We start from the raw sequence: 230686 nt of genomic DNA, 5'->3' as shown, positions 1-230686 counted from the left end.
TGGCACGATCCGGCGCCGGGAGAGCGCGGCCCGGTTGGCACGGGCCGTGCTCCCGTCGCCCGCACTGCCCGCCACGTACCCCATCGGGCCCGGGGCGAGCCGGTGTTCGGCCAGCTCCTCCAGCCGGGTCAGATCGGTGGGCAGACGCGGCACGGCACCTGTCATCCCGTTCAGATAGATCTCGTACTGGAAGTCGGCCCAGTGCTTCGCCATCCGGTCGTCCGCCTCTCGTCGCTGAGGAGCTGAGGAGCTGAGCGTGCGTGCAGACCGACGATACGTGATCACTTCATGAACACAAGGAGTCATGAAGGGACTTGAAGGGGGCAAGGTCGGAATGTTTCAGGACGATTAACGAGGCGCTGATTTTCGGCCATTGAATCGCTTCGACCGGGCGGAACCCGCTCTGTTCCTGGGTCACGGTGTGCGAATTCCGTGACATCACGCCACTGATTCAACACGAAAGGTTACCGAAACCCATGCGTTCGATGTGTGTTTCCCCGGTGGACTCGGCAGAGTGGCGCTCGCCGCTCCGGCGCCCCACCTGGGCCCGGGCCGGCACCTCGTCTGTTCGAGCGGAAGGATGCACACAATGCGGAACACCGCGCGCTGGGCAGCGGCCCTCGGCCTCACGGCCGCCGCCGTCTGCGGACCCCTGACCGGGGCCGCCGTCGCGGCGCCGGGCGTCGCCCCGTCGTCGCTCTACGCCCCCTCGGCGCTGGTCCTCACCGTGGGCCACGGCAACGACGCGGCCACGGCCACCCCCGAGCGCGCCGTCACCCTCGCCTGCGCCCCCACGCCCTCCGGCACTCACCCCGACGCGGCCCGAGCCTGCGCCGAACTGCGCGGCACCGGCGGGGACTTCAACGCGCTGCGGCCCGCCGAGGGCGTGTGGTGCACCAATCTGTACGACCCGGTCGTCGTCACCGTCCAGGGCGTCTGGCAGGGCCAACGCGTCTCCTACGACCGGACCTTCGGCAACGCCTGCATGAAGGACTCCGTGGGCGACGGCGTCTTCTCCTTCTAGGAGTTCGCCGTCCAGGACCGGGATCGCCCGGCCCCGTACGCGCCGGAACAGGTCCGTGACTGGGGAGTGCGGCCACTGCGGCGGGGGACGAGCGATCTCGCACCGGGACCGACGGGCGGAGTGGGGCCGCCCGCCGGCTTCCGGGCACACAGCCGCTCCCCGGGGAAGGCCCGTGGGGGGCCCGACCCGGGGAGCGGCGAAAAAACACCGGTTTCAACCGGTGCCGTCCGCCCTGTGCCGATGACTCGTGTCGTATGCCGGGACGCGGCGGGCACACAGAGCGACACGGCGCAGCCGTCCCGCCGGGGACCGCCGCCGTGACGGGCCGAGGGGCCGCCGTCTCCCTGCTGACGGCGGCCCCTCGGGCTCATGGTTCCGGCGGTCACATGTGGACGACCGGAGCGGCTCCCGCGTCCTGGCGCGGCACCCCGCGCCGGTAGAGCAGGAAGGCGATCAGCGCGCCCGCCGCGAAGAGGCCCGCGGACCACCAGAAGGCGGTCGTGTAGCTCTCGATGGTCGCCTGCGCCTGCACCAGCTTGCTGGTGGCGTCCTTGCCGGACAGGTAGTTCGCGGCGGCCGTCGAGGCGAGAGTGTTCAGCAGCGCCGTACCGATCGAACCGCCCACCTGCTGCATGGCGTTGACGGTGGCGGAGGCCACGCCCGCGTCCTCCGCCGCGACCCCGCCGGTGGCCAGCTGCATGGCCGTCGGCATGACCAGGCCGAGGCCGACGCCGATCACGATCAGCTGGGGCAGCACCGCGCTCGCGTAGTGCGCGCCGAGGCCGATGCCGGTCAGCCAGGCCATGCCGGCCGCGGCGATCGCGAAGCCCAGCGGGATGACCGCCTTCGGGCCGATCCGGGGCAGCAGCATGGTGCTGCCGGCCTGCGCGGTCACCATCAGCGCGCCGACCATCGGCAGGAACGCCACGCCCGTCTTCGTGGGGCTGAAGCCGAGGTTGAGCTGGAGGTAGTAGGTCAGGAAGAGGAACACGCCGAACATGCCCGCGCCGCTGATCAGCACCGCGAGGTAGGAGGCGGCGCGGTTGCGGTCCAGCAGGATGCGCAGCGGCAGCAGCGGGTGCGCGGTCCGGGTCTGCCACCAGGCGAAGGCGGCGAGCAGCAGACCGCCGGCGATCAGGAAGCCCCAGGTGAGCGGCGAACCCCAGTCGTGCGTCTCGGCGTTGGAGAAGCCGTAGACCAGGGCGAACAGTCCGGCGGCGACCAGGACCGTGCCCGGCACGTCGAGCTTGGCGCCGGCGGCGTCACGGTGGTTGCTCAGCAGGAGCCAGCCGCCCGCGAAGGCGACGACGGCGATGGCCACGTTCACGTACAGGGTCCAGCGCCAGTCGAACGCGTCGGTCAGCACACCGCCGAGCAGCAGGCCCACCGCGCCGCCGGCGCCGGCGATCGCGCCGTACACGCTGAAGGCGCGGGCCCGCTCCCGGGCGTCCGTGAAGGTGGTGTTGAGCAGCGACAGCGCGGCGGGCGCGAGCAGGGCGCCGAAGGCTCCCTGGAGGGCGCGGGCGATCACCAGCATGGTGAAGCCGTTCGCGGCGCCGCCGAGCGCGGAGGCTCCGGCGAAGCCGACGACGCCGACGAGGAAGGCGGGCTTGCGGCCGAAGAGGTCGGCGATGCGTCCACCGAGCAGCAGCAAGGAGGCGAAGGCCAGCGCGTACGCCGTCACGATCCACTGCCGGCTGCCGTCGGAGAAGCCGAGGTCGGTCTGGGCGGACGGCAGGGCGATGTTCACGATCGTGGCGTCGAGGACGACCATCAGCTGCGCGACGGCGACGACCGCGAGGATCCACCAGCGCTTCGCCGGGGCCGCGCTCACTTCGGGCTTGTCGATCGCCTCGGCTCCGGCGCGGGAGCCCTCGGCCAGGGTCTTCTGGGACATGAACCACTCCAGGGAAGTCGTCCGGGGTGCGGAAGTGAACGGCACGTAAACGAAACTGTTTCGTACACATCGAGCGTAGAACACTTTCAGCGAAACGGCAACGTTTCGCTGGATTCCTTGGAGTGCCCCGGCCGGGTGTGCCACGGCGGCGGCGAGTTGCCCGGAGCGCGCCAGGATGGATGAATCGCCTCAGGAGAGCGTGGCGGCGGCGAGCCCGGGAGGAGCCGTGAAGCGGTGGCGGCGCGGCCTGCACCGCGCCTGGGAGTGGCTCAGGGTGCGGGCCCTGATCGAGCACGGCCGGGAGCTGGAACTGATGCACCGGGCCATGGGGTTCGCCACGCTCGCCCTGGTGACGCTGGCACCGCTGCTGATCGTGGTCGCCGCCGCCGACCCCCTGGCGCGGGGCGGTTTCGCCTCCTGGCTCACCGACGGCATGGGCCTGTCCGGGACGTCCGCCCACGCGCTCACCGACGTCATCAGCCCGCCGCGCAACGTCGTCGGCACGACCAGCGTCTTCGGCCTCGTCCTGCTCGGCGTGTTCGGCGTGACCTTCGGCGGCAGTGTGCAGAACGCCTACGAGCGGATCTGGGGCGTGGCCGCAGGCCCCTGGCACCGGGTGTGGCGGCAGGCGACCTGGCTGCTGGTGCTCACCGCCTACCTCTACCAGGAGGCCGCCACGAAGGCCGCCGTGCCCGGCAGCCAGCGGGTCGTGCTGTCCGCCGTGACGGGCGTGGTCTTCTTCTGGTGGGGGCAGCGCTTCCTGCTGGGCGGCCAGGTCCACTGGCGTTCCCTGCTGCCGGGCGCCGTCGCCACTGTCCTCGGCCTGGTCGGCCTGCGCGCGTTCTCCTACCTCGTCTTCACCCCGCTGATCGTCACCAACGCGCTCAGCTACGGCGCCGTCGGCACCGTCCTCGTGGTCGAGTCCTGGCTGATCGGCGTCGGGTTCGTCATCTACGGCGGTGCCCTGTTCGGCCGCTGGTTCGTCGAGCACCACTGGCTTCCGTCCCACCACCAGCGGCCCGAGGACGAGTGCGAGGAGCCCTAGGCCAGCTGCCTGCGCACCAGCTCGTGCAGCCGGCCGCCGGTGTCGGCGAGCAGCTCGGCCGGGCTGCCCTGCTGGACGACCTTGCCGTCCTCCATCACGATCACCCGGTCGGCGTCCAGGACGGTCGAGAGCCGGTGCGCGATGACGACGCGGGTGGCGTTCAGCTTGCGCGTGCTGTCGATGACGATGCGCTGGGTGTCGTTGTCCAGGGCGCTGGTGGCCTCGTCGAAGAAGAGGATGCGCGGGCGCCGGATCAGGGCCTGGGCGATCATCAGGCGCTGGCGCTGGCCGCCGGAGATCGCGCCGCCCGCCGCCACGATCGTGTGCAGGCCCATCGGCATCCGCTTGATGTCCTCCGCGAGCCCCGCCATCTCGGCCGCCGCCATCGCCTCCTCCGGCGTGTACGGCTCGGTGCCGCAGATCACGTCCAGGATGGAGCCGGTGAAGGGCTGGGCGTGCTGGAGGACCACTCCGCACTGCCGGCGCACCGCCGACTGGTCGAGCGCCGCCAGGTCCTGGCCGTCGTACAGGACGCTGCCGGAGACCGGCTTGTCGAAGCCGATCAGCAGCCGCAGCAGGGTGGACTTGCCGCAGCCGCTCGGACCGACGACCGCGACGAACTCGCCCGGCCGGACGGCGAAGGACACGTCGTCGAGAACGAGGGGGCCGTCGTCGGCGTACCGGAAGGAGAGGCGCCGGGCCTCCAGCGCACCCGACAGCGGGCCCGGCCGGGTGCTCGACGTGCGCACCTCGGGCATCGCCTCGAAGACCGGCTTGATCTCCTCGAACAGCGGCAGCGCGGCCACCGCCGAGACGAAGGAGCCGGTCAGCTGGGTGACCGAGGTCAGCACCATCGTCACCGAGGTGTTGAAGGTGAGGAAGTCCGCCGCCGACATCGCGCCCCTCGCCGGGCCCGCCAGCAGCATGAACATCAGCAGCGTGACGATCGGCAGATAGACCGCGCCCAGCACCGTCGTGAGGTTCTTGATCCGGCCGACCTTCTGCTGCAGCTCCCGGCTGCGCGCGAACTCCCGCGCCCAGGCGGCGTACGCGTAGTTCTCGGCCGCCGCCACCCGCAGCTTGGGCAGGCCGCGCAGGGTCTGGAAGGCCTGGTTGTTCAGCTTGTTGCCGAGTGTCACCAGCCGCCGCTGCCAGCGCACCTGCCACAGCCCAAGGCCCAGGAACACGGCCGCGATGACGACGAGCATGCCGAGCGCCGCCATCGCCAGCGCCGGGCTGTACCAGAACAGCATGCCGAGGTTCATCGCACCGACCGTCACCGACTGCGCGACCACCGGGCCGACCCCCGCCAGCAGCCGGCGGATCGCGCTGATGCCCATGGCGGCGCTGGCCAGCTCACCGGTGGAGCGCTGGGTGAAGAACCGGGTGGGCAGCCGGAGCAGCCTGTCCCACACGGCGGGCTGGAGCGCGGCCTCGATCCGGCCCTCCAGCCGCAGGATGGACAGGTTCTCCAGCAGCGTGAACGCCGCCGCGACCACCCCGCTCACCATCACGGCCAGGCACACCTGGGCGATCAGGCCTTCCTGTGCCTTCGGCACGTACTCGCCGAGCACCTTGCCGGTCGCGACCGGCACCAGCGCGCCGATCGCCACCGTCACCAGCCCGGCCAGCAGCAGGTTGAGCAGATCGCCGCGCGTGCCCTGGAGGCTGAACCGCAGCAGACCGAGCGGCGTGAGCGCCTTGTCGGGCAGCGGCCGGTAGAACATCACCCCGCGCGGCTCGAACTCCTCCGCGTTCGCCTTCTCGACCGGCGTCTCGCGCCCGGTGCCCGGATGGACGGCCACATAGCCGCCGCGCCGCCACAGCAGCGCGACCGGCGCCCCGGACAGTGCCCGGTGCCCGACCAGCGGGCCCACGTTCTCCCGCCACCAGCGCCCCTGGAGCCGTACGGTCCGGGTGCGTACCCGGGAGGCGAGGGCGACCCGCTCCACCGGGTCGAGGCGTTCGCTCTCGGTGCCGCTCTGCGCGGACTCGGCGAGCTTGATCCCGGCCGCCTCGGCGACCAGCTTGCAGGCCGCGTACCCGGCATCCGCGTCGGCGGCCGTGGTCCGGCGGGCCGAGCGCTTGCCGATGGAGGCGAGCAGCGTCCGGTCGGCCTGGGCGCGGACCTCCTCACCGGCCTTGATACCGGCGGCCGCGCGGGTCTCGTGGGTGCGCTCCAGCTGCTCGATCCACCGGTCCAGCGCGGTCAGCAGCCGGTACTGCTGGTCCACCATCGACTGCCACAGCGCCGGGTCCATCAGCAGATCGGCGGCGGCCTCCGCGCCGTAGAGCGAGCCGTACTGCACGCTGCCCGGCGGGACCTGCATCCAGAACACGTCGTCGTCGGTGGGCGCCTGGGAGCGGTCCTCGGCCATCGGGGCCTGGAACAGGACGGACAGGCCGCGGCCGACGCCGAGCGCGACCGCGTACTCCAGCGGGCTGGTGGCGGGCGGGACGTACTGCGGGTTGCCGTACTCGTCGTACGACCAGGTCTGGGTGTTGGCGGGCTGGTACAGCTCGCGCAGGCTGATCCGGTGCAGCGCGCAGTCGCGCACCGGGCGGGCCACCAGGGTGTGCTGGGGCCCCGCGACCGGGCCGAGCAGCAGCGTGCCCGCCTCCAGCCGGCCGAGGTGGTGCCAGTGGCCCTGCTGGGCGGCGTCCACCGCGAACAGGTCCAGGGCGCCCGCCGCGACCAGCCACAGCACCTGCGGGCCTTCCAGGTCGACGCGGTTGAAGCCGGCACAGTCGATGCGGGTGCCCATGGACCCCAGCGCGCCGAGCACGAGGTCGCCGTTGTATCCCTCCTGGACCGTCGTCATCTCACCGCTCCCTGACCAGTGCCGCGTACGTGCCGCCGTGCGCCACCAGTTCCTCGTGCCTGCCGCGTTCGACGACCGTGCCGTGCTGGAGCACCACGATCTCGTCGCTGTCGCGGACCGTGCTCAGCCGGTGGGCGATCACCACACAGGCGCAGCCGCGCCGGCGCAGGTTGTCCATCACGATCAGCTCGGTCTCCGCGTCCAGCGCGCTCGTCACCTCGTCCAGCACGAGGATGCTCGGCCGGCGCACCAGCGCCCGCGCGATCTCCAGGCGCTGGCGCTGGCCGCCGGAGAAGTTGTGGCCGTCCTGCTCGACCGTGCTGTGGATGCCGCCGGGCCGGCGCATGACGACGTCGTACAGGGCCGCGTCCTTCAGCGCCTCCACCACGGCCTCGTCCGGGATCGACGGATCCCACAGGGCCACGTTGTCGCGGACCGTGCCCTCGAAGAGGAACACGTCCTGGTCGACGAAGGAGACGGAGGAGGCCAGCGCCCCGCGCGGGATGTCCTCCAGCCGGCGGCCGTCGATCCGGATCACGCCGTCCCACGGGGCGTACAGGCCCGAGATCAGCCGGGACACCGTCGACTTGCCGCTGCCCGAGCCGCCGACCAGCGCGACCTGCTGCCCCGGACCCACGGTCAGGTCGAAGCCGCTGAGCAGCGGTTTGTCCAGGGGGCTGTAGCCGAAGGTGACGTTCTCCAGCTCGACGTGCCCCTGGAGCCGGCGTGTGGAGTCGGCGCCGCCGGGGCGGGCGTAGAGCGGGTCGGCCTGGAAGTTCTCCACGTCCTTCAGCCGGGCCACGTCGGCGGCGAAGTCCTGGATGCGGCCCGCCACGCCGTTGAGCCGGGTGAGCGGGGCGGTGAAGCGGGCCACCAGCGCCTGGAACGCGACCAGCAGACCGACCGAGATGTGCCCCTCGACCGCCCTGAGCCCGCCGATCCACAGGATCAGCGCGCTGTTGAACGTGGCCAGCGTCGGCGCGACCACCCCGAGCCACGCGCTCGGCACCCCGAGCCGCTGCTCCTCCTCCAGGGTGGTGGCGTGCTGCCCGGCCCACTTGCGGAAGTAGCCGTCCTCGCCGCCGGTGGCCTTCATCGTCTCGATCAGCTGAAGGCCGGTGTACGAGGTGTTGGTGAGCCGTGCCGTGTCCGCGCGCAGCTTCGCCGTACGCGTCGCGCGCAGCCGTACGACCAGCCGCATGGCGACCACGTTGAGCAGGGCCACGCCGATGCCGACGAACGTCAGCTGCGGGTCGTAGCTGTAGAGGAGCACGGCGTACAGGACGACGACGATCGCGTCCACGCCGGCCGCCGCGAGGTCGCGGGCCAGGGTCTCGGCGACCTGGTCGTTGGACTGAAGGCGCTGCACCAGGTCGGCGGGGGAGCGCTGGGCGAAGAACGTGACCGGCAGCCGCAGCAGATGGCGCAGGAAACGGGCGCTGGACAGGGTCGAGGAGATGATCCGGCCGTGCAGCAGATTGGCCTGCTGGAGCCAGGTCAGCACCAGGGTGAGCAGCACACAGGTGCCCATCGACGCGAACAGCGTGCCGAGCAGCGAGGTCCGGCCGCCGATGAGGAACATGTCGATGTAGGTGCGGCTGAGCGCGGGCACGGCGGCGCCGACCGCGACCAGCAGCAGGCTGGCCAGGACGGCGGCGGGCAGGGTGCCCGCGGTCCCGCGCAGCCGGGCCGGCATCGCGCCGAGCACGCCCGGTTTGCGTCCGCCCTTGCTGAAGCCGTCGCCGGGCTCCAGCACCAGCACCACACCGGTGAAGCTGCCGTCGAACTCCTCCATGGGCACGAACCGGCGGCCCTTGGCGGGGTCGTTGATGTACACCCCGCGCCGGCCGAAGCGGCGGCCCATGCCGTCGAAGACGACGTAGTGGTTGAACTCCCAGAAGAGGATGGCCGGTGCCGCGACCTCCGCGAGGGCCGCCAGGTCCATCTGCATGCCCTTGGCCGTCAGACCGTAACTGCGGGCGGCCTTCAGGAGGTTGGAGGCGCGCGAGCCGTCGCGGGAGACACCGCAGGCGATGCGCAGCTCCTCCAGCGGGACGTGCCGGCCGTAGTGGCCGAGGACCATCGCGAGGGAGGCGGCTCCGCACTCGACGGCCTCCATCTGGAGCACGGTGGGGGTACGGACCGTGCCGCCGCGGGGCTTGGGGACCGGCCGCTTGGCCGGGGCGGCCCGTCTGCGGCCGCGGGTTTCCTGAGTCGTGCTCACGGCAGCAGCCAATCGATCGGACGCTGGTCGGCCAGCTTGACCGAGGCGGAGGCGAGGGTCATCGAGTCGAGCCCGAACGGCGGCCCGTCGGAGGTGGACCAGCGGTAGCCGCTCTTCGTCGCCGACGTGTCCAGCGCGACGGTGACGGCCACCGGGCGGCCGCCCCGGGTGAACTGCTGGCCGAGCTGGCTGTCGCCGAGGAACGCGGCGATCGACTGGGCCGACTGTGCCTCGCGGTCCACCGCCTTCACCTCGCCGCGCAGGACGCCGTACGTCTGCGTCGGCACGGAGGACACGGTGAGGTCGACGGAGGCGTGCGCGGGGATGGCTGCGGCGTTCTCGGCGGGGACGTACACGGTCGCGTACAGCGGGTCGGAGGCGTGGGCGACCTTCTCGACGGCGGCGACGTTCGTGCCGGTCTGGATGATCTGCCCGATGGTGGCGGCGAGCGCGGTGACGCGGCCCGCGGCGACCGTGCGGACGACCGAATCGCCCTGCGTGGTACGGACCTTGAGGACCGGGGCGTTCGCCGGCAGCTGTTCGCCCTGCTGCGCGAGGACGGCCGTGACCTGGCCGGACACCGGGCTCTGCAGGAGGTAACTGCCCTGCCCGTGCGTGAGGATGGCGGGCGCGCTCACCGTGGAGGCGACCGAACCGGTCACGGCCCAGACGGAGGCCGCCGCCATGACGACGACGGTGACCCCCAGCGCGAGCCAGCCCTGGGGACGGGCCAGGCGCACCGGAAGGTCCAGCTCTTCCGGCGACTGGAGCTTGGCGAGGGCCTGTTGGCGGAATTGCACGGGACTTCCCTCACCCGAGGACAGACAGCGTGACGACTACAGACGCGGGCACCCGAGAGTCCCGGAGCGGGGAAACAGCTCCGGGACTTCGGTGACACCTGGGTGCGATCAGAGACCGGCGACCAGGTTGGTGACCGGCGCGACGTTCAGGCCGGTGACACCCTCGGCGGTGCCGACGACGGTGTTGACCAGGCCGGAAACCGGGGCGATGCCGTTGACGGCGCCGGTCACGGTGTTGAGGGTGTTCACGGAAAGACCGCCGGAGACGTTGTCCAGCTCGGCGTCCGAGATCTCGACGGTCTCAACCTGGGGGGTGGAGTTCATGATGGAACTTCCCTTCCTGATGGATATTTCACAAGGGGGGAGCGGCCCCCTCTGGGGACAGACGGACGGCCGCGACCGCGGCCGGCCGGCTCCCATGGCCCGAGAGCCCGCAGCGACCCTGCGGTGCGATGGATCAAAGCACGCACGCGGGGCGCGCTTCCAATCAACCAACGCGCTCACCTGGGCACTTGGCTGCGGAACGGGCTCATCCGTGCAGGCGTGCGCACGGCTTGTCGGCGACTCCTTCACAAGCCGCGCGGCATCGCCGCGTCCCGCCCCTTGTGCCGCGAGCGGCGAATCCGGCACTCCGCGCCAAACGTGTTGCCGGGGGCGCGCGGTTGTGCAGATCCGCTGTCGGCGGTGACCCGTCTGGGTATTCGATGTGGAGATTCCCTGAAGCCGGGATTCCGCTCAGCGTCGGGAACGGACCGTTACTGATCAGTAGCGGACCGTGTCAGCCCAGAATCGCATACACCGTGCTCGCCCGGGCGGCCGGCAGGCCCGAGCCGGCGTCGCTCAGCGTGATGTCCGCGAACGCCGTCCGGCGGCCCAGCTTCGTCAGGACCGCTTCGATCAGGACATCCGCACCGGTCACCGGCCTCAGGAACGACGTCGACTGCTGCACCGTCGTCATCGGCACGAAGGCACCCCGCGCAGCCGACACCGCGAGCACCGTCGCCGTGTCGGCGGCCGCCATCAGCGCCTGTCCCGACAGCCCGCCGCCCTCCCGGGCCAGCCGCTCGGACCAGGGCAGACGCAGTACGGCCCGGTCCTCGCCGACGTCCTCGACCAGCAACCCGAGATCCAGCACCCAGGGTGCGAAGTTGGCGGAGAGGATCTTGTCGGCTTCGGCGGTGGTCATCGTCATATGGGGGATTGTTCCCGGCCGCCCGCCCAGGCACGCGTCGCGTGGCCGATTCGCCCGCCCCGCGCGGAAGTTGCGCCACCGCTTTGAACACGGCGCGCGCCCGGTGCGTACGTACGGCCATCCAGGCGCCCCGATCCCGAACTGCCGATGAGCGGCAGACCCCCGTCCCCAGGAGGTCGAGAAGTTGAGTCACAAGCGAATGCCCAAGCGCAAGGCCGCGATAGCGGTGGGCGGTGTCGCGGCGCTCGGAGCGGCGGCTCTCCTGCTGCCCAACGCCAACGCCTCTCAGGACAAGAACGACGCCAACGCGGCGGGCACCCTCGGCACCGCCCGGACCCTGAAGGCCTCGCAGGCCTCGGGTCTTTCCGCCCAGCTGCAGAAGATCCTCGGCCAGGCCTTCGCCGGAGCGTACTTCGACAGCGGCAAGCAGCAGCTGGTCGTGAACGTGGTCAACGGCGACAACAACGTGATCGCCCAGGTCAAGAACGCGGGCGCCGTCGTCCGTCAGGTGCAGAACAGCACCAGCGCGCTCAAGGCCGCCGCCGGGACGCTGAAGACCAAGGCGACGATCCCCGGCACCTCCTGGGCCGTCGACCCGCGCACCAACAAGGTCCTCGTCACCGCCGATTCCACCGTCACCGGCGCCAAGTGGGACAGACTGCAGTCGACCGTGCAGAGCCTCGGCTCCGGGATGGCGACGCTGAAGAGGTCCGCCGGCACCTTCAAGACCTTCGTCGCGGGCGGCGACGCCATCTTCGCCCAGACCCAGCAGGGCGGCGTGCGCTGCTCCCTCGGCTTCAACGTCACCGCCGCCGACGGCAGCCCCGCCTTCCTGACGGCCGGTCACTGCGGAGTCGCCGCCAAGGACTGGTCCGACTCCCAGAACGGCCAGCCCATCGCCACCGTCGACCAGGCCAAGTTCCCCGGCAACGACTTCTCGCTCGTCAAGTACAACGACAAGACCACACAGACGTCCAGCACGGTCAATGCCGGCAACGGCCAGACCGTGCAGATCACCCAGGCCGCCGACGCCACCGTCGGCGAGACCGTCTTCCGCATGGGCTCCACCACCGGACTGCACAACGGCCAGGTCACCGGCCTGGACGCCACCGTGAACTTCGCGAGCGAGACCGTCCCGGGCGGCACCGACACCGTCAACGGCCTCATCCAGACCAATGTGTGCGCGGAGGCCGGTGACAGCGGCGGCTCCCTGTTCACCCAGGACGGCGGCGCGGTCGGCCTCACCTCCGGCGGCAGCGGCGACTGCACCAGCGGCGGCGAGACCTTCTTCCAGCCGGTCACCGCCGCCCTCCAGGCCACCGGCGCGACGCTCGGCAACGGCAACGCGGGCAACGCCGGTAACGCGGGCAACGGCGCGGGCGACCAGTCCGGCTCCGCCGCGCCGTCGGCCTCGGCGAGCGACCCGGCCGGCGCCGGCGGCGACCAGATCGGCGGCAGCGCCGACCCGTCCGCCTCGGCCACGGACCCCTCCGGCAACGGCGCCGGTGACCAGTCGGGCACGGGCAGCGGCAGCGCCCCGTCCGGTGCCGGCACCGCTGACCAGTCCGGCAACGGCAGCGCTCAGTCCGGCAACGGTTCCGCGCAGGACGGGTCGTCGTCCCTGACCGGCACACGCTGAGCCGAGCGACTCACCCCGCGCTCCCCGACCGGCCTCACCCGCGGTTCCCGGCCGGCGGGGACACGGTCCGGCCCTCCGGCGGGAGGGCCGGACCCGCTGCCCGCCTCACGGCCCGGTACAGGCCCGCAGCAGCAGCACCGCCACATCGTCCACCCGCCCCCGCGCGGCGGCGTTGTGCCGTACGACCTCGTCCGCGAGCCGCTCCAGCGGCTGGTCGCCGGCCTCCGACAGCAGCCCGCCGAGGTCGACCAGCGCGTCCTCGATGTCGATGCCGGGGGACTCCACCAGGCCGTCGGTGTACAGGACCAGCACCGAGCCGGGCGCGAGGGACACCTCGGTCGTCGGATACACGGCCGCCGCGTCGATCCCGAGCAGCGGGCCGCCGGCCAGGTCCAGCACCCGCACCCGCCCGTCCGGCCGTCTCAGCAGCGGCGGCGGATGCCCCGCCCGCGCCATCACGGCCCGCCCGCGCGCCGGATCCAGCCGCAGGTACAGACAGCTGGCGAACAGTTCGGCACCGAGGTCGATCAGCAGCCGGTTGGTGCTGCTCATCACCTCGTGCGGCGCCTGCCCGACCGTGGTGTACGCCCGCACCCCGGTACGGATCTGCCCCATCAGGCCCGCCGCCGTCACGTTGTGCCCCTGGACGTCCCCGATCACGGCCGCCGTCAGCGGCAGCGTCGGCACCAGGTCGTAGAAGTCGCCGCCGATGTCCATGCCGTGCATGGCCGGCAGATAGCGGGCGGCGGCCTCGATGCCGGGCGGCGGCGCCAGCGAACTGGGCAGCAGCGCCTGCTGGAGGCCGTGCGCGAGGCGGTGCTTGGCGTCGTAGAGCTGGGCCCGCTCCAGCGCCTGCGCGATCAGCCCGCCGAGGGAGGTCAGCACGGCCCGTTCGTCGGCGGGGAAGGCGTGCGGCTCGGCGTACGCCAGCACACACGTGCCCACCGGCCGCCCGGACGCGATCAGCGGCAGATACGCCCAGGCCGCGAAGCCGTCCGGGGTCTCGTGCCGGCCCGGATACAGCCGCTCCAACTGCTCCTGCGAGTCGAAGAACGCGGGGACCCCACTGGTCAGGGCGTGGGTGCCCGGGGTGCGCTCGGTCAGCGGCAGCCCGTCGAACCGCTCCACGACATGCGGGTCGTCGTACCCCCGGTGCCCCAGCACATGCAGCCGACCGCCCTGCGAGCCGAGGATCACCATCGCCTTGCCGCCGACGGCCGGGGTCACCTCGTCCCACACCAGCTGCACCACGTCCTGCACGCCCACCGCCTCGGTCAGCGCGCCCGCGAGGCTCAGCACCTGCGAGATCGTCACGAGCCGGGCCGGCGCCGGACCGCTCTGCACGGCCCCGGGCGTCATGTCCGCCATCGCCCGGGCCCGGGTGACGCGCACACTCAGCCCGTTCGTGCTCGGGTACATCCGGAACGACAGCCACTCGCCCGGCGGGCGCATCGCCACGAACGACGTCACCTGCTGACTGAGCAGCGCCGCCCGGTAACGGTCCTCGTACGTCGGGTCGTTGAGCCAGGGCACCGACACCCACGGCAGCGTGCCGAGCAGTTCCCCGGCCGGTCTGCCGAGCAGCTCGACGGCGGCCGCGTTGACGAACACGATCCGGCCGTGCAGATCCAGCGACATCAGCCCGTACGGCAGCCGGGCCACCATCCGCGTCGCCTCGACGGAGCCCAGCGTGTCCGCCACCCCCGACGCCGGCACCGGCAGCACATCGGCCTCGGGGCCGATCGGCCGGTTCTCCGCGGCGGCCCGTTCCAGCCGCAGCGCGAGCCGGTCGCAGGCCGCCGTCAGATGCGCGCGCTCCCTGTCCGACAGCTCCGGCGGATGCGCGCCCGGCCAGGTCACGAACACCGCGCCGTACACCCGGCTCTCGGTCGCCACGGGCACCGCGGCCAGCGCGAACGGGTACGGCAGCACCACCGCGATCCGCGGATAGCGGCCAGCCATCGCCTCCTCGCCGCCCACCCACACCAGCCGCCGCTCGCGCGCCGCGTCGGCGACCGGGATCGGCGCGCTCAGCCCGACCCGCTCCCAGGGCGCCGCGAACGCCCGGGGCATGCCCGCGTGCACCGCCATCTCCAGGACCGGCTCGTCGGTGCGCAGCAGATACACCGCCCCGGAGTGCGCCTGCACCTCCTCGATCATCGAGGTCAGTTCGAGCGACAGCACCGGCCTGCCGGCCGCTGCCCCGTCGGCCGGCGGCGCCTGTCCAGACCCTGGCCCTGGCCCGTCGGACACGCCACCACCTCCTCGCCCGGCCGTCCGTCGCACCCCGGGGACCAGACTCCCTCGCGGGAGCCCGCCGCGCACGGCGAGCGCCCGCGCCGTACGAGACCTGGGGCCGGAGGTGTCGGAAGCGCGGGCGGCGTACGAGTGCTCCGCGTGCGCCCCCGCGCACCCTGATGACCGATTCTCCGCGCCCGCGAACGAAGGACGCGCCCAAGAATGGGCAGGCGCTTTCCGCGCCGTGGACCACCACGTGGACGGCGCACGGGACGAGGGGGACGAGGGCGGCCGAGGGCGGCCGAGGGCGGACGAGGGGGAGGGCCGCGACGGTGACCACCGGGCCGGCCGCACCGGGCACGACGGCACGGGCGGCGGGAAGGCACGGGAACGAGCTGCGAAGAGCGGCGCGGATTGAGGCAGGACGAGCTTGCGAGGGGGCGGACAGTGATCCGGTTACTCCTGGTGCACGACGCGTGTCTGGTGCGAGCGGTCCTGGCGGAGTGGCTGGGCCGGGAACCCGGGCTGGACGTGGACGACACGCCGTGGCGGGGCGCGGCGGCGCGGATACGGTCGGTCTCGCCGGACGTGTGCGCGGCGGACCTGGGCTGTGCCGACGGCCACGGCATACCGTTCCTAGAGACTGAGCATGAGTTGCACAGGCTCAGCCGCGTGTCCCGAACGGTGTTGGGCACACTGGTCCCCCGAGTTCGCTCCGCGTCCGGGCGGTACGGATCGTGTCCGTGGTCCGGGAAGGCGGGGGCGGGTTCCCTCACGCCCTCGGACACCAGGTCCGGCCTGGGCGGTCCGATGCCCCGCAGCATCGCTCTGGTGCTGCGGGGGCGGTGCCGTCCGTCGCCGGATACGGTGCCCGAGGGCGCGTCGTGCGATGGTCACCGCCGCGGCGTCGTGCCGCGTGGTGGCCCGCTTGGTGCTGGTGCGGGGCTTCTGCCAGTGCTGCGCGCCCCACTTGAAGGTGTAGGCCGGGTCGACCGCGACGAGGGTGATCCCCAGCTCAGCGGCCATGCTGACCAGCCGCGCCCGTAGTCCGGCCACGGGCATGCCGCTGATGAGCTTGCGGAACCGCTTGCGTCTGCCGTGTTTCTCGCGGGTCTTCTCCGCGGTGAAGACGAGGTCTTCGACGGCGATGGCGAGGCCGTGGCGTTCGGCGACGTGCAGGAGGCGGATGAGGGCGTGGCGGACCTGGGCGTCGCGGTGGGCGGCGGTGCCGGACGGGTCGTAGCCGAACCGGGGTGGCGCGCCCACCGGATTGCCGTACACCGGATTGCCGTACAGGTCAAGGCGCCAGGCGGCGGTGGGGGAGGTCGGCGTTGGTGTCGACACCGATCATCCCGTTCGCACGGGCCGCCGAAAGGGGCACGATCGTGGCCGGAGGGATGGTCCAGGAGACGGCGAGGTACCAGCGGCCGCGCAGGATGTCTTCGTGGAGGCGATAGGCCACGGCCCGGTTCGCGGTGATGCGGTCGCCCCACTGCTCGCCTCGGTGCGCGAACGCCACCCGGGCGGTGAGCACGTACCGACCGTGCGGGGCGTTCGCCAGATACGCCAGCAGGGCAGGGAGCTTGATGCTCACCTCACCGTCGGGGGTGACACGGACGGTCTCGTTGCCGAACCGCTTCCCCGACTCCCCGTCGGCCTGGAGGAACCGGCGTCCGGCCTCCCACCGGGCCCGCCATTCGGCCTCGGTGAGCTGGGCCGCCTGAAGGTGATGGCGGGTGGTCAGCAGCTGCTTGCCGCCGCACCACGTGCACGATGCCGGCCTGCCAGTCGGCCCGCTCCGCTTCGAGCCGGCCCTGAAGGACGCGTAGGCGGCGGGACCTGGCATGCCACTCGCGCCGAGAGCGGTAACCGCCCGGCACGTGCCTGCTGCTGCCTTTCTCTCCCACGGGCAGGGAGAGTCGGTGTGCGATCGTGCGCACCCCCGCCTGGAGGTTCTGCATGTGCGCGAGCTGGGCGCGCCGGGCCAGTCTCCACTGGTCGTGGGTGGCCTTCGTGACCGACCCCGCCCACCGTGAGGACGACTGCCCGGTCAGTACCCGCTTCCGCTGCGCCCACGCATCGCTGTCATGATCCAGCCCGGCCGTGCAGCGTGCCTTCAGGTCGCGGGAGGCGAGCGAGCCGAGGTGATCGCCGACCATGCGGAGCACTCGTTCGTCCTCGGCGGTCAGCTGCTTGAGCCGGTCACGGACCGCGACTCCGGACGGCCCGGGCACCACGAACGGTGCCGCCATCTCCCGCAGTCCGCCCGCCACGCTCACCCTCCCCTCCCGACCCGCAGAACCCCGACACCCCACTCGACGACCACCACCCGCCAAGGTCACCCATTCGACGACGGAACTCTCGTTCCCTGCACGCCCACCACGGCACAGACCCACTCATGCGCACCGGAACACATTCATGTCCTCTTTCCCGGCAGTAGTTCACAACCCCGCCGGCAGTGCGCCCAGCTCGCGCAGTGTCCGGTGCAGTTGCTCCTCGTCCGCCGGGTACAGCGTGACGAACTTCCCGCTCGTGTCGCGGCCCGCGTACTTGGCGTTGCGCAGGTGCAGCAGATACGGGCCGGGCACGAACTTGAACGGGATGCGGCGCGGTACGCAGGAGTCCCAGACGACGGCGGCGATCCGGTCGGCGTTCGCCGCGGTCGCCGAGGAGTGGATCTTCCAGCCCTGGGCCGGCGACGGCAGTGGCGCGCCGTCCGCGCCGAGCGGGGTCAGTGTCAGCCGGTCGCCGGAGCGTGCCGCGTGCCAGCCGGCCGGGACGGTGCGGCGCGCCGTGGCGAACAGCGGCGCGGGCTCCCGCCCGTCCGCCGAGAGCCGGTCGGGGGTGTCGTAGAAATGCCGGTCGGCCAGCGCGTACACCTCGTACCGCTTGTCCATGCCCCTCCCGCTCTCGTCCTCGGCGACCGGAATCCCGGTGACCGGAACAGACACGCGCAGGCGTCACACGGCTGCGGACAGTCACGTCTGTCACGAGGTCGGCGTGCGGAACTCATGGGTCAAGATGTGTTCGGCGGCTTTCGAGCGGACGGGCGCGCGGTACACCCGGAGCGGTCACCGAGGCGTCCGGAGCGTTCACAGGGGCTGCGCAGGAGGCTCACACGCGCTGTAATGGCGAAGTGGTGAGGGACGGCGCTGCGGTCGGCGGAACGAGGACGGGGCCGGAGCGTGCCGAGGCCGCCCTCGACGCCCTCGGCGTGTCCGAGGGCCTCCCGGACCGGCTCCACCGGGTCCTCGAACAGGCGCTGGTGTTCTCCGGCGCGGCCTTCGCCGGGGTGTACACGCCCGGCGACGACCCCGATCAGCTGTGCCTCGCCGAGTCGGCGGGCCTGCCGCGCACCCTGTACGGGCTCCGGGACGCCTATCCGGCGGCCGGCGGCTCCCCGGTCGCCGAGGCACACCGCACCGGCCGCCCGCAGTGGCTGGGTCCGGAACAGCTGGCCGGCTTCTCCGAGGCGCGGCGCACCCCGTCCCAGGACTTCTCCGTGGCCGCCCTGCCGCTCGGCCCGGCGGGCGCGGGCGCCCTGCTGGCCGTCAGCGAGCATCCCGGCGGCTTCGGCGGCGACGAACGGGCCTGCCTGGAGCTGATCGCCCGCGCGGTCGCCGTACCCGTCCCGGCCGCCGAGGGGGAGACCGGCGAGCTGCCCGCGGACGTCTTCAGCCTGGCCATGGACACCGGCCGGGTCGAGGTCGGCGACGCCATCCTGCGGCTGTTCGGGCTCGCCCGGGACAGCTTCGACGGCCGGGTGGAGACCCTCCTCGCCCGGACCGTGCCCGAGGACGTGCCCGCGCTGATGTCCGTGGTCGAAGCCGACCACATGACCATCGGCGAACGCGAACTGGAGTTCCGCATCCTCCAGCCCTCCGGCGAGCCCCTGTGGCTGCGGCTGCGCGGCCGGCTGCTGCCCGGCGGGGAGGGCCGTCCGGCCCGGCTGGTCGGCACCGTGGCCGACGTTTCCACGCTGCGCTCCGACGTCACCGACGTCGCCCGGGTGCAGCGCCTGGCCGCCGCCCTCGCCACCGCCGGCACGGTCAAGGACGTCGGCCGGGCCGTCGTCGCCGCCCTGCGGGCACCGCTGCAGGCCGACCGGATCGCCCTCGCCGAACTGGAGAACGACCGCCTCGTCGTCACCGTCCTCGATCCGCCCGAACCCGAGGCCTGGCCCGAGCTGTGGCGCACCGAATGGCGCACCGAGTGGCCCGACGCGCCGGTGCGCTCCATGCCCACCCTGGCCGCGGCGCTGCGCGAGGGCCGCGCCCGGATCTGGCCCGCCGGCAGTCGGCTGGAGCCCGCCCTCGCCGGCGTCGGCCCCGGCGGCCTCGCGGTGCTGCCGCTGCCCGCAGGCGGCCGGGTGGCCGGCGCCTGCCTGATCGGCTGGGACCGGCCGCACGACTTCGGCCCCGACGAACGCGCCCTGCTCACCGCCTGCGCCGGTCTGACCGGCCAGGCCCTGCTGCGCGCCCACGCCTTCGACGCCGAGCACGAACTCGTCGGCATGCTCCAGCGCACCCTGCTGCCGCGCCGGCTGCCCCGGCTGCCCGGCGCGGTCGCCGTCGCCCGCTATCTGCCCACTGTCGCCGGGCTGGAGGTCGGCGGCGACTGGTACGACGTGATCCCGCTCGCCGACCACCACGTGGCCTTCGTCATCGGCGACGTCCAGGGCCACAACGCGGGCGCCGCCACCCTGATGGGCCAGATGCGTACCGCCCTGCGTGCCTACGCCGCCGAGGGCCACACCCCGGACGTGGTCGTCGCGCACGCCAACCGGCTGCTGCTGGACATGGAGACCGACCTCTTCGCCACCTGCGCCTACGTCGACGTCGACATGGAGGAGGGCACCGCCTGGTGCGTACGCGCCGGCCATCTGGAGCCGGTGCTGCGCCACCCGGACGGCAGCACCGAGATCGTGGACGCCGAGGGCGGCCCGCCGCTCGGTGTGCTCGGGCAGGCGGACTTCCCGATGACCCCGCTCAGGCTCCAGCCCGGCACGGTGCTCGCGCTGACCACCGACGGCCTGGTGGAGTCGGTGGACTGCGACCTCGACGAGGGCATGGAGCGGCTCGTGCGCGAGCTGTCCGCCGCCGACCCCGAGCACCTCGGCCAGGTCGCCGACGCCCTGCTCGCCGGCGCCCACCGCACCGACGACGTCGCCCTGCTGCTGATGCGCTACGACGGGATGGCCGTACGCCCGCTGCGGGAGAGCTGGACGGTGTGGCGGGTCCCGCAGGCGGTCGGGCACGCCCGCCGCTTCACCCGGCGCACTCTGCGCACCTGGGGCGTCTCGCAGGACACCCTGGACACGGCCCTGCTGGTGGTCTCCGAGCTCGTCACCAACGCCCTCGTGCACACCGACGGTCAGGTCCGCCTCGACCTCAGCCTGGTCAACCACCGGCTGCGCCTGTCGGTCACCGACGCCTCGCCGCGCAGCCCCGTCAAGCCCACCAGCATCGGCTGGGAGGCCACCGGCGGGCGCGGCATCCTGCTGGTGGAGGCGGTGTCGGCGGCCTGGGGGACGGTCCCGGTCAGCGGCGGCAAACAGGTGTGGGCGGACATCGTCCCCGAGGGCTGACCCGCCACTCGGGTACGGGTGCGGCCGGACACGGCAGGTCGGAGGGGTTCGCTCGCCGGGCGTGCCTAGGGTCGGTCGGCGTGGCACACACCTTCGCAGAACTGGTGGAGAAGCAGCGCGCCGCCGACGCGGCGCAGCGCACGGTCGACGAACTGCGGGAGGCCTACGGCCCGCCGGCCGAGCGGGGGATGACGGGCGCTCAGTCGGAGACCTACGAGACCGCCCTGCGCGCCTCCCGGGACCTGGCCCGCGAGGTGCAGACCGCGCTCAGCGAGTTCGCCAGGGAGAGCGGCCGGCCCCGCGGGGACATCGAGGCCGAGGTGACCCGGGCGGCGGCGGAACCGCAGGACACATGAGCGGACCGGCAGGGCACGGGAGCCAGACGGCAGGGCACGGGAGCGGCGCCGCAGGGCAGGGGAACCGGAGCGCAGGACAGGGGAGCGGGCCCGCGGGACATGGGGCTCGGAGCGCGGGACAGGGGAGCGGTGGCGGCGGCCACGGGAGCGGCGGCGCAGGGTCCACGGGCCGGGCCGGCCGCCGTGGCGAACGGCTCGTGGGCGCCGCGGACGCCCGGCTGCCCGTGCTGGAGGGCGGCCCGCTGCTGCGCAAGGCGTTCCCCGACCACTGGTCCTTCCTGCTCGGCGAACTGGCGCTGTACAGCCTGCTGGTGCTCATCCTCACCGGGGTCTGGCTGACCCTGTTCTTCACGCCCGAGATGCGCGAGGTCGTCTACACCGGCCCCTACGCACCGCTGCGCGGGGTACGCATGTCGGCCGCGTTCGACTCCACCCTGCGCATCAGCTTCGACGTACGCGGCGGACTGCTGATGCGGCAGGCCCACCACTGGGCCGCGCTGGTCTTCGTCGCCGCGATCGGCGTGCACCTGCTGCGGATCTTCTTCACCGGGGCCTTCCGCCGCCCCCGCGAGCTGAACTGGGTGATCGGGCTGACCCTGTTCGTGGTCACCCTCGCCGAGGGCTTCGCCGGCTACTCCCTCCCCGACGACCTGCTCTCCGGCACCGGGCTGCGCATCGCCCAGGGCATCATGACGTCGATCCCGGTGGTCGGTACGTACGTCGCCTTCCTCGTCTTCGGCGGCGCGTTCCCCGGACACGACATCATCACCCGCCTGTACCCGGTGCACATCCTGCTGCTCCCGGGCGCCCTGATCGCCCTGCTCACCGTGCATCTGATCCTGGTGTTCCACCTCAAGCACACCCAGTGGCGCGGCCCGGGCCACACCGTGCGCAACGCCGTCGGCAAGCCCTTCTTCCCGCAGTTCACCGCCTCCTCCGGCGGCCTGTCCGTCGCCGTCGCCGGCGTCCTGGTGCTGCTGTCCGCGCTCGCCCAGGTCAACCCGGTCTGGAACTACGGCCCCTACCGCCCCGACCTGGTCTCCACCGGCTCCCAGCCCGACTGGTACGTCGGCTTCCTGGAGGGCGCGCTGCGACTGGTGCCGGCGTGGGAGACGCACGTCGCCGGGCACACCCTGATGTGGAACGTCCTGCTGCCCGCCGTGGTCCTGCCCGCCCTGCTGTTCGCCGTGCTCTACGCCTATCCGTTCGTGGAGCAGCGCATCACGGGGGAGTGGCGCGACGAACAGCACTTCTGCGACCGGCCGCGCGAACGCCCCGTCCGCACCGGCCTCGGCGTCGCGGGCACCGTCTGGTACGGCGTGCTGCTGCTGGCCGGCGGCAACGACGTCATCGCCCAGACCTTCCGTATCTCCGTCAACGCGCTCACCTGGGTGCTGCGCGTCGCCCTGATCGTGGCGCCCGTGCTGGCGTTCGTGGTGACCCGGTGGCTGTGCCGGGCCCTCACCGAGGCCGAACGGCACCGGCTGGCGGAGGGCGTGTCCACCGGTGAGATCCGGCAGAACGTCACCGGCGGCTACGAGTCCGACCACGAACCCGTGACCTCGTTCCGGCCCGGCGCCCCGCGCCGGCAGCTCACCGCTGCGCGTACTGGAACGCCATCCCGAACACCCCACGAGCCAGAACACCCAGACCGATGAGGAACAGCCACAGACCGTAGACGACACCGGTCGCCGTCACCGCGAAGCCCAGTGCGGTGACGATCGGGAACATGCTCTCGTCCGGGAAGAACGCCACCGGCCCCGCTCCGTCGGTCACCTCCGCGGCCGTACGGTCCTGGGCGCGGGTGCCCCGGCGCCGGTACTGGATCAGGCAGAAGAACGCCACCAGCGCCGCCATCCCGCAGGCGACGACCAGCGCGACCGTGCCCGTCTCGTCCCCGGACCACACCCCGTACAGCGCGGCGGACCCGCCGAAGAACAGCGCCACCCCGCCGAACAGCATCGCCTCGGTCTTCATCGCGCGGCCTCCGCCCCGGTCTGTCCGGCCTCCGGATGGTGCAGGTCGAAAGCGGGCGACTCCGAGCGGATCCGGGGCAGGGCGACGAAGTTGTGCCGGGGCGGCGGGCAGGAGGTGGCCCACTCCAGGCCCCGGCCCCAGCCCCACGGATCGTCGAGGGTGACCTTCTCGCCCTTGGCGGCGGTGCGCCAGACGTTGTAGAGGAACGGCAGCGTGGAGACGCCCAGCAGGAACGCGCCCGCCGAGGACAGGGTGTTGAGCAGGGTGAAGCCGTCCGCCGGGAGATAGTCCGCGTACCGGCGCGGCATGCCGGCCGCGCCGAGCCAGTGCTGCACCAGGAAGGTCAGCTGGAACGCCGGGAACAGCAGCCAGAAGTGCAGCTTGCCGAGCCGCTCGTCCAGCATCTTCCCTGTGAACTTCGGCCACCAGAAGTAGAACCCGGCGAACATCGCGAACACGACGGTGCCGAACAGCACGTAGTGAAGGTGCGCCACGATGAAGTAGCTGTCGGTCACGTGGAAGTCCAGCGGCGGGGAGGCGATCAGCACCCCGCTCAGCCCGCCGAGCAGGAACGACATCAGAAAGCCCATGGCCCACAGCATCGGGGTCTCGAACGACACCGACCCGTTGACCATCGTCCCGATCCACGCGAAGAACTTGATCCCGGTGGGCACCGCGATCAGGAACGACATCAGGGAGAAGAACGGCAGCAGCACCGCGCCCGTGGCGAACATGTGGTGCGCCCACACCACTGCCGACAGCATCGTGATCGAGATGGTCGCGCCGATCATCGGCAGATAGCCGAACTGCGGCTTGCGGGAGAACACCGGGATGACCTCCGAGATGATCCCGAAGAACGGCAGCGCCACGATGTAGACCTCCGGATGCCCGAAGAACCAGAACAGGTGCTGCCAGAGGATCGCGCCCCCGTTCGCCGCGTCGAAGACGTGCGCCCCGAACTTGCGGCCCGCCTCCAGCGCCAGCAGCGCGGCCGCGAACACGGGGAACGCGGGCAGGACCAGGATCGAGGTGAACAGCACGTTCCAGGTGAACATGGGCATCCGGAACATGGTCATGCCCGGGGCGCGCAGGCACAGAATCGTCGTGATGAAGTTGACCGCAGTCAGCGTCGTCGACACACCGGTCACCACCAGGCCCATCGCCCACAGATCACCGCCCGCGCCGGGCGAGAAGTAGGCGCTGTTCAGCGGCGCGTACGCGAACCAGCCGAACGAGGCGGCCCCGCCCGGCACGACGAAGCCGGACACCACCATCAGCGCCCCGAACAGGTACATCCAGTACGACATCGCGTTCAGCCGGGGCAGCGCCAGGTCCGGCGCGCCGATCTGCAACGGCATCACGGCGTTGGCGAACCCGGCGAACATGGGCGTCGCGAACAGCAGCATCATGATCGTGCCGTGGATGGTGAAGAACTGGTCGTAGCCGTGCTCACTGAGGAACTGCAGCCCCGGCCGGGCCAGTTCCGCGCGCATGCCGAGGGCCAGCAGCCCGGCGAAGAGGAAGAAACAGAACGCCGTGACCATGTACAGCCGGCCGATCACCTTGTGGTCGGTCGTGGCGGCCCAGCGCAGCAGGGTCCGGCCGGGGCGTGGGGCGGGGACCGTGTAGCGCTCGGCGGCCGCACGCGCGTCGAGGGCTTCGCGAGCACCGACGGCCTCGGGGGCGCCGATGGCTTCGGGGGAGTCGGGCATCCGGGGTGGTTCGGTCATCCCTGGCGAAGCTACTCGCGGTGGCCGGGGGCGGGCCCGCGCCACGCCCTGCGCACCCCACTCCGTAAGCTGGACAGGCTGATCACCGACCGTGAACCGGAGTTCTGGTGCATCTCCTCGTCACGGGCGGCGCCGGGTTCATCGGATCCGCGTACGTGCGCGCGCTGCTCACCGCCGACGCGCTCCGCGTCGCCGCGCTGGGCAAGCTCACCTACGCCGGCACCCTGACCAACCTCGCGGCCGGCCACCCCCGCCTCGGCTTCGTGCAGGGCGACATCTGCCACAGCACCCACGGCCTGGGCGTCCGCGTCACCCGCTGCTCCAACAACTGTGGCCCGCACCGGTTCCCCGGGAAGCGCAAGGGGCACGACCTGTGCTGCTCGGTCGACTGGAGCACGGCCCGTGACGAACTCGGCTACCGCCCGCACGGCCGCGCACGGCGTGCGCCACGCCACCGGTTCCGGCGACGCCGGCCGGTACGAGCCGGCGGTCGGGGTGTTCCGGCCGGCGGGCGCCGACCCGGACCGGGTGCGCTCCGCCGACAGCCGGTCCTTCGCCCGGCCGGCGCCCCGGCCCGCCTGCGGCGTCCTCGGCCACGAGCGGTGGGCGGCCGTCGGCCTTCCGCCGCCCGCGGGACCGGCGCTCGGCCCTGCGGGCGGCACTGGCCCGCCTCCGTGAGGCGATGTCCCGGCAGGGCCGTCGGTCAGGCGTGGGTCTTCGCCAGCAGCTCCAGGACGTCCGCGGTCGTACCGCTCTCGCCGAGCCGCGGGAAGATCCGCTCGACGCTGCCCGCGTGCGCCTCGCCGTCGGCGTCGGCCATCGCGTCGGTGGCGAGGGTGACGTGGTAGCCGTGGGCGTAGGCGTCCCGGGCGGTGGACTCCACGCCGATGCTGGTGGCGATGCCGGTCAGCACGATCTGCGTGATGCCGCGCCGGCGCAGCTGGACGTCCAGGTCGGTGCCGTGGAAGGCGCTCCAGTTGTGCTTGGTGACACGGATGTCGCCGGCGTGGCCGGACAGTTCGTCGACGATGACGTCCCAGCCCTCGGGGAAGGCGAGGCCGCGGGCCTGGCGCTCGGTGCGGCCGGGCACCATGTCCCCGCCGTCGGCGGCGAAGGAGACGCGGACCAGGACGACCGGCAGGTTCCGGGCGCGGAAGGCGTCGGCGAGCTCCGCCGTGCGCGCCACCACCTCGGAGCCGGGGTACGGCTGGGTCGGCATGGCCACGATGGCGTTCTGCAGGTCGATCGCGACGAGGGCGGTACGGGGGTCGAGCGTGGTGAGCGACATGAGTCGGTCAGTCCTTTCCAGGGGTGCTGGTGGGTCTGGGGGAGAGCCGGCCGAGGGAACGGTCGGGCAGGGTCGTCGCCAGCAACAGGGCGGAGCCGGCGAGCATGAACAGGGCCAGGCCGTGCAGCCCGGCGGTGTCGGCGCGGTGCGGGTAGAACCCCGCGGTGGCGGCGGACGCGGCCAGCGCGCCGAGATAGCCGAAGGTCCGCAGGAGCCCGGCCGCTGAGGCGATCCGCTCCGGGGCGGCCTGCCGGTACAGGGCGTTCTGCGTGGCCAGGCCGAGCAGCCCCTGCGGGACGCCGAGCACCGCGCCGGCCACGAGCAGCAGCCACAGCGGACTGCCGGCGCGCACGAGGAGCAGCAGGGCGCAGCCGGCGACCTGGAGCACCGAGCCGACGAGCAGCTTGCTCCGCACCGCCTCGCGGCGTCCGCTGAGCGCGGACACGACCAGCGCGGCGGCCGACTGGGGCAGCAGCAGGAGCCCGGCGGTGGAGGCACTGAGCCCGCGCCCCTGCTCCAGCCACTGCGTGTAGCCGTACATGAAGGTGTACGACGTGGTGTAGGCGAGCAGCTGGCGCAGATAGGTGGCGAGCAGCGGGCCGTTGCCGCCGAGGACGCGCAGGTCGACGAACGGGTCCGGCACCCGCAGCTCGCGCAGCGCGAAACCGGCGGCCGCGGCGGCCGACAGCACCGGCAGATACCAGCGGTCGCCGCGCGGGTCCATCAGGAACAGCATCAGCGCGACCAGCATCAGCGCGAACAGCGCCATGCCGGGCAGGTCCACGCTGCGCCGCCGGGTCTCGGTCCGGGGCAGCCGGAGCGCGCCGAGCACCAGACAGGCCGCCGACAGCGGCACGTTGACGGTGAACACGGCGCGCCAGCCGCCTGCCCCGATCAGCAGGCCGCCGAGCGCGGGCCCGACGACGGCCACCGTCTGGTTGGCGACGGCGAGCACGGCCAGCACCCCGGCGGGGCTGTCCCGCCCGGTGCGCTCGGCCTCGCTGCGGGTCAGCCGCATGGCCGCCGGGTACGCCGCCGACGTGCCGAACCCGAGCAGGACCCGGGCCGCGATCAGCACGCCCAGCGAGGGCGCGAGCGCGCCCAGCAGACCGGCGACGCCGACCAGGGCCGTACCGGTGAGGTAGAGCCTGCGCGGGCCGTACATGTCGACCAGGCGGCCGATCACGGGCTGGCCGACGGCCGTGGCCAGGTACAGCGCCGAGACCAGCCACACCGTCTCGGCGGGCGGGGCACCGAAGGCGACGCCGATCGGCACCAGCGCCACGGCGATCATGGAGGAGTTGACGGGGTTCAGGACCGAGCCGAGGGCCATCGGCGCGATGAGCCGGCGGTCGAATCCGGCCGGGGCGGGGCGGCCGACCTCCCGGGCGGTGCGTCCCCTCAGCCTGGGTATCACGGCTGCGACAGCCGTTCCATCAGCTCCAGCGCCGTGAGGACCGTCTGCCGCTCCTCCTCGGTGTACCGGTCCTGGAAAGCGCGGGCCAGCCACTCCTCCCGCGCCTGCCGGTTGCCCTCGATGCGGGCCCTGCCGGTGTCGGTCAGCGTGACCAGCTGGCGGCGGCCGTCGGCCGGGTCGGGGGCGCGCCGGATCAGGCCGTGCTGCTCCAGAGCGGCGAGCGTGGTCGCCATCGACTGCGGGCGCACGCCCTCGGTGGCGGCGAGGGCGCTGGCCGTGGCGGCGCCGTGCTTGCCGACCAGGGTGAGCGCCGACTCCTGGGACGGACTGAGGTCGGTGTCCTGCGCGACCTCGCGCAGCCGCCGCCGCAGCCGGCTGAAGACCACGCGCAGATCGCGCGCGGCACGGGTGGCGGTGTCGGAGATGTCAGCCATGCGGTCAGCGTAGGACCGACAGCTGAAACTGTCCAGTCCAAACTGTTCAGCCCCACCTGATTATTTGCCTGATGAATTCCGGGGCGGCCTCTCGGTTACGTTGACCCTGTGCGTCTGCTGATGCTGTCCGACACCCACCTGCCCAAGCGCGCCAAACGGCTCCCGGAGCAGCTGCTGGCCGAACTCCCACGCGCGGACGTGGTGTTCCACGCCGGCGACTGGGTCGACACCGCCACCCTGGACCTGCTGGAGAGCCGCAGCCGCCGCCTGATCGGGGTGTACGGCAACAACGACGGCCCCGAACTGCGCGCCCGGCTCCCCGAGGTGGCGTACGCCGAGCTGGACGGCCTGCGCTTCGGCGTGGTGCACGAGACCGGCCCCGCCCAGGGCCGCGAGGCCCGCTGCGCCGCCCGCTTCCCCGATCTCGACGTGCTGGTCTTCGGCCACAGCCACATCCCCTGGGACACCACCGCCCCGAACGGCCTGCGCCTGCTCAACCCCGGCTCCCCGACCGACCGGCGCCGCCAGCCCCACTGCACCTACCTGACGGCAATCCTCACCGGAGGCGCCCTCACCGAGATCACCCTGCATCGGCTGCCGCAGCGGTAGCGGCCGTGTGCCAGGATGCCGAGATGATCTCTGACAACGGCATACCGGGTGACGTCGTTCCGGCGGGTCGCATGGCCGGCGGCGAGCAGCCCGTACTCGCTCTGCCCGGCGGACTCCAGCTACGGCCCTGGCGCTCCGACGACGCCGAGACGCTGCTGACCGCCGGCCAGGATCCCGCGATCCGCACGTGGAACCGCTTCACCGTCGGCAGCCGTGAGGAGGCGTGCGCCAGGATCGAGCGCATGCACGCCCGCTGGCGGGCCGAGATCGCCGCGATATGGGCCATCGCCAGACCGGACGGCCCGGCCGTCGGACTCTGCGGATGGGGCGACATCGACCTGCACGGCGGCAGCGCCGAGATCCTCTACTGGCTCCTGCCCGAGGCGCGCGGCGGCGGCATCGCCGTCGAGGCCACCCGCAGGCTCACCCAGTGGGCCTTCGACGACCTGGGCCTGCACCGCCTGCGCCTGTGCCACTCGGTCGCCAACCCGGCGTCCTGCCGGGTCGCCGAGAAGGCCGGATACACCTACGAGGGCACCCAGCGCAGCGCCCTCCTGCACAGCGACGGCTGGCACGACCAGCATCTGCACGCGCGCGTGGCGGGCGACGCCGGGTAGCCGAGGAGCGGGTGCGGGGGATCCACGGGGGGATTGTCAGTGCAGGGTGGTACCCGTGGTGCACGGCCTTCTCACCGGCAACACTCCTGCGTCGCGCGGCTCGGCCCGCCGTCCGCACCGTGACCGCGTGCCGGGCCTTGTCGTCCTCCCGGTCGACGGCGGGAGGCCGCCCGCCTGTCTTCCCACGCCGCCTGCGGTTCCTGGCCTGGTCGGCCGGCTCCGGAATCGTGCAGCGGATCCCGCGCTTTCGCAGGGAGGCCCGGTTGGCGCGGGACGAACAAGCCTCGTCGCCCCTCACCCGCAGCGGACGGACGCGGGACCGGCCCAGGCCATGGTCGGCGGCCCACGGTCGGCCTGCCCAACACCGCGACCGGCAGCAATGGCTCCCACACCGACCACTGCTCGTCAGGAAGATCCCCTCGCCCCACACCAAGATGATCACGGCGCAGGGCAAGGCGCGAAGCACACTTCTGAAACATGGATCAGCCGGCTGCCGGGATCGGTGCGTTCACCTCTTCACCCGCGTTGACAGGTGCGGCCCTTCCGCCCGCGTCGCAGCAGCCGTCTCGCCACGTACGCCAGTGCGGCCAGCGCCGCTACGGCGAGGGCCGCACGCTTGGCCACCGGGACTCCGGCCGTGCGCAGGAGGTCCAGCGGCTGGGGCTGTTCGTCGGTGAGGGCGGCCGGTTCCTCGGCGGTGGGTTCGGGACCCGTGGTCAACCGGTCCGCCAGGCAGGCCGCGAACTGGCCGGCCAACCGGTCGCCCACCTCCGCCAGCACACCCCGCCCGAACTGTGCCGGTCGCCCGGTCACCGTCAGTTCGGTGTGTACGGACACCGCGGTGCCGCCGTCGTGTTCGCTGAGCGTGCCGGTGACCGTCGCCCGCGCCGTGCCCTGGCCCCGCATCTCCCGGCCGCTCGCCACGAGCACCATCCGGTGGGCCGAGGCGTCCTGCTCCTCGAAGACCGCCGTACCCCGGTAGGCGACGGTGACCGGGCCGACCTTCACCTTCACCGAGCCGGTCACGGTCGTGCCGTCACCTCTCTCGACGTTCTCCACCACCGCGCCCGGCAGACAGGGCGCGACCCCTTCGATGTCGAGCAGCGCCTGCCAGGCGTCGTCGACCGGGACGGGGACGGTGAAATCGTGGTGCAGCTCCATGACCTGCTCCTCTCGGACACGCCGGGCTTCGTCAGGCGGCGGGCGGGTGGATGGCTCCGGCGGTCGTGGTCAGGGGCGCTCCGCTGCCGCCCCAGCGCAGGGCGACGATCTCGGCGGCGACGGACACCGCGACCTCCTCCGGGGTGCGGGCACCGAGGTCGAGCCCGAGCGGTGAGCGCAGCCGGGACAGCTCGGCGGCGGTCAGACCGGACTCGGTGAGCCGCGCACGCCGCTCGTCGTGGGTCTTCCGGCTGCCCATCGCCCCGATGTAGGCGGCCGGGCGGCGCAGGGCCTCCTGAAGCAGGGGCACGTCGAACTTCGGGTCGTGGGTGAGGACGCAGATCACCGTGCGGTCGTCGGTCTCGGTGCCGGCGAGGTAGCGGTGCGGCCAGTCGACCACGACCTCGACGGCCGCCGGGAAGCGCTTGGGCGTGGCGAAGACCGGGCGGGCGTCGCACACGGTCACCCGGTAGCCGAGGAAGTCGCCGATGCGGGCCACCGCGGCCGCGTAGTCGATGGCGCCGAAGACCAGCATGCGCGGCGGCGGCGCGAACGACTGGAGGAACACCGTCACGGCGTCCTCGCGGCGCTCGCCGTGCGGCCCGTAGTGCCGTACCACCGAGGCGCCGAGGGCGAGTTCGCCGCGCGCGTCGGCGGTGACCGCGACGTCGAGTCCGGATGCGCCGAGGGTGCCGTCCGACCGGTCCGGCCAGACGGCGAGCGTGGCGCCGCGCGGCGCGGGTCCGTCCACCACCGTGGCCACGGTCACCGGCTCGCCCGCCGCGACCGACGCGGCGACCGCGCCGAACGCCGGATCGGAATCCGGGGTCACCGGCCGTACCAGCAGGGTGATCTCGCCGCCGCAGGTGAGCCCGACCGCGAAGGCGTCCGCATCGCTGTACCCGAACGTCTCCAGACGCGCCTCACCGCCGGCCACGACCTCCTGCGCCAGCTCGAACACCGCGCCCTCCACACAGCCGCCGGACACGCTCCCCACGACCTCGTCGTCCGGACCCACCGCCATGGCGGCGCCGGGCCCGCGCGGGGCGCTGCGGCTGACCGCGACGACCGTGGCCAGCCCGAACGGCACCCCGGCCGCATGCCACCGGGCCAGCACCGGCAGAATCTCACGCACGCTCGGCTCCTCTCACCGGGTCCGGGCCGGCCGCCCGGCCCGCACCCGTCACCCGTTCCGCACCGGCGTCCGCGCCCCGCACCACCGCCGCCAGCCGTTCCAGTGCCGCCAGGCTGTGCCCCTCGACGAAGGCGTCCACGCTGGGCAGCGCGGCCGCCATGCCGGCGGCCAGCGGGGCGTAACCGGGGCGGGCCTTGCGGGGGTTGGCCCAGATCACCTGGTGCGCCAGGGCGTGCAGGCGGCGCATCTGCCGGCCGAGCAGCTCCGGATCGCCGCGCTCCCAGCCGTCGGAGAGCAGGACGACGATCGCGCCGCGCGCCATCCCGCGCTGCCCCCACCGGTTCAGGAACTCCCGCACCAGCTCGCCGAGCCGGGTGCCGCCGCGCCAGTCGGGCACGGCCGCCGCGACCGCCGCCATCGCCACGTCCGGGTCGCGGTGCGAGAGTTCACGGGTCACCCGGGTCAGCCGGGTGCCGATGGTGAACGCCTCCGTACGGCCCGCGCGCACCGCCGCGTGCGCGAACCGCAGCAGTGCGTCGGCGTACGGCGCCATCGAGCCGCTCACGTCCACCAGCAGCACCACCCGGCGAGGCCGCTCGACCCGTGCATGCCGCCGCAGCCGGGCCGGTTCCCCGCCGCGGCGCAGCAACTCCCGTACGGTGCGCCGCGGATCGACCTCGCCGCGCCGGGCGGGCCGGCGCCGGGCCGAGCGCCGCGCCTGACCCTCCAGCGCGAACGCGGCCAGCAGGCACCGCAGTTGGGCCCGTTCGGCGGCGTCGAGCGTGGCGACGTCGCGGTGCCGCAGCACCTCGGCGGAGCCGGCGAGCACGGCGGCGGGCGGCCCCTGCGGTTCACCGTCGCCCGGCATACCCGCAACCACGGGCGCCTTACGGGCGACGAGCCGCAGCCGGGACGGGGCAGCGGCACGCGCCGGGCGCGGCGCCCGCTCGCCGGCGGAGCCGAAGTACGCGGCGAACACCCGCTCGTACCGCTCCAGGTCGTCGTGCCCGCCGCACAGCGTCGCCCGCCCCGCCCAGAACACATCCGCACGCACCCCGGGCCGCAGCGCGGCCACGGCCCGCAGAAACGCGTGCAGCCGCTCGGTACTCGCCTCGACCCCGGCCGCCCGCAACGCCCGCACAAAACCGAGCAACACGGCATCGGCCCCCAGCCACCCGTTCCCGGCCCGCTCCCTCTCCCCTCCCCAGGAAGCCCCCGCCCCCCTTCCCGCCGTACCCATCCCGCTCACCCGCCCCGTGCCGCGAGGACCGCCGTGATGTCCAGGCCCCGGGCGCGCTCCGTGTCCTCGCGGTACTTCAGGACCGAGCCCAGCGTCGCCAGCGCCAGGTCGGCGTCGAGCTCGTTCGCGCCGAGGGCGTCCAGGGCCTCGGCCCAGTCGAGGGTCTCGGCCACGCCGGGCGGTTTGATCAGGTCCGCGCCGCGCAGAGCCTGCACCAGCGCGGTGACCTGTTCGGCCAGCCGCGCCGACACCCGGGGCAACCGGCGTCGCACGATGGCCAGTTCACGGGCGAAGGACGGGTGGTCGAACCAGTGGTAGAGACAGCGCCGCTTCAGCGCGTCGTGCACCTCCCGGGTCCGGTTCGAGGTCAGGACGGCCACCGGCGGCTCCTCGGCACGCAGTGTTCCCAGCTCGGGGATGGTGACGGAGTGCTCCGACAGCAGTTCCAGCAGGAACGCCTCGAACTCGTCGTCGGCCCGGTCGATCTCGTCCACCAGCAGGACCGACGGCTGGGTCTGCAGTGCCCGCAGCAGCGGCCGGGCGATGAGGAAACGGCGGTCGTACAGCTCGCTCTCCAGCCGCTCCGCGTCCGTCACCCCGGCCGCCTCGGCGGCACGCAGATGCAGCAGCTGGCGCGGGAAGTCCCAGTCGTACAGGGCCTGCGAGGCGTCGATGCCCTCGTGGCACTGGAGCCGGATCAGCGGCGCGCCGAGCGCCTCGGCGAGGGCGGCGGCGAGCGCGGTCTTGCCCACGCCCGCGTCGCCCTCGCAGAACAGCGGCCGGTGCAGCCTCAGGGCCAGGAAGCAGGTGACGGCCAGCCCTTCGTCGACGAGGTACCCCGTCTCCTCCAGGCGGGCCCGCACCCGCTCCGGGTCGTCCATCGTGTTGATCGGCGCTCACCCCGTTCCACCGGCGGCCAGCACCGCCCGCCGGGTCAGCACCCGGGCCAGATGCGCCCGGTACTCGGGCGAGGCGGACAGGTCCTGCGCGGGCCGGGTGCCCTCGGCCGCCCGCTCGGCCGCCCGGGCCACGGCCTCGGGACCGTCGGCACCGGCCAGCGCCGCCTCGGCCGCCGACGCGCGCAGCGGGGTCGTGCCCATGTTGGTGAGCCCGATGCGGGCCTCGGCCACCCGCCCGTCGTCGCGCCGTACCAGCGCCGCGACGCCGACGATCGCCCACGCCTGCGCGACCCGGTGGAACTTCTCGTAGTGGAAGCCCCAGCCGTCCGTCTTGGGGACCCGCACCTCCACCAGTACCTCGTCGGGCGCGAGCGCCGACTGGAGGTAGTCCACGAAGAACTCCCGGGCCGGGATGGCGCGCCGGCCGTCCGGCCCCGCGGCGATCAGCTCCGCGTCCAGGGCCAGCACCACCGCGGGCAGATCCCCGGCCGGATCGGCGTGCGCCAGGGACCCGCCGAGGGTGCCCCGGTGCCGTACGGCGGGATCGGCGACCGTGGCCGTGGCCTCGGCCAGCAGACCGGCGTGCCGGCGCACCAGCGGGTCGCGGATCACGTCGTGGTGGGTGGTCAGGGCGCCGATGACGAGCGTGTCGCCGTCCTCGCGGACCCCGCGCAGCCGAGGGATCCGGCCGACGTCCACGACCAGTTCCGGGAAGGCCAGCCGGAGCCTGAGCAGCGGCAGCAGGCTCTGCCCGCCGGCCAGCACCTTCGCCTCCTCGCCCGCGTCGGCGAGCAGCCGCACCGCCTCCTCCACGCTCTCCGGACGGGCGTACTCGAATGCCGGGGGAATCATCCCGACGCCTCCTTCACCGCGCGCCACACGCGTTCGGGCGTGCAGGGCATCCGGACGTCGTGCACACCGAGCGGGCGCAGCGCGTCCACGACGGCGTTGACCACGGCGGGCGTCGAGGCGATCGTGCCCGCCTCCCCGACGCCCTTGACACCCAGGGCGTTCGAGGTGGCCGGTGTCTCGGTCCGGTCGGTGACGAAGTCCGGCAGGTCGGCCGCCGACGGTACGAGATAGTCGGCCATGGTGCCGGAGACGAGGTTGCCCTCGTCGTCGTACACGGCCTCCTCGTACAGCGCCTGTGCGATGCCCTGCGCCAGTCCGCCGTGCACCTGCCCCTCCACGATCATCGGGTTGACGACCCGGCCGACGTCGTCCACGCAGACGTAACGCCGGATCCGGGTCCGCCCGGTCTCGGTGTCGACCTCGACCGCGCACAGATGGGTGCCGTGCGGGTAGGAGAAGTTCTCCGGGTCCACGACGTGTTCGGCGTTGATGCCGGGCTCGACGCCGTCGGGCAGGTCGTGGTGGGTGAATGCCTCGAAGGCGATCTCCTGGATGGTCTTATGGGCTTCCGGGGAGCCCTTGACCGAGAACACTCCGCCGCTGAACTCCAGGTCCTGCTCGCTGGCCTCCAGCAGGTGGGCGGCGACCTTGCGGGCCTTCGCCACGACGGTCGTCGCGGCGCGGTGCACGGCCTCGCCGCCGACGGCCAGCGACCGCGAGCCGTAGGTGTCCATGCCCTGCGGGGCCGTCCTGGTGTCACCGTGCACCACCTCGACGTCCTCGAAGGGCACGCCCAGCACGTCGGCCGCGATCTGGCTCCAGCAGGTCTCGTGGCCCTGCCCGTGCGGGCTGGTGCCGGTGACCACCTCGACCTTGCCGGTGGGCAGCATTCGGATGCTCGCCGCCTCCCAGCCGCCGGCGGAGTACCGCAGATCCCGCAGGACCCGGCTCGGCGCCAGACCGCACATCTCGGTGTAGGTCGACACGCCGATGCCGAGCCGTACGGGATCGCCCCGCTCGTTCCGCTCCCGCTGTTCGGCGCGCAGGGCGTCGTAGCCGAAGAGTTCGAGGGCCTTCGCCGTCGCCGCCTCGTAGTCGCCGCTGTCGTAGGTCAGTCCGGCGATCGTGGTGTACGGGAACTCGTCGTGCCGGATCCAGTTGCGGCGCCGCAACTCGACCGGGTCCAGGCCGAGTTCGGCGGCCAGCTCGTCCATGACCCGCTCGATGGCGTACGTCGCCTCCGGGCGCCCGGCACCCCGGTAGGCGTCGGTGGGGGTCTTGGTGGTGAACACGCCGGTGCAGCTGAACTCGTAGGCGTCCATCTTGTAGATCGCCGGGTACATGAAGGCGCCGAGGATCGGGATGCCGGGGGTGACGAGCATCAGGTAGGCGCCCATGTCGGCGAGCAGACCGACCTTCAGGCCGAGCAGCCTGCCCTCGCTCGTGGCGGCGACCTCGACGTCCTGGATCATCCCGCGGCCGTGGTGGGTGGCGAGGTAGCCCTCCGAGCGGGACTCGGTCCACTTCACCGGCCGGCCGAGCCTGCGGGCGATCGCGAGCGCGAGGGCCTCCTCGCCGTACACCTGGAGCTTGGAGCCGAAGCCGCCGCCCACGTCCGGGGCGATGACCCGCAGCTTCTGCTCGGGGATCCCGGTGACCACCGACAGCATGATCCGCAGGATGTGCGGGATCTGGGTCGCCGAGTACACCGTGTACTCGCCGGAGGCGGCGAGCGGGGTGACGACGACCGCGCGCGGCTCCATCGCGTTGGGGATCAGCCGCTGCTGGTGGTAGCGGCGCCTGAGGACGACGTCGGCGCGTGCGCGCACCGCCTCGAAGCTCTCGCCGGTGGCGAGCGGCCAGGTGTAGCAGCGATTGGTGCCCTTGTCCGCGTGGACCAGCGGGGCGTCCGGCGCCAGCGCGGCCTCCAGGTCCAGGACCGGGGGCAGCGGGTCGTAGTCGACCTCGATCGCCTCCAGGGCGTCGGCAGCCGCGTACCGGTCGCGGGCCGCCACCACGGCGACCGGATCGCCGGCGTGGCGGACCTCGTCGACGGCGATCGGCGGGTGGTCGGGCAGCACGATGTCCTCGGTCACCGGCCAGGCGCAGGGCAGCGAGCCGAGCCCCTCGGCGAGGTCGGCGCCGCTGAACGCGGCGACCACACCGGGGCATCGCAGCGCCGGGGTGACGTCGACGCGGGTGACGCGGGCGTGGGCCATCGGGCTGCGCAGGACGGCCAGGTGCAGCAGTCCGGCCATCTGGATGTTGTCGGTCCAGGTGGTCTGGCCGGTGATCAGCCACGCGTCCTCCTTGCGGGCCCTTGCGCGCCCGACCTCGGGTTCGACCGCCTGGCCGGTCATGCCGTGGCCTCCTCGGTGACCTGGTGGGCCTCAGGCCGGGCGGAGGTGTCCTCCTCCTCGGCGGCGGCGAGCACCGCGCGGACGATGTTCTGGTATCCGGTGCACCGGCAGAGGTTGCCCTCCAGGGCCTGCCGGACCTCGTCGGCGGTGGGGTGCGGGTTCTCGCGCAGCAGGTCCCGGGCCGCCATGATCATGCCGGGGGTGCAGTAACCGCACTGGAGGCCGTGCCGCTCATGGAAGGCGCGCTGCAACGCCGTCCACGCGCCGTTCCGCGCCAGCCCCTGGACGGTGGTCACGGCGCCGCCGTCGGCCTGCACCGCCAGCACCGCGCAGCTCTTCACGCTCTGCCCGTCCAGGTCGACCGTGCACGCCCCGCAGGTGGAGGTGTCGCAGCCGATCGGGGTGCCGGTCAGACCGAGGCGGTCGCGCAGGTAGTGGGCCAGGAGGAGCCGGGGCTCGACGTCATCCTCGTACGCCGTGCCGTCCACGTTCACCTTGATGCGGGTCATGGGACCTCCCGACCGCCACCATCGTGACGTACGTCACTCTATGGCCGTGCTGTGGGGGTGGCGAACGCTGCGACCGCACGCTTGTTGAACGTTAATCCATTGCCCTTGCGGGGCCGTCCCTGCTGCACTGCTGGGCGATCCGACGTCACTCAGAGAGGGCCAGCGATGCGCGCTGCGTGCATGTCCACCCAGGAAGGAATCCACCCCGTGCCGAAGGACATCACGCTCAGTGCATCTGCTCAATCTCGGAATTCTCGCGCATGTCGACGCCGGTAAGACCAGCCTGACCGAACGGCTGCTGCACACGGCCGGGGTCATCGACGAGGCCGGCAGCGTCGACGACGGAAACACCCGGACCGACACCCTCGCGCTGGAGCGCCGGCGCGGTATCACCATCAAGTCCGCCGTCGTGTCGTTCCCGCTCGACGGCGTCACCGTCAACCTCATCGACACCCCCGGTCACCCGGACTTCATCGCCGAGGTCGAGCGCGTGCTCGGCATCCTCGACGGCGCCGTCCTGGTCGTCTCGGCCGTCGAGGGGGTCCAGGCGCAGACCCGGGTGCTGATGCGCACCCTGCGCCGGCTGGGCATCCCCACCCTGGTCTTCATCAACAAGATCGACCGGCGCGGCGCGAACGGCTCCGCCATGCTCGACCAGATGGCCCGCAGGCTGGCCGTGCCGCTCGTCCCGATGGGCAGCCCCGCCGCGTCCGGCACCCGCGCCGCCCGCTTCGTGCCCGGCCTCGGCCCGGCCGCCGCGGAGGTGCTCGCCGACCGCGACGACGACCTGCTCGCCGCTTACGTCGACGACCGGGTCGACCGCGGCCGGCTGCACGCGGCCCTCGCCACCCAGGCCCGGCGGTCCCAGGTCCACCCGGTGTACTTCGGCTCCGCCGTCACGGGGGCGGGCGTACCGGAGCTCGTCGCCGGCATCGAACGCCTGCTGCCCGCAGCCGGCGGCGACCCCGCCGGACCTCTGTCGGCCACGGTCTTCAAGGTCGAGCGGGGCCCGGCGGGGGAGAAGATCGCCTATGCCCGCGTCTTCTCGGGCACCCTGCGCGTCCGCGACCGGATCCCGTTCGGGCACGCGGCTCGCGGTGCGGACCGGGCGGAGGGCCGCGTCACCGCGCTCAGCGTCTTCGACGGCGCCGCCGACGTCCGGCGGGACAGTGCGGGCGCCGGGCGGATCGTCAAGGTCCAGGGCCTCGGCGGCATCCGGATCGGGGACCCGCTCGGGGCGCCGGGACGGGCGTACGAGCACCACTTCGCGCCGCCGACCCTGGAGACCGTCGTCGTCCCCGGCCCCGGCACGGACCGGCGCTCGCTGCATCTCGCGCTCACCCAGCTCGCCGAACAGGACCCGCTCATCGGCGTCCGCCACGACGAGCTGCGGGGGGAGACCTCCGTCTCGCTCTACGGCGAGGTGCAGAAAGAGGTCGTGCAGGCCACCCTCGCCGAGGAGTACGGCCTGGACGTCACCTTCCGCGAGACGACGACCCTGTGCATCGAACGGCCGGCGGGCACCGGGCACGCCGTGGAGTTCAACAAGCAGGGCGCCAACCCGTTCCTGGCCACGGTCGGCCTGCGCGTCGATCCCGCACCGCCGGGCGCGGGCGTCGCGTTCCGGCTGGAGGTGGAGCTGGGCTCGATGCCGTACGCCTTCTTCAAGGCCGTCGAGGACACCGTCCGCGAGACGCTCGGCCAGGGGCTGCACGGCTGGCGGATCCCCGACTGCACGGTCACCATGACCCACTGCGGCTACTCGCCCCGGCAGAGCCACGCCCACCAGGGCTTCGACAAGAGCATGTCGAGCACCGGCTACGACTTCCGGGGCCTGACCCCGCTGGTCCTGACCGCGGCGCTGCGCCGCGCGGGCACCGTCGTGCACGAGCCGGTGCACCGCTTCACGCTCCAGGCTCCGGCGGACACGCTGGGCGCGCTGCTGCCGGTGCTCGCCCGGCTGGGCGCCGTCCCGGAGACCACCGGCGCGCCCGGCGCGAGTGCCGTGCTGGAGGGCACGGTGCCCGCCGCCCGGGTGCACGAGCTGGAGCAGCGGCTGCCCGGCCTCACCCGGGGCGAGGGCGAGCTGGAGACGGCCTTCGACCACTACGCGCCGGTCACCCGGGGCACCGTCCCCGAGCGGCCGCGCACCGACCGCAATCCGCTGAACCGCAAGGAGTATCTGCTGAACGTGATGCGCGGAACTGACTGAGAGTCAACTTACTTCTGAGTCAGGTGGTATTGACGTCGCTTTCGGCGGGCCGGACTGTGGTGGACATGTCGAACATCCGGGCACGTCTGCTCGTTGTCCTGGTCGTCCTCAGCGGATTCCTGACGGTGGCGGGTGCTCCGCCTGCCACCGCCGGCACCTCGGCTCTTCCCTCCGACTCCCTCTGGTTCGACGGCTCCCCGCTCACCGTGCGGGGCGGCCGCTTCACCGACGGCCAGGGGCGCGAGATCGTCCTGCGCGGCTACAACGTCTCCGGCGAGACCAAACTGGAGGAGAACAGCGGGCTGCCGTTCGCCTCCGTCGCCGACGCCCGCACGTCCGCGACCGCGCTACGCGCCCTCGGCGGCGGCGACGCAGTCCGCTTCCTGCTCTCCTGGGCCCACGCCGAACCCGCACGCGGCCAGGTGGACACCGCCTACCTGGCCGCCGTCACCGAGCAGATGCGCGCCTTCCTGGACGAGGGCATCCGCGTCTTCCCCGACTTTCACCAGGACCTCTACTCCCGCCACCTGTTCAACACGGGCAGCTGGTACACCGGCGATGGCGCCCCCAAGTGGGCTGTGGACGCGGGGAGTTACCCTGCCGAGTCCTGCGGGATCTGCCTCTTCTGGGGCCAGAGCATCACCCAGAACGCGGCTGTGCAGCAGGCGCAGTACGACTTCTGGCACAACAACCACGGCCTCCAGGACGCCTTTCTCACCACCGCCCAGGCGACCATGGCCTACCTCCAACAGCACCTGAGCAGCGCGGAGTTCGCGGGCATCACCGGCTTCGACCCGTACAACGAGCCGTACGCGGGCAGCTACGACTCCGGGCAGACCTCCCGTACCTGGGAACGCGATCTGCTGTGGCCGTTCTACGTGAAGTTCCGCGCCCGGATGGACGCGGCCGGCTGGCAGGACAAGCCCGCCTTCGTGGAGCCCAACCTCTTCTGGAACGCCAACATCTCCACCCAGAAGCAGGAGGGCGGCCTGCTGGACGCCGGCACCCTCGGGCCGGGCTATGTCTTCAACACCCACTTCTACGACCAGAAGGCCATCTCCGGGATCCTGATGTGGGGCAAGGCCGCCGACGGCCAGTACGCCTCCGACTTCGCCACCGTCCGCGACCGCGCCGCGTCCGCCGGTACCGCGGCCGTGGTCAGCGAGTTCGGGCACCCGCTGTCCGGCACGGTGTCCGACAAGGCGCCGACCGTCCTGAAGGCGATGTACCAGGCCCTGGACTCCCGTCTGCCGGGCGCGAGCTGGTGGTCGAACCCGGGCGCCTCCGGCCCGGTGCTCTCCGGCACCCAGTGGCAGTGGGACATCTACAACGGCCGGCACCACGAGCTGATGAACGGCAACCCCGACAAGGTCCTCACCACCGGCGACGCCTGGAACGACGAGGACCTCTCCGCCGTGAGCCTCGACGGCTCCGGCCAGGTGACCCTCCGTCAGGACGCCCGGCTGCTCGACCGCCTCTACCCGAGCGCCACGGCCGGCACGACGCTGGCCTTCACCTACGAGGACCGCTCCCGCGACGGCTCCACCACCCTCACCTGGAACCCGGTGCCGAGCTCGCTGCCGAACGTGGCCCGGCTGGTGGGCTCCGGGCAGTACGGGCTGCTGGTGTGGCGCTCCGGGGACGGCTCCGCGCCCACCGAGCTGCACCTGCCGGCGTCCTTCCCGACCGCGTCCACCACCGTCGTCTCCGACCTGGGCACGGTCTGTGGTCCGCCCGCCTACACCACGTCCACACCGGTCGCCGTCGCCCCCGAACCGGGCGGCACGGGCAGTCGCCGGCTGCTGCTCACCGACCCCGACTCCGGGACCCTGCACTACGCGCTGGTGACCAACGGGGCCGCGGCGCCCTCGGCGGACCTGCTGAGCGCGGCCCGGTCGGAGCTGGCCGCGTGGGCGGCGGCGCACTTCTGAGACGCCTGAACGGAAAGAAGCCGTACGGCCTCCGGGGTGGGGTGGGGGTGGGGGAACCCCGGAGGCCGCCGGCGCTCAACTCCCGCTCGGACTCGTCCAGTCGGCCTGGACGTGCCCCAGCCGGACGCGCTGCGGATGGTCGCCGACCGGAACGGACAGCACCTTCTGACCGGTCGCGAAGTCGATGGCCGTGACCTGGTCGGCGCCGGCCTCGGAGATGATGCAGTCCTTGCCGTCGCCGCTGACGGTCGCCCAGTACGGCGTCGACGCGGTGATGAGCGGGCCGACGTCGAAGGAGGCCCGGTCGACCACGGTGGCGTAGTTGTCCATGGTCCCGGCGACACACAGCTTGGTGCCCTCGGGGTTCATGGAGATACCGTGGTGGCGCGAGTCCAGCAGCCAGGTGGTGCGGTCCGGGTTGGTCGCCGGGTTCTCCGGCAGTGTCTTCACCCGGGTGATCTTGTCGGCGGCCACGTCGTACTCCAGGAAGCCGTTGAAGAAGGACACCTGGAAGTACAGCTTGGACCAGTCGGGCGTGAAGGCGGCGGGCCGGACCGCGTCCGAGAAGTCCTTCAGCCCGATCGCGTCCAGCCGCTGCCGCATGTCGATGGTCTTGACCTGCTTGAACGTGGTCGCGTCGACGATCGTGATGTGGCGGTCGCCCTTGGTCCAGTCCCACCCCGGCGCGTCGAGGGACGTGGTGACCTCGCCGATGGACATGTTCCAGATGTATGTGCCGCCATTGGTGAAGAAATTCTCGTGCGGCTTGTCGCCGGTGTCGAACTCGCCCAGTTCCTTGCCGGTGTCGATGTCCAGCACCTGCACCTTGTTCGCGGTCGAGGCCGACACCGCGACCCGGGTGCCGTCGGGCGAGACCGCCATGTGGTCGGCGCGGTAACCGGCCACCGGGAAGCGCCAGTTGACCTTGTCGGTGGCCAGGTCGATGGAGACGACGTCGGCGAAGCTCGGCCGGGAGACGACCACGGACCGGCCGTCGGGCGTGGAGTACATGTCGTCCACGTACTGGTCGTGCCCCTGGCCGACCTGGTCGCGGATGGACGTGTAGTAGATCCACTTGATCGGATCGGCGTTGATCTCGGCGAGCCGCTCCGCCTTGTCGGGGATGACGTTGATCCGGCCGATCTTCGCGAAGTCGCCGGAGGACTTGATGACATCGGCGGTGCCGTCCCAGTTGTTGCCGACGAACATCACCTCGCGCAGGCCGTCGTCGGCGGCGGAGGCGGCCGTCGCCGGTCCGGCGACGGTCAGGGCGAGGGCGGCGGCCACGGAGCACAGGTGCCTGGTTCTGGAGGCAGGCATGACTGCTCTCTTTCCTCGGGGGAATCTGAACACGGGCGCATTCACAGTGAACTTACTGAAAAGTAAGGAGAGGGCCGGTTACTCGACAAGAGGTGTGCACGACAAGATTGGGGTCGGGACGGCGGACGGAGGGGGAGACGTGACGGGCAGGCTCAGGGCTCCGACGGGCCGCTACGGCGGCAGATCCGCCGAGGAGCGGCAGGCCGAGCGGCGCCGGCGATTCCTGGACGCGGCCATGGAGCTGTTCGGCGGCGCCCCCGGCTACCGGGGGACGACGGTCGCCGCGCTCAGCCAGGCCGCCGGCCTGTCCACGCGCCAGTTCTACGAGGAGTTCCGCACCCTGGAGGACGTCCTCGCCGCGCTGCACCTGGAGGTCAACGGCTGGGCCGAACAGGCCGTGCTGGCGGCCCTCGCCGGGGCGGACGGCCTGCCGCTGGCCGAACGGGCCGCGGTGCTCTTCCGCGCCTACGCCTCCGACGTCACCTGCGACCCGCGCCGTATCCGCATCACCTTCGTGGAGATCGTCGGCGTCAGCCCTCGCCTGGAGGAGCAGCGGCTGGCCCGCCGGGCCCGCTGGGTCGACCTCATCCGCGCCGAGGCGGACGCGGCCGTGGTGCGCGGGGAGGCGGCGCCCCGGGACTACCGGCTCGCCGCCACGGCCTTCATCGGCAGTGTCAACGGCCTCCTGCACGACTGGAGCGCCGGCTGGGTGGACGCCACGCTGGACGAGTTGGTGGAGGAGCTGGTGCGGCTGTTGCTGGGGATGCTCCGGCCGGAAGGCTGGCGCCCCCGGGCCGCATGACCCGTGACCCGGGTGACGTGGCCCTTCCCCTGTCGTCCCAGGTCAAGGCCCGTTTCGTATCGCTCGGCGCGCGGGATCGGCCCGGAGCTGGTCTGCTGGTGCGGGGGCGGTCGTACCCGTGCTCCGCAGCGGCCGGCACACCGCGAGACACAGGAGAGCGTGTGATGAGTACCTATCGAGTCGCGCAGGTGATGAGCGCGGGCGGTTCGTTCGAGCTGGCGGAGCGCGAGGTGCCGGAGCCGGGGCCCGGCCAGGTGCGGATCGCCGTCGAGGCGTGCGGCATCTGCCACAGCGACGCCATGTTCGTGCACGCCGCGATGCCGGGCATCACCTTCCCCGAGGTCCCCGGGCACGAGATCGCCGGGCACGTCGAGACGCTCGGCGCGGGCGCGCAGGACGCGGGCTGGCAGGTCGGGGACCGGGTGGCGGTCGGCTGGTTCGGCGGCAGCTGCGGGCACTGCAAGCCGTGCCGCAAGGGTGACTTCATCCTGTGCGCGAGCCTGAAGGTGCCCGGGTGGGCCTACGACGGAGGCTTCGCGGAGAAGGTGATCGCGCCCGTCGACGCCCTGGCCCGGATCCCGGACGCGCTCGCGGCGAGCGACGCCGGGCCGATGGCCTGTGCGGGCGTGACCACGTTCAACGGGCTGCGGCGCAGCTCCGCCCGGCCGGGCGACCTGGTCGCGGTGCTCGGCCTCGGCGGCCTCGGCCATCTCGGGGTGCAGTACGCGGCGGCGATGGGCTTCGAGACCGTGGCGATCGCCCGCGGCGCGGAGAAGGCCGACTTCGCCAAGCGGCTGGGCGCCCACCACTACATCGACAGCACCGCGGACACGCCGGTCGCCGAGGCCCTGCAGTCTCTGGGCGGCGCGAACGTCGTGCTGGCCACCGCCGGCAACTCCGCCGCCATCACGGCCACCGTGGACGGCCTCGCACCGCGCGGCGAACTGGTCGTCATCGGCGCGGATCCCGACCCCATGGGCATCAGCCCGCTCCAGCTGATCATGGGCGCCCGCGTCGTGCGCGGCCACCCCTCCGGCACCGCGCAGGACGTGCAGGACACCATGGAGTTCAGCGCCCTGCACGGCATCCGTCCGATGACCGAGACCGTGCCGCTGGACGATGTGGGCGGCGCCTTCCAGAAGATGCTCTCGGGCGGCGCCCGCTTCCGCATGGTACTCACGTACAGCTGACTTTCGGGCAGGGGCCACGGTGGCCGGCACCGACGGCGCACGCCGGAGCCGGCCGCCGCGGCCGCTCCCGGCCGGGTCGCGCGGCTCAGCCGCCCAGCCGCTCCAGTGCGGCCAGCACCGGGGCGGCGCCGTCCTCGGCGCGGATGCGGGTGCCGAGGGTGCGGGCGCGGTCCCGGTACACCGGCTCGCGCGTGGCTCGTACCAGGGCCGAGGACAGGGCGTCCACGGTCAGGCGCCGCAGGGGTACGGCGGCGGGGGCGACGCCCAGGGTGATCAGGCGGGTGGACCAGAAGCCCGCGTCGAACTGGACCGGCACCGGCACGGCCGGCACCCCGGCGCGCAGTCCCGCCGCGGTCGTGCCCGCGCCCGCATGGTGGACCACGGCGGCCAGGCGGGGGAAGAGCAGCGCGTGCGGCACGTCGCCGATGGTCAGCATGTCGTCGCCGTCGGCCGCGAGCCCGCCCCAGCCGCGCTGGATCACCCCGCGCAGCCCCGCCCGCCGCAGCGCCGCGACCACCTGGGCGCTGAGCCGCCCGGCGTCCGGCACGGTGGCACTGCCCAGCCCGACGAAGACCGGCGCAGGGCCCGAGTCCAGGAACTCCCGTAGCTTGCAGGGGAGTTGGTCCTCCGTGTCGTACGGCCACCAGTAGCCGCTCACCGTGAGGCGCGGCCGCCAGTCCCGGGGGCGCGGCACCACCAGAGGACTGAAGCCGTGGTGCACCGGCCAGAGGCGTCGCTCCCGGGCCCGCAGTGCGGCACCGGCCCGCAGCGCCGGCAGCCCGAGCCGCCTGCGCAGCCCGGGTACGGCGTGCCTGAAGATGTGTTCCGTGGCGAGACAGACCCCGTGCCCGGCGACCCGGTTGGCCGTCGGCCCCCAGGAGCCGCCGCCGAGGACAGGCGGCGCGAACTCCCGGGTGCCGCAGAGGGGTTGGAGGTAGACGCCCATGCTCGGCAGTCGCAGGCCCTCAGCGATCGTGTGGCCGAGCGGGGCCAGGGAGGCGGACAGCAGGAGCACCTCGCTGTCCCGGGCCGCCGTGAGCAGGTCCTCGGTCATCCGCCCGACGACCCGACGGGCCAGGTCCGCAAGGCGCAGCAGCTTCGTGGCCTCACTCGCGCTGCGGTGCAGACCCCGGCCGCGCGGTGACTCCAGCTCCGCCCGCGGATCGACGGGCAGCCCGTGGAACCGTATGCCGGAGCCCGTGACCAGAGGCTCGAAGCGTGCGTGGGTGACCAGGGTGACCTCGTGCCCGGCGAGCGCGAGTCGGTGTCCCAGCCCGGTGTAGGGGGCGACATCGCCCCGGGAACCGGCCGTCATGATCGCAATGCGCACGATGACCAAGTATGGCGGCAGCGCGCCCCGCGCGGGCCGAAATGCCCGGCGTGGACGGCCGGTTCACCTCTGCCGCAGCCGTTGACTTCACCCTCGTGCGGCTCTACCGTCGGCGCGCGACACGTTCGATTCACCGATCTATGTCCGGGATATCGAACGCACGCCCTGTCGATCAGCGTGGAATCCGTCCGCACGCGGAGGCGCCGATGTACCCCCCACCCCGTCCGACCGCCGAAGGCTTCGTACGCCGCTGCAGAACCACCGCCGTACGCGCGTTGGTCCTGGCCCTGACCGCGGCCGCCGCTCTGCTCTTCGCCCAGCCGGGCACCGCCCAGGCGGCGACGGTCCGTCAGATCCCCGTGCCCACTGCGCCGATGGGCTGGGCCTCCTGGAACAGCTTCGCCGCGAAGATCGACTACAACGTCATCAAGCAGCAGGTCGACGCGTTCGTCGCGGCAGGCCTTCCCGCCGCCGGCTACAAGTACATCAACATCGACGAGGGCTGGTGGCAGGGCACCCGCGACAGCGCCGGCAACATCACCGTCGACACCGGTGAGTGGCCCGGCGGCATGAGCGCCATCGCCGGCTACATCCACAGCAAGGGCCTGAAGGCCGGCATCTACACCGACGCCGGCAAGAACGGCTGCGGCTACTACTACCCGACCGGCCGCCCCGCCGCCCCGAACACCGGCAGCGAGGGCCACTACGACCAGGACATGCTCCAGTTCTCGAAGTGGGGCTTCGACTTCGTCAAGGTCGACTGGTGCGGCGGCGACGCCGAGGGACTGAACGCGGCGACGACGTACCAGGCGATCAGCTTCGCCGTCACCGACGCCACCGCGGCCACCGGCCGCCCGCTCACCCTCTCCGTGTGCAACTGGGGCAAGCAGAACCCCTGGAACTGGGCGCCCGGCCTCGCCACCATGTGGCGCACCAGCACGGACATCATCTACTACGGCAACGCACCCTCCCAGGCGAACATGCTGTCCAACTTCGACCAGGCCCAGCACCCGGCCGCCCAGCACACCGGCTACTACAACGACCCCGACATGCTGATGACCGGCATGCCGGGCTTCACCGCCGCGCAGAACCGCACCCACATGGCCCTGTGGGCGATCTCCGGCGCCCCGCTGCTGGCCGGCAACGACCTGACGACGATGACGAGCGAGACCGCCGGGATCCTCACGAACCCGGACGTCGTCGCCGTCGACCAGGACCCGCGCGGCCTCCAGGGCGTCAAGGTCGCCGAGGACACCACCGGACTCCAGGTCTACGGCAAGGTCCTGGCCGGCACCGGCAACCGGGCCGTGGTGCTGCTGAACCGCACCTCCACCACGCAGAACATCACCGTCCGCTGGTCCGACCTCGGCCTGACCGGCGCCACGGCGAGCGTGCGGGACCTGTGGGCGCGGGCGAACCTCGGTTCGTACGCCACGAGTTACACCACCAGCGTCCCGGCGGGCGGCTCGGTCATGCTCAAAGTGAGCGGCACCGAGGCGGCGAGCAGCGGCTACACGGCCACCTCCACCGGCACGTTCACCGGGGTGAGCGCCGCGAGCACCGGACTCGACGTCGTCGACATCGCCTACACCAACACCGGCTCCACGCCCGTCACCGGCACGCTCCGGGTCGACGGGCAGACCGCCACCGCGGTCTCCTTCCCGCCGACCGGTGCCGCCCAGGGCACGGTCTCGGTCCAGGTGAACCTCACCAAGGGAGCCGCCAACTCCCTTGCGGTGAGCGGCGGTCCGGCCCTGGGCGCCCTCACCGTCCGCCCCCTTCCGGGCACGAACGGCACGCTGCTGGTGGGCAAGCAGTCCGGGCGCTGCGCGGACATCTACGACAACACGATCACCAACGGCACGCAGGCCGAGCTGTGGGACTGCAACGGCGGCGCCAACCAGGCCTGGACGTACACCTCCCGCAAGGAACTGGTGGTCTACGGCGACAAGTGCCTCGACGCCTACAACCTCGGCACCACCGACGGCACCAAGGTCGTGCTCTGGGACTGCAACGGCCAGGACAACCAGAAGTGGACACTGAGCGCCGACGGCACGCTCACCAACGTCCACGCCGGACTCTGCCTGGACGCCTACAACGCGGCCACGGGCAACGGCACGTCACTGGTCCTGTGGACCTGCAACGGGCAGGACAACCAGAAGTGGTCCCGGACCTGAGCGCCGGGGCCTCCTACGCGGCCGTCGCCTCGGCGGCCGCGACCGTCTGCTCCAGAAGGGTGGCGATGGTCATCGGACCGACGCCACCCGGCACCGGAGTGATCAGCGCGGCCCGCTCCACGGCCGAGTCGAAGTCGACGTCGCCGACGTTGCCCGGGTTGTAGCCCGCGTCGATCACGACGGCACCGGGCTTGATGTCCTGCCCGCGGATCAGCCGGGGCCGGCCGACGGCGGCGACGACGATGTCGGCCTCCCGGACCGCCGCCGACAGGTCCGCGGTGCGCGAGTGGCAGTAGGTCACGGTGGCGTCCCGGGCCAGCAGCAGCATGCCGACCGGCTTGCCGAGGATCGCGCTGCGGCCCACGACCACGGCCCGCTTCCCGGCGGGGTCGACGCCGTACTCGTCCAGCAGCCGCATGATCCCGCCGGGCGTGCAGGACACGAAGCCCGGCAGACCGAAGCTCATCGTGGCGAAGGACGCGAAGGTGACCCCGTCGACGTCCTTCTCCGGCGCGATCGCCTCGAACGCGGCCCGCTCGTCGACGTGGTCGCCGACCGGGTGCTGCAGCAGGATGCCGTGCACCGTCGGATCGGCGGACAACTCCCTCAGCGTGCCCACGAGTTCGGCGGTGGTCGTGGCGGCGGGCAGCGCCACGTGACGGGAGGCGATCCCCGCCGTGCGACAGCGGTTCTGCTTCATCCGGACGTACGTCACCGATGCCGGGTCCTCGCCGACCAGCACGGTCGCGAGACAAGGGGTGACACCGGTCCGCGCGGTGAGCTCGGCGGCCTTCTTCGCGGTCTCCTCGACGATACGGCGGGCGAGGGCGGTGCCGTCCATGAGACGGGCCTGGGTCATGCTGCACACTCCTGAGCGGATCGACTCTCTCGCCCAGGCGCGCGGCATCCACCTCAGGGCCGCTCCCCGGTGGTACTCCACCTCAGCGCCAGTCACGGCCCGCGTACAGGGTAGCCGAGCGCACGTACGACCCCGTCCCGGGCGGGTGGCTCAGCGGTGCCGGGGCCTGCGGGCGCACGGCAGCGGGCGTGGGCGCGCCGCTCGCAGCACCGAGCGCGCCGAGCGCACCGGGTGCGGGCACGCGGCCCCCAGCATCGACCGCACCGACCGCAGCCGCAGCCCGCCCAGGCGCGCGTGGGCAGAGAAGGTCCAGGTCAGCCTGGAGGTGACCTGGACCCTCGCACTTCTCCTTCCGGCGCCTGTCATGCCGGGGTGCGCCTACTCGTCCCAGGCCTGGATGATCAGCTGGTCGGCGATCTTGCCGTCGCGCAGCGTGAGCATCGACTCGGCGAGGACACGGGTGCCGTCGCCGTACTGGCAGGTCTCGGTGAAGGCGACATGATCACCCTGGACGACGCAGTGGCCCAGCTTGTGTGTCATGTCGCGGCTGTAGATGTCGTCCAGCAACTCGGCGATCTGGCCCCGGCCGTGCAGGACCGTGGGGTGGCTTGGCTGGTGGTTGTGGTCGACGATACGGATGTCCGCGTCGTCGGTGTAGAGCGCGAGCAGGGAGTTGCCGGTGTTCCCTTCTATGGCCCGGCGCAGTGTCTCGGTGTCGAAGGCGGAACCTGCCGTGGTGCCCATGGTGACCTCCTTCAGGCGCCCGCGGCCCGCGTGAAGCGGACCGCGTGGGCCTCACCCTTCGAGACTCCTCCGGCCCGGCGGCCACGGCAAGCGCAGCCGATGGGCTCCGCCTCACGAGTGAGCGCGGGCCGCCGCCCGTGTCCGGCCGGGGGCCGGGGCCGTTGCTGAAGGCATGATCTCAACACGACGTATCGTCGCCGCCCTCGGCCTCGCCGCCGGGGTCACGGCCCTCGCCGCCCCGATGGCGAACGCGGCCGACGCGAGCGCAGCGCCCCTCGGGCGGATCAGCCCCATGGGCATGCTCGACTCGCTCACCGTCAGCGACATCCCCGCCGCGCACAAGGCCCAGGTCCCGCGCGTCTCCGAGCAGATGCGCGGGCTGAACCAGGTGAGCAAGCTGAACCAGCTGCACCAGGTCACCGACCTCGCGGCCCCCGTGACGGGCCTGCTGCCGGCCGTCGAGGCCTGACCCGCCCGCAGATCCGCGGACCGTCCCGACAGGGACGCCGCGAGGGCTGTCCCGACCGGGACATGCCGAGGGCCGTCCCGACGGGGACACACCGAGGGCCGTCCCGACGGGGCGGCCCTCACGTCTGCCTGACCCTCCCGAGCGCGGCCTGCACGAGGTGACCTTCCCGGACCGGCCCCCCACCGCTTGCCGTCGTCCCCGGACCCTGCGCCCGGCGGCCCTGCCCGCAGCGCCGCCCAGTCCCGGGGCAGCGCGCACGCCGAGACCGTGCCGTCCGGCAGACAGCCGCGGAGCAGGCGGACGAGCGCCCGGCCCCAGCTCCAGCCAGGTGCGGACCACGGCGCGGTGCAGCACGCCGGCCATGTCCGCGAACCGCGGCGGTGGGCGCCGTACCCGGAGCTCCGGCTCGGCGGTCTCGGCGCCACCGGGCGGGTGCTGCCGTCGCAGACGAGCGGGCGGCACGAGGTGCGCGGGTGGAGGGTGGCGAGTGTCCGGCCGTACGCGCCGAGGACGCCGTCCATGCCGGGACGGCTCGGTGCCGGGTCGGGCGGGCCGCCCAGGAGCCGGGCCAGGGTGCCGACGGCGTGGCAGGCGTCCGCCAGGGACAACACGCCCGCGGCGCACGCGGCGGCGATCCGCCCGGCCCCTGCCCGTAGACCACGTCCGGCACGACACCTGCGGGTGCCGTCGGCCGCGGACATCACACAGACCGGCGGGAGTTGGAGATGCGGGTCGAGGCGTGCGCGCGGATGTCATCCAGCGCCTCGGCGAACACCGGGAGGCAGGAATGCGGTTCGTCCAGTGCGGCCGCCAAGTCCGGCCTGTTCTCGCCGGACGCGGCCCGCGGGAACGGAGGGCGTTCCAGCTGAAGCACGCCAGCCACTTCCTCGACGAGCCGGAGACCTGACGGAGGCCGGCGGCGGCCGGAAAGATCCACGCTCACCGCCGTGGTCCGTCCCGCTACCGAGCGGTCACGCGTAGGGTCGGCAGCGAAGGCAATCGATAGAAAGGGCCAGGCCATGGCGCAGGAAGTCCGCGGCGTGATCGCACCGGGGAAGGACGAGCCCGTACGGGTCGAGACGATCGTGGTGCCGGACCCGGGACCAGGCGAGGCCGTGGTGCGCGTCCAGGCCTGCGGTGTCTGCCACACCGACCTGCACTACAAGCAGGGCGGCATCTCGGACGACTTCCCCTTCCTCCTCGGCCACGAGGCCGCCGGCGTCGTGGAGTCCGTCGGCGAGGGTGTCACCGACGTGGCACCCGGTGACTTCGTCATCCTCAACTGGCGTGCCGTGTGCGGCCAGTGCCGGGCCTGTCTGCGCGGGCGGCCCTGGTACTGCTTCAACACCCACAACGCCAAGCAGAAGATGACCCTCACCGACGGCACGGAGCTGTCCCCGGCGCTCGGCATCGGTGCGTTCGCCGAGAAGACGCTCGTCGCCGCCGGCCAGTGCACCAAGGTCGACCCGGCGGTCTCCCCGGCGGTCGCCGGCCTGCTGGGCTGCGGTGTCATGGCCGGCATCGGCGCGGCCATCAACACCGGAGGCGTCGGCCGGGGCGACTCCGTCGCCGTCATCGGCTGCGGCGGTGTCGGCGACGCGGCCGTGGTCGGGGCGAACCTCGCCGGCGCGGCGAAGATCATCGCCGTCGACATCGACGACCGCAAGCTGGACAAGGCCCGCACCCTGGGCGCCACCCACACCGTCAACTCCAGGGAGGCGGACCCGGTCGAGGCGATCCGCGAGCTGACCGGCGGCTTCGGCGCCGACGTCGTCATCGAGGCCGTAGGCCGCCCGGAGACGTACCGCCAGGCCTTCTACGCCCGCGACCTCGCCGGCACCGTCGTCCTCGTCGGCGTGCCCACCCCCGAGATGAAGCTCGAACTGCCCCTGCTGGACGTCTTCGGCCGCGGCGGCGCCCTGAAGTCCTCCTGGTACGGCGACTGTCTGCCCTCCCGTGACTTCCCCATGCTGATCGACCTGCACCTGCAAGGGCGGCTGCCGCTCGACGCGTTCGTCACCGAGACGATCCAACTGGACGAGGTGGAGAAGGCGTTCGAGCGGATGCACCACGGCGACGTACTGCGCTCGGTGGTGGTGCTGTGATGACCGCCCGCATCGAACGCCTCGTCACCTCCGGCCAGTTCACCCTCGACGGCGGCACCTGGGACGTCGAGAACAACGTCTGGATCGTCGGCGACGACCACGAGGCCGTCGTCATCGACGCCGCCCACGACGCGGAAGCCATCGCCCATGCCGTGGGCGACCGCCGGCTCACCGCGATCGTGTGCACCCACGCCCACAACGACCACATCGACGCGGCCCCCGCCCTTGCCGACCTCACCGGCGCCGTCATCTGGCTGCACCCCGATGACCTGCCGTTGTGGAAGCAGACCCACCCGCACCGCGACCCCGACCGGCCTCTTCTCGACGGCCAGGTCATCGAGGCGGCCGGCGCCGACCTCACCGTGCTCCACACCCCGGGCCACGCCCCCGGCGCGGTCTGCCTCCACGACCCCGGACTCGGTGTCGTCTTCACCGGCGACACCCTCTTCCAGGGCGGCCCCGGCGCCGCCGGACGCTCCTACTCCCACTTCCCGACGATCATCGACTCCATCCGCGACAAGCTCCTCACCCTGCCCCCGCAGACCAAGGTCCTCACCGGGCACGGCGACTCCACGACCATCGGCGCCGAGGCACCCCACCTGGAGGAGTGGATCAAGCGCGGGCACTGAAACCCGGTACGGCCGAAGCCGGTACGCCCGTACGATCACGATCATGACCACGCACCCGAACACGCTGGAGACCCTGCACGGCACCCGCGTCCTGCGCTGCGCACCCGACGGCCCGCTCCTGGACGGCGAGCGCGCGGCACTGGACCTGATCGGCGACGCCTTCGGCCAGGAGGCGGAGCTGGTCGTGGTGCCCGTGGAGCGGATATCGGACGAGTTCTTCCGGCTGCGCTCCGGTGTCGCCGGCGACGTCGTGCAGAAGTTCGTGAACTACCGGCTGCGGCTCGCCGTCCTCGGCGACATCTCGGCCCACGTAGCGGCGAGCGACGCCCTGCGGGACTTCGTGTACGAGTCCAACCAGGGCAGCCAACTCTGGTTCGTCGCAGACGCGGCGGAGCTGGACGAGCGACTCCGCACCTGAATCCGCGGCCAATACCGACAGAAGGTGTCCGGCTTTCCCGTGAGAGTGGGGACGACAGCAGTCGTACCGCAGTCGTACCGCACAGGAGGCCGGACATGTCAGGACCGCTGCAGGGCAAGGTGGCGCTGGTCGCCGGGGCGACCCGGGGGGCCGGACGCGGCATCGCCGTGGAACTCGGCGCGGCCGGCGCCACCGTCTACGTCACCGGCCGCAGCACCCGCGCCCGGCGCTCGGAGTACGACCGCCCCGAGACGATCGAGGACACCGCCGACCTCGTCACCGCGGCGGGCGGACAGGGCATCGCCGTGCCCGTCGACCACCTGGAACACGCGGCCGTACGGGCCCTGGTGGAGCGGATCGCCGACGAGCAGGACCGCCTCGACGTCCTCGTCAACGACATCTGGGGCGGGGAGAAACTCTTCGAGTGGGACACCCCGGTCTGGGAGCACGACCTCGCGGGCGGGCTCCGGCTCCTCCGGCTGGGGGTCGAGACACATGCCGTGACCAGCCACTACGCGCTGCCCCTGCTGCTGCGTCGGCCCGGCGGGCTGGTCGTGGAGGTCACCGACGGCACCGCCGAGTACAACCGCGACACCTACCGCGTGAACCTCTTCTACGACCTCGCCAAGGCCTCCGTGCTGCGCATGGCCTTCGCCCTCGGCCACGAGCTGGGCCCGCGCGGCGCCACCGCCGTCGCGCTCACCCCGGGCTGGCTCCGTTCCGAGCTGATGCTCGACCTGTACGGGGTGCGCGAGGACAACTGGCGTGACGCCCTTGTGAAGGAACCGCACTTCGTCATCTCCGAGACCCCGCGCTTCGCCGGCCGCGCCGTCGCCGCCCTGGCCGCCGATCCCGGCGTGGCCCGCTTCAACGGGCAGTCGCTGTCCAGCGGCGGACTCGCGCGGGAGTACGGCTTCACCGACCTCGACGGCAGCCGTCCCGACGCCTGGCGCTACCTCGTCGAGGTGCACGAAGCGGGCCGGCCTGCGGACGCCACCGGATACCGGTGAGCCGGTCCCGCCGAGAAGGGCGGCCGTGCCGCCGTGGAGGCCGCCGTCGCGCACGCCGGCTTCCGCACGGCCGCCACCTCATCTGAAGGTCACCCCGAGGCTTTCGCCAGCGCCGCCAGCACGCGCTCGGTGTCGGCGCCGGTGGTGCGCCAGTTGCTGAACGCGGCCCGCAGACCGGGCACTTCGCCGTACACGGTCGGCGTCACATACGCCTCCCCGGACGCCTCGACCGCCCGGGCCAGCGCCGCGACCCGCTCCGGCGAGGGGTCCTCGGCGAGGGTGAAGCAGACGACGTTGAGCCGGACCGGTGCCAGCAGCCGCAGCCCCGGCAGCGCCTCGATGCCCGCGCCGAGCCGGCGGGCGAGGGCCACGTTCCGCTCCACGATCTCCCGGTGCCCGGCGCGCCCGTAGGCCACCAGCGAGAACCACGCGGGCAGTGCGCGCAGCCGTCGCGAGTTCTCCGGCGTCAGATGCAGGAAGTCGGGCTCGCCGTCGGGCAGGCCCAGATACGGCGACGCGTTGTGGAACACCTTCACCTGAAGGTCGCGCCGCCGGGTGAACTGTACGGCCGCGTCGTAGGGGACGTTGAGCCACTTGTGCAGGTCCACGCAGACCGAGTCGGCCGCGTCGAGTCCGTCGACCAGGCCGGCGAGGTCGGGGGAGAGCGCGGCGAAGCCGCCGAACGCGGCGTCCACGTGCAGCCAGAAGGCGTACCGCTCCTTCAGCGCCGCGATCGCCCGCAGATCGTCGAAGTCGACGGTGTTCACGGTGCCCGCGTTGGCGACGACGATCGCCGGCCGGCCCTCGCGCTCGGCGAGCGCCGCCTCCAGCGCGGCCACGTCCACCGCCTCCCGGTTGCCGGGCAGCAGCGGCACCGGGCGCAGCCGGTCCCGGCCGATGCCCAGCACCGACATCGCCTTCGTGACGCTGGAGTGCGGGCTGCCGGAGAGCACGTCGACCGGGCCCAGCGCGGCCGCACCCGCCCGGAAGACGTCCACGCCCAGCCGCTCGCCGAGCCACTCCCGGCCGATCGCCAGCCCGACCGTGTTGGAGGCGGTGGCCCCCGTCACGAACGCCCCGCTGTGCTCCTCGCCCAGCCCGAACAGCTCGCGCAGCCAGGCCACGGTCTCCCGCTCCAGTTCCTGGGCCCAGGAACCGCCCGCCCCCGACACGTTCTGGTCCAGCGCGGACGTCAGCCAGTCCCCGGCGACCGACGCGGGCGTCGCACCCCCGGTGACGAACCCGAGATACCGGGGTCCGGCGGACCCGGAGAACCCGGGCGCCCACCGCTCGGTGAAGGACGCGAGCGCCGCGTCCGCGCCGGCGCCGTGCTCCGGCAGCCGAGCGGCGTCGGGTGCCGGCCCGGCGACGGCGACCGGCCGTTCGCCGATCCCGGCCACTTCACGGGCGGCCACGTCGCGGGCGGACTGCAGGATTTCGGGGAGCCGGGAGAGATCGTCGGCGAGGGTGGGATGCATGTGCCGGAGCGTAGATCGTCGGGGGAGCCGGACGCCCGGTCCAATTCGGGGAAAGTGGACCGGGTGCATGGGGCGAAGTTCATCGTTTCGTCACAGCCTGACCGGAACCACAACCCCCAGGCCCCCGCGCAGGTCTAGCAGTCCGACATCCGGGGAAGCGCGTACACAGCACCTGGGGCATGCCCCGGGTGCCATGGGGAGAACAAGGGGAGAAGGGGAGACCTATGGGGGACATACGCAGACGCGGCGTCGTCGCGCTGGGCGTCACGGGACTGGTGGCGCCGCTCACGCTCGCCCTCACCGCGGCGCCGGCCCAGGCGGCGAGCTGTACCACGCAGACGGGGCCGTATCAGAAGCAGGTGGAGAAGTTCCTCGGCCGGCCCGTCGACGGCAGGCAGTCCGCCGCCGACTGCAGGGCCATCCAGGCCTTCCAGAACAAGCACGGCATCACGCCCGCGATCGGCTACGCCGGATCGGTCACCTGGGGCGTGATGGACCTGATGAACAAGCAGAAGGCCGTCGGGAACAACCCGAACAAGGACGGCCGATGCCCTGTGAACAAGGGCCGGATCGCCTGCGTGAACCTCACGCTCCAGCTCAGCTGGATCCAGGACGGCAGGAAGCTCGTCTACGGACCGGTGCCCGTCCGCACCGGCCGCAAGGGCTTTGCCACCCGCACCGGTCTGAAGAAGATCTACTGGCGGGACCTCCACCACGTGTCGACCGTCTATAACGTGCCGATGCCCTACAGCCAGTTCTTCGACGGCGGCCAGGCCTTCCATTCGGTCGGTCTGAGCATGTGGAACCCGCCGGGTTCGCACGGCTGCGTCAACATGACGAGCAAGGACGCCGCGTCGTACTGGTCACTGCTGAGGACGGGCGACGACGTCTTCGTGTACGGCCGCAAGCCGGGCACCTGAGCCGTCGCCGCCCGGGACGTCACGCCTCGGGCGCGTCCCCGAAGTCGGGGATCGCCAGCCGTACCCCGCCCTGCCGGGCCGATTCGTGCGCGATGATCCCCGGCAGGGTGTAGCGGGCGGCCACCCATGCGTTCACCGAGGGCAGGGAACGGGTGTTGACCGCGGTCACGAAGTCGTCCACCAGGAAGTGGTGGCTGCCCTCATGGCCGTTGTGCAGCTCGTCGAACTCCCGCGGCAGCCGGGCCCGGTCGTGCACCGGGGCCGAGCCGGAGGTGAAGGCGGCCCGCAGTTCGGGCGCGACGTGGGCCAGCGAGGGGTCGTCGGGGGACAGCGTGGGCTTGGGCTCCAGCAGCTCGCTGATGTCCTTCACCCCGTTCTTGTCCTGCCACAGCGCCACCGTCGCCAACTGCTCCATGCTGGCCTCGGTGCCGAAGAACCGGAACCGGGACTCGCGAATGTGCGAGGGATAGCCGACCCGCCGGAACTCGTTGGTGCGGAACGATCCGCCGCCCGCCACCTCGAACAGAGCGGTCGCGTTGGACACGTCGTTGTCGAACTGGCTGACCGAACGGTCGAAAACGCCGTCGCCGCGATCGTCCCGCACGCCGATCGCCGACACGCTCACCGCGTGCGTCCGCCAGGCCCCGAGCACCCCGCCCACCGAGTGCGTCGGGTACAGCAGCGGCGGATAGCTGGCGGTCACCTTCCAGTCGTCGCCGCCGCTGTACTTGTAGGCGTCGTAGAAGCCGAGGTCCATGTCGTGGACGTAGTCGCCCTCGGCGTAGAAGAGGCGGCCGAAGGCGCCTTCGGCGATCTGGTTGCGGGCGTGCACGGTTGCCGGGTTGTACTGGCTGGTCTCGCCCATCATGTACGTCAGCCCGGTGGCCCGGACAGCGTCGATGATCGCGGCGATCTCCTCGGTGGTGACGGCCATGGGGACCGCGGAGTACACGTGCTTGCCGGCGCCGAGGCCCTTGAGGACCAGCGGGCCGTGCGTCCAGCGCTGGGTGAAGACCGCGACCGCGTCGACCGCGGCCGACTCCAGCATGGCCTCGTACGACGGGAAGGTGCCGGCGAGATCCTGCGCGGCGGCGAGCCGCTCGGCCCGCTCGGGCAGCAGGTCGGTGACATACACGTCACGGACGCCGGGATGGGCCTGGAACAGTGCGGCGAACTGACCGGAGAACTGTCCGGCGCCGACGATGCCGAGAGAGAAAGTCATGCCCATTACTTTTGTTGCGGAAGAATCTGCCCGTCAAGAGGCGGATGGAAGCTTCTGCGGCATGCTCTGTGCGCAATAGGATGTCCTAGTTACTTGTGAGGAGGAAGAAAATGACGAGCTGGCTGCCGCTGAGCCCGGCGGAGCGCTCCGTGGCGATCGAGGTGCTCGTACATGGTCCGCTGTCGCGCACTGAGCTGGCCCGGCGTCTCGGGCTCTCCCAGGGCAGTCTCACCCGGCTGACCAAGCCGCTGATCGAGTCCGGGCTGCTGGTGGAGTCCCCCGAGACGGGCGCGACCCAGGCGCGTCAGGGTCGTCCTTCGCAGCCGCTCCGGGTGGTGGCCGACGCCCGCTCCTTCCTCGGCTTCAAGGTCACCGGCGACATGGTCTACGGCGTCGTCACCACGCTGCGCAGTGAGGTCACGGCCCGCCTGGACCGGCCGCTGACCACGCACGACCCGGCCGCCGTCGCCGACGTGGTCGCCGCACTGTCCGCCGAGCTCGCCGAGGGGCGCCCCGCCGTGGCCGGTATCGGGATCGGCGTCGGCGGTCTGGTGCGGGAGCGCGCGGTGGTCGAGGAGTCGCCGTTCCTCGGCTGGCAGGGCGTGCCGCTCGCCGCACTGGTCCGGGACCGCACCGGGCTGCCGGTCATCGTGGAGAACGACGTCGCCGCCCTGACCGAGGCCGAGACCTGGTTCGGCGCGGGCCGTGGCCTCGACCGCTTCGCGCTGCTGACCATCGGCGCCGGCATCGGCTACGGACTGGTGCTCGGCGGCCGGCGCGTGCCGTTCGCGGAGGAGGGCCGCGGCCCCGGCCGGCACTGGATCATCGACCCGTACGGCCCGCTCACCCCGGACGGCGTGCGCGGCAGCGCCGTGTCCTTGCTCACCATTCCGAGCATCGAGTACCAGATCCGCGCCGCGACCGGCCGCGACACCTCCTACGCGGAGATCCTCGCCGGTGCCGCCGCGGGCGAGCCCATGGCCGCCCGGGTCGTCGGCGAGGCCGCCCGTGCGCTCGGTGCCCTGGTCGCCCAGATCGCCAACTTCGCCCTGCCGCAGAAGATCCTGCTCGCCGGTGAGGGGGTCGGACTGATGGATGTGGCCGGGGCCGCGGTCCACGAGACCGTCCGCGCCCATCGGCATCCGCTCGCCGATGTCGTGGACCTGGAGACGAAGGTCTCCGACTTCCACGACTGGGCGCGTGGCGCCGCCGTACTGGCGATCCAGGTGCTCGTGCTGGGTGAGGGGAGAGTGTGAACTCCCGTACGCGGATTGACAGATCGACGTGATGAGTAACACGGTCCGAAATGTCCGTATCGGGTGTACTTACTCACAGCGCCTTCACGCCGATCGGCATATGCTTCACAGCATGTCCACCACTGTTGAAGCCGCCCCCGAGCGATCGGCCGCGGAGGTCAACGAGGAGATCAGGGCCCTGTGGCGCCGGTCGGGCGGGACACTGACCACCGAGCAGCGCGCGCAGTACCAGCGCCTCGTGATGGAGTGGGCCGCCGCGGCCCCGCGATCGCAGCGAGCGGCCTGACCGGCCTCGCGCGGACCGCGCCGTAACCTCCAGGGCACCCGTGACCGCACGGGTGCCCTTGCCGTACCGCCGCAACCGCCGTCGCGTCAGCCCCAGGTCGCCGAGTAGTACCGCTGATAGGCCTTGCGGTCCTGCTCGGCCCGGATGTACCGGGTGGCGACGAGCGCGATCAGACTGCCCGCGATGACCAGCAGCCCCGGACCGATGTTCCGGGTGTCCGTCAGCCGGGCCAGCAGCGTTTCGTTCGGGCCGCCGGACACCGGTGCCGCCGAGCCCGGCGAGACCGCGCTCGGCGCGATCGCCGCCTGCGTGGCCGCGGGGGAGGGAGCGGTGCTCTGGGCGGTGCCGCCGGAGTTCTGGGCGTTCCGGGCGTTCTGGGCGGCGGCGCTCTGGGCCGACACGATGAGCTTGACGTTCAGCGCCGTCATGGCCTTCGTGACCGGCTGGAAGAACGTCGTCCCGCCCGCCGTGCAGTCCCCGCTGCCGCCCGAGGTGACACCGAGCGCGATGCCGTCGGAGAACAGCGGGCCGCCGCTGTCGCCCGGCTCGGCACACACATTCGTCTGGATGAGCCCGGTGACCGTGCCCTCGGGGTAGTTGACGGTGGCGTTCAGCGCGGTGACCGTCCCGTCGTGCAGACCGCTGGTGCTGCCGCTGCGGAACACCCGCTGCCCCACCTGCGCATCGGCCGCCCCCGTGATCCGCACCCCGTTGCCGCCGCCGATCGCGACGACGTCCGCGCCGTCACCGGCCGTGCCGGAGGCGTACTTCACGAGCGAGAAGTCGTTGCCGGGGAAGGTGCTGCTCACCGTCTGCCCCAGCTGCTGGTTGCCCTGGCTGTCGGCGAACCAGGTGGATCCGGCCGGACCGCAGTGCCCGGCGGTGAGGATGAAGGCGCTCTGCCCGTCGGTCACGTTGAACCCCGCCGAGCAGCGGCCGCCGGTCGACAGGATCGGCTGGGCGCCGTTCAGCCGTGTGGTGAAGGTGCCCTTCGTACGCTCCATCCGCACGAAGTCGCCTATTTTCGCGGTCAGATGGCTCATCCGGGACCAGTCGTCCCGGGAGACCGTGCTGTCCGCGCTCACCATGACCCGGTTGGTCCGGTAGTCCACCGCCCACGCGGTGCCCGCCACCCGAGGTGCCGAACGCAGCGCGGCCGTGGCCGACTTGAGCTCGTCCATGCTGTGCGCGACGACCTTGGCCACGACCCCCGCGCCGCGCACCGCCCGTGCCGCCGCGTCGTCGGTCACCGCCACCACCGGCCGCCCGTCGGCGCCGATCCAGCTGCCCGCCGTACGTGCCGTGCCGAGCCGCGCCACCAGCGCGGCGCCGGTGTCCCCGGTACCGGTGGGGGCGGCCAGCGCTCTCACGGCGGCCGGAGGTGTCTCGCTCGCCATGGCCGCCTGGGTGACCATCGCGCCCCCCAGAAGGAGTCCGCCGACCGCCGCCAGGCGTGTCACTCGCCGGACGATGCGTCGTCGTGCGTGCCGCATGCATGGCTCCCGAAGCCGAACCCGAACGCGCGCCGCCCGTACCGGCAGCGCGAGACCCCCGGCTCATCGGGGGGCCGCACTCCCATACGGGAGTCACGGCCCTGGCGTTCAGCGGAATCGGCGCCGCCCTGCGGGTGAGGGACGATCCACCGCCACCGCAGCCCCGCCCAGGGCGCACGTCCCGGCAACACACCCGGGCGTAGGGTCGCCCGGCAACCACGCCCGGCTGTACGGCCGCCACCGCGTTCCGGCGCCGGCTCAGCCCTTGCGGGCCACCCCGCCGTACATGGCGACCTCCTCCGGCACGGCCCCGTGCGGGTGCTCCGGGCGCCAGCGCGAGCACGACACCACACCCGGTTCCAGCAGGTCGAGGCCGTCGAAGAACCAGGCCACGGCCTCGGGCGTGCGCTGGGCCAGCTTCGGGGTGCCGTTCTCGTTCCAGAATTTCACCGCCTCGTCCACGTCCGGCATCGACGGGCTGGTGATCGTGTGCGACAGCATCAGATGGCTGCCGACGGCAGCCGGTCGGTCAACTGCCGTACCAGACCGTACGGATCCTCCGCCATCGCCGATGAAGATGACCACGCCGAGCAGGATCAGCGCCACCGGCTCGCTGAAGTCCAGGGTCCAGGAACTGCCGGATGCCCGCCTCGGCGACCAGACGGCGCACGGCACGGCCAGGGAAGAGCCGGTCGGCGCGCGCGTACTCCCCGATGCCCGGGTGCAGTTGGCGCATCCGATCGCCGGCCGCGCGGTCGGCCTCGTAGTTGTCCTTGCCGCCGAGCCAGTAGTTCCAGATCCGGGCGGTGTGCGGCTGACTGGTGCCGATGCGGCTGCGCAGCGACTCGGCCGCGTCGTCGGTGGCTGCCGGGTTGCCGGTCACGTGGGTCAGCTCCTGGATGCCTGAGAAGAGCGGGACGAGAGGCTGGAGAAAGACCGGACGAGCGGCGCGTTCACACCGCTCAAGACGCAATCGGGACGCACGAGTTGATCATTGCCGGGCATCCCCGGTCTTCCGCCGTTCCCTCCCCCCGCCTCGGCCGCCTATCGTGAGCCCATGACCGGCACCCCGCACGAATCCTCTGCCTGTCCGGACCCGCTGCGCGCCCTCGACCTGGAGCGGCTGCGCCGCCGTACGAGCATGAAGTGGCGCACCTATCCCGAGGACGTGCTGCCGCTGTGGGTGGCCGAGATGGACGTCCCCCTCGCCGAACCGGTGGTCCGTGCCGTCACCGACGCGCTCGCCCTCGGCGACACCGGGTACCCCGCCGGCACCGCCTACGCCGAGGCGCTGGCCGCGTTCGCCGCCGACCGCTGGGGCTGGGACGGGATCGCGATCGAGCGCACCGCGATCGTCCCGGACGTGATGCTCGGTGTGGTCGAGATGATCAAACTGGTCACCGGGCCCGGCGATCCGGTGATCGTCAATCCGCCGGTGTACCCGCCGTTCTTCCAGTTCATCGGCCACATGGACCGCAAGGTGGTCGAGGCCCCGCTCGGTGCCGGGCTGCGCCTCGATCCGGCCGCCCTGGAGGACACGTTCCGGGCGGCGACCGCCGCCACCGGCCGCGCCGCCTTCCTGCTGTGCAGCCCGCACAACCCCACCGGCACCGTCCACACCGCGCAGGAGCTGGCCGCCGTCGCAGCCCTCGCCGAGCGGTACGGCGTCCGGGTCGTCGCGGACGAGATCCACGCCCCGCTCGTCGCCCCTGGCGTGCCCTTCGTGCCGTATCTGAGCGTGCCCGGCGCCGAGCGCGGCCTGTCCCTGATGTCCGCCTCCAAGGGCTGGAACCTGGCCGGCCTCAAGGCCGCCCTCGCCCTCGCCGGACCGAAGGCGGCCGCCGACCTCGACCGGATGCCCGAGGAGGTCAGCCACGGCCCCAGCCACCTCGGCGTCATCGCCCACACGGCCGCCCTGCGCGACGGCACCGGCTGGCTGGACGCCCTGCTGACCGGCCTCGACACCAACCGGCGTCTGCTCGCCGCCCTCCTCGCCGAGCACCTGCCCGCGCTCCGCCTCCACCCGGCCGAGGCCACCTATCTGGCCTGGCTCGACTGCCGTGCCCTCGGCCTCGGCGACGATCCCGCGCAGGTCTTCCTGGACCGCGGCCGGGTCGCCGTCAACTCCGGTCTGCCGTTCGGCACTGGCGGCGCGGGGCACGTACGGCTGAACCTGGCGACCTCGCCGGAGATCCTCACCGAGGGCGTCCGGAGGATGGCGGCGGCTCTGTTCCGAGCGGGCTCCTAGACTGCCGGGCATGGACGACACACGGCTGGACCGGCTCGGCTCCGGCAAATATCTGCTGGTGACCAGCTATCGCAAGAACGGCACCCCGGTCGCCACCCCGGTGTGGGTGGTCCGGGACGGGGACACCCTCGGGGTCTGGACGGCCGCCGACAGTTTCAAGGTCAAGCGGATCCGGCGCCGCCCCGACATCCTCGTCGGCCCCTGCGACCTGCGCGGCAACCCCACCGGCGACCAGCTGCCGGCCACCGCCGCGATCGCCGACGCGGCCACCACCGCCCGCTACCGGGGCCTGATCACCCGCAAATACGGCATCCTCGGCCGCCTCACCCTGCTCGGCAGCCGGCTGCGGCGCGGCCTGGACGGCACGGTCGGGATCCGGGTGACCCTCACGGACTGACCGCGGCGAGGGCCACCCGGACAGAGGGGCTGCTACGACGCGTCCAGCACCGACCCGGTCAGCACCAGCCCGCCGTCCTTCGGCTCATCGGTGTTCATGTCGGTCTGCTGGAACCGCACCGCCTCGGCCGGTTCCTTCACCTTGTCCTCGACCGTGGGCACGGTGATGTCCACGCTCGTCTTCCCCGCAGGGACGTCCATCCACAGGTAGATCCCGGCCTTTGACAGCGGACGCTCCGGATCGGGCTTCACCCCGGCGGTCTCCTGAAGCCAGCGCGCCGGGACGTCCTTCGTGGACAGCTCCGGACCGGTGCCGGGCGGCACCGCGGTGAACATCGCGCTCATGTCCACGTCCACCGCCTGCGACAGCGACAGCCGCCACGTCAGGGACTTCCCCTCGGTGACCCGGTCGGCGACCGGTGTGACGGTCATCGTCGGCGCCGGATCGTCGTCGTGGACCGTGATCCCGCCCCGGTAGGAGCCGACGACCGCCCCGTGCACCGCCTTGACCAGGACGTCGTGCGACACGTCGGGGCCGTAGTGCGTGTTGCCCTTCACCTCGACCGGTACGTCGATGTCGTGACCGCCCGGACGCACCGTCACCAGCCGGTCCTTCGCCGTCCCGGTGGCCGGGTCGACCACGTACACCCGGACCTGTCCGCTGCCGTGGCCGGTCACCTGGACCGGAACGCGGTAGGTGCGCACACCCGAGTCGCCCTCGTCGACCGTCATCCGGCCGATGTCCACGCGGGGCAGCGCGGCCGCCCGCACCGCCGGTGTCCCGGGCCGCCAGCCCCACGCGTCCATCAGCCAGGCCTGCCCGGTCGCCGAACGCGACGTCAGTTCAAGGGACTTGACCGAGCCGAGCGCGAACCGCCCGCGCGTCGCCGCGGTCAGCGGCACCCGGAACTCGCGCGCCCAGTACGACGCGGTGCGCCCACTGCCGGGCAGTCCGTCGGCCCGCACCCGGCCCAGCGTCACCTTCCGGCCGGCGGTGTCGGTGAGGGACACATCCAGCTGGGTGCTCCGGGAGTTCGGCGGCACGAACAGCCGCAGCGCCAGCGCCTCGGAGCCCCTCAGCGACACCGGGTGCGAGGTGCTCACCCGGGCAAGGGCACCGGTGCGCGCCCAGCGCAGCACGATCGCGTGCCGGCCCGCCTCCCGGTCGGTCTCCCACTGCGCGAAGTGTGGCGAGGCGCCCGCCGCGCGCCCGTCCAGACACGCCTTGCCCGGGCTGGGGTTCACCGCGTCGCACAGCCGGGCGCCGGTCACCGACACCCCGCCGTCCGGCAGGAACCCGGCACCCCGGCGCGCCCCCACCGCATGGCTCAGGACGCGCGCCGGATCCGCCGATGGCGCCCGTTTCCCGGAACCGTCCAGCAGCGGCCGTACCCGGTCGTCACCGGCCAGGAACAGCCGCGCGGCTGCGGCGATGTACGTCGAGCCGGCCCGGTGCTGCTGGTCGGCGGTGAGCCGGGTCGCCGCGCGCTTGCCGCACACAGGATCCGGGTGCTGCGGGTCGTCGGAGAAGTCGTCCTCCGAGGGCGCCGCGGACCTGCCGGGCGTCCACTCGGAGTTGAAGAAGTTGTGGTCGGCGCCGATGACGTACACGGCGCTGTGCAGCGCGCTGCCGTCGCTGACCGCGCGGGTCCCGTCGACGTACACCTCGCCCTGCAGGTCGGAGACGTCACCGTCGCAGCCTGGCAGGACCGTCACCGACGGCACGTCGGGCACCGGGTTCTGACCGAAGACCGTGGGACCGATCAGCACCATGCCGCGGACGGACCAGCGGACCGGGCCGTGATAGCCGTCCTGGTCGGCCGGCGGCGGGTAGAGGCTGTCCAGGGCCGCCCGGTTGACGCCCTCGCCGCCCCGCGAGTGCCCGACGAGCAGCACCCGGGACAGATCGGCGCGCGGTGACCGGCGTACGACGGCCGGAGCGGTCTCGGGGTGCGCGGCCCAGTCGGCCCACCGGGCCAGGTGCAGCCGCACCAGCGAGGAGCGGGCCTGGGCGCCGCCGTCCTCGGCCGCGAAGTCCTGGCCGTTGATGCCGCCCGCGGAGATCGAGACGGTCACATAGCCCTGGGATGCCAGGAGTTGCTGGTCGCGCAGATAGCCGCGGTGGCTGGGCACCGGCTTCCAGCCGGTCTTGCAGGGCCAGTCGCCGCTGATCTGCTTGCCCTGGTAGCAGGTGTAGTGGCGGCCGTGCAGGAACAGCGCGAGCGGCCGCTCGCCGGACGCGCCCACGGGGGCGACGACCACCCCGCGCATCTCCACCGGCACCGAAAGACCGGGCAGCTTCACCGACTTGAGGCTGTACTCGCCCGTCCTGGTCCGGTACGAGCCGGGCTTGCCCGGGTCGACGGGGTTCGCGGGCAGCGGGGCGGGAGGCTCGGCCGCCGACATGTCCCCGGTCGTCCCGCGCGCGTCCAACCGCCGTCCGCCGGACCAGACTTGCAGTCCGTGCAGATCGCCGGCGCGCTGCCCGTCCAGCGGCAGCCGGAAGCTGTGGCCGTCCCCGCTCGGCTGCGGCACTCCCAACAGGCGCCCGCCCGACCGGAATTCGACCCTGGCATCACCCATCGGCACCGGCCGGTCCGACCGCCACACCAGCTGCGCCTGCGACCGACCGCCGGCGATCCGCCAGCCCGGTGGCAGCGTGCCCTCACTTGATGCCCCTGACTCGGCCGTATGTGCCGGTGGTCGGCCTTGGGCGACTGCCGCCCCTGGGGATGCCCCCGCCACCGCGAGCAACGCGGCGGCGGTCACCCCTATGTGCCGGGCACGGACCACTGTTCCTCCTTCGTACCCCCGACCTCGGGCGTCCCGGCCGTCCCGGGAGCCCCTCGCCCCCGGAGGACGGAACGCGGAGTCTGTGGGTTCCTTGTGAAGGAGAGGCCGTCGATCACGTGATCGAGATCAGGACAACCGGGGTCGGCACGCCCGGAGTTGCTCCGCGGACCGCCCGTCGGCGATCTCGGCCGCCACCAGCCGGCCGATCACGGGCGCGAGCGTCACGGCGGAGTGGGCGACGGCGACGTACACCGAGCCGTCCGAGGTCAGCGGGCCGATGAGCGGGCCGCCCGCGGGCACCGGCCGGTCGGCGACCCGCGAGCCGACGACCTGGCAGGCGCCGGTGCCGGTGAAAGCGGCTCGCAGGAGGGCGAGTGGGTTCGCCGCAGGGTTCGACGAGCCCTGCGCAGCGGCCTTTTCCGGCTCCGGCAGTGTCATCAGCAGCTGTCCCGGCGCCACTTCCCGTACCGCGAAGTCCGGTCCGGCCACGATGCCGTTGACCAGGCCGGGCGGCGCGGTCAGCCGGACGAGACGCGCCGGTGACGCGGTGACCGGGAGGGAGATGCCCAGCGGCGCGCAGAGCGCGTTCACACCCGTACCGGCGGCCAGCACCACCCGGTCCGCCGGATGGAAGCCGTCCTCGGTGGCCACACCGGTCACCCGGCCCCCGGCGACCCGCAGCGCCACCCCGGACGCCCCGAGCAGCACCCGGCCGCCGAGCGCCGGCACCGCCCGGACCAGGGCCTCGGTGACCGCGACCGGATCCACGCCGCCGTCGGAGGGGGTATGGACGGCCGACGGCGGGGGAGTGCGCAGCCGGGGTTCGAGCGCCCTGATCCGCTCCGGACCCACCCGTACGACCGCCCCGTCGGCCGCCTCTTCGGGCCGGCTGTCCCCGGACGGCCATGCCTCTTCGGGCCGGCTGTCCCCGGACAGCCATGCCTCCTCGGGCAGGTCCTCCCCGGGCGGCCACCGCAGCGAGCCCGTCCAGCGCGCCCGGACCCGGGGCAGCTCCGCCTCCAGTCGCCGCCAGTCCGCCAGGACCGACCCGCGCAGGCCGGCCGCGCCACCGGGCCAGTGACCGCCCGCGCCGCCGATCCACGCGAACGAGTCGCCCGTCACCCCCGCGCCGGGCCGCGCCGCTCGCTCCACCAGGGTGACCGGCACCTTCCGGCCCGCCAGGTGATACGCCACCGACGCCCCCAGCATCCCGGCACCCACGACGACGACCCGCATCAAATCCCCTTTCCTCCAGGCCACTTGGGCGGGTGCATCACCCCGTGCGCCGCACCCTTACCACCGTCGCATCCCCGACTGGACCGCGGCCGAAGCGGGAAGGGCCACACCCATGAGCCGAACCCAGCCTCCGCTGCGCACCGCACTCGTCGGAACCGGCCATCGCGCCCGGTTGTTCACCCAGGCCCTCGCCGCCCGCCCCGGCCGCCAGGTGGCCGCCCTGTGCGACCCGAGCCCCACCCGGATGGCCTTCCACAACCGGCTGCTCACCGAGGCGGGCGCAGCGCCGGCCGCCACCTGGGACCCGGACCGCTTCACCGAGATGCTCGCCAAGGAGGACATCGGCGAAGTCGTCGTCACCACCGTCGACTCCGCCCACGACCACTACATCGTGCCCGCCCTGGAGGCCGGCTGCCGCGTGGTCACGGAGAAGCCGATGACCGTCGACGCCGACCGCTGCGCCCGCATCCTGGAGGCCGTCCGTACCACCGGCAACTCCCTCACGGTCGCCTTCAACTACCGTTTCAATCCGGTGCACGAGGAGGTACGGCGCCTGCTCGCCGACGGCGCGGTGGGCGAGGTGCTCTCCGTGCACTTCGAGTGGCTGCTCGACGTCCGCCACGGCGCCGACTACTTCCGCCGCTGGCACCGCGACAAGCGGCACAGCGGCGGCCTCACGGTGCACAAGGCGAGCCACCACTTCGACCTGGTCAACTGGTGGCTCGGCGACGAACCCGCCGAGGTCTTCGGCTACGGCAGGCTCGGCTTCTACGGCGCCGAGGCGGGCGAACGCCACGGCCTGCGCCGGGACTACGTCCGCGCCCATGGCGCGCCCGAGGCCGCGGGCGACCCCTTCGCGCTCGACCTCGCGGCCGACGCCACGCTGCGCGCCCTCTACCTCGACGCCGAGGGGGACGACGGCTATCTGCGCGACCGCAACGTCTTCGACGGCCCCATCGGCATCGAGGACGACATGGCCGTCCTCGTCCGGTACGCGCGCGGGGCCACGATGACCTACCACCTGACCGCCTACTCCCCGTGGGAGGGCTACCGGGTCATGGTCAACGGCAGCGCCGGCCGGCTGGAGCTGGAGGTCGAGGAGAGCCGTTGGCAGTCACCCGCCCCGCAGCGCACCGGCGGCAGCGGCGCGCTGCACGGGGACACGTCGGCCCGGCACGCGGGCGGCGTGCGCCTCACGCTGCGCCCGTTGTGGCGGCCTCCGGCCGACATCCCGCTGCGGACCGCGCACGAGGCACACGGCGGGGGAGACCCGCGGATGCTGGACGCCCTGTTCGGGCCGGTGGACGCGGCCGGCCCCGGTCCGGGGCCTCGTCCCGTCGACGGCGTCGGTCCCGGTCCGGTCGTCGGTACCGGTACGGCGCCGACGGCCACCGAACGCGACGGCGCGCTGGCCCTCGCCGTCGGCCTCGCCGCCAACCGTGCGTTCGAGACCGGACGGCCCGTCGGCGTACGGGAGTTGGTGCCGGGTCTGTGGTCCCGGTGACGCCGTTGCCGGGCGCCCGCCCCGGCCCGCCCGGGTGGGTCAGGTCCAGGCCCGGTACGGCTCGTCGATCAGCTGGAAGACCGGCTCGCCCCGCACCGGGTCCTTGGCGGTGGACAGCCGGACCCGGTCACCGCTGTGGATTCCGATCGGCGGGCCCATGACCCGGCCCCGCAGGACGAACCCCTCGGCCATCTCGATCAGCGACACATTGCGCGCGGCGGGCGTATTGCGGTGCAGCACGGTGGAGTGCCGGACCGTCCCGACGCCCTCACTGCGCTCCGTGCGCAGCTCGCTGCCCTGGCACACCGGACACAGCAGCCGGTGGTACATCGCGGTGCCGCACCAGGTGCAGCGCTGGAAGAGGATGGCGTCCTTGGAGTCCGCGGAGACGGGGTCGAGCAGACCCGTCGCGGCACCGGCTGCCGGATGCGAGGTGTTTGCTGAGTGGTGGTACACGCTGGTCAACTCCCTGCGCTCGGCCGGAATCCCGCGTGTCCGGCGCGCACCGGGCACACGTGTGCCCGGCAGCGGTGCCACCGTGCACGCCGAACAGCCTATGGCACTCAGTGTCACGCGTAAAGACACTCCGTACCCTGAATCTGTGCAGACGAGCCGTGTCAGGCGGGACCGCGTGCCGCCTCCAGCTCCTGTACCACCCGCCACAGCGGGGTGTCCCGGCGGCAGGCCAGCACCACCACGTCGTCCGGCTCCCCCGCCGGTCCGCCGAACGGCCCCGGGCCGACGGGGGCGGGCGCGGCCGCCTCGGCGGGACGTCCGAACGCCTTCTGGACATAAGCCAGCGCGTGGTCCACCGCCGCCCCCGCGTCGCCCTCGCCGTCCGAGCGCAACCAGGACCGCAGGCCGTTGTTGTGCGCGGCGACGACCGCGGCCGCGATCACGTCGGCCCGCAGCGTGCCGTCGGGCCGGCCGGCGAAGCGTCCGCGCAGATACTCGGCGAGCGCGCGCTCGTAGCGCCACACCACCGACAGCTCGTAGGCGCGCAGGCCCGGCACCTGCCTGGTGAGGCGGTAGCGCTGCACGGAGAACGTCGGGTTCTCGGCGTACATCCGCAGCACCAGCCGGGCCGCGTCGCACACCCGCCGCACCGGTTCGTGCTCCGCGCCGCCCGCCGCGAGGAACGCGGTCATGTCGGCCAGACAGCGTTCGTGGTCGGGAAAGACCACGTCCTCCTTGGAGGGGAAGTAGCGGAAGAACGAACGCCGGCCGACTCCGGCCAGGGCCACGATGTCATCGACGGTGGTCTGCTCGTACCCGCGTTCCAGGAAGAGCCGGAAGGCCGCCGCGACCAGGGCCTCCCGCATCGGCGGCTTCGCGGTCGGCACCACGCTGCTGGAGCTCATGAACGGGAACGTAGCACCCGGAGGGGAATCGTGACACTCAGTGCAGGAAGAGTGGGTCAACAGGGGAACTGAGTGCTGTGCGTAGGCCTGCCGAACAGAGGAGCCATCGAATTGATCGGAATCGATCGACACGATGGTGGGCGTAGCAGCGCGTCCTGTTCGCAGGCAAACGCGTCCTCGGCATCGCCCGCGACCACGCCCGCACCGCGCCCCTTCGACCTGCACGTCCTGCTGCACGACCCCTACGTCGACCCCGCCGAGGCCCGCGCCCTCGGCGCGGAATGAGCCGGCCCGGACGAACTGTCCGCGCGCGGTGACGTGGTGACCATCCACGCACCCCAACTCCCCGAGACCCGGTCCATGTTCGACGCCCGGCGCCTGGCCCTGCTCAAGGACGGCGCGACCCTCGTCAGCACCGCCCGCGGCTCCCTGGTGGACTCCGGCGCCCTCACCGCAGACCTGCTCACCGCCCGCCTGAAACGCCGTCCTCGACATCACCGAACGGTCACCGTCCAGCACCATGTTCATCGCCCCGCGCGCCGCCCCCCGAGGCAGGGGCGCCGTGCGACGAGGGGATCACCGAGGCCGCCGCGCGCGTCCCGGCCGAGGGCGACATGGCGGTGTGCCGTACCGAGGCCCGACGCGGCCGCCTGCTCACCGGCCGTCCCGGTCGGGGACACCGGCCCGGCCCCGTCCCACCCCGCGGGCACGGCGAGCGGCCCCGCCCTGCACCGCCCGCAGCCTGCGACGTAACCTTTCTCCACCGTGCCGGGACCGGCCCGCGTCGGCAGGCACCCTCTGCGGCGGCGGGGCACCGGCCGTTCCCACGCCGGCCCGTCCGAGGAGATCCCGCATGTCCGCAGCCCGCCCCCGTCTGCTCTACGTCACCGACCTGGCGTACCGGGCCCGCGGGCGCCGCTACTGCGACGAGGACATCTTCCTCACCTCCCGGCTGCGTGCCCGCTTCGACCTCGCCCTGTGCCACCCGCTGGACGCGGGCGCGCTGATGGACGGCTTCGACGCCGTGGTCGTCCGCAACAGCGGGCCCGTCCTGGGTCACCAGAGCGCCTACGACGCCTTCCGTGCACAGGCGCTCGCCACCGGCGCCCGGGTGTACAACCCGCTCACCGGCAAGGCAGACATGGCGGGCAAGCAGTATCTGCTCGACCTGAGCGCCGCCGGCTTCCCCGTCATACCCACGGTCGGCAGCGCCGAGGAGCTGCACCGGCTGCCGTCCGCCGAGCGGTACGTCGTCAAGCCGAAGCTCGGCGCGGACTCCGTCGGCCTGCGGATCGTGCCCGCCGGACAGGTCGCGGCAGCCGTCACGGCGGCCGGCGGCGAGGTGCTGATCCAGCCCTGCGTCGACTTCGTCCACGAGGTGTCCTTCTACTTCGTCGACGACGACTTCCAGTACGCCTTGTACGCGCCCGACCCGGAGCGCCGCTGGGAGCTGCGGCCCCACGCCGCGACCGCCGCCGATCTGGAGTTCGCCCGGCGCTTCATCGACTGGAACGACCTCGGCCACGGCATCCAGCGGGTGGACGCCTGCCGCACCCGCGACGGCGGCCTGCTGCTGGTCGAACTGGAGGACCTGAACCCCTATCTGTCCCTGGAGGCGCTGGCGGAGGAGGCCAGGGACGCCTTCGTCACCGCGTTCACGGCGTCCCTGAGCCGCTTCGCGCACGGCGCCGCCCTCAACCCGGCCTGACCGTCACCCGCGGGTCGTCCCCGCCGGGCCCGTGAGGTCGCCGAAGGGCAGCGTCGATCCGGTGGCCGCCGAGGGGAGTGTGCCCGGCGCGGACGTCACCGCAACGACCGCCCGCCTCCAGGTCACGGTGAGCCACTGCGTATGGCCACCGTGCCCGCCGATGTGCGCCCACTTCGCCCGGTGAGCGTCGGCCGTGGAGGTGAGGGCCCGGGTCGGGCCCGGCGGTCTGAACGGGGCCGCTGTCCCGGCCGTATCAGTGCTCGGGGACGGAAGGAGAGCCTGGTGTCGACACCGCCCGATCCTGAACGCCCGCATCACGGACCGGTCCTGGAACCCGTACGAGTGCTGCGGCCTCGCCGCTTCGACGCCCTCGCCGAGCTGATGCGGGAGATCCGGCCGGACCCGGTGGCGTACGAGCCCGTCACCACGAAGCCCGGACCGCGCCCGGCACTGGAGCGAACGGCGCACACCACCGAGGAGGACACACAGGAGCTGCCACCCGTGCCGCCGGCCGGCTCCACCCCGGGCGTCCCGCGCCGAGCCCCCGGTCTGCGCCGGGCCGTCCTCGCCGGGGCCATCGCGGTGGCCGCGCTCGTCGGTTTCGGCTGCGCGATGCTGCTGTCCGACGGCCTGAAGTCCTCCGCGGCCGCGCCTGCGACCCCGCCCGCGACGACCGCACCACCCGCGACCACGCCGGCTCCCACCGCCTCCGCGGCTCCCACCGCCTCCGCCGCGCCCACCGCCGCCACCGACCCCGACGGCCCCGGCACCCTCCGCCAGGGCGACACCGGCCCCGAGGTCACCGAACTGCAGCAACGTCTGCTGCGCATCCCGGACGTCTACCGCGACGGCTCCACGAACGGCACCTACGACGCCACGCTCACGGCGGCCGTGGCCCGGTTCCAGCTCTGGTACGGCATCAGGGGCGACGAGACCGGCGTCTACGGCAACGACACGCGCCGTGCGCTGGAATCACGGACGACCCTTGGCGACGGTTTCTGAGACCGGGCGGAAGCGGACCGGGGCAAGGGACGAAGCGGACGGCCCGCCGCCAACGTCAGCGGCCCGGGCCACGGACCGCCAGGGCCTCGCTGACCGCGCGCACGCTGCGGGCGATGTGCTGGAGCTGCATGACCTCGGCGGCGTACATCTTGATCGTGTGCTCGATGACCGACTCGGGCAGTCCCAGCATCGGCAGTTCGGTGCGCGCGGTCTGCAGGGCGGTGCGGGCCACGCGGACCTCCTGCTGGACCTGGATCTGGGCGTGCCGGGCGAGCAGAACGGGGTGCCGGATGAGCGCCGGGTAGCTGGCGTACCGCGCGGGGATCAGCTCCCGCAGCCATTTGGCGGCCGAGCGCTCCCAGTCGTACGAGCCCGGCGTCTTGACCTGACAGGGCCAGTCGGGACTGATGCGCGTGCTGGTCAAGGGCATGATCATCGCTTCCGGTGTGCGGCGTCGTGAGGGTGTCGACGAGTGCGGGGCGGCCCCGGTCTAGGGGATGGCCGGGGCCGCCACGGGCGCGTCGCGCAGATGGCGCGCCCCGGAACACCCCGGGCACCGACGTGGGTAGGGAACGGCGGCTGAGGGTGTCCGTACAGGGGCCCCGGGTACGCGGAACCGGCGCTGCGTGGTGAGGTGCGTACGCATGGGCTGGTCCGTCGGCTTTCTCGGGGCTGTGGTGCGAGCAGTATTTATATATGCCGTCCCGTTTGCAAGCCGTATGAAAACATTCATGCGTGCTTTGTGTCGGATGATCCCTGTCCGGGGGAGAGGGGGTGCAGGATCTTCACGGGTGCCCGGCGCGCGGACGCGGACCGCCGTGGCGTCGGTCCGTCGTGGACAGGTCAGTCCTTCATGAAGAACTGGTGCTGCTCGGAGAGCTGCTCGTACTTCTCCAGCCGGGCCTGGGTCCGCTCGGGGTCGGCGTCGGTCATGGCCTGCAGCAGCGCGGCCGCCAGCACACCGGGCGCGGCGTAGGAGTCGAACACCATCCGGGAGCCGGTCCCGGTGGTGAAGGTGATGTCGGCCTCGTCGGCCAGCGGCCCGAGCGCGAGGTCGGTGACGAGGGCGACCTTCAGGCCGGCGCCGCGGGCCACCTGGACGGCGTGCAGGGTCTCCTGGGAGTGCCGGGGCATGGCGAAGGCGAGCACCCAGGTGCCGCCGGCCTCGCGGGACTGCAGCAGCGCGTCGTAGGCCACGCTGCCGCCCCGGGTGACCAGCCGTACGTCGGGGTGGATCCGGCGGGCCGCGTAGCCGAAGTACTCGGCGAGGGACACGGAGATGCGCAGGCCCAGCACGGTCAGCGGGGTCGAGCGGGACAGTGCGCGGCCGACCTGGATGATCCGGTCGGGGTCGGCGAAGTCGCGGCGCAGGTTCTCCAGGTTCTCGATCTCGGCGTCGACGGCCGCCTGGAGCTCGTTGGCCCGGTTCTCCTCGCCGGGTCCGCCCGCGAGGGTGCTCAGGGCGATCGACTGGAGCTTCTCGCGCAGCGCGGGATAGCCGCTGAAGCCGACGGCGGCGGCGAAGCGGGTGACGGAGGGCTGGCTCACCCCGACCCGGTCGGCCAGCTCCGTGATCGACAGGAACGCGGCCTCGGTGATGTGCTCGATCAGGTACTGGGCGATGCGCCGCTGACCCGGTGACAGACGCGGCCCGTCGAACAGCTCCCGGAGCCGGGAGGTCGGGGCGGGCTCGGCTTCGGGCACGGTCTTGCCCGAGGTGATCGCTGACGCCTGCGCGCGTGCCTGCTGGGGCGAGGACACCCGGTCGCCTCCTTTGTCTGCCACGACCATTCAACATAGCTCACCGGACGTTGTGACCAGCAGGTTGAGCGTACGTGCTCACCGGCGATAGAGGCTGATCGAATGACCGACGTCGCCGACCGGATGACTGGAGGTGATCAGTTCGGCCAGCTTCCCGCGCGCCTTGGCGACCGCCGAGTCCGACACCGCCAGCAGACCATGTACCCGGTCGGCCGGGACATCGCGCGGATCGGCGGCGCGGATGCCGTAGTACGACGGCACACCGCTGCCCTTGTACACCAGCCACACCCGCTCGCCCGGAGGTTCCCGCCGGAGCCGGTCGGCGAGCCGGCCCAGGTCCTGACCCCAGTCCACGTTGGAGTCGTGCAGCAGCCGGTGCGTCTGCGCGGGCCCGCCGAACGCCTCGTTGGCGTACGGCAGGTAGTACGGGTAGGTCCGCAGCGAACTCACCGCCGTCCACAGCACCAGCGCGGCCGTCACGGCGGCCGTCCGGCGCCGGCCGGGCCACGGTGCGCCGGCCGGTGCACAGGCCGCCGTCACCGCGAGGAACACCGGCACGAACAGCGCGTACCGCGTCCCGAAGTCCCGCGCGCCGGTCATCGCCGCTGCGATCAGGACGCCGGGCGGCAGCAGCAGATACGGTGCCGCGGGCCGCAGCCGCCGTACCGCGACGAGTGCCACGGCACCGGCCGCACCGAGGGCCAGCAGGCCGAGTGGTGTCTTCACCAGCAGGGCCGCGGGCAGGTAGTACCAGCGCGAGCCGGTGTAGAGGTGCCCGAACAGATACCCCTGCCACGGTTGGTCCTCGAACGCGAACTGCACCCGCATCCCGGCCCGGTACGCGGGCGGCAGCGGCAGCAGACCGACCAGCCGGCCGCGCAGACCGTGCAGGGCCGGGACCGGTTCGGCGGGCGAGAACCGCAGCCGCGGATCGACCGCCAGATACGAGACCCAGACGACGCCGACGGCCACCAGCCCCACCACGCCCGCACCCCCGGCCGCCCCCGACACCCTCCGCCACCGCCCGCCCGCCGTTCCAGCGCGGGGGGCCAGGCCCCGGCGCTGCCGCCCGTCCTGGGCCGGCCCGACGTCGGCGGACTCGTCCGTTCGCTGACGGCTGCCGGCCGGGCCCACGGCACTGGACAGGGCCTCGTACCGACGGCCGCCGGCCATCCCCGCGAGCAGGGACAGGACCTTGCGCCGACGGCCATCGGCCGGACCGGCGAGGGCGGACAGGGCCCTTCGCCGACGGCCACCGGCGGGACCGGCGAGGGCGGACGGGACCGTCCGTCGGGGCGTGTCGTCCTCCCGGCCGCCGTGCGCGAACCGCCGGCCCGTGCCTGTGCCGGAGTCCGTTCCGTCCGCCGGCGTTGCCGCCCGCCCCCGCCCCGCCGCCAGGACCGACACCACCGCCAGCCCCATCAGCACCGGCACCGCCGGCAACGTGCTCATCTTGGTCGCCACGGCCGCCCCCAGCGCCGCCCCGGCGAGCGGCAGATACAGCGCGGGGCGCCGGCGCGCCCGCCACACCAGCCAGGTCGAGGTCAGCACGCAGCCGGCCGCCGGCATGTCCAGCGTGGCCAGTGAACCGTGGGCGATCAGATCGGGGGAGAAGGAGTACAGGGCGAGGGCCACCAGGCCACCGGCCGTACCCGTCAGCTCGCGGGCGAACGCGAAGGCGACCAGCCCGCACAGCAGCGTCAGCGCGATCACCGGCAGCCGCGCCCACAGCATCAGCCGCCATGGGTCGTTGCCCGATTCGTACAGCAGATGCCGGCCCACGTCCCCTTGCGTGCCGGGATACGACGGGTCGTAGTGCGGGCCGGCCACCGCCACCCCGGCCTCGATCAGCAGCTTGCCGAGCGGCGGATGCTCGGGGTTGTACCGGATCCGGTGCTCGTGCAGATAGTCGGTGGCCGTCGCGACGTACACCGGTTCGTCGATCGTCGGGGTCTGCCGGACGGCCGTCGTCACCATCGCCGCGGCCATCTGGGCCAGCAGCAACGCCACGAGAAGCGGAACCAGCCACCGCCGGTGCCGGCGCACCCGGGCGTACAGGCGGGCCGGCACCCGCGCGGGTGCCGTTCGGCTGAGGACCAGGTGCTGTGCGCGCGCCATCATCCGCCCCGCGGTGGCACCGGCCGTACGGCGGCGGGGGAGTGCGTGGGCCGGATCATGGCCCTACTGTCGCACCGCTCCCGCCGCCGGGGGTGTCATCGCTGCACGAGTCGTACCGACAGACCTTCTGCCGTGTACACGGGTACGGCCCGCAGCCGCTCGGAGTTCACGTCGATCCGGGCGAACCGGCCGCGCAGCCGGGGCACGTCGAGGACCGGCACCGTGCTGCCCGCGGCCGGCGGCCGCTCGGTGTCGAGGCGCAGCGACAGCACCGCCGAGTCGCCCAGCACCGCGAGGTGACGGGCCGTCAGCGGGGCCTTGCCGCCCGCGCGCAGGGTGACCTCCAGCGTGCCCGCGTCCTGCGCGTAGGCGCCGCGCACCCGCAGCCGCCCGTCGATCCGCAGCGTGCCGTCCGTCACCCGCACGTCCCCGTGGCCGAGGGCGTCCTCGCCGGCGGCGACCAGCGTGCCCCCGGCCAGTACGGTCCCGCCGGTGTACCGGTTGCGGCCGGTCAGCGTGAGCGTGCCGGTGCCGCGCTTGGTCAGACCGCCGCGCCCGTCGATGTCGTTGCGCCAGGCGTCGGCCGCCGAGAAGCCGCCCGCCGCCGCGTCCAGCGTGACCGTGACGTCCGTGTCGAAGGCGCCGTAACCGTCCGCCGCGGCGAACAGGTTCAGCCGGCCCCACTGCTCGAAACCGTCGAGCAGCACATAGCCGGAGGGCAGCCCGGTGGTGCGCAGCACCTCGCGGCGCTGGTCCGCGCTCAGATACGGCAGCCGGGTCTCCAGCAGCACCTCGGCGCCCTTCGGCACGGTCAGCGGCACCTCGCGGCCCTGCCGGGTGAGGACGTACGTCAGCCGGGGCCGGACCGCGCGCGCGTTGGCGTCCCGGTCGGCGTACGGGTCGGTGCCGGTGTGCGCGTAGGCGTACAGCGTGTCGGCCGTGGTGCCGGTCTGCGCGGTGAAGTAGGCGAGGGCCTGGGCGCGGGCGGCGGCCTTCAGGCCGGCGTTGGCCGGGTCGGCGAGGGTGGCCGCGGCGAGGGCGGTGGCCATGATCCGGCCGCCCATGACGTCGACCGGGTGGTGCATGCCGGCCACGATCCGGGTGTGGCTCAGCTCGAAGGCGCGGGTCACCAGCTCCTGGAAGCGCTCCGGCACGGCGTACGCGTAGGCCAGCGCGGCCAGATGGAAGGCGTTGGTGTGACCGCTCGGGAAGCCGCCGTCGTCGGCCGGGGAGGTGCCGCGCTGGCGCAGCAGCTGCGGGGCGACGACCACGGGGGAGTCGTAGACCGGGTACCCGAACGCGTCCGTCTTCCCGGTGTCGACGACCTCGCTGTTCTCGTTCAGGCGCCAGGGACGCGGGTACTGGTAGGCGTACTTGGAGGGGTTGCCGGAGGCGTAGGGGCCGCGGAGGGTGTCGACGAGTTCGGCGACCTTGCCGAGCGCGGAGTCGTGGGCGCCCGCGCCGAGCGCCGAGCCGGCCGGGGCGCCGGCGGGCACGGCGTCGCTGACGGTGGTCGCCGGGGTGCCGTCGGGCGCGCCGGTGATCGAGGTGACCGCCTTGGCGCCCGCCGTGTACAGGCCGGCCAGCGGGCCGAGGCCGGCGATCATCGCGTAACTCTGGTGCTGGCGGTCGTAGACGAAGGCTTCCTTGGCCTGGGCGTCGGTGCGCCGGGCGGTGGTCGTCGCGCAGTAGCGCAGGTCGGCGCGGAGGATCTCGGGGCGCAGCGGGGCGCCGGTGTTCCAGGCGGAGCCGGTCTTCCACACCTGGGCGAAGCCGCCGAGGGCCCGGACCACGGCGTTGGTCTCGGGCGTCAGGTTGGCGGCGACGTTGGTCCTGTAGTCGTCCACGAACGCGGCCGGCGCCGTCGCGGCCTTGGCGTCGGCCGCCGGCAGCCAGACGGCGACGGCCGGGGCGGCGAGCACCCCCGCCGACGCGGCCAGCGTGGTCGTGAGGAAGCCGCGCCGGTTCAGCGCGGAGGAGGGGTGCCCGGCGGGTGACGGCATGCCTGTGCCTCTCAGGGACGGGCCACGGGAAAGCCCGGCGCACTGTGCCGAGTTGTGTGATCCCGTGGAGAAGAACGGGGAAGAAGTTGAACGGATGAATATTTAGGGCGAGGGTGTGACCCGCTGGGGAGACCCGGGTGATCTCCGGCTGTTCGGCAGGTGAACGCGGGGAGTCCGGCGCACAGAAACCAACAGCCGGTGCACGGATGTGTCACAACAGCAGCCGGGTGCACGGGAGTTGGTGCGTCACAGCAGCGCACGCGCGAGCGCCACCGCCCCCTGAACCGGCGGCACCCGCAGCGGCCGGGGCCGGGCCGACGGCAGGGACGCGGCGAGCGCGCCGGCGAAGGCGTCGTACAGCGGTGGCTGGGCGAGGATCGTGCTGCCCGCGACCACCACGTCGTCGACCGCCGCACCCCGCCGTTCCAGCAGGACGATCAGCGCGGCCAGGCCGCGGCCCCCGGCGGCGATCACCTCCCGGGCGAGCACGGAGCCCGCCTCGGCGGCGGAGAAGACGGCCGGGGCGGCCCGGCCCCACGCGGCGGACGGATCGGGGGCGCTCTCCAACGCCGCGCCCAGCGCGGGCACTTCGGGCACGCCGAACGCGTCGAGGAGCGCCGCCGCCAGCGTGTCGGGTGCCTCTCCCCGGTCGTGGGCGGCCCAGCAGGCGCGCACCGCCTCGCGGACCAGCCCAGCCGCGCCGCCCTCGTCGCCGAGGACCGCGCCCCAGCCGCCGACCTGCACCGGCGTACCGTCGGCGCGGCGGCCCACGGCCACCGAGCCGGTGCCGGCGACCAGACCGGCGCCCTTGTCCAGGGCGGCGGCGGGGACGAGGAGTTCGGCGTCGCCCACCACCAGTGCGGGCGCGTCGAAGTGGAGATGCAGGGCGGTGCGGATCTGCTCGCACTGGCGCGGGGTCTCGCAGGCGTGGCCGCCCACCGCCAGCGCCGACGGGCGCAGGCCGGCCGGCAGGGCCTCGGCGGTCAGCCGGGCCAGCCAGCCGGCGGCGGCGACCGGATCGTGCGGCCGCCAGCCGCTGCTCGAACGGACGTGGTCGGCGATCGGGGTGTGGCCGGCCAGGGCACGCAGATGCGTCTTGGTGCCGCCCACGTCGATGCCGACCAGGACGGGCGTGGAGTCCTGCACGGGACCTCTTTCGTCGTGTGCGCTGTCGTTTGTCGTGCGCGTGGTGCTGCGACGGCGGGCGAACCGTGCCTGGATGAAGCGGGGGCAGAACGGTCGGGAAGCCCCGGGACGGGCCTCTGGCGGAGTACGGCAGGCGAGTACCGTGAAGTTCGTTAGGAAATTAACTAACGAAGTACAGTGCGTCAAGAGTCTCGCGACGACCTAGTGGGAGAACCGTGGAACACGACGTGGTGGCTGTGCCCCGGCTGACCGAGAGCGCGAGCGCGGTCTTCGCCGTGCTCGCCGAGGCGGGCAGCGCGACCCGGCCGCAACTGGCGAGCCTGGCCCGCCTGTCCAAGCCGACGGTGTCCTCCGCCGTCGCGGAGCTGGAGAGCGCCGGGCTCGCCGCTCACTCCGGCACCGCCTCCAGTGGCACCGGCCGCACCGCCGCCGTCTACCGGCTCGGGCCGGAGGCCGGCGCGGTCCTGGCCGTGGATCTCGGCCCGGACCTCACCCGGGTGCGGGGCTGCGCCCTGGACGGCACGCTGCTCGCCGAGGCCACCGGCTCACGGGCGGGGGCCGCGGACGCGGTGACCGAAGCCCTCGACGCGCTGCCGGCCGCGGCCCCGCTGCGGGCCATCGTCGTCGCGATCGGCGACGTCAGCGCACCGGCCACGGAGAGCTCCGGGGAGCGTCCGGCGACCGCCAAGGCGGGCCCGGTCTTCGACGCCGTGGCCGTCGCGCTGCCCCCGGGCGTCCCGGTCCACCTGGAGAACAACGTCAACTGCGCCGCCCTCGCCGAGCTGCACGAGGGTGCCGCCCGGGGCCGGGGCACCTTCGGCTATCTGCGGGTCGGCGTGGGCGTCGGCCTCGGCATCGTCGTCGGTGGCCAGGTGCTGCGCGGGGCGAACGGCGCGGCCGGCGAGCTGGCCCGGCTGCCCTACCCCTGGGACGAGGGCCGCGAGCCGCGCCTGGAGGCCCTGGAGGAGTACATGGGCGCGCGCTCCCTGCTGCGCCGCGCCGCCGAGGCCTGGCGGGACGCACCGGACGCGAACGGTCCGTGCCCGCAGACCACCGAGCGCCTGTTCGCGCTGGCCGGCGGCGGGCAGGGACCGGCCCGTGCCGTGGTCGACGCCCACGCCGCCGACGTGGGCCGGCTGGCCGCCGCCGTGGCCGCCGTACTGGACCCGGGGCTGATCGTGCTCGGTGGCAGCACCGGCGCGGACCCGCAGCTCCTGCCCGGGGTGCGGGCCGAGCTGGCCCGGCTGAGCTGGCCCACCGAGGTGGTCAGCAGCACGGTCGGCGATCTCGGCACCGTGGTGGGCGCGGCCCGGCTCGCGGTGGCCCGAGGTGTCCGAACCGTGACCGAGCCCGCGCGATGGAGGCATTGACGGCTTCCGGCTCGCTCTGCCAATGTCCGGACAAGCGCTTTCTAAGCCGGGCGGGACACCGGCTTGGGTTGGCGTCCCGCCCGTACGCGAAGTACGGCAGCCGCACGAGGGCGTGCTTGTGCGACGACGGCCCTCATGGCCGGGGATCCCACCCGCGAAGACGACGCGGCCGGGCGAGGCCGCGCCCCCGGAAAGCGAAATTTCCTGCAAAATGCACCCGTGCCGCCTCGGTCGGCGCCGTGCTCCGTCCCCCTACGACGAAAAGGGATCGAAGATGACCAGTGTGGGTGTGCGGCGCTCCCGCCGACTCGGCCGCGGCGGCATACGTCGCGTGGTTCCCCTCGCTGCCGTGGCCGCGGCAGGTGCCCTTCTGCTCTCCGCCTGCGGGTCGGGGTCCGGCTCGGGCGGGACCTCCAAGTCGCTGACGTTCTGGATCTCCACGGTTCCGGGGCAGGACGCGGGCTGGAAGAAGCTGGTGGCGCAGTACAAGAAGGAAACCGGCGTCGACGTCAAGCTCGTCAACATCCCCTACGACGGCTACCCGGCGAAGCTCCACAACGCCGCTCAGGCGAACGCTCTGCCGGACGTGGCGGACGTGCCCGCGCTGGACCCGATCTGGTCGAACAAGCTGCTCGACCTCAGCTCCATCGCCAACAACAAGAGCAACAACATCAACGGCAACTTCCTCGCCAAGGACTCGTCCGGGAAGGTGCTGTCCATCCCCTCGGACGTCACCGCGTCCGGCCTGTACATCAACGAGACCCTGTTCAAGAAGGCCGGCGTCTCCTTCCCGACCTCGCCCCAGAAGACCTGGACCTGGACCGACTTCATCAAGGCGGCGAACACGGTCCGGGAGAAGACCGGCGCCAAGTACTCCCTGACGTTCGACCAGTCGCCGTCCCGGCTCCGCGCCATGGTGTACGAGATGGGCGGGCAGTACGTCCACGCGGACTCCTCCGGCACGTTCTCGGTGGACGACGCGACCAAGAAGGCCGTGAACTACTTCGTCGGACTGAACGACGACAAGACCATGCCGAAGTCGGTGTGGACCAGCGGCGCCGACCCGTCGGCCATGTTCCAGAGCGGTGACGTGGTCGCCTACTGGTCCGGCGTGTGGCAGGTTCCCGCCTTCGCGGAGAGCATCAAGAAGTTCGACTGGGCGAGCGTCCCGACTCCCGCCGAGCCGGTCCAGGCGAGCGACGTCAACAGCGGCGGCATGATGGTCGGGTTCAACAACAACGGCGCCGCGGCCACCGCCGCGCAGAAGTTCCTGGCCTGGGTGTACGAGCCGAAGCAGTACACCGAGCTGGTCGAGTCCTCCGGGTTCCTCCCGGTCGAGAGCGGCCTGAACCCGAAGTACCCCTTCACCTCCGAGGCGGCGCAGGCGGCGTTCAAGCTGTACAACCAGGAGATCCCGCTCTACGCCCCGATCTCCGGGTACTTCAACACCGCGCAGACGAACTGGGTGCTGAAGGGCAAGAGCCTCACCACCGACCCGACCAAGACGGAGCTCGGCAAGGCGATCAACGGCCAGCAGTCGGCCGACAAGGCCCTGGAGAACATCGTGGCCGGCTACAACCAGCAGGTCGGCGGCGGATCGTAGACCACAGGGCCGGGCGGCGGGGTCGAGACACCGCCGCCCGGCCCTGCTCGCCCACGTGACGCCGGGCTCATGGCGTGAGCCCACAGGAACCCATTCCACCAGCACGGAGTCAGGAAGATGACAAAACGCGCCTCGGACGTGTCCGCGAGCCCGCCCAGGAGACGCCGCAGCTACACGATCGCGCCGCTCGTCCTCATCGCGGCCAATGTCGTGCTCTTCGCGCTGTTCTTCGTGTGGCCGGCGGTGATCGGGCTCGTCTACTCCTTCACGAACTACACGGGCGTGGGGGCGTTCCAGTTCGTCGGACTGGACAACTACAGCAACCTGTTCGGGGACTCCTCCTTCTACGACGCGCTGACCCGGACGCTGCTGTACACCGTCCTCTTCGTTCCGCTGAACTTCGCACTCTCGCTGCTCATCGCCAACATGCTGGTGAGCAAGCACGCCAAGGGCACGTCGGTCGCCCGCGTCGTCTTCTTCATCCCGTGGCTTCTGTCGCCCATCGTCGTGGGTGTCCTGTGGCGGTGGCTGTTCGGCGAGAACTTCGGACTGGTCAACTACGTCGTCGAGAAGTTCGGCGGGCACGCGATTCCGTGGCAGTCGAACGCGGACCTGTCGTTGCTGGTGGTGGTGATGGCGGCATCCTGGGCCTGGACGGGCTTCTCGATGCTGCTGTTCATCGCGGCGATCAAGAACGTACCGGTGTCGTACTACGAGGCGGCCGCGCTCGACGGCGCCGGACCGTGGCGCCAGTTCATCAGCATCACGCTGCCGAGCATCGCGCCCACCTCGTTCATCGTCATCCTGCTCAACACGATCAACGCGATGAAGGAATACCCGCTGTTCGTCTCCCTCAACAACGGCGGACCCGGAACGTCGAACAACCTGCTTGTCCAGTACATCTATCAGACCGGCTTCCAGCGGGGCCAGATCGGCTACGCGAGCGCCGCGTCATTCGTGCTCATGCTCATCCTGATGGCCGTCGCGATCATCCAGCTGATCGTCAACCGGCGGGTGGAGAACCGATGACAACCACAGACATGGCACGCCCGGTCGACGCCGATCCCGGACGGTCCGTCTCCAAGAAGCGGCCCCGCAGCGCGGGCGGCGGTGGGCTCCGGCGGGCGGTACCCGCCACGACACTGCTGTGGATCCTGGCGTGCCTCTACGGGTTGCCGGTGCTGTGGTTCATCCTCAGCTCCCTCAAACCGGCCGGGGATCTGTTCTCCTACCCGCTGACGCTGGTTCCGCACCACCCCACCCTGTCGGGATACCTGACGGCGTGGCGCAGCGCCAACTTCTCCCAGTACTTCATCAACACGGCCCTCGTGTGCGTGATCACGACGATCCTCACGGTGGGAGCCAGCTGCTGCACCGGGTACGCGCTGGCGAAGTACGACAACAAGTGGCTCAAGGTCTTCTTCATCTGCATCCTGGCCACCACGATGCTGCCGTCCGAGGTCATGCTCGCCCCGGAGTTCCTCGTGGTCCGCAACCTCGGCCTCTACAACTCCTTCACCGGCATCATCCTCCCGGCCGTACTCACCGCGACCGGATGCTTCATGTTCCGCCAGTTCTTCCTGACGGTTCCCGACGAACTCGTCGAAGCCGCACGCATCGACGGCGCCCGCGAACTGTCGATCTTCGCGCGGATCATGGTGCCGCTCTCCCGGCCCATCATGCTGACCCTCGCCATCCTGTCCTTCCAGTGGCGGTGGAACGACTACATCTGGCCGCTTCTGATGCTCAACGACCCCAACAAGTTCACCGTGCAGATCGGCATCCAGAGCATCGTCGGTGCGCAGAACATCAACTGGTCGGTACTGCTCGGCGCATCGGTCATCTCCATGATCCCGCTGATCGTCATCTTCCTGGTCTTCCAGCGCTACGTCATGGGCGCCGACATCAATGCCGGACTGAAGGACTGACCGTGCCCACCCCGCTCGACCACGAGTTCGTCCGCGCGGTGGCCCGCGCCGCCGACCGGCTGGCCGCCCCGCTGGCGGCCGGCCCCGACGAGGAACCCACCGGCGTGCCGCACCGCGGCCTGGCCCGCCGGGTGAAGACTCTGGTCGCGGCGTACCGTTCCCCGGACTCGGCGCTGCACGGCAGCAGGCAGGCCGTCGCCGCCACGATGACCCACCTCCGTGCCCTGCGGGCCGCGCAGACGCCCTCCGGCCTCTTCGCGGGCGGCGACAACGTGCAGTCACCGCCGGACTCCGCGTTCACCGTCAACGACGTGTGCGACGCGCACCTCCTCGCCGCCGGCGCCGGGCCCGAACTGCGCGACGTCACGGCCGCGCTCGCCGAGATCGCCGGCGCCGCCACCGGCAGTCTCCTGACCGGTGGGGTGCACACCCCGAACCACCGCTGGGAGCTGTGCGCGGCGCTGGCCCGGCTGCACCGGTCGTTCCCCGACGACCGGCTGCTCGACCGCGTAGCGGAATGGCTCGCCGAGGGCGTCGACATCGACGCGGAGGGCCTGTACTCGGAACGGAGCGCCATCTACGCGGCCCACGTGTCCAACCCTTCGCTCCTGCTGCTGGCGGGCGTGCTCGGCCGTGCCGACCTGCTGGACGCCGTCGAACGCAACCTCGCCACGACCCTGGACCTCATCAGGCCGGACGGCACGGTGGAGACCGTCCACTCGCGACGGCAGGACCAGAACCACCCGTTCCCGCTGGCGCCCTACCTGCCGCACTACCGGCTGCTCGCGATCCGCACCGGCCGGGGCGACTTCAGCCGGGCGGCCCGGCTGGCGGCCGCCGGCGGCATCGACGACCCCGGCCTGCTCGCCGAGACCCTCCTCACCCCGGACCTGTGCCGTGCACTGCCCGCACCGGCCGTGGAGACACTGCCCCGCGACCGGTACCTCACCACCGCACGCCTCGCCACACGCGCCTCGGCCGGCGCGCACACGGTGGTGTACGGCGGCTCCGACGTCCCCGAGCACCGGCGCATCCGCTCGGGCCTCGCCTGCAATCCCACCTTCCTGCGCCTGTTCGCCGGCGACGCCGTCCTCGACGCGGTCCGTCTCTCGCGGGGGTTCTTCGACATGGGCCCGTTCCGCGCCGCCGGCATGCAACGGCTCACCGACAGCAGCTACCGGCTCACCGAAACCCTGTCGGCCGCCTACTACCAGCCGCTCCCGCCGGGCCGGCGCCGGGACGACGGCGCCTACCGTATGGCGGACGAGGGCCGCTTCTCGGCCGCGATGGCCTTCCCGGACCGGCCTCGGGACGAGGTCTCTCACACGACCCGCGTCGAAGCGGACCTCAGGGAAGACGGTGCCGACCTGCGGATCGACATCAGCGGACCACGGGTTCCCTGGGCTCTCGAACTGACCTTCCGGCCGGGCGGCGTGCCAGAGGGCGCCGTACCGATCGGCGACGGACGCTGGTGCCTGACGACCGGGCCGATGACCTACCGGGTCGGTGACGACGAGATCCGGGTCGAGGCCGACGTCGAGGCAGGCGAACCGCTTGCCGGGCCGGACCGGAGCGACATACTGCGGTACGACCCGGGTCAGGACTACACCGTGGTGGGCGGAACCGATGCGACGACCGGGAACCGCGTCTACCTCGGTGGACTCGGCCCGCACACACTGACCGTCGCACTGCGCGCCCGCCGGCCCGCACCTGCCGTGTGACCCCGACGACCCACGCCATGGCCACCACCGGAATGAAGGGCTGACCTCCTCCCATGCACCTGCCGCGCCAGCTCGGCCCGCTGCACGGTCTGCCGGACACCCCCGAGGCGTACGACGCGGTCCTCGCGGACGTCGTCGAGGCGGCCCTGGCGCGGATCACGCCGGAAGGCAACCTTGAGCACCCGGACGCCGGCGACGACATCGGCGACACCTCGCTCGGCATCACCTCCCTGCTCGCCCTCGCCTGGCAGCGCGGCAAGGACCCCCGCCTCCCCGCGGCCGTCCGCACCAGCCTCGCCTTTCACCTGCGCGAACGCGTCTACACCGAGGACAACCCCGGCTACCCCAACCTGCGTGTCACCAACTCGGGCCTGCCGTACGCCCGTTACGTCCTCGAAGCGGGCGCCCACCCCATCGGTGACTGGCCCAGCACGGTCTGGGCGCTGCTCCAGGCGGTCAACGTCCTCGACGCGGCCGAGGGCCTCGTGTACGGCGAACAGCGCACCGAACTGAGGGAGTTGGCGCACGGCTACTGGCAGTGGCTGACCGAGGCGACCTTCTTCAACCCGCAGGAGGCCGGCAACCAGGCCATCGGCTGCGTGGTCGGCGGCCTGATGCTCGCCCGCCATCTCCCGGACAGCGAGGGGGAGTTGCTGCGTGCACGGGCTTTGCGCCTGTACGCCGAGGAGATCCGCGCCCACCGGGTCCGTGACCGGGGCGCATTGCTGCCGCCTGAGCACGGCGGCGCCTACGACAACAACTACGGCCCGATCTCCCTGTCGTTCCTCGCCCAGGCCCACCGGGTCAGCGGCGCGGAGATGTTCGCCGAGGACGGGGACACCCTTGCCCGCTATCTCGACGCCCGGTTGACCAGCGGCGGCTACGACTGCGGCGGACCCCGCTACAGCGAACAGCACTCCGGCTTCGAATCCGTCCTGGGCCTGCGGTACTTCGGCGCGCGCATCGGCGCCGACCTGGGCCGGTACCGGGGCGACACCCGCTGGGGCCGGCACGCCGTGCAGGGCGACGGCCGGATCGACGGGCACTTCGCCTTCATGCTCGTCTGGCAGATCCAGGACCCGACCCGCTGGCACCGCACCCCGTCCCCCGGCCCCACCCGCCACCAACTGCGCTCCGGCACGGTCTCCGTGGCCTTCGACAGCCGGATGACCCCCGCCCTGATCGAGGCCGCCGGCACCTACTACCTGCCCGCCGCCGTGCGCCGCCAGCACGGCTTCGGCCCGGTCACCGACGGCTTCCTGCTGTGCCGCCCGATGGGCCAGGTACGCGTCCGCGACGTCCGCGCCGACGGGCTCGCCGCCAAACTGGTCACCAAACCGGTCGTCGGCCGCGACCACGTCCTGCGCCATGTCCGCTCGCTGTACGTCACCGACGGCACCAGCCTGTGGGTGACGGTCGCCGTGGAACGCCTCGACGGGGCGCCGTACCTGCTGTCCGGGATGCCGTACGCCGCCGATGACGGCGACCGGGTCCGCCGCACCGCCGAAGGCCAGGTCACGGCGGCGGGCGGTCTGCGCCTCACGCACCCGGCGGCGCCGGGCGACGACCACTTCGACGCCCGCGGCGAACTCACCCAGGAACAGGCCGCGTTCGCCCTCGCCGCCGACCCGCGCGGCTACGGCAACCCGGACGAAGGCTGGCGCCACCTGGTCTCCTCCACCGCCCTGGAGGCCGACCCGGCCCCGGGCGCCCCCGCCGGGCTGCACGTGTTCGCCGTACGGTACGGGCCCGGGGGAGCCTTCGCGCCTGTCTTCGAGGAGGGCCCGGAGGGACTCACCGTGCGCACGGAGGTGTTCACCGCCGTGCTCGGCGAGCCGGTGGGCGAACCCCGGCTGGACATCTCCGCCTGAGGCCCGGTTCAGCAGCCGGCAGCGGCTCGGCGTCCGCCGTACGCCCTCCCAGGATTCACCGGCCGGCACCTCGGGGGACGCGGGGCAGCGCGGTCGGCGGGACGATCAGGTCCGCCCGCCCCCGCGTCGTCTCCACCAGGTCGGCGTTGCGCTGGTCCGTGCCCAGCACCCAGGCCACCGCCTCCTCGTGGCCCTTGCCGAACTCCTCGTGCCGGGCGACCAGCCGGCGGATCCGCTCCTCCTCGGCGAGCTCGCAGAACCACGCCTCGTCCAGGCACGGCCGCACCCGCGCCCACGAACCCTCGGTCAGCAGCAGGTAGTTGCCCTCGGTCACCACCAGCCGGGCCGCCGGCTCCACCGGGATGGCGCCCGCCAGCGGCTGCTCCAGGACCCGCTCGAAGCCGGGCGCGTACACGACCTCCTCGGTGTCCTCGTGCAGCCGGCGCAGCAGCGCCGCGTAGCCGGCCGCGTCGAAGGTGTCCGGGGCACCCTTGCGGTCCCGGCGGCCCAGGCGGTCCAGTTCGGCGTCGGCCAGGTGGAAGCCGTCCATCGGCACATGCGCCGCCCAGGGCGGCCCGTCCCCGTTCAGGGCCCGCACCAGATGCTCCGCGAGGGTCGTCTTGCCCGCACCGGGGCTGCCCGCGATGCCGAGCACGGCACGCCGGCCCTCCCCGGCGAGGGCACGGGCACGGGCGAGGAGGTCGTCGAAGGTCAGCGGCACACAGCACAGTGTGCACCAGGAGTTCGCGCACACATGTGGCGTGCGCCACTCACTGGACGGCGCCTCATGGGGAACAGTGCTGGGTATGACTCAGCTCGGTCTGCCCGACGCAATCCAGGCCTGTCTGTTCGATCTCGACGGGGTCGTGACCAAGACGGCCCTCGTGCACGCGGCCGCCTGGAAGGAGACCTTCGACCCGTTCCTGCGCGACTACGACGGCGCACAGGGGCGGCCGTTCGACGCGGTCGCGGACTACGACGAGTACGTCGACGGCCGTCCCCGCGCCGACGGCGTGCGCGCCTTCCTCGCCTCGCGCGGCATCCAGCTGCCCGAGGGCACCCCCGAGGACCCGCCGGACGCCCGCACCGTGCACGGCGTCGGCAACCGCAAGAACCTCCTGCTTCTTGAGAAGATCCGCACCGGCGGCGTGGAGGCTTACGCGGGCACCCTGCGCTATCTGGAGGCGGTGCGCGCCGAGGGGCTGCGCACGGCGATCGTCTCCTCCAGCGCCAACTGCCGTGACGTGCTGCGCGCGGTCGGCGCCGAGCACTTCTTCGACGTACGGATCGACGGGGTCGTGGCCGCCGAACGGCACCTGCCGGGCAAGCCGCACCCCGACACCTTCCTCGCAGCCGCCCACGACCTCGGCGTCGAGCCGTCCCACGCCGCCGTCTTCGAGGACGCGCTGGCCGGTATGGACGCGGGCCGCGCGGGCGGCTTCGGATACGTCGTCGGCGTCGACCGGGTCGGCCAGGCCGACGCGCTGTACGCGCACGGCGCGAGCATCGTCGTCCAGGACCTCGCCGAGCTGGGAGGCAAGCAGTGATCACCGACCGGTCGTACGCCGTCGAGCCCTGGGCCGTCCGCGAGACCGCCCTCGACCTCGACGTCCTCGCGCAGAGCGAGTCCGTGTTCGCGCTGTCCAACGGCCACGTCGGCTGGCGCGGGAACCTCGACGAGGGCGAACCGCACGGCCTGCCCGGCAGCTACCTCAACGGCGTGCACGAGATACACCCGCTGCCGTACGCCGAAGCCGGGTACGGCTACCCGGAGTCCGGCCAGACCGTCATCAACGTCACCAACGGCAAGATCCTCCGGCTGCTCGTGGACGACGAACCGTTCGACCTGCGCTACGGCCGGCTCGTCGCCCACGAGCGGGTCCTGGACCTGCGCCGCGGGGTGCTGGAACGGACCTGCGAGTGGACCTCGCCGGCCGGCTCCACGGTCCGGGTGCGCTCCACCCGGCTGGTGTCGCTGACCCAGCGCGCGGTCGCCGCCGTCGCGTACGAGGTGCAGGCCGTCGGCTGCCGCAGCCGGGTCGTCATCCAGTCCGAGCTCGTCGCCAACGAGACCCTGCCCGAGTCCGACGGCGACCCGCGCGCGGCCATGGCGCTCCAGTCGCCGCTGGAGCAGGAGGACCACCTGGCCGCCGGCAGCCGGCTGCGGCTGGTGCACCGCACCCGGCGCAGCGGCCTGCGGGTCGCCGTCGCCGCCGACCACGTCGTCAGCGGCCCCGAGCGGACCACCACCCGCAGCGAGAGCGGCACCGACGTGGCCCGCCTCACCGTCACCTCCGTACTGGAACCCGGCCAGACGCTGCGGGTGGAGAAACTGGTCGCGCACGGCTGGTCCGGCGCCCGCTCGCTGCCCGCCATGGCCGACCAGGTCGACGCCGCGCTCGCCGCCGCCGCGCACGACGGCTGGCAGGGGCTGCTCGCGGACCAGCGGGCCTGCCTGGACGACTTCTGGGCCCGCGCCGACGTCGAGGTGGAGGGCGACGAGGAGATCCAGCAGGCCGTCCGCTTCGCCCTGTTCCACGTCCTGCAGGCCGGCGCCCGTGCCGAGCAGCGGGCGATCCCGGCGAAGGGCCTGACCGGCTCCGGATACGACGGGCACGCCTTCTGGGACACCGAGATGTTCGTGCTGCCCGTCCTCACCCACACCGCGCCGGCAGCCGTCGCCGAGGCGCTGCGCTGGCGCCACAACACCCTGGACGAGGCCCGTGAGCGCGCGGCCCAGCTCGGCCTCGGCGGGGCCGCGTTCCCCTGGCGGACCATCGCCGGACCGGAGGGCTCGGCGTACTGGCCGGCCGGCACCGCCGCCTTCCACGTCAACGCCGGGATAGCCGACGCCGTCGTCCGGTACGTCGAGGCCACCGGCGACGGCGCGTTCGAGCGTGAGGTGGGCACGGAACTGCTGGTGGAGACGGCCCGGCTGTGGCGCTCACTGGGCCACCACGACGCACACGGCGTCTTCCACATCGACGGCGTCACCGGCCCCGACGAGTACAGCGCGGTCGCCGACGACAATGCGTACACCAACCTGATGGCCCGGCAGAACCTGCTGGCCGCGGCCGACGCCGTCGAACGCCACCCGGACCGGGCGGCCCGGCTCGGCGCGGACGCGGAGGAGAGCGCGGCCTGGCGGGACGCGGCCGAGGCGATGCACGTCCCCTACAACGAGGAACTCGGCGTCCACGAGCAGCACGCCGGGTTCACCCGCTACCAGCGCTGGGACTTCGCCGGCACCCGCGCCGAGCAGTACCCGCTGCTGCTGCACTTCCCCTACTTCGACCTCTACCGCAAACAGGTCGTCAAGCAGGCCGACCTGGTGCTGGCCATGTACACCTGCGGCGACTTCTTCGAGCGCGGCGAGGGGACGGCGGCCGAGGAGCAGATCGCCCGGAACTTCGCCTACTACGAGCCGCTGACCGTCCGCGACTCCTCCCTGTCCGCCTGCTGCCAGGCCGTCATGGCCGCCCGGACCGGGCATCTGGACCTCGCCTACGCCTACACCGCGGAGGCCGCCCTGATGGATCTGCAGGACCTGGAGCACAACACCCGCGACGGGCTGCACATCGCCTCGCTGGCCGGGACCTGGATGGCACTGGTGGCGGGCTTCGGCGGGCTGCGCCGCGACGGCGAGAGCCTGCGGTTCGCGCCCCGGCTGCCCGAGCGGCTGAGCCGGCTCGCTTTCCACGTCCAGTTCCGCGGCCGCAAGCTGCGCGTGGACATCGGCGCGGACAAGGCCACCTACGAGCTCCTGGACGGCCCGCCGCTCACCCTGCGCCACCACGGCGACCCCCTGACCCTGACCCCCGACGGCCCGGCCGTCCGCCCGGTACCCCCACCGATCCGCCGCCCGACCCCCGAACAACCCCTGCACCGGGCGCCGAACGGGGGGTGAGAGGCGGCGCCGGTACGCGCCTGCGGGGGAGCCCCGACGGCGGTCGGTGGGGCTGCGGTGTCACTGCTCGGGAACGGCGTCCTGCGGCACGGTGGGCGGGCAGTTCGGGCGTGCCGGTGGGCCGGGGCCGACGATCCCGGCGTACCGCTCGTCCTGCGGGGGCGCCTCCGCAGCCGTCGCCGCCCACTCGCCGGTCGCCGGGCTCAGTTCAGGGTGCCGGACAGTAGCCCCAGCCGGTCCTCCGTGGTGCCGGTAGCGAGTGGGGCGGGCGCGGTGAGGGCGGTCGTACGGCCGCCGCTCGCCCTGCGGGCCCCGGCCGGTCGCCGGGCTCAGTTCAGGGTGCCGGACAGTAGCCCCAGCCGGTCCTCCGCGGTGCCGGCAGCGAGTGGGGCGGGCTCGGTGAGGGCGGTCGTACGGCCGCCGCTCGCCCTGCGGGCCCCGGCCGGTCGTCGGGGCTCAGTTCAGGGTGCCGGACAGCAGGCCCAGCAGGTCGCCCGTCGCGTCGGCCGCGAGCAGGGCGGGCAGGGTGGCCAGGGCGAGGACGGCCGCCGCGGCGGGCCACAGCCGGGGCGGCGGCGTCGTCTGGAGGGCCGCGATGCGGCGGGTGACGGCCCGGTCGGTGAAGCCGAGGGCGCAGGCGGCGCGGGTGCGGCCCGCCGTGAGGGCGGCCCGGGCCAGGGCGAGGGCGGTGACGCGGCGGTCGCCGACCGTGGTCGCCGCCTGCTCGTCCGCCCAGCGCTCCACGAGGAAGGCCACGGCCGTACGCACCGGTCGCAGCAGCGGATTGGCCGCCGCGGCCAGCGTCACCGCCGTGACCAGCGCCCCGTGCCGGTGGACGAGGTGCGCGCGCTCGTGCGCGAGCAGCACTCGCCGTTCGGCCGGCGCCAGTGCGCTCAGCATCGCCGAGGTGACCAGGATGCGGCCCGGCCGGCCCGGGATCGCGAACGCCTGCGGCACCTCGGAGGCGGCGACGATCAGCTCGGTGCCGTCCGGCTGCCCCGCGCACAGCCGGCGCAGCGCCCGCCGCGTGGACCGCTCGGCCCGCACGGCCCGGTGCACCCGTACGGCGACCACCAGCAGCACCAGACACGCGCCGAGCCCGATCGCCTCCGGCACCGGATCCATCACCCGGTGCCCGTTCTCGCGGGCCTCCCGGATCACCGGCGGCGTGTCCCCGAGCAGCGCGGCGGCCAGCAGCACCAGCGACCAGGTGGTGGCCAGCGCCGTCACCACGGCGGCCGACGCCAGCACGCGCGCGGCGAGCGCCGGGGCGACCCGGCGGGCGAGCACCGGGCAGACCAGCACCGGCAGCGGCGACAGCACCAGCGGGCCGTACACGTCGAACTTCATGCGCCGCCTCCGGCAAGCAGTTCGCGCAGCGCCCGCTCCTCCTCGGGGCTCAGCCCGGTGACGAACTGCTGCAGTGCGGCGATCGGGTCCGGGCCCCGGTCCAGGGCCTCGTGCATCGCCTCGGCGGTCAGCTCGGCCGCGTTCTTCGCCGGCCGGTACGCACCGCGCCGGCCGTCAGCGTCTCGCAGCACCAGTCCCTTGTCGTACAGGCGTTTGAGGATCGTGTGCACCGTGTTGTAGGCGAGCGCCCCGTCCACCTCGGCCTGGATCTCCGCCGGGGTCAGCGGCCGCTCGGTGGCCCACAGTGCGGCCAGCACCTCGCTCTCCAGCTCCCCGGCGCTTCTCCGCTCCGCCCTGCCGCGGGACTCTGTGCCAGCCATGCCCCAACCTTACAGCGCGTAGTGCGTGGGCCGGGTGGCCCCGTCCGCCCGGCAAGAGCCAGCGATACGGGGTACTTTGGCGGTGTTTTCCCCCGGGGCCGAGGGTGTTGTCACCGTGCGGCGACATGCTCGCGGCTCCCGTGCGAGACCCTACGGGCTGTAGGGTGACAAGGGCTCCGCACGCTGCGGAGGCAAGAGGGGTGATGATGGCCGGCAGCGCGCACGCCACACTCGCCGGACTGCGGCGCGAGCGCGGCCGCCGCACGTCCGCCGGCCGCGCACCGCGCACCACCGCCCCGCTCGCCGCCGTCGCGGCCGCCTTCACCCTGGCCCAACTGCTCCTCGTCCGGCCCGGCATGGGCCTCGGCTGGGACGAGACGGTGTACGTCAGCCAGGTCAGCCCCCAGGCCCCGGCCGCCTTCTTCAGCGCGCCCCGGGCCCGGGGCGTCTCCCTGCTCGTCGCGCCCGTCGCCGCCTGGTCCACCTCCACGGCACTGCTGCGGACCTACCTCGCGCTGCTGTCCGGCCTCGCCCTGTTCCTGGCCCTGCACGCCTGGCGCGGCCTCTTCCCGGCCCGCGTGCTCGCCCTCGCCGGCGCCCTCTTCGCCTCCCTGTGGATCACCCTGTTCTACGGCCCGCAAGCCATGCCCAACTACTGGGTCGCCGTGGGGGCCCTGGCCGCCGTCGGCTGCTTCCTGCGCGCCGGCGCCGGGCGATCCGCGCTGTGGGGCCTCGCGGCGAGCGGTGCGCTGATGGCGTGGATGCGGCCCATGGACGCCGTCTGGGCGGTGCTGCCGCTCCTCGCCGTCGGCCTCGCCCGCCGCCGGTGGCGGACACTGGCGGTGCTGCTCGCCGGGCTCGCGGCCGGTGCCGCCCAGTGGGTGATCGAGGCGTACACGAGCTACGGCGGCCTCGCCCACCGGCTGTCGCGGGGCTCGGCGATACAGGGCGGTCTCGGCTGGCACTTCGCCGTCACCGACCAACTGCGCAGCCTCGGCGGCGACACGCTGTGCCGGCCGTGCACCGGCGGCCTGCCGAATCCGGTGATCACCGTGTGGTGGTTCGTCCTGCCCGTGCTCGCCGGACTCGGACTCGCCGTCGCCGTCCGTGCCCGCCGCCCGGCCGCCACGGCGCTCCCCCTCGCCTGCGCGGCGAGCGCCGCGTTCCCGTACCTGTTCCTGATCGGCTACGCGGCCCCCCGCTTCCTGCTCCCGGCCTACGCCCTGCTCGCGCTCCCGGTCGCCGACGCGCTCGCACATCTCCTCACCGCACCGCGCCGCCGGGTCGTCGCCCCTCTGCTCGGCCTCGGGCTCGCCGCCCACCTGGCCGTACAACTGACCGTCCTGACGCACACGGTGGACCGCACGGCCCAGGCCCACAAGGCCTGGTCCCGCACCGCCACCGCCCTGCACCGGCTCGGCGTCCGCCCGCCCTGCCTGCTCACCGGCGACGACGCCCTTCCCATCGCCTTCTACGCCGGCTGCTCCTCGGTCGCGACCGACGGCCCCAACGCCAACAGCGCACCGGCCCGCATCGCCGCCACCGCCCGCCGTACTCGTACCAACAGGCTCCCAGCCACCGCCGTACGCCCGCGCATGGCCGGCCGAATCCCTCGGCGGACAGTGGCTGTACTACTCCGTACCGGGGAGCGGCCGATGACACGCGCAGGCAGTGAATGCGCCGTCGCCACCGTCCGGGGGACCGCGGTCGCCCCGCTGGTGTCCGCAGGGGTGCGAACGCCCGGCCGTGCCCTTGGCCGGCCGGCCGAACCCCTCGGCGGACAGCGGCCGTACTCCTCCGTGCCCGGGGGCCGCCGATGACGTCCCCGGGCACGGAACTCGTCGCGCCGGACGATGCCGCGATCCCCGTCCGGCGCCGCGCGCACTGGCACGCCGGTGTGCTGCTCGCCGTTCTGCTCGGCGGGCTGTACCTGGCCCGGCGGCACTGGCCCGCGCTGGAGAGCGGGGCCGGGCGGCTGGCGGGGGCCGATCAGGGGTGGATGCTGGTCGGGGCGACCGCGGCACTCGGCACCTGGGCGGCCTCGGCGCTGGCCCAGCAGGGCGCGGTCCTACGGCGGCTCCCCGGACCCCGGCTGGTCGCCGCCCAGTTCGCCGCCTCCGCCGCCAACCACCTGCTCCCCGCCGGGCTCGGCGCGGGCGCGGTCAACCTGCGCTTCCTGATGCGCTGCGGACTGCCCGCGGGGCGCAGCGCCAGCGCCCTCGCCGTCAAGGCCACCGCCGGCGCCGTCGTCCGCCTGACGCTGATCGCGCTCCTCGCCCCCTTCTGCCCGGGCCTGCTGCGCCTGCCGGACCTCTCCGCGACCGCCCTCCTCGGTGCCCTCGGCGCCGCCGCCCTCCTGGGCGTGCTGTTCGCGACCCCACTGTGGCCGCGCTGCCGCCCCGCCCTCGCCGCCGTACTCGCCGACATCCGCGCACTGCACGCCAGTCCGGCCCGCGCGGCGGCCCTGTGGGGCGGCTCCCTCGCCTTCGCCGCCCTCCACTCCACGGTCCTCGTCGCGGTCACCCGGGCCGTCGGACTGCCGCTGCCCCCGCTCCAGGTGGCCCTGCTGTACCTCGCCGCCAGCAGCGCCGCCGCCCTGCTGCCCACCCCGGGCGGACTCGGCTCCCTGGACGCGGCGCTCGCGCTCGCCCTCACCGTCTCCGGCGCCCCCGGCGCGGCCGCCGCCTCCGCCGTGCTCGGTTACCGGCTGCTGACGGTGTGGCTGCCCCTGCTGCCGGGGCTGCTCGTGCTCGGGGTGCTGGTGCGGCGCAAGGCCCTCTGAAAGACGGGGAGTTTCCCGCGGGCCCGCTTCAGGTAGGAGTCGGGTGTCGCATGTCGCAGCAGGAGGGGGAGAGCCATGCCGGGAAACGGGACAGCGGGGCTGCCGGACGAGGCGTTCTTCACGCCGGGGACGTCGTCCTTCACCGAGTTCCTCGCCGCGCACCGACCGGAGATGCTGCCCACCGCGCCCCCGCTGCCCGCCGGGGTGCGGACGGCACCGCACAGCTTCCCGCACGGCACCACCGTCCTCGCCCTGACCTACGGCGACGGCGTCCTGATCGCCGGCGACCGCAGGGCCACCATGGGCAACCTCATCGCCCAGCGCGACCTGGAGAAGGTGCACCCCGCCGACGACCACACGGCCGTCGCCTTCGCCGGCACCGTCGGTCTCGCCGTGGACATGGTGCGCCTGTACCAGGTCGAGCTGACGCACTTCGAGAAGATCGAGGGCACCCCGATGACCCTGGCCGGCAAGGCCACCCGGCTCGCGACCATGATCCGGCAGAACCTCGCCCAGGCCATGCAGGGCCTCGCCGTCGTCCCGCTGCTCGCCGGGTACGACCTCACCGCATCCGAGGGCCGCCGCGGCCGCATCTTCGGCTTCGACCCGGCCGGCGGCCTGTACGAGAAGTACGACTTCTACGCCGAGGGCTCCGGCTCCCCGTACGCCCGCGGCGCCCTGAAGAAGCTGTACCGGCCGGGCCTGACCCGCCGCGAGGCCGTCCTCGCCGCGCTGCAGGCGCTGTACGACGCGGCCGACGACGACTCGGCGACCGGCGGTCCCGACCTGAACCGCCGTATCTTCCCCGTCGTGGCGTTGATCACCGAGGACGGGTTCGAGCGGCTCTCGGTGCCGGAGACCGAGGAGCTGAGCCGGGAGATGATCCTGCGCCGCGGTGACCGCCCGGACGGACCGCACGCCACGCCCTGACCGGCGCCGGCCGGGTGCTCAGGATGCGTTCAGGTTCTTCCTGGCACCGTCGGCGCCATGACATCAGAGACCTCTGCGGCCACGGTGGCCGGCACCACCGCGCCGGGCCGTGTGCGCTGGAACAAGGTGCCCGAAGTCACCGTCTACTTCTGGGTGATCAAGGTGCTGTGCACCACGGTCGGCGAGACCGCCGCCGACCTGCTGAACGAGAAGGCCGGCCTCGGGCTGACCGGAGTCTCGCTGCTGATGAGCGGCCTGCTCGCGGTGGTGCTCGTGGTGCAGTTCCGCACCAAGGCCTACCGCGCCGGGGTGTACTGGCTCGCCGTCGCCCTGATCAGCGTCGTCGGCACCCTGGTCAGCGACAACCTCACCGACAACATGGGCGTGGCGCTGGAGACCACCACGACCGTCTTCGCGATCGCCCTGGTGATCGTCTTCGCCCTCTGGTACCGCACCGAGCGCACCCTGTCGATCCACCACATCGACACCACCCGCCGCGAGGCCTTCTACTGGCTCGCCGTCCTGTTCACCTTCGCGCTCGGCACCTCGGCCGGTGACCTGGTCGCGGAGAAGATGGACCTCGGCTACTGGGTGTCCGCCGTGCTGTTCGCCGCCGCCATCGCCGCGGTCGCCCTCGCCCGCTTCGCGCTCGGCCTGGGCGCCGTGACGAGCTTCTGGATCGCGTACATCCTCACCCGGCCGCTCGGCGCCTCCGTCGGCGACTACCTCTCCCAGCCCACCGGCGACGGCGGCCTGGGCCTGGGCACCGTGGTGACCAGCGCGCTGTTCCTCGCCGTCATCCTCGCCCTGGTCGTCTTCCTGATCGTGACCCGCAAGGACGTCACCGAGGAACGGGCTCAGCAGCAGACCGCCTGACCGTTGTCACCCCGTAGGCAGGGGTCACCACGAACCGCGCCCCGGGCCCGTGCCCGGGGTCGTGGCACACCTCACCCCCTGCTGACCTGGCCTCGATGCGCACCGGGCCGTCCGACCGGGTCGCGCTCAGCGTGACCGTCGTACGGGCGTGGCGCACCGTGTTGGCCGGCAGTGGACTGATGATCCGTCGGTCGCTGTTCTTGCCCGGCGCGCAGGAGCGGACTCGCGCGAGTGCCGACCCGCCTGCTGCCGGCGCCGACGTCGTATCCGTGCGTGGACTGTTTCGGAAGCCGAAGCCGGTGGCGGCGGACGGGTTCATCTCGCGGCGGTACGCGAGGTGGTGCATGCGTCGGACCGGGCCCCGCCGTGGGCATGGAGGTAGGCCAGGACGTCGCAGACGGACTGGCCGAGGACCTGGTTGTGGCCCGCACCAGGGTAGGTGCGGTAGAGGACGGCGGACGAGCCCAGGCGACGAAGGTGTGCAACGACCGCGTCGGTCCAGGCCGGCGGCACGTCCTGGTCGGCCCTGCCCTGGATGACCAGCGCGGGGACGGGCACGGCGGAGCGGTCCGGGTCGCCGTAGGCGCCCATCCGCTCGCCCATCTGCCGCATCTGCTCCGCGCTCAGCGGCAGCATCCGCTCGGTGGCCAGGCCGTTGAGCACGGGATCGCTGTCCGTCACGCAGTCGGCGAGGACGTGGGAGGCGGTCGCTGCGGCCGCGGGACCCAACAGCGAACGCAGATTCACCGAGGGGTCGATGGCGGCCAGTCCCGCCAGGGAGTAGAACGCGAAGGACAGTTCGCTGGGCACGTGAGAGGTTTTCACCCCGGCGAGCATCGCCTCCAGGTGGCTGGCCGGCGCGACGGCGACCACCGCGCCGAGGCGCTGCGTAGCCGTCGGACGCCGGGCATGGGCGGCGAACAGCGCGGCCTGGCCCCCCTGTGAGTGCCCCACCGCGAACCACACCGGCGACAGGCCGGGCACGAGCCGGCCGGCCGCGGTGACGATGTCGGCGACGGCGTTGCCCTCGTCCGCGCCGACCAGGTAGGTGTGCACCGCAGGGGTGCCCAGCCCGGGGTAGTCCGAGGCAGCGACCGCGTAGCCGGCGCGAAGGAACGCGCGAAGCTCCTGAGCGAAGGCGTCCGCGCCCAGATTCGCTGATTGGGAGGGAGCGCAGGCGTCGGCCACGCCGGTCGTTCCGTGTGCCCAGGACACCACCGGCCAACCGCCCCTGGGCGCGGCACCGGGTGGCAGCAGCACCGTGCCACTGACCGGAATGTCCGCGCCCCGGGCGTTGGTCGAGTGATAGAGCACCGTCCAGCGCCGCGCGCCCTCCAGTCGCGCATCGGGGCCGTGGTCCGTCGAGGCGATCAGTGAGCCCGGCACTGCGGCCGGCAGCGGATCGGGCACCTGGTAGGTGTGGCCCACCATGGTCACTCCCGGCGGCATGCGCCGGTCCGAGGTGTCAACCGTCCCGGTGATGTCCCCCTGGTGTGAGAAGGCACAGCTGCCTCCCACCGCGGTGAGCGCGGCGGCGAACACGGCGGCGCACAGGCGGCCCGCCCGGCGGCGGCGCGGCACTCTGCCGGCACGAGTCACCAGGAGGTGGAGCAGGCTCTGGATCCGCACGGGTGGAGACCCCTTCCAGCGAACGTGTTCTGCCTCACCCTGGCATCACTCTCCATCAACGCGCCTGTGGAGATCCGCCGTCCGAGGCGCCGGCCGCGCCTGCTCCGCCTGCGGCGGAGCCCACGTCTCGACGGGCTTGCGCCGTCGGTGACCGCGGCTGATCCGCGCACTGCTCATGCTGTCCACGAGCACCGCAGCCAACTGCGCACCGGCAACGCCGCCCGCGGCATGGTTGCCGGCTCCGCAAGACCTCTCCGAATCTGGAGATATCATCATAAAAGTCGGCAAGTCTCCTCGACTCACCGCGTTGAAGATGGCACCGTAATGGCGCGTGAGGCCGACCGAAACCAGACAAACCGACCGCTGGGTGCGCTGGCGGCTTCTGCTGGCCAGCGCCACCATGCTCTTCGTCGAGCTGGCGCTGATCAGATGGGCGGGCGCCAACGTCGTCCACCTCAGCTACTTTTCGAACTTCATCCTGCTGGGGTCGTTCCTGGGCATCGGCATCGGGTTCCTGATCCCCGCCGCGCGCGGGCAGTGGCTCGCACGCTGGGCACCGGTTCCGCTCGCGCTTCTCGTCGTTCTGGTACGCGAATTTCCGGTGCAGGTGCGTCAGAGCAGCGGCCAGATCATCTACTTCACCGCCGTGAAGACCACCGGCTTCCCCGAGTGGGTGACGCTGCCGGCCATCTTCCTGCTCACCGCGGCGATCATGGCTGCGATCGGCAAGATCGCCGCCGATCTCTTCCGCCGGCTTCCCTCGCTCGACGCCTACCGTTACGACCTGCTCGGCAGCATCATCGGCTCGGTGGCCTTCGCCCTGGTGTCCTGGCTCCGCGCTCCCTCGGTCGTATGGGGCGTACTCGCCGCCGCGGCCCTGCTGATCCTCGGCGGACGGCGCAACACCCTGCGGTACGGCGTCCCGCTCACGGCGATGGTCGCCGCGCTGTTCGTGGAGACGGCGACAGCCGGCATCTCCTGGTCGCCCTACTACAAGGTCCAGCTCACGCCCGTGCCGTCCACCGCCGGGGGATACCGCATCTCCGCCAACGGTGTCCCGCACCAGAGCATCGCGCCGCTCCCGGTGCTGATGCGCAAGAACTCGCCCTATCGGCAGCCGTACGACCGCACGCCCGGCAACCCGCACAAGCGCGTGCTGGTCATCGGGGCCGGCAACGGCAATGACGTCGCGGTCGCCCTGGCACACGGAGCGCAGCATGTGGACGCGGTCGAGATCGATCCCCGGTTGCAGCAGATCGGCGCACAGCTGCACCCGGCGAAGCCGTACGACGACCCCCGGGTGCACGTCCACATCAATGACGGACGGGCTTTCCTGGAGCGGACGAACGCCAAATACGACCTCGTCGTCCTGGCGCTGCCGGACTCGCTGACGCTGGTGGCCGGGGCGAGCAATCTGCGCCTGGAGAGCTACCTGTTCACCCGGCAGGCGTTCGAGGCCGCGCGCGATCATCTGGCGCCGAACGGCGCGTTCGCCATGTACAACTACTACCGGACGAGCTGGCTGGTCGACCGCTTCGCCGGCTCCCTCGATGACATCTACGGCCATGCCCCCTGCATGACGACGTTCGGCAAGAACGCGGCCGTGCTGGTGGCCGGGATGACGACCGCCGACCAGTCGTGCGAGCGGACCTGGCAGCCCAGCGGCGCGGTCCCGGCGGCCGCGAGCGACGACCACCCGTTCCCGTATCTGCTGCACCGGACCATTCCCACGCTCTACCTGGGCGCGCTGGGCGCGATCCTGCTGGTGACGCTCCTTGCGGTGCGCCTGACCGGAGTCCGGATCCGAAGCACGGTCCGCTACACCGACATGTTCCTGATGGGCGCGGCCTTCATGCTGCTCGAAACGAAGAACGTGATCGGCTTCGCGCTCTACTTCGGTACGACCTGGCTGGTCAACGCCCTGGTCTTCATCGGTGTCCTGCTCGCCGTCCTCGCGGCGGTCGAGGTCCGGCGCCGGCTGCGGCGGGTCAACCAGCCGGCGCTGCAGCTCCTGCTCTTCGGCACCCTCGCGGTGGCGTGGCTCGTCCCGGCGCACGCGGTGCTCGCGCTGCCCTTCGCCGGACGGCTCGCCGCCGCCATCGCCCTGGCCTTCGCCCCCATCTTCTGCGCCAACCTCATCTTCTCGGACCGCCTCGCGCTCGCCGCGGATCCGACATCCGCGTTCGGCGCGAATCTGCTGGGCGCGCTGACCGGGGGCGCGCTCGAATATCTGGCGCTGGTGACGGGCTATCAGGCGCTGCTGCTGGTCGTCGCCCTGCTGTACCTGGGAGCGTGCCTCGCCATGCGCATCGCAGGGCGCGGGCCGGGCGCGCAGTCGCCCCCGGTGCCCGACGAGACGGTGGCCGTCAACAGCCGGTAGATCAACGACTGGGCAGAAGGCCTACGGCTTCTGCACGTTGCTCACAACATCGCGGCGGAAGGCTTCGACCGTCACTGCCGGAGATGGGCCAGAGTGCGGGAGTTCCAGCGGGGCGCGGTGCGGCTGCACGTGCTGGGGGCGTCGCGCCGTCGGAACACCGCGATTCGATTCAGCAGAAGTCGGAGATCCGGCGGCCGGCCCGGCTGCCGGATGCCTCGCCGCCGACCTTCTGACACCAGTCCACGGAGAAAACCTGGAGCGCCCGGGAGGAGGCTGCCCGGGCGGGATTCCGACTGAACCGGATCACGCCGGGTACCGCTCGCTTCGCTGCTTCTGCCGGGCTACCGCCCCCGGTACAGCCGGTCGAGGTCGACGAGGAGCACATGTCCGTTGGCTTCGGCCTCGCGGAGCCCGGAGGTGAAACCGGCGCCGCTGTAGCAGGCGGGTCGGGTGTGGGTGACGTCCTCACCGCGGGCGGCGAGCAGGTCGAGGAGGTGCCGTAGATGTTCCAGGTGGTGCAGGTCCATGACCTCGTCCCAGCGTGCCATTCCCACCGACAGCAGAGCTCCGGAACGGGTGTCGGCCGGGCCGCGTACGGCCACCTCCACGTGTGCGTCGGGGCCACCACCATCGCGCGCCGGGTCGGGAAGCGAGCCATGGGCTGCCGTCGCGGGGCGCGCGCCGAAGACGGCAGGATCGGCGAAGTCCATGACCCAGTCCCGGCAGATCTGGGCGAAATGGGGGCCGGCGACCGCGGAGTCGAAGACGGGACGTACGCGCTGCCAGACCTCGGCGGCGTCCTGCTGCTCCAGCTCCGAGGCCGAGCGGTAAGGCCAGATGGCCGCGTGTTCGAAGGCCAGCAGCGGCTCGGTGATGCGCAGCCCGATCAGGTTCGGGCGGAAGGCGTCGGGCCCGCCGTGCAGCAGACCGTTGTCCCGCAGGAGCGTCAGACAGCGGACAACGTCGGTGAGCGGAGCGCCGAGGTGCTCCGCGACCTCGCCCTGTGTCGAGCAGCCCGAGGCGATGGCGGCGAGCGCGGAGTGGCACAGCGCGCGGTCCCAGTGGTCGGTCTCCTCCTGCAGCAGGTGATGTGCCTCCAGAAACAGGGGAGTCTGGGGGCACAGCACCGTTCCGCACACCCATGCGTCGAAGTCGTCCAGCTCGCCGGGGACGTGCGCTCCGATGTAGCGCCGGTAGGCAGGGGTTCCGCCGACGACGGCATGGACCAGCAGGGCGAGGCCGGGGTCGTCGATGTTCCAGAACCGCGCGGCCTGTCGGTAGTCCAGCGGACCAAGGGTGAGTTCCAGGTTGGTCAGCTCGCGCAGTGGTGAGGCAGCGCCGAACAGTCGGCGCATCACCGGCAGGGTGCTGCCGCTCAGCAGCAGGCGGGCACGGTTGTCCCGGCCCGTGTCGCGCAGCCGCTGGTAGGCGCTGTGGATGGCGGAGGGCAGCGGGGGACTCTGCCGGACGAGGTCAGGGAACTCGTCGACGATGATCGGGACAGGCCGCCGGTCTCCCAGCGCGAGCAGCGCGTCGATGGCGTCCTCCCAGCCATGCCAGTGGCTCGGCGGCGATGTGACCGTGTACCGGGCCATTTCGTCTCCGAGTCGGCGCAGGGACTCGGCCTGAGTCGCCGACTGCGCCCCGAAGTAGAAGCCGCCCAGGGCTGAGCTGAGTGCCTTCAGAAGGTGCGTCTTTCCCTGCCGCAGCCGTCCCGACACCACACCGAGGCCGGCCCCGGGCCGGGTGTCACAGGCGAACGCGGCGAGCGCGTCCCACTCGGCGTCGCGGTCGAACACCGTCTTCGGCTTCACGGGACGAGAGACGTCGGACGGCGACACGACTACTCCCCTCGCTCGGCAGCACTCCTGCCACCAGTACAACGGCGATTTCCGGACACCGCGACATGTGCGACCACCTACGGGCAGGGAACCTGCCCCGGGCCGAACACGCAGGCACGGCCCGGGGCGCTCCTCCTCCGCCACCTGCGGCGTCTCAGCTCGTCAGTTCCTGTTCAGTGCCTGGCGCTGTGCCGAGGGCCGCCTGGCTTTACTGCAACGGCGGCCGCACGGCGAAGCGGAAGCGCGGGCCGGCCCGATCCACGATGCGCCCGCCTTGGCGCTTCCGTCGTCGGGCTGGGTTCCGGAGCTGAACGAGCCTCCCGCTCGGCCGGCCTCAGGATGCCGTGTCGTCGACGGTGTAGTCGATCATCGGCCGGACGCTGACCACGCCGTCCACGCCCTTGGCGAGCGGTTCGGCGATTTGGGCGGTGCTGCGGTTCTCGACCTCGCCGCGCAGGGTGACGACACCTTCGTGAACCTGGACCTGCACCTCCATCCCGCCCAGCCGCAGCATCCCTTTCAGCACATCGTCGCGTATCTCCTCGCGTATCTCCTCGTCGGGGCGCAGGAAGACGCGGAGCAGGTCCGAGCGGCTGACGATGCCGATGATGTGGTCGGTCTCGTCCACGACCAGCAGCCGCCTGACTCGGTTGCGGTCCATCGTCCGGGCTGCCTGGGCGACTGGCCAGTCGGCGTGCGCGGTGACCACGGGGGTGGTCATGAGGCCGGCGGCGTTCTCCGCGCGTGCCTTGGCCTTCTCGTGCGGCCACCCGGGTGTTGCCTGGTCACCGTACTTGTCGGGCTGTTCGACCTGCTTGCGGAGCAGGTCGGTTTCGGATACCAGCCCCATGGGCGCACCATGCGTGTCGGCCACGGGGACGGCGCTGAGGCCGTGGGTGGACAGAACGGAGGTGATCTCTTTGAACGGGGTGTCAGGGCGGACGGTCACGACATCGCGTGTCATCACTTCGCTGACGGTGCTGTGCTGGGCGGTCATTGTCGCAGCTCCTTCCTGCGTGTGCATCGCGCAGTGGACGCTGACCTGCGAGCCTCTCTATCCACTGTGCTCCTTTTGCGTCCGGTCGCTCCCCGGGCCGATGGTCCCGAATGTCGGCGACGTTCCCGGGGGATGCGGAGGACGGCCACCTTCACAGGACTGCCTTCGGGAACGCCGGTCCGACTCAGCGACGAGGTACTCCGCTTCCCGCGGTTTCCGGGGCAGTCGACGATGGGCCAGCCCGTCGTTTTCTGCCGATGCCGGGGCCAGCCCCGTCACCCGCATCGGCTACCCGGGAAGAGTCCGTGGCGCGGTGATGACCAGGAGGTTGCGCGCGGCGTCCGAATTCAGGTAGTCACGCAGACGGCCTCGACGAAGTGACCAACCTGTTCCTCCGGCAGGCGGCATGCGGGGTCGACCTCGCCGATCATGCCTACGAGGCGGTGGTTTTCGATGACCGGCAGCCGCCGGATCCTGTGCTCCTCCATGACCTGAAGGACACGGTCACTGTCGGCGTCCGCGTCGATCGTGACCGGCTTGCCCTGCTCCAGCTGCCCTGCGGTCATGGACCGTGGGTCCTTCCCCTTGGCGAGGCACTTCACCACGATGTCACGGTCGGTGATGATCCCGTGCAGGCGGTCGTCCTCCCCGCAGATCGGCAGGGCTCCAACGTCCAGCTCCTTGATCCTGCGCGCTGCGTCCCCCAGTGTCTCGCTCTCCTGGATGCAGGTGGCGCCGGCGTGCATGATGTCCGCGCAGTGGTCATGGCCGGCCCCTAAGAATGTTGGCGGTCCGACGGTCCTCCGTTTCCACGGCTTCCGACACCGCTTTGAGCCAGATGTCGCGCTGTGGATGGCCCAAGCTTGTCCGTGCGGCCCCTGCTGCCACCCACCCCCGCGGAGACCGTGCCTCGCGCTACCCGACGCCGTGGCAGCCTGGCGCCGCATACAGGCGGCGCTGGGCTGTTCCCGCCTGCGGTGTGCCCGGTCACTGCGTCTCCCGGTGCGGCTGCCCGAACGGGGCTTCGTGTGCCGGACGGGTCTCGATCACGCATCCGGGACCGGGAAAGATCTCTGTCTCGTGACCGTCTTCGTAGCGCACCCGGTAGGGCGGTTCGCCGTTCTGGCCAAGCACTGTCAAGACGGTGGCGTGGTGTTCGGGGGATCCCACGGCCCTGCCGGTGAACCGCAGCACGTCACCTTCATGCGCCTTCATCGTGGCTGACCTCGCTCCCTGCCATCATTCCCTGCCTTCGTTCAGGATGACCCCGGGAGGTGCCTGGCGCAGAAGGGGCCGTTCGGGCACCTCCGGCCGGCCATCGGGCCCGTGACCAGGTCGGCGCCCGACGTCCCACGGTTCGTGCGGCGAGCGGCACGGTTCGTGAGGCAGGCGCATCCTGGAGTTGGAAAGCCGCGGCACGCCAACCCGAACGTGTCCTGATACGGCGGCATCCCGGGCGTGGCACGTGGCGCCGACGGCCCACTTGGAAGTGATCATGAGACTTTCCTTCCTGGAACCTCTTTACACGCAGTCCGGTCCTTTCGCGTCCGTCTACCTGGACACGTCCCGCGACGCCGCCATCGAGGATCCCGATGCCGCCATAGAATTGCGCTGGCGGCATCTTCGGGACGCACTGATGTCCGAGGGAGCGGACCGGGACTCCATCACCGCGGTGGCGGGCACCGTGGGCAGCGACGCGGACGTTCCCGGCACCCACGGTCAGGCCGTTTTCACCGCCCACGGACACCTGGCCCTGCTGGACGAGTTGCCCGCACCGCCCGCACGGGATATTGCGCACTTCGGAACGCTGCCCGACACCATGCCGCTGATCGTCCAGCACGCGCCCGGTATCCCGTACCTGGCCGTGCACGTGCATTACGGCGGCCGTCACTCGACGGACGCCACCGGCACCGTGCGGATCGAGGCCGAGGCGGGCACATGGCCGCTGACCAAGGTCACGCCGGGCCACCGGCTGGACGAGGAGATCCCAGTCGCCGACTGGCCCCGCGCCGCCGGAGAGGTCGGCCGGGAGCTGGAAGGTCACGCGCGGCGCATCGACGTCGAGACGGTGGTCGTCGCCGGAGACGTCTGGGCCCGCGGCATCCTCATCAACCGGCTGCCGGCCTCCCTGCGCGGACAGGTCACCACCGTCGAGGGCGTCGGCGAGTCCGAGCCCGGGCGGGCACTGATGGAGCAGCGACTCGAAAGCCTCTTCAAAGGGCGCATGGCCACGCACGACCGGGCACTGCTGGACGCCCTCCTCGCCGAGCGGGCCCGCGACGGGGCGTTCGCGGAAGGCCTTGCGCCCGCCGTGTCGGCGCTGCAACGCGGCAGGGTCAAGGCCCTCTTCCTCAACGACCACCCCGAGTCACCGTTCCGCTTGTGGGCCGGCCCGGAACCCGGTCAACTCGCCCTCACCGAAAACGAACTGCGCTCCTATGGCATACGGGAGGTCAGCGAGGAACGGGCCGACGCGGCCCTGGCCCGTGCCCTCGTCGGCACGAGGGCCGAACTGGTCGTGGTGCCCGAGCAGGAGCTGTGGCTGAGCGAGGGCGTGGGCGTACTTCTGCGTTACGCCGACCCCGCATCCGGCGAGTGAACAGGCTTCCGGGATGCGGCTCAACGCCGGTTCTCCGGCCCGGTGTTCAAGGTTGTACCCACAGCTGGTCGTGCCGTGGAACGGTGGTGCCGCCACCGGCCCGCACGGCTTCCACCACCGCTTGGTGCAGGTCTCGGCTGCCCTGCCGAGAAGGACAGGGCACCGGGCTTCCGGTCAGCGTGAACCACTGGGAGGTGCCGCTGTACTGGACCTTGACCACGGCCTGCTTGCCGTCCCAAGTGGTGTGCACGGTCAGGTCCCCGGTGATGATCCCGGCCTCGTCGGTATGCACGCCCCCCTGCCCCGTGAACACGCCTGTCGTCGTCCATGATGTCTGGACCATGGCGCCTTCAGCCTTCCTTCGTGAATGCGGAGGTCTCTTTCTTTCCGGCAGTCCTGCTTCCCGGTGCTTTGGGCCCACCCGGCTCAGACCGGGGCGGAGCTGCCGCTTCCCACCGGTTCCCTGCGTGTTTGCAGTTCCGGTGGAGACGTCACGGTGCTCCGTCCAGCTTCCTCTCCGACGAACCGGGCCAGAGCTCGGGCGCTTTCGAGGAACTGGGCGGGGAAGACGATGGTGGAGTTCTTCTCCGCGGCGATCTCCGCGAGGATCTGGAGGTTGCGCAGTTGCAGGGCGATCGGGTGCTCGCTGATGACGTCGGCCGCCTCGGCGAGACGGTCGGCGCTTAAGGCCTCCCCCTCGGCGGCGATGATCTTGGCGCGCTTCTCGCGTTCGGCCTCGGCCTGGCGGGCCATGGCCCGCTGCATGCCCGGCGGCAGCTCGATGTCCTTCAGCTCCACCAGCAGGACGTAGATACCCCATTGCTGGGTGAGCCCGTCGAGGATGTCCTTGATCTGGCTGTTGAGGGTTTCGGTGTCGGTGAGGACCTGGTCCAGCAGGGAGCGGCCCACCACGTTGCGGACGGTGGTCTGGGCGATCTGGCTGATCGCGGAGGACACATCCTCGATCTCGACGATGGACTTCACCGGGTCGACGCGGCGGAAGTAGGCGACCGCGGCCACGCCGATGGAGACGTTGTCCCGGGTGATGACCTGCTGGGACGGAATCGGCATGGTGACCGTCCGCAGGGTGACCTTCCACAGACGGTCCACCAGGGGAATCATGAACCGGATGCCCGGGTCCCGCACACTCCGGAGTTTTCCGAAGCGGAACACGACACCGCGCTGGTACTGCCGGACGATCGCGACGCCGAGGTTTGCCACGGGACTCACCTCCTGGGGTTCTTGCTCCCATCGTGGCTCGGCCGGTGCCGCCCTGGCCCGGGCCACCAGTCCCCTCGCCAGGGCCCGATCGGCCCCGGCGTACCCGTCGTTCTTGTCCGGGGCGTCGCGGGCCGCCCAGTCCATGAACGTCGGCCGGACGGAATGGGACGAGCGGAACGCCTCAGTGCCCCAGATCCGGCCTCCGCGATGCGCTACGGGACGAAGGCGACTTGCGCAACCCCTTCTTTCAGTTCGACCGCTTCGGTGAAGGTAGGTCAGGCCCCGCCGGACCTGCACAGAGCTACGTGGGGCAGATGACATCGCCTCGGCGAGACTGTCGTTCGGCGCCGCCACCGGGCCGCCTGGCGCACCAGAGGCGGGTGTGTCATGACGGGGCCGGCTGTGTGCGCGGGCGGATGACGGCCATGGGACACATGGAGTACTGGAGAAGGGCGTGGCTGACCGAGCCGAGGGCCAGTCCGCGGAAGCCGCCCCGACCGCGGGAGCCGACGACCAGAAGGTCGGACCGGTCGGAGGCACGGGCCAGGGCGACAACCGGTGATTCGTGTGCCAGCTCCTCCGTGACCTCGACATCCGGATACTCCTGGCGCAGCGGAGCGAGCGACTCCTCCAGTTCGCGCCGGTGTTCTGCGTCGGCTGCGTCCTGGGCAGGGCTGACCAGCGCCGGCCGCCCCCCGGGAGGGCACCAGGCGTACAGCGCCTGAAGCTGTGCACCGCGCAAGGACGCCTCCTTGAAGGCATACTCCACAGCGGCCTGGGAGTGAGCCGAACCGTCGACACCGACAGTGATGCGACCCTGGTCGAGGGGGACGTGGTTGACGACGACCACCGGGCTCGCGGCATGTCCGACGACCTGCAGGGCGACCGAGCCGAGCATCATGGTCCCGAAGCCTCCTCTGCCCTTGGCACCCAGAGCCACGGCCTGCGCCCGCTCGGACTCGGAGAGGAATGCGACCGCCGGCGTGCCATCGACCTCGGCTGAGGTCACCTCCAGCTCGGGGTGGGCTTGCTGGGCGATCGCGGTGGCCTCACTCACGATCCGGAAATCCGGCACGGGACCAGGCTCGAAGGAGCGCACATGGACGATGCGCAGCGGGCAGTGGTGCAGTGATGCCTCTTTCGCAGCCCACAGCAGGGCCCGCAGGCTGCGCCCGGAGCCGTCGACCCCGACCACGATCGGATCAGTCATTTCCTCTCCCGGGGATTCAGGCCGAACGCATTGGGCTCCGCCGGACCAAAGAGGTCCGCCGGGACAGCGGCGGATCCAGGTGCCGCCCTCCTCCGGCCGCCGCAGGTGGCCCACCGTGGAGCAGGCTCCCTTCCGCTCCCTTCCACCGTCCCGCATGCGCACTGTGCGGGCATCCCGACGGGGCCGAGCGGAGCAATGCCGAACCGCACCGTCAGACCGCAACGGGGCTCACTCGCCCGCCGAGTCGTCCGGCAGCGGTGCACCAGGCCTGGGTCAGCGCGCGGTGGGCCAGGTCGAGGGCCTGGGCCTGTTCGCCTCGAAGGTGGAGAGGCGCACCGACGTGCACGTGCAGCCTCGGTCGGCGCAGCGCAGCGGTGAGCAGTCTCACCGCCTGTGCCACGGGCTGCCCGATGCCAGTGCGCGGGCTCCGGCCTGGCCGAGGGGCACGACGGGGGCGCCGGTCGTGTGCGCGAGCTGGACGAGGCCCGGGTGGAAGGGACGGGCGGGGCTTCTCGGGCGTCCTTGCGGTGCGGGAGACCGCCTCCCGGGTAGAGCAGGACGGACCGGCCCGCGGTCAGTGCGGCTTGGGCTCCTTGCAACGCTTGGGCGGCTCGTGGGTCGTGGCCGGTGATCGAGGAGGGGACCGCATCTCGGCCGGCGGAGGCTGATCGAGGGCGGAATCGAGGTCGATCTGTCGCCGCTGACCAGTGAGGCGGTGCCCGCCTACCATGCGGCCGACCCCGTCGACGTCCATGTCCCGCTGCTGCCGGCGCGCGATCTCGTCTTCAGCGGCACCACGTGTACCGAGGGCGAGGCCAGGGCCGTGGTCTTCGCGACCGGCATGCACACCGAACTCGGTGCGTATCGCGGCGCTCTCCGAGCGTGTCGAACGGGAGAGCAGCCCGCTGGAGGCGCAGGTCCCGCGGGTGGCGTGGCTGATCGCGGTGATCGCGGTGGGCATGAGGTGGCGGTCCTGCCACTGGCCATGTTCGCGGCGAAGCTGCCGTTCCACGACGCGGTCGTCGTCGCCGTCGGCCTGCTGGTCGGCAACGTGCCCGAGGGACTGCTACCGGTGATCACGCCGGCCCTGGCGCTGGGCGGTCGTCAAACGCCTCAGCGCGGTGGAGACGCTCGGCTCCACGGACGTGATCTGCACCTTCGGCGGTCAGAGTCGGCGGCCGCCCAGCCTGGCTGTGGATCAGGCGTCGGCCGCGAGGGCGGTCAGGACCGAGGTGAGCAGGGCGCCGTCGGCGATCACGTCGCGCTCCTGCTCCGGCAGCCGGACCTGGATGGTGCGGCCGCCGGGCCCCAGGTCGTCCAGCACGGCGGGAGAAGGTGGAGCGGACTGCGGAAGATCTCGACACCACTATCAAGGTCATTCAGTCCGTGATCTTCGAGTCGCGCGCGTCAGGGGAGAACCCGCAGAATCAGGGCCGCAGCGCCCGGTGACCGCGATGAGCACGCTGCGCCTGGGCCGCCGGGCCGCCAAGATGTCGCATCGCCCAGGGCGAGTGCCACGGCCACCGTGTGTCCGCGGCCGTCTCAGCTGCGCTCGACGGTGAGTTTCAGGAAATGGGTGGAGCAGGAGATGCACGGGTCGTGGTTGCGGATCGCTCTCTCGCACAGGGCGGTCAGCTCGGCCTCTGTGGGCTCACCACTGCCGAGGCGCTCCTCGACCAGGCGGCGCAGGTCCTCCTCGATGGCACCCTGGTTCTGCGCGGTCGGCGGGACGAGGCTCGCATCGGTGAGTGTGCCGTTGGCGTCGAGGGTGTAGCGGTGGTACAGCAGCCCGCGGGGCGCCTCGGTGGCTCCATGGCCGGTGGCGGCGCGAGGCGGCACGTCGAGGTAGGGGTGTGGCGGCGGCTCGTAGGCGTCGATGATGCGCAGTGCCTCGTCGACCGCGTAGAGCACCTCGACCGCCCGGACGATGATGCTGCGGAACGGGTTGCGGCACACCACGCCCTCGCGCGGGTCGCCGAGCCCGGCGTCCTGAGCTGCCTGCACAGCGATCGTCGAGAGTCGGCCTCCGCTGATCGCATAGCGAGCGAGGGAGCCTGTCAGATGGCGGCGCCCATCGAGCAGCGAGTGCAGTGCGGTCGAATGCGGCACCTGGGTCTCCACCACGTGCTCGCCGAAGGTGCGCACGCCGAAGGTACGGGTGGGCAGCGCCCGGTCGTGGTCGGCGGGCAGCCCGGCCGCGCTCGGGGCGGTCATCGCGGTCGGGGTGCCCGATTCGATGGCGTAGGTGCCGGGTTCGGCGAGGGCCAGCAGTTCGTTGTCGCATCCGGCGTCGGGGAAGTCGAAGCCCGCGACCCAGCGCACGGTCTGCTCGGCGTCGTCGCGGGCCCGGCGCAGTCGCTCGGCGAGGGAGCGCAGTTCGGAGACGGCCGGGACGCGGTGGAAGCCGCCGAGGCGGACGTTGACGGGGTGGATCGCCCGGCCACCGAGGAGTTCGAGGATCGCGTTGCCGGCCTGCTTCAGGCGCAGGCCGCGTTCGACGTCCGCACGTCGGGTGCGTGCCAGGTCGATCGCGCTGTCAGCGCCGAGGAAGTCGGGTGCGTGCAGCAGGTAGATGTGCAGGGTCTGGCTCTCGATCCACTCGCCGCAGTACAGCAGTCGGCGCAGCGCGGCCAGTTGGCCGTCGACGACGACCCCGCAGGCGTCCTCGACGGCACGGCAGGCGCTCAGCTGGTAGGCGATCGGGCAGATCCCGCACACCCGTGAGGTGATGTCGGGCGGTTCGGTGTAGGAGCGCCCGCGCAGGAACGCCTCGAAGAAGCGCGGGGGTTCGTAGATCTGCAGCCGGGCCTGGTCGACCTCGCGTGCGCGCAGGATCAGATGCAGGGCTCCCTCGCCCTCGACGCGGGCGAGGGAGCCGACGCGCAGTACCTTGGACTGGCGATGTGTCACCCGTGCTGTTCCTTCCGCGAGGCCGCGTCGAACTCGGGGGCGGCGGTGTTGAACGTGCGCAGCACCCGCACCACATCGAGGGTGTCCATCCCGTCGCGGCGCAACAGCGGGACAAAGGCGGGGAAGTTGGTGGAGCCGGACGGGCCGAAGCACCCGTAGCAGCCGCGCCCGTACGCGGGGCACAGCGCGCCGCAGCCGGCGTGGGTGACCGGGCCGAGGCAGGGTGTGCCGTGGGCGACGGTCACGCACACGGTGCCGCGCCGTTTGCACTCGAAGCAGACGCTGTGTGCCGGGACGTCCGGGGTGCGGCCGGCGAGGTAGGCGGTGATGACCTCGATCAGCTGGCCGCGGTCGATCGGGCAGCCGCGCAGTTCGAAGTCGACGGGGACGTGGGCGCTGATCGGGGTGGAGGTGGCCAGCGTCTGGATGTAGTCGGGCCTGGCGTAGACGACGGAGCGGAACTCGGCCACGTCGGCGTAGTTGCGCAGCGCCTGGACACCACCGGCGGTCGCGCAGGCGCCGATGGTCACCAGACGGCGCGAGACCTCGCGGATGTACCGGATGCGCTCGACGTCCTGCCCGGTCGTGACCGAGCCCTCGACCAGCGACAGGTCGTACGGTCCGGGCCCGGGGCCACTCGATGCCTCCAGGAAGTAGGAGATACGCAGCTGGTCGGCGATGCCGAGGAGTTCGTCCTCGCAGTCGAGCAGGGTGAGCTGACAGCCGTCGCAGGAGGCGAACTTCCACACCGCGAGCTTGGGCCGTCCGGTGTCCTGGCCGGCTTCCTCGGTCATCTCACAGCTCCCGTACCGCGAGGAGGGACTGGGCGCGGCTCCAGCTGACAATGGGACCGTCGCGGCACAGCAGCAGCGGGCCGAGCTGGCAGTGGCCGCAGTGGCCGGTGCCGCAGTGCATGGTGCGCTCCAGCGACACCCGGATCCGGTCCGCATCGAGTCCCCGGTGGACCAGGTCGCGGGCGGTGGCCCGGATCATCACCTCCGGGCCGCAGACGAACGCCGCGCTCCCGCACGGGTCGAACGCCGCCCGCTCCAGCAGCGTGGTGACCACGCCGACGTCACCCGTCCACTCCGCGTCCGGGCGATCGACGGTGACCAGGACCCGGGCACCGCCTGCCTGCCAGTCGGTCACCTCTCCGGCGTAGAGAAGGTCGCGCGGCATGCGTGCGCCGATCAGGACATTCAGCTGCCCGTATCGCTCGGGCGCGGCGAGCGCGTCGAGCACCACCGGTCGCAGCGGCGCCATTCCGATGCCGCCTGCCACCACCAGCAGATCCCTCCCGGTGGCGGCGGGCAGCTCCCAGCCGGTGCCGAACGGACCGCGCACGCCCACCGTCTCGCCGGGCCGTACCCGTTGCAGCGCGCCGGAGATCGCCCCGACGGCCCGGATGGTATGGGTGAGGCGCCGGCCGTCGATCCCGCAGACCGACACCGGAATGTCGCCGACGCCGAACGCGTAGACCATCGCGAACTGGCCCGGGGCGAACGGCGGCAACGCCACGCTCACCGGCTCCAGCACGATCGTCGCGACGTCTGGCGCCTCGACCCTGCCCTCGACCACCCGGTACGGCAGGGGGACCCCGGCGGGGCGCACCGCCACCGAGGGGTCGGTCACGACGTCTCACCACCCCGCGGGGCCGCTCCGCCGCCGGGCGGCCGGTACAGGTCGAGCAGTCGGATCCGGCAGGCCCGCAGCCGCCGTCCGATCGCCACCGACGCGACGCAGTGGGTGACCGCCAGCCCGAATGCGGGATCCTCCTCGATCGCCGCGCGCACCTGTTGCGCTTCGAACTCGTACGCCTCCACCAGGTCACGGGCGGTCGCGCCCAGGTGCCAGCGGTACGGCTCGAACAGCCAGGACCAGCCGAGGAGTTCGCCCTCACCGAGGGTCTCCACGACCACCGTGCCGCGGCCCGGGTCGTGGACGTCGAGGGCGACATGCCCGCGGCGCAGGAGCCAGAACCGGTCAGCGGGGTCGTCCTCGTCGAAGATGCGGGTGCCGACGGGGAAGGACCTTGGGCGGGCGAAGGAGAGCAGCCGCTCACGGTGGCCGGTGGACAGTGCGCCGAGAAAACCGTGGCCGACGGTCGTCATGACGCCGCCTCCTGCGACGTGGCCGCCCGCTCGTCGTTCAGGGCGTGGGCTTCCTCGGTGATGTCGATGCCCACGGGGCACCACACGATGCACCGCCCGCAGCCGACACACCCCGAGCTGCCGAACTGGTCGTACCAGGTGCCGAGTTTGTGGGTGCACCACTGCCGGTAGCGGCTGCGCGAGGACGCGCGCACCGGACCGCCCGGCAGATGCGTGAAATCCACATCGAAGCAGGACTCCCACCGCTGCCACCGCTCGGCGTGCTCCCCGGTGAGGTCGGTGACCTCCTCGACGGTGGTGCAAAAGCACGTCGGACACGCCATGGTGCAGTTCCCGCACGTCAGGCAACGTGCGGCGACGTCGTCCCAGCGGTCGGCCTGAAGCGTCTCGCGCATCAGCACCTGCAGGTCCACCGGCGGCATCGTGCGACCCATGCGGCCCGCGGCCTGGGCGACCCGCTCGCGCGCCGCCGTCTCGGTCGTGGCGTCCGCCGGGCGGCGCGGCAACCGGGCCAGCACCGCCTCCCCCTCGGCGCTGCCGGCCCGTGCGAGGAAGCGGTGCCCCTCGTCGTCGATCACTTCGGTCAGGGCCAGGTCGTAGCCGTCACCCACGGCCGGCCCGGTGCCCATGGACACGCAGAAGCACGTGGCGCCCGGCTCGGTGCATTCCACCGCCACCAGGAAAGCCCGCTCGCGCCGCCCGCGGTAGGCCCGGTCGGCGTACCGGCCACCGGTGAGCACCCTGTCCTGCACCGCGATGGCCCGCAGATCGCACGGCCGCACCCCCAGGAACGCGTACGACGGCGGCGTCGTGTCGTCCTCGGCCATCACCAGCGTGCCGTCGGCGCGCCGCTCGGCGCTCCACTGTCGTACCCGCTGGGGATGCAGGAACGTCTTCCACGACTGCGGGCCCGCGCTGTGCGCGAACGCGGCACCGTCCTCGCGCGGCCTCAGCCGGTAGTGGCCGGCCTCCACCTCGACCCCCCAGCCGTAGGGGAGCTCGTCACCACCGGAGATCTCCGCCAGCACGATCGCGTTGTCGCGCACGGTCGGACCGATGACGGTACGGCCACGTCCGGCCAGGACGGCGATCAGGGCATCCACGCCGTCCTTACCGATCACCGCATGGGGGGCGGCATTCGCCATGGCCCACCTTCCAGCGCCGAGAACCAACGCTGTCCAGTCTCTCCGCGAGGCGGCCGATATGCAGGGGCCGACCGTCCCCACTGTGGTCCAAGTGGCCTCCCTCCTCCCTCGTACGGGTTCGCCGAACGTGAGGGCCGGCTCCGCGGAGCCGGAGAGGGGGAAGGGAGAAACGGCGTGAGCGAGCAGCTGCGTATTGGTGTCATCGGGGTCGGCAACGATTTCCGTCGCGACGACGGCGTGGGCTGGGCAGTCGTGGCCCGTCTGACGGACCGGGCCGCCGAGCGGCCGCTGCCGTCCGGTACCAGGCTCATGGTCAGTGACGGCGAACCCGTACGGCTCATCAGCATGTGGGAGGGCACCGACCTCACCATCGTGATCGATGCCGCGCAGGCCCAGCCGCCGCACCCGGGACGCATCCACCGCGTCGAACTCGACGGGGAACAGTTGCCACGCGAGAGCGGGGAGACAAGTTCGCACGGACTCGGGCTCGGCGACGCCGCCGAACTCGCCCGCCGGCTGCACCGGCTGCCGCACCGGCTCATCGTCTACGCGGTGGAGGGCGCCGACGCCGGCCTGGGCACTGGTCTGTCCGCACCGGTCGCGGCGGCTGTGGGACCGCTCGCCCAACAGATCGCCGAGGAAATCACGCAGTACGCCCGGACCGCCAACGGGAGCAGTGACGGATGACATTGCCGGGACGCGTGAAAGTGCGCAGGCGCGTGTTGCCCGATGACAGCGGCTGGGTGCGGAGCAGGACGGCGGCACCGGAGCCGGCGAGGAAGACGGCTATCAGCGCACCGGTCGCGATCGCGCCGGCCTGGTAGGTGCCCAGTGGCGTGTAACCGAGCGCGCATTCCACGGCGATGGGGGCCATGGCGGCGAGCAGAGCCGGGGTGGCCCGTTCGCGCAGGGCGTCGGCGGTGCTGATGTCGACCACCCGGGCACAGTCGGGCAGCTCGGTGCCTTCCATGATCGCGGATGTGGTGCGGAACTGTTCACGCACCTCGGTCCCGGCCCGCCCGGCGGACCGGCCCACGGCCATGACCGCCGGGGCGGTGAACAGGAACACCGCCGCGGCGTCGAGGAGCAGTCCGACGAGTGCGTTCGGCTTGTCGACCGACAGGCTGAACGAGGTCGGCGCACGGCCCACTTCGGCGAGACTGTCCTCGACCGCGGTGCGGAAGCCACCGAACAGGGCGGTGGCGGCGTGCACTGCGGTTGGTCTCGCGTTCCGGCGCGCGGGTGGGCTCAGTGAAGGAGCCGGTGAGCAGCTCGATCATCGCCGAGTTCGGTCCGACGGTTTGTCCGGCCACACGAACCGGCTGCCTGAGTCGGGCCGCGGCCCTCCGTGCGTGATCGGGACGGTGTTCTGGCCGCGGAGGATCGGCCCATGCTGGACCGGTGAGCGTGCGCGCCTTCCTCAGGTTCCGTGGCCGGAGCCCCGGATCACGACGACGGGGCAGGGAGCGTGCTGCACGCAGTGCATGCCGACCGAGCCCAGCAACGCCTCGCGGAACTCGCCGAGCCCTCGGTTGCCCACGACCAGCAGCTCTGCTCCTGCGGCGGCATCGAGCAGAACGGTGGCCGGATGCCCGTGGGCCGAGATGGTGCGGAGCGCGACAGGCCGGCCCGGGCCCGGGCCGAGGGCCTCGTCGATCGCATGGTCCAGGACCTTTCGCATGTGCTCCTCGTAGTCACCCGGCTCCTTCTCCGTGGGGGGGACCAGGCCATGCCAGGGCGTCGGGTAGTCCCAGGCGAAGACCGCGTCGACCGCACCGCCGACCAGCTTCGCCTGGTTCACCGCCCACCGGAGAGCCGCTTTCGACGGTTCGGAGCCATCGATGCCCACGACGATTCGCGGAGGGGGTGTGGCCTCGTTGTTCATCACGTATCCCTGCCTGGTCGTATGTGATCCCTTCCTCCACCATCTCCGTGCCGGCGGGGCGTCGCCACTTCAGCCGTGGCGTACGCGTGTGGGGAACCTGGGATCAGCGGCCTCCGGTGATGAATGGTTTCGGCCGTACCCGGCTGTCGGGTGCGTCGACCATGGGAAGACCAGTCAGTCACAGCCGCTCGGCGAGCAGTGTGAGCGCGAGTGCCGGGCACCCCAGGCATCCATAGGAGCTGACCATCGATCCTGGCGCGACGCCCAGCATGTATGCCGCGCGTGCTGGTGAGCGGCGAACGGACCGGCCGGGCCACACACCCGCTTGATCGGGCATCCTTTTTCTGACCGCTCGTACCGGCAACCGGCACGTCGTGGTGACACGCTGCTCGGCTGTCGGCCCGACTTCGCGGCTGCCTTCGACGTCGTGATCTTCTCGGAGATCTGCTTCTTCATCCCGCCTCTTGAGCCGCGCCCTGGATCGGGGTTCCGCGCCTCGATCTCCGGGCCTTTGCCGGATGCCGAAAAAGCTACCCGAATGGTATTGACTCGCAATGAATATCGTGCATCGTAGGAGTAGGCCATAACACCGAAAGAGCCACAAAGCCGGTGAGGACGTCTAGTCGGCGGAGTAACTCGGACAGGATGTGGTTTAGGCCCCCGGCAAGCCGGCGCGATACCGAGGCAGCAGTGACGACTGACGCTTCAGGACACGTGCAGCACTACCGGGGACTGTTTTGTGTGGGAGCCTTCGCACGGGCATGACCCTGGAGCCAAGGTATTGCCGTGCCTGCACTCTGCGAACCGAAGAGCACCAAGCCGGTCCGTAGCAGCCGACCGTTGCCACCGCTCTGCCTCATCTTCTTTGCCCGCCGGTAGGGGCCCACCCACCCTCCGAAGTCCACCCTTGTGGCTGACGTGGCTCGGAATCGGTGGCACATGGGGAGACGGAAGGCTAACCGGTGCGTGACCGGGGCGTCGTCGGTCCCTGGGGGCGGCAGGCGTATGAGTCTGCCCAGGCGTTCGAGGCGTTCGTCGTGTACCGCGATCTCGGTCCAGCGCGGGGTGCCGCGAAGGTGGCACGGGAGTCGGATAAGCCCTCGCGCGCTGGTGGGCCGGTGGTCGCGGCAGTTCGCATGGGTGGTGCGGGCTGCGGCCTACGCCGGTGAGCAGGACCGGCTGTTCGTTGTGGAGTAGGTGGAGGCGCGGCGCGAAGTCGCTGGCAGACACGCGAAGTTGGGGCAGGTTGTGATGCGAGTCGGCGATCGGCGCGCTGGAGACTTCCCGGGGCCGCGTACAAGATCGGCAACAGCGCGACCGCGCTCGGTGTGATCCTCGCCGTATTCGAGCGGTACCTGGGCGAGCTGGCCGAGGGCTGGTACGACGCCGCCGCGGGTGAGCCGAGCCGCAAGGGCACGGCCCCTTGGAAACGGTATTCGGCGTGCGGGAGATCCCGGTGGAGACGGTGGTCGCCGTACAGCAGTGATCGACCGCATGGTGCAGGAGGGCACTGTGCCGGAGAACTGTCAATGTGGGCCGGCTCGCGGGGTCCCTCGACGCCACCGTTGTCGTTTTGCAGGCGCTGCGAGGGGTACTCAGGAAATCCCCTCCCTCAGCGTCGGAAGGGCAGGCGAGAACCATGACATCTTCTGGCATGCGGGTAGTAGTTGTCGGGGCCACCGGCAACGCCGGTACCAGCGTCGTCCAAGCCCTCGGCGCGGACCCGCAGATCGAATCGATCCTGGGGCTGGCCCGCCGCCTCCCGCAGTGGTCTCCGGAAAAGACCCGGTGGGCGTGCGCGGACATCGCGGACGACACCACCGAACTGGCCGGACACTTCGCCGGCGCCGACGCCGTCATCCACTTGGCGTGGCTCTTCCAGCCCACGCACCACCCAGCGACGACCTGGCGCACGAATGTGCAGGGCAGCATCCGGGTCTTCGAGGCCGCGGCCGCAGCCGGCGTTCCCGCGCTGATCTACGCGTCCTTCGTCGGGGCCTACTCGCCCGGGCCCAAGGACCGGGCCGTGGACGAACTCTGGCCTACCGACGGCTGGCCGGAGTCGACGCTGTGCCAGGAGAAGGCGTACATCGAGCGTGTCCTGGACACCTTCGAACTTCAACGTCCCGAGATCCGTGTGGTGCGGATGCGGCCCGGCTTCATGTTCAAGCGCGAAGCCGCGTGCGAGCAGCACCGCTTGTTCCGTGGCCCGCTGGTGCCCAAGCGCCTGACCCGCCCGGAGCACATGCCTGCGATCCCAGCCGTCCCCGGCATGCGTTACCAGGTGCTGCACACCGACGACGCGGCCGAGGCATTCCGGCAGGCCACCGTGCGGACGGTGCGTGGAGCGTTCAATCTGGCTGCCGAACCCGTCGTGGACGCGGCCATGCTGGGCGAGATGTTCGGCGCACGGACCTTCCTTGTGCCGGGCTGGCCGGTCCGGGCCGCAGTCTCCGCGGCCTGGCGGACGCATCTCTTGCGCACGCCGCCATCTTTGTTCGACGCCATGCTGCACTTCCCGATCATGGATACGTCACGGGCGCGGCAGGAGCTGGACTGGGCGCCCCGGTACTCGGTCCAGGAGGCGATGCGGGAGTGGCTGGCAGGCCTCCGCGAAGACGCGGGCATGCCTACCCCGCCACTGGCCTCTCCGGCAGGACGCGCCAGTGAGGCCATCCGACCACACTCGTGACCGTCTGCAGCACGCAGAGCTCCGATCCCGGCGTGCCGCACGTACCCCTCGCGACATACAACACGACCCGGAAGCCCTGCGCAGCCGGCTGCTGCGCATCTATCCACCGGGCAGAGTCGGATGGGCACTGGCGGGTTTCTTCCGCCCCGGCAACATCGCGGCCCTGCGGGGCCTGGCGGGCCAATGGATCCGTGAGGACAGCCGCGGCACTTCCGCCGGCCGAGGCGTCGGCACCGCCGCACCCGGCTCGCGCATCGTCGCGGCCCTGACGGGCGAGATGGAGGGGAACCGCGTTGTGCACCGAGCCGCCCAACTGGCCACGGCAACCGGCGCCCAACTTGTCGGCGTCCACGTCCGCAACCCCAGCGGCCTGAAAGAACCCGACCCGCCCTGGCTCCACGGCCAGCGCCGCCTGCTCGTGGAACTGGGAGGCCGGTACGCCCAGATCACGGGCGAGGATGTGACACGTACGCTCCTGGCCTTCACCCGCGCCGAGCAGGCGAGCCAGCTCGTCCTGGGCGCCAGCCGCCGCAGCCGCGGCTACGAACTGCTGCACGGCTCGGTGATCAATCGCGCCTTCCGAAAGGCCGGACCGGTAGAGGTGCACGTCATCCCCGCACCGGCCGCCCAAGCACCCGCTCACCGCCCGGCTGCTCCACATCTCCCGCCTCGCGTACCGGGCAGGAACCCGCTATCGCCCGGCGCGCAGCCATCGGCTGGACACTCGCGTTCCCCGCCCCCTCGCGATGACGGCCCTCCTGCTGCCCGGCCGGCAGAGTCCCGGTCTGGTGGGAGCACTGCTGTGCACGCTCCTCACGGTCGTCCTCGCGGCCGCCGTCGGCGGCCTCGGACCGGCTGCCCTGGCCCCCGTGACCGGCTTCCTGGCCGCCGGCCTTCTCTACACCCGCCCGTACTACAGCCTGCGCGTCGGCCGGCTCATCGACCTCGTCGGCCTGCTCGCCCTCGCCGTCGTCGGAACCACGATCGGCCTCCTCGTCGACATCCTCGCCAGGCAGGCACTTCAGGTCACCCGTGCCCAGGCCGAAGCCGAAAGCCTCGCCTGCCTGGTCGCCGACACACTGTCAGCCGGAACCCTGGCCCCCGCCGACCTCGTCGACGCTCTGCGCCGCACCTTCGAGCTGGAAGGCGTCACCCTCCTCCGACGGACCGGCACCGAATCGCCGCTGACCCTGCCGGGGTGGGGCAGGGCCAGGGAGGACTGTTTCGGTGGGAACGGTTCGGCTGCTACGTTGCCCGGGTGAGGAAAGGACCTGCTACGCGGAGCGCCGGGGCGGACGAGCCACTCGGCTTCGTGATTGCTTCGGTGGGCAATGCGGCGGCTCTCGCGTTCGAGTCCGCCCTGGCCGCGGAGGATCTGCATCCGCGGCACTTCGCGGTGCTGCGCGGGCTGCGTGACGGTGAGGAGCATGCGCAGCAGCAGCTCGCCTCCTCACTGGGCATCCCGGCCAGCCGTCTGGTGGGGCTGCTCGCGCTACTGATCGACCGGGGCCTGGTGGAGCGGCGCGAGTCGCCGGCCGACGCCCGGGTGAAACTGGTCCGCCTGCGGGAGGAGGGCCGGGTGGAACTGGAGAAGCTGATCGGGCTCGCGGGCGCTTCGGAGCGGCGGCTGACCGCGGGGCTGACGGCCGAGGACAGGTCCGAGCTGCGCCGGTTGCTCGGCGTCGTCTACGCCAACGTCGCCGTCGAGCCCGAAGGGCGGCCCGCCCGGGTGTGGTGATCGGCCTTTTCCGGTCTGGTTGTTTGATCCGGTGACGGCGAGGTCTTGCGCATACCGTTTCGGTTGGAATAGTTTCAGTGGGAACGGATTGGGGTGCTGCTGCGGGGTACCCCGACGACAGGAGACGACGATGACGGCCACGAGCAAGGACACGGTCGAGGAATTCCTCGGGCGGATCCGGCGTGCCTGGGACGCGGGGGACGCGACCGGCTACGCGGCACAGTTCGCAGAGAACGCCTCATATGTGATCTTCATGGGGGACGTCATGTTCGGGCGCGCCGCCATCGAGCGGACGCATCGTGAGGTGTTCACCCGGTGGCAGAAGGGCACGCGCATGGCGGTCAAGCCGATCGACGTGCGGATGCCGGACGAGTCCACGGCGGTGGTGACCACCGTCGGCGGCATCGGCAAGGGTGGCCGGATCGACTTCGACAAGTTCCAGACCTTCACGCTGCACCGCCGCGAGGGACGCTGGGAGTGCGTGGCCTTCCAGAACACGAAGATGAGCCGCCGATCCAAGCGCGCCTACCGCTCTTGAGGGCTTCATCGGCCGTTGCCGGCGCGCAAGGGCTCAGACGGGCAGGATTTGCCCCGTGCGGCGCACGGTGCGGCGCAGGGCGCCTTCACGTTCCTTCAGATCTCCGGTGAAGTGCAGTTCCCGTTCGCTGACCTCGATGTCGATGTCCTCACGCTTGAGGCCGGGCAGCTCGCGGCGTATGCCTCGCCGGTCTCGCGCAGGTCGGCCAGCGCGCCCAGCCCACGGTTACGGTCCAGGCGGCGCAGCGGACTCCAGGAGTCGGTTCATCCACTCGAAGAGTTCGCCGAACTCGGCTGCTATCGGCTGGCTCCAGCAGGCTGCGGGGCTGGTCTCATACGGGCAGAGTCATGCGGCCGGCTCACCTCCGCGGATATGGACTCGGAGAGCCGTTCGGCTCTCCTTTCCACCGTGAGCGAGGGCGGCCCGGTCGGCGACCGGACGGCCCTCGCCTCGCGCGTCATCCGCTACCGCACGTTTCCGGGAGATGTGATGAGCGAGATGCGCGCTGGGCCGGCGACGACGAGCAGTCTGGGGCATGTGTGGCACCTCACGGCCAAAAACCACGGCGACCGGTCACCGACCTCCTGGATGCTCGTCATCTGTTGTCGCCGCCCCCGGTACCCGGGCGCGCGGCCCGGCCCGCCTCCAGCCGGGCGACCGGGACACGGAACGGGGAGCAGGAGACGTAGTCCAGGCCGGCGCCATGGAAGAAGTGAACGGACTCCGGGTCTCCGCCGTGCTCGGCGCACACACCGATCTTCAGGTCAGGCCGGGTGGCGCGGCCCTCGGAGACCGCGATCTCCACCAGACTCCCAACGCCCTCGCGGTCGATCGTCTCGAACGGGGAGACCTTGAAGATGCCCTGTTCGAGATAGGCGGAGAAGAACGCCGCCTCCACGTCGTCGCGGGAGAAGCCCCAGGTGGTCTGGGTGAGGTCGTTGGTTCCGAAGGAGAAGAACGCCGCCTCCTGCGCGATCCGACCCGCCGTGAGCGCGGCCCTGGGCAGCTCGACCATGGTCCCCACCGGGCAGTCGACGGGCATGCCCGTCGCTTCGGCGACCTCGGCCAGTACGCGTTCCACCTCCGCGGGGCGTGCCGGGAATCCTTGAGACGGGCGAGGGCGTCCTCGAAGAGCCGTCCGTCGACTCCCATCACCGTGCTGCCGAACATCTGCACGAGACGGCGGTACGAGTCCCGGGCGAAGCGTTCCTGACGGGAGACCTTCGCAAGTCCCCTTACGGACTCGTCGTTCAGCCCGATGTCCAGGATCGTCTCCATCATGCCCGGCAAGGAGAACCGGGCTCCGGAGCGGACGGAGAGCAGCAGTGGGTCGTTCGGCTGCCCCAGCCGGCGTCCCGCGGCCCTTTCCAGGACGGCCAGGTGCCGGGTCACCTCCTGGCTCAGGCCTTCGGACTCCTCACCGGTGGTGAGGAACGTACGACAGGCCTCGGTGGTGATGGTGAAGCCCGGCGGCACAGGCAGGCCCATGCGGGTCATCTCGGCGAGGTTGGCGCCCTTGCCTCCCAGCAGGGCGGCCATCTCCCGGCCGCCTTCGGTGAAGTCGTACACATGACCTGCCATGGCGGAGTGCCTCCTCTGTCCGGCGGTGGGCGGATCCGGACGGGCGCATGATGAAGGCGGGACAACGACCCCTGCACACGGCATGTTCTTCCGCAGGTGGCCGGCCTTCTCGGTGACCTCCTCCCACGGTGCGCCGACGACGGCTGGTTGTGCTACCGGCCGCGGCGGCTGTCGCCGTGTTCGGCCTGGAGACCAGGCACCGGGCGCGGGCAGATCCCGGCGGACTGCCCTGGCCCGATTTCCCGTACGCACACCCCGGCTGATCAGCCCGCCCCGCTGCAGTCGGCCCCTGATCGGGGGGCGGTCGGCCCAACTCCGCGAGACGTGGACTTTCCTGGCGTGGACACTGGAACTCGGAGCGGCAGACCGACTCGTAGGAGCGGTGTGATGGCGGGATTCCGGGATTTCCTGATGCGGTTCCGGCCGGTCGGGCTGCCCGGTCCTGCCGCCGCAGGAGGGGTGCCCGCAGACCGCACGGCTGAGCTTGCAGCCGAACTGGAGCCACAGCTCGCGCTTCTCCAGGAGACGGAGGCTGAGGCGCGGAGAGTGCGGGAGCGAGCGGCCGCGGAGGCGGTGCGGCGCCGCGAGGCTGCCGGACGGACGGCCACGGAGATCGTCGACCAGGCGCGCGCCGCCGCCCCACGCGTACGGCAACAGAGTGCCGCGCGGATCCATGACGCCACGGCAGCCGAGGCCGCGGCCCTGCTGGCGGCTGCCGAACGCGATCTCGCCGCCTTGCGGGACCGGGTGGAGCTTCGCCTGCCGGCACTTGTGGAGCGCGTGGTGGCCGAGGCGGTCGAAGACTTGTCCGGCACGGACGACGGGCAGTGGGAAGGGGGCTCACCGCGGTGGGCGCCGGGTGGGTAGCGGGTGTGACGCGGGCCAGGGCCATGTCGTCCAGGTGCCTGGGCGTCTCCGGTGCCCGGGATGTGGCCGGCGCCGCCACCCTGGCCGACGCCCTGAGGTACCTGGGGGCCACGCCGTATCGCCGCGGTCTTGATGCGGAAGCCGGCCTGGTCGGCGCCCAGCGGGCGGTCTCGGCGACCCTGCTGTGGCATCTGCGGGTACTCGCCGGCTGGCAGCCGCGCGCGGGGGCGGTCATGCTTCGGCTGCTCGCTTCCGGTTTTGAGATCGCCAACGTCGACGATCACGCCCGTGTGCTCTTGGGCGGGGAGTGGCTTCCGGCTGTACGGCCGTACCGGCTGGGGGCGCTGGCCACCGCGTGGCCGAGGCTGTCCGAGGCCGGCTCGCCGGCCGAACTGCGGGCCGTGCTGGCCGGTTCCGCATGGGGTGATCCGGGAGCCGACTCTCCGGCGGCGGTCGCTGTCGGTATGCGGATCGCCGCCGCCCAGCGGACCGCGGCGGCCGTACCGCAGGCGGTGCCGTGGGCTGCGGGTCGGCTCGCGCTGCTGGTGGGCCGCGAGGTGTTTCTCGCCGACCGGGTCCTGACCACGCCGTCGGCACGCCGGGCCGCCCGGGTGCTCGGCTCCGAGGCCATGGGTGCGGCGTCGTTCCCCGACTTCCTGCGGCGTCTGCCGGTCACGGCGCGCTGGGTGGTGGACGGCATCGAGGCGCCTGCGGACCTGTGGCGCGCGGAGACGCGGTGGTGGATCCGGCTGGAGCAGGACGGACACGAGCTGATGCGTGGCTCCGGCCTGGGCTCCTCGCCCGTCGTGGGCGCCGTCGCCGTGCTCTCGGCCGACGCATGGCGGGTTCGGGGTGCCCTCGAACTGGCCGCGCGCGGTGGCGGCTCGCTGGAGGCCCTCGATGTCCTGGTCTGAAGCCGTGCGGCCGGTCCGTATGCAGCGGGTGGCGATCGTGGCGCCGTACGAGACCCTGCGCGAGACGCTGGTCCGCATTGCCGAGGCGGGCAATGTCGAGATCGACCGGATCGACGATCCCGCACATGCCGCCCCCGGACCGGCGACACGCCGACTGCAGCGGCTGCGTACTGAGCCCGCGGGCGCCCTCCTGTGCGTGGCCCCGCCGGATCTCGAAGCCCTCGAACGGGCGGAGCGGACCGACCTGCTCGCCGGCGAGGCGCAGCTTGAGGAGCGGATCGGCAGTGCCGTCCGGCGCGGGACTGTGGCGGCGCTCGCCGGATGGTGCCCCGCCTCCGAAGTACGCGCGACGGCCGCGCGGCTCGCCGACGTCGGGGGCGTACTGGTGCCGATGCGGACTCCCGGCGGCACCGATCCGCCGACCCTGCTGCGCGGCACCGGCACGGTGCGCGGCTCCTTCTCCCCGCTGGTGCGCACGTACGGCACGGTGCCGTACGCGGACATCGACCCCACCATGCCCGCCGGCACCGTCTACGTGGTCATGTTCGGCGTGATGTTCGGCGATGCCGGGCACGGGGCGCTGCTGCTCCTTGCCGCCCTGCTGATGTATCTGGGCCGGCCCCGCCGACTGGCGCCGCTGCGGCGGCTGTGGCCGTTTGTCGCCGGAGCCGGGCTGACCAGCACCGCGGCGGGCGTTGCTTACGGTGAGTTCTTCGGCCCGACCGGTGTGCTGCCGGTGCTGTGGCTGGACCCGCTGGAGCAGCCGATGCGCCTGCTCGCCGCCGCGGTGGGGCTCGGCGCGGCGCTCCTGGCCCTGGCCTATGGGGCGGGCATCGTGAACCGCTGGAGTGAGGGCGGGCCGGCGAACGCTCTGTACGCGGCGTCGGGGGTCGCCGGAGCCGTGCTCTTCCTCGGCCTCGCCGTGCTCGCCGGTGGCGTGCTCACGGGCCGCGCCGGTCTCACGCTCGGCGGTGCCCTCCTGGCGTTCGCCGGCCTGGCGCTGGCGGGCTCGGGGCTGTTCACGGCCTCCCCGGGCGGGGTCGGCGGTGCCGTGCAGACGGGGATCCAGCTCTTCGACGTCGTGCTGCGCATCGGCTCGAACGTCGTCTCCTTCGCGCGGCTGGCGGCCTTCGGGCTCACCCACGCCGCGCTGGGCGAGATCGTCTGGCGCGGCACGACGGGGCTGGCGGGCAAGGGGCCGTCGGCGCTGCTGGGGGCCGTGGTTCTCGTCACCGTCGGCAACGCCCTCGCCTTCGCGCTGGAGGCACTGGTGGCCGGGGTTCAGGCGCTGCGGCTGGAGTTCTACGAACTGTTCTCCCGGGTCTTCGAGACCCAGGGCCGTCCATTCCGCCCATGGCACGTTCCGGTACAGCACATGGAGGTGGCACCGTGATCGCCTGGCTCATCGCCCTGCCCGTCGTCGCGGCGGCCTTCTGCGGCACGCGGTTGTTGCTGCGGCGGCACGGCCGTACGGCCGTGCGGCTGATCGTCGCCGCCGACGCGGTTCTGCTCGTGGGCGCGCCGGCCCTGCTGACCGTGGCCCTGAGCGGCGCGCCCGCCCAGGCGTCCGGTACCCAGGCCGCCGCCCAGGCATCGGGGTCCGGCTCGGCGGCGTTGATCGGGGCCGCGATCGCGGTCGCCGGGGCGTCGATCGGCGCGGCGATCGCCGTCGCCTACACCGGAGCCGCCGCGCTGGCGGCGCTGAGCGAACGGCCCGAGCTGTTCGGGCGGGCGATGGTCATCGTAGGCCTCGCCGAGGGCATCGCCATCTACGGCCTCGTCGTCGCGATCCTCCTCATCGGGAAGGCCTGACCATGGGACGCGTGGCAGCCATCGGAGAGCAGACCCGGGTGGCGGGCCTGGCCCTGGCCGGTGTGACCGTCCTGGTCGCCGAGGAGCCGGAGGCCGTACACCGGGCATGGCGGGGCCTGCCGCAGGACGTCGCTCTGGTGATCGTCACCCCGGCCGCCGCCGACACCCTGGGCCCGGCGCTACTGGACAGCGCCCGGCCGCTCACGGCGGTGATGCCGGCATGAGGTCCCCGGCCCCAGATCACCTGCCCGCCGCCCTCGAACCGGTGCGGGACCGGCTGCTGCGCTCGGCCCGGGCCGACGCCGAGGAACTGCTGGCCCGCGCGGACCGGGAAGCCGAGGCGCTGCTCGACGCGGCCAGGGCCCAGGCAGCGGCGATCCTCGACGACGCCCGCCGCCAGGGCGAGGCCGACGCGGCCCAGGGGCGCACCGCGGAACTGACCCGGGTCCGCCGAACCATCCGCGCCCGCGAACTCGGCGTGCGCAGGCATGCCTACGAGGAGCTGCGCCGCCGTACCACCGAACGCGTCCGCGACCTGCGGCACACCGCGGACTACCCGGCGATGCGCGACCGGCTTCACCAACGGGCCAAGCGGCTCCTCGGAGCGGACGCCGAGGTCGTCGAGCACCCCGGCGGAGGATTCGTGGCCGAGGCACCGGGCTGCCGTGCCGACTGCACCCTGGACGCCTTCGCCGTCCGTGCGCTGGACCGGCTCGGGGCGGAGGCGGAGTCGTTGTGGGCACCGTGAGGAGCGCGCCCGAGGCAGCCGCCTCGGCCGGCCGACGGGAGCGGCCTTGCCGCATCCTGCGCATCGCCGGCCCGCTGGTCGAAATGGAGTACGCAGACGGCACGGCCATGTACGACCTGGTCTCCCTGGGCGACGCGGGCCTGCCCGGCGAGGTGGTGGCGATCAAAGGGGGCGTGGTCACGGTCCAGGCCTACGAGTACACCGGCGGCCTTGCCCCCGGGCACAGCGCCCGGCCCCTGGGCATACCGCTGTCCGCCCGGCTCGGCCCCGGCCTGCTGGGCGGAGTGTTCGACGGCCTGCTGCGTCCGCTGTCGGGCAGCGGCGAATGGCTCGTCCCCGGCGCGGGCACGACCGGGGGCGGCAACCGCTCGTGGCGGTTCACACCCGTGGTGACGGCCGGGGAGCGGGTGTCCGAAGGCCAGGTCCTCGGCGAGGTCGGGGGAACCGGACCGGTGCCCGTGCGGATCCTCGTACCGTCCGGCGCCGCAAGGACCGTGGAGCGGATCGCCCCTGAGGCGGAGCACCCCGAGAACGCGGTGCTGGCCGTCGTCGGCGGCACCGAGGTCCGGATGACCGCTTCCTGGCCCATCCGGCGCCCCCGCCCGGTCCGCGAGCGCCTCGCCGCAGGGCAGCCGCTGAACACCGGGCAGCGCGCGATCGACCTGCTCTTCCCCGTGGCAAGGGGCAGCACGGTAGCCGTACCCGGCGGTTTCGGCACGGGCAAGACGATGCTGCTGCAGCAGATCGCCAAGTGGTGCGATGCCGAGGTGATCGTCTACATCGGCTGCGGAGAGCGCGGCAACGAGATGGCCGATGTCATCACCGAACTGGCCGCGCTCGAAGATCCCCGAACCGGAGGCCGGCTCGCCGACCGCACGGTGACGATCGCCAACACCTCCAACATGCCGATGATGGCCCGTGAGGCGAGCATCTACACCGGGACCACGGTCGCGGAGTACTTCCGTGACATGGGGTTCGACGTCGTGGTCATCGCCGACTCGACCTCCCGGTGGGCCGAGGCGCTGCGCGAGTTCGCCTCCCGTACCGGTGCGCTGCCGGCGGAGGAGGGCTATCCGGCGGGCCTGGCCTCGGCGATCGCCGCCTTCTACGAACGTGCCGGCGCGGTGACCACGCTCGGCGGTGAGCAGGGCTCGGTCACCGTCATCGGCGCGGTCTCGCCGCCCGGTGGCGACATGACGGAGCCGGTCACCGCTCACACCGAACGGTTTGTGCGGTGCGTGTGGACCCTGGACCGCGACCTTGCATACGCCCGGCACTACCCGGCTGTCTCCTGGGCGGGCTCCTTCTCCCGCGACGCGGACACCCTCGCCTCGGCCCACGCGGACGCCGGCGACCCCGGCTGGGCCGCCCGGCGCGCACGGACGGCCGGGCTGCTGGCCGAGGCGGACCGGCTGGCCGACCTCGTCGACCTGATCGGCATCACCGCGCTCCCCGCCCAGGAGCGGATCAGCGTGCTCGGCGGCCGGCTGATCCGCGAGGGGGTCCTCCAGCAGAGCGCGCTGTCGGTCCAGGACGCCTATTGCGGTGCGCACAAGGCCACGGCCCTGGTCGAGGCCTTCGTCGCGGTCGTGGACCGGTGCCGGGAGCTCGTCGAGGCCGGTGTCCCCGCCTCGGTGGTCGAGGAGGTGGACTTCGGACCGTTGCTGCGCGCTCGCGAGGACGTCGGCCCGGACGATGCCGCGGGCGTCGCGGCCCGGCGGGACGCCATGTTCGCCTCGCTCGCCGGGCTGCGGGAGGCGACGTGACCGGCTGGGGCGAGATCGAGTACACAGCGATCCGCGAACTGCGCGGTCCGCTCGCCGTCGTGGCGGGGGTGGCAGGCGTCGGCTGGGACGAGTTCGTCCGGATCACTCTCGACTCCGGCGAGGAGCGGCACGGACTCGTGCTGGAGGTGGATCGCGGGCTCGCCGTCGTCCAGGTCCTGGAGGACACCGCCGGCATGGATCCGGCACGGGTCCGGATGGCCTTCGCCGGGCAGCCGCTGCGCATCCCGGTCGGCTCCGGGTGGCTGGGGCGGGCCTGCAACGGCCGCGGCGAACCGATCGACGGCGGGCCGCCCGTTCTTGGGTCCGACACCGCGGCGGTCGCCGGGAACCCGATCAACCCGGTGCGCAGGGAACCGCCCGCAGAGCCGGTGCTCACAGGCGTCGGCGTCATGGACGCGCTCACCACGCTCGTACGCGGCCAGAAGCTGCCGGTGTTCTCCATCGCGGGGCTGCCGCACCTGGAACTCGCCGTCCAGATCGCCGCCCAGTCCACGGCGGGCGGCGAGGCGTTCAGCGTCGTCTTCGCCGGTATGGGACTCACCCACGCCGACGCCTCCCTCGTGCGTGACGCCTTGGAGGAGCGGTCCGCCGAGGGAGAGCTGGTGCTGCTGCTCAACACCGCGGACGATCCGGTGATCGAACGCATCCTGACCCCGCGGATCGCGCTCACCGTCGCCGAGCACCTCGCCTTCGAGGACGGCAGGCATGTGCTCGTGGTCATGACCGACATGACCAGCTATGCCGAGGCGCTGCGGGAGGTCTCCGCGGCACGCGGCGAGGTTCCGGCCCGTCGCGCCTACCCCGGCTACCTCTACAGTGACCTCGCCTCCCTTTACGAACGGTGCGGGCGCGTCCGGGGCCGGCCCGGCTCCGTCACCGTGCTCCCGGTGCTCACCATGCCCGCCGGTGACATCACGCATCCGGTGCCGGACCTGACCGGGTACATCACGGAGGGGCAGATCGTGCTGTCCCGTGAGACGCACGCGCTCGGGGTGTACCCGCCGGTGGATGCCCTGTCGTCGCTCTCCCGTCTGATGCGCAAGGGGGCCGGCCCCGGTCGTACCCGGCCCGACCATCTCGACGTCGCCGCCCAGATGCTCGCCGCCCTCGCGCGGGCCCGGCAGGTCCGCGAACTCGCCGACCTGGTCGGGCAGACGGCGCTCAGCCCGGCCGACCGCCGGTACCTGGAATTCGACGAGGCGTTCCTGCGGCGTTTCGTGCACCAGCGCCGTGACGAACTGCGAACGCTCGACGAGACGTTGGAGCAGGCCTGGCAGGTCCTGCTCGACCTGCCCAGAAGTCAACTCGCCATGCTCCCGGCTCAGTTGCTGGACGCCCGCGGCGCGGATCGATCACCCGGGGGGTGAACGCGATGGCCACCCTCCGTACTCCACCCGGACGTGCCGGGCGACTGCGTCTGCGGCGCAGCCTGGCGGTCGCCGTGCGCGGCGCCGGCCTTCTGGAGAGGAAGCTGAGCATCCTCCGTGCCGAGCACCAGCGCCTCGTACAGGCCGAGCAGGACGCTGCCGCCGCCTGGCACGAGCTGCTGAGGGAGGCCGAGACCTGGCTGCTGCGCGGGCTCGTCGTGAGCGGCGAGCACGCCCTGGACCTGGCGGCGGCCGGTCTCGCCTCGGCGGACGTCACCGTCGACTGGACCACGTCGATGGGGGCGCACCACCCGTCAGAGGTCTCCTGCACGGTTCCGACTCGCCCAGCGTCCGCTGCCTCACCAGGCAACACGGCCCTGATCAACGCCGAAGCCGCCTACCGGCGCGCGGTGTCGGCGGCCGCCGACCACGCCTGCAACCGGGCCGCCGCCAGGATCGTCGGCGCGGAGGTGCTCAGCACCCGCCAGCGGGTCCGGGCGCTGCAGCGCCACTGGATCCCGCGCCTGCAGGAGGCCCTCGCTCACGCGGACCTCACTCTGGAGCAGAGCGAGCACGAGGACGCCGTCCGGCGGCGGTGGGCCGCCCGCCTGCTGGATGAGGACGAGTCGCACGGCTGACACACGTTCGCCGTTCGTCCAAGGCACGTCATTGCGCCCGGGCGACGAGGAAGTCGGCGCTGCCGGAGAGCGTGGTGAGCTGCGGGGTGTCCTCGTCGTCGATGCGGATGCCGGTGCGTTCGCTGAGGATCTCGATGAAACCCAGGTAGTCCAGCGAGTCCATTTCGAGGGCGTCGCGGAACGGGTCGTCGGGTCCCAGAGCGGTGAAGTCGGCGTCAGGGACGACGCGGACGATCGACTCCTTGACGATGTCCAGTGCTTCGGTACGGTTCACAGCTCCTCCGGCTTCTGCAGCAGGCGGTCGACCGCTGTGAGGTAGCGGGCTCCGACGGCGCCGTCGGTCGCTCGGTGGTCCGCCGACAGGGTGGCTGTGACGACGGGCCGTACGCCCAGCAGTCCGTCGACGGCGCACGGACGGTCGGTGACCCGTCCGAAGCCGACCAGGGCCACCTGCGGCGGGTAGATGACGCCGAAGACGGTTTCCACACCCTGGTCACCGAGATTGGTGACCGTGATGGTCGGGCCGGACACCTCGGAACCGCGGAGCCTGCCGGTGCGGGCGCGGGCGACCAGGTCTTTCAAGGCGGTCATCAGACGGGGGAGTTCAAGGGTGTCCGCGTCGCGCAGGGCAGGGGCGACAAGCCCGCCGCCGCGCAGGGACACGGCCACGCCGAGGTGCACGCCGTCGCCCGCCGTGAAGCGGTCCTCGGTCCAGATGCCGTTGAGCTCGGGGACCTCGCGGGCTGCGAGGGCCGCGGCCTTGAGGAGCAGGGCGGCGGGAAGCAGCCGCTCGCCGACGGGGCTGCGCCGGTTGTGTTCGCGCAGCCAGTCCATGGCGGTGGCCATGTCGACGGTGGTGGACAGGTAGTAGTGCGGGATGTCGCGATTGGCGCGGGCCATGAGTCCGGCGATCGCCTGGCGCATCGTGGACGCCCGGTCTTCGGAGGGGCGCGCAGCGGCGGCGACGTGGCGCGGGGGTGCGGCCGTGGTCGTCGGTCCCGGGGCTGCCCTGCGCACGTCGTCGGCGCGGACGGCGCCGTCCTTGCCGGTCCCCGCCACCGCGGCCAGGTCGACGTCCAGTTCTGCGGCGAGCCGTCGGGCGAATGGGCTGACCCGCAGGCGCGATGGCGGAGCGGCGGCCCCGGTGGCTGCGACTGCCTGCTCGACGTCGGTTCGGGTGATGCGGCCTCCGGGCCCGGATCCCTGGAGGGTCTCCAGTTCGATGCCGCTGCGCTCCGCGAGGTGGCGGAGCAGGGGGCCCGCCTCGATGTGCCGGAGGCCGTGCACATCGGACGGCACCGTAACGCGTGCGGATTCGGGCTGGGCAGGGTGCGCCGCGTGTTTCGGCGCTGGGCCGGCCGGTCGTTTCTCTTCGGCTTTCTCGGCCTTGCGACGCTTCTCGCGTCCCTTGGGTTCTTCTGCGGTTGGCTCGATCAGTGCGAGCGCAGTACCGACCGGCACCGTCGTACCCGGCGCGACGAGCAGCTTTCCCATCGTCCCGGTCTCGAAGCACTCCACCTCGATCGTGGACTTCGCGGTCTCGACGACCGCGACCGGATCGCCCTTGTGGACCAGGTCACCGGGCCCCACCAGCCATTCCTGGAGAGTGCCCTCGTCCATGTCGGCGCCCAGGGACGGCATGGTGAACTCGGCCATGGTCAGTCCACCGCCCGGTGTGCCGCCGAAACGATGTCGGCGCTCTGCGGCAGGGCGGCCTCCTCAAGCCGCCGGGCGTACGGGATGGGAACCTCCGCACTGCACACCCGCTCCACGGGGGCATCCAGTTCGTAGAACGACTGCTCGGCGATGCGGGCGGAGATCTCGGCGGCAAGGCTTCCGGTGCGCCAGGCCTCGTCCACGATGACGACGCGGTGTGTACGAGCGACGGAGGCGGCGATCGTCGCGTCGTCGAGGGGCCGGAGTGTGCGCAGGTCGATCACCTCGGCACTGATGCCCTCGGCGGCCAGTTCGTCGGCCGCGGTGAGGGCTTTGGGCAGCGAGCCGCCGTAGGTGATCAGGGAGATGTCGGTGCCCGGCCTGCGGATCGCGGCATGGTCCAGGTCCACCGGGGCGGCGGGCGGGGCGAGTTCGCCGACGGCGTTGTAGAGGCTGCCGTGTTCGAAGATCAGCACGGGGTCTGGGTCGGCCAGTGCCGGGGCGAGCATGTGGCGGGCGTCCTCGATGGTGGCCGGTGCGAGGACGCGGATGCCGGGGATGTGCGCGTACCAGCCCTCCAGGCTGTGGGAGTGCTGGGCGGCGAGCTGCCGTCCCGCGCCCGTTGTCATGCGGATCACCAGCGGTACGGGCAGCTGGCCGCCCGACATGTGCAGCAGGGTGGCGGCGTTGTTGAGGATCTGGTCGAGGGCGAGCAGGCTGAAGTTGACGGTCATGATCTCGACGATCGGCCGCATCCCGGCCAGGGCCGCGCCGATGCCCGCACCCACGAACGCGGACTCCGACAACGGGGTGTCGCGGACCCGGTCCGGTCCGAACTCCTCCAGCAGGCCGAGGCTGACGCCGAAGCATCCGCCATAGCGGCCCACGTCCTCACCCATGAGAAAGACGCGCTCGTCGGCGCGCAGGGCCTCCCGCAGAGCCTCACGCATCGCCTCCCGGTAGGTCGTCTTCGCCTCCTCCGGGTGCCCGCCGCTGCCCATGGTCAGCTCACCTCCGCAGACGTGCTGGTGACATGGCGGAGCAGGTCTTCGACCGGCTCTTCCGGCGCCTGCTCGGCCGCTTCGACGGCGCGGTCGACCTCGTCGGTGACCCGGCCCTCGATCCCGGCGAGGTCCTTGTCGCCCAGTTCGCCGTCCTCGCGCATGCGCTCGATGAGCCGGTTGATCGGGTCCCGGGCCTTCCACTGCTCTATCTCCGCCTTGCCACGGTAGCGGTCCGGGTCGTACATGGAGTGGGCGCGGAAGCGGTAGGTGCGCAGCTCCAGGAAGTGCGGTCCGGTGCCGGCCCGGATGCCCTCGGCGGCCCGGCGGGCGGCCTGCTCGACGGCTTCGACGTCCATGCCGTCCACGGCCCAGGCGGGCATGCCGTAGGAGGCGGCGCGCATGGCCAGGTCGGTCTGCGCGTGCTCCCGCGCGAGGGCGGTGCCCATGGCGTAGAGGTTGTTCTCGCAGGCCAGCAGCAGCGGCAGGTTCCACAGGGCAGCGAGGTTCGCCGTCTCGTGGAACTCGCCCTCGGCGAAGGCTCCGTCGCCGAAGAAGCAGCAGGTGACGCGGTGTTGCCCGCGCATGCGGTCGGCGAGGGCGAGACCCGCGGCCAGGGGGAGCCCGCCGGCGACGATCGCGCTGCCGCCGTAGAAACGGCGGCTCGCGTCGAACAGGTGCATGGATCCGCCGCGGCCCCCGCTGCAGCCGGTCGTCCTGCCGTACATCTCGGCCATGACGGCCTCGGCGGGGATACCGCGGGCGAGTGCGTGGCCGTGTTCGCGGTAGGTTGCGACCACCGCGTCCTCGGGGCTGAGCGCCTCGTTGACGCCGACGGCGACGGCCTCCTCGCCGATGTAGAGGTGGACGAAGCCGCGGATCCGTGCCGCGCTGTAGAGCTCGACGCATCGCTCCTCGAAGCGCCGAATGCGCAGCATGGCCTCCAGGAGATCCACGCTGTGCGCGGTGGCGGGCCGACCGGCGAGGGCCCATGTCTTCTCGGCCTGCTTGCTCGTCGCGGCCTTCTTCGCCGCCTTCGGGGCCGCCGAGCCCTTCCGGGTGCGGGTGTCGCGGGCGGGGCTCATCCGGATCCCTCCAGGGTCGACAAGTCGCCTGTGGGCAGGCCGAGTTCACGTGCACGCAGGAGGCGGCGCATGACCTTGCCACTGCGGGTCTTGGGCAGGTTCTGGTCGAAGGCGATCTCCCGGGGTGCGACGGCCGGGCCCAGCCGACGGCGAGCGAAGGCCAGCAGCTCCCGCTCCAGATCCGGGCTCGCCTCGATGCCGGGTCGCAGCGACACGAACGCTTTGACTACGTTCCCGGCGACCGGGTCCGGCCGGCCGATCACTCCGGCCTCCGCGACCGCCGGGTGTTCCATCAGCGCGCTCTCCACCTCGAACGGGCCGATCAGATGCCCCGCCGACTTGATGACGTCGTCGGCGCGCCCCACGAACCAGTACCAGCCGTCCGCATCCCTCCTGACCAGGTCGCCCGTCAGGTACCAGCCGTCGGTGAACGACGCGTCGTAACGCTCCTTGTCGTGCAGATAGCCGCGGAACATGGACGGCCAGCCCGGCCGCAGCGCCAACTCGCCCGCCACGTCGGGACGGTCCACCTCCGTCACCCTGCCGTCGGTGACCATCGCCCGGCCGTCCTCGCCCTGCTTCAGCACGGCCGCCTCGACACCGGGCAGCGGCCGCCCCATCGAGCCGGGCCTGATGTCGCAGGCCGCGAAGTTCGCGATCATGATGCAGCCCGTCTCGGTCTGCCACCAGTTGTCGTGCACCGGCAGGCCGAGCACGTCCTTCCCCCACACCACGGCCTCGGGGTTGAGGGGCTCGCCGACCGAGGCGATGAAGCGCAGAGCCGACAGGTCGTACGAGCGTGGCAGGTCGTACGGACCCTCGCGGGGCGTGGACCGCATCAGCATGCGCAGAGCCGTGGGCGCGGTGTACCAGACGCTGACCCGCTGCTCGCCGAGGATCCGGTACCAGCGCCGGGCGTCGTAGTCACCCTCGTCGACGACGACGGTCACGCCATGGACGAGCGGGGCGATGACGCCGTACGACATTCCGGTGACCCAGCCGGGGTCGGCGGTGCACCAGTACACGTCCTCGGGATGCAGATCCAGGGCGTAGTCGGCCGTGGCGTAGTGGGCGACGACCGCTTCGTGGACGTGGATCGCGCCCTTGGGGGTCCCGGTGGTCCCGCTGGTGAAGTGCAGCAGAGCCATGTCCTCCGGCGAGGTCGGCGGGATGCGGAAGCTGTCCGAGGCTGCGGACATCAACGCGTCGAAGGAGACCGTTCCGGGCAGTTCCTCGGCACCGGGCCCCACGATGAGGACGTGGTCGAGACCGGCAAGCGACGCCCGCCGGTCGGCGACCTTGCGCCGGTACAGAGCCGCGGTCGTCACCAGCACGCGCGCGTCGCCGAGCCGCAGCCGCTGCTCCACCGGGTCCGGGCCGAACGCGGAGAACAACGGGCACAACACGCCGGTGTTCTTCAGCGTGCCCAGAACCACCGTGTAGAGCTCGGGACAGCGGCCGAGCAGGGTGAACACCCGGTCCCCATGGCCGACGCCGAGCGACCGCAGGGCGTTCGCGAAGCGGGACGTACGTCGGGCCAGCTCGGCGTACGTGACAGTGGAGACGGCGTTGTCACGAGCGATGCACCGCAGCGCGACCTTGTCCCCGTGATCCGGGCCCGCATGCCGGTCGACCGCCTCGTGCGCGATGTTCAGCCCACCGTCGGGCAGCCCGGCCAGCGCGGTGCGCGCCTGCGACCAGGAGAAGTCGGAACTGGCCTGGTCGTAGTCGGTGAGATTCGGTGTGACGCCCGGTGTGATGTCCTTGGGGATCGTCTCCCAGTGCATGGGGGCTCCTCCCGACGCCTGCCTCTGTCTCCAGAGTCACCGAGCCTGGCCCGCGCCGCACCGCGGTCGACGCAATCGGGGAGCCGGGGCCGCCCGCCCCTCGCGGACCCGGATTGCGCGGTGCGCGGGGGATTCGCTCCGCTTCGCCGCGTCCGATGGGTTGCCCTCGGCTCACTTCCATGGCACCACTGCCCACCAGCGAGCATCAGGGCCGAACGGTCCAGGCCCAGGGGCCGGCAGGCCTCGTGTGCGGATCGGTAGCGCAGATGGTGGTGGTGTCGACACGGCGGATCGCGTCGGTCGGGTCCTGGATCGCCGGATCCGTGGAAATGTCCCCGGAGGCTTGTTCGGGGCCGTGGTGGACAAGTGCCACGTCATCGGTCCGTTCTGTTCCGTCGGCTTCGTGAGAACGGAGCGGAGTTCAGGGTCACGCCCATCCAGCTGGCCCAGCCGATCGGCTGCAACAACCAGTAGCTGATGATCCGGTAGAGAAGGGTGGCGGCGATCGCCTGACCGGGTTGCAGGCCGTACGCGACGAGCAGAGCGGACAGGCTCGCCTCCACGACGCCCAGGTTCCCAGGGGTCAGGTGCAGGCTGCCGGTGACCTGTGTGAGTGCGTACGACAACAGGAGCCCGTGCCAGGGCACGCCGATGCCCAGCGCCCACAGGCATGCGGCCAGGCATGCGGCGTCGAAGCCCCAGTTGAGGACGGCGTAGGCGAACGGCCGCAGCCACGGCCGGAATCCGGGCTCCACCGTGCGCGCCTGATCGACCAGGCGGGCCAGTGCCTCCTCTGCCTGCCGGATCCTCCTGGACCGTTCTGCCGCCCCCGTCCAGGTGCGCCGCACCACGCGGCGGAAGCCCACGACGCGGGACAGGCCGAGAACCACCAGACCGGTCCCGAGGCACAGCACCAGCACGCCGACCACCGGGCGCACGACGGCACCCGGGCCGCCCGAGCCGGCCGCGAGCGCACCGACCACAAGGAGGGCGAACAGGCTGAGCGCCGACAGGACACCGGATACGACCAGCACGGCGCCGGCGAGCACCTGTTCCACACCCCGACGGCACAGCTGCCGGAAGGTCCAGGCGGCCGCGAACGCGACCCCGCCCGGCAGCGCGCCCGCCACGGCGTTGGCGCCCGTGGCGATGGCCGTCATACGCCCCATGCTCCAGATCACCCCGCCCGCCCGCAGGAGCCGGCACTGCACGGCGGCGAAACACGCGACGGACATCGCCTCGCACCCCACGGCGATCGCCAGCTGGGGCAGGCGGACCCGCGCGACGAGGTGGTATGCCTCCACCAGTTCGTGCCGCCGGGTCAGGGCGACCACGACCGCGGCGGCCACGAGCACGGCGGCACCCAGCCACCTTGCCCAGCCCGGCCTCGCAAGGGGGCCTGTCTCCCCCCCGCCGTTCACGGCCTCGGTCCCCGGTCGTGGCGCAGCCCATCCCCCTCAAGGACCTGCGCCGCCCACCCGGACGTGGAACTGCGCCACGAGGTGGTGCGCGGCCACCCGGTGCAGGCTCTGACGCAAGCGGCCGCGCATGCGGTGGGCCTCATCGTGGGTACCCGGAGCCGCGGCGGCTTCCCCCGCCCTGGAAACGGACAGCAGCGTTCAAGGTGAGGCCCGTGGCGCATCCGGAGGCCGCAGCTCCTTGTGGTCGTTCGGCTCATTCATGGGGGACGACGGCCACCGGGCAGCGCGCGTGGTGGATGGCCGCCTGCGTCACGGGGCCCAGACGTGGCAGCGGGGGACGGTGCCTGCGCCGGCCGACCACCAACAGCCCGGCGCCCTGGGCGGCCTGCACGACGGCCCTGGAGGCGCCCTCGAAGCCGAGGCTGTCCGTCACCGTCACGCCTGGGAACTTCTCGCGCCAGGGGCGGAGGGCAGGGCTCAGGCGCTTCTGCGTGTCCTGCGTGATCGCTTCGATGACGTTGTGGTCCACACCCCACGGGACGTACGCGAAGAGCGGCACGTTTGCGCCATGGACGGCCTGAAGGGGAACACCCCGCTCCGCCGCGGTGCGAAACGCGAACTCAAGCAGTTCGTCGCTTGGACCGTGCAGCTTCAGCGCCACCACCACGCCGCCCGCCGCACCAGAAGCCGGCGACGGCGCCTGTTGGCGCGCTTCGGCCCGCACCAGGACCACCGGCTGTTCGGCCCGTGCCACGACGGACATGCTGATGTCGCCCAGGAAATAGCTCTCGACGAGAGCCAGCCCCCGTGAGCCGACCACGAGCATCTGGGACTCCGACGCCGCCTGAAGCAGCGCCCTGTCGGCGTCGTCGGCGACCAGGTTGCCGACGATGGTGAGGCCAGGGTGGCGCGCCTGGAGCTCTTCCCGCGCTTTCTGCACGATCTGCTTGGCCCAGTAGTTCTGATCGATCTCTGCGGGGACGCGGGTCGGTTCCGGCGCGAGCTGGGGCCACGCATGGAGCAGGCGCAGCACGAGCTTGCCCCGCTCGGCCGCGTCGGCGGCCCAGTGAGCGGCGGCGAGGCTCTCGGCTGAGCCGTCGAGGCCCACGGTGATGACTGGCTCCATGGCGGCTGCCTCCGTCTCGTACGAAGCTGGAATGACGGTGAGCGTGTCCGTGCCGGTGCGCTGGGCATGGCGCTTCTCATCCGAGGACTACCCCACATCTCTCTGTGGCGCATGTCGTCCCTGCCGGGAAGCGCGCACCCGCCGTTCGGCTGTCGAGCGAGGTGTTGCATGACGACGCGGCCTCCGCTCCTCTCGGCAGAGGACGCAACGCCTTCGCGCTGGTACTCGGGTCCAGGGGGCTCGCAGATCGCGCAGGTTGCTTCTGGGCTCGGTGAGCCTGGCTGTGGCCGCTCGCGCGGACTGTCCGGTGGTCGTGGTGCGCGGCGGGGTGGAGTACCGGGGCGCTCGGTTCGGGAGTGTCGTCGTCGGCGTCGAGGACGGGGAGGGCAGTGGCACAGCGGCGCGGTTCGCCTTCCGCGAGGCCCACCTGCGGCGCTGTCGGATATGACTGGCGACAGGCCGGGTGGCCGCTCGTCCGGGACCTTCGGCCCCATGACCAGGATCTGCCGCCGCCCGATCATGGGGGAGACGCACCAGCAGCAGCTGGAGGCCAGACCATGAGTGCACAAGATTGGCCGCACGCATCCGGTCCGTGCCCGCCGCACCAGGAGCACCCGTCCAAGGGGACGAATCCGCTGAGGCGTCCGTCCGACCGGATCGAAAACTGGTTCTTCCGCTTCCTGATGCTTGTGCTTGTCATCGGCCTCCCGGTGGCCTCGGTGCGCGCCGGACTGACGGCATATCAGTCTCAGGTGCGCGCCGTTCATGCCCAGACAGCGGAACGACACCAGGTCAGCGCCCGGCTGACTTCGCAACCCCGAGCCGTACCGAGCAGGTTCGAAGACACGACGCTGTGGGCGCGGGTCCGCTGGACCGAGCGGGACGGCAGACAACGGACGGGTACTGCCAGCGTGCCGGAGGGCCGGACGGCCGGGTCAGCCGTATGGATCTGGGTCGACCGGCAAGGCCGCGTCGAGCCGGCACCGATGTCCCCGGAAGCCGCGACCACCACCGGCTGGCTGGTGGGCGGCACGACGGCCGTCGCGGTGGCGATGGCGGCTTTCGCGGCGCACGCGGGCATGCGTCTGGTGCTGGACCGTAGAAGGTATGCGCAGTGGGACACCGAGTGGGACGTGGTGGAGCCCGTGTGGTCCGCGCGCTTCCGCCGGTGACAGGCCAGGGCCCGCACCGGCGCCAAGGAGGTGGCGCTGACGCCCTGTGTGCGCGGAGAGGTTCGCTGCCGATCCGGCCGAACTCCCGTCCACGGCCCGCCGGATCCGGTCCCGTGCCGCGCAGCGGGTGGTGGCCTGCGAGCGGCTGACGGCACTCGCCGACCGGGGCCGGCGCCGTATCGAGGAAGAGACCCGGTTCTTGGCCGCGGAGCTGCGGTGCTGTGAGCGGACAGCATCCGGATCACACCGGTCCGTAGTGAGATGAGGAGGAATGCGATGCCGCATACCGTGGAGTGGAAGGTTCACCTCTACCTCTTCGAGGACGACGGTACGACGAAGGCACGCGTGGTGCTGGACACCCCGACCACGGCGCTCACCGGCCACGGGTCCGCGCGCTGCAACCCCGTGGACACGGATGTGCCGGAGATCGGTGACGAACTGGCAGCGGGCGGGGCCCTGCACGACCTCGGCCGGCCGCCGGCGGAGGCCGCCGGGCGTGACATCGACGGCATGGGCGCACTCGCGACCGGGTCAGGTACCCGCCCGGCGTCGGGATGGTCCAGGTGAACGACCGTGGCGCAGCGACCGCATCCCGCGGATGCCCGGCGGGGCGGGCGCTGCCGCACCGCAAGCAAGGAGGACGACCGATGACACTTCCCGTCCGACGCAGCAGGGGCGCTTTCCCGGCGTGGGACCCCTTCCGCGAACTGGAGGATCTGCACACCCGGATGGACCGGCTCATGCAGTCCGCCTTCCCCGGTTCCGGTGAGTTCGGCGCGGCCGAGGCGTGGGCGCCCCTGGCCGATGTCGAGGACACCGAGGACGCCTACCTGGTGGAGCTGGAGCTTCCCGGCGTGAGCAAGGACCAGATCACCCTGGAGGTCACGGCCTCCGAACTCGATGTCCACGGTGAGATCAAGGAGAAGGAACGCACCGGGGTGGTCCGGCGGCACACCCGCCACATCGGGCAGTTCGACTACCGCACGAGTCTGCCGCCGGATTCCGACACCGAGCACATCAGTGCGGAGCTGGCCAACGGAGTCCTCACGGTGCGCGTCCCGAAGGCGGAGCAGGCCAAGCCGCACCGCATCGAGATCGCCGGCTGAGCCGAGCGTTCCCGGCTTCTCTCCCCGAAGGGCCGGCGGTTCCGCCGTCGGCCCTCGCCCCGCCCCGGTCCTGCGATGTCTCACGTGCCGGTGGGTGAACTCCGTGAGTCGTCGGTCCGGTACGCGATGTGCTCGGCGACCGACACCACGCCGTCGACGCTGCGGCACAGCCGCTCGATGACGGGGATGAGGCTCTTGACCTCGACGGACCCACCGAGGGTCACCTGCCCCTCGCGCACCTCGACCGTCACCTCCGAGGGGAGAAGCCGAAGCGTTTGTTGCAGCACGTCCACGGTGATCTCGTCACGGATGGCGTCGTCACGGCGCAGGAAGATCCGCAACAGGTCACCGCGGCTGACGATGCCCTGGAGCCGGTCCGTCTCGTCCACCACGGGCAGCCGTTTGACGTTCTGGACCGCCATGAGACGGGCCGCCTCGACCACCGTCCACTCCGGGCGGGCGCACACGGCGGGAGCCGACATCAGCTCCTCGGCCCTCGCGCCCTCGGCCTTGGCCCGCTCCCACGCCTCCAGATGGGGGATAGGTGTTCGGCCGGACGGGTCCGCCTGGGCGGAGGACTTGCGCAGTAGGTCGGCCTCGGACACCACACCCATCGGGCGGTCCAGTTCGTCGACCACGGGCACGGCGGTGACGTCGTGATCCGCCAGCAGCTTCACGATCTCCTTGAACGGCATGTCCCGCGGGGCCCGGACGACGTTCCGGGTCATGAGCTCACCGACCGTACGGTGGTGCATCTCGCCTCTCCGTTCCGGGTGGCGACACCCAGGGGCGGTCACGTGTCAAGCGTGTCAGGAGCCGGCCCGGAAGCAGGATCTGTCAGCCCGTGCGGCGGCACATCGCGCGTGGCACGTCGGGTACAGCACCATTTTGAGGAAGCGGTGGCGATCATGCGAGCTCAACTCGGCGATCACCTCGTTGTCGGGCCCGACGCGCATGTCCGTCACGTCGAGCACCGGCCGGGCAATACGGGTGAGCAGGCGGATGCCGGGTCCGGCGGAACCTGGCCGGGCAGTGCGCCCGATTCCGGTGTCATCGGGCGACGCGTTGCTGCGGAACGCAAGCGGCAGGGACTGAGCCGGGGAGAGGCGGCCCGCCGCGCCCCGATGGCGCCGGACTGCCTGGCGTACCTCGAAGAACGGCCGGCCGACCCGAGCCTGGCGAGTCTCATCAGGCCGGCCCGGCCGACGCGCTCGGCACGAGCGTCGCAGCCCTGCGCGGGGGCGGTATCGATCTGCCGCCCGGTCAGAGACAGGCGCTCCTGCACCCTCAGCTGCGGGACCTCGGCCCCGGCGAATGCCGTGCCCGGCTTTCCGCGCACGGTGTCGGGCGCGTCGCCGTGTCGACGCCCGACGGCCCGGCGGTCGTCCCGGTGAACTGCGAGGTCGTCGACGACGCGATCGTCGTCCGGCCCGCACCGGCTCGGCCCCTGAGACAGCCGTGGGATCGGAAGTCGCCTTCGAGGCCGACCATGTGGACGAGGCCATGAGCCAGGGCCGGAGCGTGCTCGTCGTCGGCCCCGCGCGGGTTGTCATGGACCCCGACGAGGTGCGACGGCCGGCCGATCACGCCCACACCACGCCGTGGGCGGGCGACCGGCGCGAGAGGTGGGTGTCGATCCGGCCCACCCGCCTCAGGGGGCGCCGCATCAGTCCGGCCGGTCAGTGAGCGGACCACGGACTACTGTCGCCCGGCGCGCGTTGCACGGCCGAGATCACGGGACTGCAAGAGCGGGCCCCGCCCAAGCCCCAAGGGCGGGCTCGCAGACTCGCAAAGGGAGGGTCCGGGACCAGCACTTTCTCCAGAGCATGTGACAGCCCTGGTCCACGACGCCGCCGCCGCGCCGTCGATGCACAACGCGCAGCCGTGGTGCTTTCGCTGCTTCCAGAGCAGCCACACCTTCCACGTACGCGCCGATTTCGACCGCGTCATGCCGCACGCCGACCCCGACACCCGCGCCCTCCACATCGGTTGCGGCGCCGCCCTGCTCAACCTGCAGGTCGCCGCGGTCCATGGGGGCTGGTACCCGGCCACCCGGCTGCTGCCCGCGCCCGCCGATCCGGCATTGCCGGCGACCGCGCAGCTGACCGGTCTCGGCAGTGGCGACAGCGACCTCGCCGCGCTGTATCCGGCGATTCACGAGCGGCACAGCAGCCGTTTCCCGTTCGAGGAGACAGAGATACCCGAGGCCGTGCGGACGGCGCTGTGTGATGCCGCCGACCGTCAGGGAGCCGCACTGTCTTTCGCCACCGCATGGCATCTGCAGACGGTCCTGGAACTGGTCGAGGAAGCCGAGGCACGCAATCCGACCGACCGGGGCAGCGACGAGGACCCGGCCGCCTGGACCCGGATCGGTACGGCGGGGTGAACACGGCCCAGGATGGCGTTCCGGAGTACGCCTTCGGGCCGCGCTAGCTCGACGGCAGGGCCCCGATGCGCGACTTTGCCGGTCATAGGCCAGTGGAGGGCCGCCGCGCGACCGCGTTCGAACGCTCCCCTCACCTGGCCCTGCTCAGCACGGCCCGCGACCGGCCCGAGGACCGGCTGCGCGCAGGCCAGGCCATGGAGCGTGTCCTGCTGCCGGCCACGCGCGAAGGTCTGTCCAGCTCGTTCGTCACCCAGGCCCTGGAGTGGCCGGACCTGCGCCGGCCGTTGCGGGAACCGATATCGGGCACCGGTCACGTGCAGATGGTGCTTCGTCTGGGCTACGGTCCCAAAGGCCCCAGCACACCTCGCCGTCCGGTGCAGGAGATACTTGACATCCAGCCCTGACGGGAGTTGTCCGAACGGCTCACTCGGCCGGGGTGGCGGACTCGCCGGTGAGATCCGGCTCGACGTCCACGACGCCTTCCACGGCACGGACGAGGCGCACGGCCACCGAGATGAGCGAGGAGTCGCGGATGTGTCCGCGGAGGGTGACCACTCCCTCGTGCACGTTCACGTGGATACCGTGGCTGGCCGCCGGGAAGAGGTAGGACACCACCGTGCGGCGGACCTCCTCCTCGATGTCCTCGTCCGGCCGCAGGAAGACTTTCAGCAGATCCGCGCGGCTGACGATGCCCTGCAGCATGTCCAGGTCGTCGACCACGGGCAGCCGCTTGATGTGCTTGACGGCCATGATCCTGGCCGCCTGCGCCAGTGTGGTGTCGGGGTGGACCGTGACGGCGGGGGTGCTCATGAGCTGCCCCGCCGTCACCGCACCCGCCTTGGCGAGGTCGGACAGGCGCCGGCGCTGCTCGAAGAGGGTCGAGGCGGCCTCGCGGAACTCCTCCTTGGGCAGCAGATCGGCTTCGGAGACGACGCCGATGACGCGCCCTTCGCCCTCCAGGACCGGCATGGCACTGACCTTCCACTGCTGCATGGTCTGGACGATCTCCTTGAAGGGCGCGTCGCGTCCCACGGCCACGACCGTCGGGGTCATCACGTCGCTCACGTTGTGCGGGGTCTCGGACATGCCGGACCTCCTCCTCTCGCCCCGTCAGGGCACTTCACCCGCGCCGTGGGGTGCGTACGGGTCGAGCAGTCGTATCCGGGCGGACCTGAGCCGGGCTGCTCGCCTCGGCCCCCGGATGCCAGTGCTCGCCCGCCACGAACGAGACCTCACGCGCGAGCGACATGAGCTGATCACGACGGTCCTTGGGCAGGGAACCGAAAACACTGGTCCTCGCCATCACAGCGGCCTCCTTTCGCCGCGGCCTCGAACGTGACCATGCCGACGACGCGGGTGGCGGAACCCGTTGCTCTGTTCCAGCCGGCCGTACGACTCCACGATGGCCGCAAACCAGCGCGGCGCCAACCCGGACCGGGACCCCCGCCGAGAGCCGATCCGCATGTCGCGGTGGACCCGGGACGGTGCGACGGTGGTGGCGGGGGTTGCCGCAGTGGCCTGGAAGGAAGAGGCGGTGGTGACGATGGAGCTCCCGCTGGTCGTGGGTGTCGACGGATCGGATTCCAGCCTGCAGGCGGTGGACTGGGCCGTGGACGAGGCGGCGCGGCACGGGCTGTCCTTGCGGCTCGTCCACGCATCCCGGTGGGAGCGGTACGAAGGAGGCCGCCCGTCCTTCGGCACCGATCGTCCGGCCGAAGAGGTCATGGCGGAGCACATCGTCGCGTCCTGCGCGGAACGCGCCCGGCTTCGCAACCCGGAGGTCAAGGTGTCGACCGACGTGCTGCCCGACGACGCCGTCTCCGCGCTCTTGCACGCGGGTCATGAGGCCTTCGCCCTGGTCACCGGCTCCCGCGGCCGAGGCGGGCTCGCCGGGATGCTGCTGGGCTCGGTCAGCCTCGCAGTGGCCGCCCGCGCCGTGTGCCCGGTGATCGTGGTCCGCGGCGGGGAGCAGAAACGGCAGGGCTCCCTCGGCCGGGTCGTGGTCGGCGTCGGCGACTCCGACGAGGGCTCGGCAGCCGTACGGTTCGCCGTTCGGGAGGCCGAGGTACGCGGCTGCACGCTCGCTGCCGTACAGGCCTGGCGTGTCCCCGCCCACGAGCACGTGGACCATCCCCTGATCGCGGACGACGCCGCCCAGGCCCACGAGGAACGGGCCGCGACCCGCCTCACCGAGGCGCTGCGCGAGGCCGTACGGGATCACCCCGAGGTCGAGGTGCAGCGCCGGGCGGTCGAGGGCCCCGCCCACAAGGTCCTCCCGGAGGCATCGGCCGATGCCGACCTCATGGTCGTCGGCGCTCTGCGGCGACACGGCCACTTCGGGCTGCAGCTCGGCAGGGTCGCCCACGCCCTGCTCCATCACTCCGACTGCCCGGTCGCCGTCGTCCCCCAGCGGGCCTGACGACGCATGCAGGAGTGGACCTGGGAGTACGAGGGTTACGACCCCGCTGCCGAGCGGTTGCGCGAATCGTTGTGCACCCTCGGCAACGGCTACTTCGCCACTCGCGGCGCGGTGCCCGAGAGCAGGGCGGGCCTCATCCACTACCCGGGCACCTACGCGGCCGGGGTCTACAACCGCCTGGAGTCGACCGTGGCCGGGCGTCGGGTGGTGAACGAGGACCTGGTGAACCTCCCCAACTGGCTGCTCCTGCGGTTCCGTCTGCGTTCCGCCGACGGATCGGCGGGCCCGTGGTTCTCGCCCGACAGGCGGCAACTCCTCGGCCACCGGCACGCCCTGGATCTGCGCCGTGCCACGCTGACGCGCACGTTCCGCTACCGGGACGACGCGGCGGGCATGCTGAGCGTGAAGCAGATCCGCCTGGTGCACATGGCCGATCCTCACCTGGCCGCGTTGCGGACTGTCTTCACCGTCGAGGAGTGGTCGGGAGAGATCGAGGTCGAGTCCGCCCTCGACGGCGACGTGACCAACAGCAATGTGCACCGTTACCGGTCCCTCAACTGGCACCACCTCGCCCATGTACAGACCGGTGCCGCGGGGACCGACACGGCCTGGCTGCGCTGCCGCACCAGCACCTCCGACATCGGCATCGGCATGGCGGCCCGCACAGTCGTCACCGGGCAGCCGCCCACGTCGTCGGAGCTCCGTCCGTCCCGCCACCGTGCCGTGCACCGGCTGGTGATACCGATCGCTCCGGGGCGGCCCGTCGTCGTGGACAAGACCGCGGCCCTGCACACCTCCCGTGACCGGGCGATCAGCGACCCGCTCGGAGCGGCGGTCGACCGGGTGACCGCGGCCCCGGCCTTCCCGGCGCTCCTGGACTCCCACACCGCCGCATGGGCGCGGTTGTGGCGGCGCGCGGGCGTCCAAGTGCCCGGAGAGGCGGGCCGCGCCCTGCGCCTGCACCTGTTCCATGTGCTGCAGACGCTGTCGCCGCACACCGCGGAACTGGATGTGGGAGTGCCGGCCCGCGGGCTGCACGGGGAGGCGTACCGGGGCCATGTCTTCTGGGACGAGCTGTTCGTGCTGCCGTATCTGAACCTGCACTTCCCGGAGGTGTCGCGGGCGCTGCTGGACTACCGTCACCGGCGCCTCCCGCAGGCCTGCCGCGCGGCCGGTGAGGCGGGCAGGTCCGGGGCGATGTACCCGTGGCAGAGCGGCAGCGACGGGCGCGAGGAGACCCAGCAGCTGCATCTCAACCCCCGTTCGGGCCGCTGGCTGCCGGACAACTCCCGGCTCCAGCACCACGTCGGCTCGGCCATCGCCTACAACGTGTGGCAGTACTGCGAAGCGACCGGCGACACCGAGTACCTGCACACCAAGGGCGCGGAGATGCTGCTGCAGATCGCCCGCTTCTGGGCGGACACGGCGGAATCCGCCCCGGAGCCGGGCCGCTACCGCATCCGCGGGGTGGTCGGCCCCGACGAGTACCACGACAGCTACCCGGACGCCGGCCGGCCGGGCCTCGACGACAACGCGTACACCAACGTCACCGCCGCCTGGGTCCTCAGCCGCGCCCTGGACCTCGTGCGGCGCCTCCCGGCCTGGCGCAGGCAGGAACTGTTCGAGCGCATCGGGCTGGACGGCGGTGAACTCCCGAAGTGGGAGGACGTCTCCCGGCGGTTGCGGGTGCCGTTCCACCAGGGTGTCATCAGCCAGTTCGACGGCTACGGCGACCTCGCCGAACTGGACTGGGACGCCTACCGCGCACGCTACGACAGCATCCGGCGGCTGGACCGCATCCTGGAGGCCGAGGGGGACACGGTCAACCGCTATCAAGCCTCCAAACAGGCCGATGTCCTGATGCTCGGTTATCTCTTCTCGCCCGCCGAGTTGCAGCAGTTGTTCCGCCGTCTCGGGTATGACGTGGACGACGAGATGTGGCGCAGGACCGTCGACTACTACCTGCAGCGCACCAGCCACGGCTCCACCCTCAGCGGTCTCGTACACGGCTGGGTCCTCGCCCGGGCCAGACGGGCCGAGGCATGGAGGTACTGCCAGGAAGCCCTGGAAGAGGACGTCGCCGACCTCCAGGGCGGCACGACCGGCGAAGGCATCCACCTCGGCGCCATGGCCGGGACCCTCGACCTGGTGCAGCGCGGCCTGACCGGTCTGGAGACCCGAGAGGACGCTCTCTGGCTGGACCCGGTACCCCTTCCGGCGCTGTCGGAGTACGGGTTCTCGCTGCGCTACCGCGGCCACTGGGGTGTGAGCGCACGGCTGCGGAGCGGACAGCTGCGGATCAGTGTGCCCGAATCGGAGGAATCGCCGATCCGCGTGGTGCTGAGCGACCGCGCTGTCACCGTCGCGCCCGGAGAAACCTGCACGCTCCTGCTGCCGAGTGGTTGATCCGAGGTAGGTGGTCCGGCGCGGTCAGAGCGCGCTCCCGCTGAGGTGATCGACAACCTCGACCACGTCCTCGATCTCCCCGATCGACTCAAGCAACTTCGGAATGAGATCCACGTCCAGCCGTCCCGCAACGGTCACCACGCCGTTCTCCACCTCGACCCGGAAGGCGGCCGGGTCGAGGAGGAGATCCTTCCTGAGGATCCGGCCCTCGATCTCCTCCTTGATCTCGGCATCATTGCGGACCAGGGACCGCAACAGGTCGAGCCGGCTCACGACGCCCACCAGCCGGCCCAGGTGGTCGACGACGGGCAGCCGCTTGAGGCGGGAGCGTGCGGCCGTCCAGGCGGCATCACTGACAGGGTCTCCGGGATGCACGCTGATCGCCGGGTACGTCATGAGCGTGGCGGCTGTCTCGCCGCGGCTCTTCTCGTAGAGGCGGTGCTCGCGCAACCTGGCCAGCGGGCCGGGCCGGTGCGCAGAGGACATCACGGCAGCCTTGGCCAGCAGGTCGGACTCGGAGACCACTCCGATCACGTGATCCTCGGCATCGACGACGGGTACGGCACTCAGATGTTCGCGAGACAGTGTGTGGGCGACCTCCAGGAACGGTGTGTCCCCTCGGACGGAGACAGCGGGCACGTTCATGACCTCGCGCACGCGCGGTGCCGACGGCGGCCGGGGTGTCGCAGCCTCACGCTCCGTGCCCGGCGCTGTGCGCTCGATACCCCGCGCTGTGCCTTCCTCGGGGGCGGGTTCTCGTGCCGCGGCAGCGGCGACGGCACCCAGATATCGCCGTAGCAGGTCCTGCCGGTGCTCTTCCTCCGGTGTCCAGGTGCGCCGCGGAACGGCCAGACGGGACTCCTTGCCGACGGCCTGATGTTCGAAGTCGCTCACGGCAACCTCCTGACGAGCTCGGCCCGCCACCTACCCGGCCGGTGTCGCACCGATCCGATCAGCAGGCTGCCTCAGCATGCGTACGGCATGCGGAGAACCGACACTGGCCGTAAGGAGTACCGGGGCGGTCCGGCTCCAAGGGGCCTCCCCGCGCAGATCGCGAGGCGCGAAGGAGACGGGCCATGACCACGGCACGGGAGATCATGCACACCGGCGCCACCTGCGTGCAGGAGAGCGAAACGCTGGCGGACGCGGCACGTCGGATGAGCGAGCTCGACGTCGGAGCTCTTCCGGTCTGCGGGCCGGACGACCGGCTCCACGGGATCATCACCGACCGGGACATCGTGGTGAAGTGTCTCGCCAAGGGCAAGGACCCGAAGACCATGACCGCGGGCCATCTGGCGCAGGGCACGCCGGTCACGATCGACGCCGAGGCCGACACGGACCAGGTCCTCCAGACCATGGAGGAGCACAGGATCCGTCGGCTGCCGGTCATCGACAACCACCGCCTGATCGGCATGATCAGCGAGGCGGACCTCGCGCGTCGCCTGCCGGAGGAACAGGTGGGCCACTTCGTCGAGGTGGTCTGCGCGACCCGCTGACCACTCGGGCCCGCCCTTGGCCGGGGCCGACGGCTGTCACTGGAAGGCGGCGTGGATCTCCTGCTCGGTGGCCGCGTGGGAGACGACGAGGAGTTCGTCGCCGGGCTGGAGCCGCAACTCGGGGGCCGGGCCGGTGGGTTGGCCGTCGCGGATGACGGTCGCGATGACGGTGCCTGTGGGGAGGGTGATCTCGGCGAGCGTGCGGCCTGCGGCGCGGGACCGCGAGGTGATGGCGGTTTCGATGACGTCGACGCCCGCCTTGCTCAGGCGCAGCAGGGCAACGGTGTCCGTCGCGCCGGTGGCTTCCTCGATGAGGGAGATCAGGGGGGTGGCGGCGGGGACGGCTGTGTCGACTCCCCAGTTCTGGTCGAAGAGCCACGCGTTTTCAGCGTCGTTGACGCGTGCCGCGACGCGAGGGACGGCGAACTGCCGCTTGGCGAGCAGGCTGATGACGAGGTTGTCCTCGTCGTTGCCGGTGGCGGCGATGACGAGGTCGGTGTTGAGCACGCCGGCGTGTTCGAGGAGGGTGGGCTCGCAGGCGTCTCCGGCCACGAGGCGTACGGGCAGGCGGCCTTTGAGCGCGGCGATCTCGGTGATGCGGTCCTCGTCGATGTCGATGAGGGTGACGTCATTGCGGGCGGCGGCGAGGACCTGGGCGATCTGGGTGCCCAGACGTCCCGCGCCGGCGATGAGCGCCTTCATGTCCCTAGTTCCTTGTCCAGAAAGCCGCGCAGACGGCCGAGCGCGGTGGCGGCGACGGCGAAGGTGACCAGGTCTCCGGGTGCGGCGGGGGTGCTGTGGGCAGGCAGGAGTGAGCGGCCGGCGCGGGTGACCTCCACGACCCGGATCTCACCGTCCACGTCGAACTCGGTCAGCCGCCGTCCGGTGAGGTAGTCGGGCAGCTGGGAGCGGATCAGCAGGGTTTCACCGTTGCCGAAGGTGAGTTCGGGCGTGAGGTGGCGGTGCAGCAGCATCTGGTGGATCTGGTGCACGGTCCAGCGGACGCTGGCGATGGTGGGGATGCCGAGATCGCGGTAGATGTCGGCGCGGCGCGGGTCGTAGATGCGGGCGAGGACGATCGGGACCCGGTAGGTCTCCTTTGCTGTTCGTGCGCTGACGATGTTGCTGTTGTCCCCCGAGGTGACGGCGACGAACGCGTCTGCGTGCTCGACCCCGGCGGCCTCCAGCACCGCCCGGCTGTACGCGTTTCCCTCGTGGAACCGGCCCGGGAAGCCGGCCGGCAGCAGCCTGCGGGTCCTGGGCAGGCGGTCGATGAGCCGTACGTCGTGGCCTTCGGTGACAAGCTGGACGGCGAGCGCGGATCCCACCCGGCCACAGCCCGCGATGATCACTTTCATGGCGCTCCTTCCTTCCGGCTTCCGGGCCGGTGCCGCAGCCACCCTTTACGTGATTCCTCGGCGGCCAGGAGCAGCGCGCCGAACCCGGCGAGGACCGCCCAGTCGGCCGCGTTCAGTGGGGCGGTGTGGAAGACGGCCTGGAGTGGGGGCAGGTAGCTGATGGCCGCCATCAGGGCGAGTCCGAAGCATCCGGCGGCGAGCAGCCAGGGGTTGGACAGCACGCCGATCCGGAACACGCTCTGCCGGTCGGTGCGCACGGCGAGCGCGTTGAAGAACTGGCTGACCACGATCCCGGCCTGGACCATGGTGATCGCCTCCCGGTAGACGGTGTTGTCCTCGGTGAAGTCGGAGTACGGGATTCCGGAGGCGTGGATGTGCCAGAAGAAGACGGCACACACGCCGAGGGACTGGATACCGCCGAGGAACAGGATCCGTCCCATCGCGGCGGCCGAGAAGAGCCGTTCGCGCCGGGAGCGGGGTGGTCGGTCCATGACGTCGGGTTCCGGTGGCTCGGCGCCGAGCGCCAGGGCGGGCAGGACGTCGGAGCCGAGGTCGATCGCGAGGATCTGTACGGCGGTGATCGGGACCAGCGGGAAGCCGGCGAAGGTCGCGGCCAGAATCGGCATGAGCTCGGCGATGTTGTGGCTGAAGAGATAGATCAGGAACTTGCGGATGTTCTGGTAGACCGACCGGCCCAGTCGCACCGCGGTGGTGATCGAGGCGAACGAGTCGTCCAGCAGCACCATGACCGCGGCCTCCCGGGCGACGTCGGTACCGGAGGCACCCATCGCCACACCGATGTCAGCGTGCTTGAGGGCCGGGGCGTCGTTGGCACCGTCGCCGGTGACCGCGACGACCTCGCCGCGCCGCTGCAGAGCGGTGACCACCCGCATCTTGTGTTCGGGGCTGACCCGGCACAGCAGCAGCTCGCCCGACTCGGCGAGCAGGCCGTCCAGGCGGGTCTCGTCGAGATCGTCCAGTCGGGTGCCGGTCACGACGATCGGGGCGGGCCCGCGCACGATGCCCACGCGGCGGGCGACGGCCTCGGCGGTCAGCGGGTGGTCACCGGTGACCATGACGATGCGGATCCCGGCATGCCGGCAGGCGTCGACGGCGTCGCTGACCTCCGGCCGCGGCGGATCGAGCATGCCGACGAGGCCCAGGAACGTGAGGTCAGATTCGGCCTCGTCCTGGGCGGGGTGGGAGTCGGCAAGGGGCCGTGATGCCGCCGCCAGCACGCGTAGTCCCTGGGAGGCCAGCTGGTCGTTGGCGGTGGTCACCGCCGTCCGCAGCTCGTCGGCCAGCGGCTGTCGCTCGCCCCTCCAGTCGATGGCGGTGCAGCGGGCGAGCAGCTCCTGCGGTGCGCCCTTCACGTACGCGCTGTAGCCGCGGCTTCCCGTGGTCGCGTGCACGGTGCTCATCAGCTTGCGCGTCGAGTCGAAGGGAAACTCCGCAACGCGTGGTGCCGCGGCCTCCTCGGCGGCCAGGGACAGACCCGCCTTCGCCGCGGCGACGAGCAGCGCCCCCTCGGTGGTGTCGCCGAGCACCCGCCAGCCCTGGCGGTCCGATGGGGGGACCAGCCGGGCGTTGCAGCACAGCCCCGCCGCCCGCAGGAGGTCGCGCACCGGCTGCGGGTCGGCCACGTCGCCGACCGGCGCGTACCCCACCCCGGACACGGCGTGCGGCACACCCCCGGCCCACACCTGCACGACGGTCATCTCGGCCTGGGTGAGCGTCCCGGTCTTGTCCGTGCACACGACGGTGGTGGACCCCAGCGCCTCCACCGCCAGCAACTGCTTGACCAGCGCATGCTGGCGGGCCATGCGCCGCACGCCGATCGCCAGCGACACCGACAGCGTCGCGGGCAGCCCCTCGGGTACCAGGGCGACCATCACTCCCAGGGCGAACACGAACGTCTCGACGAACGGCTGCCCGGTGGGCACGCGCACCGCGAACAGGGCCGCCCCGATCGCCAGCGCCGTGCACGCCACCCGGCGGGCCATCGAGGCGACCTGGCGTTGCAGGGGAGTCTTCTGGCGCGGCGCCGCTGCCGCCAGCCGGAAGATCCCTCCGAATTCGGTGGCCGCACCCGTGGCGAACACCACGGCCTTCGCGGATCCCGCCACGACATCGGTGCCCATGAACACACAGTTGCGGGCCTGAAGCACCGGTCCGGCCGCCACCGGGTCGGCCGTACGGCCGACGGCATCACTCTCGCCCGTCAGAGCCGCGTTGTTCACGGAGGCCTCATGGGCCTCCACGAGTCGGCAGTCCGCCGACACCGCGTCCCCGGCCTCCAGGACGACGACATCCCCGGGCACCAGTTCCCGGGCAGGCAGCTCCCGGCGTTCACCGTCGCGTAGCACCCGACACGTGTGCGGCACCATCGCCTGCAGCGACTCCGCCGTCCGCTCGGCCGAATACTCCTGAGCGAAGCCGATCGCCGCGTTCAGCACCACCACGCCCAGAATCGCCACGGCCAGTTGCAGGGTGCCCACGTCCCGGGGCTCCTGAAGCCCGTACGCCAGGAACGTGATCGCCGATGCGACCAGCAGCACGACGGCGAAGAGGTCGGTGAACTGGCCGACGAGGTCTCGCCACAGTCCCCTGTGTCCGGCGGGCGGCAGCTCGTTGGGCCCGAACCGGTCCCTCCGCGCCGCGGCGTCCGCCGACGCCAGTCCGCGGGGCGAGGTGTCCAGCGCGGCGAAGACCTTCTCGGCTGGCAGTGTCTGCACCACAGGGGCGCGGGTCCCGCTCGGCGCCGTCGGCCCGCGGCCTCCGTCTCCGGGCGTCAGTACGGGGGTTCCGGTACCCATTGCCGAGCGCCTCGGACCGTCGCCGTCACAGCGCGGCCACGCGGACCGCCGTGACCTTGTACTCGGGGCAGGACGTGACGGTGTCCGCCTGGTCGGAGGTGAGGCGGTTCACCCCGCTCGCCGGGAAGTGGAAGGAGCAGAAGACCTGGCCGGGGACTGTCTGCTCGCTGGTGCGGGCGGTGAGCGAGGCTCGGCCGTATCGGCTCTCCACGGTGACCTGCGCGCCGTCCCGCACGCCGTACCGGGTGGCGTCGTCGGGATGGAGGTCCAGGAAGTCGACCGGATCGAGCGCGAGATTGCCGCCGCGTCGCGTCATGCTGCCGGAGTTGTAGTGCGCCCACCGGCGCCCGGTGACCAGCACCAGCGGATAGTCGTCGTCGGGCTGCTCGCCTGGGGGGAGGTAGGGGGCCGCGGCAAGGTGGGCCCGCCCGTCCGGCGTGGCGAACCGCTCCGTGTACAGCTTGGCCTCCCCAGGACGGTCGGGGTCGGGGCAGGGCCACGGCACGGCGCCCTCGCGGTCGAGCCGGTCGTGGGAGAGCCCGGCGAAGACGGGTGCGAGTCGTCCGCACTCGGCGAGGGCATCGGCCGGAGTCGGGCAGCCGAGGTCGACCCCCATCACCGTGGCCAGCGACCGTACGGTGTCGAAGTCGGTCCGGGCTTCTCCGGGTGGGGCTACGGCAGGGCGGACCCGCTGGAACCGGCGGTCGAAGTTGACGAAGGTTCCGTCCTTCTCCAGCCAGGACGCGACCGGCAGCACGACGTCGGCGTGCCGGGCGGTCTCGGACAGGAACAGTTCGTTGCAGACGACGAGCGGGCAGGCGTCCAGGGCCCGGGCCACCCGGTTCGTGTCCGGATCGGTGGCGCAGACGTCCTCGCCGATGACCCACAGCGCCCGCAGCGCGCCGGCTCGGGCCGCCGCGAACATCTGCGGGATGCGCAGGCCGGGCCGTTCCGGAACCGGTGCGCCCCACACTTCCTCGGCCCGTGCGCGGACCGCGGGGTCGGTCACCTTTCCGTACCCCGGCAGGACGTCCGGCAACGCGCCCATGTCGGAGGCGCCCTGGACGTTGTTCTGACCGCGTAGCGGGCTGACCCCGAAGCCGCGGTCGGTGCCGACGGCGCCGCGAAGGATCGCCAGGTTGGCCAGGGACCGCACTCCGTCGGTGCCGTGGAGGTGCTCGGTGACGCCCAGGCCGTAGATGATCGCCGGATGTTCGGCCCTCCCGTAGAGGCGGGCGGCGGCGACCAGGTCTGCGGCGGGCACTCCGGTGATGCCCGCGACCCGGTCGGGCGGGTAGTCGGCCAGCAGGTCAGTGAGTTCCTTCAGACCGGTGGCGCGCGCACGCAGGAACTCCTCGTCGGCCATCCCTTCGGTGAGCATGATGTGGGCGAGCCCATGGAAGAGCGCGACGTTGGTGCCGGGACGGGGCCGCAGATGCACGTCCGCGTGCACGGCCAGCCCGACGGACCGGGGATCGGCGACGACCAGCCGGGCGCCGTGCAAAACCCGTTGGAGCAGGCGCGCACCGATCACCGGGTGGGCCTCGACGGGGTTGGCCCCGACCACGAGGAGGCAGTCGGCCCGCTCGACGTCGTCGAAGGTGTCGGTACCGCCGGGGAGCCCGAAGGAGGCGGCCAGGCCGGCGGCGGACGGGGAGTGGCAGAGGCGGGAGCAGTTGTCGACGCTGTTGGTGCCGATCGCGACCCGCATGAACTTCTGGACGAGGTAGTTCTCCTCGTTGGTGGCACGGGCCGAGGAGATGGCCGCCACGGCGTCCGGGCCACCCGCCTCCATGGCCGCGCGCAGGCCCCGGGCCACGTGATCCAGCGCCTCGTCCCAGCCGACGGTCACCAGGCTGCCGTCGCGTCGGAGCAGTGGCCTCGTGAGCCGCTCGGGGGAGGTGAGATATCCGTGGGCGAAGCGCCCCTTGACGCACGCGTGCCCTCGGTTGACCGGCCCGTCCCGAGCGGGCAGAACCGCGGTGACCTCGCCGTCGTGGGTGGCGACCTCCAGGGAACAGCCGACTCCGCAGTAGCCGCAGGTGGTGCGTGTCCGGGCCGCGGCCGGGCGGCTGGCGGAAGTGAGCCCGCGCGCCGGCCCCGGCTCGGTGATCGCGCCGGTGGGGCAGGTGTCGACGCAGCCTCCGCAGGCCACGCAGTCCGACTCCGCCCAGGGCCCGCCGGTGCCGGGTGCCACGACTGTGTCGCCGCCCCGGCCGACCAGGGTGAGTGCGAACGTGCCCTGTACCTCGGCGCACATCCGTACACACCGGCCGCAGGCGATGCACAGGTCCCGGTCGAGACGGACGTACGGGTGGGAGTCGTCCCCGCCCCGGCCTCCGGCACCCTGCGCCGCTTCGGTCCCGATCCCCAGGGACCGGCAGACCTGGGCCAGTTCGCTGGGGTTGTCCGGCATGCCGGTGAGGGCCCGCGGTGGCAGAGCGGAGGCGATGAGCTCCACCGCGTCCCGGCGCAACTGCACAAGGTCCTCGGTCGCGGTCTCGACCCGGACACCGGAGGACGCCGGTGTGACACAGGCCGCCGCGATCAGCCCGTCGGCCCGCACCAGGCAGGTCCGGCAGGAACCCGCAGGGCTGAGCCGGTCGTCGGAGCACAGCGCGGGCAGCTCGATCCCGGCCGCCCGCACCGCCGTGAGCAGCGAAGCCCCCTCGGGTAGTCGAACGCGCCTGCCGTCGACCTCGATCTCGATTCCGGTCACGGTCCCCATCCCGCCAGTCGATCCCCGTAGGCGCGGGCAAGGCTGTGCACGGCAGGCGGGATCCGCCGGCCGAAGGCACACAGGCTCGCCTCGGACAGGACACGCGAAAGCCGCGCCCACTCCGGCCCCGGCGGAGCACCGGCGGACGCCATGTCCAGCCCTCGGCGCGAGCCGACCCGGCAGGGCGAGCACGCACCGCAGCTCTCGGCCGCGGCGAACTCCCAGACGTGCCGCAGTACTTCCTCCGGTGTCACCTGCTGGTCGAAGGCGACCAGACCGGCGTGGCCGAGGGCCGCGCCCCGGGCTGACAGGCCTGCCTCCGACAAGGGCACATCCAGCGAGCCGGCGGCGAGGAACCCGCCCAGCGGCCCGCCGACCTGGAGCGCGGCCAGTTCGGCGCCGTCCTTCAGGCCGCTGCCCAGCTCGTGGACGAGCCGCCGTATCGGGGTGCCGAGTTCGACCTCGTAGCAGCCCGGCCGGGCGAACCGCTCGGACAGGCAGACCAGCTTCGTCCCGGGCTCGGCGGACGTCCCTCTCCGGGCGTAGGCGGCGCCACCGCGCCGGACGATCCAGGGGACGGCCGCGAGGGTCTCGACGTTGTTGACCACGGTCGGCGCGTCCCACAGTCCCCTCTGCGTCGGGTACGGCGGGCGCGGCCGGGCGCATCCCCTGCCGCCCTCCAGCCCCGCGATCAGTGCGGTCTCCTCACCGGCGACGTAGGATCCGGCGCCCTCGACGACCTGGATGTCCAGTGCGGTGCCTGTTCCGTGTGCGGACGGGCCGAGATGGCCGTCGGCGTACGCCTGCCCGACGGCTTCCCGCATCCGTGCCAGAGCGGCCGGGTACTCGGAGCGGACCAGCACGATCCCCCGGCGGGCGCCGCACGCGAAGCAGGCCAGGGCCAAGCCCTCCAGCACGCGCGCCGGGTCGGCCTCCATCAGCAGCCGGTCGGCGTACGAGCCCGGATCGCCTTCGTCGCCGTTGGCCACCACCACGGTGCCGGGTGCGCGGCCGGCCGCCTCCCACTTCGCGGCCACCCGGAAACCCGCGCCGCCCCGCCCTCGCAGCCCGGATGCCGCCACCTCCCGGTGAACCTCGTCCGGAGTGTGCGCCGTCACCGTCCCCGGCCACACCTGCCACGCGGGCTCACCGGACACCACACCGCCCAGCAGAACCGGGTCGCCGGTGTCGTCGGCCGCCGGGATCTCCGGTGCCCGCGGTGGCTGCCGCCCGGCAAGCTGATCGACGAGGTTCGGACCTGTGCAGGGCGTGTCGCCGTCGAGCGCCGCGGGTCCGGTATAGCAGTAGCCCAGACAGCGGACGGCCTGCACCGATACGTCATCGCGCGGTGAGGTCGTGCCGGGGGTGACGCCCAGCTCGTGCGCCACATCGGCGAGGTGCCGTCCGGCTTGCGCTGCGAAGCACGCCGTCGCGGTGCACACCCGGACATGACGGTCGCGGTGCGAGGCGGCGAGGTCCGCGTAGTAGCTGGCCGGTCCGAGCGCGGCGGCAGCGGGCAGTCCGAGTCGGGCGGCGACAGCCGGTGCCCAGACCTCCGGGCCGTCCGCCGTTCCCGCCCTTGCCTCGGCCAGTGACTCGATCAGCCTGTCTCCAGGCCGTCCACGTCGGTCGGCCAGGGCCCGGAACGCGTCGAGACGGTCGGCAGGACCGACGGGAACCATGCCTTCATCGTGGAGGCGGTAGGACAAGGCCGCAATCCGGCACCGGCGTCTGTGGACAGCCGTGGAACCGGCGGGCGTGGACACATTCCCTTACGCTACGAGCCCGAACCTTCCCAGCCGCGGCGCCGCTGCTGCGATCGGACGCCGACAGTCCGCGACCGCTGGACGATGTACGGCCGGAACAGATAGCCGACAGGCGCGGTGAAGGCGTGCACGAGCCGGGTGAACGGCCAGATGGCGAAGAGCAGCATGCCGATGAGCGTGTGCAGTTGGAAGGACAGTGGCGCGGCGGCCATGGCGTCGATGTCCGGTCGCAGCGCGAAGACGGAACGGACCAGGGCGAGACGGTCTCCCGTCTGACCACCACCACGGCCCCGGCCCACGCGCCGGGGCCGCCCCGGCACGCGGCCAAGTCGAGCCGCGTCACCACCCCGAAGGACGAAACCCGGGCGTGACCACGCCCGGCCCCGCATCAAGATCAACGGCCCCGCCGAATTCGCCCAACTGCCGCAACCCTCGCTAACACTCGTCGCGCCCTGAAGAAGCACAGAGCACGACTGCAACGTGCGCCACCCTCGGGCACAGACGGCGAGCCCCGCTTCGCCGGTAAGGCACTCCGCTGTGCCGGAGATCAACTCCCCTCCCTCTCGAAGACTCCGACGTGCGCGGACGGCTCACAAGGAGCAGGAAGGACCAGCGAATCAATGGACAGAGAGGGAGGCGGTAGGGCATTGACGGTGGTCGTCCTCGCCCCCTGACACTGGGCTGAGCGCACCGTGTCGATCCCCCCGATGGTTGATCCGCAAGGACGGCACCGAGCAACGAGCCATCCGGCCGAGCCGGCCGCGCTCACCCCGCAGGCAGGGTCACCACGAACCGCGCCCCCGGCCCGTGCCCCGCGTCGTAGGACACCTCACCCCCTGCTGACCTGGCCAGACGCCGGGCGAGCGGCAGGCCGAGGCCCGCGCCGGCGTGCCCGTCGCCGGGGTCGGCCCGTCTGCCGGGCTGGAAGAGCAGCGCCGTGAACGCCGTTGGCACGCCCGGGCCGTCGTCCGTGACCTCGATGCGCACCAGGCCGTCCGACCGGGTCGCGCTCAGCGTGACCGTCGTACGGGCGTAGCGCACCGCGTTGGCCAGCAGCGGACTGACGATCCGTTCGAGGAGGGCCGGCTGGACCCCCGCCGTCAGCGGCCCCAGGGCGGCCGCCCGCACCGAAGGGGAGGCGTCCGACTGCGCGGCCAGCCGGTGCAGTACGGCCGGTACGTCGGCCGTGCCGGGAGCCGTGGGCATTCCCTCGCGGGCCTCGTCCAGCAGGGTGTCGCAGATGGTGCGCATCGACTGCGCGGCCTCGGCCACGACGTCGAGGGAGGCCTTCGTCTCGGCGGCGGAGCGCGGGCGGGCGTGCCACCAGTCCAGTTCGGCGACGATCCGGCTGAGCGGGGTGCGCAGTTCGTGGGACAGCTCGCCGGTCAGCTGCCGTTCATGCCGCAGCACCGCCCGGATGCGGTCCAGCAGGGAGTCCAACGAGACTCCCAGCGCGGCGAGTTCGGCCGGCCGGGCGCCGCCCGCGAAACGCTCCTCGGAGCCGACGGCGCTCCACTGCGTCGCCTGGTCCGTCATGGTCCGCACCGGCCGCAGCGCCCGCCCCACCGCCAGCCGGGTCAGCGCATAGGTGCAGGCGAGCATCACCGCGTCCAGCGCGAACGAGCCCAGCAGCAGCGTCCGGGCCGAGTTGCGGTACGGCGCGAGGTCCAGCGCCGTGACCACGGTGGCCCGCGGCGCGCCGCCGGGCACCGGCTCGGCGCACAGCCGTACCGTGTCGGCACCGTGCGCCGTGCGGCACGCGCGCGTGCCCCGGGCGGCCAGGGCAGCGGCGGCGCGGGTGAGTTCACCGGCCCCGGACGGGGGCCGCTCCAGCAGCCGGCCGCCGGCATAGATCCAGGCGTTGGTGTCCAGCAGCCGGTCGCCCGAGGTCTCCAGGACCCGCACCCGGCCGTGCCGGGTGTCGACGGTCGTGGCCACGGCCGCCGCGCGGGTGCGCAGTTCGTCGTCCGCCTCCCGCTGCAGGCGGTGGCGGACCACGGTGTTGAACACCACGGTGAGGATCACCATCAGCAGCGCCGCCGTGGTCAGCGCGACCAGGGAGAGCCGCCCGCGCAGGGTGCGCGGCGCGAGCCGGGCGGACAACGAGCGGACAGGGGAAGGGAGACTCATGTCAGGCGGTGGCCGATTCCGCGTGCCGTGGCGATGGTCAGCTCGCTGCCGGCCGCGCGCAGTTTGCGGCGCAGCCGGGTCAGATACTGGTCCAGCGTGTTGTCGCTGACCTGTGCCCCCTCCGGCCAGCCCGCGCGGAGCAGTTCGCGGCGGCGCACCAGCTCCCCGCCCGCCGCGCCGAGCGCGGCCAGCAGCCGGAACTCCGTCGGGGTGAGGTCGACGCGCCGGCCCTGCACGGTGGCGCTGTGCCGCACGGCGTCGAGCGTCAGGCCGCCCGCGCCGCCGGTGGGCGGCGGCGCGGCCCGGCGCAGGGCGGCCCGCAGCCGGGCGGCCAGCTCGGCGAGGTGGAACGGCTTGGGCAGGTAGTCGTCGCCGCCGGCCGAGAAGCCCGACAGCCGGTCGGTCAGCCCGTGCCGCGCGGTCAGGAAGACGACCGGGGCGAGGAATCCGCCCGCGCGCATCGCCTGGCAGACGTCGCGGCCGTCGGCGTCGGGCAGGCCGACGTCTAGCACGACGGCGGACACGTCCGGCGTCGCCAGCCGCAGCGCGGTGGCGCCGTCGGCGGCCGTGAGCGTGTCGAACTCCTCGTCGTGCAGACCACGGCGCAGCACGTCACGCAGGGCGTGATCGTCCTCGACGATGAGGATCCTGGGGCGCATCACTCTCCACCGGCGCATCGGCCGGATCGCTCGGGTCGGACGTGCCCGGCTGCGGGGCACGCGGGACGAAGCCCGCGGGCAGCCACCGGGCCGCCGCGCGGACGGACAGGGCGAGCCAGCCGACGGCGAACAGCCAGCCGCCGACGACGTCGGTGAACCAGTGCACGCCGAGGTAGACCCGGGTCAGCCCGACCCCGGCGCCCCATACGGCGACCAGCAGACACAAGACGGTGCGGCCCCGCCCGGCGCGCAGGCCCAGGGCCAGGATCAGCAGCCCCGCCGTCACCGCGCTCGTCGTGGTGTGACCGGAGGGGAACGACCAGCCGGAGGCCTGCGTCCGCCAGTCGTACTGCGGCGGCCGGGCCCGCGCGACCAGGTCCATCACGCCGTAGCGCACCGCCTGGCCCGCGCCGAGGCAGGCCACGGCGAGAGCTGCGGCCACCAGCCGCTGCCGTGCGGTGCGCCCCGCGATCAGCCCGGCCAGCACCGCCAGGACGTACGGCACGACACCGGTGCCCGTCGCGGTCAGCCCGCGGGCGAGGGCCACCGCCACCGGCGGGCGGTGTCCCACGGACCAGGACAGCAGGTCCAGGTCCGGGAAGAGGGGGCCCTGGTCGCTGATCACCAGCGCGGCCAGCACCGCGAACGCCAGCCAGGCGCCCAGGGCCACGGTGACCGCCGGCTCCGCCAGGTTGCGGGGCCTCATGCCGGGTCCGACACCAGCAGCGGGCGCAGCCGGGTCCCCGACAGCCGCTCCGGCAGGTCCGCCGGCAGCCGCTTCAGGGCGGTCATCGCGAGGAACGCCACCGCCGCGCCGAGCGCCGCCCCCACGGCGACGTCGTGCGGGTAGTGCACCCCGACCCACACCCGGGACGCCGCCATGGCGCCCGCACACAGGGCCGCCACCACGCCGAGCCGCCGGGAGACGAAGAACAGGGCGGTCGCCGCCGCGAAGGCGATCGCGGCGTGATTGCTCGGGAACGACCAGTCGCCGCGCGCGGGACACGCCTCCAGGGTGCGCAAGGCCAGGTGGCGGCACGGCCGGTCCTCGGCCACCAGCGGCTTCACCACGCTGGTCACCGCGTAGGCCAGCACCACCGCCACCGGCACGGCGAGTGCCGTCACGGCCGCGGTCGCGCCGTCCCGCCGGGCCCGCCACCAGCCGACGAGCATGAGCAGGGCGAAGACCGCGAGTCCGTACGCCGACCACACCGCGATCGTGCCGTCCAGCCAGCCGGGGGCGCGGTGGGCGAGGTCCACGATGTCCGTGTAGAGCGGGCCGTCGACCGACGCGCCCGTCAGGGCGAGGTTCATCCGCGCACCTCCTTGGCGGCCCGGCGGGAGCGCAGCAGCTCGGCGACGAGCGGGAGCAGGGAGACGACGACGATCAGCGCGATCATCGGCAGCAGGTACGTGTCGATGCTCGGGATCGTGGAGCCGAGCGCGTATCCGGCGAGAGTGAGGCCGAGGCTCCACACGAGCCCGCCGATCGTCTGCCAGACGGTGAAGGTCCGGGCCGGGACCCCGAGCGCGCCCGCCATAGGGTTCAGCACCGTGCGCACCACCGGGACGAAGCGGGCCAGCACGATCGCCTTGGCGTGGCCGTAGCGCTCCAGCAGTTCCTCGGCGCGCCGGGCGCCCTCGCGCAGCTTCGCCGATCGGGTGCGGGCGAGCAGCGCGCCGCCCGCCTTGCGGCCGATGAGGAACCCGCACTGCGAGCCGGCCAGTGCGCCGACGGCGGCCGCGACCAGCAGCGGGCCGAGCGACAGATGCAGCCCGCGGTCGGCGGAGCCCGTGCACAGCAGGCCCGCGGTGAACAGCAGCGAGTCTCCGGGCAGGAAGAACCCGATCAGCAGGCCGGTCTCGGCGAAGAGCACCACGCCGACGCCGAGCACGCCGAAGGCGGCGAGCAGCGAGTGGGCATCGAGCACGTTGACCGCGAGCTGCGATGCCAGGTGTGGGGGAGTGGCCATCGCCGTACGCCCTTCTTTCGGCTTCTTCTTCGGCTTTTTGCGAATGGGTCGCGACTACATACGACTACATATTTGTAGACGGTCGACCGGTCTGTAGACGAATCGAGGGCGCCGATCGTTCCCGGCCTTTACTTGTACATTGCCCTTTCGTGACCGAATGACTACATGGCCATGGTCATGATGGTCCGCGAAGGTAAGGCATGCCTTCGCTAAGTTGGTCTGGGAGGGCCGCAGGTCATGTGGGACGACGCGTTTCCGAGTTTCCTGATCGGATTGAGGGAGGGACTCGAAGCCGGACTCATCGTCTCCATCCTGGTCGCCACCCTGGTCCGGGCCGAGGCGCGCTCACGGCTGCCCCAGGTGTGGACCGGCGTCCTGGCCGCGATCGCGCTGGCCATGAGCTTCGGTGCGGTGCTCACCTTCACCGCGGCCTCCATGCCGCAGACCGCCCAGGAGGCGTTCGGCGGCGTCCTCAGCGTGATCGCCGTCGCGTTCGTCACCGCCATGGTGTTCTGGATGCGCCGCTCGGCCCGCAGCCTGTCCGGCGAGCTGAAGGAGAAGGTGACCGGCGCGCTCGCCATGGGCTCGGGCGTGCTGATCCTCACCTCTTTCCTCGCGGTCGGCCGTGAGGGCCTGGAAACCGCCCTGTTCCTGTGGACCACCGCACGGGCGGCCGGCGAGTCCGCGGGCCCGATGACCGGTGCCGGCATCGGCCTGGTCCTCGCGACCGGGCTGTGCTGGGGTCTGTACCGCCGGGTCCTGAAGATCAACCTGACGAAGTTCTTCACCGCCACCGGCGCCGTCCTGATCGTCATCGCGGCGGGCGTCCTCGGCTACGGCCTGCGCGACCTCCAGGAGGGTGGCGTACTGCCCGGCAAGACCGCCTACGCGGTCGACCTCGCGAGCAGCGTCGACGCCGGCTCCTGGTACAGCACCCTGGTCCAGGGTGTCTTCAACCTCACCCCGACAATGACCTGGCTCCAGGTGGTCGCCTACGTCGCCTACCTGGCCGTCGTGATGACCCTGTTCGTGCGCGGTGTGCGGGCCACGGCCCCCAAGGCGGCGAAGGAGAGCCCCGAGCGGGAGACCGAGGCCGTACGGCCCGAGCGGCGCCGGCCGGTCTGGGTGGTACCGGCCGCCGTGGTCGCCGTACCCGCCGTCATCGCCGGACTCGTCGTCGCCTTCGCCCGTCCCAAGCCCGCCGGCGACCAGACCGTCGCCGTCTCCGAGACCGAGTGCGGCAAGGGCTTCACCGCGCCCAAGCCCGGCCGGCAGACCTTCCAGATGCACAACACCGGCGGCAAGACCTCCGAGGTGTACCTGGTCGACCCGTCGACCAACGCGGTCTACGGCGAGATCGAGGGCCTCGCCCCCGGCACCACCCGCGACCTCGTCGCCACCGTCGCCGGCGGCACCTACGCCTGGCGCTGTGTCCCCACCGGCGGCAAGGCCGTCACCTCCAGGTCGGTCACCGTCGCCGGCGGCGGCGCGGCCAAGCCGGTCGTCCCCGTCTCCGAGCAGGACCTCGCCACGCCCCTGAAGGCGTACAAGGCGTACGTCGGCCAGGGCCTGGCCACCCTGGTCGGCCAGACCCGCACCCTCGCCGACGACATCAAGGGCAACCACCTCGACAAGGCCCGCACCGACTGGCTGACCGCCCATCTGACCTACTCCTCGCTGGGCGCCGCCTACGGCACCTTCGAGGACTTCGACAAGAAGATCAACGGCCGGGCCGACGGACTGACCGACGGCGTCCAGGACAAGGACTTCACCGGCTTCCACCGCATCGAGTACGGCCTGTGGCACGGCCAGTCGGCCAAGGACCTGACCGGGCCCGCCCAGCAGCTGGTCACCGATGTCGCGGGCCTCCAGAAGGCGTTCCCGAGCCAGGACTTCGACCCGGGCGACCTGCCGCTGCGCGCACACGAGATCCTGGAGAACACCCTCCAGTTCGAGCTCACCGGCGACACCGACGAGGGCAGCGGTACCAACCTCGCGACCGCCGGCGCCAACCTGGACGGCACCCGCGAACTGCTCACCGTCCTCAAGCCGCTGCTCACCAGCCGCGCGCCCAAGCTGCTCCCCACGGTCGACGCGGACATCGCGCGCGTGCAGAACCTGCTGGACGCCGCCCACGACGGGGACCGCTGGACGGCCGTCGACAAGCTCGCCGCGAACGACCGGCAGCGGCTGAACGGCGCCACCGGCCAGCTGCTGGAGGACCTCGCCCCGATTCCGGACCTGCTGGAGATCCGGAAGTCCGCCTGATGACCGACGCCCGCCCGACGACGTACACGCATCCGCACCCCGAAGGGAACCCCCCGATGTCCACCGCCGACACGCCGACCTGCCCCGTCGGCCCCGCCCGCCGCTCCTTCGTGCGGACCGCGCTGGGTGCCGGTGCCGCCGGAGCGGTCCTGGCCGGCGGCGGCTTCGCCCTCGGCGAGAGCGGCGGCACCGCGCAGGCGCAGTCCGCCCACCCCGACAGCGCGGCCGAGGTCCCCTTCCACGGCGCCCACCAGGCCGGGATCATCACCCCCGCGCCGGCCGCCGCCACCTTCGTCTCCCTCGACGTCATCGCCGACGACCGCAAGGGCCTCACCGACCTGCTGAAGACGATCACCGAGCGGGCCCGCTTCCTCACCTCCGGCGGGGCCCCGGCCGACCTGGGCGTCGGCGCGCCGCCCTCCGACAACGGCATCCTCGGCCCCGAGGTCCCCTCCGACGGCCTCACCGTCACCGTCGGCGTCGGCGCCTCCCTCTTCGACGACCGCTACGGCCTCGCCAAGGCCAGGCCCGCCCGGCTCACCCCGATGCGGACCTTCCCCAACGACAACCTCAACGCGGCCGAGTGCCACGGCGACCTCTCGCTGCAGATCTGCGCCCAGAGCACGGACACCGTGCTGCACGCGCTGCGCGACATCGCCCGGCACACCCGCGGCGCCATGCAGATCAAGTGGCGCATCGACGGCTTCCAGAATGCCCCGCGCCCCACCGGCGCCCAGCGCAACCTGCTCGGCTTCAAGGACGGCATCGCCAACCCGGACGTCACCTCCGCCCGCGAGACGGACAAGCTGATCTGGGTCGGCGACGGCCAGGGCGAGCCCGCCTGGGCCACCGGCGGCAGCTACCAGGTGATCCGGATCATCCGGATGCTGGTGGAGTTCTGGGACCGGGTCTCGCTGAGCGAGCAGGAGAAGATGTTCGGCCGCCGCAAGGACACCGGCGCCCCGCTCGACGGCGCCCAGGAGACCGACATCCCGCAGTACGCCAAGGACCCGCAGGGCAACGCCATCCCGCTGGACGCCCACATCCGGCTGGCCAACCCGCGCACCGCGAAGAGCGACAGCTCACGCATCCTGCGCCGCGGCTACAACTACGACCGGGGCGTCGACAACGTCGGCAACCTCGACATGGGCCTGGTGTTCTGCTGCTACAACCAGGACGTAAAGCGCCAGTTCGAGGCCGTGCAGACCCGGCTGATCGACGAGCCCCTCGTCGACTACATCTCGCCCACGGGCGGCGGCTACTTCTTCGCCCTGCCCGGCGTGAAGGACGCCAAGGACTGGCTGGGCCGGGGCATGCTCTCCGTCTGACCCCCGTTTCCCGGCGTTTCACGGCAGGCCTTTTCCTCCCCATGGGAAAGGCCTGCCGTTGCCTTTACCCACCCCCTGCTGCACATGAATTGCAAGTAGGAGAAGATGGCATGAGGCTGCGCGGTGCGGCCGTACCCGCACGACCGAAGGACAGACCCTCCCGATGACGGCCGCCCCCGGATCCGCTCCGTCCCTCCCCGCCCCGGCCGACGGCAAGCCGTCGCTCTGGCGGCGCGTCCGCGGTTCCATGACGCGACAGGAGTGGACCAGGGTCGGCGGGATGGCCGGATTCGTCCTCGCGCTGCACGTCATCGGCTGGGGCACCCTGGCCGGCATCATCGCGCCGCAGCACTTCAGCGTCGGCAAGGAGTCCTTCGGCATCGGCATCGGCGTGACCGCCTACACCCTCGGCATGCGGCACGCCTTCGACGCCGACCACATCGCGGCGATCGACAACACCACCCGCAAGCTGATGGGCGAGGGGCAGCGCCCGCTGTCCGTCGGCTTCTGGTTCTCCCTCGGCCACTCCAGCGTCGTCTTCGGCCTCTCCCTGCTGCTCTCGCTCGGCATGAAGGCCCTGGCCGGCCCGGTCCGCGCCGACAACTCCCACCTCCACCAGGTCACCGGCCTGATCGGTACGACGGTCTCCGGCACCTTCCTCTACCTCATCGCCGGCATCAACCTCGTCATCCTGGCCGGCATCTGGAAGGTGTTCCGCCGGATGCGCTCGGGCCACTACGACGAAGCCGCCCTGGAGCAGCAGCTGAACAACCGCGGCTTCATGAACCGCCTGCTCGGCCGCCTCACCGGCGCGATCCGCAAGCCGTGGCAGATGTACCCGCTGGGCCTGCTGTTCGGTCTCGGCTTCGACACGGCCACCGAGATCGCCCTGCTGGTCCTCGCCGGCTCCGGCGCCGCCTCCGGCCTGCCCTGGTACGCCATCCTGTGCCTGCCGGTCCTGTTCGCCGCGGGCATGTCGCTGCTGGACACCATCGACGGCTCGTTCATGAACTTCGCCTACGAGTGGGCGTTCTCCAAGCCGGTCCGCAAGGTCTACTACAACCTCACCATCACGGGCCTGTCCGTGGCCGTCGCCCTGATCATCGGCACGGTCGAGCTGCTGGGCCTCCTCGCCGACCGGCTGGACCTGCACGGCGCGTTCTGGGACTGGATCTCCGGCCTCGACCTCAACACCGTCGGCTTCGTCATCGTCGGCCTCTTCTTCGCCACCTGGGCCATCGCCCTGCTGGTGTGGAAGGCGGGCCGCATCGAGGAGAAGTGGACGGCGGGTCTGGCGGAACAGCCGACGGACTGACCGCCGGACCGGGGCGCGCCAGGGGGCGCGGTGCTGTGCTCCGCACACGGCCCGCGCCCCTTGTCTCCGGCTTCCCGGACGCCCTACGGCAGCAGCCTCTCGACCGCTGTCGGGCCCTCCTTCTCCATCTTGCGGCGGGCCCAGTCGAGGTTCTTCGGGGTGACGTCCCTGCCCGCCGCCATCACATAGTCCTCGGGGGTGATGTCCCGGGCGGGAGCGGTGTGGAGCAGGGCGTCCGGGGTGCAGTGGTCGTCGGGCGACCGGGACGCGTCGGGTGTGGATGTCGACATGATGCCTCCTCCTCGGTCCGGATGACCGCATCCGTGCCGGTGCCCCCGAACGGGGCACACTCTCACCATTCACCGCGGCGCCTTCCCACGCCACCGGAGAGCACTCGCTCCTAAGCTGGAAAGCAGCTCGCTCACGCTCACCGGGAGGCCGCGGATGGCCGAGACCCCGTTCGCCGAGGGACTGCGCCCCGGCCCGCGCTATCTGCCGATCGCCGAGCACGGACTCATCGGCGACCTGCGCAGCGTGGCCCTGGTCGGCACCAACGGCACGATCGACTGGTACTGCTGCTCGTCCTTCGACGCGCCCAGCGTCTTCGCGGCCGTCCTCGACGCCGAGCGCGGCGGCTGCTTCGAGCTGGCCGCCGCGGTACCCGCGCGCACCAAGCAGTTCTACTTCCCCGACACCAACGTCCTGATCACCCGGTTCTTCACCGAGGACGGCGTCGGCGAGGTGCAGGACTTCATGCCGGTGACCTCGGACAACGCGGTCGGCGCGGACGGCGGGGCCGGGACCGGCGAGGCAGGCCGGCACCGGCTGATCCGGCGCGTGGTCTGCGTTCGCGGCGCCGTCCCGTTCCGGGCGCTCATCGCGCCGCGCTTCGGCTACGGCGCCGTCCCGCACACGCTGAGCACGGCGGCCGACGGCACCGTGCTGTTCGAGTCCGCCGAGCTGTCCCTGGCGCTGACCTCGACAGTCACGCTGGAGTGCGACGCCCGGGACGCCCGCGCCGACTTCAAGCTCGCCGAGGGCGAGACCGCCGTGTTCGCCCTCGACCAGGTCGGCGCGGAGATCGCCCCCCGCGGCTGCGCCCACGCCGAGGCCGAGCACCAGTTCAACGCCACGGTCGCCTACTGGCGGCGCTGGCTGCACCAGTCCCGCTACCGGGGCCGCTGGCGCGAGATGGTGCACCGCTCGGCCCTCACCCTGAAGCTGCTCACCTACGCCCCCACCGGAGCCATCGTCGCCGCCCCCACCACCAGCCTGCCCGAGCAGCTCGGCGGCGAGCGCAACTGGGACTACCGGTACGTGTGGGTGCGCGACGCCGCCTTCGCCGTCTACGCGCTGCTCAGGCTCGGCTTCAGCGGCGAGGCCGAGGCGTTCATGCGCTTCCTGACCACCCACGTCAGCCCCTGCGACAGCGCCGACGGAACCCCTCCGCTGCAGATCATGTACGGCATCGACGGCCGCACCGACCTGCCCGAGCGCATCCTTCCGCATCTGGAGGGCCATCTGGGCTCCGCCCCGGTCCGGGTCGGCAACGCCGCCGCCGACCAGCTCCAGCTGGACATCTACGGCGCCCTGATCGACTCGATCTACCTCTACGACAAATGGGCCCAGCCGATCTCCAGCGCTCAGTGGGACGACGTGTGCCAGGTGGTCGACTGGGTGTGCGCGCACTGGGACCAGCCCGACGAGGGCGTCTGGGAGACCCGCGGCGGCCGCCGGAACTTCACGTACTCGCGGCTGATGTGCTGGGTCGCCATCGAGCGGGCCATCCGGCTCGCCAACCGGCGCGGTCTGCCCGCCGACCTGCCCCGATGGCGGCAGGCCCGCGACACGATCTACCGGCGGATCATGGACCGCGGCTGGTCCGATCGGCGCGGCGCCTTCGTGCAGTACGAGGGCAGCGACGTCCTCGACGCCTCGCTGCTGATGATGCCGCTCGGCAAGTTCGTCGCCCCGACCGACCCCAAGTGGCTGTCCACCCTGGACGCCCTCGGCGAGGACCTGGTCTCCGACTCCCTCGTCTACCGCTACGACCCGCAGGCCAGCCCCGACGGGCTGCGCGGCGACGAGGGCACCTTCTCCATCTGCTCCTTCTGGTACGTCGAGGCCCTGGTCCGGGCCGGCCGGCTCGACGAGGCCCGGCTGGCGTTCGAGAAAATGCTCACCTACGCCAACCATCTCGGCCTGTACGCCGAGGAGATCGGCCGTACCGGCGAGCAACAGGGCAACTTCCCGCAGGCGTTCACGCACCTGGCCCTGATCAGCGCCGCGTTCAACCTCGACCGCGCCCTCGGCTGAGGACCAGGGCAACGGCCCTTCGGGCTCAGGCGAACCGGGAGCTGGTGACCGGGCCGGCGGAGTCGACCCGCGCCCGGTCACCGTGCAGCCGGCTGCCCCCGACGGCCACCGCGAACGCCGCGAACTCCGCGTCACCGTCCGCCGGTCCCGCGCCGTCCTCCGGATCCGGCTCCGGGCCGGCCGCCGTGATCGTGGCGGCGATCTCCGCCTCCGGCCGGTCGCCGGACCCCACCCGACCCCGCCGTCCGCGCCCGCACGCAGCCGCTCGCCCCAGGGCGCCACCACCGACTGGTGCAGCAGGGCGACCCTGTCCGCCGTGATCGCGGGCGGGCCGGTCCAGCAGCTCGCGTGCGCGTGCAGCACCTACTTGGGAGCGTGCCCGAAGAGCGTGCCGATGATCTCCGGGCCGCCGTCGTGCGCCGCCGGCCCGTCCAGGTCGGACGCCACGACCACCGTGTCCGTGCGGTCCGGGGCGAACGGCTCGGCCGGCAGACCCGGCACCTCGGCCGCGGCGAGTCCCGGTCGGGCAGCAGCGACACCGAGCGCGGCCGCACCTCGGCCGTCGCCGGGCGCGCAGCCGCAGCAGGCGCAGACACTGGTCGAGGGTGTCCTGCAGTCAGGCGTACCGGCCGTTCGTCCCGGCGTCGAAGCCGTACGGCGACGGCGTGCCGAGGACGGTGCCGGAGATCACGTACTGCCGGCCGCGCAGCTCGGACGGGCCGAGCGAGGACGCCCGTTCGGCGTCGGCCGCCCGGGCGAGCACCCGGTGCTGCCGGTCGCGTGCGGGCCGCCACTGCGCGTCCTCGGGGTCGGACAGCAGCGCGTGCTGACGCCGGGCCGGCTCCGGATCGCCCGCCAGGACCGCGTTGAACACCAGCAGAGAGCGGTCCGGCCAGTCCGCCAAGGTCCTTTCGTACCAGGAGATTTCGGTGACCGCCTCGCGGTGACGTTCCTCGTGCTCGTACGCCGGCACCAGCTCCTGCAGCGCCACTGGGCGAACCGTCTACGGCAGCGGTTGCTCCGCCCAGATGACCTTGCCCTGAGGGGTGTAGCGGGTGCCCCAGCGGTCGGCGAGCTGCGCGACCAGGAACAGACCCCGGCCGCCCTCGTCGGTGCTCGCCGCGTACCGCAGATGCGGCGAGGTCGTGCTGGCGTCGGAGACCTCGCAGATCAGCGTGCGGTCGCGCAGCAGCCGTACCCCGATCGGGCTGCGCCCGTAGCGGATGGCGTTGGTGACCAGCTCGCTCAGGATCAGCTCCGTCGTGAAGTCCAGTTCCTCCAGCCCCCATTCGGCCAGCTGCGCGGTCACCGAGGACCGCACCTGCGACACCGCCGCCGGGTCGGACGGCACCTGCCACTGGGCGACCCGGTCGGTGCCCAGCACCCGGGTGCGGGCGACGATCAGCGCGACGTCGTCGCTCGGCCGGGCCGGCAGCCGCTCCAGCACCGTACGGCAGGTCTCCTCCGGGGAGGCGCCCGGCGTCCGGCGCAGAGAGTCCCCCAGCAGCTCCAGGCCCTCGTCGATGTCCCGGTCGCGGTCCTCCACCAGCCCATCGGTGTACAGCACCAGCCGGCTGCCCTCGGCCAGCTCCAGCTCGGCCGTCTCGAACGGCAGCCCGCCCAGACCCAGTGGCGGTCCCGCCGGCACGTCCGGGAACTCCACGCTGCCGTCGGGATGCACCAGCGCGGGCGGGGGATGCCCGGCCCGGGCCAGGGTGCAGCGCCGCGCCACCGGGTCGTAGACCGCGTACAGACAGGTCGCGCCGGTGATCGCCGCCGCGCCGTCGGCGGAGGTCTCGTCCTGGTCGATCCGGCCCACCAACTCGTCCAGCAGGCCGAGGAGTTCATCGGGCGGCAGATCGAGCGCGGAGAAGTTGTGCACCGCCGTGCGCAGCCGGCCCATGGTGGCCGCCGCGTGCAGCCCGTGCCCCACCACGTCTCCCACCACCAGCGCCACCCGGGCCCCGGACAGCGGCAGCACGTCGAACCAGTCGCCGCCCACCCCGGCCTGGGCCGGCAGATAGCGATAGGCGATCTCCAGCGCGCCCTGCTCCGGCAGCGTGCGCGGCAGCAGACTGCGCTGCAGGGCCACCGCCATACTGTGCTCGCGGGTGTACCGGCGGGCGTTGTCGATGGACACCGCCGCCCGCGCGACCAGCTCCTCGGCGAGCGCCAGCTCCTCGGAGTCGAACGGCTCCGGCTTCTGCGAACGCCAGAAGTTCGCCACCCCCAGCACCAGACTGCCCGCCCGGAGCGGCACGGTGATCATCGAGTGGATGCCGAACTCCAGCACCTGGTCGGTGCGCTCCAGGTCCTGCGCCCGCCAGCCGGGCGCGTCACGCAGGACGGGCACCACGACCGACTGACCGGTGGTCAGACTGCGCGCCTGCGGCGAGGTGGCCACGAACCGGATCCGCTCGCCGACCGGGTACAGCGGGGCTTCCTTGCGCACCCCGGCGCCCGCCGTGCGGCGCAGCGCGGTGCCGGGCCGCGGCTCCTCACCCTGCAGCACCGCGTCGAAGAGGTCCACCGTCGCGAAGTCCGCGAACCGGGGCACCGCCAGCTCGGCCAGCTCCTGCGCCGTGCGGGTCACGTCCAGGCTGGTGCCGATGCCCACCCCGGCGTCGTACAGCATGTTCAGCCGCTCGCGCGCCACCTCCGCCCGCCCGGACAGCGCCCGCAGCTCGGTGGAGTCGCGCAGCGTGGTCACGCTGCCGGCCGGGCCGCCACGCAGATCCGTGGGGCGCTGGTTGATCGCCAGCAGCCGGTCCTTGACCAGATGCACCTCGTCCGTCGCCACCCGCCCCGAGGCCAGCAGCGCCGCCGTCTCGTCGTCCAGGCCCAGCTCCAGCACGCTGCGCCGCTCGGCGTCCTCGGGCAGGTCCAGCAGCCGCTGCGCCTCGTCGTTGGCGAGCAGCAGCCGGCCGCCGTCGCCGACGATCAGCACGCCCTCGCGGACCGAGTGCAGCACCGCGTCATGGTGCTCGTACATCCGGGTCATCTCGTACGGCCCGAGACCGCGCGTCTGGCGCAGCAGCCGTCTGCTGACCAGGGCCGTGCCGCCGGTCGCCAGCGCGAGCGCCACCGCTGCCGCCGCGAGCAGCAGGGGCAGCTGCTGGGCGGCGGCCCCGCCCACGTGCGCCGTGGTGATCCCGGCCGACACCAGGCCGACCACCTTGCCGGACGTGTCCTTCACCGGCACCACGACCTGCACCAGCGGACCTATCGTGCCGTTGACGTGCTCGGTGACGATGCCCCCGGCCACCGCCGGCCCGATCGTGCCGACGAACTTCTTGCCGATGCGGTCCGGCTTGGGGTGGGTGTAGCGGATGCCGGCGGTGTTCATCACGACGACGAAGTCGACGCCGGTCGCCTTGCGGACAGCCTCGGCCTTCGGCTGCAGGACGGCCGTCGGATTCGGGGCGCGCAGCCCGGCCACCGTGCCCGGCGCGTTGGCGAAGGTCTCGGCGACGGCGAGCGAACGGTTCTGCGCCTCGGTGTCGCTGTCGCGTCGCACCTGGAGCACCTGCGCCACCACGGCCGCGACCACCAGCAGCAGCACGATCACGACCTGGAGCAGGAAGACCTGCCCGGCGACACTGCGTCCGGACACCGCCGACCGCAGCATGCCCGGTCGGTCGCCGTCCACGCCCGAGGCGTCCCCTGCCGGGCCCTTCGGTGCGTGCGGGCGCCCGAACGCTCGGGGCGGCCGGGTCGCGGACCGGCCGGACAGTCGCACCATGTGCCCATGTCTACACTGCCCGGCCCGCTCAGGCGAGACCGTGACCACCGGTGATCCGCCGCCCGGGTCCGCGCGGTCCGGTCACCGGCGCGGTGGGGCAGCCGAACGGCGGGCGGCGAGCAGCAGCGCCACGTCGTCGGGCCGGTCCATGGCACGCCGGGCGGTGGCGGTCAGCCGGTCCGCGACCCCGGCCAGCGAGCGCCCGCCACGCCGGCCGGCAGCGGCCCCGGCCCGGCCGAGCGCCAGCCGCAGCGCGGCGATGCCCTCGTCGATGTCGGCGCCCGGCCGCTCCACCAGCCCGTCCGTGTACAGGGCGAGGATCGCGTCCGGCTCCAGCACCAGCTCGGCCACCGGGTACCGGGCGAGCGGATCCACGCCGAGGACGACCCCGCCGGGGATGTCCAACAGCCGGGTACGGCCGTCGGGGCAACGCAGCAACGGCGGCGGATGGCCCGCCCGCGCGACCAGGGCCCGGCCGGTGGCCGGGTCCAGCCGCAGATAGCAGCAGCTGGCGAACTGGCCGGGGTCGAGGTCGATCAGCAGCCGGTTGGTGCCGCTCAGCACCTCGTCCGGCGGCCGGTCGCCCAGCGCGAACGCCCGCACCGCGCTGCGCAGCTGGCCCATGGTGGCGGCCGCCTGCACCCCGTGCCCCTGCACATCACCGATCACCAGCGCGATCCCGTCACCGGCCTCGACCACGTCGTACCAGTCGCCGCCGACGTCCATGCCCTGCGTGCCCGGCAGATACCGGCCCGCGGTCTCCACGCGGGGGTGCGTCGACAACCGGTGCGGCAGCAGCGCCTGCTGCAGGCCCCGGGCGAGGGCGGCCTCGTTGTCGTAGCGCTGCGCCCGCTCCATGGCGTGCGCGATCAGCCCGGCGAGCGCGGTGAGGACCGTACGTTCCTCGGTGCTGAAGCTGCGCCGGCAATCGAAGCCGAGGATGCACGAGCCGACCGGCCGGCCGGAGGCGATCATCGGCAGGAACGCCCGCGCGCCCTCCTCGGCGTCCAGCGGCATGCCCGGATACGCGGCCGCCATCTGCTGCATCGACTCGAAGAACAGCGGCCGGCCCGTGGTCAGGCACTCCACACCGGGCAGATGCGCGTCGAGCCCGGTCCCCTCGAACGGGGCCAGGAACCCCTGCGGGAAGCCGCTCTCCCAGGCCAGGTACAGATGCCGGTCCTGGAGCACATAGATGGCGAGGCACCCGCCGCCGAACGCCGGCAGCAGCTCCCGCACGACCACCGCCGACACCTGCCGTGCGGTCACCGCGTCCGTCAGCGCGATGGCCAGGGCGATCGGCCGGTACGCCGGCGCCATCGACGGACCGGCCGCGTCCCCGGGGAGGTACGTCTCGGCGACCGGCCCGGTCGGCGTGACCGGACCGACCGGCGCGTCCATGCGGCTGGCCGGGACGAGCGTGCAGGTCAGCAGGTCCGCGCCGGGATGCACGGACACGGCGAGCCAGTCCCCCTCACCGGGCTTCTCACGGTCCGCTCCGGCCGGGCGTCTGGCGTGGAAGTGCACCGGTTCCGGGGCCAGCAGCGCGCCGCGCAGATGGTCGTCGTACGGCGGCCCGGTCAGCCACGGCATCGCCTCCCACACCGGCCGCCCGAGCAGCCGCCTCCGCTCCTGGCCCGTGAGGCGGGCCGCGGCCTCGTTGGCGTACACGACCAGCCCCAGCCGGTCGAGGCAGAACACCCCCTGCGGCAGCAGATCGGCCGCGCCGTCCGCGAAGGCGCCCGGTCCGGGGTCGACCACCACCCCGCCGACCGGCTCCGCCGCCGCGTTCTCCGGGGCCGGCCACAGGTCCAGCAGCCGGAGCGTGCCGTCCCCCGCCCGCAGGCTCAGCGGCGCCCCCGGCGGCTTCCCGGCGGCGGTCTCGCGCAGCGCGGCCAGGATGCGGTCCGCGTCGGCCGGGGCGACGGCGGCCGCGAGGGCCTCGTCCGTCCCCGCGAACTCGCCGGGGCGCAAGCCCAGAAGGGCGTGCAACCGGTCGTCCGCGCGCACCGCGCAGGTCACCGGATCCCAGCTGAACCGCCCCACGACGGCCTGTGCCGACCGGCTCGCGGGCGGCCGCACGCTCAGCGGCTCGGCGTCCCAGACGACCGCGTCCGGGTCCCCGGCGGCCAGCGCGAGCAACTCGGCGCCGAGGCCCTCGGCGAGCCGGGCGAGAAGCTCCTGGTCCAGCGGCTCGTCCGCGCCGTCCGCGATCGCGGGGCGCAGCACCGTGAGCACACCGAGCGGCTCGCTGCCGCCCGGCACCGGCACGTGCACCGACCCGAACGGGAAGGGCAGGCCCGCCGCGAACTGGGGGTAGCGGCGCATCGTCTCGGCGGCGTCGGCCAGCACCACCCGCACGCCGAGACGGTAGGCGTCGGCGACGGGGAAGGGACGGCCCACGTGCAGCCGCCACCAGGGGCGGAACAGTGGGCCGGGCAGCCCGGCGACCACCGCCAGCCGCAGCAGACCCGGCGTGCTCGAGCGCAGATACACGCCCGCCACCCGGCCGCCCGCCGCGCCGACCGCGCCGGTCGAGACGTCGGCAAGCAGCGCGGCCAGCCTGGCCCGCGTACGGACCAACTGCTCGCCGCCGCTCCCAGCCATCGGCCCTACCTCGTCCCGTGCGCCCTCCGGGTGGCTGACACAGCAAGAATGCGCCACAAGGAGCACGGAATGCACCTGGGCAAGAGGGGAGAACGCGGGCCGACCCGCCATCCGGTCGGTGCCACTCACATGGCTCGGCCGAGGGCGTCCCGGCCGGCGGAGGCCTCCCCTGCGACCGCGGTCTCCCGCCCGGCGCTGCTGGTCCTGCTGCGCGGGGGCCCGCGCCCCGCGCTTCTGGGCCGGACCGTCCCAGGGGGTCCTCGCGGCCAGCGCCGACGCCTCGGGTCTGTGTGTCCTGCCGGCCCTCGCCCCGCCTGCCCGCGCGGCGCAGGTCCGACTCGTCACGGCGACTGCCGCGCTCGGTGTCATCGCGGTACTTGCCGCCGGGCAGCTCCTCGGCGGGCGACGCGTCCAGCCGGCCCGGCCCGGCTGTGGGACAACCACCTGGCCCGCCCCGGCTCGCTGTCACGGCGGCAGCGGCGGCCGCGCACGGGGCGCTTGCGGTCCTGCCCACGGGCCTGCCTGACGGCCCGCGCCCACCGTGAGGACACAGGCTGACCCGTGCGCCGGCGGCTCACCGACGGCGCGGCGCGGATCGCGTCCCGGAGTCAGTCCGCCGGACGGCCCGGCTCCGCGCCGCCGGGCTCCGTACCGGCGGGGTGCACGTCTGCGGGCTCGGTGCCTGCCGGGTTCGCGCTCGCGGGGTGCGCCGGGCGGGCGTCCGCCGGGCGGTCCGGCTCCGTGCCGCCGCCCGGCTCCGCGCCGGCAGAATGCACCGGGCGCAGCACCAGGTGGCCGTCCACGCGGGCGGCCGCCATGGCGAACGGGAAGGTGTCCGCCTCCAGGCACATCGACACGTCCTCGGGGTGGACACCGGCCCAGCCGCGCCGCGCGCCGTCGGCCAGCCTGGCCGCGGCGTCGGAGCGCCGGGCCCGGTCGACGTAGGGGCCCGGATCCGTGTCGCCGGTGCGGATCCGGTCGGCGATGTACTGCGCGCAGGCGAGATCCTCCTCGGCCCGCCCGCCGTTCCCGGTGACCACGAAGGTCACCGTGCGGGGCCGGGCCCGCCGCAGCAGCTCGGCGGTCGCACCGGCCACCACGAAGCTCGCGCACAGCAGCAGCCCGGCGTCCGCCACGGCGAGCGCCCCCGCCGTCCCGGCGGTCGTCTTCTGCACGACCGTACGGCCCCGCACGTCCAGCGCGCGCAGCCGGGCGGGCGAGTTGGCCAGGTCGAATCCCGGCACCGGCGCTCCGTCCTGGAAGGCCAGCCAGCCGGGGTGACGGGCCTTCAGCTCCAGGGCCTCCTCCTGCGTACCGGCGAACACGATCCGCTCGGCGCCGCGCCGGAACGCCCAGGCGGCCACGGTGAACGCGCGCATGACGTCGACGACCACGGCCACGTTCGGAGCGATGGGCGTACCGGGGATTCCGGTGAACTCGGGCAGCATCGCTCAATGGTGCGCCATCCGGCGGCCGTTCAGGGCTCGGTCGGCAGCGACGGCCGGGCGGCGCGCAGGCTGCGCAGCGCGAGCAGCAGCACGCCGATGTCGTCCAGATAGACAGGGTCCGGCAGCAGATCGGCGGGGAGCAGCAGGTAGGCGACCGCGCCCCAGAACACCCAGCGCGGGCCGGTCGGCAGTCCGGCCCGCCGCAGCGCGTTCCGGGCCCGCACCAGCCGTACCAGCAGGACGGCCGCGACGGCGAGCAGCGCCGACGCGACGACGGCGCCGATCACCAGCAGGGTGGCTGTGGTGTTCATACCGCCTCCTTCCGGGCTTCCTGCGTCTGCCGGCCGGCAGCAGGGCTAGGGCATCGCCCGGCGGTGGGTCAGGACGCCCGGTCCGTGGCGTCGGCCGGGGCCGGGCCGTCGCCCTCGGCCGGCACGTCCCGCGTGCCGCCCGGCGTGGCGTCCGCCGGGCCCTGTGGGCCGGGGGTCTGCTGCCGCTGGCCTTTGGCCGAGAACCTCAGCCGTTCGAAGGTGCGGGTCAGCTGCTGGAGCGCGCCCGGCGTCCGGGGCGCGGGCCGCTGCTCGGGCAGGGCCGGCGGCGGGACGTCGCGGTAGGCGGCCAGGGCGGCGAGGGCCTGCTCGGCCGCGTCCTTGTACAGGTCCCGGGACTTCGTCATCGCCTCCAGCGCCTCGGCGTAGCGGGCGACCAGCCGGCGTTCGCGCTCCAGTTCCTCCCGGAGGGTCATCAGGGTCCAGTTCTCGCGCAGGTCGTTCAGTGCCTCCTCGGCCTCGTGCGGCAGGGGCCGGGGCTGGGCGGCGAAATGCCGCAGCACGGCGAAGAGTCCGGCTGGCTCGGATCCGTCCAGGAAGACGCTGCGCACCTGGTGCTCACGGCTGTCGTAGCCCTCCGGTGCCGGGTGCGGCGGCAGCACCACGGCGCCGCCGCGTGGCACCTCGACGCCGAGGTCCTTCAGCGCGTAGTTGACCGCGCGGAACTGCTGCGGGGCGGCCCGGTGCTCCACCACGCGGTGCCGCAGGCCGGGCGGGAGCAGCCGGGCCAGCGGCAGCCGGCCCGCCTCGTCCGGGGTCATCGCCTCGTGCACGACGACGTTGACGCACCAGCCCTCGCGGGCCGCGTCGCGCAGCCGGCGGCGCATCTCCCGGTCGTCCTCGGGCAGCGCGTTGACCTGCCGCAGGCGCAGGCCGGTGACCGTGGCGTGGTGGTCCCAGGCGCCGTCGTCGCCCTCGCCGGTCCCGCGCTCGGGCCAGAACAGGGTCGCGGGCGAGGGCCAGGTCTCGTCCCAGGGACGCTCGGCCTCCGCGACGAGCCGCCACTCGTGTCCCTGCGGCCGCCCCGTGTGCGGTACGAGGGTGAGCCGGGCCCGCACGGTCACCGTGCCGGCCGCCCGCCAGCGCGCCTCGAAGATCCGCTCGGTCGCGTCCTCGGGCAGCGGCGGTTCGGCGAAGTCGTCGATGTCCCCGCTCTCCCGGTGCCGGCGCAGGGTGCGGCGCACGACCTCCTCGGGAGCGGGGCCGGTGTGGCGGCCGCGGACGGCCCAGAGAGTCTGCGGGTAGGCGGCGCGGTCGGTGGCGGAGTTCGACATGGGCCAATCTGCTGATGGGGGCGGGTGAGCTTCCCAGTATCGCCGTTCGGCGGGGAAGCGTGTCGTCCGGGGCCGGGGGTGGCGCGTCGCGACGGGTGCGCGCCCCGCGCACGGGGTGTGCGCCGTCCGCGCAGGGTGCGCGGAGAGCGCGTCCGGTGACTGCTGTGCGCACGTGGCCGGACCGTTCTCCGGTGCCCACAATGGTCCGGCGAACGGGGTCCGCCCGTCCATCCGCTCAGGGGTGGACCCCGTTCCCACGGCACGCGCGCGTGGACGCGCGGCACACCTTTCCCCTGGACACGCGCGCGTGATTCCCCCTGGACACGCGCGCCTGGACGCGCGGCCCGGATTTCCAGGCGCGGCACATGCCCGACGGCACGCGCGTGTGGCCGCCGTCGCCCGAAGGCTCGCCTCTCGATATATATCGGCTCTCGATATATCCTGGCTGCATGACAGCGAAGAGCATGACCCGGGCGGCGTTCTTCGTCCTCACGGCGCTCGCCGACCAGCCGCGGCACGGCTACGGCATCCTGCGCGAGGTCGAGGAACTGTCCGACGGGGAGGTCCAGTTGCGGGTCGGCACGCTGTACGGCGTGCTGGACCGGCTCACCGCGGACGGCCTGATCGTGCTGGACCGGGAGGAGGTCCAGCAGGGCCGGCTGCGGCGCTACTACCGGCTGACCGACGACGGGGTGGCCGCCCTGGAGGCGGAGGCCGAGCGGATGGCCGCCGGTGCCGGGGCCGCCCGCCGGCGTATCGCCGAGGGCCGTGCGGGCACGCCTCTCCACGGCCCGGCCGGCCTCGAACCCCCGACCGCACCCGGACTCGCGGGAGGCCTCGCATGACCACGCTGCTGGAAGCCCGCTACCGCACGGTGCTGCGCCTGCTCCCCGCCTACTACCGGCGCGAACGGGAGGAGGAGATGGTCGAGACGTACCTGTGGGGAGTCGACCGCGACACCCAGGACCAGAGCCGGCCCACGGTCGGCGAGGTGGCGAGCATCGCCGCCCTGGCGGTGCGCAGCCGCCTCGGCGCCGCCGGCGCGCCCCGGCGCTACGCCGTGCTCGGTTCGGGCGTCCGGCTCTTCGCCCTGTCCGCCGTGCTCCTGCTCGCGGCCTCCGCCGTCGTCGAGCCGGTGCTGCGGCTGACCTGGACCTTCACCCGGGGCAGCGCCGAACGGCGGCTGTTCCTCTCGGACTTCACCGGCCACGGGATCGTCACCGACACGGTCGCCGTCGCCCAGTGGATCCTGCCGCTCGGCTGGACGGTCGCCTACTTCGCCCTCCTGCACGACCGTCGCCGCCTCGCCCGGACCGGCGCCCTGGTGGCGGCGCTGCCCAGCCTGTGGCCGCTGATCGGCTCGCTGGCGGGCGCGACGATCCTCACGGAACCGGCGTTCGTCGCCATGCTGGCACTCCTCGTCTGGCTGCCGGCGCTCGCGCTGTGCGCCGCCCACCACCGCGACGCGCCCCCGGCCCGGCTCCCCGCCGGCACCCCCGGCCTGGTCTTCATGGCGGCGTGTGTCCTGACGGGAGCGTCCCTCGTGCTGCTGCCCGCCGCGACGGACCTGGTGTGGGCCCCGGCCAACTGCTTCGTCGTCGGCGCCCTCGGCTGGCTGGTGTGGAACGTCCGCCGCCCGGACCGCGGCGCCCCCGGCGGCGGCCTCGCGCTCGCCGCGCTCGGCCTGCTGCTCCTGGCCGTACGTGTCGCCGCCCTCTACCCCTGGCTCGGCGTGCCCGTCCCCGCCGGCTACTGGAACAGCAGCCTCGGCCAGACGAGTGCCCTCGCCCTGCTGACCGTGGCGCTGGCGGTCGCCGGCCGCCGGGAACTGGCGGCACGCTGACCCGGCGCATGTCACCCCGGGCCGGGGCGAGTTGTCCACAGGCCCGGACGGAGTGTCAGACCCGCGTGCCAAGATCGGCCGTATGCACAAGCACGCCCTGCTGCCCGCGGAACCCCACCGATCGACGACGTACGCCCTCTGGGCCGCCGCCCACGACCCGGCGGAGCACAGCGCCGCACTGGCGCTTCTCGACGAGGTGGGTACGGCCGTGACCCGCGCGTATCCGAAGATGGGCCGCTGCCTCGACCAACTGCGGCGTCGCGCACGCTCGGTGCCGTCCGCCCATCTGCCCTGGTTCTGGGACACCGTGACGCACCGCCTGCTGGGCTATCCCGGCGGCACGGCCGCCAAGGCCTACACCCTGGCGCGCAAGGCGGAGCAGGAGCACGCGCTGGCGGTCGACCCCGACTGGCGGCGGGCGCAGGCACTGCTGTGCGCGGCCCGCGGGGAGCTGCCCGTCAAGGAGCTGAGCCAACATCAGCGCTGGCTGGCCGGGCAGTTGCCGGCCGCCGAGGCCCACGAGGAGTACGTGCGCGTCCTCACCGCGTGGGCCGCCTCGCCGGGCGAGCTCCCGGCCGACCTGGCCCGCCGCGTCCGGGCCTCCGCGCGCGCCGCCGGGCTCGGCACCGCCGAGGACGCCCGCGTGCTGGGCCTTCTCCTCGGCGGAGCGCGCGGCAAGGCCGTCCCGGACGCCCTGCTGGAGGCCGCCACCGCGCCCCTGACCGAACACCCTCAGGACCCCGGCGTGCAGGCCGCGCTGCTCGACCTGTTCCCGGAGAGCAGGAACGACGCGGCGTCCTGGCTGCGCCTGCTGCTGAGCGCCGGCGTCGTCGACGCGGTGGCGGCCGGACACCTCACCCCGGACGGCGGCGCGGCCGGCTGGCTCGGCCGCTACACACGCGCGTACCGGCACCGCAGGGCGGCCTACGGCGGCGTGGAGCGCCAGCCCATGCCGGCCGAACTCTTCGAGATCGTCGCCCGGTTCGCGCCCCGGCTCCGGGCGGCGGGCACCCCGGTGCGCATCCACGAGGACCAGTACCACTGGCCGGGCCTGGACGCCGACCTCCTGGACGCCTGCCTCGCCGAGGCCATCGCCGTCGAGGATCCCGGCGACGCGGTGGGGCTGACCTTCTGGGGCGACCGCTCCCGCCGCGACCTCAAGGCGCTGGCCGCCGACCCGCTGTTCGGCCGGCGCCTGGAGGGCACCGTGCACGCCGGGCTGCGCGGCGCCGGTACGGCGATCACGCGGCTGCCGGAGAACGCCGGTATCGCCGGTGAGGTGCACACCCGCGTCGAGGCCCTGCTCGGCGCCCTGCGCGGCGGCGGCCTCGCCGCGGCCGACGAGGCGGTGACGGAACTGGCCACCCTGCTCGACCGGCCCACGGCCACCGCCCTCGACGGCATCGAGGAGGCGCTGGCCGCCCTCGACCTCACCGGCCCGCTCGCCCGCACCCTGCGCGCCGGACTCCCCGAGGAGCTGGGCTGGCCCGCCCTGGAGGCCGCCCTCGCCGGCTTCGACCCGGCCGACACCCTCCGTGTGACCTGCACCTGGCCGGTGCTGACCGTCTTCGGCGCCGGTCGCGCGGTGGCCGTCGACCACGCGGGCACACGCGCGTCGTGCACCTTCCGGGTACCCGACGAGGCGACCGGACACGCCGTCCATCACGTCGGCGGGCAGTTCCTCGTCAGTTGGCGCACCGGCGACCGCCACTCCGGCGCCGACCGGGCCTTCTGGACCGACCGGCCGGACGAGGTGTTCACCCCGCAGGACACCTTCGGCCTGCGGCCCTACGGCGGACTGATCCAGGGCGGCCTCGGCTACCAGTTCGAGACCCCGGACCGCGGCGGACGGTTCGACGGGGAGCGGGTGCTGCGGCCCGGTGGCCGGGAGGGCATCGGCCACCATGACCTCCAGTTGAGCGACGGCCACCGGTTCTGGAGCGCCCAGGTGTTCCACACGCGCGCGGGCTGGGTGCCGTACGACCCGGTCACGGGGGACCGGACCGGCGAGCCCGGTCTCCCGGAATTCCACCGCGAGATCGAACTCCCGTCCGGCAGGGGCGTGTTCGGCGGCAGCTACTCTCTCGCCACGCTCCCTGAGAACGCCCCGGCCTCCCCGCTCGGCCGGCACGGCCGGCTCGTCGGCTGCCGCGTCTACCACCGCACGCCCTACCGCGGCCCGTCCCCGACGGACTTCCTGCTGGAGTCGGTCGACGGCCGCACCGCGCACTACCGCAGCCATCGCCCCGGCCGCCGCCCCTGGGGCATCATCGGGCTGCCCGAGGGCGGCGAGCAGGCCGTCCTCGTCGGGCAGAAGACGGTGCGCTGCCACGCGGCGGACGACAACTCGCTGCTGTGGCAGGTCCACGGCTTCGTCCCGCCCGCCGACCGCGACCGGGACCGCCCGCCCACCCTCGGCGAGGACGCCGGCCCGGTGCCGCCGCCCGCCTTCTGGCACTTCCTCACCACACGCGACGAGCGCTCCTCCAAGGCGCTGCGCACCGTGGCCGACATCACCGTGCGCGCCCTCCTGGACGCCGCCCTGGAGAGCGCGGACGCCGCGCTCCTGGACGCCGCAGCCGCGCGACTGCTGCCGGAGGCCGGGGACGCCCGGGTGCGCGCCAGCGTGGCACGCGCCGCCCTGCTCGCGGCCGGCGTGCTGCGCCGCCGCGAGGAGCTGTCCCGCCGGGTCGGCGTCATGCGGTCCGGCCCCGTCGTGACCCTCCCCGCCGCCGTCCCCGACACCACCCTCGCCCCGGCCCTGGCCGGACTCCTGCCCGACCTGCGCTCCTACGAGGCTCACACGCCCGAGAGGCATCCCGGCACCCTCACCGCCGTAGCCGCCGACGGCCGGTACCTGCGCGGGGAGATCGACGACGAGACCCGCGCCCTCGCCCCGCCCGTGCGGCCCGTGGAGTGGCAGGTGCTCCTGGGCGACATCGACGCCGTCGCCTGGCGGGCCGCCGTCGAGACCACCCCCGACGACGAACGCGCGGCCCTGCAGGCCCTGTTGCGGACCTGGAGCGGACAGCCGTTCGCCGCGCCCGGCAGCAGCTGGCGCACCGGCCGGGCCCCGCTGGACTCCCTGGCGGCCGCCCCGGGCGCGGCGGCCGGTCCCGAACGTCGCGGTCTCGCCCGCTTCCTGCAGCCGGCCGCCGACCCCGCCCCCGAGCACACCGAGGAGGAGCGGACCGTCACCGTCACCGCGGACGATGCCGCACGCCTCACCCGCCTGCTGGAGCTGACCGACGGCAACGGTCCGCTCCCGCTGACGCCCGAGGCGCTGACCGTCTTCTGCCGCAGCACCGGAGTACGGCGCTCCGTCGCCGCCCTCGTCCTCGGCGGCCTCCCGCGCCGCGCACGGCACGACGAGCACACCAAGATGCTGCGCTCCGCGCCCTACAAGGCGAACAAGACCACGGCCGCGGAGTACGACAGCTTCTGCCACCGGCTCGGCGAGCAGGGCCGGCGCGCGGTGCTCGCCGCCGGTGTGCCCGAGGACCCGGCCGACCTCTGGACACCGCAGGGCCCGCAGCGGGCGGCCGAACGCATGGCCGTGGTCTGGGCCGAACTGCTCGGCGCAGAGCAGTACGTCGACGAGGACCTGGCCGAGACGCTGGAGACGGACCTCGGCCTGCCCGCCGACTGGGCCCGCACCCTCCCCGCCGGGCGACCGCCCGTCGAGGAGACCGGGTCCGTGCTGGTGGGCACCCGCAACGGCAGGCTCGACCTGCGCCCGGTGCTGCCCGACGGTTCGCTCGGGGAGCGGCCATGGCGGGACCGGGTGCCGTACGTCCAGGAGCTGTCCGTGATCGCCTGGGCGCTGACCGAGCGGCCGGTCGGCGATCCGGCGGCCGACGGCGCGCTCCGGCTCCACACCGGGCTGCGGGCGCGGTGCGCGGACCCCGGCACGCTCATACAGCTGACCGGGCAGCGCGCGGTGGCCCAGGTGGCCGAGGCCGACGTGGCGTTCCGGCCCTACGACGGCACGGTTCTGCCCTGCCCGGAGCCGTTCCACGACGGGGTGACCGAGGTGGCGGAGGTGGTGGACGACGGGGTGTTCGTGGTGGCCCTCCCGACCGGCGACATCTTCCTGCGCCCGGCCGCGCTCGCCGATCCGGAGGGTGTGGCGCGGGCCCTGGAGGTGTGCGACCGCACGGGTGTGTCCTGGCTGCGGCCGGACGTCGAGCAGTTCCGGACGGTCCTCGACGGCCTGGCCAGAATGGCCGACCGTGCCACCGCAACTCCCGTTCCCGTTGGCGGCTATGAGGCGAATCCCCTGCTCAGCGCGCCCGACGCGGTGGCTGCCACCGCCCGTCGACTTGGCGTCGGCACGGACGCGGCCGCGCTCCACCTCCAGCTGCGCGCGCTCGCCCGGCCGACCGACCGCAACGTCCGCCGCTGGAACGGCTGGACGGCCGCCCGGCACAAGGCGGCGCAGGCGGAGCTGCTGGCCGTGGGCGCGGTCGAGACCGCCCGCCGGGCCCGCGCCGGCCGCACCGTCTTCATACGCGACGCATGGGAGACCCTGAAGGCGCCCCATCTGCCGCTGGAACGGGGCAAGTTGGCCACCCACCTGGCCTCGCCGACGGGCCTGGGCGGTGTGCACGGCCCGTTCGTACGGCTGCTGCCGCCGGTGCCGTTGCACGAGCTGTTCGCGCGGGCCGCGGAGGACTGACGAGGGGAGGGGGACCTGAACGGAGGGAGGGGACCGGCGCGGTGACGCCGGCCCCCTCGGAGCCTCACAGATAGGCGGGACTCACCCGGATCCGGGACTTACGCCCCGCTCTCCCGCAGCATGTCCTCGCGCTCGACGATCTTCACGCGCTCACGGCCCTGCGGCTCGCCCAGCGCACGCTCGGCGGCGTCCAGCTTGTACCAGCCCTCCCAGGTGGTGAAGCGGATCTCGCGCTCGGCGAGGAAGGCGTCGACGGCCTCCGGCTCGGGCGAGGCCGGGGTGTGCAGACGGCCGTTGGCGTGGTCGTCCAGCAGGTTGGCGACGGTCTCGTTGGCGTCGCCCTTGGTGTGACCGATCAGGCCGATGGGGCCGCGCCGGATCCAGCCGGTGACGTAGGTGGACTGCAGATGGCTGCCGCCGTCCTCGATGACCCGGCCGCCCTCGTCCGGGACGGTGCCCGAGTCGACGTCCCAGGGCAGCTTGGGCAGCTTCTCGGAGAGGTAGCCGACTGCGCGGTAGACCGCCGTGACGTCCCAGTCCTTGAACTCGCCGGTGCCCTTGACGTTGCCGGTGCCGTCGAGGGCGGTGCGCTCGGTGCGCAGGCCGACGACCTTGCCGTCCTCGCCGAGGATCTCCGCGGGGGACTCGAAGAAGTGCAGGAACAGCTTGTGCGGACGGTCGCCGACGTCGCGGATCGCCCAGTTCTCCAGCGTCTTGGCGACCATGTCGGCCTGCTTGTTGCCGCGCCGGGTCTCGATCGAGCCCTCGTCGTAGTCGATGTCCTCGGGGTCGACGATGACCTCGATGTTCGGGGAGTGGTCGAGCTCGCGCAGCTCCATCGGGCTGAACTTCGCCTGGGCGGGGCCCCGGCGGCCGAAGACGTGGATCTCCACGGCCTTGTTGGCCTTCAGACCGTCGTAGACGTTCGGCGGGATCTCGGTCGGCAGCAGCTCGTCCGCGGTCTTGGCGAGGACACGGGCCACGTCGAGGGCGACGTTGCCGACGCCGAGCACGGCGACCTTCTCGGCCTCCAGGGGCCAGGTGCGCGGGACGTCCGGGTGACCGTCGTACCAGGAGACGAAGTCGGCGGCGCCGTAGGAGCCGTCCAGGTCGATGCCGGGCAGCGGCAGCTCGCGGTCGGCCATCGCGCCGGTGGAGAAGATCACCGCGTCGTAGAAGTCGCGCAGGTCGTCCAGGCTGATGTCGGTCGGGTAGTCGACGTTGCCGAACAGCCGGATCTGCGGCTTGTCGAGCACCTGGTGCAGGGCGGTGATGATGCCCTTGATGCGCGGGTGGTCGGGGGCGACGCCGTACCGGATCAGGCCGAACGGGGCGGGCATCCGCTCGAAGAGGTCGATGGACACGCCGGGGTCGGCGGCCACCTCGGACTTGAGCAGGGCGTCGGCGGCGTAGATCCCGGCGGGGCCGGCTCCGACGATGGCTACCCGCAGGGGGCGCGGCATGATCAGGTTCCCTTCGAACGTGGACAGGGCGGCTCGAATGGGATGAAGCCTAAACTAAGGCAGACCTAAGTCAGTACGGGGGTCCCGTCTATGACCCCATAAGGTGATCTTATGGCTGGTTCAGGGGTTCCTTATGGGGGTGGTCGCGGGGGATCCTGCTCGGCATGCTGCTCGGGGATGCGACGGTGACCGGCGGCGAGGGGTGAGGCAGCGTGCACGAAGGCGCGGGGGCGACCGTGGCGGTGACGGGCGGCAGCGGCTTCGTCGGCAGCCATCTGGTACGGCGACTGCTGGAACGCGGCTACCTGGTGCACGCGACAGTACGCAACAGGGCCGATGCCCGCAAGGTCCGCCCGCTGTGGGACCTGCAGGAAGCCTTCCCCGGCCAACTCACCCTCTTCGAGGCGGACTTGCTGCAGGAGAGGGCTTTCGACCAGGCGTTCCACGGCTGCACGGCCGTCTCCCATGTGGCCTCGCCGTTCCTGATGCCGGAGCGCATCCGGGACGGCCGACGGGACGTCGTGGACCCGGCGCTGCTCGGCACCCGTAACGTCCTGTCGGCCGTTCAGCGGACCGCGGAGGTCCACACCTTGATCTTCACGTCGACCGTCGGCGCGATCTTCGGCGACTACGCCGACGTGCTCGCGATGGACGGCCAGGTGCTGTCGGAACGCTACTTCAACACCACCAGCACGGTGGCGAACAACCCGTACCACTACGCCAAGACTGTCGCGGAACGCGCCGCCTGGGAGGCGGAGGCCGGGCAGCACCGCTGGCGCATGGTGTCGGTCAACCCCGGCCTGATCCTCGGCCCTTCGTTCACACCCGCCTCCGACTCCGGCAGCCTGTTCCTGCTGGACGAGCTGTTCCAGGGCTACTTCTGCTACGGCGCACCGGACTTCAGCTTCACCACGGCGGACGTGCGGGACGTGGCGGACGCGCACATAGCGGCGGCGGAGAATCCGGCGGCCAAGGGACGTTACATCGTGGCCGCCGAGACGATGGCGTCGTTCCACGAGATGTCCCGCATCATCCGCGCCCACCACCCCTACGACCTGCGGTTGCCGCGTACCAGGCTCCCGCACTGGCCGGTGCGCGTCCTGGGCCCCGCCTTCGGCCTCACCCAGGACTACATCCGCAAACACCTCGGCATCCGCTTCCGCGTCGACAACAGCCGCAGTGTCCAGGAACTCGGCCTTGCCTACCGGCCGTTGGAGGAGACGCTCATCGACCACTACGCGAGCCGACGCACACGCCGACGCCACGGCTGAACCGGGGCCCCATGTTCTGCGGGCGGATCACGTCACCTCAGGCGGGCCGCACGATGCGGTGGATCGCGGACTCCCCGGCGCCGTAGATCGACTCCTCGCGGATGGTCGATCCCGGACCAGGGGCGTGGACCATCATGCCGCCGCCGACATGCAGACCCACGTGCCGGTCGTCGTCGAAGAAGAGCACGAGGTCACCGGGCTCGATACCCTCCGGCGTGACCGGGGCGCCGGCGAACGCCTGCTCGTGCGCGGCACGCGGCACCGTGACCCCGGCGGCCCGCCAGGCGGCCTGCGTCAGGCTGGAGCAGTCGTACGAGTCCGGTCCCGTCGCCCCCCACACACATGGCTTCCCGATCTGCGCCCGAGCGAACGCGATGGCCTTGGCGGCCCGCGTGACCGGGGACGTCTCGGGGGCGGGGGAGGGGGAGGGGCTGGGGGCCGGCGCCGTCTGCGCGACGAAGCCTCCCGTGGTGAGGGGATCAGGAGTCGGGGTGGGCGCGCCGAGGGGCGGGAGGACACCGGTACCGACAGGGGAAGCCGGGCCGAGGGTCTGGAAGGAGCCCGTGTCGAGGGGGGAAGCGGGGGTGCCGGGGGCTTGGAAGGAACCGGTGGCGGTGAGCGCTGTGCCGCCGGGGTACGCGACCGGGACCGAGCCGGTGTCGGCGGTGGTGGGCGCGGGGATCGCCAGGGACGGGAACGAGCCTGTGGGGTTGGCCGGGTAGGGGATGGAGCCGGTGTCCGTGGCAGTGGGCGCGGGGATGGCCGGTGACGGGAAGGACCCGGTGGTGATGGGGGAGGCGGCGGCGTCCGGCCAGTTGGTTCCGGCCGGTGCCTGCGGTGCCGCTGCCGCGGCCGATCCGTCGGGCGCCGCCCACTGCGACTGCTGCCACTGACCGGTCGTCTGCCCTGCTTGGCCCGCATCGGGCTGTGCGGCCGTAACAGGCGTGGACTGTAGGGCCGTTGTCGGTGCCGCGAGGCGGGTGGTGTGCCGGGTGAGCTGGTCGCTCGCGGCGGCGAGCTTGCGCTGGTTGTACGCCTTCGACGTGGCGGGGGAGGGCCGGCCGGGCACGGCGGCACCGGGGAGGGAGCCGGGTTCCCGGACCGGTGAGCCCGGGGTGGCGGGCGGCTCGGTGACCGGCCGGGCAGCGGTCTCGGCGGTGCCTCCACCGAGCGGAGTTCCCTGCGCACCAGGTGTCGTCAGGGCCGACGCTTCCAGCGTGCCGGGCGCCATCAGAGCTGCCGCCCCCTGCGCACCGGGCGCCATCAAGGTCGCCGTGCCCTGTGCGCCGGGCGCCATCAAGGTGGCCGTTCCCTGCGTTTCGGGAGTCATCACGGCCGCAGCCCCGCCTGCGCCAGGTGTCAGCGCAGCCCAATCCCCCTGCGTGTCGGGAGTCATCACGGCCGCAGCCCCGCCTGCGCCAGGTGTCAGCGCAGCCCAATCCCCCTGCGTGTCGGGAGTCATCACCGCCGCAGCCCCGCCTGCGTCAGGTGTCATCACGGCCCAATCCCCCTGCGCGCCGGGCGTCATCGCAACCGCCGCCTGTGCGCCGGGCGCCATCAAAGTGGCCGTTCCCTGTATGTCGGAAGACGTCACGGCCCCAGGCTCCAGCCCTCCGGGGGCCATCAGCGCCGCAGCCTCCTGTGCACCAGGGGCCATCGGCATTCCGGCCTCCTGTGCTTCGGGCGACGCCATCAAGGACCCCGCCCCCCGAGCCCCGGGGGTCATCAAAGTCGCGGTCGGCTCCGCGGCAGGGACGGTTGAAACTGCCGCCCCCTGCGCCGCCCAGAGGCCCGGCAGAGTGAATGCCCCCGTGCCTGACGTCGTCGGCTGCGCGGCGCGAGGGGCGCCGAGCGGGCCTGCCTCAGCGGCCGATCCCGCCAAATCCATTGCGGTTCCTGGCAGTTCGGGCCGCCTGGGCGCGGGCAAGGCTGCGCGGCCGGGGGTGTTCAGGTCGGCCCCGGGGCGACTCGTCGGATCGGATGCCGTGCCGCCGGTCGTGAGTTCGGCCGGCAGGCGGTCGTCGGCTCGCTCCAGCGCCCGGGGCTGCCGTACGGACAGGCCCGTGTCCAGGGCGTCGAGTTCGCCGCCCCCCAAACGGTTCCGGGAGGGTGCCGGAGCCGACGGGCGGTCGGGGAGTCGGTTGGCGGGGAGCGCGGCCGGGACGGTCGGGCCCAGCTTGGCGCGTGCCATGTCGAACCACTGCCGGGCCATCGCGTCGAGCTCGGGATCCGGCCGCCGCCCCGACCGCTTGGCGAGCGGTACGCCCCGTGAGCGGGTCACCGCCGCCATGGCCCGGGTCGCGTTGTAGTTGCCCGTCGCGTCCTCGGCCTGGTCGTAGAGGGATGCGATCCGCTGCCGAACCTCGTCGCGGCTCTCCGGCGCCATGGAAGATGTGCTCCTTCCTTGCCCCGTAGGGCAGTTGGGCCGTTGCGTCCGGCTGAGCCGGGCGGCCTCGCGTCAACCTAGCCAAAGTGTGTACCTCGTGTGAAGGTCGGAGCGTGGAATGTCCGATACGTAATTGTGATGTTCGCGGTGACGTTCGAGAGGGAAGAGGCGGGAATCGCGTTTTCCTGTGAGATCCACGTGAATTCGCGATCCTGTTGAACACGGCGCCGCCGTCCCTCGTATAAGGCGGGGGAGCTCCATGCCCGGAGCGGCGAACACACAGAGGACCACGACCTTGGCACGCACCACCCGCAGACGCCGGACCGGCGCACGACGCGCGACCTTCGCGGCGGTCGCCCTGATGCTGAGCGGCGCCGGACTCGTCGCGGCGAATGCGGCGAACGTCTACGCCTCGGTGGCCGAGGGGCGGGGCGACGGACCCGGCGCGGACACCGCCGGTCAGAGCCAGAGCCAAAGCCAAAGCCAGAACCCGCGCCAGAGCCACGCGCAGCACCCGAGCGGCGCAGGTCAAGCCGGCAACGGACCCGTCGTCTCTGACTACGCGGACATCACCTCCGTGGAACCCCGCCTGCCGAACCCGCCCCAGCAAGCGGACGCCTCGCGCGGCACGTTCACCTCCGACTGCGGTGTCAACGCGGGCGGCCTGTTCAACTCCGACAACGTCATCGTCGCGCCCGGCGTCTCCAACGGCGCCCACCACGTCCACGACTACGTCGGCAACCAGGGCACCAACGCCTTCGCGAGCGACGACGACCTGGCGAAGGCGGGCACGAGCTGCACGGATCGAGGGGACAAGTCCTCGTACTACTGGCCCGTCCTGCGCCTGCAGAACGGCACACAGGAGCGCGACGCCCGGTCCCCCGGCGGCGGCACGGAGGGCAACGCGGGCCGGATCGTCACGCCCAAGCAGGTCACGCTGACCTTCGTGGGCAACCCGCGCGGCAAGGTCACCGCAATGCCGCGCTTCCTGCGCATCATCACCGGCGACGCCAAGGCCTTCGTCAATGGTCCCGGCAACGCCAACGCGTCCTGGAGCTGCACCGGTCACGAGGACCGGCAGCTGACGGACAAGTACCCGCTGTGCCCGCCGGGCAGCGATGTCGTGCGCACCTTCCGGTTCCAGAGCTGCTGGGACGGCCGTAACACCGACAGCGCCAACCACCGTACCCACGTGGCCTTCACCGCCCCCGACGGCTCCTGCCCGCCGGGATTCCGTGCCATCCCGCAACTGGTGCAGCGCATCGTCTACGACGTATCGGCCCCGAGCCTGACGGACGGCGGCCGTACCGTCCCGCTCTTCGCGATCGACTCCTTCCCCGAGCAACTCCACAAGCCCGTCACCGACCACGGCGACTTCATCGACGTCTTCGACGACAACCTCATGCGCGAGATGGTCGACTGCATCAACTCCGGCCGTGCCTGCGGCTCCAGAGGTGGCGGCTCCGGTACGACACCCACGCCGACGGCAACTCCTGGCGCGGGTACGACGGTTGCCGCGAGCGGGCTGCCGCAGGCCGGCGCGACGACCGCACCGGCTCGCACCGAGGCCGCGCCGCCGGTGTCCCCGACCGTCCCGCCCGCCCTCGCCCAACCCCGACTCACCTCAACGCGGGACGGATCGGTGCTGAGCGGCGTCCACCTGTGGCCCGCCGCCCTCGGCACGCTGCTCGCCCTGTCCGGCCTGATCATGTACCTCCGCGCCCGGCGCCTGCCCTACTGACTTCCGCCGGACGTGGATCCCCCGGCCGGCCGCTACCGGGAGCCCGCCGCACCTCCCCGCACGCCCGGCGAGGAGATGATCCGCCTCCTGCACCACCCGGAGCACACGCTCGTTCCCGAACTCGCCACCTACCCGGCCCATCTGCACATCGACCTGCTGCCGCCCTGGCAGGGGCGGGGCCACGGACGCCGGCTGATGCACAGCTTCCTCGGGGCCCTGCGCGGACAGGGGGCGCGGCCGTCCATCTCGGCATGGTCACCGCCAACACCGCCGCCCGTGCCGTCCACGATCGGCTCGGTTTCCACGAGATCGCGGTCGAGGACGCCGGTCCCCTCACGTACCTGGGGCGCTCCACGACCGCGGTATGACACGGTGCGTCAGGCCAACTTGAGCGTCCGCTTGGCTAGTTCGTACGCGGGCCGCATCGCCTCGTGCTCCTCGGTGTCCATCCCGCCGAGGTGCAGGACGACCGGCCCGTCGGGCGTGCTCACCGCGAGGGCGGTCTCCTTCTTGGTCTCGTCCAGGAGCTTGCTGGTGTAGAGGTAGTCCACCTCGACGCCGGACAGACCGCCGCCGGTCCGGACGGAGCGGTACGTCGCTTTGCTTGTGTTGTCCTCCGCGGTGACGAACTGCCGGAGCACCGTGCCAGCGTCGGCGTGTGCGCCCTTCCCGGTCCACACGCGCAGGAACCCGATGTGACCGGCCGGCTTGGCGTCGATCTCGCAGGCGGCGGTGACCGGCCCCTGGCGCAGGAAGCTGTCGGCGAGTGCTGCGCTCAGATCGCCGTCGGGCTTCTGCGACGCCTTCGACAGCTCGGTCTCGGCGTCGATGCCCTTGGCCTTCCAGGACGCGGCGATGTCGAAAGTGACAGGCAGTTCGCAGTCCGACCCGCTCGCGCCGATCGTGCCCCCGCTCGGCACACCCGCCGTGCCCTTCGCACCCCGTGCGCCGGCGCCGGCCGACGCGCTCACCCCTGCCTTCCCGTCGCCGTCCCCCGACCCCGCGCACCCGCCGAGCACCGCCGCCAGCGTCAGCGCCACGACCACACGGCCTGCCACGGACCCCACCCTGACCTGCACCGTTCTTCTCCCCTCCTGGACAGGGGCGCAACTGTAACCGAGGGCAGCGACGGCGCCGTACGCATGTGGCATGCGAGCGCGGCTTCATGGCAGGGTGCGGGTGTGCCTACCTTGCTGATCGTCCATCACACGCCGTCGCCCAACTGCCAGGCGCTGTTCGAGGCCGTCGTCTCCGGCGCGACGACACCGGAGATCGAGGGTGTCCGTGTCGTGCGGCGCGCGGCCCTCGCCGCCACCGTCTGCGACGTCCTGGAAGCCGACGGCTATGTGCTCGGCACACCGGCGAACCTCGGATACATGTCCGGCGCGCTCAAGCACTTCTTCGACCAGATCTACTACCCCTGCCTGGACGAGACCAAGGGCCGCCCCTTCGGCTACTACGTCCACGGCGGCAACGACGTCACCGGCGCCGTCCGTGCCATCGAGGCCGTCACCACGGGCCTCGGCTGGCGCGGCGCGGCCGAGCCGGTGACCGTCACCGGCGAGCCCGGCAAGGCCGACATCCAGGCGTGCTGGGAGCTGGGGGCCACGGTCGCGGCGGGGCTGATGCCCGGCGCGTGAGGGCCGGGAGGCGCCCGGACAGCAGCCCACTCAGCGTGCCATGCCCGCCCGGGCGGCTGCCGCGCTCCGACCGGGGGTGACGTCGTAAGGACCCTTGCCCTGCGGCCCGTTACGGCGTATCAGCCTGGCGGAGGCGGTGTTGCCCCGGCGCCCCTGGCAGCCGGGGTCGACGGCGACGCACTCCAGACAGGCCCCGGTCGGCCCGCTGCTCCAACGACGTCGACCCGAGCACGAACCCGGCCACCCGGTCGCCGTCGAGCATCACCGGACACGCCGGGCGCGGGGCGCCGGATGCCCGGCGACCGCCGACAGCGACCAGCCGGTGCAGGGCATGGCGTCGGTGTCGTACACCCGGTGACCGAGGTCGCGGACGGCGGCCAGGTGCTCGAAGCCGAGGGGCCGGAGCGTCAGTTCCTCGGGGATGGGCGGCGCGTCGCCATTCGGGAGCCCCTTCGGGGCGGACATTCCGCAGCACAGGTCCCGGGGAGGGCGCGGCGCGGCGGGCGATCAGGGCTTACGGGCCACCCCCACGTACACCGGCTGGTCCGTGCGGACCCGCATGTCCGGCTCCGGGCGCCAGTGGGTGGCCTGCACGACTCCCGGCTCACACAGCTCCAGACCGTCGAAGAACCGGACCACGCCGGCGTGCGAGCGCAACCGAACCGCGGTGCCCCCGGCGCGGTACACGGCGTCGATGCGCTCCCACACCTCCGGTTCGAACAGCTCCGTGCCGCCGTGGGACAGCGTCAGAAAGCTGCCCGACGGCAGCGGGTCCAGCAGGGTCCGGACGATGCCGTAGGGGTCCTGCTCGTCCGTCACGAACGGCAGCAGCGCGATCAGCGACAGGCCGACGGGTCGGGTCAGGTCCAGATGCTCGCGGGCGTACTCCACGATCTGCTCCGGCTCGCGGACGTCGGCGTGGAGATAGGCCGTACGGCCCTCGGGTGTGCCCCGGAGCAGGGCCTCGGCATGCCGCAGCACGATCGGGTCGTTGTCCGCGTACACCACCCGCGCGCTCGGGGTCACCTCCTGCACGACCTGGTGCAGATTCGGCTCGGTGGGGATCCCCGTGCCCACGTCCAGGAACTGGTCCACGCCCTGGCGGGCGACGAAGCGGGCGGCCCGTTGCATGAACTCACGGTTGGCCCAGGCGCTGTCCTTGACGTCAGGGAACAGCCTCAGCACCGCCTCCGCGGCCTCGGCGTCGACGGGATAGTGGTCCTTGCCGTCGAGGAACCAGTCGTACATCCGGGCGGAGTGCGGCTTTCCGGTGTCTATCCGCTCCGGGCTGAATCCGGTGTCTGTCACGTCGGCTCTCCGGGAAGGGGGGTGGATGTCACACGGTACTGGTGAATCTACCGGGAGAGGTGAACTGCCGTGCAGGTGGGGGACGTTCGCCAGCCGGGCCGCCCGCGGCGGGGTGGCGCCGGTGAGTCGTGACCGGTCGGGAGGCCGGGGCCGGTAGCGTGGGCGCATGTACGCCACCCGAGTCTCCCGGCGTGTGCAGGCGTCCCCGCACGTCGTCTACGGGGCGCTGACCGACCCGGTCGCGATCGCGGCGTGGCGGGTCCCGGACGGGATGACCGCCCGCGTCCACCGCTTCGACGCCCGGGAGGGCGGCGCCTTCCGGGTGTCGCTCACCTACGACGACGACTCCGCCCCGGGCAAGTCCGGCGGCCGCACCGACACCTACCGCGGCCACTTCGCCCGGCTCGTGCCCGGCGAGCTGGTCGTGGAGGTGTTCGCCTTCGAGACCGACGACGACGCCGTGCGCTGCACCATGACCATGACGACGACGCTCACCCCGGCGGGCGGCGGTACGGACGTGGAGATCCTGCACGAGGGCATTCCCGACGACATCCCCCGCGCGGACAACGAACTGGGCACCCGGATGGCCCTGGACAACCTCGCCCGGCTCGTCGAGGGACCGGGCGCCGGGCGGCCCGCGCGGGAGGAAAAAAGGGGCTCGGGAAACGGAACCGACGCGAGGGAAATGCGGTCTTAAGGTCCGCCGACGGCCGGGATCGGCCTGGTCGTGCCGTAACCGGGGGAATGAGACGTATGTCCGTCAGCAGTCGCTCGCACAGCCGTAAGATCCTGCTCACCGCCCTGGCCGCCCTCACCGGCGGTCTCACCCTGGCCGCCGTGACACCCGCCCTCGCCGGGACCGGCGCGAGCCACACCACCCGTGCCGCCGCCGTGTCCTCCGCCGAGGGCGACCCGCGCAACGCCACCCAGCACGTGGCCGACTTCTACGGCGCCTACATCGACGCCGTCTGGGCCACCGGCGACAAGTCCGCCGGGCCCGCCGCCAAGGCCCTGCGCGGCTTCTACCTCACCGCCGCCGCGCAGAAGAAGGTCGCCGCCTTCGAGAAGAAGGAGCACGCCGACGGCATCCTCTTCGCGCAGGACGTCCCGGTGAAGTGGAAAGTGACGTACACCGGTTCCGGCGCGGGCCACGCCACCAGCCGGGTCACGCTCACCTGGAGCGACGGCAAGCACCCGGAGGTCAGCCGGATCGACGTCCAGTCCGACCTGAAGACCCTGAAGATCACCGACCTCAAGCCGGTCCGCTGAACCCGGACGCCGTGCCGGTCCCCTGAGCCGGGGCGTGCGGCCCCGCCCCGCCCCACTCGGAGCGGGGCCCACGCCCTTGAGCGATTCCCCGGCCACCCGAGCCGGAGGACCTAGGCCTGTCCGGCGGATCCTGTCGGAGAGGCGGGGCCGGCACGCACATCTGCGGCGTTGTCGTCGGTCGCCGACTCCCCCACGCTCGAATGGGGCTCGCGCGGGGGACCCCCAGCGCGGGGGACCCCCATCGCGTCGCCCGCCGCGGCAGCGGCTGATGTCACGGCCTCCTCCGCCTCGCAGCTGCACGCACCAGACCCCGCTCGGGTCGGCCGGACGGAGCCGCGCGTTTCCTCCGACCTGACCCGCCGGACAGGCCCTAGCCGCCGCCCCGGCCGTGGTGCCGGCGCCGGTCGACCGAGTGGCGGTGCAGCGCGATGAGTGCGGCGTCGTCGTCCAGCCGGCCACCGGCATGGGTGAGCAGATCGCGCCGCAGATGGTGCATCAGCGCCTCGGGACTGTCCTCGGTCCAGTTCACGACCCGGTCGGTGAGCGGATAGAACCGGCCTCGGGCGTCCCTGGCCTCCACCACGCCGTCGGTGTAGAGCAGCAGGGTGTCGCCCGGCTCGAAGGAGAACACGTCCAACGTGTGCTCGGCGCCGCCGTGCACCCCGAGCGGCGGTGACGGGTGCAGGCTCGGGACCGTGACCGCGTGGCCGGGGCTCAGCAGCAGGGGCGGCGGATGACCGCAGCTGGTCATGCGGGTGACCGGATCCCGGTCCGGTATCTCCACCAGCAGCGCGGTGGCGAACCGTTCGCCCGCCTCCTCCCGCGGCTCCAGGTCCGACATGTAGTGGGTGACACTCTGTTCCAGCCGGGCGGCCAGCTCGGCGAGCTGGATGCGCCGGTGCGCGCTCTCCCGGAACGCACCGAGCAGCAGGGCGGCCTCGCCGATGGCCGACAGGCCCTTGCCGCGCACATCGCCGATCATGACCCGTATCCCGCCCTCGTACTGGGTCACCGCGTACAGGTCGCCGCCGATCTGCGCCTCGTCCTCGGCTGCGAGATACAGCGAGGCGATCCGCAGCGGGCCGATCTGCTCGGGCAGCGGCCACATCAGCACGTGCTGCGCGGCCTCGGCGACCGTACGGACCTGGGCCAGCGTGGCCACCCGGCGCTCGCGCAGGGCGCTGTAGATCACCACGAGGACCGACAGCACCGCGAGGGTGATGAGCTGCACGACGTGGTTCGTGGTGGCGATCCCGCCGTGCGTGAAGCCGATGAGGGCCTGGGCGGCCAGGGCCATCGCTCCGATGGCCGCCGTGGTCCGGGGCCCGGCGAAGGAGGGGGTCAGGGCGGGCGCGATCACCAGCGCCGGGCCGAGGTGCACGTTGGTGGGTGCGCGCACGTCCACGACCGTGATCACCACGATGAGCAGAACCGGGAGCAGCAGCAGCGCGTGCGAGGACTGGAACGGCTGCCGCACACCCCCGGTCCCGAGCCGGGGTCCCATTCCTACAGCGTGCTCCCCCGCCGGACGGGCCGCACGTCAGCCTGTCCGGGGATCTCCGGCACCGGAAAAGGCGGTGCGGGAGCGCAGCGCCCCACAGGGGCGCGCGCTCAGCGATTGACCGCCTCAGCGATTGACCGCCTCAGCGATTGACCGCCCGCATCCCGGCCTCGTCGTACCGCTCACCCGACACCGGCGGCAGCTCGGCGTCGATACGGGCCAGGTCCTCCTTGGTCAGCTCGATGCCGACCGCCCCGGCGTTCTGCTCCAGGTAGGTGCGACGCTTGGTGCCCGGGATCGGCACCAGGTCCTCGCCCTGGGCCAGCACCCAGGCGATGGCCAGCTGGGCCGGGGTCACGCCCTTCTCGGCCGCGATTTCCTTGACCTTCGCCGCGAGACGCAGGTTCGCGTCCAGGTTGCCGTCCTGGAAACGCGGGTTGTTGCGCCGGAAGTCGTTCGCGTCCAGCTCGTGCGGCGAGGTGAATCGGCCCGCGAGGAAGCCCCGGCCGAGCGGGGAGTACGGCACGAAGCCGATGCCCAGCTCCCGGCAGGCGGGCAGCACCTCGGCCTCCACGTCCCGCGTCCACAGCGAGTACTCGCTCTGCACGGCGGTGATCGGGTGCACGGCGTCGGCCCGCCGGATGGTCTCCGCGCTCGCCTCGCTCAGCCCGATGTGCCGCACCTTGCCCTGCTCGACCAGCTCGGCCAGCGCGCCGACCGTCTCCTCGATCGGCACGTTCGGGTCGACCCGGTGCTGGTAGTACAGGTCGATGTGATCGGTGCCCAGCCGCTTCAGCGAGCCGTGGACCGACTCCCGGACATGCTCGGCGGAACCGTCCTGGCGGCCGACGGTGGTCATGTCGCCCGGTACGGCGTCGTCCATCCGGTAGTTGAACTTCGTTGCGATGACGTACTCGTCGCGGTGCCCCCGGATCGCCTCGCCGACCAGCGACTCGTTGGTGAGCGGGCCATAGACCTGCGCGGTGTCGAGGAAGGTGATGCCCAGCTCCAGGGCGTGACGGATGGTCGCGATGCCCTCGTCCTGGTCGGCGGTGCCGTAGAAGGCGGACATGCCCATGCATCCGAGGCCGATGGCCGATACCTGGAGGTCCCGCAGACTGCGCTTCTGCATGTGATGTCCCAGCCTTTCCCGCATATTCGATGGTCGCTCCGTACGGCACACGGGCGGAGCCCGCACTGTGCCGTACGTCTGCGACGCTACGAGTTGGAGCGCTCTCCAAGTCAAGCAACGCTCCGCGCCCGGCTAGGAATCCAGCCGCACCGGCAGCTCGAACAGGTCGTTCTGGGTGACCACCGGCTTGTTGCGCAGCTCGGCCGCCGGCACCGCCAGGTCCAGGCCGGGGAAGCGGGCGTAGAGCGCGGGCAGTGCCACACCCGCCTCCAGCCGCGACAGGGCGGCACCCGGGCAGACGTGCGGGCCGTGACCGAAGGAGATGTGCCGGTTCCCCGACTCCCGGGTGATGTCGAACTCCCCGGCGCTCGGGCCGTGCGCCCGCTCGTCGCGGCCGATCGCGCCGTACGACACGATCAGCGCGTCCCCGGCCGGTATCACCTTGTCGCCGACCGGCACGTCCTCGGTCGCGAAGCGGATCAGGACGTGCGAGGTGGGGGTGGACCAGCGCAGGGTCTCCTCGATCACCGCGGACCAGTCGGCCGCGCCCGACAGCACCAGGGCGCGCTGTTCCGGGTGGGTGGAGAGGTTGACGACGGCGTTCACGATCAGGGAGATCGTCGTCTCGTGGCCGGCCGCGACCATCAGCTGGAGCGTGGAGACGATCTCCTCGTCGGTGAGGTGGTCGCCGTCCTCGGAGGCGAGGATCAGGGCGCTGGTCAGATCGTCACCGGGCGCGGCCCGCTTGGCCGCCACCGCCTCGGCCATGATCTGCGCCAGCTCGGTCAGCGTGGCGATGACCTCCTCGGGCGGGGTCTGCGTGGAGAAGAACTTCTCGAACAGCACCTTCAGCCGGGGCAGCCGCGCCTCCTCCAGACCCATGAGGTCGGCGACGACGTACATGGGCAGCGGGTAGGCGAAGGCCGACTTGAGGTCGACGACCGCCCCGTCCCCGGGCAGCGCGTCCAGCAGGTCCTGGGTGAGCTTCTCGATGCGCTCGCGCATCTTCTCCACCCGGCGCGGGGTGAGCGCCTGTGCCACCAGCGAGCGCAGCCGGCGGTGGTCGGCGCCGTCCACGGTGAGCATGGAGCGGCCCGGGTTGGCGAGCCCGATCAGCGGCCAGTCGGCGGGGATCTCGCCGCGCTGCCAGGCGCCCCACACGTTGATGTCCTTCACCAGGCGCGGGTCGGTGAGCAGGGCCTTGGCCTCGGCATGATGCGTGACGGCCCACACCGGGACGCCGCCCGGCAGTTCGACGGCGGCGAGCGGGCCGGCCGCGCGCAGCGCCGCGCTCTCGGCGTCCAGGTCGGTGACGAAGGGGTCCAGGGCGATCCGCGATGCTTCGGTACCGGTCGTCATCGTGAGGTGCCTCCAGGGCAGGGGGGTGGCAGGGGATGGGCGTGCGGCTACGGGCCGGATCAGAGGGCCGGTACCGGGGTGAACCGGACCGGCAGTTCGGTCAGTCCACGGAGCCAGGGCGAGGGCCGGCGGGTGAGGGACTCGGCCGGCACCGCCAGGTCGATGTCCGGCAGCCGGTCCAGGACGACCTCGATGCCGGTCCGCGCGATCACCTCGGCGATCTCCTGCGCGGGGAACGGACAGCGGTGCTCGCCGTGACCGAAGGAGAAGTGCGCGTTGTTGCCGCCGGTCAGCGCGGAGGCGTCGGTGCGCACCTGGGGATCGGAGTTGGCGCCCTGCAGCCCGAGCAGCAGCAGATCGCCGGCCTGGATGCGGCGGCCGCCGAGGTGGGTGTCGCGGGCGGCCCAGCGGCCGGCCACGTTCTGGGTGGGCGTGTCCTCCCACAGCACCTCGTTCATCGCCTCGGGGACGCTGTGCCGACCGCCGAACAGCGAGGCGGCGAACCGGTCGTCGGTGAGCATCAGCCGCAGCGAGTTGCCGATCCAGTCGGCGGTCGGCTGGTGCCCGGCCGCCATCATCACCATCAGGTCCTGGGTGATCTCCTCGTCGCTGAAACCGCTGTCGTCGGCCAGCATCCGGGACACCACGTCGTGCGCCGGTTCCTTCTTCCGGTCGGCGATCAACTGCCCCATGGACGTGGCCAGATGGGCCTGTCCGGCCAGGGCCCGCTCGCGGCCGTCGATCATGTCGTTCAGTGCCGTGACCAGCCCCGGACCGTCCTCGTCCGGGAAGCCGTAGAGCCGGGCGAGGACCCGCACGGGCAGCAGCATCGCGTACTGGGCGACCAGGTCGGCCTCGCCCGCCGTGCACAGCGCGTCGATCAGCTCGTCGGCGAACCGCTCGGCGTGCCGCCGCAGTTCGAAGGGGTCCGCCGCCTCCAGCGCGTCGCTGATCATCCCGGCGCGCTGCCGGTGCCGTTCGCCGACGGTGTAGAGGATCGACGGCTGCTTGCGGCCGATCATCGGCAGCAGCGGCCAGTCGGCCGGGATGTGCTCCCACTGGTTCCACAGGTCGGAGTCCCGGCTGAACAGCACCGGATCGCCGGTCACTTGATGCAGTTCGCGATAGCCCAGCACCAGCCAGGCCGGTACGTCGCCGTCGAGCAGCACCGGGACGACGGCGCCGTGGTCGCGCCGCATCTCCCGGTACAGGCGGGCGGGTTCGGTCTGGAACCGGGGGCCGCCGAGCGGGACGGCGTCGGGGGTGGTCACACGAACTCCTGTCGGGGCAGGCCCGCCCGGGCGGACAGGTCGGCGTACCGGTTCTTCACGTGCTGCACCAGCGTGATCAGGGTCTGCTTGCCGGAGGCGCGGGAGCGGGCGTCGCAGTCGATCAGCGGTACGTGCGGGTCGAGGTCGAGGGCCTCGCGGACGTCCTCGCCGGCGCGGACGGGACCACCGAAGTCGTTGCACGCCACGATGAACGGCGTGCCGTGGTGCTCCAGGCGGTCGATGGCGTACCAGGAGTCGTCGATGCGGCGGGTGTCGACGAGGACGACCGCGCCGAGCGTGCCGGAGAACAGCCGGTCCCACAGGAACCAGAACCGTTCCTGCCCCGGCGCGCCGAACAGGTACAGCACATTGCGGGTGTCGAGGGTGATCCGCCCGAAGTCGAAGGCGACCGTGGTGGCGGACTTCCCGCGCACCTGGCGGATGTCGTCCACGGCCTCGCCCGCCTGGGTCATCGTCTCCTCGGTGCTGAGGGGACGGATCTCGCTGACCGAGCGGACCAGGGTGGTCTTGCCGACGCCGAAGCCGCCCACGACCACGATCTTGAAACCGTGGTCGGCGGAGGCACCCAACGGGGTGCGGGCGTCAGAGGTTGCGGAGTCCAACGAGCACCTGCTCCAGGATGTCGGGGTCGGTGATGGCCGGCCTGTGCGGATGCCGGGCGCTGACGCGGCCCGCCGCCAGCAGGTCGCACAGCAGCACCTTGGTGATGCTCACGGGCAGCTTCAGCTCGGCGGCGATCTCCGCCACCGAGGCGGGGAACTCGGTCATCCGCAGGATCGCCACGTGCTCCGACTGCATGCCGGTGACCGGCTTGGACTCGGCGACGACGAGGGTGACGAGGTCGAAGGGGCTGTCGGGGTCGGTCCGGCTGCGCCCCTGGGTGATGGTGTACAACCGGTCGGGAGCATCGTCGCGCCCCGGCCGGTTCATCCCCGGACCGCTCATGAGGTACGGGGCAGCGCGGTCAGGTGCTCGCCGAGCTGCTCGACGAGTTCGGTCATGTTGTGCCCGACGACCCCGGCGTCCGCCTCCTCCGTGGTGACGACGGCCAGATGGGCGCCGGCGCCGGCCTCCACGATGAACAGCACGCCGCCGTAGAACTCGGTCATCGCCGAGCGCACGCCTCCGCTGCCGTCACCGAACTCCACCGACGCCCCGTGCGACAGCGACTGGATCCCGGCGGCGATCGCGGCGAGCTGGTCGGCCTGATCGGCGCTCAGCTCAGGGCTGCGGCACAGCTTCAGCCCGTCCCGCGAGAGCACGAGCGCGTGCCGCGTCCCCGGAGTCCTCTCCAGCAGGCCCTCCAGGAGCCAGGTGAGCTTGTCGTCGGCGGTGCTCGGGCCGGTCATGAAGTGGTGTCGCCTTCCGAGTGCGCATACGGGTGGGAGGGGGCGGAGGAGGGGTGCTCACCGGCGGTGCCGCGCGGAACGCCGATCCGGCCGCCCGATACGCCGTCCGGCGCGGAGCCACCGGGACGGCTGTCCGTGGTGGAGTCGCTGGGCCGGCTCTCCGGTGCGGGGGCGTGGGTGTGGGCGGAGCCGGAAACGCCGGCCGGACCGGCGGGCGCGGCACCCTTCGGGGTTCCGGCCGCGTCTGCGTCCCGGAGCGTGCCCTGGGGGGCATCGGCCGCGTGGCCGTCGCGGGGGCCGTCCTGAGGGGTGTGGTCGGCGGGCGTGGTGGATACGTCGACCACTGCGGGGGTGGCCGGGGAGAGGCCGGCTCGGCCGTCCGGTGCGGTGTCCTGCCGGGGGTGGTCGGCGGGGTGCACGGTCTGCGCGGGAGCGGTCGGCGACAGGGTGCCGGAGGAGCCCTCCTGGACGGCGTCCTGCAGGGCGCGGCCGGTCCGACCGCCGGATACAGCCGTGTCCGCCGGGACGCCGGGTGCGCCGGAGTGCCGCTCGGCGTCCGGCCTGGCCTGAGCGGCCGTGTGCCGCTCGATGTCCGGCGCGGTGGCGGTCCCGTCGGTGTCCGGTGCGAGGCTGTGGGTGGAGCGGGCTTCCGATCGGGCGGTCCGGCCGGCAGGTGCCGTGTGTTCGGCAGGCGGTGTCGGCGCGGTGGCCGTGGTGTCCTGGGCCGTCGGGCGGACCGCCTGGCGGAAGCTGCTGAAGCGGGCCGCGCGGGTCTTGGCCGGGTCGGGGCCGGTCGTCGGGGTCGCGTCGGCGCGGGGGCCCGAGCGGGAGCGTTCGGCCTCGGCGAGGGTGCGGCCGCGGCGGCGCTTGGGCAGGCCGGCCGGGCCCTCCTCCGCGGCCGGGGCGGCGGGCTCGTGGACCGGGGTGGCCTCCGCGGCGGACGGGGCCTTGGCCGGCGTGGGGGACTGCGCCGGCGGTGTCGCGGCCGGGGGTCCAGCCGGGGTGGGGGTGGTGAGGATGTCCTGGGGGATGAGCATCAGGACGCCCGTGCCGCCCCGCGCGGACGGCCGGAACGACACCTTCAGCCCGTGCTTGGCGGCGAGCCGGCCGACCACGGCGAGGCCCAGCCGGGTACCGGTCAGACCACCCAGCTCGGAGACGTCACCGGAGACCGCCCGCTCGGCGCGGCGCAGCTGGACATCGCCCATCACCAGGCCGCTGTCCTCCACGGACACGATGGCCCCGGCCGGCACCTCCTCCACGTAGACGTGCACCTCGGCGCTCGGCGGCGAGAAGTTCGCGGCGTTGTCGAGGAGTTCGGCCAGCGCGTGCATCACGCCCTCGGCGGCGTGCCCGGCCACGGCGGCCTCGCTGACCGAGTGCACCCGTACCCGCTGATACCCGGCGATCCGCCCCATCGCACCGCGCAGGATCGACTCCATCCTGATCGGCCGCGCCCACCGCCGCCCCGAACGCGCCCCGGTCAGCACGGCGATGGAGTCGGCGAGCCGGCCCGCCTGCGCGGTGCGGTGGTCGAGCTGGAGCAGGTCGGCGAGGACGTCCTCGTCGGAGTGCCGGTCCTCCATCGCGCGCAGGTCGGCGAGCGTGGCGGTGGCGAGCGCCTGCATCCGGCCGGCGGCGTTGGAGGTCGCGGAGACCGCCGCGGCCCGCTCACGCCGGGCCTGCTCCAGCTCACTGGTGAGCCGGGCGTTCTCCCGCCGCAGCCGGTCCGTCTCCTGTCCGCTCGCCCGCTCCAGCTGCGCCCGCTCGGCCGCGAAGGACTCCGTGAACTCGGTGCGCTGCCGGGCGAGTTCGTCGATGAGGTGCTGCTGCTCCTGACGGGCCTCGTCGGTCGTACGGGCCTGCTGCTGGAGGAGCCGCCCGAGGTCCTGGGTCACGGCGTCCAGCCGGTGCCGCAGACCGCGCGCGCTGCGCCGGGCGTGTACGGCGGTGGCGACCGCCGCACTGAGCACGACCGCCGCCACGCCCGCGCCCCAGGCCAGCGGGGTGCGCACCGAGCCCGGCGTCGCCGCCACGGCCGCGCAGACCACGAGCGCCGTCAGGGCGCCGGTCACGGCGAGGGCGGTGAGGAAGATGCGGAGAGAGGGTCGGTCGCCGGGATGCGTGAGCGGGGTCATCGGTCCGGTCTGGTCCTCGCGGCAGAGACGGGCGGGTGGGGGCTGGAGGGAACGGTCGGGTGGTGTGACGTGACACTCAGTGGTGAACTGGCGGTCACTATACGAGAGTTCGTGATCGGAAAAGAAAGGTTCCGCATTCGTTCCATGAAGTGGGCTGTCATATCCGTGCGTTGAGCGCGAACCGGATGACTCGGGGCACTTCACGCCGCCGCGGCGGGCGGAGCACACCCGGTGAGCCGTACAGGAGCCTTGAATGGGAGGACGCAATCATGGGGGTGCGGGTTGCCTTCCGTACGCGGATTTCCGCGCCCCGGACCTGTGGGTCTTTTCATACACCCGCGCATCGGCAATGGATCTTGACGCCCGCCTCTCGGGTCGCTGAACTGTCACCGACCGGGCCTCACCACCACAGAGGCCCACACCGGGGGAGGGACCGGGCATGCGCGGCGTGACCCGCACGCAGGGGGTAGGTCGACCGGGGGAGAAAAGCACATCTATACGATGGCGTCTGAAAAGGACAGATGTCGGAAAAGCGCCTCGCCCGGCGGGAATGCCGGGACCGTGGCGAAGGGGGCGATGTGCATGACGGGGGAGTCGAAGGCGATGGGCTGCCGTGCCTCATGACGACTGAGGGGCGCATCGAGGCCTGCCGCTCGCTGCTCGCGCGGCTCGCCCGGTTCACCGGGCGGACACTGCGCGGCGAATGGCACGCGATCGTCGTCGAGCCGGTCCAGCGGCTCGCGCGCCGCGGACTGTCGGGACTGCTGCTGGCCTTCGTCGCCGCGTTCGGCGTCGTCTTCTTCCAGGGCATCGCCCAGCACCCCCTCGGCCGGCTCTGGGTGACCCGGCTCGGCGGCGTCAAGGCCGACCTGCCGCTGTGGCTGTCATTACTGCGCACACCCGTGTCGCTGTACGTCCCGGCGCTCGACCTGCCGGTGTGGGCCGGCATCACCCAGCTGTTCCTCGCCTTCGCCTGGGCCGAACTGACCCTCGGCCGGGCCCGGACGCTGGCGGTCTCCTACGTCACCACGCTGGCCGGAACGCTCACCGCCCGCGTGATGATCGCGATGGGCCCCGGCTGGGGCGGCCTGGGGCTGCCGCCCGAGGCCGCACATGTGCTGGACACCGGACCTTCGGCGGCCGTCGTCGGCCTGTTCACCTATCTCTCGGTGATCAAGCGCGCCCCCGTGGTGTTCACCCTGACCGGCGGTTCCATGGTGTGGGAGTCCATAGCCATTCCCAACCTGGCCGGCCGCGAGCATCTGATCGCGGTGGGCTCGGCGATCGTCCTCGGCCTGCTGCACGGCCGCCGCGAGCGGCTGCGCGCGCTCCTGCGGTCCCCGCTGCCCACCCGCCACCGGGCGCCCGCGCCGGACCGGACGGCACCGGCACCCGCACCCGCCCCCACACCGTCGCGGACCGTGCCCGCCCCGGCACGGGCCGACCGGAGCGGGGACGCGGCGATGACCTCCGCGGAACGCTGACCGGCCGGCGCCGGTGCGGAGCCCGGCCGGGGCGGCGGCCGGGGTGCTCGCTGTGGCATGGGCCACCTCGGCAGTGTGACTGTTTTCGCACGTCGATATCGGGGGGAACCCCTATGGTTGCCGCGAGATACGGCAGGCGTGGCAGACACCGTGGTGTTCGTCGCCGGCAGGCAGCTGAAGGGAATCCAGGATGTTCCGCAAGGTGCTGGTCGCCAACCGTGGAGAGATCGCGATCCGCGCGTTCCGGGCGGGCTACGAGCTCGGGGCGCGTACCGTCGCCGTGTTTCCGCACGAGGACCGCAATTCGCTGCACCGGCTGAAGGCCGACGAGGCGTACGAGATCGGGGAGCCGGGACACCCGGTGCGGGCCTATCTCTCCGTCGAGGAGATCGTGAGCGCCGCCCGCCGCGCGGGCGCCGACGCGGTCTACCCCGGCTACGGCTTCCTGTCCGAGAACCCCGAGCTGGCCCGCGCCTGCGAGGAGGCGGGCATCACGTTCGTCGGCCCCAGCGCGGCGACCCTGGAGCTGACCGGCAACAAGGCCCGCGCCGTCGCCGCCGCCCGCGCGGCCGGCGTCCCCGTGCTCGGCTCCTCGCAGCCCTCCACCGACGTCGACGAACTCGTCCGCGCCGCCGAGGAGATCGGCTTCCCGGTCTTCGTCAAGGCGGTCGCGGGCGGCGGCGGGCGCGGCATGCGCCGGGTCGAGGACCCCGCCCAGCTGCGCGAGTCCATCGAGGCCGCCTCCCGCGAGGCCGCCTCCGCCTTCGGCGACCCGACCGTCTTCCTGGAGAAGGCCGTCGTGGACCCGCGCCACATCGAGGTGCAGATCCTCGCCGACGGCGAGGGCAACGTCATCCACCTCTACGAGCGCGACTGCTCCCTCCAGCGCCGCCACCAGAAGGTCATCGAGCTGGCGCCCGCGCCCAACCTCGACCCCGAGGTGCGGGCGCGGATCTGCGACGACGCGGTGCGCTTCGCCCGCGAGATCGGCTACCGCAACGCCGGCACCGTGGAGTTCCTCCTCGACCCCGACGGCAACCACGTCTTCATCGAGATGAACCCGCGCATCCAGGTCGAGCACACCGTGACCGAGGAGGTCACCGACGTCGACCTGGTCCAGGCCCAGCTGCGCATCGCCGCCGGCGAGACCCTGGCCGGCCTCGGCCTCGCCCAGGACACCATCACCCTGCGCGGCGCCGCCCTCCAGTGCCGTATCACCACCGAGGACCCCGCCAACGGCTTCCGCCCGGACACCGGCCGGATCAGCGCCTACCGCTCCCCGGGCGGCTCCGGCATCCGGCTCGACGGCGGCACCACCCACGCCGGTACGGAGATCAGCGCGCACTTCGACTCGATGCTGGTCAAGCTCACCTGCCGGGGCCGCGACTTCAAGGCCGCCGTCGGACGCGCGCGGCGTGCCGTGGCCGAGTTCCGCATTCGCGGCGTGGCCACCAACATCCCCTTCCTCCAGGCCGTCCTCGACGACCCGGACTTCCAGGCGGGCCGGGTCACCACCTCCTTCATCGAGCAGCGCCCGCACCTGCTCACCGCCCGCTCCTCCGCCGACCGCGGCACCAAGCTGCTCACCTACCTCGCCGACGTGACGGTCAACAAGCCGCACGGCGAACGCCCGGACGTGCTCGACCCGGTCACCAAGCTGCCCCCGCTCCCGGCCGGCGAGCCCCCGGCCGGCTCCCGTCAGCTCCTGGTCGGCCTCGGCCCCGAGGGCTTCGCCCGGCAGCTGCGCGAGTCGCCGACCCTCGGTGTCACCGACACCACGTTCCGTGACGCCCACCAGTCGCTGCTCGCCACCCGTGTGCGGACCAAGGACCTCCTCGCGGTCGCCCCGGTCGTCGCCCGCACCCTGCCGCAGCTGCTGTCCCTGGAGTGCTGGGGCGGCGCGACGTACGACGTGGCGCTGCGCTTCCTCGCCGAGGACCCCTGGGAGCGGCTGGCCGCCCTGCGCGAGGCGGTGCCCAACATCTGCCTCCAGATGCTGCTGCGCGGCCGTAACACCGTCGGTTACACCCCGTATCCGACCGAGGTGACCGACGCCTTCGTGCAGGAGGCCGCCGCCACCGGCATCGACATCTTCCGCATCTTCGACGCCCTCAACGACGTCGGCCAGATGCGCCCCGCCATCGACGCCGTACGCGAGACCGGCACCGCGATCGCCGAGGTCGCCCTCTGCTACACCGCCGATCTCAACGACCCGTCCGAGCGGCTGTACACCCTCGACTACTACCTGCGCCTGGCCGAGCAGATCGTCGAGGCCGGCGCGCACGTCCTGGCGGTCAAGGACATGGCCGGACTGCTGCGGGCCCCGGCCGCCGCCAAGCTGGTCTCCGCGCTGCGCCGCGAATTCGACCTGCCCGTGCATCTGCACACGCACGACACGGCGGGCGGCCAGCTCGCCACCTACCTCGCCGCGATCCAGGCGGGCGCCGACGCCGTGGACGGCGCGGTCGCCTCGATGGCCGGTACGACCTCGCAGCCGTCGCTGTCGGCGCTGGTCGCCGCCACGGACCACTCCGACCGTCCGACCGGGCTCGACCTGCAGGCCGTCGGCGACCTGGAGCCGTACTGGGAGGGCGTCCGCAGGATCTACGCCCCGTTCGAGGCGGGCCTCGCCTCCCCGACCGGCCGCGTCTACCACCACGAGATCCCCGGCGGCCAGCTGTCCAACCTGCGCACCCAGGCCGTCGCCCTCGGCCTCGGCGACCGCTTCGAGGACATCGAGGCCATGTACGCCGCCGCCGACCGCATCCTGGGCCGTCTGGTCAAGGTCACCCCGTCCTCCAAGGTGGTCGGCGACCTCGCCCTGCACCTGGTCGGTGCCGGTGTCTCCCCGGCGGCCTTCGAGGAGACCCCCGACAGGTTCGACATCCCCGACTCGGTGATCGGCTTCCTGCGCGGTGAGCTGGGCACCCCGCCCGGCGGCTGGCCCGAGCCGTTCCGCACCAAGGCGCTGCGGGGCCGCGGCGCGCCCAGGCCCGCCCCCGAACTGTCCGCCGACGACCGTGAGGGTCTCGCCAAGGACACCCGGGCCACGCTCAACCGGCTGCTGTTCCCCGGCCCCACGCGCGAGTTCGACACCCACCGCCAGGCCTTCGGCGACACCAGCGTCCTGGACAGCAAGGACTTCTTCTACGGTCTGCGTCCGGGCAAGGAGTACGCCGTCGACCTGGAGCCCGGCGTCCGGCTGCTCATCGAGCTCCAGGCGGTCGGCGAAGCCGACGAGCGCGGGATGCGCACCGTGATGTCCTCGCTCAACGGCCAGTTGCGCCCGATCCAGGTCCGCGACCGCGCGGCCGCCTCGGACGTGCCGGTGACGGAGAAGGCCGACCGCGCCAACCCCGGCCATGTGGCGGCGCCGTTCGCCGGTGTGGTGACCCTCGCGGTGGCCGAGGGCGACGAGGTCGCCGCCGGTGCCACGATCGCCACCATCGAGGCGATGAAGATGGAGGCCACCATCACCGCACCGAAGGCGGGCCGGGTCTCCCGGCTGGCCATCAACCGCATCCAGCAGGTGGAGGGCGGCGACCTGCTCGTCGAGATCGCCTGACACACCGGTGCGCCGCGGCCGGACTCCGCCCGCGGCGCACGCCGTCGCATCTGCGGCTCAGCGCCCGGCGCCCCGGGCGGGGCTTCCGGGGGCCGGCCGGTTGCGGTGCTCAGTCCCAGAGCGGGTAGGTCACGACCTGACCGAAGGCCTCCGGCCGGGCGCCGGTGTAGGTCAGGCTGATGTTGGTGTAGCGCTCGAAGCGCGGATGCTTCTTCCACGGCTGCTCGCCGCTGAGCCGGATGACGACCGGGTAGGAGCGGAAGGTGCCGGCCGCGCAGTACGGCTTGCAGTCGTTGACCATGTTCACGCCGATGGCCTTCGCCCCGTCCGGACCCCACTCGGTCCAGTGGAGTCCGGTCAGCCGGCTGTTGCCGTCGCCGCAGGCCAGGATGAAGTCGTTCGGGCGGATGGTGCGGTGGAAGAAGCAGTCGACGAGCACAGGTTGTGCCGGCGCGGCTGCGACAGGGGTGGTGGCCGTGGTCGGCGGACTGGCCGACGCCGTCGTCATCGCCGCTGTCAGCAGGGTTCCTGCCGCCAGGGCCACCGCCGTTCCCACTGCTGATCCACGCATGGTCGCTCCCACCGTTGTGCTGTGTCCGACCGCGTCCACGTCGACGCTACGACCCTGCGGCCGTTTGCACCACTCGCGCAGGTCGGGCCGCGTGTCAGCTGTGCGTGGCGGTCAGGGCGCAGAACGCGACACGGGCGCCGTCGGTGGTGCTGTCGGAGGAGGACTGGTGGTGGGAGCCGGCCTTGAAGTACTGCTTGTACTGCTGGAAGGACGACGGGACGGCGTAGTGGGTGGTGGAGCCGTTCACGGTCAGGTCGACGGTGTTCCCGCCGGAGACGGCGATGGTGTAGCTCCACGTCCTGCCGATCGCCCCCAGTCGGCGGCGCTGCCGTCGCGGTTCGTCTCGCGCAACTCGGAGCGGGCGTAACGGGAGTTCGGGGTGGTGACACCCTTCTCCGGTCGTCGGATCGGAGGTCGAACCGACGGATGCGTTCAGCATGATGAATGCTGAACGCATCCTTGGCCCCTGGTGGCCCGTGGACCTAAAGGTCTGAATCAAAGGCGTCAAGAGGTTCAGCAGGTGCCCTCGTCCTGCCACGGCCCCCACTGCGAGGCGCCGGGCACCTCGTTCTGGGTCCACCACTTGGCCTTCCAGTTGTGGTTCCCGTACGAGACCTCGTTGCCGGCCGTGTACACCGCCGAAGCGCTCCAGGCCGTCTTGCACGAGGTGGGAGTGGGCGTCGGGGTCGGGGTCGGCGTCGGGGTCGGCGGGGTCACTCCGGCGAACTTCACGGAGTACGCGGCGAAGTCCCAGTCGTTCTGTGTCACGCTGGAGCACGTGCCCGACGTACGGCCGCCGTTGTCCGGCGGGCTGCACTGCCGGTCGCGGTTCAGGGACCAGAACGTGAAGCGGTCCATGGTGTGGCTCGTGGCGTAGTCCAGCACGGTCTGGAAGTCGGCCTGGGTGAAGTACTCGCCGGTGTCACTGCGACCGTTCATGCCGGAGAAACCCTCGTGGGCGTAGGCCGTCGCCTGGTCCCAGCCGAAGGTCGACTGCAGGATCGAGTTGAAGTTGGTCAGCGCGCTGGTCTGGCTCGCCGCCCCGTTGAAGCCGCCGTCGAACGGCATGATGGAGAAGTTGTTCGGGGTGAAGCCCTGGGACTTGGCCTCCAGCAGCATCTGCTTGCCGAACCAGCCGGTGCCGTCCGCCGTGCCGGCCGTCGTCACCGAGACGTACAGGCCCGGGTTGTTCTGCTGGAGGATCTTCGCGGCGCCGATCTCGTTCTTGATGGCCGCGGTGTTCTCGTACTCCGGCTCCTCCAGGTCGAAGTCGATCGCGTGCAGGCCGTACTTGGTGATGACCTGCTGGTACGCCGCCGCCGTGGCCGCCGCGTCCGCGCAGGCCTGGCCGAGCTTGGTGCCGCCGTAGCCGCCGATGGAGACGGAGACGTCGCCGCCCTTGCCTCGGATGGTGTTGATCATCGACTGCACGGCCGTGTCCGAGGAGACGGCGGCGGTGCCGCCCCATGTGGGTGAGCAGCCACCGCCGTCGGGGGCGAGGATGAACGCCAGCTGGAAGGCCTTCAGGCCGGTCGCGTCCATGATGGCGGACGGGTCCGGCGGGTCGTTGTCCAGCGGCATCAGATACGGGGCCGCGGCATACCACCGGTTGCTCAGCGCGGTGGTCGCACCCGAGGCGTTGCCCGCGACGAGCGCGGTGGTGCCGGCGGCGGCGAGCGTGACGGCGGCCGCCGCGCCCAGACATGCCCGAAGACGTCTCACTGCGTGCCTCCAGAGGGTGGGGGTGGGGAGTGTCCCGATGCGGGAGCCCCACCCTCCGGGAGCTGTTGCGGTCACGTCAATAAGTTGGACTAGACCAGCACTCGCTTTGGACTAGACCATGCGATTGCTTTACCTGCCGTCGACCAGCCGCACCGAGAACCCGCGGTCGAGCGGCAGGCTCGGCGTGGTGATCGTCGTGACCTGTGTGGCCGGGTCGAACGACCAGGCGGAGGCAGGCAGTTGGCGACCGTCGAGCAGGACGCCTGTCGGCGCCGCGGCGCCGTGCACGGTGAACCGGTACGAGCGGGCGTCCACTTTGCCGGCGTACGCGCCCCGGCTCGCGCCCACCGAGACGGCCGTCCCGTGGCCGTCGGTGTGCAGGGACACCTGCTGGGTGGCGGCGGCCCTCTTGGCGAAGTCACGGGTCACGCCGTCGTCCTCGTACAGCGTGTAGCGGCTCGTGCCGTGGGCCGCCGGATACAGGTCCCAGTCCAGCTCGCGGGTGTCCCGGGTCTGCCAACTCGTCGTCCCCTTCGGCCACATGGGCACGATCGCTCCCTCGCGCACGAACAGCGGCAGGGTGTCGAGCGGGGCGTGATAGCCGTTGACCGTGGTCGGTCCCTGGTAGGTGCGGCCGGTCCAGTAGTCGGTCCAGGTGCCCTTCGGCAGATAGATGCCGTCGCGGGTGTCGGAGTCCTGGTAGACCGGGGCGACGAGGAAGTCGGGCCCGGACAGGAACTCGTACTTCGCCTGATCGGACAGGGTGCCCGGGTCGTCCGGGTACTCCAGCCACAGGGGACGCACCGCGCCCACCCCGGTCTTCGCGGCCTCGGCGGACAGCGTGTACATGTACGGCAGCAGCCGTTCCTTCAGCTGGAGGTACGTGCGGTTGATCGAGGTGTACGGCTCACCGTCCAGCCAGGGCTGCTGGTCGGCGGGCTTCTTGGTGGTGAGGTCGGTGGCCCAGCCGTCCATGGTCATGATGGCCGGCAGGAACGCCTTCCACTGGAGGTCACGCGTGTACATCTTCGCGTCGTGGCGGTAGATGCTGCCCACGTCGCCGGTGTTGTACGCGATACCCGACATGGTCGCCCCGGCGTAGGTCGGGATCTGCCAGCGGATGTAGTCCCAGGACAGCTTCTGGTCGCCGCTCCACAGCACCCCGCAGCGCTGGGCGCCCGCCCAGGACACCGGCAGCCACACGAAGCCGCGCGCGTCGCTGTTGTCCTCGATCCCCTTCTTCGCCGCGTCGCACGCGTCGAGGGCGAACTTGTAGCCGTTGCCGACCCAGGCCACGTCCAGCTTGGCCACCCGCTGGCCCGCCTTGACCTGGTCGGCGAGCTTGCCGATGCCGTCCTGGGTCCACAGCCCGAGCTGGGCGTGACGGTCCTGCAGGCCCTGCGCGGTCTGCTCCAGGTTCTCGTACCCGCAGCCGTAGCCGTCGTTGACCAGCATCCAGCCCAGCGGCATCTGGTGCTGCGTGTATCCGTCGGCGATCTTCAGCGCGTCCAGGGTGTGCCGCTCGCCCCGGTTGGCGTTGTGCAGGTAGCAGTCGGAGTCGCCCGGTTCGAGGCCGTACACCGGAGGCATGAACGGCTTGCCCACCAACGCCGTGTACGCGCCGATCACTTGCTTGGCGTCGCCGAGGAAGTAGTAGGCGTCCAGCTGCCGTTCCTGCTGGCCCGTGGTCACCGGCGAGCCGAAGGTGTACACGCCGGGCGCGAAGGTGTTGCGGAAGACGCCGTAGCCCGCGCTGGAGAGGTAGAACGGCTGGGAGTTGTTGTAGCCGCCCTCGTTCCAGTCGAAGCTGTTGGCCACGTACATCGTCTGCCCGCGGTGCGAGAAGCTGCCGTTCTGCTCGCCGCCGCCGAAGAACTGCTCGTCCGCGCCCCGCACCAGACTCTGCCGCATCCCGCCGGTCGACCACCGCAGCGGCTTGTCCTCCTGCCAGATCCGGGTGCGGTTGTCGGGCCGGTACAGGCCGAAGCGCAGCGGCTTCTTGTAGACGCGCAGCACGGCCTGCGGGGAGCGGATGCCGTAGTAGTCGCCCGCGTCGAAGGACGAGGTGTGCCGATCGAGGGCGGGCTCCCGGCGGACGATCGCGGTGCCGGCGGGGTCGCTGAGCGAGCCGGAGGGGTCGGCCTGGAGCCGCAGCCCGCCGCCCGTCAGGAAGTCGACACGTGCGGTCAGTTGTCCGGCACCGACGGTGTAGCTGCCGCCGTCGCCGGAGAAGGACGTGAGATCACCGGCGTCGGCGGTGGCGGGCAGATACGCGGTACCGGTGAAGGAGTTGTCGTGCACGTCGTACGGCACGACCAGCACGTGGTACGTCCCCGACGCCCGCGGGATCACCGTGGCCTCGGGGTCGGCGGTGCCCGCGCTGGACGCCACCTGCTTGCCCTGGTCGTCGTAGACGTACAGGTCGAAGTCGTCGGAGGGCTTCGCCCACGTGATCGACAGCGGGACGCCGCCTTCGGGGTTGTCGTCCCAGTATCCGGCCGGCACCGAGACGGTCAGGTCGAAGCGGTCGCAGACCTTGTTGTCGGGGTCGGCGGCGGCGTCCGGGCAGCTCTCGGTGCCGCCGCCGGTGCCCTGAGCGTAGACCGGGCTCTGCCAGCTGACGCTGCTGTGGGCGGTGTCGAGCACGGCGCCGGAGGCGGTGGCGGCGGCCCGGGCGGGCGCCGGGCCGGCGAGCACGGTCGCCGCCAGGGCGGTCGCCAGCCCCAGCGGTACCCGGGCCGGCCGGGGCACACGGTGTCGCAGTCTTCGCGGTCTTTGCACGGCGGAACAGCTCCCCTCGCAGCACTGCGGACTGACTGTTCTTACGATGGTGCTCGGAAACGCTTGAAACGAGCTTCAATCGAGCAATTTCAAGCACGAAGCCTCAGGGGTGGCGCAGGTTCATGTCAAGAGCGCGGGTGTGGAACGCGGGCGGACATGACGAAGGCCGGCCCCCTCGTGGACGGGGACCGGCCTGCGCGGCTGGGTCTTCGTGGGTCGTCTCAGGCGGTGTTCTTCCGGAGCACGATCCGGGTCTGCGTCGTCCGGCCGGCCAGCCGGTCCCGGTCGTCGCGCAGATCGTCGCTCGTCAATCCTGCGCCGGCTCCCGGAGCCTGGCCAGGGTCAGCACGCCGCCCCCGATGCCCCAGCCGCCGTCGGCGACCTCCTCCACCAGGACCATCGTGGCGGCGCGGGCCCGCTCTCCGTAGATCTCGACGTACAGCTCGGTGGCGCGGGTGACGATCAGCTCCTTCTGCTGCTCGTCCAGGCTTCCGGCGGGCACCTTGAAATTCGCGAACGGCATCGTGTCTCTCCTTTGTCGACGGTGTGTCAGAGGGAACTTCCGGTGGTGAGCAGGTCGTCGAGGCCCGCGCGGCGGAAGAAGTCGGCGCGGACACGGTCGGCGACCGCGGACACGACCTCGCTGCCGTCCCGGGCGGGGTCGACATGCGTGCGCAGCGGGCGCCGGCCGGCGGGCAGATCCACCAGCCGTACGACGGCCCGCGCGACGTCGGCCACGTCCGCGTCCGGCGGCACCAGCGCTGCGAGGCGCTCGTCCAGCCCTGCCAGGAGAGTGCCGTAGCGCTCGTCGTAGGCATGCGCGCGTCCGGTGTCGGCGGGGGTACCGGCGTGCAGGAAGTGGTTGGTGCCGGAGGTGAAGGCGCCCGGCACGACGATCGCGGTGTCGATGCCGAACCGGACCAGCTCGCCCGCGTAAGCGACCGCCAGCGCGTCCAGCGCCGCCTTCGCCGCGAAGTACGGCCCCAGGAACGGCGGGCAGCCGCCGCGCGTGCTGGAACTGCCGATCCACACCAGCAGTCCCGCTCCCCGCTCCCGCAACGCGGGCAGAGCGGCCCGGTTCACACGCTGGGCGCCCAGCACGTTGACGTCGTACAGGTCCGCCAGCTGCTCGGGAGTGAAGGCCTCGGCGGGCCCGGTGACCATGTGGCCCGCGTTGTGCACCACCACGTCCAGGCGGCCCTGCTCGGCCAGCACCCGGGCCACGGCCGTGTCGGCGGAGTCCTGGGAGGTGACGTCCAGGTCGACCGCGTGCAGGGACACGCCGTGTCCGGCCGCGTACCGGTCCAGGCCGGCCACGGCGGGCGCGTTGCGGGTGGCCGTGTGGCGCATGCCCGCGTAGACGGTGTGACCGGCGTCGGCGAGCGCGCGCACGGTCAGCGCGCCGAAGCCGCTGGAGGCGCCGGTGACCAGGATCGTCCGGGGGGTGTCGGTCGTCATGATTCCTCGCTGGGAGTGGGGAGGGGGGATGAGCCGGGAGTGAGGGGGGATCAGATGATGCCGCCGTTGGCGCGGACCACCTGGCCGTTGACCCAGTGGCCGGCCGGAGAGGCGAGGAAGGCCACCACCCCGGCGATGTCCTCGGGCGTGCCGAGGCGCTCCAGCGGGGACTGGGCGGCCAGCGCGGCGACGGTCGCCTCGTCCTTGCCGTCCAGGAACAGATCGGTGGCCGTGGGGCCCGGCGCGACGGTGTTGGCGGTGACGTCCCGGCCGCGCAGCTCGCGGGCCAGCACCAGGGTCAGCGCCTCGACCGCGCCCTTGCTCGCGCTGTAGGCGCCGTAGGACGGGAACGCCAGGCCCACCACGGAGCTGGAGAAGCCGACGAACGCGCCGCCCCGGCGCAGGGTGCGGGACGCCTCCCGGGCGACCACGAACGTGCCGCGCACGTTGGTGCGGTGCATCGCGTCCAGCTCCGCGAGATCCAGCTCGGCGGTCGGCGCGAGATACATCCGGCCCGCCGCGTGGACCACGACGTCCACCCCGCCGAACTCCTCGGCGGCGGCCTCGAACAGCGCGGCGACCTGCCGCTCGTCGGCGACATCGGCGCGGACGGCGATCGCGCGGCCGTCTGCCGCGGTGACCTCCTCGACGGCGGCCTCGGCCAGATCGCGGTTGCCGGCGTACCCGACCACCACGGCACAGCCGTCGGCGGCGAGCCGGGTCACCGTCGCCCGGCCGATGCCGCGCGAGCCCCCGGTGACGACGGCGACCCGGGGCGTCGAAGGGACGGCGGTCGAGGAGGTGACGTCCGAGAGGGTGGCGGTCGGGGGCGTGGTCGCTTCGGCGGACATGAGGACTCCCATGGCGGTGCGGTGTGCGGTCGGCTGCCGCGGGGCGTGGCGCCCCGGCGGCGGACTCCACTCTCGGCCGCCGTGCCCGGGGCAGCCACGGCTGCGCTCACCCTGGGGCCGGCAACCCCTGGATACGCGGGGCGGTGGGCGCGACCATGGAAGGCGTGAACCACGCAGAGCTGGCCGCCTTCCTCAAGTCCCGGCGTGACCGGGTCCGCCCCGCCGACATCGGCCTGCCCGCGGGACCCCGCCGCCGGGTACCGGGCCTGCGCCGCGAGGAGGTCGCCCAGCTGGCCGGGCTGTCGGCCGACTACTACACGGAGCTGGAGCGCGGCCGGGGCGCCCAGCCCTCCGCGCAGGTCCTGGCCGCCCTCGCCCGTGCCCTGAGGCTGAGCGGCGACGAACGTGACCACCTCTTCCATCTCGCCGACCGCCCGCTGGCGCCCGCCGCGAGCGGCCCCGCCACACTCGTCCAGCCCGCCCTGCTCGGCCTGCTGGACCGGCTCGGCACGACCCCGGCCCAGGTCATCACCGATCTGCACGAGCCCCTCGCGCAGAACCCGCTCGCCGTGGCACTGCTCGGCGCGATGCCGACCGGACGCGGGCCCGAACGGAGTTTCGTGTACCGCTGGTTCACCGACCCCGCCGCCCGCGGCCTGTATCCGGCCGAGGACCACCCGCACCACTCCCGCGTCTTCACCGCCGACCTCCAGGCCGTGGCGGCCCGGCGCGCGAAGGACGCCGACGTGACCCGGATGGTGGCGGCCCTGCGCCGGCGCAGCGCGGAGTTCGCCGAGCTGTGGGAACAGCGGGAGGTGGCCCTGCGCCGCACCGACCACAAGCGCATCGTCCACCCTTCGCTCGGCGTCATCGAGCTGGACTGCCACAACCTGTTCAGCGAGGACGGCCGCCAGCGGCTGCTGTGGTTCAGCGCCCCGCCCGGCACCGAGGGACACGCGCAGCTGGAACTGCTCTCGGTGATCGGCACGCAGGACCTGGGTGCCGGGGTGGACTCCTGACCGATGTCCGCAGACCCATGGCGGACCCTCCGTCGCCTGAGGCACCCTTGAGGGTGTGCGTACTGTTTCGCGCCGTTTGAGCAGTCGCACACGGTGGGGACGCAGTCATCGGTCACGAATGGCAGGACGCGCCCGGCGCGTCATGGGGGGAGCGGTCGCGCATGCGATCCATCAGCCGTGCTTCACGATCCGTCGTGGAGATCACCATCCACAGACCCGGCGAGCTGACGCCCGAGCTGCGGGCCGCCTGGCATCGCGCGATGGACGAGTCGCCCGAGTACGCCAATCCCTTTCTGGCACCGGAGTTCGCGGCCGGTGTCGGCCTCTTCCGGGGCGGGGCACGGGTGGCCGTGCTGCGTGAGGGCGGGATGCCGGCCGGCTTCTTCCCGTACGAACGCGGGCCGCTGGGCACCGGCCGGGCCATCGGGCTCGGACTGTCCGACTGCCAGGCCCTCGTGCACCGGCCCGGGGTCACCTGGAACGCGGAGGAGCTGCTGCGCGCCTGCGGGCTCAGCATTTTCGAGTTCGACCATCTCGTCCAGGAGCAGCGCCCGTTCGCGCCGCATGTCACCGGCACCTTCGCCTCTCCGGTGATCGATGTGAAACCCGGCGACGGCGGCTACCCGGAGTGGCTGCGGGCCACCTACCCGGGGCTGGCCAAGACGACGCTGAAGAAGGAGCGGCGGCTCGGCCGGGACATCGGCGAGGTGCGGTTCGAGTTCGACGAGCGCGACCCGGAGCTGCTACGCACCCTGATGCGCTGGAAGTCCGCGCAGTACCGCAGGACCGGCCGCATGGACCGCTTCTCCCGGCCCTGGATCGTGGGCCTCGTCGACCATCTCTTCCGCGTCCGCGAGGAGCACTTCACCGGCGTGCTGTCCGTGCTGTACGCGGGCGACCGGCCGGTGGCGGCCCACTTCGGACCCCGGTCGAGCACCGTGCTGGCGGCCTGGTTCACCGCGTACGACCCCGAACTCCACTACTACTCACCGGGGTTGATGATGCACCTGCGGACCGCCGAGGCGGCGGCCCGGGCCGGGGTGACCCTGGTCGACCTGGGGCGGGGCGACAAGGAGTACAAGGACTGGCTGAAGACCCGCGAGCTGCGTGTCGCCGAGGGCTTCGCCGCCCGTGCCCATCCGGTGGCCCTGGCCCGGCGGCTGTGGCGCAGACCGGTGCGCGGGCTGCGCAACACGGTGCTGGCCCATCCCGGGCTGCGGGACCCGGCCGATCAACTCCTCAAGGCGGTGGGCCGGTTCCGCACGGAGGGCGTTGCCGCCACCCCGGTCCGGCGAAAGAATCGCCTGCCCGAACGGTAGTTACTGACAGGCTCTCGTCAAAATTTGGCCAAGCGGCGGACGTTTCCGTGTCCGCGTGATCAGGTCTCCTGCGTCGGCCGTGTCGATGCCCTCAGGAGGCCCATGGTGTCCGTACCCACCCACAGAAGACGGTGGTTCACCCTCTGCGCGCTCACCGCGTCCGCCGCACTCGTGGCGATCCCCCCGTCCGCCGCCTCCGGGCGCTCACCGAGTCCCTTCGGTGTCCGCGCCCTCGGCCACCTGGCCAAGGAGCGCGAGCAGTCGGTGGGCGCCATGAAACCGCACGAGGCGGGGGACGGAGGCGACGGCAACGAGGCGGACGAGATCGCCGAGGGCGCGGACCAGTACGCCGAGGCGCGCACCTCGCCCGGTGTCGTCGCTCCGGGCGCGTACGGCGCCGCCTGGCACGACCTCACCAACCTCAGTAGCACCGGCGGAAGTTGGCGCAACATCACCGACCTGCCGTACAACTCCGACGACCCGCGCTACCGCGACGTCGACTCCAACTCCAGCGGCGGATCCGGCAACGTCACCGGCCGGATGGCCGCGGTGGCCGCCGACGACGACGGCTATGTCTACGCGGGCAGCGCGGGCGGCGGCGTCTGGCGCTCGCGCACCGGAGGCGGTCACTGGCAGCCCATCAGCGACCGGCTGCCCGCACAGTCCACCGGCGCCCTCGCCCTCGACGGCACGGGCCGGCTCTGGCTGGGCACCGGCGAGGCCACCACCAACGCCGACGCCTACCTCGGCAGCGGCGTCTACGTCCTGGACCACCCCCACCACGGCACCTTCTCCCCGCGCCGCCGGGTCGGCGGTGACGAGCTGGAGAGCACCACCATCCACGAGCTGCGTTTCGGCGGGGACAAGGTCTGGGCGGCCACCAGCAAGGGTGTGTGGAGCCACTCCACCAAGGACCTGGACGGCCCCTGGAAGCTGGAGTACGCGCCCAACCCCGACTACCTGCCGGGCGGTTCTAAGGCGAACGACCCCTCCGCGCCGTACAAGAACATCGCCAACGACATCGCGATCGACCCCAAGGACCCGACCAAGGTCGTCCTCGCCGTCGGCTGGCGCAGCGGCGACGACTACAACGGCTTCTACACCCAGGTCAACGGCGCCTGGACCCGGATCACCAGCGGCCTCGGTGATCTCCCGGCCGACGCGGACAACGTCGGCAACGTCACCTTCGCCCGCTCCGCCGACGGCTCCCGGTACTACGCCATCGACCAGTCGCCGGAGCAGCTGAACACCAACCCGGACAGCGGCCTGGAGGGCATCTACGTCTCGAAGTCCGGCTCCCCGGCCGGGCCCTGGACGAAGATCGCCGACTACAAGGGCCTGGCCGCCGACAACTCGGCGCTGACGACCGCCGGTTACATGCCGGGCGTGCAGGCCTGGTACAACCAGTTCCTCGCCGTGGACCCGAACGATCCGCAGCACGTGTACGCCGGCCTCGAAGAGGTCTACGAGACCAAGAACGGCGGCACCAGCTGGTCGACCGTCGGACCGTACTGGAACTTCCCCTTCTCCTGCTGGAGCATCGACCCGTCCCGGCAGACCGGCTCCTGCAGCCAGACCACCCACTCCGACCAGCACGGCGTCGCCATCGGCAGCTACCACGGCCACAGCTTCGTCTACGTCGGCAACGACGGCGGCATCTACAAGCGCCCGGTCGACGGCGCCCAGGACGCCTCCGGCCACGCCACCGACTGGACCTCCCTCAACGACGGCACGATCGACACCCTCCAGTACTACTCGGTCGGCATCGGCAAGGACCTCGACCACGGCGGGCTGTCCGTCACCGGCGGCCTCCAGGACAACGGCCAGTCCATCCTGCGCAGCCACGACACCGTCATGGGCTCCAACTTCGGCGGTGACGGCGGCGACACGCTCACCGATCCCGCCAACGGGTGCGACATCGCCCAGGAGTACGTCTACCTCGCCGTCCAGGTCACCCAGAACTGCGCCGTGAACGACGGCAGTTGGTCCACCGATGCGACGAAGGCCACCTCGTACTCGGTCGCCCCGGCCGACAACGCCACCAGCGAGGCCCGCTTCATCGCCCCGCTCGCGGCCGACCTGAAGGACGGCAACACCTGGATCGCCGGCGGCCGCCACATCTGGGTCCAGACCCACGGCTACGCCATCCGCAGCGGCTCCGAGTGGACCAGCGTCCACGACCTCGGCGCCGGCCGGGCCGCCACCGCCGTCGCCGCCTCCGGGGGCAAGATCTACGCCGCCTGGTGCGGCCCCTGCAACAACCAGGGCTTCGCCCGGGGCATCGCCGTGGGCAACGCGGACGGCACCGGCTGGCACGACATCAGCCTGCCCGTCGACGGGACCGTGCCCAACCGGTACCTGAGCGGCTTCGCCGTCGACCCGCACAACGCCGACCACGTGTTCCTCGCCGTCAACGGCTTCTCCCGGCACTGGACCGAGGGACCGGGCGCCGGTGTCGGCCATGTCTTCGAGTCCACCGACGGCGGCACGACCTGGAAGGACATCTCCGCCGACCTGCCCGACGTGCCCACCGACTCCGCGTTGGTGACACCGGACGGCGGCCTCGCCGTCGCCACCGACCTGGGCGTGGTCTACCGCGCACCGGGCCGCACCACCTGGCAGCGGATCGGCAGCCTGCCCGCCGTCGCCGTCCTCCAGCTCAGGACGAGCCCGGACGGCAGCACGCTGTACGCCGCCACGCACGGCCGCGGGATCTACACCGTGAAGCTGTGCGACCTGCGCTGAGCCTTCGGTGAACGGGAAGGGGTGATCCCGTGGGCCCATGTTCCTCGTGGGCCCGGGGGTCACCCCTTCGGCGCATCGCCCCGTACCGCCCGCCCCACCTCCGTGCGCAGCGCGACGAACGCCGGCAGGCTCCGTGTCCCGATCTGGTCGCGATCGGCCGGCAGGGCGATCGGCAGGTCCCGTACGACACGGGAGCCGGGGCCGGAGGAGAGGACGACGACACGGTCACCGACGTACACGCTCTCGTCGATGTCGTGGGTGACGAACACGATGGTCGTGCCGTCGGCCCGGTGCACCTCCAGGAGCAGATCCTCCAGATCCTCGCGGGTGCGGGCGTCGAGGGAGCCGAACGGCTCGTCCATGAGCAGCAGCGAGGGCCGGCAGACCAGGGCGCGGGCGATGGCGACGCGCTGCTGCATCCCGCCCGACAGCTCGGGAGGACGGCGTCGCCCGGCCCCGGCGAGGCCCACGCGGTCGAGGATCTCCTCGGCGGCGGCCCGGCGCGCGGCCCGGCCCAGACCGAGGCGGCGCAGCGGCAGCGCCACGTTGTCGCGGACGGTGAGCCAGGGCAGCAGCGAGCGGCCGTACTCCTGGAAGACGACCGCGAGCCGGCCGGGGACCCCGGTCACCGGGGTGCCGCCGACCGTGACCGTGCCCTCCTGCGCGGGCAGCAGCCCGGCGACGGTGCGTAGCAGGGTGGACTTGCCACAGCCGGACGGCCCGACGACACACAGGAGTTGGCCGTCCGGCACGGTGAGGCTGATGCCGTCCAGGACGTGCTGGTCGCCGAAGTGTCGGCTGACGGAGTCGAGGCGCAGCATCCCCTCACCCGGCCCACGGCTCGTACAGGGTGCCCGCGCTCCCGCTGACCCGCACGTGCAGCAGGAAGGGGCCCGCGGCGTCGCCCCGGCCCAGGGCGTGGTCCAGGGCGGCCGGCAGTTCGCCGGGGTCCTCGGCGCGGGCGGCCGGGCAGCCGAAGGACTCCGCGAGGGACGCGAAGTCGATGCCGGTGATGTCCGTGCCGGGGACGGGGGTGACGCCGATGCGGCGGCCGAGCGCGCGGACGGCCGCGTACCCGCCGTTGTCCAGCAGGACGTACGTGACCGGGGCCGCGTGCCGGGCCGCGCTCCACAGCGCCTGCACCGAGTACAGCGCCGAGCCGTCGCCGACCACGCACACCACCCGGCGCCGGTCGGCGAGGGCCCGGCCGACCGCGAGCGGCAGACCCCAGCCGAGCGCGCCGCTGCCGGTGGTGAGAAAGCCGCCGCCGGCGTCGACGGGCACGCGCGCGTGCAGCGCGTCCCGGTGGCTGGGTGCCTCCTCGACGAGCACCCGGTCGCGGGGGAGCCGGGCCCGCAGGAGGTCGAAGAAGAACTCCGGGGTGATGTGCGTCGCGGCGTCGGCAGGGGTGGGGTCCGGCCGGGGTGGCGGGGGTTCCCGGTCGGACGTCTTCAGCAGTTCCGCGAGCCCGGTCAGGGCGGGGCGCAGGGTGGTGACGATGCTGGTGCCGACGGGCAGCCAGGCGGCCTGGACGGCGTCGCAGTCCAGGTGGAACAGCTCGGTGCCGGGCGCGAGCGGCGGGCCGTCGTCCGGCACGTGATAGGTGAACACCGGTGTGCCGAGGGCGACCACCACGTCGTACGGGGCCAGGCGCGCGGCCAGTGGGCGGGCGACCGGCGGGAGAAAGCCCTGGAACAGCGGATGCGACTCCGGGAACCCGGAGCGGCCGGAGAGCGGGCTGATCCACACCCCCGCCCGGAGCAGCTCGGCCAGCACCCGGACCTCCTCCAGCGCGTCCTCGTCGTCCACCCCCGGGCCGCGGGCGCGCCGGGCGCCGCCGAGGACGTGTGCGGGGCCCGGCTACGCCGGCGGTCCCGCGATGCGCAGGGTCGTCCCCGTGGCCGGCCCCGCAGCCTCCACGCCCCCGGTGACCTCCGTCCACCAGTCGGCGCCGTCCTCCAGGTAGCGCAGCAGCACGCCCTCGCGGATCGCCCAGGGCAGGACGACGACCCGGCGCAGCCCCATGAGCTTCAGTGCCGTGTGCCCCACGACCGCCCCGGCCAGGCTCTGCTCGGCGCGCGGCGCGGAGATGCCCGGCAGCAGGGCACGCTCGGCGCAGGGCAGCGCGGCGAGCCTGCGCACCGCCTCGCCGAGGTCCTCGCAGCGCATCTCCCGCCGCACGAAGGGGCCGTAGCGTCCGGGCGCCGCCCCGCACAGCCGGGCCAGCTGCTGGAACGTACGGGAGCTCACGGCGGCCGTGCGCGGCGCCTCCCAGCGGATCCGCGCGGCCACGTCCCGCAGATCGTGCCGGATCCGGCGGCGCAGCTCCTTCAGCTCTTCCGGTCCCGGCGGATCCTGCAGCCCGAGATGCTCCTGGGTCAGCCGCCGGGCGCCGAGCGGGAGGGAGGCGGCGAAGTCGGGCAGGCGGCCCCGGCCGAAGGCCGCCTCCAGCGAGCCGCCGCCGATGTCCAGCACCGCCAGGGGGCCCGCGTGCCAGCCGAGCCAGCGCCGTGCCGCGAGGAAGGTCAGCTCGGCCTCCGTCTCCCCGGGCAGGGTGCACATCCGGATCCCGGTCCCGGCGGCCACCCGCCGCAGCACCTCCTGCCGGTTCGGGGCGCCGCGCACCACCGCGGTCGCGAAGGCCAGCGGCCCCGTCGCATGCCAGCGCCGGGCGGTCGCCCCCGCCGCGGCCACCGCCTGCACCAGGGACTCCACCGCCTCGTCGGCGATGGCGCCGTCCGGACCGACGTGTTCGGACAGGCGCAGCTTCCACTTCACGGTGTGCACCGGCAGCGGAACACCCCCCTCCACATCCGCGATCACCAGTCGGACCGTGTTCGACCCCGCATCCACCACGCTCAACCGCATGGCCGGGACGTACCCAATTCCCCGTCAAAAACCCGTCATCGCGGGGGCGCACCCGGGCACCGTGTGTGCACAGCGCCTCACGACGTGCCACGCGGATGCGACGCACGGGGGCGGAGGTGCGACGCGCACGCGGCGGAGCGGCAGGCCCGATGCACCGCATTCACCAACGCGGAGATCGTCGAGGCGAGCCTCCGTCTCATCACCCCCGAGCCTGTCCGGATCTCAGCCGTTCCCGCCCCCGCCGCACCGGCGCTGCCCTTAGATGGTGACCACCACTGTCGGCACGGGGAGCAGCACTTGAGCGGGACGGATGTGACGAAGGTACTGGTCGTCGGGGGCGGAATCGCGGGGACCGCGGCCGCGCTCGGGCTGTGCAAGGCGGGGTACGACGTCACCGTGTACGAGGCACACCCCGACACGGCGGCCGACATCGGCGCGTTTCTGACCCTGGCGAGCAACGGGATGCGCGCCCTGGCGCAGCTCGACGCCACGGACGCGGTGACGGCCATCGGCTTTCCGCTGACTTCGCTGCGGCTGCTGGACAGCCAGGGCATCGAGCAGGCGCACGCGCCGCTCGGTGAGGTGGCCGACCCCGCCCTGCACTACCGCTGCCTGCGCCGCGGTGAGCTGAACGCGGCCCTGCAGCGGGAGGCGGCCCGGCGCGGTGTCCCGCTGCGCCACGGCGTGCGCCTGACCGGTGTGACCGAGGGCTCGGACGGCGTCACCGCGCACTTCTCCGACGGGACCACGGCCGAGGCGGATCTCCTGGTCGGCGCCGACGGGCTCAACTCCACGGTGCGCGAGATCCTCACCCCCGGGGTCCGGCCCGGCTACTCGGGGCAGCGAATCTTCTACGGTTACACCGGCACCGCTGCCGCCGCGGACCCGACCGGCGCCATCACCTTCGTCCGGGGCAGCGAGACCACATTCGGCTACGCGGTGTCACCGGCGGGAGAGACGTACTGGTTCGCCCGGGTGAACACGGACGCGCTGCCCGCCGACGGAACCGCGCACGAGGTCGCCTGGCGCGAGGAGCTGCTGCCGCTGCTGCGCAAGGACGCCTCACCGGCCGCCGGCATCGCCGCCGCCTCCGCCGGCTCCGTCCTGGTCACCAACGCCACCGAACTGCCGCTCGGCGCCGTATGGCACACCGGACGCGTGCTGCTCGTCGGCGACGCCGCCCACGCCGCCTCCCCGGCGACCGGCCAGGGCGCCTCGATGGCGCTGGAGGACGCCGTCGTGCTCGCCAAGGCGCTGCGCGATCTGCCCGGCCTGCCCGCCGCGTTCGCCGCCTACGAGGCGCATCGCCGCCCGCGC

Annotated in this window: 189 protein-coding genes, 14 pseudogenes and 1 riboswitch (2 of these 204 cut by a window edge); of the genes and pseudogenes, 89 read left to right on the top strand and 114 right to left on the bottom strand. The window is 72.4% G+C overall.

Going from position 1 to position 230686, the window contains the following annotated elements:
• Positions 1-213: the 5' portion of a lactate 2-monooxygenase gene (locus O1G22_RS05395; RefSeq protein ID WP_270080233.1), read on the bottom strand. It extends 957 nt beyond the left edge of the window; the window shows 213 of its 1170 coding nt (coding positions 1-213); the start codon lies at positions 211-213; the stop codon falls past the left edge of the window.
• A gap of 376 nt (positions 214-589) precedes the next feature.
• On the opposite strand from O1G22_RS05395, the gene O1G22_RS05390 reads away from it, so the two are divergent.
• Complete coding sequence (locus O1G22_RS05390; protein ID WP_270080232.1) at positions 590-1024, top strand: subtilase-type protease inhibitor; 435 nt, start codon at positions 590-592, stop codon at positions 1022-1024.
• 382 nt (positions 1025-1406) lie between these two features.
• On the opposite strand, the gene O1G22_RS05385 is transcribed toward O1G22_RS05390, so the two are convergent.
• Positions 1407-2921 (bottom strand): MFS transporter, encoded by a 1515-nt coding sequence (locus O1G22_RS05385; RefSeq protein WP_270080231.1) that lies wholly within the window; start codon positions 2919-2921, stop codon positions 1407-1409.
• Positions 2922-3147: 226 nt separating this feature from the next.
• Between O1G22_RS05385 and O1G22_RS05380 the strand changes: the two genes are divergently transcribed.
• Complete coding sequence (locus tag O1G22_RS05380) at positions 3148-3966, top strand: ribonuclease BN (protein WP_428986478.1); 819 nt, start codon at positions 3148-3150, stop codon at positions 3964-3966.
• On the opposite strand, the gene O1G22_RS05375 is transcribed toward O1G22_RS05380, so the two are convergent.
• From O1G22_RS05375 to O1G22_RS05355, 5 genes are all read right to left on the bottom strand, one after another.
• Positions 3963-6788 (bottom strand): NHLP bacteriocin export ABC transporter permease/ATPase subunit, encoded by a 2826-nt coding sequence (locus O1G22_RS05375; RefSeq protein WP_270080229.1) that lies wholly within the window; start codon positions 6786-6788, stop codon positions 3963-3965. The two genes, O1G22_RS05380 and O1G22_RS05375, sit on opposite strands and share 4 nt — an antisense overlap.
• Before the next feature lies 1 nt (position 6789).
• A complete protein-coding gene (locus tag O1G22_RS05370; protein ID WP_270080228.1) occupies positions 6790-9012 on the bottom strand; it encodes an NHLP family bacteriocin export ABC transporter peptidase/permease/ATPase subunit in 2223 nt (740 codons plus the stop codon).
• Entirely contained in the window at positions 9009-9812 is an 804-nt protein-coding gene (locus tag O1G22_RS05365; RefSeq protein WP_270080227.1) for an HlyD family efflux transporter periplasmic adaptor subunit, read from the bottom strand. The genes O1G22_RS05370 and O1G22_RS05365 overlap by 4 nt, the downstream gene beginning before the upstream one ends.
• A 108-nt stretch (positions 9813-9920) precedes the next feature.
• Positions 9921-10136 carry a type A2 lantipeptide gene (locus O1G22_RS05360; protein WP_270080226.1) on the bottom strand — a complete coding sequence of 72 codons (216 nt, stop codon included), beginning with the start codon at positions 10134-10136 and terminating at the stop codon, positions 9921-9923.
• 454 nt (positions 10137-10590) lie between these two features.
• Complete coding sequence (locus O1G22_RS05355; RefSeq protein ID WP_270080225.1) at positions 10591-11004, bottom strand: PaaI family thioesterase; 414 nt, start codon at positions 11002-11004, stop codon at positions 10591-10593.
• Positions 11005-11188: 184 nt separating this feature from the next.
• On the opposite strand from O1G22_RS05355, the gene O1G22_RS05350 reads away from it, so the two are divergent.
• Positions 11189-12643, top strand: a complete 1455-nt coding sequence (locus O1G22_RS05350; RefSeq protein ID WP_270080224.1) for a S1 family peptidase — start codon at positions 11189-11191, stop codon at positions 12641-12643.
• Positions 12644-12748: 105 nt separating this feature from the next.
• Here the strand turns inward: O1G22_RS05350 and O1G22_RS05345 are convergent, their stop codons facing one another.
• The 3 genes and pseudogenes from O1G22_RS05345 to O1G22_RS05330 form a co-directional block, all read right to left on the bottom strand.
• Complete coding sequence (locus O1G22_RS05345) at positions 12749-14896, bottom strand: SpoIIE family protein phosphatase (RefSeq protein WP_270080223.1); 2148 nt, start codon at positions 14894-14896, stop codon at positions 12749-12751.
• 621 nt (positions 14897-15517) lie between these two features.
• A pseudogene (locus O1G22_RS05335) lies at positions 15518-17133 on the bottom strand (IS200/IS605 family accessory protein TnpB-related protein).
• A gap of 195 nt (positions 17134-17328) precedes the next feature.
• Positions 17329-17778, bottom strand: a pseudogene (locus O1G22_RS05330) (class III lanthionine synthetase LanKC N-terminal domain-containing protein); the annotation flags it as partial.
• 242 nt (positions 17779-18020) lie between these two features.
• Here O1G22_RS05330 and O1G22_RS05325 point away from each other — a divergent pair.
• The 3 genes from O1G22_RS05325 (at position 18021) to qcrB (ending at position 22482) form a co-directional block, all read left to right on the top strand.
• On the top strand, positions 18021-20468 hold the full coding sequence (locus O1G22_RS05325; protein WP_270086337.1) for a SpoIIE family protein phosphatase: 2448 nt from the start codon (positions 18021-18023) through the stop codon (positions 20466-20468).
• An 80-nt stretch (positions 20469-20548) separates the two neighbouring features.
• The gene (locus O1G22_RS05320) at positions 20549-20824 is read left to right on the top strand and encodes a hypothetical protein (protein ID WP_270080222.1); all 276 of its coding nucleotides are present in this window, start codon (positions 20549-20551) and stop codon (positions 20822-20824) included.
• Between the two features lie 197 nt (positions 20825-21021).
• On the top strand, positions 21022-22482 hold the full coding sequence (qcrB, locus tag O1G22_RS05315; protein WP_270080221.1) for a cytochrome bc1 complex cytochrome b subunit: 1461 nt from the start codon (positions 21022-21024) through the stop codon (positions 22480-22482).
• On the opposite strand, the gene ctaF is transcribed toward qcrB, so the two are convergent.
• Positions 22418-22801 (bottom strand): aa3-type cytochrome oxidase subunit IV, encoded by a 384-nt coding sequence (ctaF, locus tag O1G22_RS05310; RefSeq protein WP_270080220.1) that lies wholly within the window; start codon positions 22799-22801, stop codon positions 22418-22420. The two genes, qcrB and ctaF, sit on opposite strands and share 65 nt — an antisense overlap.
• The gene (gene ctaD / locus O1G22_RS05305; RefSeq protein ID WP_428986477.1) at positions 22798-24513 is read right to left on the bottom strand and encodes an aa3-type cytochrome oxidase subunit I; all 1716 of its coding nucleotides are present in this window, start codon (positions 24511-24513) and stop codon (positions 22798-22800) included. Before ctaD ends, ctaF begins: the two co-directional genes overlap by 4 nt.
• 125 nt (positions 24514-24638) lie before the next feature.
• Between ctaD and O1G22_RS44805 the strand changes: the two are divergent.
• Positions 24639-24812: pseudogene (locus O1G22_RS44805) on the top strand (NAD-dependent epimerase/dehydratase family protein); the annotation flags it as partial.
• A 121-nt stretch (positions 24813-24933) separates the two neighbouring features.
• Complete coding sequence (locus O1G22_RS05295) at positions 24934-25209, top strand: sugar nucleotide-binding protein (RefSeq protein ID WP_428986327.1); 276 nt, start codon at positions 24934-24936, stop codon at positions 25207-25209.
• Positions 25210-25234: 25 nt separating this feature from the next.
• Here the strand turns inward: O1G22_RS05295 and O1G22_RS05290 are convergent, their stop codons facing one another.
• The 3 genes from O1G22_RS05290 to O1G22_RS05280 are packed head-to-tail and all read right to left on the bottom strand — an operon-like array spanning position 25235 to position 27670.
• Positions 25235-25819, bottom strand: coding sequence for an isochorismatase family protein (locus O1G22_RS05290; RefSeq protein ID WP_270080218.1), 585 nt, complete (start codon positions 25817-25819; stop codon positions 25235-25237).
• Between the two features lie 7 nt (positions 25820-25826).
• On the bottom strand, positions 25827-27236 hold the full coding sequence (locus O1G22_RS05285; RefSeq protein ID WP_270080217.1) for an MFS transporter: 1410 nt from the start codon (positions 27234-27236) through the stop codon (positions 25827-25829).
• Positions 27233-27670, bottom strand: coding sequence for a MarR family winged helix-turn-helix transcriptional regulator (locus O1G22_RS05280; protein WP_270080216.1), 438 nt, complete (start codon positions 27668-27670; stop codon positions 27233-27235). The genes O1G22_RS05285 and O1G22_RS05280 overlap by 4 nt, the downstream gene beginning before the upstream one ends.
• A 108-nt stretch (positions 27671-27778) precedes the next feature.
• On the opposite strand from O1G22_RS05280, the gene O1G22_RS05275 reads away from it, so the two are divergent.
• Together O1G22_RS05275 and O1G22_RS05270 are read left to right on the top strand one after the other, a co-directional pair.
• A complete protein-coding gene (locus tag O1G22_RS05275) occupies positions 27779-28279 on the top strand; it encodes a metallophosphoesterase family protein (protein WP_270080215.1) in 501 nt (166 codons plus the stop codon).
• 23 nt (positions 28280-28302) lie between these two features.
• Positions 28303-28896, top strand: coding sequence for a GNAT family N-acetyltransferase (locus tag O1G22_RS05270; RefSeq protein WP_270080214.1), 594 nt, complete (start codon positions 28303-28305; stop codon positions 28894-28896).
• A gap of 516 nt (positions 28897-29412) precedes the next feature.
• Here the strand turns inward: O1G22_RS05270 and O1G22_RS05260 are convergent.
• The 7 genes from O1G22_RS05260 to O1G22_RS05230 form a co-directional block, all read right to left on the bottom strand.
• The gene (locus tag O1G22_RS05260) at positions 29413-30057 is read right to left on the bottom strand and encodes an SRPBCC family protein (RefSeq protein WP_270080213.1); all 645 of its coding nucleotides are present in this window, start codon (positions 30055-30057) and stop codon (positions 29413-29415) included.
• Positions 30058-30088: 31 nt separating this feature from the next.
• Positions 30089-31192, bottom strand: a complete 1104-nt coding sequence (locus O1G22_RS05255; protein WP_270080212.1) for an XdhC family protein — start codon at positions 31190-31192, stop codon at positions 30089-30091.
• A complete protein-coding gene (locus tag O1G22_RS05250) occupies positions 31185-32348 on the bottom strand; it encodes a vWA domain-containing protein (protein WP_270080211.1) in 1164 nt (387 codons plus the stop codon). Before O1G22_RS05250 ends, O1G22_RS05255 begins: the two co-directional genes overlap by 8 nt.
• A gap of 89 nt (positions 32349-32437) precedes the next feature.
• Positions 32438-33313, bottom strand: a complete 876-nt coding sequence (locus O1G22_RS05245; RefSeq protein WP_270080210.1) for an AAA family ATPase — start codon at positions 33311-33313, stop codon at positions 32438-32440.
• Positions 33314-33328: 15 nt separating this feature from the next.
• Positions 33329-34183 carry an FAD binding domain-containing protein gene (locus O1G22_RS05240; protein WP_270080209.1) on the bottom strand — a complete coding sequence of 285 codons (855 nt, stop codon included), beginning with the start codon at positions 34181-34183 and terminating at the stop codon, positions 33329-33331.
• Complete coding sequence (locus tag O1G22_RS05235; RefSeq protein ID WP_270080208.1) at positions 34180-36543, bottom strand: xanthine dehydrogenase family protein molybdopterin-binding subunit; 2364 nt, start codon at positions 36541-36543, stop codon at positions 34180-34182. The genes O1G22_RS05240 and O1G22_RS05235 overlap by 4 nt, the downstream gene beginning before the upstream one ends.
• Positions 36540-37052, bottom strand: coding sequence for a (2Fe-2S)-binding protein (locus tag O1G22_RS05230; RefSeq protein WP_270080207.1), 513 nt, complete (start codon positions 37050-37052; stop codon positions 36540-36542). Before O1G22_RS05230 ends, O1G22_RS05235 begins: the two co-directional genes overlap by 4 nt.
• 229 nt (positions 37053-37281) lie before the next feature.
• Here O1G22_RS05230 and O1G22_RS05225 point away from each other — a divergent pair, with 229 nt between their 5' ends.
• Both O1G22_RS05225 and O1G22_RS05220 read left to right on the top strand, forming a co-directional pair.
• Entirely contained in the window at positions 37282-39264 is a 1983-nt protein-coding gene (locus O1G22_RS05225; protein ID WP_270080206.1) for an elongation factor G, read from the top strand.
• 65 nt (positions 39265-39329) lie between these two features.
• Complete coding sequence (locus O1G22_RS05220) at positions 39330-41195, top strand: cellulase family glycosylhydrolase (protein ID WP_270080205.1); 1866 nt, start codon at positions 39330-39332, stop codon at positions 41193-41195.
• 75 nt (positions 41196-41270) lie between these two features.
• Here the strand turns inward: O1G22_RS05220 and O1G22_RS05215 are convergent, their stop codons facing one another.
• A complete protein-coding gene (locus O1G22_RS05215) occupies positions 41271-42515 on the bottom strand; it encodes a YncE family protein (protein ID WP_270080204.1) in 1245 nt (414 codons plus the stop codon).
• A gap of 139 nt (positions 42516-42654) precedes the next feature.
• On the opposite strand from O1G22_RS05215, the gene O1G22_RS05210 reads away from it, so the two are divergent.
• Entirely contained in the window at positions 42655-43317 is a 663-nt protein-coding gene (locus O1G22_RS05210) for a TetR/AcrR family transcriptional regulator (protein WP_270080203.1), read from the top strand.
• A 164-nt stretch (positions 43318-43481) separates the two neighbouring features.
• The gene (locus O1G22_RS05205) at positions 43482-44507 is read left to right on the top strand and encodes an alcohol dehydrogenase (RefSeq protein ID WP_270080202.1); all 1026 of its coding nucleotides are present in this window, start codon (positions 43482-43484) and stop codon (positions 44505-44507) included.
• Between the two features lie 85 nt (positions 44508-44592).
• Here the strand turns inward: O1G22_RS05205 and O1G22_RS05200 are convergent, their stop codons facing one another.
• The gene (locus tag O1G22_RS05200) at positions 44593-45822 is read right to left on the bottom strand and encodes a glycosyltransferase (RefSeq protein ID WP_270086335.1); all 1230 of its coding nucleotides are present in this window, start codon (positions 45820-45822) and stop codon (positions 44593-44595) included.
• A gap of 221 nt (positions 45823-46043) precedes the next feature.
• On the opposite strand from O1G22_RS05200, the gene O1G22_RS05195 reads away from it, so the two are divergent.
• Entirely contained in the window at positions 46044-48014 is a 1971-nt protein-coding gene (locus tag O1G22_RS05195; RefSeq protein ID WP_270080201.1) for a ricin-type beta-trefoil lectin domain protein, read from the top strand.
• A gap of 13 nt (positions 48015-48027) precedes the next feature.
• On the opposite strand, the gene O1G22_RS05190 is transcribed toward O1G22_RS05195, so the two are convergent.
• Together O1G22_RS05190 and O1G22_RS05185 are read right to left on the bottom strand one after the other, a co-directional pair.
• Positions 48028-48873, bottom strand: a complete 846-nt coding sequence (locus tag O1G22_RS05190; RefSeq protein WP_270080200.1) for a bifunctional 5,10-methylenetetrahydrofolate dehydrogenase/5,10-methenyltetrahydrofolate cyclohydrolase — start codon at positions 48871-48873, stop codon at positions 48028-48030.
• Positions 48874-48897: 24 nt separating this feature from the next.
• Positions 48898-48979, bottom strand: a riboswitch (ZMP/ZTP riboswitch).
• Positions 48980-49251: 272 nt separating this feature from the next.
• Positions 49252-49617: a nuclear transport factor 2 family protein gene (locus O1G22_RS05185; protein WP_270080199.1), complete on the bottom strand. Its 366-nt coding sequence runs from the start codon at positions 49615-49617 to the stop codon at positions 49252-49254.
• Between the two features lie 172 nt (positions 49618-49789).
• Between O1G22_RS05185 and O1G22_RS05180 the strand changes: the two genes are divergently transcribed.
• The 6 genes from O1G22_RS05180 to O1G22_RS05155 all read left to right on the top strand — a co-directional run bounded on the left by O1G22_RS05180 (position 49790) and on the right by O1G22_RS05155 (position 54248).
• Positions 49790-50086, top strand: coding sequence for a hypothetical protein (locus O1G22_RS05180; RefSeq protein WP_270080198.1), 297 nt, complete (start codon positions 49790-49792; stop codon positions 50084-50086).
• Positions 50087-50825: 739 nt separating this feature from the next.
• On the top strand, positions 50826-50993 hold the full coding sequence (locus O1G22_RS05175; protein WP_270080197.1) for a hypothetical protein: 168 nt from the start codon (positions 50826-50828) through the stop codon (positions 50991-50993).
• A gap of 112 nt (positions 50994-51105) precedes the next feature.
• Positions 51106-52191, top strand: coding sequence for an S-(hydroxymethyl)mycothiol dehydrogenase (locus tag O1G22_RS05170; RefSeq protein ID WP_270080196.1), 1086 nt, complete (start codon positions 51106-51108; stop codon positions 52189-52191).
• Entirely contained in the window at positions 52191-52820 is a 630-nt protein-coding gene (locus tag O1G22_RS05165; protein WP_270080195.1) for an MBL fold metallo-hydrolase, read from the top strand. Before O1G22_RS05170 ends, O1G22_RS05165 begins: the two co-directional genes overlap by 1 nt.
• 43 nt (positions 52821-52863) lie before the next feature.
• A complete protein-coding gene (locus O1G22_RS05160) occupies positions 52864-53238 on the top strand; it encodes a DUF4180 domain-containing protein (protein ID WP_270080194.1) in 375 nt (124 codons plus the stop codon).
• A 95-nt stretch (positions 53239-53333) separates the two neighbouring features.
• Positions 53334-54248, top strand: coding sequence for an SDR family oxidoreductase (locus tag O1G22_RS05155; RefSeq protein WP_270080193.1), 915 nt, complete (start codon positions 53334-53336; stop codon positions 54246-54248).
• Positions 54249-54337: 89 nt separating this feature from the next.
• Here the strand turns inward: O1G22_RS05155 and O1G22_RS05150 are convergent, their stop codons facing one another.
• Positions 54338-55726, bottom strand: a complete 1389-nt coding sequence (locus O1G22_RS05150; RefSeq protein ID WP_270080192.1) for a pyridoxal phosphate-dependent decarboxylase family protein — start codon at positions 55724-55726, stop codon at positions 54338-54340.
• A gap of 224 nt (positions 55727-55950) precedes the next feature.
• On the opposite strand from O1G22_RS05150, the gene O1G22_RS05145 reads away from it, so the two are divergent.
• The gene (locus O1G22_RS05145) at positions 55951-56646 is read left to right on the top strand and encodes a L,D-transpeptidase (RefSeq protein ID WP_270080191.1); all 696 of its coding nucleotides are present in this window, start codon (positions 55951-55953) and stop codon (positions 56644-56646) included.
• A gap of 19 nt (positions 56647-56665) precedes the next feature.
• Here the strand turns inward: O1G22_RS05145 and O1G22_RS05140 are convergent, their stop codons facing one another.
• Positions 56666-57868: a Gfo/Idh/MocA family protein gene (locus O1G22_RS05140; RefSeq protein ID WP_270080190.1), complete on the bottom strand. Its 1203-nt coding sequence runs from the start codon at positions 57866-57868 to the stop codon at positions 56666-56668.
• A gap of 110 nt (positions 57869-57978) precedes the next feature.
• On the opposite strand from O1G22_RS05140, the gene O1G22_RS05135 reads away from it, so the two are divergent.
• Entirely contained in the window at positions 57979-59124 is a 1146-nt protein-coding gene (locus O1G22_RS05135; RefSeq protein ID WP_270080189.1) for an ROK family transcriptional regulator, read from the top strand.
• A gap of 100 nt (positions 59125-59224) precedes the next feature.
• On the top strand, positions 59225-59410 hold the full coding sequence (locus O1G22_RS05130) for a hypothetical protein (RefSeq protein ID WP_225097636.1): 186 nt from the start codon (positions 59225-59227) through the stop codon (positions 59408-59410).
• A gap of 86 nt (positions 59411-59496) precedes the next feature.
• Here the strand turns inward: O1G22_RS05130 and O1G22_RS05125 are convergent, their stop codons facing one another.
• From O1G22_RS05125 to O1G22_RS44795, 3 genes are all read right to left on the bottom strand, one after another.
• Positions 59497-60903 carry a S1 family peptidase gene (locus O1G22_RS05125; protein WP_270080188.1) on the bottom strand — a complete coding sequence of 469 codons (1407 nt, stop codon included), beginning with the start codon at positions 60901-60903 and terminating at the stop codon, positions 59497-59499.
• Between the two features lie 258 nt (positions 60904-61161).
• Positions 61162-61488: an SAM-dependent methyltransferase gene (locus tag O1G22_RS44800; protein ID WP_270080187.1), complete on the bottom strand. Its 327-nt coding sequence runs from the start codon at positions 61486-61488 to the stop codon at positions 61162-61164.
• Positions 61433-61786 (bottom strand): SAM-dependent methyltransferase, encoded by a 354-nt coding sequence (locus O1G22_RS44795; protein ID WP_270080186.1) that lies wholly within the window; start codon positions 61784-61786, stop codon positions 61433-61435. Before O1G22_RS44795 ends, O1G22_RS44800 begins: the two co-directional genes overlap by 56 nt.
• Before the next feature lie 174 nt (positions 61787-61960).
• On the opposite strand from O1G22_RS44795, the gene O1G22_RS05110 reads away from it, so the two are divergent.
• Positions 61961-63151, top strand: coding sequence for a MalY/PatB family protein (locus O1G22_RS05110; RefSeq protein ID WP_270080185.1), 1191 nt, complete (start codon positions 61961-61963; stop codon positions 63149-63151).
• Between the two features lie 10 nt (positions 63152-63161).
• Positions 63162-63548, top strand: a complete 387-nt coding sequence (locus O1G22_RS05105) for a PPOX class F420-dependent oxidoreductase (protein WP_270080184.1) — start codon at positions 63162-63164, stop codon at positions 63546-63548.
• A 32-nt stretch (positions 63549-63580) separates the two neighbouring features.
• Here the strand turns inward: O1G22_RS05105 and O1G22_RS05100 are convergent, their stop codons facing one another.
• Positions 63581-66340, bottom strand: coding sequence for an alpha/beta hydrolase family protein (locus O1G22_RS05100; protein WP_270080183.1), 2760 nt, complete (start codon positions 66338-66340; stop codon positions 63581-63583).
• Positions 66341-66466: 126 nt separating this feature from the next.
• On the bottom strand, positions 66467-67576 hold the full coding sequence (locus O1G22_RS05095) for an NAD(P)/FAD-dependent oxidoreductase (RefSeq protein WP_270080182.1): 1110 nt from the start codon (positions 67574-67576) through the stop codon (positions 66467-66469).
• A gap of 112 nt (positions 67577-67688) precedes the next feature.
• Here O1G22_RS05095 and O1G22_RS05090 point away from each other — a divergent pair, with 112 nt between their 5' ends.
• Positions 67689-69080 carry a Gfo/Idh/MocA family protein gene (locus O1G22_RS05090; RefSeq protein WP_270080181.1) on the top strand — a complete coding sequence of 464 codons (1392 nt, stop codon included), beginning with the start codon at positions 67689-67691 and terminating at the stop codon, positions 69078-69080.
• A 39-nt stretch (positions 69081-69119) separates the two neighbouring features.
• Here the strand turns inward: O1G22_RS05090 and O1G22_RS05085 are convergent, their stop codons facing one another.
• A complete protein-coding gene (locus O1G22_RS05085) occupies positions 69120-69536 on the bottom strand; it encodes a Zn-ribbon domain-containing OB-fold protein (RefSeq protein ID WP_225097644.1) in 417 nt (138 codons plus the stop codon).
• 161 nt (positions 69537-69697) lie between these two features.
• A complete protein-coding gene (locus tag O1G22_RS05080; protein WP_270080180.1) occupies positions 69698-70441 on the bottom strand; it encodes a TetR family transcriptional regulator in 744 nt (247 codons plus the stop codon).
• Positions 70442-70648: 207 nt separating this feature from the next.
• Here O1G22_RS05080 and O1G22_RS05075 point away from each other — a divergent pair.
• The 3 genes and pseudogenes from O1G22_RS05075 to O1G22_RS05065 all read left to right on the top strand — a co-directional run.
• Positions 70649-70943: pseudogene (locus O1G22_RS05075) on the top strand (NAD(P)-dependent oxidoreductase); the annotation flags it as partial.
• Between the two features lie 351 nt (positions 70944-71294).
• Positions 71295-72149 (top strand): ATP-grasp domain-containing protein, encoded by an 855-nt coding sequence (locus O1G22_RS05070; RefSeq protein WP_270086334.1) that lies wholly within the window; start codon positions 71295-71297, stop codon positions 72147-72149.
• A 282-nt stretch (positions 72150-72431) separates the two neighbouring features.
• Positions 72432-73151, top strand: coding sequence for a peptidoglycan-binding domain-containing protein (locus O1G22_RS05065; protein WP_270080179.1), 720 nt, complete (start codon positions 72432-72434; stop codon positions 73149-73151).
• Between the two features lie 55 nt (positions 73152-73206).
• On the opposite strand, the gene O1G22_RS05060 is transcribed toward O1G22_RS05065, so the two are convergent.
• The 5 genes from O1G22_RS05060 to O1G22_RS05040 form a co-directional block, all read right to left on the bottom strand.
• A complete protein-coding gene (locus O1G22_RS05060; protein WP_270080178.1) occupies positions 73207-73587 on the bottom strand; it encodes a hypothetical protein in 381 nt (126 codons plus the stop codon).
• Between the two features lie 407 nt (positions 73588-73994).
• Positions 73995-74912: a MurR/RpiR family transcriptional regulator gene (locus tag O1G22_RS05055; protein WP_270086333.1), complete on the bottom strand. Its 918-nt coding sequence runs from the start codon at positions 74910-74912 to the stop codon at positions 73995-73997.
• A gap of 78 nt (positions 74913-74990) precedes the next feature.
• Positions 74991-77033: a phospholipid carrier-dependent glycosyltransferase gene (locus tag O1G22_RS05050; protein ID WP_270080177.1), complete on the bottom strand. Its 2043-nt coding sequence runs from the start codon at positions 77031-77033 to the stop codon at positions 74991-74993.
• 92 nt (positions 77034-77125) lie between these two features.
• Entirely contained in the window at positions 77126-79033 is a 1908-nt protein-coding gene (locus O1G22_RS05045; protein WP_270080176.1) for a phosphatase PAP2 family protein, read from the bottom strand.
• Between the two features lie 246 nt (positions 79034-79279).
• Positions 79280-80179: an N-acetylglucosamine kinase gene (locus O1G22_RS05040; RefSeq protein ID WP_270080175.1), complete on the bottom strand. Its 900-nt coding sequence runs from the start codon at positions 80177-80179 to the stop codon at positions 79280-79282.
• Positions 80180-80394: 215 nt separating this feature from the next.
• Between O1G22_RS05040 and O1G22_RS05035 the strand changes: the two genes are divergently transcribed.
• The 6 genes from O1G22_RS05035 (at position 80395) to O1G22_RS05010 (ending at position 88672) form a co-directional block, all read left to right on the top strand.
• Positions 80395-81549 (top strand): ROK family transcriptional regulator, encoded by a 1155-nt coding sequence (locus O1G22_RS05035; protein WP_270080174.1) that lies wholly within the window; start codon positions 80395-80397, stop codon positions 81547-81549.
• A 274-nt stretch (positions 81550-81823) separates the two neighbouring features.
• Entirely contained in the window at positions 81824-83152 is a 1329-nt protein-coding gene (locus O1G22_RS05030; RefSeq protein WP_270080173.1) for an extracellular solute-binding protein, read from the top strand.
• Between the two features lie 117 nt (positions 83153-83269).
• Positions 83270-84181, top strand: a complete 912-nt coding sequence (locus O1G22_RS05025; protein WP_270080172.1) for a carbohydrate ABC transporter permease — start codon at positions 83270-83272, stop codon at positions 84179-84181.
• Positions 84178-85080 carry a carbohydrate ABC transporter permease gene (locus O1G22_RS05020; protein ID WP_270080171.1) on the top strand — a complete coding sequence of 301 codons (903 nt, stop codon included), beginning with the start codon at positions 84178-84180 and terminating at the stop codon, positions 85078-85080. Before O1G22_RS05025 ends, O1G22_RS05020 begins: the two co-directional genes overlap by 4 nt.
• A 2-nt stretch (positions 85081-85082) precedes the next feature.
• Positions 85083-86801, top strand: coding sequence for a hypothetical protein (locus O1G22_RS05015; RefSeq protein WP_270080170.1), 1719 nt, complete (start codon positions 85083-85085; stop codon positions 86799-86801).
• Between the two features lie 53 nt (positions 86802-86854).
• Positions 86855-88672 (top strand): hypothetical protein, encoded by a 1818-nt coding sequence (locus O1G22_RS05010; protein WP_270080169.1) that lies wholly within the window; start codon positions 86855-86857, stop codon positions 88670-88672.
• Between the two features lie 55 nt (positions 88673-88727).
• Here O1G22_RS05010 and O1G22_RS05005 read toward each other — a convergent pair whose 3' ends face one another.
• Positions 88728-89393, bottom strand: coding sequence for a nucleoside/nucleotide kinase family protein (locus O1G22_RS05005; protein ID WP_270080168.1), 666 nt, complete (start codon positions 89391-89393; stop codon positions 88728-88730).
• Positions 89394-89478: 85 nt separating this feature from the next.
• Between O1G22_RS05005 and O1G22_RS05000 the strand changes: the two genes are divergently transcribed.
• Together O1G22_RS05000 and O1G22_RS04995 are read left to right on the top strand one after the other, a co-directional pair.
• On the top strand, positions 89479-90219 hold the full coding sequence (locus tag O1G22_RS05000; RefSeq protein WP_270080167.1) for a beta-phosphoglucomutase family hydrolase: 741 nt from the start codon (positions 89479-89481) through the stop codon (positions 90217-90219).
• A complete protein-coding gene (locus tag O1G22_RS04995) occupies positions 90216-92579 on the top strand; it encodes a glycoside hydrolase family 65 protein (protein ID WP_270080166.1) in 2364 nt (787 codons plus the stop codon). Before O1G22_RS05000 ends, O1G22_RS04995 begins: the two co-directional genes overlap by 4 nt.
• 456 nt (positions 92580-93035) lie before the next feature.
• On the opposite strand, the gene O1G22_RS04990 is transcribed toward O1G22_RS04995, so the two are convergent.
• Positions 93036-93929, bottom strand: coding sequence for a M56 family metallopeptidase (locus O1G22_RS04990; RefSeq protein ID WP_270080165.1), 894 nt, complete (start codon positions 93927-93929; stop codon positions 93036-93038).
• Positions 93926-94309, bottom strand: coding sequence for a BlaI/MecI/CopY family transcriptional regulator (locus O1G22_RS04985; RefSeq protein ID WP_270080164.1), 384 nt, complete (start codon positions 94307-94309; stop codon positions 93926-93928). Before O1G22_RS04985 ends, O1G22_RS04990 begins: the two co-directional genes overlap by 4 nt.
• 206 nt (positions 94310-94515) lie before the next feature.
• Here O1G22_RS04985 and O1G22_RS04980 point away from each other — a divergent pair.
• From O1G22_RS04980 to O1G22_RS04965, 4 genes and pseudogenes are all read left to right on the top strand, one after another.
• Positions 94516-95968: pseudogene (locus O1G22_RS04980) on the top strand (hypothetical protein).
• 157 nt (positions 95969-96125) lie between these two features.
• On the top strand, positions 96126-97091 hold the full coding sequence (locus tag O1G22_RS04975) for a lysylphosphatidylglycerol synthase domain-containing protein (RefSeq protein ID WP_270080163.1): 966 nt from the start codon (positions 96126-96128) through the stop codon (positions 97089-97091).
• A gap of 75 nt (positions 97092-97166) precedes the next feature.
• A complete protein-coding gene (gene prcB, locus O1G22_RS04970; RefSeq protein ID WP_270080162.1) occupies positions 97167-98021 on the top strand; it encodes a proteasome subunit beta in 855 nt (284 codons plus the stop codon).
• 57 nt (positions 98022-98078) lie between these two features.
• A complete protein-coding gene (locus tag O1G22_RS04965) occupies positions 98079-98897 on the top strand; it encodes a COG4705 family protein (RefSeq protein ID WP_270080161.1) in 819 nt (272 codons plus the stop codon).
• A gap of 315 nt (positions 98898-99212) precedes the next feature.
• Here the strand turns inward: O1G22_RS04965 and O1G22_RS04960 are convergent, their stop codons facing one another.
• Positions 99213-100526 (bottom strand): alpha/beta hydrolase family protein, encoded by a 1314-nt coding sequence (locus O1G22_RS04960; protein WP_270080160.1) that lies wholly within the window; start codon positions 100524-100526, stop codon positions 99213-99215.
• A gap of 331 nt (positions 100527-100857) precedes the next feature.
• Here O1G22_RS04960 and O1G22_RS04955 point away from each other — a divergent pair, with 331 nt between their 5' ends.
• Positions 100858-102906: a spermine/spermidine synthase domain-containing protein gene (locus tag O1G22_RS04955; RefSeq protein WP_270080159.1), complete on the top strand. Its 2049-nt coding sequence runs from the start codon at positions 100858-100860 to the stop codon at positions 102904-102906.
• A 341-nt stretch (positions 102907-103247) separates the two neighbouring features.
• Here the strand turns inward: O1G22_RS04955 and O1G22_RS04950 are convergent, their stop codons facing one another.
• The 4 genes from O1G22_RS04950 to O1G22_RS04935 all read right to left on the bottom strand — a co-directional run bounded on the left by O1G22_RS04950 (position 103248) and on the right by O1G22_RS04935 (position 106959).
• Entirely contained in the window at positions 103248-104747 is a 1500-nt protein-coding gene (locus tag O1G22_RS04950) for an AAA family ATPase (RefSeq protein ID WP_270080158.1), read from the bottom strand.
• 334 nt (positions 104748-105081) lie between these two features.
• Positions 105082-105744, bottom strand: coding sequence for a CBS domain-containing protein (locus O1G22_RS04945; protein WP_270080157.1), 663 nt, complete (start codon positions 105742-105744; stop codon positions 105082-105084).
• A 347-nt stretch (positions 105745-106091) separates the two neighbouring features.
• On the bottom strand, positions 106092-106490 hold the full coding sequence (locus tag O1G22_RS04940; protein WP_270080156.1) for a CBS domain-containing protein: 399 nt from the start codon (positions 106488-106490) through the stop codon (positions 106092-106094).
• Positions 106491-106731: 241 nt separating this feature from the next.
• Complete coding sequence (locus O1G22_RS04935; RefSeq protein ID WP_270080155.1) at positions 106732-106959, bottom strand: DUF1918 domain-containing protein; 228 nt, start codon at positions 106957-106959, stop codon at positions 106732-106734.
• Between the two features lie 280 nt (positions 106960-107239).
• Here O1G22_RS04935 and O1G22_RS04930 point away from each other — a divergent pair, with 280 nt between their 5' ends.
• Positions 107240-108343, top strand: coding sequence for a baeRF2 domain-containing protein (locus O1G22_RS04930; RefSeq protein ID WP_270080154.1), 1104 nt, complete (start codon positions 107240-107242; stop codon positions 108341-108343).
• Positions 108344-108389: 46 nt separating this feature from the next.
• On the opposite strand, the gene O1G22_RS04925 is transcribed toward O1G22_RS04930, so the two are convergent.
• The 3 genes from O1G22_RS04925 to O1G22_RS04915 form a co-directional block, all read right to left on the bottom strand.
• A complete protein-coding gene (locus O1G22_RS04925; protein ID WP_270080153.1) occupies positions 108390-108686 on the bottom strand; it encodes a hypothetical protein in 297 nt (98 codons plus the stop codon).
• 83 nt (positions 108687-108769) lie between these two features.
• Positions 108770-109564: a slipin family protein gene (locus O1G22_RS04920; protein WP_270080152.1), complete on the bottom strand. Its 795-nt coding sequence runs from the start codon at positions 109562-109564 to the stop codon at positions 108770-108772.
• Positions 109565-109949: 385 nt separating this feature from the next.
• The gene (locus O1G22_RS04915) at positions 109950-110774 is read right to left on the bottom strand and encodes a universal stress protein (RefSeq protein WP_270080151.1); all 825 of its coding nucleotides are present in this window, start codon (positions 110772-110774) and stop codon (positions 109950-109952) included.
• Positions 110775-111489: 715 nt separating this feature from the next.
• Between O1G22_RS04915 and O1G22_RS04910 the strand changes: the two are divergent.
• Positions 111490-111576: pseudogene (locus O1G22_RS04910) on the top strand (hypothetical protein); the annotation flags it as partial.
• 396 nt (positions 111577-111972) lie between these two features.
• Here O1G22_RS04910 and O1G22_RS04905 read toward each other — a convergent pair.
• From O1G22_RS04905 to O1G22_RS04880, 6 genes are all read right to left on the bottom strand, one after another.
• Complete coding sequence (locus tag O1G22_RS04905) at positions 111973-112098, bottom strand: hypothetical protein (RefSeq protein WP_270086697.1); 126 nt, start codon at positions 112096-112098, stop codon at positions 111973-111975.
• 218 nt (positions 112099-112316) lie between these two features.
• Positions 112317-113684 carry a Ni/Fe hydrogenase subunit alpha gene (locus O1G22_RS04900; protein WP_270080150.1) on the bottom strand — a complete coding sequence of 456 codons (1368 nt, stop codon included), beginning with the start codon at positions 113682-113684 and terminating at the stop codon, positions 112317-112319.
• Positions 113681-114478: an NADH-quinone oxidoreductase subunit B family protein gene (locus O1G22_RS04895; RefSeq protein ID WP_270080149.1), complete on the bottom strand. Its 798-nt coding sequence runs from the start codon at positions 114476-114478 to the stop codon at positions 113681-113683. Before O1G22_RS04895 ends, O1G22_RS04900 begins: the two co-directional genes overlap by 4 nt.
• A 1-nt stretch (position 114479) precedes the next feature.
• Positions 114480-115316 carry an FAD/NAD(P)-binding protein gene (locus tag O1G22_RS04890; protein ID WP_270080148.1) on the bottom strand — a complete coding sequence of 279 codons (837 nt, stop codon included), beginning with the start codon at positions 115314-115316 and terminating at the stop codon, positions 114480-114482.
• A complete protein-coding gene (locus tag O1G22_RS04885) occupies positions 115313-115795 on the bottom strand; it encodes a cyclic nucleotide-binding domain-containing protein (protein ID WP_270080147.1) in 483 nt (160 codons plus the stop codon). The genes O1G22_RS04890 and O1G22_RS04885 overlap by 4 nt, the downstream gene beginning before the upstream one ends.
• On the bottom strand, positions 115792-116940 hold the full coding sequence (locus tag O1G22_RS04880) for a 4Fe-4S dicluster domain-containing protein (protein WP_270080146.1): 1149 nt from the start codon (positions 116938-116940) through the stop codon (positions 115792-115794). Before O1G22_RS04880 ends, O1G22_RS04885 begins: the two co-directional genes overlap by 4 nt.
• A gap of 174 nt (positions 116941-117114) precedes the next feature.
• Here O1G22_RS04880 and O1G22_RS04875 point away from each other — a divergent pair, with 174 nt between their 5' ends.
• Positions 117115-117627 carry a hydrogenase maturation protease gene (locus O1G22_RS04875; protein ID WP_270080145.1) on the top strand — a complete coding sequence of 171 codons (513 nt, stop codon included), beginning with the start codon at positions 117115-117117 and terminating at the stop codon, positions 117625-117627.
• On the opposite strand, the gene O1G22_RS04870 is transcribed toward O1G22_RS04875, so the two are convergent.
• Together O1G22_RS04870 and O1G22_RS04865 are read right to left on the bottom strand one after the other, a co-directional pair.
• Entirely contained in the window at positions 117584-118153 is a 570-nt protein-coding gene (locus O1G22_RS04870; protein ID WP_270080144.1) for a sodium/proton-translocating pyrophosphatase, read from the bottom strand. The genes O1G22_RS04875 and O1G22_RS04870 overlap by 44 nt on opposite strands.
• 207 nt (positions 118154-118360) lie before the next feature.
• Positions 118361-118825, bottom strand: coding sequence for a universal stress protein (locus O1G22_RS04865; RefSeq protein ID WP_270080143.1), 465 nt, complete (start codon positions 118823-118825; stop codon positions 118361-118363).
• A 1654-nt stretch (positions 118826-120479) separates the two neighbouring features.
• Here O1G22_RS04865 and O1G22_RS04860 point away from each other — a divergent pair.
• The 5 genes and pseudogenes from O1G22_RS04860 (at position 120480) to O1G22_RS04845 (ending at position 123793) form a co-directional block, all read left to right on the top strand.
• Positions 120480-121517 (top strand): NAD-dependent epimerase/dehydratase family protein, encoded by a 1038-nt coding sequence (locus tag O1G22_RS04860; protein WP_270080142.1) that lies wholly within the window; start codon positions 120480-120482, stop codon positions 121515-121517.
• Positions 121492-122109, top strand: a pseudogene (locus tag O1G22_RS44790) (universal stress protein); the annotation flags it as partial. The gene O1G22_RS04860 and the pseudogene O1G22_RS44790, both read left to right, overlap by 26 nt.
• Before the next feature lie 154 nt (positions 122110-122263).
• The gene (locus tag O1G22_RS04855; RefSeq protein ID WP_270080141.1) at positions 122264-122779 is read left to right on the top strand and encodes a DUF4118 domain-containing protein; all 516 of its coding nucleotides are present in this window, start codon (positions 122264-122266) and stop codon (positions 122777-122779) included.
• 50 nt (positions 122780-122829) lie between these two features.
• Positions 122830-123255, top strand: coding sequence for a MarR family winged helix-turn-helix transcriptional regulator (locus tag O1G22_RS04850; protein ID WP_270080140.1), 426 nt, complete (start codon positions 122830-122832; stop codon positions 123253-123255).
• Between the two features lie 130 nt (positions 123256-123385).
• Positions 123386-123793, top strand: a complete 408-nt coding sequence (locus O1G22_RS04845) for an SgcJ/EcaC family oxidoreductase (protein WP_270080139.1) — start codon at positions 123386-123388, stop codon at positions 123791-123793.
• A 595-nt stretch (positions 123794-124388) separates the two neighbouring features.
• Here the strand turns inward: O1G22_RS04845 and O1G22_RS44785 are convergent.
• Positions 124389-124877: pseudogene (locus O1G22_RS44785) on the bottom strand (putative PEP-binding protein); the annotation flags it as partial.
• Positions 124878-125188: 311 nt separating this feature from the next.
• Positions 125189-125332 (bottom strand): annotated as a pseudogene (locus tag O1G22_RS44780) (PEP/pyruvate-binding domain-containing protein); the annotation flags it as partial.
• A 429-nt stretch (positions 125333-125761) separates the two neighbouring features.
• Between O1G22_RS44780 and O1G22_RS04835 the strand changes: the two are divergent.
• The 9 genes from O1G22_RS04835 to O1G22_RS04795 are packed head-to-tail and all read left to right on the top strand — an operon-like array spanning position 125762 to position 133507.
• Complete coding sequence (locus tag O1G22_RS04835) at positions 125762-126241, top strand: hypothetical protein (RefSeq protein ID WP_270080138.1); 480 nt, start codon at positions 125762-125764, stop codon at positions 126239-126241.
• 23 nt (positions 126242-126264) lie between these two features.
• Entirely contained in the window at positions 126265-127155 is an 891-nt protein-coding gene (locus O1G22_RS04830; protein WP_270080137.1) for a hypothetical protein, read from the top strand.
• Complete coding sequence (locus O1G22_RS04825; RefSeq protein WP_270080136.1) at positions 127142-128548, top strand: V-type ATPase 116kDa subunit family protein; 1407 nt, start codon at positions 127142-127144, stop codon at positions 128546-128548. The genes O1G22_RS04830 and O1G22_RS04825 overlap by 14 nt, the downstream gene beginning before the upstream one ends.
• Positions 128545-128967: an ATP synthase subunit C gene (locus tag O1G22_RS04820; RefSeq protein ID WP_270080135.1), complete on the top strand. Its 423-nt coding sequence runs from the start codon at positions 128545-128547 to the stop codon at positions 128965-128967. The genes O1G22_RS04825 and O1G22_RS04820 overlap by 4 nt, the downstream gene beginning before the upstream one ends.
• Before the next feature lie 2 nt (positions 128968-128969).
• Positions 128970-129191 (top strand): V-type ATP synthase subunit F, encoded by a 222-nt coding sequence (locus tag O1G22_RS04815; protein WP_270080134.1) that lies wholly within the window; start codon positions 128970-128972, stop codon positions 129189-129191.
• Complete coding sequence (locus O1G22_RS04810) at positions 129188-129715, top strand: V-type ATP synthase subunit E (protein ID WP_270080133.1); 528 nt, start codon at positions 129188-129190, stop codon at positions 129713-129715. Before O1G22_RS04815 ends, O1G22_RS04810 begins: the two co-directional genes overlap by 4 nt.
• Complete coding sequence (locus O1G22_RS04805) at positions 129703-131481, top strand: V-type ATP synthase subunit A (protein ID WP_428986326.1); 1779 nt, start codon at positions 129703-129705, stop codon at positions 131479-131481. Before O1G22_RS04810 ends, O1G22_RS04805 begins: the two co-directional genes overlap by 13 nt.
• Complete coding sequence (locus tag O1G22_RS04800; RefSeq protein ID WP_270080132.1) at positions 131478-132869, top strand: V-type ATP synthase subunit B; 1392 nt, start codon at positions 131478-131480, stop codon at positions 132867-132869. The genes O1G22_RS04805 and O1G22_RS04800 overlap by 4 nt, the downstream gene beginning before the upstream one ends.
• Before the next feature lie 5 nt (positions 132870-132874).
• The gene (locus O1G22_RS04795) at positions 132875-133507 is read left to right on the top strand and encodes a V-type ATP synthase subunit D (RefSeq protein WP_270080131.1); all 633 of its coding nucleotides are present in this window, start codon (positions 132875-132877) and stop codon (positions 133505-133507) included.
• Positions 133508-133535: 28 nt separating this feature from the next.
• Here the strand turns inward: O1G22_RS04795 and O1G22_RS04790 are convergent, their stop codons facing one another.
• The 7 genes from O1G22_RS04790 to O1G22_RS04755 all read right to left on the bottom strand — a co-directional run bounded on the left by O1G22_RS04790 (position 133536) and on the right by O1G22_RS04755 (position 141583).
• On the bottom strand, positions 133536-133781 hold the full coding sequence (locus tag O1G22_RS04790) for an acyl carrier protein (RefSeq protein ID WP_270080130.1): 246 nt from the start codon (positions 133779-133781) through the stop codon (positions 133536-133538).
• The gene (locus O1G22_RS04785; protein WP_270080129.1) at positions 133778-135163 is read right to left on the bottom strand and encodes a dihydrolipoamide acetyltransferase family protein; all 1386 of its coding nucleotides are present in this window, start codon (positions 135161-135163) and stop codon (positions 133778-133780) included. The genes O1G22_RS04790 and O1G22_RS04785 overlap by 4 nt, the downstream gene beginning before the upstream one ends.
• Positions 135164-135165: 2 nt before the next feature.
• The gene (locus O1G22_RS04780) at positions 135166-136164 is read right to left on the bottom strand and encodes an alpha-ketoacid dehydrogenase subunit beta (RefSeq protein ID WP_270080128.1); all 999 of its coding nucleotides are present in this window, start codon (positions 136162-136164) and stop codon (positions 135166-135168) included.
• Positions 136165-136166: 2 nt separating this feature from the next.
• Positions 136167-137249: a pyruvate dehydrogenase (acetyl-transferring) E1 component subunit alpha gene (gene pdhA / locus O1G22_RS04775; RefSeq protein WP_270080127.1), complete on the bottom strand. Its 1083-nt coding sequence runs from the start codon at positions 137247-137249 to the stop codon at positions 136167-136169.
• Positions 137246-139036 (bottom strand): acetate--CoA ligase, encoded by a 1791-nt coding sequence (gene acsA, locus O1G22_RS04770; RefSeq protein WP_270080126.1) that lies wholly within the window; start codon positions 139034-139036, stop codon positions 137246-137248. The genes pdhA and acsA overlap by 4 nt, the downstream gene beginning before the upstream one ends.
• 374 nt (positions 139037-139410) lie before the next feature.
• Complete coding sequence (locus O1G22_RS04765; protein ID WP_270080125.1) at positions 139411-140391, bottom strand: lysylphosphatidylglycerol synthase transmembrane domain-containing protein; 981 nt, start codon at positions 140389-140391, stop codon at positions 139411-139413.
• 319 nt (positions 140392-140710) lie between these two features.
• A complete protein-coding gene (locus tag O1G22_RS04755; protein ID WP_270080124.1) occupies positions 140711-141583 on the bottom strand; it encodes a universal stress protein in 873 nt (290 codons plus the stop codon).
• A gap of 128 nt (positions 141584-141711) precedes the next feature.
• Here O1G22_RS04755 and O1G22_RS44775 point away from each other — a divergent pair.
• The 4 genes and pseudogenes from O1G22_RS44775 to O1G22_RS04735 form a co-directional block, all read left to right on the top strand.
• Positions 141712-142028, top strand: a pseudogene (locus tag O1G22_RS44775) (universal stress protein); the annotation flags it as partial.
• A 112-nt stretch (positions 142029-142140) separates the two neighbouring features.
• Positions 142141-142755, top strand: coding sequence for an Rv1733c family protein (locus tag O1G22_RS44770; RefSeq protein ID WP_270080123.1), 615 nt, complete (start codon positions 142141-142143; stop codon positions 142753-142755).
• A 276-nt stretch (positions 142756-143031) separates the two neighbouring features.
• On the top strand, positions 143032-143322 hold the full coding sequence (locus O1G22_RS04740; RefSeq protein ID WP_270080122.1) for a DUF1876 domain-containing protein: 291 nt from the start codon (positions 143032-143034) through the stop codon (positions 143320-143322).
• A gap of 80 nt (positions 143323-143402) precedes the next feature.
• The gene (locus O1G22_RS04735) at positions 143403-143861 is read left to right on the top strand and encodes an Hsp20/alpha crystallin family protein (RefSeq protein ID WP_270080121.1); all 459 of its coding nucleotides are present in this window, start codon (positions 143403-143405) and stop codon (positions 143859-143861) included.
• Between the two features lie 80 nt (positions 143862-143941).
• Here O1G22_RS04735 and O1G22_RS04730 read toward each other — a convergent pair whose 3' ends face one another.
• Entirely contained in the window at positions 143942-144616 is a 675-nt protein-coding gene (locus tag O1G22_RS04730) for a CBS domain-containing protein (protein ID WP_270080120.1), read from the bottom strand.
• 153 nt (positions 144617-144769) lie between these two features.
• On the opposite strand from O1G22_RS04730, the pseudogene O1G22_RS04725 reads away from it, so the two are divergent.
• From O1G22_RS04725 to O1G22_RS44760, 3 genes and pseudogenes are all read left to right on the top strand, one after another.
• Positions 144770-145547, top strand: a pseudogene (locus O1G22_RS04725) (helix-turn-helix domain-containing protein).
• A 142-nt stretch (positions 145548-145689) separates the two neighbouring features.
• Positions 145690-146247, top strand: coding sequence for a hypothetical protein (locus O1G22_RS44765; RefSeq protein ID WP_428986325.1), 558 nt, complete (start codon positions 145690-145692; stop codon positions 146245-146247).
• Positions 146248-146312: 65 nt separating this feature from the next.
• Complete coding sequence (locus O1G22_RS44760; protein ID WP_428986324.1) at positions 146313-146651, top strand: hypothetical protein; 339 nt, start codon at positions 146313-146315, stop codon at positions 146649-146651.
• Positions 146652-146670: 19 nt separating this feature from the next.
• Here O1G22_RS44760 and O1G22_RS04715 read toward each other — a convergent pair whose 3' ends face one another.
• The gene (locus O1G22_RS04715) at positions 146671-147333 is read right to left on the bottom strand and encodes a CBS domain-containing protein (RefSeq protein WP_270080119.1); all 663 of its coding nucleotides are present in this window, start codon (positions 147331-147333) and stop codon (positions 146671-146673) included.
• A gap of 457 nt (positions 147334-147790) precedes the next feature.
• On the opposite strand from O1G22_RS04715, the gene O1G22_RS04710 reads away from it, so the two are divergent.
• Together O1G22_RS04710 and O1G22_RS04705 are read left to right on the top strand one after the other, a co-directional pair.
• Complete coding sequence (locus O1G22_RS04710; RefSeq protein ID WP_270086330.1) at positions 147791-148666, top strand: universal stress protein; 876 nt, start codon at positions 147791-147793, stop codon at positions 148664-148666.
• Between the two features lie 6 nt (positions 148667-148672).
• Entirely contained in the window at positions 148673-151072 is a 2400-nt protein-coding gene (locus O1G22_RS04705) for a glycoside hydrolase family 65 protein (RefSeq protein WP_270080118.1), read from the top strand.
• A gap of 24 nt (positions 151073-151096) precedes the next feature.
• On the opposite strand, the gene O1G22_RS04700 is transcribed toward O1G22_RS04705, so the two are convergent.
• Entirely contained in the window at positions 151097-151966 is an 870-nt protein-coding gene (locus O1G22_RS04700) for a CBS domain-containing protein (RefSeq protein WP_270080117.1), read from the bottom strand.
• 182 nt (positions 151967-152148) lie between these two features.
• Here O1G22_RS04700 and O1G22_RS04695 point away from each other — a divergent pair, with 182 nt between their 5' ends.
• On the top strand, positions 152149-152568 hold the full coding sequence (locus O1G22_RS04695) for a CBS domain-containing protein (protein WP_270080116.1): 420 nt from the start codon (positions 152149-152151) through the stop codon (positions 152566-152568).
• 36 nt (positions 152569-152604) lie between these two features.
• On the opposite strand, the gene O1G22_RS04690 is transcribed toward O1G22_RS04695, so the two are convergent.
• The 11 genes from O1G22_RS04690 to O1G22_RS04640 all read right to left on the bottom strand — a co-directional run bounded on the left by O1G22_RS04690 (position 152605) and on the right by O1G22_RS04640 (position 165989).
• Positions 152605-153270: a potassium channel family protein gene (locus O1G22_RS04690; RefSeq protein WP_270080115.1), complete on the bottom strand. Its 666-nt coding sequence runs from the start codon at positions 153268-153270 to the stop codon at positions 152605-152607.
• On the bottom strand, positions 153267-153926 hold the full coding sequence (locus O1G22_RS04685) for a potassium channel family protein (protein WP_270080114.1): 660 nt from the start codon (positions 153924-153926) through the stop codon (positions 153267-153269). Before O1G22_RS04685 ends, O1G22_RS04690 begins: the two co-directional genes overlap by 4 nt.
• Entirely contained in the window at positions 153923-156661 is a 2739-nt protein-coding gene (locus tag O1G22_RS04680; RefSeq protein ID WP_333492217.1) for a cation-translocating P-type ATPase, read from the bottom strand. The genes O1G22_RS04685 and O1G22_RS04680 overlap by 4 nt, the downstream gene beginning before the upstream one ends.
• A gap of 106 nt (positions 156662-156767) precedes the next feature.
• Positions 156768-159461 (bottom strand): formate dehydrogenase subunit alpha, encoded by a 2694-nt coding sequence (gene fdhF / locus O1G22_RS04675; protein WP_428986323.1) that lies wholly within the window; start codon positions 159459-159461, stop codon positions 156768-156770.
• Positions 159458-161143, bottom strand: a complete 1686-nt coding sequence (locus O1G22_RS04670) for an NAD(P)H-dependent oxidoreductase subunit E (RefSeq protein WP_270080111.1) — start codon at positions 161141-161143, stop codon at positions 159458-159460. The genes fdhF and O1G22_RS04670 overlap by 4 nt, the downstream gene beginning before the upstream one ends.
• 95 nt (positions 161144-161238) lie before the next feature.
• Positions 161239-161547, bottom strand: a complete 309-nt coding sequence (locus O1G22_RS04665) for a respiratory nitrate reductase subunit gamma (protein ID WP_333492216.1) — start codon at positions 161545-161547, stop codon at positions 161239-161241.
• Positions 161548-161992: 445 nt separating this feature from the next.
• Complete coding sequence (locus O1G22_RS04660; protein WP_270080110.1) at positions 161993-163357, bottom strand: sensor histidine kinase; 1365 nt, start codon at positions 163355-163357, stop codon at positions 161993-161995.
• Positions 163354-164016 (bottom strand): response regulator transcription factor, encoded by a 663-nt coding sequence (locus tag O1G22_RS04655; RefSeq protein WP_270080109.1) that lies wholly within the window; start codon positions 164014-164016, stop codon positions 163354-163356. Before O1G22_RS04655 ends, O1G22_RS04660 begins: the two co-directional genes overlap by 4 nt.
• Entirely contained in the window at positions 163970-164722 is a 753-nt protein-coding gene (locus tag O1G22_RS04650; protein WP_270080108.1) for a phosphatase PAP2 family protein, read from the bottom strand. The genes O1G22_RS04655 and O1G22_RS04650 overlap by 47 nt, the downstream gene beginning before the upstream one ends.
• Positions 164719-165330: a phosphatase PAP2 family protein gene (locus tag O1G22_RS04645; RefSeq protein WP_270080107.1), complete on the bottom strand. Its 612-nt coding sequence runs from the start codon at positions 165328-165330 to the stop codon at positions 164719-164721. Before O1G22_RS04645 ends, O1G22_RS04650 begins: the two co-directional genes overlap by 4 nt.
• Positions 165327-165989, bottom strand: a complete 663-nt coding sequence (locus tag O1G22_RS04640; protein WP_270080106.1) for a DedA family protein — start codon at positions 165987-165989, stop codon at positions 165327-165329. Before O1G22_RS04640 ends, O1G22_RS04645 begins: the two co-directional genes overlap by 4 nt.
• 237 nt (positions 165990-166226) lie before the next feature.
• Here O1G22_RS04640 and efeU point away from each other — a divergent pair, with 237 nt between their 5' ends.
• From efeU to nicT, 3 genes are all read left to right on the top strand, one after another.
• Complete coding sequence (gene efeU, locus O1G22_RS04635; protein WP_270080105.1) at positions 166227-168257, top strand: iron uptake transporter permease EfeU; 2031 nt, start codon at positions 166227-166229, stop codon at positions 168255-168257.
• Positions 168258-168313: 56 nt separating this feature from the next.
• Positions 168314-169585: an iron uptake transporter deferrochelatase/peroxidase subunit gene (efeB, locus tag O1G22_RS04630; RefSeq protein WP_270086329.1), complete on the top strand. Its 1272-nt coding sequence runs from the start codon at positions 168314-168316 to the stop codon at positions 169583-169585.
• Between the two features lie 163 nt (positions 169586-169748).
• A complete protein-coding gene (gene nicT, locus O1G22_RS04625; protein WP_270080104.1) occupies positions 169749-170900 on the top strand; it encodes a Nickel transporter NicT in 1152 nt (383 codons plus the stop codon).
• Positions 170901-170983: 83 nt separating this feature from the next.
• On the opposite strand, the gene O1G22_RS04620 is transcribed toward nicT, so the two are convergent.
• Entirely contained in the window at positions 170984-171190 is a 207-nt protein-coding gene (locus tag O1G22_RS04620; RefSeq protein ID WP_225097674.1) for a hypothetical protein, read from the bottom strand.
• A 154-nt stretch (positions 171191-171344) separates the two neighbouring features.
• On the opposite strand from O1G22_RS04620, the gene O1G22_RS04615 reads away from it, so the two are divergent.
• Positions 171345-173216 (top strand): glycoside hydrolase family 15 protein, encoded by a 1872-nt coding sequence (locus O1G22_RS04615; protein ID WP_270080103.1) that lies wholly within the window; start codon positions 171345-171347, stop codon positions 173214-173216.
• A gap of 25 nt (positions 173217-173241) precedes the next feature.
• Here O1G22_RS04615 and O1G22_RS04610 read toward each other — a convergent pair whose 3' ends face one another.
• The 8 genes and pseudogenes from O1G22_RS04610 to O1G22_RS04575 form a co-directional block, all read right to left on the bottom strand.
• The gene (locus O1G22_RS04610; RefSeq protein ID WP_270080102.1) at positions 173242-173448 is read right to left on the bottom strand and encodes a hypothetical protein; all 207 of its coding nucleotides are present in this window, start codon (positions 173446-173448) and stop codon (positions 173242-173244) included.
• Positions 173449-173579: 131 nt separating this feature from the next.
• Positions 173580-173717 (bottom strand): hypothetical protein, encoded by a 138-nt coding sequence (locus tag O1G22_RS04605; protein WP_270080101.1) that lies wholly within the window; start codon positions 173715-173717, stop codon positions 173580-173582.
• 115 nt (positions 173718-173832) lie between these two features.
• Entirely contained in the window at positions 173833-174207 is a 375-nt protein-coding gene (locus O1G22_RS04600; RefSeq protein WP_270080100.1) for a hypothetical protein, read from the bottom strand.
• 12 nt (positions 174208-174219) lie between these two features.
• Entirely contained in the window at positions 174220-176844 is a 2625-nt protein-coding gene (locus O1G22_RS04595) for a SpoIIE family protein phosphatase (protein ID WP_270086328.1), read from the bottom strand.
• 195 nt (positions 176845-177039) lie between these two features.
• The gene (locus tag O1G22_RS04590) at positions 177040-179565 is read right to left on the bottom strand and encodes a SpoIIE family protein phosphatase (protein WP_270080099.1); all 2526 of its coding nucleotides are present in this window, start codon (positions 179563-179565) and stop codon (positions 177040-177042) included.
• A 776-nt stretch (positions 179566-180341) separates the two neighbouring features.
• A pseudogene (locus O1G22_RS04585) lies at positions 180342-181013 on the bottom strand (2-phosphosulfolactate phosphatase); the annotation flags it as partial.
• 29 nt (positions 181014-181042) lie between these two features.
• Entirely contained in the window at positions 181043-181324 is a 282-nt protein-coding gene (locus tag O1G22_RS04580; protein ID WP_270080098.1) for a DUF1232 domain-containing protein, read from the bottom strand.
• A gap of 68 nt (positions 181325-181392) precedes the next feature.
• A complete protein-coding gene (locus O1G22_RS04575) occupies positions 181393-182616 on the bottom strand; it encodes a hypothetical protein (protein WP_270080097.1) in 1224 nt (407 codons plus the stop codon).
• Positions 182617-183080: 464 nt separating this feature from the next.
• Here O1G22_RS04575 and O1G22_RS04570 point away from each other — a divergent pair, with 464 nt between their 5' ends.
• The 3 genes from O1G22_RS04570 to O1G22_RS04560 all read left to right on the top strand — a co-directional run bounded on the left by O1G22_RS04570 (position 183081) and on the right by O1G22_RS04560 (position 189137).
• Positions 183081-183461, top strand: coding sequence for a PadR family transcriptional regulator (locus tag O1G22_RS04570; RefSeq protein WP_270086327.1), 381 nt, complete (start codon positions 183081-183083; stop codon positions 183459-183461).
• Positions 183458-184459 (top strand): hypothetical protein, encoded by a 1002-nt coding sequence (locus tag O1G22_RS04565; protein ID WP_270080096.1) that lies wholly within the window; start codon positions 183458-183460, stop codon positions 184457-184459. The genes O1G22_RS04570 and O1G22_RS04565 overlap by 4 nt, the downstream gene beginning before the upstream one ends.
• A gap of 82 nt (positions 184460-184541) precedes the next feature.
• Positions 184542-189137 carry a hypothetical protein gene (locus O1G22_RS04560; protein ID WP_270080095.1) on the top strand — a complete coding sequence of 1532 codons (4596 nt, stop codon included), beginning with the start codon at positions 184542-184544 and terminating at the stop codon, positions 189135-189137.
• A gap of 98 nt (positions 189138-189235) precedes the next feature.
• Here O1G22_RS04560 and O1G22_RS04555 read toward each other — a convergent pair whose 3' ends face one another.
• Entirely contained in the window at positions 189236-190600 is a 1365-nt protein-coding gene (locus O1G22_RS04555) for an FAD-dependent oxidoreductase (RefSeq protein WP_270080094.1), read from the bottom strand.
• A gap of 212 nt (positions 190601-190812) precedes the next feature.
• Between O1G22_RS04555 and O1G22_RS04550 the strand changes: the two genes are divergently transcribed.
• The gene (locus O1G22_RS04550; RefSeq protein ID WP_270080093.1) at positions 190813-191871 is read left to right on the top strand and encodes an NAD-dependent epimerase/dehydratase family protein; all 1059 of its coding nucleotides are present in this window, start codon (positions 190813-190815) and stop codon (positions 191869-191871) included.
• A gap of 37 nt (positions 191872-191908) precedes the next feature.
• Here the strand turns inward: O1G22_RS04550 and O1G22_RS04545 are convergent, their stop codons facing one another.
• Positions 191909-193168, bottom strand: a complete 1260-nt coding sequence (locus O1G22_RS04545; protein ID WP_270080092.1) for a C40 family peptidase — start codon at positions 193166-193168, stop codon at positions 191909-191911.
• A 1510-nt stretch (positions 193169-194678) separates the two neighbouring features.
• Here O1G22_RS04545 and O1G22_RS04540 point away from each other — a divergent pair.
• Both O1G22_RS04540 and O1G22_RS04535 read left to right on the top strand, forming a co-directional pair.
• A pseudogene (locus O1G22_RS04540) lies at positions 194679-195998 on the top strand (DUF1996 domain-containing protein); the annotation flags it as partial.
• A 24-nt stretch (positions 195999-196022) separates the two neighbouring features.
• Positions 196023-196366, top strand: a pseudogene (locus tag O1G22_RS04535) (GNAT family N-acetyltransferase); the annotation flags it as partial.
• A 9-nt stretch (positions 196367-196375) separates the two neighbouring features.
• On the opposite strand, the gene O1G22_RS04530 reads toward O1G22_RS04535, so the two are convergent.
• Positions 196376-197077 (bottom strand): lipoprotein, encoded by a 702-nt coding sequence (locus tag O1G22_RS04530; RefSeq protein ID WP_428986322.1) that lies wholly within the window; start codon positions 197075-197077, stop codon positions 196376-196378.
• Positions 197078-197179: 102 nt separating this feature from the next.
• Here O1G22_RS04530 and O1G22_RS04525 point away from each other — a divergent pair, with 102 nt between their 5' ends.
• Positions 197180-197638, top strand: coding sequence for a flavodoxin family protein (locus tag O1G22_RS04525; protein ID WP_270080089.1), 459 nt, complete (start codon positions 197180-197182; stop codon positions 197636-197638).
• 261 nt (positions 197639-197899) lie between these two features.
• Here the strand turns inward: O1G22_RS04525 and O1G22_RS04520 are convergent, their stop codons facing one another.
• Entirely contained in the window at positions 197900-198103 is a 204-nt protein-coding gene (locus O1G22_RS04520) for a hypothetical protein (protein WP_270080088.1), read from the bottom strand.
• Between the two features lie 42 nt (positions 198104-198145).
• Positions 198146-198946, bottom strand: a complete 801-nt coding sequence (locus tag O1G22_RS04515; RefSeq protein WP_270080087.1) for an SAM-dependent methyltransferase — start codon at positions 198944-198946, stop codon at positions 198146-198148.
• Positions 198947-199112: 166 nt separating this feature from the next.
• Here O1G22_RS04515 and O1G22_RS04510 point away from each other — a divergent pair, with 166 nt between their 5' ends.
• Both O1G22_RS04510 and O1G22_RS04505 read left to right on the top strand, forming a co-directional pair.
• Positions 199113-199643 (top strand): SRPBCC domain-containing protein, encoded by a 531-nt coding sequence (locus O1G22_RS04510; protein ID WP_270080086.1) that lies wholly within the window; start codon positions 199113-199115, stop codon positions 199641-199643.
• Between the two features lie 56 nt (positions 199644-199699).
• Positions 199700-200215, top strand: coding sequence for a hypothetical protein (locus O1G22_RS04505; protein ID WP_270080085.1), 516 nt, complete (start codon positions 199700-199702; stop codon positions 200213-200215).
• Positions 200216-200585: 370 nt separating this feature from the next.
• Here O1G22_RS04505 and O1G22_RS04500 read toward each other — a convergent pair whose 3' ends face one another.
• From O1G22_RS04500 to O1G22_RS04465, 8 genes are all read right to left on the bottom strand, one after another.
• Positions 200586-201719: a PP2C family protein-serine/threonine phosphatase gene (locus tag O1G22_RS04500; RefSeq protein WP_270080084.1), complete on the bottom strand. Its 1134-nt coding sequence runs from the start codon at positions 201717-201719 to the stop codon at positions 200586-200588.
• A gap of 139 nt (positions 201720-201858) precedes the next feature.
• The gene (locus O1G22_RS04495) at positions 201859-202848 is read right to left on the bottom strand and encodes an aldo/keto reductase (RefSeq protein WP_270080083.1); all 990 of its coding nucleotides are present in this window, start codon (positions 202846-202848) and stop codon (positions 201859-201861) included.
• A gap of 132 nt (positions 202849-202980) precedes the next feature.
• Entirely contained in the window at positions 202981-204207 is a 1227-nt protein-coding gene (locus O1G22_RS04490; protein ID WP_270080082.1) for a cytochrome P450 family protein, read from the bottom strand.
• Between the two features lie 59 nt (positions 204208-204266).
• On the bottom strand, positions 204267-205478 hold the full coding sequence (locus O1G22_RS04485; protein WP_270080081.1) for a cytochrome P450: 1212 nt from the start codon (positions 205476-205478) through the stop codon (positions 204267-204269).
• Positions 205475-206068 carry a GTP-binding protein gene (locus O1G22_RS04480; protein ID WP_270086326.1) on the bottom strand — a complete coding sequence of 198 codons (594 nt, stop codon included), beginning with the start codon at positions 206066-206068 and terminating at the stop codon, positions 205475-205477. The genes O1G22_RS04485 and O1G22_RS04480 overlap by 4 nt, the downstream gene beginning before the upstream one ends.
• 13 nt (positions 206069-206081) lie before the next feature.
• On the bottom strand, positions 206082-206429 hold the full coding sequence (locus tag O1G22_RS04475; protein ID WP_270086325.1) for a DUF742 domain-containing protein: 348 nt from the start codon (positions 206427-206429) through the stop codon (positions 206082-206084).
• Between the two features lie 11 nt (positions 206430-206440).
• A complete protein-coding gene (locus O1G22_RS04470; RefSeq protein WP_270080080.1) occupies positions 206441-206848 on the bottom strand; it encodes a roadblock/LC7 domain-containing protein in 408 nt (135 codons plus the stop codon).
• Positions 206845-208986, bottom strand: a complete 2142-nt coding sequence (locus O1G22_RS04465) for an ATP-binding protein (protein WP_333492214.1) — start codon at positions 208984-208986, stop codon at positions 206845-206847. Before O1G22_RS04465 ends, O1G22_RS04470 begins: the two co-directional genes overlap by 4 nt.
• Positions 208987-209606: 620 nt before the next feature.
• Between O1G22_RS04465 and O1G22_RS04460 the strand changes: the two genes are divergently transcribed.
• Both O1G22_RS04460 and O1G22_RS04455 read left to right on the top strand, forming a co-directional pair.
• On the top strand, positions 209607-210470 hold the full coding sequence (locus O1G22_RS04460; protein WP_270080079.1) for a hypothetical protein: 864 nt from the start codon (positions 209607-209609) through the stop codon (positions 210468-210470).
• Between the two features lie 190 nt (positions 210471-210660).
• Entirely contained in the window at positions 210661-214035 is a 3375-nt protein-coding gene (locus tag O1G22_RS04455) for a pyruvate carboxylase (protein WP_270080078.1), read from the top strand.
• A gap of 109 nt (positions 214036-214144) precedes the next feature.
• Here O1G22_RS04455 and O1G22_RS04450 read toward each other — a convergent pair whose 3' ends face one another.
• From O1G22_RS04450 to O1G22_RS04420, 7 genes are all read right to left on the bottom strand, one after another.
• Positions 214145-214606, bottom strand: a complete 462-nt coding sequence (locus O1G22_RS04450) for a hypothetical protein (protein ID WP_270080077.1) — start codon at positions 214604-214606, stop codon at positions 214145-214147.
• 94 nt (positions 214607-214700) lie between these two features.
• Positions 214701-215045, bottom strand: a complete 345-nt coding sequence (locus tag O1G22_RS04445; RefSeq protein ID WP_428986321.1) for a polysaccharide lyase family 7 protein — start codon at positions 215043-215045, stop codon at positions 214701-214703.
• Positions 215046-215119: 74 nt separating this feature from the next.
• Entirely contained in the window at positions 215120-216328 is a 1209-nt protein-coding gene (locus O1G22_RS04440; RefSeq protein ID WP_270080076.1) for a carbohydrate-binding protein, read from the bottom strand.
• A 129-nt stretch (positions 216329-216457) separates the two neighbouring features.
• Positions 216458-219079, bottom strand: coding sequence for a glycoside hydrolase family 31 protein (locus O1G22_RS04435; protein ID WP_428986320.1), 2622 nt, complete (start codon positions 219077-219079; stop codon positions 216458-216460).
• 337 nt (positions 219080-219416) lie between these two features.
• The gene (locus O1G22_RS04430; protein ID WP_270080075.1) at positions 219417-219632 is read right to left on the bottom strand and encodes a tautomerase family protein; all 216 of its coding nucleotides are present in this window, start codon (positions 219630-219632) and stop codon (positions 219417-219419) included.
• Between the two features lie 26 nt (positions 219633-219658).
• A complete protein-coding gene (locus O1G22_RS04425) occupies positions 219659-220567 on the bottom strand; it encodes an SDR family NAD(P)-dependent oxidoreductase (protein WP_270080074.1) in 909 nt (302 codons plus the stop codon).
• A 50-nt stretch (positions 220568-220617) separates the two neighbouring features.
• Positions 220618-221418 carry an SDR family oxidoreductase gene (locus tag O1G22_RS04420; RefSeq protein WP_270080073.1) on the bottom strand — a complete coding sequence of 267 codons (801 nt, stop codon included), beginning with the start codon at positions 221416-221418 and terminating at the stop codon, positions 220618-220620.
• Positions 221419-221582: 164 nt separating this feature from the next.
• Between O1G22_RS04420 and O1G22_RS04415 the strand changes: the two genes are divergently transcribed.
• From O1G22_RS04415 to O1G22_RS04405, 3 genes are all read left to right on the top strand, one after another.
• The gene (locus tag O1G22_RS04415) at positions 221583-222437 is read left to right on the top strand and encodes a helix-turn-helix transcriptional regulator (protein WP_270080072.1); all 855 of its coding nucleotides are present in this window, start codon (positions 221583-221585) and stop codon (positions 222435-222437) included.
• Positions 222438-222631: 194 nt separating this feature from the next.
• A complete protein-coding gene (locus O1G22_RS04410; RefSeq protein WP_428986319.1) occupies positions 222632-223756 on the top strand; it encodes a GNAT family N-acetyltransferase in 1125 nt (374 codons plus the stop codon).
• 105 nt (positions 223757-223861) lie between these two features.
• Positions 223862-226501: a WD40/YVTN/BNR-like repeat-containing protein gene (locus tag O1G22_RS04405; RefSeq protein WP_270086323.1), complete on the top strand. Its 2640-nt coding sequence runs from the start codon at positions 223862-223864 to the stop codon at positions 226499-226501.
• 59 nt (positions 226502-226560) lie between these two features.
• Here the strand turns inward: O1G22_RS04405 and O1G22_RS04400 are convergent, their stop codons facing one another.
• The 3 genes from O1G22_RS04400 to O1G22_RS04390 are packed head-to-tail and all read right to left on the bottom strand — an operon-like array spanning position 226561 to position 229369.
• Positions 226561-227322 carry an ABC transporter ATP-binding protein gene (locus O1G22_RS04400; protein ID WP_270080070.1) on the bottom strand — a complete coding sequence of 254 codons (762 nt, stop codon included), beginning with the start codon at positions 227320-227322 and terminating at the stop codon, positions 226561-226563.
• A gap of 4 nt (positions 227323-227326) precedes the next feature.
• Positions 227327-228310, bottom strand: coding sequence for a thiamine pyrophosphate-dependent enzyme (locus O1G22_RS04395; protein ID WP_270080069.1), 984 nt, complete (start codon positions 228308-228310; stop codon positions 227327-227329).
• Between the two features lie 51 nt (positions 228311-228361).
• Positions 228362-229369 (bottom strand): Ppx/GppA family phosphatase, encoded by a 1008-nt coding sequence (locus O1G22_RS04390; protein WP_270080068.1) that lies wholly within the window; start codon positions 229367-229369, stop codon positions 228362-228364.
• Positions 229370-229681: 312 nt separating this feature from the next.
• On the opposite strand from O1G22_RS04390, the gene O1G22_RS04385 reads away from it, so the two are divergent.
• Positions 229682-230686, top strand: partial view of an FAD-dependent oxidoreductase gene (locus O1G22_RS04385; RefSeq protein ID WP_270086322.1) — the 5' portion only. 162 nt of this gene lie beyond the right edge of the window; 1005 of the gene's 1167 nt are visible here — the first part of the coding sequence; it begins with the start codon at positions 229682-229684; its stop codon lies off the right edge, out of view.

This window comes from Streptomyces camelliae (genome assembly GCF_027625935.1).
GTDB lineage: Bacteria > Actinomycetota > Actinomycetes > Streptomycetales > Streptomycetaceae > Streptomyces > Streptomyces camelliae.
Note: the sequence above shows the minus strand (reverse complement) of the source record. Positions and strands in the feature narration are given on the sequence as shown.

Excerpts from the sequence above, each read along its gene's own strand:
- O1G22_RS05390 (WP_270080232.1), top strand. The coding sequence starts at position 590 with ATGCGGAACACCGCGCGCTGGGCAGCGGCCCTCGGCCTCACGGCCGCC.
- O1G22_RS05385 (WP_270080231.1), bottom strand. The coding sequence starts at position 2,921 with ATGTCCCAGAAGACCCTGGCCGAGGGCTCCCGCGCCGGAGCCGAGGCG.
- O1G22_RS05375 (WP_270080229.1), bottom strand. The coding sequence starts at position 6,788 with ATGACGACGGTCCAGGAGGGATACAACGGCGACCTCGTGCTCGGCGCG.
- O1G22_RS05360 (WP_270080226.1), bottom strand. The coding sequence starts at position 10,136 with ATGAACTCCACCCCCCAGGTTGAGACCGTCGAGATCTCGGACGCCGAG.
- O1G22_RS05355 (WP_270080225.1), bottom strand. The coding sequence starts at position 11,004 with ATGACGATGACCACCGCCGAAGCCGACAAGATCCTCTCCGCCAACTTC.
- ctaF (WP_270080220.1), bottom strand. The coding sequence starts at position 22,801 with ATGAAGACCGAGGCGATGCTGTTCGGCGGGGTGGCGCTGTTCTTCGGC.
- ctaD (WP_428986477.1), bottom strand. The coding sequence starts at position 24,513 with ATGCCCGACTCCCCCGAAGCCATCGGCGCCCCCGAGGCCGTCGGTGCT.
- O1G22_RS05290 (WP_270080218.1), bottom strand. The coding sequence starts at position 25,819 with ATGTCGCTCACCACGCTCGACCCCCGTACCGCCCTCGTCGCGATCGAC.
- O1G22_RS05280 (WP_270080216.1), bottom strand. The coding sequence starts at position 27,670 with ATGGCTGACATCTCCGACACCGCCACCCGTGCCGCGCGCGATCTGCGC.
- O1G22_RS05270 (WP_270080214.1), top strand. The coding sequence starts at position 28,303 with ATGATCTCTGACAACGGCATACCGGGTGACGTCGTTCCGGCGGGTCGC.
- O1G22_RS05260 (WP_270080213.1), bottom strand. The coding sequence starts at position 30,057 with ATGGAGCTGCACCACGATTTCACCGTCCCCGTCCCGGTCGACGACGCC.
- O1G22_RS05245 (WP_270080210.1), bottom strand. The coding sequence starts at position 33,313 with ATGGACGACCCGGAGCGGGTGCGGGCCCGCCTGGAGGAGACGGGGTAC.
- O1G22_RS05240 (WP_270080209.1), bottom strand. The coding sequence starts at position 34,183 with ATGATTCCCCCGGCATTCGAGTACGCCCGTCCGGAGAGCGTGGAGGAG.
- O1G22_RS05235 (WP_270080208.1), bottom strand. The coding sequence starts at position 36,543 with ATGACCGGCCAGGCGGTCGAACCCGAGGTCGGGCGCGCAAGGGCCCGC.
- O1G22_RS05230 (WP_270080207.1), bottom strand. The coding sequence starts at position 37,052 with ATGACCCGCATCAAGGTGAACGTGGACGGCACGGCGTACGAGGATGAC.
- O1G22_RS05220 (WP_270080205.1), top strand. The coding sequence starts at position 39,330 with ATGTCGAACATCCGGGCACGTCTGCTCGTTGTCCTGGTCGTCCTCAGC.
- O1G22_RS05215 (WP_270080204.1), bottom strand. The coding sequence starts at position 42,515 with ATGCCTGCCTCCAGAACCAGGCACCTGTGCTCCGTGGCCGCCGCCCTC.
- O1G22_RS05205 (WP_270080202.1), top strand. The coding sequence starts at position 43,482 with ATGAGTACCTATCGAGTCGCGCAGGTGATGAGCGCGGGCGGTTCGTTC.
- O1G22_RS05200 (WP_270086335.1), bottom strand. The coding sequence starts at position 45,822 with ATGACGGCCGGTTCCCGGGGCGATGTCGCCCCCTACACCGGGCTGGGA.
- O1G22_RS05195 (WP_270080201.1), top strand. The coding sequence starts at position 46,044 with ATGTACCCCCCACCCCGTCCGACCGCCGAAGGCTTCGTACGCCGCTGC.
- O1G22_RS05190 (WP_270080200.1), bottom strand. The coding sequence starts at position 48,873 with ATGACCCAGGCCCGTCTCATGGACGGCACCGCCCTCGCCCGCCGTATC.
- O1G22_RS05185 (WP_270080199.1), bottom strand. The coding sequence starts at position 49,617 with ATGGGCACCACGGCAGGTTCCGCCTTCGACACCGAGACACTGCGCCGG.
- O1G22_RS05180 (WP_270080198.1), top strand. The coding sequence starts at position 49,790 with ATGATCTCAACACGACGTATCGTCGCCGCCCTCGGCCTCGCCGCCGGG.
- O1G22_RS05170 (WP_270080196.1), top strand. The coding sequence starts at position 51,106 with ATGGCGCAGGAAGTCCGCGGCGTGATCGCACCGGGGAAGGACGAGCCC.
- O1G22_RS05165 (WP_270080195.1), top strand. The coding sequence starts at position 52,191 with ATGACCGCCCGCATCGAACGCCTCGTCACCTCCGGCCAGTTCACCCTC.
- O1G22_RS05160 (WP_270080194.1), top strand. The coding sequence starts at position 52,864 with ATGACCACGCACCCGAACACGCTGGAGACCCTGCACGGCACCCGCGTC.
- O1G22_RS05155 (WP_270080193.1), top strand. The coding sequence starts at position 53,334 with ATGTCAGGACCGCTGCAGGGCAAGGTGGCGCTGGTCGCCGGGGCGACC.
- O1G22_RS05150 (WP_270080192.1), bottom strand. The coding sequence starts at position 55,726 with ATGCATCCCACCCTCGCCGACGATCTCTCCCGGCTCCCCGAAATCCTG.
- O1G22_RS05145 (WP_270080191.1), top strand. The coding sequence starts at position 55,951 with ATGGGGGACATACGCAGACGCGGCGTCGTCGCGCTGGGCGTCACGGGA.
- O1G22_RS05140 (WP_270080190.1), bottom strand. The coding sequence starts at position 57,868 with ATGACTTTCTCTCTCGGCATCGTCGGCGCCGGACAGTTCTCCGGTCAG.
- O1G22_RS05135 (WP_270080189.1), top strand. The coding sequence starts at position 57,979 with ATGACGAGCTGGCTGCCGCTGAGCCCGGCGGAGCGCTCCGTGGCGATC.
- O1G22_RS05130 (WP_225097636.1), top strand. The coding sequence starts at position 59,225 with ATGCTTCACAGCATGTCCACCACTGTTGAAGCCGCCCCCGAGCGATCG.
- O1G22_RS05125 (WP_270080188.1), bottom strand. The coding sequence starts at position 60,903 with ATGCGGCACGCACGACGACGCATCGTCCGGCGAGTGACACGCCTGGCG.
- O1G22_RS05110 (WP_270080185.1), top strand. The coding sequence starts at position 61,961 with ATGACCGGCACCCCGCACGAATCCTCTGCCTGTCCGGACCCGCTGCGC.
- O1G22_RS05105 (WP_270080184.1), top strand. The coding sequence starts at position 63,162 with ATGGACGACACACGGCTGGACCGGCTCGGCTCCGGCAAATATCTGCTG.
- O1G22_RS05095 (WP_270080182.1), bottom strand. The coding sequence starts at position 67,576 with ATGCGGGTCGTCGTCGTGGGTGCCGGGATGCTGGGGGCGTCGGTGGCG.
- O1G22_RS05090 (WP_270080181.1), top strand. The coding sequence starts at position 67,689 with ATGAGCCGAACCCAGCCTCCGCTGCGCACCGCACTCGTCGGAACCGGC.
- O1G22_RS05080 (WP_270080180.1), bottom strand. The coding sequence starts at position 70,441 with ATGAGCTCCAGCAGCGTGGTGCCGACCGCGAAGCCGCCGATGCGGGAG.
- O1G22_RS05070 (WP_270086334.1), top strand. The coding sequence starts at position 71,295 with ATGTCCGCAGCCCGCCCCCGTCTGCTCTACGTCACCGACCTGGCGTAC.
- O1G22_RS05060 (WP_270080178.1), bottom strand. The coding sequence starts at position 73,587 with ATGATCATGCCCTTGACCAGCACGCGCATCAGTCCCGACTGGCCCTGT.
- O1G22_RS05050 (WP_270080177.1), bottom strand. The coding sequence starts at position 77,033 with ATGATGGCGCGCGCACAGCACCTGGTCCTCAGCCGAACGGCACCCGCG.
- O1G22_RS05045 (WP_270080176.1), bottom strand. The coding sequence starts at position 79,033 with ATGCCGTCACCCGCCGGGCACCCCTCCTCCGCGCTGAACCGGCGCGGC.
- O1G22_RS05030 (WP_270080173.1), top strand. The coding sequence starts at position 81,824 with ATGACCAGTGTGGGTGTGCGGCGCTCCCGCCGACTCGGCCGCGGCGGC.
- O1G22_RS05025 (WP_270080172.1), top strand. The coding sequence starts at position 83,270 with ATGACAAAACGCGCCTCGGACGTGTCCGCGAGCCCGCCCAGGAGACGC.
- O1G22_RS05020 (WP_270080171.1), top strand. The coding sequence starts at position 84,178 with ATGACAACCACAGACATGGCACGCCCGGTCGACGCCGATCCCGGACGG.
- O1G22_RS05010 (WP_270080169.1), top strand. The coding sequence starts at position 86,855 with ATGCACCTGCCGCGCCAGCTCGGCCCGCTGCACGGTCTGCCGGACACC.
- O1G22_RS05000 (WP_270080167.1), top strand. The coding sequence starts at position 89,479 with ATGACTCAGCTCGGTCTGCCCGACGCAATCCAGGCCTGTCTGTTCGAT.
- O1G22_RS04990 (WP_270080165.1), bottom strand. The coding sequence starts at position 93,929 with ATGAAGTTCGACGTGTACGGCCCGCTGGTGCTGTCGCCGCTGCCGGTG.
- O1G22_RS04985 (WP_270080164.1), bottom strand. The coding sequence starts at position 94,309 with ATGGCTGGCACAGAGTCCCGCGGCAGGGCGGAGCGGAGAAGCGCCGGG.
- O1G22_RS04975 (WP_270080163.1), top strand. The coding sequence starts at position 96,126 with ATGACGTCCCCGGGCACGGAACTCGTCGCGCCGGACGATGCCGCGATC.
- prcB (WP_270080162.1), top strand. The coding sequence starts at position 97,167 with ATGCCGGGAAACGGGACAGCGGGGCTGCCGGACGAGGCGTTCTTCACG.
- O1G22_RS04965 (WP_270080161.1), top strand. The coding sequence starts at position 98,079 with ATGACATCAGAGACCTCTGCGGCCACGGTGGCCGGCACCACCGCGCCG.
- O1G22_RS04945 (WP_270080157.1), bottom strand. The coding sequence starts at position 105,744 with ATGACCGCCCAGCACAGCACCGTCAGCGAAGTGATGACACGCGATGTC.
- O1G22_RS04940 (WP_270080156.1), bottom strand. The coding sequence starts at position 106,490 with ATGCACGCCGGCGCCACCTGCATCCAGGAGAGCGAGACACTGGGGGAC.
- O1G22_RS04935 (WP_270080155.1), bottom strand. The coding sequence starts at position 106,959 with ATGAAGGCGCATGAAGGTGACGTGCTGCGGTTCACCGGCAGGGCCGTG.
- O1G22_RS04930 (WP_270080154.1), top strand. The coding sequence starts at position 107,240 with ATGAGACTTTCCTTCCTGGAACCTCTTTACACGCAGTCCGGTCCTTTC.
- O1G22_RS04925 (WP_270080153.1), bottom strand. The coding sequence starts at position 108,686 with ATGGTCCAGACATCATGGACGACGACAGGCGTGTTCACGGGGCAGGGG.
- O1G22_RS04915 (WP_270080151.1), bottom strand. The coding sequence starts at position 110,774 with ATGACTGATCCGATCGTGGTCGGGGTCGACGGCTCCGGGCGCAGCCTG.
- O1G22_RS04895 (WP_270080149.1), bottom strand. The coding sequence starts at position 114,478 with ATGACCGAGGAAGCCGGCCAGGACACCGGACGGCCCAAGCTCGCGGTG.
- O1G22_RS04885 (WP_270080147.1), bottom strand. The coding sequence starts at position 115,795 with ATGACGACCGTCGGCCACGGTTTTCTCGGCGCACTGTCCACCGGCCAC.
- O1G22_RS04880 (WP_270080146.1), bottom strand. The coding sequence starts at position 116,940 with ATGGCGAATGCCGCCCCCCATGCGGTGATCGGTAAGGACGGCGTGGAT.
- O1G22_RS04865 (WP_270080143.1), bottom strand. The coding sequence starts at position 118,825 with ATGAACAACGAGGCCACACCCCCTCCGCGAATCGTCGTGGGCATCGAT.
- O1G22_RS04860 (WP_270080142.1), top strand. The coding sequence starts at position 120,480 with ATGCGGGTAGTAGTTGTCGGGGCCACCGGCAACGCCGGTACCAGCGTC.
- O1G22_RS04855 (WP_270080141.1), top strand. The coding sequence starts at position 122,264 with ATGACGGCCCTCCTGCTGCCCGGCCGGCAGAGTCCCGGTCTGGTGGGA.
- O1G22_RS04845 (WP_270080139.1), top strand. The coding sequence starts at position 123,386 with ATGACGGCCACGAGCAAGGACACGGTCGAGGAATTCCTCGGGCGGATC.
- O1G22_RS04835 (WP_270080138.1), top strand. The coding sequence starts at position 125,762 with ATGGCGGGATTCCGGGATTTCCTGATGCGGTTCCGGCCGGTCGGGCTG.
- O1G22_RS04830 (WP_270080137.1), top strand. The coding sequence starts at position 126,265 with ATGTCGTCCAGGTGCCTGGGCGTCTCCGGTGCCCGGGATGTGGCCGGC.
- O1G22_RS04825 (WP_270080136.1), top strand. The coding sequence starts at position 127,142 with ATGTCCTGGTCTGAAGCCGTGCGGCCGGTCCGTATGCAGCGGGTGGCG.
- O1G22_RS04815 (WP_270080134.1), top strand. The coding sequence starts at position 128,970 with ATGGGACGCGTGGCAGCCATCGGAGAGCAGACCCGGGTGGCGGGCCTG.
- O1G22_RS04810 (WP_270080133.1), top strand. The coding sequence starts at position 129,188 with ATGAGGTCCCCGGCCCCAGATCACCTGCCCGCCGCCCTCGAACCGGTG.
- O1G22_RS04795 (WP_270080131.1), top strand. The coding sequence starts at position 132,875 with ATGGCCACCCTCCGTACTCCACCCGGACGTGCCGGGCGACTGCGTCTG.
- O1G22_RS04785 (WP_270080129.1), bottom strand. The coding sequence starts at position 135,163 with ATGGCCGAGTTCACCATGCCGTCCCTGGGCGCCGACATGGACGAGGGC.
- O1G22_RS04780 (WP_270080128.1), bottom strand. The coding sequence starts at position 136,164 with ATGGGCAGCGGCGGGCACCCGGAGGAGGCGAAGACGACCTACCGGGAG.
- pdhA (WP_270080127.1), bottom strand. The coding sequence starts at position 137,249 with ATGAGCCCCGCCCGCGACACCCGCACCCGGAAGGGCTCGGCGGCCCCG.
- acsA (WP_270080126.1), bottom strand. The coding sequence starts at position 139,036 with ATGCACTGGGAGACGATCCCCAAGGACATCACACCGGGCGTCACACCG.
- O1G22_RS04755 (WP_270080124.1), bottom strand. The coding sequence starts at position 141,583 with ATGGAGCCAGTCATCACCGTGGGCCTCGACGGCTCAGCCGAGAGCCTC.
- O1G22_RS44770 (WP_270080123.1), top strand. The coding sequence starts at position 142,141 with ATGAGTGCACAAGATTGGCCGCACGCATCCGGTCCGTGCCCGCCGCAC.
- O1G22_RS04740 (WP_270080122.1), top strand. The coding sequence starts at position 143,032 with ATGCCGCATACCGTGGAGTGGAAGGTTCACCTCTACCTCTTCGAGGAC.
- O1G22_RS04735 (WP_270080121.1), top strand. The coding sequence starts at position 143,403 with ATGACACTTCCCGTCCGACGCAGCAGGGGCGCTTTCCCGGCGTGGGAC.
- O1G22_RS04730 (WP_270080120.1), bottom strand. The coding sequence starts at position 144,616 with ATGCACCACCGTACGGTCGGTGAGCTCATGACCCGGAACGTCGTCCGG.
- O1G22_RS44760 (WP_428986324.1), top strand. The coding sequence starts at position 146,313 with ATGCGCGACTTTGCCGGTCATAGGCCAGTGGAGGGCCGCCGCGCGACC.
- O1G22_RS04715 (WP_270080119.1), bottom strand. The coding sequence starts at position 147,333 with ATGTCCGAGACCCCGCACAACGTGAGCGACGTGATGACCCCGACGGTC.
- O1G22_RS04710 (WP_270086330.1), top strand. The coding sequence starts at position 147,791 with ATGGAGCTCCCGCTGGTCGTGGGTGTCGACGGATCGGATTCCAGCCTG.
- O1G22_RS04705 (WP_270080118.1), top strand. The coding sequence starts at position 148,673 with ATGCAGGAGTGGACCTGGGAGTACGAGGGTTACGACCCCGCTGCCGAG.
- O1G22_RS04695 (WP_270080116.1), top strand. The coding sequence starts at position 152,149 with ATGACCACGGCACGGGAGATCATGCACACCGGCGCCACCTGCGTGCAG.
- O1G22_RS04690 (WP_270080115.1), bottom strand. The coding sequence starts at position 153,270 with ATGAAGGCGCTCATCGCCGGCGCGGGACGTCTGGGCACCCAGATCGCC.
- O1G22_RS04685 (WP_270080114.1), bottom strand. The coding sequence starts at position 153,926 with ATGAAAGTGATCATCGCGGGCTGTGGCCGGGTGGGATCCGCGCTCGCC.
- O1G22_RS04670 (WP_270080111.1), bottom strand. The coding sequence starts at position 161,143 with ATGGTTCCCGTCGGTCCTGCCGACCGTCTCGACGCGTTCCGGGCCCTG.
- O1G22_RS04660 (WP_270080110.1), bottom strand. The coding sequence starts at position 163,357 with ATGAGTCTCCCTTCCCCTGTCCGCTCGTTGTCCGCCCGGCTCGCGCCG.
- O1G22_RS04655 (WP_270080109.1), bottom strand. The coding sequence starts at position 164,016 with ATGCGCCCCAGGATCCTCATCGTCGAGGACGATCACGCCCTGCGTGAC.
- O1G22_RS04650 (WP_270080108.1), bottom strand. The coding sequence starts at position 164,722 with ATGAGGCCCCGCAACCTGGCGGAGCCGGCGGTCACCGTGGCCCTGGGC.
- O1G22_RS04645 (WP_270080107.1), bottom strand. The coding sequence starts at position 165,330 with ATGAACCTCGCCCTGACGGGCGCGTCGGTCGACGGCCCGCTCTACACG.
- O1G22_RS04640 (WP_270080106.1), bottom strand. The coding sequence starts at position 165,989 with ATGGCCACTCCCCCACACCTGGCATCGCAGCTCGCGGTCAACGTGCTC.
- efeU (WP_270080105.1), top strand. The coding sequence starts at position 166,227 with ATGTGGGACGACGCGTTTCCGAGTTTCCTGATCGGATTGAGGGAGGGA.
- efeB (WP_270086329.1), top strand. The coding sequence starts at position 168,314 with ATGTCCACCGCCGACACGCCGACCTGCCCCGTCGGCCCCGCCCGCCGC.
- nicT (WP_270080104.1), top strand. The coding sequence starts at position 169,749 with ATGACGGCCGCCCCCGGATCCGCTCCGTCCCTCCCCGCCCCGGCCGAC.
- O1G22_RS04620 (WP_225097674.1), bottom strand. The coding sequence starts at position 171,190 with ATGTCGACATCCACACCCGACGCGTCCCGGTCGCCCGACGACCACTGC.
- O1G22_RS04615 (WP_270080103.1), top strand. The coding sequence starts at position 171,345 with ATGGCCGAGACCCCGTTCGCCGAGGGACTGCGCCCCGGCCCGCGCTAT.
- O1G22_RS04595 (WP_270086328.1), bottom strand. The coding sequence starts at position 176,844 with ATGCTGCGGTCGGCGGTGTCCGGACGCAGTGTCGCCGGGCAGGTCTTC.
- O1G22_RS04590 (WP_270080099.1), bottom strand. The coding sequence starts at position 179,565 with ATGGCTGGGAGCGGCGGCGAGCAGTTGGTCCGTACGCGGGCCAGGCTG.
- O1G22_RS04580 (WP_270080098.1), bottom strand. The coding sequence starts at position 181,324 with ATGAACACCACAGCCACCCTGCTGGTGATCGGCGCCGTCGTCGCGTCG.
- O1G22_RS04575 (WP_270080097.1), bottom strand. The coding sequence starts at position 182,616 with ATGTCGAACTCCGCCACCGACCGCGCCGCCTACCCGCAGACTCTCTGG.
- O1G22_RS04570 (WP_270086327.1), top strand. The coding sequence starts at position 183,081 with ATGACCCGGGCGGCGTTCTTCGTCCTCACGGCGCTCGCCGACCAGCCG.
- O1G22_RS04565 (WP_270080096.1), top strand. The coding sequence starts at position 183,458 with ATGACCACGCTGCTGGAAGCCCGCTACCGCACGGTGCTGCGCCTGCTC.
- O1G22_RS04560 (WP_270080095.1), top strand. The coding sequence starts at position 184,542 with ATGCACAAGCACGCCCTGCTGCCCGCGGAACCCCACCGATCGACGACG.
- O1G22_RS04555 (WP_270080094.1), bottom strand. The coding sequence starts at position 190,600 with ATGCCGCGCCCCCTGCGGGTAGCCATCGTCGGAGCCGGCCCCGCCGGG.
- O1G22_RS04545 (WP_270080092.1), bottom strand. The coding sequence starts at position 193,168 with ATGGCGCCCGGCGCACAGGGCACGGCGACCTTGATGGCGCCCGGTGCG.
- O1G22_RS04520 (WP_270080088.1), bottom strand. The coding sequence starts at position 198,103 with ATGTCCGCCCCGAAGGGGCTCCCGAATGGCGACGCGCCGCCCATCCCC.
- O1G22_RS04510 (WP_270080086.1), top strand. The coding sequence starts at position 199,113 with ATGTACGCCACCCGAGTCTCCCGGCGTGTGCAGGCGTCCCCGCACGTC.
- O1G22_RS04505 (WP_270080085.1), top strand. The coding sequence starts at position 199,700 with ATGTCCGTCAGCAGTCGCTCGCACAGCCGTAAGATCCTGCTCACCGCC.
- O1G22_RS04500 (WP_270080084.1), bottom strand. The coding sequence starts at position 201,719 with ATGGGACCCCGGCTCGGGACCGGGGGTGTGCGGCAGCCGTTCCAGTCC.
- O1G22_RS04495 (WP_270080083.1), bottom strand. The coding sequence starts at position 202,848 with ATGCAGAAGCGCAGTCTGCGGGACCTCCAGGTATCGGCCATCGGCCTC.
- O1G22_RS04490 (WP_270080082.1), bottom strand. The coding sequence starts at position 204,207 with ATGACGACCGGTACCGAAGCATCGCGGATCGCCCTGGACCCCTTCGTC.
- O1G22_RS04475 (WP_270086325.1), bottom strand. The coding sequence starts at position 206,429 with ATGAACCGGCCGGGGCGCGACGATGCTCCCGACCGGTTGTACACCATC.
- O1G22_RS04470 (WP_270080080.1), bottom strand. The coding sequence starts at position 206,848 with ATGACCGGCCCGAGCACCGCCGACGACAAGCTCACCTGGCTCCTGGAG.
- O1G22_RS04465 (WP_333492214.1), bottom strand. The coding sequence starts at position 208,986 with ATGACCCCGCTCACGCATCCCGGCGACCGACCCTCTCTCCGCATCTTC.
- O1G22_RS04460 (WP_270080079.1), top strand. The coding sequence starts at position 209,607 with ATGACGACTGAGGGGCGCATCGAGGCCTGCCGCTCGCTGCTCGCGCGG.
- O1G22_RS04455 (WP_270080078.1), top strand. The coding sequence starts at position 210,661 with ATGTTCCGCAAGGTGCTGGTCGCCAACCGTGGAGAGATCGCGATCCGC.
- O1G22_RS04450 (WP_270080077.1), bottom strand. The coding sequence starts at position 214,606 with ATGCGTGGATCAGCAGTGGGAACGGCGGTGGCCCTGGCGGCAGGAACC.
- O1G22_RS04445 (WP_428986321.1), bottom strand. The coding sequence starts at position 215,045 with ATGCTGAACGCATCCGTCGGTTCGACCTCCGATCCGACGACCGGAGAA.
- O1G22_RS04430 (WP_270080075.1), bottom strand. The coding sequence starts at position 219,632 with ATGCCGTTCGCGAATTTCAAGGTGCCCGCCGGAAGCCTGGACGAGCAG.
- O1G22_RS04425 (WP_270080074.1), bottom strand. The coding sequence starts at position 220,567 with ATGACGACCGACACCCCCCGGACGATCCTGGTCACCGGCGCCTCCAGC.
- O1G22_RS04420 (WP_270080073.1), bottom strand. The coding sequence starts at position 221,418 with ATGTCCGCCGAAGCGACCACGCCCCCGACCGCCACCCTCTCGGACGTC.
- O1G22_RS04400 (WP_270080070.1), bottom strand. The coding sequence starts at position 227,322 with ATGCTGCGCCTCGACTCCGTCAGCCGACACTTCGGCGACCAGCACGTC.
- O1G22_RS04390 (WP_270080068.1), bottom strand. The coding sequence starts at position 229,369 with ATGCGGTTGAGCGTGGTGGATGCGGGGTCGAACACGGTCCGACTGGTG.